Genomic DNA, 225415 nt, shown 5'->3' with positions numbered 1-225415 from the left:
GTCGAATTCCGGCCAGCGTGGTTTAACGGGGCGCCTAAGATCAAAAGCAGATCAAGATCAAGAGCGGCTCGCTTCGCATCGTGGTTACCGTTGAGCTAACAGAGTTATGTAGATACCTATGCCTATCACAGGCAAGCCAGCTCCCACACTTGAAGTGTTCACCTATCAAATGTGGGAGCTGGCTTGCCTGCGATGAGGCCATCAGAGCTGCATCACACCTGCGGCCAGAACGCTCGAATACCTGCCACACCTTGCGCACCAGCCTCCCAGGCCTGCTCCCGCTGCGCCGGCCCAACCCCGCCCAACAGAAACACCGGCTTGCTGAACCCGGCGATCAACTGCTGCGCCTGCTCCCACCCCAACGGCAGGGCATCCGGATGGGTCTGGGTCGGCTGCACCGGCGATAGGGTGACGAAATCCACGTCCATCATTTCTGCCAGGGCCAGCTCTTCCGCGTTGTGGCACGAAGCCGCCAGCCAACGGTCTTTGGGCAGTGGGCGGCCCTTACTGGCGTATTTGCGCAACTGCGCCGAGGTCATGTGCCAGCCGGCAGCTGGGAAATCCCCCAGCCACTCGAACGGCCCCTTGAGCATCAATTGCGCCTTGCCGGCGCACAGGCCCACCGCATCTACCGCCAGGTCGCGGTATTTGGGGTCGTAACCGTTAGGGGCACGCAGTTGAACCAGCTTGATGCCACCAGCAATAGCCTTTTGGATACCGCGCAACAGCGTCGGGGTCTCCAGCTCGCCAGGGGTGATCAGGTACTCGGCGGGCAAGCGTGCCGCGGCGACAATCGGCGCATTCGCCGCCGGAAATTCATAGTTGACCAGGTCCCGCGGTGCCACCCACGCCAACGGCTGCCCTTCAGCGCCATGGGGCTCGCCGGTAAAAGCCGAGACTTCCCAGACATCCAGCAATACCTGCTTGTCCGGATAGTCATGTTGCACCTTGATCAGCGGCCGCGCCGTGGTGACCTGGATGCCCAGCTCTTCCTGCAATTCACGGGACAAGGCCGTGGCAACCGACTCATCAGCCTCCACCTTGCCGCCGGGAAACTCCCAGAGGCCGCCTTGATGCTGAGTATCGGCACGGCGCGCCAGCAGGATCCTGCCATCGACACCGCGGATCACCGCTGCTGCTACATGTACTCGTTTCACCGCCAGTTTCCTCTTGGTATCAGGTACGGTATTCCGCGTTGATCTTCACGTACTCGTGGGACAGGTCGGTGGTCCAGATGGTTTCGCTGCAGTCACCACGACCCAGTTCGATACGGATGGTGATTTCTTCCTGCTGCATCACCGCCGAGCCCTGGGCTTCGGTGTACGTTTCGGCGCGGGCGCCACGGCTGGCGATGCACACGTCACCCAGGAACACGTCGATCTTGCTCACGTCCAGGTCCGGCACGCCAGCACGGCCGACAGCCGCGAGGATACGGCCCCAGTTCGGGTCCGAAGCAAACAGCGCGGTCTTGATCAGCGGCGAGTGCGCCACGGTGTAGCCCACATCCAGGCATTCCTGATGGTTGCCGCCACCGTTGACTTCAACAGTGACAAACTTGGTCGCGCCCTCGCCGTCACGCACGATGGCCTGGGCCACGTCCATGCACACTTCAAACACTGCCTGTTTCAACGCCGCGAACAATGGACCTTCGGTGGACGTGATTTCCGGCAGATTGGCCTGGCCGGTGGCGATCAGCATGCAGCAGTCGTTGGTGGAGGTATCACCGTCGATGGTGATGCGGTTGAACGACTTGTTGGCGCCGTCCAGCATCAGGCGTTGCAGCACATCGCGGGAGACCTTGGCGTCGGTGGCGATATAACCGAGCATGGTGGCCATGTTCGGACGGATCATGCCTGCGCCTTTGCTGATACCGGTGACGGTGATAGTCACGCCCTCATGCACGAACTGACGGCTCGCTCCTTTTGGCAAGGTATCGGTGGTCATGATGCCGGTAGCGGCAGCCGCCCAGTTATCCGCAGACAGGTCATCGAGCGCGGCTTGCAGGGCACCTTCGATTTTTTCCACCGGCAGCGGCTCACCAATCACACCGGTGGAGTACGGCAGCACTTGGCTGGCATCGACGCCGGTCAACTGGGCGAGCTTGGCGCAGGTGCGCGCCGCCGCGACAAGGCCCGGCTCGCCGGTGCCGGCGTTGGCATTGCCGGTATTGGTCAGCAGGTAGCGAATCGACCCGGCCACCCGTTGCTTGGCCAGAATCACCGGCGCAGCACAGAAGGCATTGAGGGTGAACACGCCCGCCACGGTCGAGCCTTCCGCACAACGCATCACCACCACATCCTTGCGCCCCGGGCGCTTGATGCCCGCCGAAGCGATACCGAGTTCAAAACCGGCAACCGGGTGCAACGTGGGCAAAGGACCAAGACCAACAGCCATGAATGCGCTCCTTAAAAATAGGTGATGTCTGTGCCGTCGCTATCGACGGTGGGAATTAATGGCAAAACGCCGCGACGGCAAAGGCCGGTCGCGGCGCGGGGTGTTGCAGCGTCAGGCGAAAATCTTATTCGATCTGGCCGTGGCAGTGTTTGAATTTCTTGCCCGAACCGCAGTAGCACAGCTCGTTGCGGCCCAGCTTCTGGTCATTGCGAACCGGGGTCTGGGCCAGGGCCACATCGACCTCTTCACCCAATGCTTCAGGCTCATCCAGGCCCGGCGCTTCGTCGTGCTGGAACTGCATGCGCGCCGCCAGTGCTTCGGCTTCCTGACGCAGGCGTGCTTCTTCCTCGATCGGGTCTTCGCGACGCACCTGAACGTGGGACAGCACGCGGATCGAATCGCGCTTGATCGAATCCAGCAATTCGGAGAACAGCGTGAACGACTCGCGCTTGTACTCCTGCTTCGGGTTCTTCTGGGCGTAGCCACGCAGGTGGATACCGTGGCGCAGGTGGTCCATGGTCGACAGGTGGTCTTTCCACAGGTCATCCAGCACGCGCAATACGATCTGTTTCTCGAAGGTGCGCAGAGCTTCGGCACTCGCCTGCTCTTCTTTCTCGTTGTACGCCGCCAGCAGCTCGGCCATCAGTTTTTCGCGCAGGGTTTCTTCATACAGGTGGTCGTCTTCGTCCAGCCATTGCTGAACCGGCAAGTCCACACCGAAGTCGCTCTTCAACGCAGCTTCCAGGCCGGCAACATCCCACTGCTCAGGCAGTGATTGTGGCGGGATATGAGCACTGACAGTGGCGTTGAGCACGTCCTGACGGAAATCAGCGATGGTCTCGCCAATGTTGTCGGCGGCCAGCAACGTGTTACGCATGTGATAGATCACTTTACGCTGTTCGTTGTTGACGTCGTCGAACTCGAGCAGTTGCTTGCGAATGTCGAAGTTACGGCCTTCTACTTTGCGCTGGGCCTTCTCGATGGCGTTGGTCACCATGCGGTGCTCGATCGCTTCACCGGACTGCATGCCCAGGGCTTTCATGAAGTTCTTCACCCGGTCCGATGCGAAGATACGCATCAGGCTGTCTTCCAACGACAGGTAGAAACGGCTGGAACCGGCATCACCCTGGCGGCCAGCACGGCCACGCAGCTGGTTGTCGATACGACGCGATTCGTGACGCTCGGACGCGATCACCTGCAAGCCACCGGATTCCAGCACAGCCTGGTGACGCTTCTGCCAGTCGGCCTTGATCTGGGCGATCTGCTCAGGCGTCGGGTTGTCGAGCGAGGCCACTTCCACTTCCCAGTTGCCGCCCAACAGGATGTCGGTACCACGACCAGCCATGTTGGTGGCGATGGTCAATGCGCCTGGGCGACCGGCCTGGGCGATGATCTCGGCTTCTTTTTCGTGGAACTTGGCGTTCAGTACCTTGTGCTCGATGCCTTCCTTGTTGAGCAGGTTGGACACGTGCTCGGAGGTCTCGATGGTGGCGGTACCCACCAGGATCGGACGGCCCTTGGCCATACCGTCCTTGATGTCGTTGATGATCGCCGCGTATTTCTCTTCGGCGGTCAGGAACACCAGGTCGTTGTAGTCTTTACGCGCCAACGGTTTGTTCGGCGGAATGACCATCACGGCCAGGTTGTAGATCTGGTGGAATTCGAACGCTTCGGTGTCGGCCGTACCGGTCATGCCGGACAGCTTGTTGTACAGACGGAAGTAGTTCTGGAAAGTGGTGGACGCCAACGTCTGGCTTTCGGCCTGGATGTTGAGGTGTTCCTTGGCTTCGATGGCCTGGTGCAGGCCTTCGGACAGACGACGACCGGGCATGGTACGACCGGTGTGCTCGTCAACCAGTACCACTTGGCCGTCCTGCACGATGTATTCGACGTTGCGATGGAACAGCTTGTGGGCGCGCAGGCCAGCGTACACGTGGGTCAACAGACCCAGGTTGTGCGCCGAGTACAGGCTTTCGCCTTCGGCCAGTTCGCCGATCTGGGTCAGCATTTCTTCGACAAACTGGTGACCGGCTTCGTTGAGTTCGACCTGGCGGGTCTTCTCGTCAATGGTGAAGTGACCTTCTTTGGTCACCACGCCTTCCACTTCCTCGATGTGCTGTTCAAGACGCGGGATCAACTTGTTGATCTCGGTGTACAGGCGCGAGCTGTCTTCGGCCTGGCCGGAGATGATCAGCGGGGTACGGGCTTCGTCGATGAGGATGGAGTCGACTTCGTCGATCACGGCAAAGTTGAGTTCACGCTGGAATTTTTCATCCATGCTGAACGCCATGTTGTCGCGCAGGTAGTCGAAACCGAATTCGTTGTTGGTACCGTAGGTGATGTCGCAGGCGTACGCGGCGCGCTTCTCTTCCGGCGGCTGGAACGGCGTTACCACGCCGACGGTCAGGCCGAGGAATTCATACAGCGGGCGCATCCAGTTGGCGTCCCGGCGAGCCAGGTAGTCGTTCACCGTCACAACGTGCACGCCCTTGCCGGACAGTGCGTTGAGGTAAACGCCCAGGGTTGCCACCAGGGTCTTGCCTTCACCGGTGCGCATTTCGGCAATCATGCCTTCATGCAAGGTCATGCCGCCGATCAACTGGACGTCGAAGTGGCGCATGCCCATGACGCGCTTACCGGCTTCACGGGCGACCGCGAAGGCTTCGGGCAGCAGCTTGTCGAGGGTTTCACCTTTGGCTATGCGGGCCTTGAACTCTTGGGTCTTGGCGCGCAATTGCTCGTCCGACAGAGCAACCATCTGCTCTTCGAAGGCATTGACCAGCTGCACCGTCTTGAGCATGCGTTTGACTTCGCGCTCATTCTTGCTTCCAAAAAGTTTCTTTAACAAAGGCGCAAACATATCGGCAGGTTCTTCCACACATAGGGATGGAGGGCGCACCGTGAGTGGCCCGAGCAGCCCTCACGGCCGCATTGCGAACGCGCATTCTACCCGGAATCGTGGGTGAGGAAAGTGGCGTTGTTCCCTGAGGCAGGCACGGCGCTGTGAGAGGGCTTGTTTAAAATAAGGGCTTTTGCTGGAACTTCAACCCACCAGGCGCAGAAGTTACTTATTGATTTGACGGAGAAAGCCCTGCCGACGCAGAGCCTCGGGGCATACAGGCGCTTTCTGCTAAGATAGCCGCTCTGTTACCTAAGGTGTCTAAACATGGCATTTCGCCCTCTCACAGCCCGCGCCCCCGGCGCGTTGCTCCGCGAAGCCAAACCGTTGAAAGCTATCTTCGGCCAGGCGCAACGCTTGGGCCATCTGCAACGCCTGCTGGAAAGCCAACTGCAGCCGGCCGCCCGGGAACATTGTCACGTCGCCTCCTGGCGTGAAGGCAACCTGCTATTAATTGTCACCGATGGGCATTGGGCCACCCGCTTGCGCTACCAACAGAAGCGCTTGCAGCGCCAGTTGATGGCGTTCGACGAATTTGCCAATTTGACGCGCATTCAGTTCAAGGTACAGCCACCCACCGTGCCGCAAGGCGCAGTGGGGCATACCATGGACCTGTCGGAAACGGCCGCCGAAACCCTTCAGGCCACTGCTGAAGGGATCAACGACCCGGGCTTGCGCGCTGCCCTGGAACGGCTGGCCGCCCATGCCCGGCCCAAAGCCTGAAGCGCTATTTGCGTTTGCTGCCGCCCAGCAACGAACCCAGCAAACCCCGCACCAACTGGCGCCCCATCTGATTGGCGGCCTGCTGCATGGCTGATTTCAACGCCTTGCCCGCCGTGGTCCCCAGGAATGCACCCGCCTTGTCGGTGAAGCTCGGCTCTTCGGTGGCCGGCGCGGCCTCCTCGGCAGCTCCCAGTTCCTTGCGAGCCATCAGCACTTCATAGGCAGACTCACGATCTACCGGCTTGTCGTAGCGCCCCAACAGTGGCGAACTGGCGACCAACGCTGCACGTTCTGCTTCGCTGAGCGGCCCGATCCGCGATTGCGGGGGAGCAACCAGTACGCGCTGGACGACCTCAGGCGTGCCCTTTTCCTGCAAGGTTCCCACCAATGCCTCACCGGTGCCCAATTCTGTAAGCACCGACAAAGTATCGAACGTCGGGTTGGGCCGAAAACCGTCCGCCACCGCTCGCAGGGATTTCTGCTCTTTGGCGGTGAATGCGCGCAAACCGTGCTGGATGCGCAGGCCCAGTTGCGCCAGTACCGTATCCGGCAGGTCGCCCGGCGACTGGGTGACGAAGTACACGCCAACCCCTTTGGAACGGATCAGGCGCACCACTTGCTCCAGGCGCTCCTGCAAGGCTTTTGGCGTATCGGCGAACAACAAGTGCGCTTCATCGAAAAACAACGCCAGCAACGGTTTGTCGGCATCGCCGCGTTCCGGCAATTGTTCGAACAACTCTGCCAGCAGCCATAACAGGAAGGTCGCGTAGACCTTCGGCGCTTCATGCACCAGGCGGCTGGCGTCCAGCAGGTGGATGCGCCCACGCCCATCACTGGCGGGCTGCAAAATATCCTCCAGTTGCAGGGCCGGCTCGCCAAACAAGGCTTCGGCGCCCTGCTGCTCCAGCACCGCCAGGCGTCGTAACAAGGCCTGGCTGGAACCGGTGGTCATCAAGGCGGCGTCTTCGCCCAGCAGTTCCGGGTGATAGCGCAGGTGATTGAGCAGTGCCTTGAGGTCCTTGAGGTCCAGCAGCAACAGGCCTTCGCGGTCGGCCACTTTGAACGCCGCATAGAGCGCCGACTGCTGGCTGTCGGTGAGTTCCAACAGGCTGCCGAGCAAGAGCGGGCCCATTTCACTGATGGTGGTGCGCAACGGATGACCGGATTGGCCGTGGATATCCCACAGGGTGACCGGGTACGCCTGGGCCGTGTAATCAAGGAAGGGCATACCGGCGATGCGCTCGGCCACTTTGCCCTGGGGGTCGGCGGCGGCGCCCAGGCCGCAGAGGTCGCCTTTGATGTCGGCGGCGAACACCGCCACGCCCGCATCACTGAAGGCTTCCGCCAGGCGCTGCAAGGTGACGGTCTTGCCGGTGCCTGTGGCGCCGGCGATCAACCCATGACGGTTGGCCAGGCGCATGGACTGGGCGATGGGCTGGCCGTCAAGGCCTGCACCGATAAGCAGTTGTGTGGAGTCAGGCATTTCGTCACCTATGGTTAATCTTTAGTGCCGCGCGGTCGATATAGACGGATGTAAGCCCGACAAAGACTAAAAAACGGTCAGATAATTCCGATACGGACCAACGGAGCTATCACCAGAAATACCACACCTTTTTTAACGCTGCCATTTCGCGCCTCCCGCATTGGATGCGCCTCGGATATTAAGACCTTAGCGGACCCTTCAAGCCATGAACAAAAATCTGCGCTTCAGCCACAAGATCCTGCTTGCAGCCTCCCTTATCGTCATCGCCGCCTTTGCGTTGTTTACCCTCTACAACGACTATCTGCAGCGCAACGCGATTCGCGACGACCTCAACAACTACCTGCACGAGATGGGTGACGTTACCGCCAGCAACATCCAGACCTGGCTCACCGGGCGTATCGCCCTGGTGGAAAACGCCGCACAGAACATCGCCATCAACCCTGAAAAAGCCGTCGTCGCCAGCCTGCTGGAGCAGAAAGCGCTGACTTCGTCATTCATGGCGACCTACGTCGGTGACAGCCAGGGCACGTTCACCATCCGCCCTGACACCAAGATGCCCGACGGCTTCGACCCGCGTGTTCGCCCCTGGTACAAGGGCGCCCAGGCCAGTAATGGCTCGACCCTGACCGAACCCTATATCGACGCGGCGACCGGGCAACTGATCATCTCCGTTGCCACGCCAAGCGCCAAGGGCGGCCAGAGCATCGGCGTAGTCGGCGGCGACCTGAGCCTGCAGACCCTGGTGGATAACATCGGCGCGCTGGATTTTGGCGGCATGGGCTATGCGTTCCTAGTCAGCGCCGACGGCAAAGTGCTGGTGCACCCCGATAAAGCCCTGGTGATGAAGACCCTGTCGGACGTTTATCCAAAAGACACGCCGAAGATCAGCGGCGACTTGAGCGAAGTGCAAGCCAATGGCAAGACCAATATCGTGACGTTCACACCGATCAAGGGCCTGCCATCGGTGAACTGGTACCTGGGCGTTTCGGTGGACAAGGACAAGTCTTTCGCCATGCTCAGTGAGTTCCGCACCTCGGCGGTGATCGCCACGATCATCGCGGTGGTGATCATCATCGCCCTGCTCGGCATGCTGATCCGCGTCTTGATGCAACCTTTGCACCTGATGACCCGCGCCATGCAAGACATTGCCGACGGTGAAGGCGACCTGACCCGCCGCCTGACCATCCAGAACAATGATGAATTCGGCACCCTGGGCAATGCTTTCAACCGCTTCGTCGAGCGCATTCATACCTCGATTCGCGAAGTGTCTTCAGCCACCGAGCACGTCAATGAAGTGGCCCTGCGGGTGGTCAGCGCCTCCAACTCGTCGATGGTCAACTCCGACGAACAGGCCAACCGCACCAACAGCGTCGCTGCGGCCATCAATCAACTGGGGGCCGCAGCCCAGGAGATCGCACGCAACGCCGCCCAAGCCTCCAGTCAAGCCAGCGATGCCAGGCACTTGGCCGAAGACGGCCAGCAGGTGGTTGAACGCAATATCAAGGCGATGACGCAGTTATCCAGCATGATCAGCACCTCAAGCACCAATATCGAAGCACTTAACAGCAAAACGGTGAATATCGGCCAGATTCTTGAGGTGATCACCAGCATTTCCCAGCAAACCAATCTGCTGGCGCTCAATGCGGCGATCGAAGCGGCGCGCGCCGGGGAAGCCGGGCGGGGCTTTGCGGTAGTAGCCGATGAAGTGCGCAACCTCGCTCATCGCACTCAGGAGTCGGCGCAACAGGTGCAGACGATGATCGAAGAGCTACAGGTGGGTGCCCGGGACTCGGTGACTACCATGAGCGAAAGCCAACGCCACAGCCTGGACAGCGTGGAAATCGCCAACCTGGCCGGCGAGCGCCTGAACAGCGTGACCCAGCGCATTGGCGAGATCGACGGCATGAACCAGTCGGTCGCCACCGCAACGGAAGAACAAACCTCGGTGGTGGAGTCGATCAATATGGACATCACCGAGATCAACACCCTCAACCAGGAAGGGGTGGAAAACCTGCAATCGACCCTGCGCGCCTGCTCGGACCTGGAACAACAGGCCTCGCGCTTGAAGCAATTGGTGGGCAGCTTCCGGATTTGAAATTCACCCGTAGGAGCGAGCTTGCTCGCGAAAAACGTCAACGATAACGCGGGCTGCCTGAAGAAACGCGGCGTCTGCGAGTTTTTCGCGAGCAAGCTCGCTCCTACAGCGTGCGTTTGTCCGCTCCCGCCACCGTTATGCTGCGAATCTAAACCGAACATCTATCCTTACCTCAGGTCCATCTAGGGAGAGCAATGGATCGGAGGGATGTTCATCGTGCATATCGCTGACATAACCATGTTCTACGCCCCGGCCAGCGGTGGCGTACGCACTTACCTTGACGCCAAGCACCGGCGTCTGGCGCTCAAGCCTGGCATTCGCCACAGCCTGTTGATTCCTGGCGCACACTTGAGCGAGCAGGACGGCATCTTCAAAGTACCGGCGCCCGCCCTGCCCTTCGGCAAAGGCTATCGCTTCCCCCTTCGCTTGGCGCCTTGGCGAAATGTCCTGCACGATTTACAGCCCGACCTGATCGAAGTTGGCGACCCTTACCTGACCGCCTGGGCAGCCCTGGATGCACGGCGGCAGTTGGATGTGCCGGTCATCGGCTTTTACCACTCCGACCTGCCACTGCTGGTGAGCAACCGCATGGGGCCTTGGTTTACCCCCAATGTTGAAGCCTATGTGCGCAAACTCTATGGGAATTTTGACCGAGTGCTCGCCCCCAGCCAGGTAATGGCCGACAAGCTCACCGGGCTTGGCGTCAGAAATGTCTTCGTGCAACCCCTCGGTGTAGACCTGCAAACCTTCACCCCTGAGGTACGCGACCCCGGCCTGCGCGCCGAACTGGGGATTGGCGAAGACACTCGGCTACTGATCTTCGCCGGGCGCGGCTCCAAGGAGAAAAACCTGCCGGTGCTGCTCAACTGCATGAAACGCCTGGGGGAAGGCTACCACTTGCTACTGGTGGGCTCCGGCATGCCGGCCAGCGTGCCAGACAATGTCACCGTGATTGACGGATTCCGGCCCGCCCAACATGTCGCTCGGCTGATGGCCAGCGCCGACGCCTTACTGCATGGTGGCGACCAGGAGACCTTCGGCCTGGTGATCCTGGAAGCCATGGCCTGCGGTATTCCAGTGGTCGCCGTGGCGGCCGGGGCCTTTACCGAGATTGTCGACGAGCGTTGTGGCCTGCTGTGCGCGCCAAACAACCCCAAGGCCATGGCCGATGCGGTGCGCGAGCTGTTCAGTACCGACAGCCGACGCCTGGGTGCTCAGGCTCGGCGCCATGTCGAACTGCATTATGCGTGGGATACGGTGGTCGACAGCTTGCTGGGGCATTACTACGCCGTGCTGGGCAGCCATGAACCGATGCTCGCCCATGGCTGAGCGCGCGCTGATGCTGGTCCTGCACGACGTGGCGCCGCACACCTGGGCCGACTACCGGCCCTTCGTCGAGGCCGTCGATGCACTGGGCAACGTGCCCATCACTTGGCTGGTGGTGCCAGACTTCCATCACCATGACGACCTGGCCGCCCACCGCGATTTTCGGCGCCTGCTCGACAGCCGTGTCGCCAAGGGCGATGAGCTCACCTTGCACGGTTACTACCATTGCGACGACCAACCTCGGCCGCGTACGCCAAAAGAATGGTTTATGCGACGCATCTATACCCAGGAAGGCGAGTTTTACCAGCTGTCCGAAGCCGAGGCGTTGCGCCGGTTGACCGCCGGCATTGAGGTATTTGAGCGCAATGGCTGGCCGCTGCATGGCTTTGTTGCGCCCGCCTGGTTGATGAGCGACGGCACCCGGCAGGCATTGCGCCAGCTGCCGCTGAGCTACACCAGCGACCCACAACATCTTTATCGCCTGCCGGACTTCACGCCTATCAACGCCCCCGGGCTGGTGTGGAGCGCCCGCAGTGCCTGGGGCCGGGGATTGTCCAAAATCCTCAGTGACCGCCGTGAACAGCGGTGGCAGACAGCCCCGCTGATCCGACTGGGATTGCACCCGGTGGACATGCGCCACAGGTTTTCCCGCGATTATTGGTTGCACACCTTACAACGCCTGCTCAGCACAGGGCGCGTCCCCCAGACCAAGGCCGCCTGGCTGGCGACGCAGCCATGGGCCGACTGATCGGGTTAGGGTTGGCGCTCTTGGTGGCGCTGGTGATCCCATTGTGGCTGGGCGGCGGCGAAAGCATAGCGCGCCTGCGCCAGTTTCCCTTGCCCCAGTTACTGGGGATGTTCGCCATGATCATTGGCTGCTGGCTGATCAACAGCCTGCGTATCCGCCTGCTGCTTGGCGAGCATCGCGGCGAGTTAGGCCCGCTTAAAAGCCTTGGCGTGGTGATATCCACCGAGTTCGCCATGTGTGCAACACCTGGCGGCAGCGGCGGGCCGTTGACCCTGATGGCCCTGCTGGCACGCAACGGCATCCGCCCCGCCCAAGGCAGCGCGGTGTTTGCCCTGGACCAGTTGAGCGACCTGGTGTTTTTTCTCTGCGCACTGGTGGGGATCTTGCTATATGCGCTGTTCCATAGCCTCAGCCCGCGTCTGGAGTGGTTGCTGGGGCTCAGCGCCGTGTCGATGGTGGGTGGGGTAATCAGTGGCTGGGCCGTGGTGCATTTTCACCGACGGCTGATTCGCCTGGCGGGTTTGGCACTCAAGGCCATGAAGGTCAGTGCTACTACCCGCCGACGCTGGGCACGCCGGTTGCTACGTTTTCTTGCGGCGTTCAGCGCCACCCTGAAACTACCCCGGAGCACCTTGCTTGGGGTCTTTGCGCTGACCAGCCTGCATTGGCTGCTGCGTTACAGCGTGCTGTACCTGGCGCTGCGCGGGTTGGGGGGCGAGGTGCAGTGGGCCTGGAGCTTTCTGATCCAGATGTTATCCCTGACTGCCGGGCAGTTCAGCCTGGCGCCAGGCGGGGCCGGCGCTGCGGAGTTGACGTCAGCGGCACTGCTGGCGCCCATGGTGGGCACATCCACAGCGGCTGCGGCGATTCTGATCTGGCGCGCGGTGACCTACTACTTCTATTTGCTGGCCGGTGCGCCAGTGTTTCTATTGATGGTCGGCAAACCGCTGCTCAAGCGTCTTTTTCAGGGGCGGCAGGCTGCTCATCCTGCGCCTGTGTCTGTTCCCATAAACGCGCCGCGCCTGGAAAATCAGTACCATCCTCGGCATCCAGCGCGTCCGGGTCGTAACGACTCAAACAGCCCTCGCCCAAGGTAGCAGGTGCCCTTGAGGTGGCTTTATCCAGCGGGTCGCTCATGGGAATCTCCTGAAACAGAAATAAAAAAGGGCCTGGAGAGTTTTACCTCCAGGCCCCGATGTCTTTCAATCAAAACCGCTGGGTCAGAAGACCACGGTCTTGTTGCCGTGCACCAACACGCGATCTTCCAGGTGGTAGCGCAAGCCACGGGCCAACACCATCTTCTCGACGTCACGGCCGAACCGCACCATGTCTTCAATACTGTCGCTATGGCTGACGCGCACCACGTCCTGCTCGATGATCGGGCCGGCGTCCAGCTCTTCGGTCACGTAGTGGCAGGTTGCACCAATCAGCTTCACGCCACGCAGGGAAGCCTGGTGATATGGCTTGGCACCGACAAAGGACGGCAAGAAGCTGTGGTGGATGTTGATCACCTTGCCTGCGTATTCGCGGCACAACTCCGGTGGCAGGATTTGCATGTAGCGCGCCAGCACCACCACATCCGCGTCATGCTGCTTGACCAGGCGCGACACTTCGGCGAATGCCGGCTCCTTGTCCTGTGGGTTGACCGGCACATGGTAATAAGGGATGCCATGCCATTCGACCATGCTGCGCAGATCGTCATGGTTGGAGATCACGCAGGCAATCTCGCAATCGAGTTCGTCGCTGTGCCAGCGGTGCAGCAGGTCTGCCAGGCAGTGGGATTCGCGGCTGGCCATCAGTACCACGCGTTTCTTCTGCTCTGTATCGGTGATGTGCCAGGTCATCGAAAACTCTTCGGCAATCGGCGCAAACGCCTCGCGGAAAGCTTCCAGGCCAAAGGGCAACGTATCGGCACGGATTTCGTGACGCATGAAAAACCAACCACTGAGATCGTCCGAGTGATGGCTCGCCTCGGTGATCCAGCCATTATGGGAAGCCAGAAAGTTACTGACCTTGGCAACGATGCCAACCCGGTCCGGGCAAGCAATCACCAGCCGAAAAGTGCGCATTAGGGGGAAACTCCAGAACTTCACAAAGGCCGCTATTCTAGCGATTACGCAGAAAAACTGCAGTATTCCCTTGCACCTTATCTTGAGGCATGGCCGTGGTAACACCCCTTAATCGTGTAAGGTTTTACCAGCGCTATATGACGATACAACGGCATGCTCAGGCCGGTAGCAAAAAATTAAGGCGATTATCTTTTGCGCATAACGCTTACTAATTAACTCATCGGCCAGGTTTTCTCACACACATTCAATGTCATTCGCCTAAATACCGTCTTAAATGTTTACTTGATGAAATTGCCTGACTATTATTAGGCCACTCACCCTGTCAATCAGCGTTCTACATAAGGTAGTCCACATGTCACTGATCAACGAATACCGCGCCACCGAAGAAGCTATCAAAGAGCTGCAAGCCCGTTTGAAGAACCTGTCCGAAGACGACAAGCTGAAAACCGAGCTGGAATTCGAAGGCAAATTGCGCACCCTGATGGGCGAATACTCCAAATCCCTGCGTGACATCATCGCGCTGCTGGATCCAGAGTCGAAAGTTAAAGCACCGCGTGGCGCTGTGAAAACTACCGGCACCAAGCGTGCTCGCAAGGTCAAGCAGTACAAAAACCCGCACAACGGCGAAGTGATTGAAACCAAAGGTGGCAACCACAAAACTCTGAAAGAGTGGAAAGCCAAGTGGGGCGGTGACGTAGTTGAAGGTTGGGCAACCCTGCTGGGCTAAGCCCGGTCGGACGTTCACCCGATACGTCACACATGAAAAACGCCAGCTTGCTGGCGTTTTTTATTGTCTGAATATTCTGTAGTTATGCGCCTACAGATTCAGGCGCGCCGCTAAGCAATCCGCATAGTCCTGCCATTGCGCCAGTACCTGGCACTGAAACGATGTAGCACTAACCGCCAACTCCTCACGCGCCTGCTTAAATGCCAACAGGGTATTCGGCGCCCCCCACTGTGCATCCGACAAACGTTGTTGACAGAAAAGTTTCCAGCGTTGTTGCTCCTCATTGTTCAAGGTTTCAGGAAAGTTACGCGCCCGGTAGCGAAATAATAATTCCGGTAAACGATGATCATCGAACGGCCACTGCTGACGGGCTAATTGCGCGGGCTCTGCCATGCGAACTTGCTCACATAAACGGCGGTCACGGTCACCCATAAAACCCTCGTAGAGCTGCTGCTCCGGGTCCGAGTTCGACGCAAAGTCTTCCTCGGCGTAAATGGCCGCTAACTTGTCCCGCCAAACTTCCTGTGCGTCAGTTAGCCGCAGCGCCCGCGCGAGGCAAGCCTCCTTATCCAATTGAAGGCGCTCAAGGTCTTGAGGGCGCAGCACCTTCAACGGTGCAACCACCGGGCAGCGGTTGATATGCAGCAACTTGAGCGGAACCGGCAGCTCACCTTCGGCCAGCTCATCGCGGCGCGTGTAAAGACGCTGACGCAGCGTCGTCGCATCCAGGTCCAACAGCCCTTGTGGATCGAGCCCCAGGTCACAGACGATCAAGGCATTGCGATTGCGCGGGTGCCAGGCCAGGGGCAAGACCACGCCCAGATAATGGCGCTCGGCGGAAAAACGCCCCGAGATATGCACCATCGGTTGCAGCAACCGCACCTGATCCATGACCCGCTGCTTGCTGCGCAGTTGAAACAACCATTCATACAACTTCGGTTGTTTCTCTCGGACCAACCGCGCCAGGGCGATGGTTGCACGCACATCCGACAACGCGTCATGGGCCTGGCCATGGTCGATGCCGTTGGCCTCGGTCAAGCGTTCGAGCTTGAGGGTCACACGCCCATCCTGCTCGGGCCAGTTGATGCCCTCCGGCCGCAGGGCGTAGGCGGTGCGCATCACATCGATCAAGTCCCAGCGACTGTTGCCGCCCTGCCACTCGCGCGCATACGGGTCGAAAAAATTGCGGTACAGACTGTAGCGCGTCATTTCATCGTCGAATCGCAGGGTGTTGTAGCCGGCGCCGCAGGTACCTGGCGCGGCCAGTTCGGCGTGCACCCGAGTCATGAAATCGGCTTCGGCAAGGCCCTTCTCGGCGAGAACACCCGGCGTGATGCCCGTGATCGCGCACGCTGCCGGGTGAGGCAGGATATCGTCGCTGGGCTGGCAATAAAGATTGATCGGCGCACCAATCTCATTGAGCTCAAGGTCAGTGCGGATCCCGGCTACCTGGAGCGGGCGATCATTGCGCGGGTTGATGCCGGTGGTTTCATAGTCGTACCAGAAAATCGAGGTCACGGGCTATTCCTGTGCTGAAGACCGACAAAGTCTAGGCGCTGCAAGGCGTTGGGGGCCAGCGATACCTGACTGTATAAATACCCAGAAAAACCTCGGGTGGTTGCTTCCACCGTCGACACTGTTAGCATCCGTGTCTCTCAAGTCGCCTCGCACTGCCAAGGATCGCAATGCCATCAACGCCTTTGGATACCCACTATCAGATAGAAACGCCGGAGGGCATCGACCTGCTCCTGCGCCCTGCTGGCCTGCCCTCTCGGGCATTGGCCTTTGCATTCGACCTGGGCGTGCGAGGGATCATCATGGGGATCCTGCTAGTGCCGCTGGCGCTGCTCGGCAATGTGGGGATCGGGCTGGGTTCGCTGCTGCTGTTCCTGGTGAGCTGGTGGTACATGGTGTTGTTCGAAGTGCTCAACCAAGGCTGCTCGCCGGGCAAGCAGGTCATGGGCCTGCGCGTGGTACAGGATGACGGCACGCCCATTGGCTGGTCGGCATCATTGATCCGCAACCTGCTGCGTTTTGTCGACATGCTGCCCTTCGGTTATTTCCTCGGCGCGATCAGTTGCCTGCAGCATCCGCACTTCAAGCGGCTCGGCGACCTGGCCGCAGGCACACTCGTGGTCTACCGCGAGCTGCCGCTGGTACGCCCGAGCATTCCTCAAGCGCCCGCCCTGCGCCTGCCCTTTGCACTGGAACTGAGCGAACAACGGGCCATCCTCGGTTTCGCCGAACGCCAGGCCGAACTCTCGGCCGAACGGGTGAATGAACTGGCCGCCATCCTCGCAGGGCCCCTGCAGGTGTCTGCACCGCGTGCCGTGGAGCAACTCAACGGTGTAGCCCGTGGTTTGTTGGGGCCGACATGAAGCAGAGCCTTTTTGAAAGCCGCCACCAGCATCAATGGCAAACCTTCGCCGAGCAGTTGAAGCAACTGGAGCAAGGTAAAGCCAAGGCCGCCGATGTTGCCGACTTCCCGCATCAATATCGACGCCTGTGCCAACACCTGGCCCTGGCTCAGCACCGCGGCTACAGCAGTTACCTGGTCGATCCGTTGCAACAGCTGGCATTGCGCGGCCATCAACAACTGTATCGCCATCGCAGCCATCTGACAGCAAACATACTGGCGTTTCTTCTCGCCGACTTCCCGCGCCTGGTACGCGAACAATGGCGCTTCGTGCTGATCGCCGGCCTGCTGTTCTTTGGCAGCCTGGTGGGGATCGCCCTGCTGGTGTACCTGTTCCCCGACCTGGTCTACAGCATCATCAGCCCCCAGCAGGTGGCCGAGATGCAGGGCATGTACAACCCAGACGCCAGCCGCCTGGGCCGCGCTGCCGAGCGTGCCGCCAGCGAAGACTGGATGATGTTTGGCTATTACGTGATGCACAACATCGGCATCGCCTTCCAGACCTTTGCCGCCGGCCTGTTGTTTGGCTTGGGCAGTGTGTTCTTCCTGATTTTCAACGGTTTGGTCATAGGTGCGGTCTCCGGGCACCTTACCGACATTGGCTATGGCCAAACCTTCTGGTCGTTTGTCATTGGTCACGGCGCATTCGAGTTGAGCGCCATCACACTGGCCGGTGCCGCAGGATTGCAACTGGGCTGGTCACTGGTCGCCCCCGGGCGCTTGGCGCGCAGCGAGGCCCTGCGCCTGGCCGCGCGCAAAAGCGTAAGGATGCTCTGCGGTGTCATGGTGTTCCTGTTGATCGCCGCCTTTATCGAAGCCTACTGGTCCTCAACCACTCGCATTGAGCCCTGGATCAAGTACGCGGTAGGCGCCGCCCTCTGGCTGCTGGTGGCCGCTTACCTGACCCTGGCCGGGCGGAGTCGCCATGCGCCTGACTGACGCCAGCGTAGTCATTCGCCCGCGCACTTCCTGGGAAGCCATGGACTTGGGTGTGCTGATGGCCCGGGAACACCGTTTCTTGCTGATGAGCAGTTGGGCGCTGGTGAGCCTGCCGGTATTCAGCCTGTTGACGGTGCTGCTCTGGAGTTACCCGTCTCTGGTCATGTTCCTGTTCTGGTGGCTCAAGCCGGCCTTCGACCGCTTGCCGCTGTACATTCTTTCCCAGGCCCTGTTTGGTGAGCCCCCCAGCCTCAAACAGGCCATTCGCCATTGGCCGCAGTTGCTCAAAGGGCAACTGTTCGCCAGCCTGACCTGGCGGCGGCTGAGCATGAGTCGCAGCTTCACCCTGCCCGTCAGCCAACTGGAAGGCCTGGACGGTGACGCACGTCAACGACGCCTTGGGGTGTTGCTGCAACGTAACGCTGGCGCCGCACGCTGGCTGACGACGATCGGCGTACACCTGGAAATCGGTCTGTGGTTTGGCGGCATGGCCCTCTTCTATCTCTTCATCCCGCAACAGGTTGAACTGGACTGGGACTGGCAACGGCTGGTATTGGCATCAGGCTCGGACGTGCTTTGGCTTGAGCACCTGAGCAATGCCTTCTATGCCCTGATCCTGGTGTTCTGGGAACCCATCTACGTCGCCTGTGGCTTCAGCCTGTACCTCAACCGCCGCACGGTGCTGGAGGCCTGGGACCTGGAACTGGTATTCCGTCGCCTGCGCCAGCGCCTGAGCAACGTTGCGCCGCTGTTGTTGCTGGTCGTCGGCCTGGCGTTGCTACACATCAGCCCATCCACCATGGCAGATGAAACCACTACCCATAAGCCCCTCAGCACCCAGGCCGCCAGCCAATCCATCCAGGCATTGCTGGAAAAGCCACCTTTCAAGAACCCGGAAACCGTCACACGCTATCGGTTTGGCGAAGAAAAAGCGCCGGTTAAAAACAAAGCCAACGGCGACGGCAAATTACCTGGCTGGCTCCAGGCACTGCTCGACAACCTTAACAGCGACACCTTCAAATACGTCGCCAAAACCTTGGAAATACTGCTCTGGAGCCTTGTGATTGGCGGCCTGGCCCTGGTGTTCTGGCGTTACCGTGAATGGTTGCGCACGTTCGTCAGCCGCCTTGGACCCACTCGCACTACCGCCCCCTCGCCCGTTCCCGCCCAGTTGTTCGGGTTGGAACTGGGCGCCGAGACATTGCCCGAAGACATCGCCAGTACCGCCGAACAACTATGGCCCACCCAGCCCCGGGAAGCCCTTGGCCTGCTGTATCGCGGGTTGCTCAGCCGGCTGTTGCATGAGTTCGACCTGCCACTGACAAGCGCCGATACCGAGGGGCAGGTGCTGGAGCGCGTTCATCGTTTGCAACAACCGCAATTACTGGCGTTCAGCGACGAACTGACGCGCCACTGGCAGAACCTGGCCTATGGTCACCGTCTGCCGCCCTCTTCAGCCCAACAAAAACTGTGCAGCGACTGGCGTGCTCTTTTCAGTGACGGAGCGAGCCAATGAATCGCGCGCTATTGTGGACAGCGCTGTCGTTGGCGTGCCTGTTGGGTGCGGGCGGCTTATATGCCTGGCACAAGGCAATTCCCTACGACGAAGTGGTAGATCGCGGCCCGTCGCCAGAAGCACGCGCCAACCCTTACCTGGCCGCCGAGCACTTTCTGCGCCAGCAAGGCGTGGTGGTGGCGCACGCCAATGGCCTTGAACGACTCGCCGACCTGCCTGCCAAAGGCCATAGCCTGTTGCTGCTGGGGGAGCGCAGCAACATGACCCCGCGCCAGGTCGAAGAACTACTGGGCTGGGCAAAAGCCGGTGGCCACCTGCTACTGGTCGCCGAGGCATTATGGGATGAGGAAACCGGCACAAGCGGTGACCTGCTGCTTGATCGCCTCACTATCCGTCAAACCTTGAGCGACACCTTCGACGAATCCGTGCCACCGCGTAAAAAAACCAAGCCGGACCTGACCAAGCTCTATGTCGACAACGAAACCGCCCCGGCGTACTTCAGTTTTGACACCGACTTCAACCTCACCGACCCCAAGCACCTGGCGCAGTTTTCCGCCAACAGCGCCAAGTACAGCCACCTGATGCAACTTGACCTTGGGCAAGGCCACGTAACGGTGATCACCGACAGCGACCTGTGGACAACCGCCAATATCGGCAACCATGATAACGCCTGGTTGCTGTGGTACCTGAACCAGGGCACTGACGTCACCCTGCTGTTCAACAGCGACACAGACGATCTGTTTACTCTGTTGCTCCGTTATTTCCCCCAGGCCCTCGTCGCCCTGGTTGCGCTGCTTGCTCTGGGGCTGTGGCAGGCAGGCATGCGCCAGGGCCCGATCCAGGCACCGGCGCCCAAGGCACGTCGCCAGTTGCAGGAACACTTGAAGGCCAGCGCGGACTTCCTGTTGCGCCGCAGCGGCCAGGGCACGTTGTTGCAAGCCTTGCGACACGACATTCTGCGCGCAGCCCGGCGACGCCATCCAGGGTTCGAACACCTCGATGCGTCAGAGCAACGCCAGGTGCTGGAACACCTTACGCGACAACCCCCTCACATCATCAGCCAGGCGCTTGAGCCCGTTGCGCTGAAGCGGCTCTCCAGTGCCGACTTCAGCCGTCAGGTGGCGCACCTGCAAACCCTCAGGAATGCCTTATGAGCGACTCTCCACTGGCCACCACCCTGACCGCCGAAAAGCTTCAGCACGCCAGCCAGCAGGCCCAGGCGCTGCGCGTGGAATTGCGCAAGGCCGTGATTGGCCAGGACCTGGTGATTGACGACGTGCTCACCGCCCTGATCGCAGGCGGCCACGTATTGCTGGAAGGCGTGCCTGGCCTGGGTAAAACCTTGCTGGTACGGGCCCTGGCCCGCTGTTTTGGCGGTGATTTCGCGCGTATCCAGTTCACCCCGGACCTGATGCCCAGCGATGTCACCGGCCACGCCGTTTACGACCTGCAGACCGAACAGTTCAAACTGCGCAAGGGGCCGTTATTCACCCACCTGCTGCTGGCCGACGAGATCAACCGGGCACCGGCCAAAACCCAGGCAGCGCTTCTCGAAGCCATGCAGGAACGCCAAGTGACCCTGGAGGGCGAGGCGTTGCCCATCGGCCAGCCCTTCATGGTGCTGGCGACCCAGAACCCCATCGAACAGGAAGGCACCTACCCACTGCCCGAGGCCGAGCTGGACCGGTTCATGCTCAAGGTGCGAATGGACTACCCAGATGCTCTACAAGAGCTGGATATGGTCCGCGAAGTGACGCGCTCGTCCAAGGCCGACATGCTGGAGGTACAGCCGTTGCGTACGGTGCTGCAAGCCGCGGACGTAGTAACGATGCAGCAAATTGCCAGTGACCTGCCACTGGATGAGCAGGTGCTCGACTACGCCGTGCGCCTGGCCCGTGCCACGCGCAGTTGGCCGGGGCTGGCCATCGGTGCCGGCCCCAGGGCCTCCATCGCCCTGGTACGCGGGGCACGTGCCCGTGCGCTGTTGCGCGGTGGCGAATTCGTCACCCCCGATGACATCAAGGGCTGCGCCCTGGCGGTACTGCGTCACCGGGTACGCATCGCACCAGAACTGGACATCGACGGCTTGGAAGTCGACCAGGTGCTCCAGCAGTTACTCGACCAGATTGCTGCACCAAGACAATGACGCAATCATGAAACCGACCCGTCTGCTGCTGACCTGGCTGGGCGTTCTGCTCGGCTTGAACACCCTGTTGGGCGCCTCGGCAGCGTTGCAGTTCAAAGTGCCCGCCACCTTGCATTCGATAGCCTGGGGACTGCTGCTGGCCCTGTTGCTGTTGGCGATGCTGGATGCCGCACGCTTGCGTCGCCGCCCTTCGGCCCGCGTGTACAGAACATTGCCTGGTAGCCTGGCGCTGGGGCGCTGGGAAGAAATACGCCTGTGCCTGGAGCACGACTACCCGCAACCTCTGACCGTACAGGTGTTCGATCACGTGCCCGATGGCCTGAGTGTGGAGAACCTACCTCAATCCATTCAACTACGCCCCGGTGAACGCGCTGAGCTGGGTTATCGCGTACGCCCCTTGCGGCGTGGGCACTTCCATTTCAGTCGCTGCGAACTGCTGCTGCCCAGCCCATTGGGGCTGTGGTCGGCACGACGCTGGGTCGAGAACCACGATGCCACTCGTGTTTACCCGGATTTCGCACGTTTATACGGTGCGCAGTTGCGGGGTGTGGATAACTGGCTCAGCCAACTGGGCGTGCGCCAACATCAGCGGCGAGGATTAGGCCTGGAGTTTCATCAACTGCGCGAGTTTCGTGAAGGTGACAGCCTGCGCCAGATCGACTGGAAAGCCACCGCCCGCCAACGAACGCCCATTGCCCGGGAATACCAGGACGAACGCGACCAGCAAATCGTGTTCATGCTCGATTGCGGCCAGCACATGCGCAGCCAGGATGATGAACTGTCCCATTTTGACCACGCGCTCAATGCCTGCCTGCTGCTGAGCTACGTTGCCTTGAGACAGGGCGATGCCGTAGGGCTGTGCACGTTTGCCAGCGACCAGCCGCGCTACCTGAAGCCGGTCAAGGGCAGTGGCCAATTGAACCTGTTGCTCAATGCGGTCTATGACCTGCAGACCACGCGAAAAACCGCCGACTACCAGGCGGCCGCCAGCCAGTTGTTGGCACGTCAAAAACGCCGGGCGCTGGTGATCATCGTCACCAACCTGCGGGATGAGGAGGATGAAGCACTGATGGCTGCCGTCCAGCGTATCGGCAGGCATCACCGGGTACTGGTGGCCAGCCTGAGGGAAGAGGTCCTCGACCAACTACGCCAGGCGCCTGTGCAGACATTGCCCGAAGCGCTGGCTTACAGCGGCACGATCGATTACCTCAACACCCGCAACCAACGCCATGACCGCTTGAGTGCCCATGGGCTGTCTGTGCTCGATACCTTGCCATCGGCGCTGGGTGCCGGTCTGGTCACGCGCTATCTGGAGTGGAAAAAGGCCGGGGTATTCTGAGGATGACTGCGCAGGGGCATGGCCAGGAAACGGCCACGACCCCACGCATAATTCAGACAGAGGCCTGCAAAGGATAAAAGCTGAAGTACTGCAACAGCGCGTTGATCAGGTGCCGGTACTCTTCGGGCGCCTCAAGCACGCTGAACCCCGAGTCGTAATGCTGCGGGGTAACATCTTCATGGCTCCACAAGCAGGTTGCCGTGAGGTCAATTGCCTTGAACTCGCCTTGCGCCACCGGCACTTTCAAGCGCAGCTCGAAATCCACCTCGGTCATCATGGGTAACGAGCTGATCAGCATCAGACCGTTTTCAGACACATTTCCAAGATAGCCGATTGGCTTGTCGGTAATACGATTGAACACCTGCAAAAAATACGGCAGTTGATGCCGCTCGATCCGTCGTTCGGTAAACATGGTGAAGTCGCCATCCATTAGCCAAAAATCTGGCCGTGCCAGTGATTCGGAACAAGCAATCGCTCGCTCTCCCTGGATCTCGGTGTGACAAAAGGTACCGCTTGTCACCAAACAGCTGCCGAATCCGGGCCTTGCATCCGTTCGAATGGGAAACTGCACAAACAGACATTCAAAGATTAGCGCAAGACTGGCAACAGGCCAGCCATGAAGCGACAAATACCCTTACAACGACGCAGGCCTTGGTTTTGCCAGACCTGCAGCCGGCAGATGCCCCAGTTGCTGCAAGGTATCGAGCCGCGCACGGGCTCGATAGGCGTACTCACTCGACGGGTAGTGGCCGATGATGAACTGATAGGTCTGTGCGGCATCGACAAACAGTTTCTGGCGTTCCAGGCACTGCCCGCGCAACATCGAAACCTCCGGTTGCACGTAGCGGCGAGTTCGGCTCTCGCGATCGACCTGGGACAACTCCAGGGTGACACGCTGGCAATCACCGACCCCATAGGCGCGGTAAGCGTTGTTCAAATGGTGGTCCATCGACCAGCGGGTACAGCCGACAACACTGACGGCCAGGGCAGCAACGAGCAAAATTCGCATGGGGTTCTCCTGTCTTGTGCAGTGTATCGACCCCTGGTCGAAAATCTTCAAGGCGTTTGCCCATTCAACCGCAGCCAAAACAAGCCAATCGTCGATAAGTAGTGCAAACGAACAATGACTACAACGAAAGAGCATAGTAGCCTTCCCCAGCGCTTGAACTCAGGAGTCCGTGCATGTCCGTCCGTCGTACCAAAATCGTCGCCACCCTTGGCCCGGCCAGTAACTCGCCGGAAGTCCTCGAACAGCTGATTCTGGCTGGTTTGGACGTCGCCCGTCTGAACTTCTCCCACGGCACCCCGGACGAGCACAAGGCTCGCGCCAAGCTGGTGCGTGACCTCGCCGCCAAGCATGGCCGCTTCGTTGCACTCTTGGGCGACCTGCAAGGCCCGAAAATCCGTATCGCCAAATTCACCAACAAGCGGATCGAGCTGAAGATCGGTGACAAGTTCACCTTCTCCACCAGCCACCCGCTGACCGAAGGCACCCAGGACGTGGTGGGCATCGACTACCCGGACCTGGTCAAGGACTGCGGCGTCGGTGACGAGCTACTGCTGGACGACGGCCGTGTGGTGATGCGCGTTGACACTGCCACGCCGACCGAACTGAACTGCACCGTGATCATCGGCGGCCCGCTGTCCGACCACAAAGGCATCAACCGTCGCGGTGGTGGCCTGACGGCGCCGGCCCTGACTGAAAAAGACAAGGCCGACATCAAGCTCGCCGCCGAAATGGAAGTGGACTACCTCGCCGTGTCCTTCCCGCGCGACGCCGCCGACATGGAATACGCCCGTAAGCTGCGCGACGAAGCCGGCGGTACCGCCTGGCTGGTAGCGAAGATCGAACGTGCTGAAGCCGTGGCCGATGATGAAACCCTCGACGGCCTGATCAAGGCCTCCGATGCCGTGATGGTTGCCCGTGGCGACCTGGGCGTTGAAATCGGTGACGCCGAGCTGATCGGTATCCAGAAGAAGATCATCCTGCACGCACGCCGTCACAACAAAGCGGTGATCGTTGCGACCCAAATGATGGAGTCGATGATCCAGAACCCGATGCCGACCCGTGCCGAAGTGTCCGACGTGGCCAACGCCGTACTCGACTACACCGACGCCGTGATGCTCTCGGCTGAAAGTGCCGCCGGCCCTTACCCGCTGGAGGCCGTACAGGCCATGGCGCGTATCTGCGTCGGTGCCGAAAAGCACCCGACCAGCAAGACCTCCAGCCATCGCATCGGCAAAGTCTTCGAAAGCTGCGACCAGAGCATCGCCCTGGCTGCCATGTACACCGCCAACCACTTCCCGGGTGTCAAGGCCATCATCGCCTTGACCGAAAGTGGCTACACGCCGTTGATCATGTCGCGCATCCGCTCCTCGGTGCCTATCTACGCGTTTACCCCACACCGCGAAGCCCAGGCCCGCGCGGCCATGTTCCGTGGCGTGTACACCATTCCGTTCGACCCGGCGTCGCTGGCACCGAACGAAGTCAGCCAGAAGGCGATCGACGAGCTGGTCAAACGCGGCGTCGTGGAAAAAGGCGACTGGGTCATCCTGACCAAGGGCGACAGCTACCACACCACCGGTGGCACCAATGGCATGAAGATCCTGCATGTGGGCGACCCGCAGGTCTGAGTGACAGGCTGAAAAACAAAAGCCCCGCCATGTGAATGGCGGGGCTTTTTGCATTTCAGTGCAGGCCACTGTGTTGAATTTCAGGGCCTCATCGCAGCATAGGTATCTACATAACTCTGTTAGCTCAACGGTAACCACGATGCGAAGCGAGCCGCTCTTGATCTGCTTTTGATCTTAGGCGCCCCGTTAAACCACGCTGGCCGGAATTCGACAGGGATTTGGGGGGTAAACCGGCAGGGATGCCGGTTTAGCCGCCCCGCGCCATGGATGGCGCGTGGCGGCGGCCCCCCAAATCACTGGCGGATTACGGGCACACCGAGCCTAAGCGAGGTTCCGAGTGGTGGGGCAAGAGCGCTTTGCTTACTTTTGTCTGGGCCGGCATTCCGGCTTTTCGAAAGTGAGCCGCCGTCAGGGCGGAACCCTAAGTGGCCGTTACCGCAGGAATGGATATGTACACGGTCCAACTGGGTTGACTGTCAGGCCGTCTTCGCAGGCAAGCCAGCTCCCACATTGGATCGCGGGGCATCAGTTATATCTGTGTCGGCTGCCAGGCCGTCACGGGAGCAAGCTCCCTCGCCACAGATTTAGCGTCGTGCCGAAGTTGTGGAGATACCTATGCTCATCGCAGGCAAGCCAGCTCCCACAATAGTTAGACAACTCGGTCTACTGTGGGAGCTGGCTTGCCTGCGATGGCGTCATCAGCACCCGGCGATAAACTCCGATACCGACTTGAGCAGGCTTTTCATAAAGTGAAAGGGCGGGATAGAAACACATCCGCCAGCAATTGATTACGCGGCAGTCCCGCCAGGAACAAGCGCTTGGAAAAGGCCTCGACGCTGGCAGGGTGCCCGCAAAGCAAGGCCAGGGTGTGCCGGGAAACCAGCCGCAGTTGCGCCAACGCCGGCTGCAACTGCGCCGCGGTCCATAGCTCCACGGTCAGGTTCCCATGCCGGGCGGCAAGGGCTGCCAGGGGTTCAGCCAGATAATGACCTTCGGCCTCATGGGCCATATGAATCACGCGAATGTCGCCCTGGTGATCCTGGCGCAGCGCCTCGCGCAACACCCCCCACAAGGGCCCCAGGCCAGTACCGGAAGCCAGCAGCCACAACGGCCGCGATTGCCAGTCAGGGTCGTAGTGCAGTGCTCCACCCCGCAGTTCACCCAGCCGCAAAGGATCACCGACCTTCAACTGTCGCGCTGCATCGCTGAATGCACCGGGTTGACGGCAGTCGATATGAAACTCCAGGTACGGCTCTTCCTGGGGCAAGCCCGCCAGAGAATAGGGGCGTGCCACCTGCCCCGCCCACAGCACCAGATGCTGCCCGGCGTTGTACCGCAGGGCACGCTCCGGTTGCAGGCGCAGGCGCAGTACCGTCGAACTCAGCCAATCGGCGCCCACCACCTGGGCGGGCAGGCCATCGCGCTGAGGGTCAAACGCTTCGACCTTCAGGTCTGCACTGACCCGGCACTGGCACGCCAGGCGCCAACCTTGCTGGCGCTGCGTCGGGCTCAAGGCTTCGGGCTGCTGGTCGTCAACCTCACCCTCGCAACGCACCAGGCACGCATGGCAACTGCCGGCCCGGCAACTGAAGGGCACGGCCACGCCGGCCTGATTCAAGGCATCCAGCAGGTTGCTGCCGAGGGATACAGACCAGTGGCGTTCGCCGACGTACAGTTCAGGCATATAAAGACTCAATCATAAGGAGCGCGCACAGGGAATCATGCCTGCGACAGTTTGACCATAGTCGGGTGTATCGGCCACCGTGCCGGGTTATACTGCCGCGCCTTTTAGCGTCGCGCCTGCACCATTCTGGCGTGCCTTGGAAAGATGGCTTCAGCCGACCGATGCAACACTGACGCCATCTTTATTGAATGTTCCCTTATAGAGGAGCGCGACTCATGACCGTGATCAAGCAAGACGACCTGATTCAGAGCGTTGCCGACGCCCTGCAATTCATTTCCTACTACCACCCCGTTGACTTCATCCAGGCCATGCACGAAGCCTACCTGCGCGAAGAATCGCCGGCGGCCCGTGACTCCATCGCCCAGATCCTGATCAACTCGCGCATGTGCGCCACCGGCCATCGCCCAATCTGCCAGGACACCGGTATCGTCACCGTGTTCGTGCGCGTGGGTATGGACGTGCGTTGGGACGGCGCCACCATGGGCCTGGACGACATGATCAACGAAGGCGTGCGTCGCGCCTACAACCTGCCAGAAAACGTCCTGCGTGCCTCGATCCTCGCCGACCCGGCCGGCGCCCGCAAGAACACCAAGGACAACACCCCTGCGGTCATCCACTACTCCATCGTCCCGGGCAACACCGTGGAAGTGGACGTGGCGGCCAAGGGTGGCGGCTCCGAGAACAAGTCGAAGATGGCCATGCTCAACCCGTCCGACTCGATCGTCGACTGGGTGCTCAAGACTGTTCCGACCATGGGCGCCGGCTGGTGCCCACCGGGCATGCTCGGCATCGGCATCGGCGGTACCGCCGAGAAAGCCGCAGTAATGGCCAAGGAAGTGTTGATGGAGTCCATCGACATCCACGAGCTGAAAAAGCGCGGCCCGCAGAACCGTATCGAAGAAATGCGCCTGGAGCTGTTCGAGAAGGTCAACCAACTGGGCATCGGCGCCCAGGGCCTGGGTGGCCTGACCACCGTGCTCGACGTGAAGATCATGGACTACCCGACGCACGCAGCCTCACTGCCGGTGTGCATGATCCCCAACTGCGCCGCCACCCGTCACGCGCACTTCGTGCTGGACGGCTCGGGCCCGGCGTCGCTGGAAGCGCCACCGTTGGACGCCTACCCGGAAATCGTCTGGGAAGCCGGCCCATCGGCCCGTCGCGTCAACCTCGACACCCTGACCCCGGAAGAAGTGCAGAGCTGGAAGCCGGGCGAAACCGTACTGCTCAACGGCAAGATGCTTACCGGTCGCGACGCGGCGCACAAGCGCATGGTCGAGATGCTGAACAAGGGCGAAACCTTGCCGGTGGACCTCAAGGGCCGCTTTATCTACTACGTCGGCCCGGTTGATCCGGTGCGCGAAGAAGTGGTTGGCCCGGCGGGCCCGACCACCGCGACGCGGATGGACAAGTTCACCCGTCAGATCCTCGAGCAAACCGGCCTGCTGGGCATGATCGGCAAGTCCGAGCGCGGCCCGACCGCCATCGAAGCGATCAAGGACCACAAGGCCGTGTACCTGATGGCCGTGGGCGGCGCCGCTTATTTGGTGGCCCAAGCCATCAAGAAGTCGCGCGTGGTTGCCTTCGCCGAACTGGGTATGGAAGCCATCTACGAGTTCGACGTGAAAGACATGCCGGTCACCGTTGCAGTGGACAGCAAAGGTGAGTCCGTCCACATCACCGGTCCTGCCATCTGGCAGAAAAAGATCAGTGACAGCCTGGCGGTAGAAGTGCAGTAAGCACCTCATCCAAAAGAATAAAGGCGACTGCGGCCCCATGGCCCAGTCGCCTTTTTTTCTGCCTGAAGCAAGGGGCTAGCTCCCATACAAGCTCCTTGGTCACAAGATATGAGCCGCCCATGCTATGGTGCTCGCCCCTTACCGTGCCTGTTCATCATCGTATGATCGTGATCCCTCGCCCCCTGCGCCTGACCTTCTATTCTCTGTTGATCATCGCCGGTGCGGTGCTGGCTGCCGCCTTGGCCACGCACCATGCCGAACGCCAGGCCTTGGTGGACGACGCCGCCCGTGCCAATCAGCAGCTCGCGCTGTATGCCAACTCGCTGCACACCCTGATCGAACGCTACCGTGCCCTGCCCGCCGTACTGGCGCTGGATTCGGAGATGATCAGCGCCTTGAAGGGCCCGCTGGACGCCGCCACGCAAGACCGGCTCAACCGCAAGCTGGAGCGCATCAACGGCGCTGCGCAGTCTTCGACCCTGGAACTGATGGACCGCACCGGCCTGGCCGTGGCCGCCAGCAACTGGAACCTGCCCAGCAGTTATGTCGGCCACAACTACGCGTTCAGGCCGTATTTCAGCCAGACCTTGAGCCAGGGCACCGGGCGCTTTTATGCAGTGGGCGTGACCACGGGTATTCCGGGCTACTTTCTTTCCAGTGCGGTCGTGGATGAGCACGAGCAGTTCCTTGGGGCCATGGTGGTCAAGCTGGAGTTCCCCGAGCTGGAGCGCGAATGGGCCCAGGGCAATGACCTGCTGTTGGTCAGCGATGCGCGGGGCATCGTGTTTATCGCCAACCAGCCGGGCTGGCGTTATCGCAACCTGCGGCCGTTGTCCGAAAATGACCTGGCTGAACTCAAGGCCACCCGCCAATACGACAAGAAGCAACTGCAGCCGCTGGACACCCAGCCCCTGCAACGCTTTGACGAAAACAGCCACTTGATCCGCGTCAGCGGCCCCGACGGCAACGCCAATTACATCTGGGAGTCGCTGCCGCTCAAGCGCGAAGGCTGGACCTTGCACCTGTTGCGCAAACCCCAGTTTGCCTTTGAAGACCAACGTAACGCGGGCCTTGCCGCTGCGGGTTCGTGGCTGGCATTGGTGTTCTTGGGGCTGTTCCTCAGCCAGCGCTGGCGCCTGGCCCGCTTGCGTCAGCGCAGCCGTGAAGAACTGGAGCAATTGGTCGAAGAACGCACCCAGGCGCTGCGCACCGCCCAGGATGGCCTGGTGCAGTCGGCCAAGCTGGCGGCATTGGGGCAGATGTCGGCCGCCCTCGCCCATGAAATCAACCAGCCGCTGACCGCCCAGCGCATGCAACTGGCGACGCTGCGGCTGTTGCTCGACCATGGTCGCGTGGACGATGCCTACAGGGCTCTCACGCCATTGGATGACATGCTCACGCGTATGGCCGCGCTCACCGGCCACCTCAAGACGTTCGCGCGCAAGAGCCCCAGCGGTCTGCGCGAAAAGCTGGACCTGGCGACGGTGGTCGACCAATCCTTGCACCTGCTCGACGCGCGCCTGCGTGACGAAGCCATCGGTGTGGTGCTGGACCTCACTCGCCCGGCCTGGGTACGTGGCGACGCGATCCGCCTGGAACAAGTGCTGATCAACCTGCTGCGCAACGCCCTCGACGCCATGGCCGATAAACCGCGCAAGCGCCTGGAAATCCGCCTGCACGCCGATCAGCAACTATGGCAATTGAGCGTCTGCGACAGCGGCGGCGGGATTGCCGAGGAACATTTGAGCAGCGTATTCGACCCGTTTTTCACCACCAAACCGGTGGGCGACGGGCTCGGCTTGGGGCTCGCGGTGTCCTACGCTATCGTGCATGAACTGGGCGGACGCCTGAGTGCCGCCAACCGTGGCGATGGCGCGATTTTCACCTTGACCCTGCCTATCGCCCTGGAGACGCCAGACCTATGTTGAACGCGGTGATTGTAGTCGATGACGAAGCCAGTATTCGCACGGCCGTCGAGCAATGGCTGAGCCTGTCAGGGTTTGACGTGCAGTTGTTCAGCCGCGCCGAAGAGTGCCTGGCGCAACTGCCCAAGGACTTTGCCGGGGTGATTCTGAGCGACGTGCGCATGCCGGGGCTCAGCGGCCTTGAGCTGTTGGCCGAGGTGCAGCGCCGCGATGCCGATTTGCCGGTGATTTTGCTCACCGGCCATGGCGACGTGCCAATGGCCGTCGAAGCCATGCGCGACGGGGCCTACGACTTCCTGGAAAAACCGTTCAGCCCCGACGCCTTGCTCAACAGCCTGCGCCGGGCGTTGGACAAGCGCAGCTTGATCCTGGAAAACCGCCGTCTGCATCAACAGGCCGATCATCGCGTGCAGTTGGAATCCAGCCTGCTGGGTGTGTCCAAGGGCCTTCAAAGCTTGCGCCGCCAAGTGCTGGACCTGGCGAGTTTGCCGGTCAATGTGCTGATCCGGGGCGAAACCGGCAGCGGCAAGGAGTTGGTCGCCCGCTGCCTGCACGACTTCGGCCCACGCGCCAAGAAGCCGTTCGTGGCCCTCAATTGCGCGGCAATCCCCGAGCAGTTGTTCGAAGCCGAACTGTTCGGACATGAAAGCGGCGCCTTTACCGGCGCCCAGGGCAAACGTATCGGCAAACTGGAATATGCCCACGGCGGCACCTTGTTCCTGGATGAAATCGAAAGCATGCCCCTGGCCCAACAGGTGAAATTGCTGCGCGTGTTGCAAGAGCAGAAGCTGGAGCGGCTGGGCTCCAACCAGAGTATCCATGTGGACCTACGCATCATCGCTGCCACCAAGCCCGACCTGCTGGAAGAAGCCCGTGCGGGGCGCTTTCGCGAAGACCTGGCCTATCGGCTCAATGTCGCACAACTGCGCCTGGCGCCATTGCGTGAACGTCGCGAAGATATTCCGCTGCTGTACGCGCATTTTGCGCAAAGCGCTGCCGAGCGTCTGGGCCGCCAAGTCGAGCCCTTGAGTGGGCCACAGTTGGGGCGTCTGCTCAGCCATGACTGGCCGGGCAATGTGCGCGAACTGGCCAACGTCGCCGAGCGCCAGGTGTTGGGGCTGGACGAGCCGGAACCGCAAGGTATCGAAGCCGGGCAGTCGTTGGCGGCGCAGCAGGAAGCGTTCGAGGCACACTGCCTGAAGGCCGCGTTGACGCGTCACAAGGGCGATATCAAGGCGGTGCTGGCCGAGTTGCAACTGCCGCGTCGCACCTTCAATGAGAAGATGCAGCGGCATGGGTTGGTAAGGGAGATGTTTGTGTAGCGACCTTTGGATCGCCATCGCGGGCAAGCCCGCTCCCACATTTTGGTCTGTGAACACAGGCAGGTGTGGGAGCTGGCTTGCCTGCGATGGCGTCGGCAGCCATAAGCGGATTTCCGCTCATCACCCCAAAACCGTCAGCGAATTTCCGCTCAATAAAATCCCGCAACCCTTCTATTCCGGGCCTTCCTCTACCTGGCACAGCTCCTGCTATAGCCCCAACAGGCTGCGCACGCGCCGCTCCATAAAAACAACTAGATGAAGGATCCTTCAATGGATAACTCCAACACCGTGCCTCTGGGATCGATGGCCGTCAAAGCGCAGGAGCGCACCACCTCCAGCCGCATCAAGTCGATCTTCAGCGGATCGGTCGGCAACATGGTCGAATGGTACGACTGGTACGTCTACGCCGCCTTCTCGCTGTACTTCGCCAAAGCCTTCTTCCCCAAAGGCGACACCACTGCCCAACTGCTCAACACCGCCGCGATCTTCGCCGTAGGCTTCCTGATGCGCCCGATCGGTGGCTGGCTGATGGGCCTGTACGCCGACAAAGTGGGGCGTAAAAAAGCCTTGATGGCCTCGGTGTACCTGATGTGCTTCGGCTCGCTGCTGATTGCCCTGAGCCCCGGCTATGAAATCATTGGTATCGGTGCGCCGATCCTGCTGGTGTTTGCCCGCCTGCTGCAGGGCCTGTCGGTCGGCGGCGAATACGGTACCTCTGCCACTTACCTGAGTGAGATGGCCACCAAGGAACGCCGCGGTTTCTACTCCAGCTTCCAATACGTGACCCTGATCTCCGGCCAGCTCATCGCGCTGGCGGTGCTGATCGTGCTGCAGCAGGTGCTCACCACCGAGCAGTTGTATGCCTGGGGCTGGCGTATCCCGTTCGCCATCGGTGCCTTGTGCGCAGTGGTCGCGCTGTACCTGCGTCGCGGCATGGAAGAAACCGAGTCGTTCACCAAGAAAGAAAAAGCCAAGGAAAGCGCAATGCGCACCTTGATGCGCCATCCCAAGGAACTGATGACCGTGGTCGGCCTGACCATGGGCGGCACCCTGGCGTTCTACACCTACACCACCTACATGCAGAAATATCTGGTGAACACGGTCGGCATGAGCATCTCCGACTCCACCACCATCTCGGCGGCGACGCTGTTTCTGTTCATGTGCCTGCAACCGATCATCGGCGGGCTGTCGGATAAAATCGGCCGCCGCCCGATCCTGATCGCCTTCGGCGTCCTTGGCACCCTGTTCACCGTGCCGATCCTCACCACCCTGCACACCATCCAGAGCTGGTGGGGCGCGTTCTTCCTGATCATGGCCGCGCTGATCATCGTCAGCGGCTACACCTCTATCAACGCCGTGGTGAAGGCCGAGCTGTTCCCGACCGAAATCCGCGCACTGGGCGTGGGCCTGCCGTATGCCCTGACCGTGTCGATCTTCGGCGGTACCGCTGAATACATCGCGCTGTGGTTCAAGAGCATCGGTATGGAAACTGGCTACTACTGGTACGTGACCGCGTGTATCGCCGTGTCGTTGATGGTGTACGTGACCATGAAAGACACGCGTAAACACTCGCGAATCACCACCGACTAAAAATGTGGGAGCGGGCTTGCTCGCGAACGCGGTGGATCAGTCAATAAAACTGTCGACTGACACACCGCATTCGCGAGCAAGCCCGCTCCCACATTCGTTATGATGCGTGCCCCAGAATTCCATATGGAGCAGGTGATGTCCGACGATATCCACTTTTACGAACCCGCCAACGGCCACGGCCTGCCCCATGACCCGTTCAATGCGATCGTCGGCCCACGCCCGATTGGCTGGATCTCCTCGCACGATCGCGAAGGCCGCCTGAACCTGGCGCCTTACAGCTTCTTCAATGCGTTCAACTACATTCCGCCGATCATTGGGTTTTCCAGTGTCGGGCGTAAAGACAGCCTGAACAATATCGAACAGACTGGAGAATTCGTCTGGAACCTGGCCACCCGCCCGCTGGCCGAGCAGATGAACCAGAGCTGCGCAGCCGTATCGCCCGAGGTGAATGAATTCGAACTCTCCGGGCTGACGCCGGTGGCTTCGAAAATCGTTGGCGTACCACGGGTGGGCGAGAGCCCGGTGTCCTTCGAGTGCAAGGTGACGCAGATCATCCAGCTGCAACGTGCCGACCAGCAGTTGGTGCCGAGCTGGCTGGTGCTGGGCGAGGTGGTGGCGGTGCACATCGCCAAATGGTTGCTCAAGGATGGGATCTACGACACCGCTGCCGCCGAGCCTATTTTGCGCGGGGGTGGCCCGGCGGATTATTTCCAGCTGGGGCCTGAGGCCCTGTTCAAAATGCACAGACCAGGCGCCACCAAACCCTGACTGAAATGCAATCAAAACTGTGGGAGCTGGCTTGCCTGCGATAGCGGTGGGTCAGTTAACCCAAGAGTGACTGATACACCGCTATCGCAGGCAAGCCAGCTCCCACATTGGTTAGGTGTGCTGCCTCAGCGTTCAGCAGTCGCCCAGGTCAGTTGGCCTTCTGCATCCACATCGACCAGATGCTCGAGTTGCAACGTCGCCGCATCATCGGCATCGGACGCAGTCTTGAACGTCTGCCCATCAAGGATCTTGTGAAACCTGGGTGCGCCCATGCCATCCAGTGCCTTGACGGCGACGGCGGCGCTGTAGCCACCTTCGCCCGGTACTACCGCGGAAACGGCTTCGTGGTGGGCAAATTGTTTACGTGCCATGTTGCAGGTCCTGGCCAATGGAAAGTCGGCCATTCTAACCGTTAACCGGCCAGTTGCAGGTACTCGCCGTAGGCCTGTGCCGCCGATGCGTCGGTGAAGGTCTGGAAGTCCATGCTGCGCACGACCATGTCGTTCAGAAGCTCAGTGAAGATCATCAGGGCCGCAGAGTTGAAGTAGGCGCTCATGGCCTGCTCGCTGCTCCAAAACCCGGACACCAACCAGACATCGGGATCGACCTGGGAGTGCTGCAATGAGAATTGCAGGCAACCCTGGGCCTGGCGACCTGGTTCGATCAAACTGCTCAAGCGTGCACCCAGCTCGGTGCTGCACCCGCTACGGGCGCGGATAAAGGCCATATGGCTCGCGGGAATGGGGGTGGACATGTTCGACTCTCCCGTTGAGAAGTGATGCTCGGCAAGCACAGTGAGGGCGTGTTGCCACAGGATCAAAGATAACGGCGCGGGGGTGGGCGCGGTTAGTCAATTCCTGCAGGCTTATTGCACAATCCTGCGAGAAGCGTAGGGAGGACGTTCGGCCCCAGGATTTATTCCAGGCCCAGGCCTCATGTTTCAGGCTGATGACAGGCTGCGCACTTGCCTGATTCACGCTATCTCGCAGGATCAGGCAAGGATGCTGCAGAATCGACGTAACACTTTTTGAAAAGCCGCCGCTAAGCTGAGCCCATCAAAGCAGCGTGTAGAGGACGCCCCATGCCGTCGCCCGAATCCAAGTCCATTCCCCTCGATGCCGAGATGGAGAAACAACGCGCCGAGCTGGCCAGTATCGTGCACCGCCATACCTGGGAGGACGGCTCCTACGGCACGGCGATCACCTCGCTGTACCTGAACCGCCACAACGCGCCGCGGGATTTCATGCCGGTGCTGGTGGAGCCCGCGCTGTGCATCCTCGCCAGTGGCAGTAAGGAAGTGCGCCTGGCCGACGAGATCTTTGCCTACGACCCGCTCAACTACTTGGTGTTCTCGGTGGCGATGCCGGTAGCCGGCCGCATTATCGACGCCACCGCCGAGGACCCGAACCTCTCGGTGCGTATCAATATCGACCCGGCGCAGCTCACAGCGCTGATCGCAGAGGCCGGGCCGATGGGCGTGCCCTCGCGCCCGACCTCACGAGGCATGTACGTCGACCGCATCGATCACGCACTGCTCGACGCGGTGCTGCGTCTGACCCGCTTGCTGGACACCCCTAAAGACATCGCGATGCTCGCGCCCTTGATCAACCGTGAAATTCTCTACCGCTTGCTGCGCGGCCCGCAGGGTTATCGCCTGTATGAAATCGCTGTGGCTAACAGCCAGAGCCATCGGGTGAGCCAGGCGATCACCTGGCTGAACGGTAACTACGAACAGCCGCTGCGTATCGACGACCTGGCCAAAGAAGTGAACCTGAGCGTCTCGACCTTGCACCATCGCTTTAAAGCGATCACGGCCATGAGCCCGCTGCAATACCAGAAGCAACTGCGCTTGCAGGAAGCCCGGCGGCTGATGATTGCCGAAGGGCTGGAGGCCTCGGCAGCGGGGTATCGGGTGGGGTATGAAAGCCCGTCGCAGTTCAGCCGGGAGTACAGCCGGTTGTTCGGTGCGCCGCCGCTGCGCGACTTGGCCCGGTTGCGCCAGAGCATCTGATGTACGCAGAGCAACATGTGGGAGCTGGCTTGCCTGCGATGGCGGTGTGTCAGTCACTAATGAGTCAACTGAACCACCGCTATCGCAGGCAAGCCAGCTCCCACATTTGATCTCAGGTGTTTGTTAGTCCAAGGTTCTTGGTAGTTGCAGGGTAACGCGCAGGCCGCCTTCACGCAGGTTCTGCAAACTCACTTCGCCCCCATGGCTGTGGGCAATATTGCGCGCAATCCCCAACCCCAATCCGTAACCCTGCTGCTGGCCGGCCAGGCGGAAGTGCGGCTCAAACACCTGCTCCAGTCGCTGCTGCGGCACACCGGGGCCCTCGTCATCCACATGCAGGATGAACTGCAAGCCATCGTCCTCGATATGCAAATGCGCGTTCTGCCCGTACTTGAGCGCGTTGTCGATCAGGTTGCCGATGCAGCGCTTGAGCGCCAGCGGCTTGCCTGGGTAGGCTGACAGGGCCGCGCCATCCAGGGTCACTCGGCCATTGCCGTGGGGTGCCAGGTACGGCTCCACCAGGCATTCGAGGACGTGGTTGAGGTCCACCGGCTGGATGTTTTCGTGGATGTCGGTGTCTTTCACGCATTGCAGCGCGCCCTTGACCAGCAATTCCAGCTCATCCAGGTCACGGCCGAATTTGTTTTGCAGGTTCTCGTCTTCCAACAATTCCACACGCAGGCGCAGGCGGGTGATGGGCGTGCGCAGGTCATGGGAAATCGCGCTGAACAACTGGCTGCGCTCGGTCAGGTAACGGCTGATGCGCTCACGCATGGCATTGAATGCACGGCCCACTTCCACCACTTCACTGCCGCCTCCTTCAGCCACCGGCTCCACATCGGCGCCCAGGGACATGTCCCGCGCCGCTCGCGCCAGGCGCTTGAGCGGTCGGCTTTGCCAGTGCACCAGCAGGCCGATGAACAGCAGCAGAAAACCGCTGGTGAGCACGATGAACCACACCTGCTGGGACGGCAGGCCTTGCTCTTCCAGGCTGGTGTAGGGCTCGGGCAATAGCGAGGCGATGTACAGCCATTCACCGGGTGCCAGTTGGATCTGGGTGACCAGCACCGGCGGGTTCACCGGTTCCAGGGTCAGCGCGTAATGGGCCCAGGAGCGCGGCAGTTCGTCGAGCTTCAGGCCGGCATTGAAGATGCGCAGGTCTTCGGCGCTGACGAACTCTACCGAGATATGCACGTCGGCACCCAGGGTCTGGCGCAGCACTTCGTCCACCGCCACCAGCACCGCTTGCTTGCGCGGGGTTTCGGGCAGTATTTGCATGTCCAGCGGGCGATCATTGAGGGTCACCACAAAACGCGTGCCGCCCATGCTGCGCAATTGGTCCAGCACTAACGGGCGATAGGCCACCGGCAGCGACCGGAAGTAACTCACGCTGGCGGTCATTGAATGCGCCAGGCTACGGGCGCTGGTGACCAGGCCCTCAAGCTGGGTGGCGCGCAATTGCGACACCCAGATCACGCTGGACAGCGCTTGGGCGAACAGCACCGCCAGCAAGGTCAGCAGTAACATGCGCCCCAGCAGCGAGCGGGGTACCGGAAAGCGGCGGCGACGTTCGTTCAGTGGTTCAGTGGGCATTGCCGGCAACCACGCTGGCTGCCAGTTGATAGCCGCTGCCACGCACGGTACGGATCAGCCGCGGAGGTTTCTCGGTGTCGCGCAGGCGTTGGCGCAAGCGGCTGACGGCCATGTCGACGATACGGTCCAGGGGCATCAGGTCGCGGCCACGGGTGGCGTTGCCGATGGTGTCGCGGTCGAGGATCTGTTGCGGGTGGTCGAGAAACAACTTGAGCAAGGCGAAGTCGGCACCGGAGAGGATCACCTCTTCACCATCCACATGAAACAAGCGGTGGCTGATCATATCCAGGCGCCATTCATCGAACACCCACACATCACCGCCGCTGCTGCGCTCCTGGCCGAATTGGCAGCGGCGCAGCAGTGCCTTGATGCGCGCCTGCAACTCGCGGGGGCTGAACGGTTTGCCGATATAGTCATCGGCGCCCAGCTCCAGGCCGATCACGCGGTCGGCTTCGTCGGAACTGGCGGTGAGCATGATGATCGGCACCTGCGCCTGGCGCGGGTGCTGGCGGATCCAGCGGCACAGGCTGAAGCCGTCTTCGTCTGGCAACATGACATCGAGGATGACCAGGTCGCACGGCGCCTCGTTCATCGCCTGACGGAACCCCGCGCCGTCGGACACGCCACGGACCTGGAAGCCGGCGCGACTGAGGTAGGTTTGCAGCAATTCGCGGATTTCCTGGTCGTCGTCGACGAGGAGAATGGATTTACTGATTACGCTCACGGGGCCTCCTTGTTGTTATGGCCTGGCTTAAATCATCGGGTGCCCTTTAGGCCGTCATCGCAGGCAAGCCAGCTCCCACACTTGGAATGCATTCCAGACTGTGGGAGCTGGCTTGCCTGCGATGGCGCCATTATGACCTATGCAAAAGCTTGCTCAAGCGCCACACCAGCCCCAGTCAACCCGGAATACGGCGCCGTCACCAGCCATACCGGAATACCTTTGAAGTAGTCGCTCATGCAGCCTTTGTCGCGAAAACTCTGGGCAAAGCCACTGTTGATAAAGAAGTCGGCAAACCTCGGTATCACCCCACCCACGATGTACACGCCACCGCGTCCACCGGTGGTCAAGACGTTATTGCCCGCCACCCGGCCCAGCCAGATGCTGAACTGGTCCAATACTTCCATGGCCACCGGATCGCCGGCCAGGCCCGCCGCCGTGATGGCTTCGGGGGTGTCGAGCACCGGCTCGTGCCCATCCACCGCACAAATCGCCCGGTACAGCCGTGGCAGGCCGCCACCGCTCAACGCGGTTTCGGCGCTGACATGCCCGATCTCGCTGTAGATGTGTTGCCACAGCTGGGTTTCCCGCGGGCTGCTCAGGGGCAGGTCGACATGCCCACCCTCCCCCGGCAATGCCGCCCAACGGCCTGCGCCGAGGTCCAGCAAGGTGCCGACGCCAAGACCCGTACCCGGGCCGATCACCACGGCCGGGCGCAAGGGCTCCGGCGTGCCTTCGCAGACCACGCGGAATTCGTCGGGCTTGAGTCGGGTCATGCCCAGGGCCATGGCCGAGAAGTCGTTGACCAGCAACAGTTCATCCACCTGCAGGGCCTGGCAAAACGCGGTTTTGCTCAGGCGCCAGTGGTTGTTGGTGAACTTGAATTCATCGCCGCTCACCGGCCCGGCCACCGACAGGCACACCGCACCGATGTCCCCGATTTGCAGGCCTTCTTCTTTGAGATAGACCTTGATCGCCTCTTCAGGGCTGCCGTGATCCGCCGTGGCATGCACGCGGATCGAATGCAGTTCCTGATCCCGCCATAACGCAAAACGGGCGTTAGTCCCCCCGATGTCACCGACCAGCGCAAGCTTCACTTAAGCGTCTCCAAGGCAGAGGTAAAGGCGCTGGCGCCCTGCTCTGCGGAGCTTGCGGCCAAGCGCATGAATGCAAACAACTCGCGACCGGCCCCCACGTTATTGCCCAACAGGCCCGTGGCAGGCGTGCGCGCTGCAAATACTTCGGCGTCCACCTTAAGCTCCAGGGTGCCGGTAACGCCATCCACACGGATGATATCGCCATCCTGGACCCGCGCCAGCGGCCCGCCGCTCTGGGCTTCGGGGTTGACGTGGATCGCGGCAGGGATCTTACCCGACGCGCCGGACATTCGCCCATCTGTCACCAGCGCCACTTTGAAACCACGGTCCTGCAACACGCCCAGGAACGGGGTCATCTTGTGCAGTTCCGGCATGCCGTTGGAGCGCGGCCCCTGGAAGCGCATCACCGCGACGAAGTCTTTTTCCAACAGGCCGGCCTTGAAGGCATCGGCCAGGTCCTGCTGGTCCTGGAACACCACCGCGGGCGCTTCGACAACCTGATGCTCTGGAGCTACCGCCGAAACCTTCATCACGCCACGGCCGAGGTTGCCTTCCATCACGCGCAAGCCGCCTTCCGGCGAGAACGCACGGGCCACCGGGCGCAGGATGGTTTCGTCGAGGCTTTCGATCGGGCCGTCGCGCCAGACCAGTTCGCCATCCACCAGGAAAGGTTCCTGGATATAGCGGCTCAGGCCCTTGCCGGCCACGGTGTTGACGTCTTCGTGGAGCAGGCCGGCTTCCAGCAGTTCGCGGATCAGGAACGACATACCGCCCGCCGCCTGGAAGTGGTTGATGTCAGCCTTGCCATTTGGATACACGTGGGACAGGGTCGGCACCACCTCGGAGAGGTCCGCCATGTCCTGCCAGGTCAGGATGATGCCTGCCGACATGGCAATGGCCGGCATGTGCAGGGTGTGGTTGGTGGAGCCGCCGGTGGCATTGAGCGCAACGATGGAGTTGACGATGGACTTCTCGTCGACAATCTCGCCAATCGGCGTGAAGTTGCCATTGGCCTTGGTCAAACGCGTGACCTGGTGCGCAGCTTCGCGGGTCAACGCATCCCGCAGCGGCGTGTAAGGGTTGACGAACGAAGCGCCGGGCAAGTGCAGGCCCATGACTTCCATCAGCAACTGGTTGGTGTTGGCGGTGCCGTAGAAGGTGCAGGTACCAGGGCTGTGGTAGGACTTCATCTCCGATTCCAGCAGTTCTTCGCGGCTGGCCTTGCCTTCGGCATAGCGCTGGCGCACATCGGCCTTCTGCTTGTTGGAGATACCCGACGGCATCGGCCCGCCCGGCACGAAGATCATCGGCAGGTGGCCGTAGCGCAGTGCGCCCATCATCAGGCCAGGGACGATCTTGTCGCAGATGCCCAGCATCAGCGCGGCGTCGAACATGTTGTGGGACAGCGCTACCGCCGTGGACATGGCAATGACTTCACGGCTGAGCAGGCTCAGCTCCATGCCTGGCTCGCCCTGGGTCACGCCGTCACACATGGCGGGGGTGCCGCCGGCGAACTGGCCGACCGAGCCGACTTCGCGCAGAGCCTTTTTGATTTGTTCGGGGAAATGCTCGTAGGGCTGATGCGCCGAGAGCATGTCGTTATAAGAAGAAACAATTGCCACGTTGGCGGCATTCATCATGCGCAGGCTGTTTTTGTCTTCGGTGCCGCAACCGGCCACGCCATGGGCGAAGTTGGCGCATTGCAGCTTGCCGCGCATCGGACCGTCGCTGGCTGCGCCGCGAATGAGCGCAAGGTAAGCCTCGCGGGTGGCGCGGCTGCGGGCGATAAGCCGTTCGGTGACCTCAAGAACGCGGGGATGCATGTATAGAACTCCAGGCTAACGGATGTGGCGACCTGAGTGTCTATGCTGATCAAACGCCCACGGCTCATGGGATGGCAGGGGGTCGTTTGGATCATCGGACCAGTTGATTCAGGTCACTCGTTGTAGATTGAACAAAATATTGCCACTAAAAAGGCTTGTTTTCTATTTTTATGCGAATAATCTTGTAATTCTTACAACAAATCGACGACAGGCACTTTCCGATGACTCTTCGAATCGCAATCAATGGTTTTGGCCGTATCGGCCGTAATGTCCTGCGCGCACTGTATACCCAAGGCTATCGCCAGGATCTGCAGATCGTCGCCATCAATGATCTGGGCGACAGCTCGATCAATGCCCACCTGCTCAAGTACGACACCGTACACGGCACTTTCGACGCAGAGGTTGCCCACGATCAGGAAAGCCTGACCGTCAATGGTGACCGGATTGCCGTGAGTGCCATTCGCAACCCCGCCGACCTGCCGTGGGCTGCGCACAAGATCGACGTAGTGTTCGAATGCACCGGCCTGTTCACCGACCGTGACAAGGCTGCCGCCCATATTACCGCCGGTGCGCGCAAGGTGATCATCTCGGCCCCGGCCAAGGGCGCGGACGCCACGGTGGTCTATGGGGTAAACCATGACATTTTGCGTCAATCCCACCAGATCATTTCCAACGCATCGTGCACCACCAACTGCCTGGCGCCGGTGGCCCAGGTGCTGCACCGCGAGCTGGGTATCGAAAGCGGCCTGATGACCACCATTCACGCCTACACCAACGACCAGAACCTTACCGACGTGTACCACACCGACCCGTACCGCGCGCGCTCGGCCACCCAGAACATGATCCCGAGCAAGACCGGCGCCGCTGAAGCGGTGGGCCTGGTGCTGCCTGAACTGGCAGGCAAGCTGACCGGCATGGCGGTGCGTGTACCGGTGATCAACGTGTCGCTGGTGGACCTCACCGTGCAGTTGAAGAAAGAAGCCACGGCCGATGAAGTCAACGCCCTGCTCAAACACGCCAGCCAGCATTCGAAGATCCTCGGCTACAACACCCTGCCGCTGGTTTCCAGTGACTTCAACCATAACCCGCTGTCGTCGATCTTCGATGCCAATCACACCAAGGTCAGCGGCAAGCTGCTCAAGGTACTGGCGTGGTATGACAACGAGTGGGGCTTCTCCAACCGTATGCTGGATAACTGCCTGGCGTTGTGCAACGCCGAGTAATCCCTGGGCTGGATTGTGTGAACTGGCTTTTGTGGGAGCCGGGCTTGCCCGCGATGCAGGCGACTCGGTCGTTCAGTCAAACCGAGATGATGCTATCGCAGGCAAGCCAGCTCCCACATAAGCCTGGCTCCCACACACTCTCCAAGGCATCTCAAAGTGCCACTTGCCATTTCAGTTGATGATAAGCATTATCATTAACTGCAAATCGGTCTGGTATCACTGTGAGCCAATCTCGCTTCAACCACGTCTTCCTCACCCAACGGGTGATCCTGCTACGAACTCTGCAACGCATGGTGCATAACCACAGCACTGCCGAGGACCTGTTGCAGGAAACCTACCTGCGCGTGACTCGGGCCCTCAGCGAGCGGCCAATCGACCACCTTGAACCCTTTGTCTACCAGACAGCGCGCAACCTGGCGCTGGATCACTTGCGTTCGCGCAGGATTCAGGCGCGTACTCTGCAAGAAGACGTGCCGCTGGATGTTCTGCAAAGCGTCGCCGCGCCGGCCAGCACGCCGGAGGAAGCTACCCAGGCCGAGCAGCTACTGGAGCACCTGAGTGTCAGCCTCGGCCAGTTGAGCGCCCGCCAGCAACGGATTTTCATCCTCAGCCGCCTGCACGGTTGCAGCTATCAGGAAATTGCCGATCAGTTGGGTGTGTCCTTGAGCACGGTGCAAAAGGAACTCAAATTGATCATGGCTATCTGTGTGGGTGTGGCCGAACGGCTGGATCAGCCTTAAGCTTCACCCGACAGAGGTGTCGATCCAAGCTGTAGGAAAAATGAATAGAACGTGGCGAAGACCCGAGGAACACCGTGACGGACCCGAATAAACTGCGCCCCCATGCGTTGGCTCATGAGGTGTTGCAAGACGCGGCCATGGACCAAGCCCTCGATTGGCTGATCGCCTTGCAGTGCCCGCAACCTGGGCAGCAGGCCGCGTTCGACGCCTGGCTGGCCCAGGACCCGGCGCATGTCCACGCCTTCAGCAAGGCCCAGGCCGCCTGGGGTGACGCGCCGGTACACAGCGCCGCCGTGGCCCTCGCCGCACCGCGCAAGCCCAGCGGCTGGCGCCGGATCAGACCGCACTGGAAACCCCTGGCCACCGCCGCCATGTTACTGGTCGGCCTGTTCAGTTTCAGCAACCTGCCGGTGCGTTTGCAGGCCGACCATCTGACGGTGGTCGGCGAGCGCCAGCGTCTGCAACTGGATGATGGCTCCAAGGTACTGCTGAACACCAACTCGGCATTTTCCAGCACCATCAAGGACCACCAGCGCATTGCCCGCCTGTACCAGGGCGAAGCGTTCTTTGAAATAGCGCCCACCCGTGGCCTGCCCCTGGAAATAGACGCCGGCCCAGTGCGCGCCAGCGTGCGTGACACCGCCTTTGCCGTGCGCTACCTCAATGGCGAAGCCCAGGTTCAAGTGCAGCGCGGCGATGTCGACCTGAGCAACACGTTCGACGATGCCCGTGTGCGCCTGAGCGCCGGTGAAAGCATCCGCATCGGCCCCAAGGGTTTCGGCCAACCGGCCAAGCTCGACCCCAGCAAAGACCTGGCCTGGGTCCAGGGCCGGCTGGTATTCGAAAACTGCCCGCTGAGCGAAGTGCTGGCTGAGCTGCGCCGCTATTACCCCGGCTGGATCGTCAACAACAACGAGCAGTTGGCCAGCGTCGCCGTCACCGGCAACTACCGCCTCGACCAGCCCCTGGACGTGGTGCGCTCCCTGGCTCACATCACCTCGGCCAAGCTGTCGGAGTACCCGGCGCTGGTGATCCTGAACTAAATGAGAATTATTTTTACTCGATGTTAACCGGCGATACGTCTCGTTATAGCCAATGCAACTGATTCCTATTTGGTTCGGTTCGCAACTATAAGATTCGTATCCCGGAGCGCTCTCGATGTCCTCTCGTTTCAACCGCCGGTCTGCTTCGCCCGTTTTGTCCTTGCTGACCGCCGCGATCCTGCTGGCTGGTGCGCCCGTCATGAGCGCCACCGCCGCGGAACCTGCCGCTCGCAGCCACGCCAATTACACGTTCAGCATCGAACAGCAGCCACTGGTGTCGGCACTTAACGCCTTTACCGCAGTGACCGGTTGGCAAGTGGGCCTGCCGGCCGAACTGGGCCAGGGCGTATCGTCCCCTGGCGTGCGCGGCCCGCTGCCAGCGGAAAAAGCCCTCGAGCGACTGTTGGTGGGGACCAACCTGAGCTATCGCAAACTGGGCACCAACAACATCGTGCTGGAAAAACGTAGCGCCGGCAGCGCCCTCGCCCTGCAACAGGTGACCATCAGCGCCACCCGCAATGAACAGGATGTGAACAGCGTACCGAGCACCGTCAGCGTGCACGACCGCGCAGAACTGGACCGCCAGAACGTCAACAACATCCGTGAACTGGTGCGCTACGAACCCGGCGTCTCCGTCGGCGGCGCCGGTACACGCTCGGGTAACGCGGGCTACAACATTCGCGGTATCGACGGCGATCGCATCCTCACCCAGGTGGATGGCGTCGAAGTGCCGGACAATTTCTTCAACGGCCCTTACGCCAAGACTCGCCGCAATTACGTCGACCCGGAAATCGTCAAGCGCGTGGAGATCCTGCGCGGCCCGGCCTCGGCCCTGTACGGCAGCAGCGCCATCGGCGGCGCGGTGAGTTATTTCACCCTCGACCCGGATGACATCATCAAGCCAGGCCAGGACGTCGGTGCGCGCCTGAAGACCGGCTACAGCTCCGCCGACGAGAGCTGGCTGACCTCCGGCACCTTCGCCGGGCGTGTGCAAGACTTCGACGGTTTGCTGCACCTGAGCCAACGCAATGGCCACGAAACCGAATCCTACGATGGCAACAACGCCACTGGCCTGGCCCGTACCGGCGCCAACCCGGAAGATGCGCGCACCACCAACGTGCTGGCCAAGCTGGGCTGGAACTACGGGGACGACAACCGCCTGGGCCTGACCTACGAGAAGTTCAAGGATGACCGCGACGTCAATCTGAAAAACGCAGTGGGCGGTCCGTTCATCGGTGGCCGGGGCATGAACCTGTACCGCGACCGTCGCGGTAACGACACCATTACCCGCGAGCGCTTCGGCCTGGAAAACACCTTTGCCCTGGAGTCGCCGATTGCCGACCGCATCAAGACCAGCCTCAACTACCAGATCGCCAAGACCGACCAGACCACCGCCGAAATCTACCAGGCGGGCCGTCGCGTCCTGCGTACCCGCGACACCCTTTACGAAGAGAAACAGTGGGTCTTCGACGCGCAACTGGACAAAGCATTCAGCCTCGGTGAAACCGAGCACCAGGTGACCTACGGCACCACCCTCAAGCAGCAGAAAGTCACCGGTTCACGCGAAGGCTCGGCCTCGTGCCTGGCCATTGGCGCCGGCTGCACCGCCATCGGCGCGCCGAGCCCGCAAGCGAGCGACAGCGTGAAGAAGGCCAGCGACTTCCCCGACCCGACCATCAACACCTACTCGCTGTTCGCCCAGGACCAGATCACCTGGGACAAATGGACTTTCCTGCCTGCCGTGCGTTATGACTACACCCGGCTCAAGCCCAAGCTGACCCAGGAATTCCTCAACACCGTCAACCCGACCGGCGCCTATACCGTCGATGGCAAAGACAAGACCTGGAACCGCGTAACACCCAAGTTCGGCCTCACCTATGCCCTGACCGACAACTACACCTGGTTCGGTCAATACGCCGAGGGCTTCCGTACGCCGTCTGCCAAAGCGCTGTACGGTCGCTTCGAAAACCTCAACCTGGGCTACACCGTCGAACCCAACCCCGACCTCAAGCCAGAAACCAGCAAAGGCATCGAAACCGGGATTCGCGGCAAATTCGACGAAGGTTCCTTCGATATTGCGGTGTACTACAACAAGTACCGTGACTTTATCGACGAAGACAACGCCGTGGTCGGCGGCACCGTGGAGCAGTTCCAGGCGGTCAACATCAAACGCGCCACCATCAAGGGCGTGGAAGCCAAGGGCCGCCTGAACCTGGATACCTTCGGCGCGCCGAAGGGCCTGTATACCCAAGGCTCGGTTGCCTACACCTACGGTCGCAACGACGACAATGGCGAGCCGTTGAACAGCGTCAACCCGCTCAAGGGCGTGTTTGGCCTGGGCTACGACCAGGACAACTACGGTGGCCTGGTGAGCTGGACCTTGGTGAAAAAACAGGACCGCGTCGACAGCACGACCTTCCACGCGCCCGACGGCGGCACCGACGGCCCGTTCAAGACCCCAGGCTTCGGCATCCTCGACCTGACCGCTTATTACAAGGTGAGCAAAGACGTGACCGTCAACGGTGGCCTCTACAACCTCACCGACAAGAAGTACTGGAACTGGGATGACGTGCGCAGCTACGACAGCGTCGGCGAAGCCGGTGTGACCGGCCCGGCCAACCTCGACCGCCTGACCCAGCCCGGTCGCAACTTTGCGATCAACGTGATCTGGGACATCTGACCCATCCGCCTCACCTCGCCGCCATTACATCCGCGGCGAGGTGAGGATTTTTTACTGTGCCGCGTCTTCTTGTTCGTCTAGTTGATAACAGCTCTCTTCAGGGCATCCAGGCGCTTCTCTTCTCAAGGATTTTTTTCATGACCGCTTCTTCCACCGCAGAACGCCCAAGCCTGCGCTCCCAACGCCTGAACCAGATCACCAACGAGCCGCACACCAAGCTCGACGCATTGGTGAAGGCTCACGCGCCGTTCGAAACCCAAGCCAACTTCGCCCGTTTTGTGGTGGCCCAGTACCTATTCCAATCGGAACTGGTGGCCCTGTATAACGATGCCGAGCTGAACCAGATCATCCCTGACCTGGCCGCCCGCTGCCGCGCCGAAGCCGCCAAGCTCGACCTGGCAGACCTGGACACCGAAACCCCGGCCCCGGTTGCCGGCGCGGTGAACAACCCCAGCAAAGCCGAAGCTTTGGGCTGGCTGTTCGTCTCCGAAGGCTCCAAGCTGGGCGCTGCGTTCCTGATCAAGCGCGCCGTGGGCCTGGGCCTGAGCGAAACCTTCGGTGCGCGCCACCTGGGCGAGCCGGCCGGCGGTCGCGCCGAGGGCTGGAAGAGCTTCACCCGCACCCTCGACGGCCTGCAGTTCAGCGCCGAAGAAGAGGCTGCCGTGGAAAAAGGCGCGATCGATGCGTTTGTGCGCTTCACCGTGTTGCTGGAACAGGCGTACGCTAGCGCCCCAGAACTGGCGTAAGTGTTCTGGTAGACAGCGGTTCAATGTGGGAGCTGGCTTGCCTGCGATGGCGGTGGGTCAGCGCCAGATGTTTAACCTGATACACCGCTATCGCAGGCAAGCCAGCTCCCACACTTGGGTGCATTTCATGGCTGATAATGTGTAAACCTACCCACCAGAAAACTGCAGCATGACCGGAAAACCCCAATCCTCCTCCAAAATCGCCCAAGTCCTCTTTGGCCTGCTGGCCTACGTCAGCCTGGGGATCGGCTTGGTGGCGATTGTCATACCGGGGTTGCCCACCACCGAATTCATCCTGCTCGCCGCCTGGGCCGCCACCAAAAGCTCGCCGCGCCTCAGCGCCTGGTTGGAAAACCATCGCCTGTTCGGGCCGATCCTGTCCAACTGGCGCAATGGCAAGATCATCGCCCGCCGCGCCAAGGTCAGCGCCACCGTGAGCATGTTGCTGTGCGCCGTGCTGATGCTGGTGATGCTCGATCACGGCTGGCCGGTGTACCTGGCAATTGCCGGGATGAGCCTGGGCAACCTGTGGATCTGGTCCCGCCCCGAGCAGCTCGCACGGCCCATCTGAGGCTGGTTGTAGGCGTTTTCCTACCGCTCATCGCCTGTTCCTCATGAATTGATTTGTGACGCCGATGTTTCAGGCATGACGCCGAATGGACTTGGCGCGTTTGCGTGCATTCCAACAAGTCCATTCGTGAGTGAACCTATGTTCGACACCCTCTCCATCCGCTTGAAAATCGTGTTGCTGTCCGGCCTGTGTCTGCTGGGTGTGATTGCACTGGTGGTCGGCATCAATATCTACAACACCAACCAGAACGATCGGCTGGTCAGTGATTCAAGCTCACGAATGCTCACCGCCAGCGTGGAGCAGTTGCTGCAATCCAAAGCGGCCGAACAGGCCGGCCACTTGCAGCAGACCTTCGGCGAAAACCTGCTGGTGGTCACAGCCCTGGCCGACCAGATCAAAGACCTGCGTCAGTTGGGCACCCAACGCGCCCTTGAAGCCGGGGCCCTGCGTGAAGAGCTCAACCGCAGCGTCAAAACCGCGTTCGAGCGCAACACCAAAGTGCTGGGCATCTGGTTGTCGTTCGAACCCAACGGACTGGATGGCAAGGACAGCGAATTCATCGACGACAAGGCACGCGTTTCCAATGAAAAAGGCCGGTTTTCCAGCTACTGGAGTCGTGCTGGCGGCGAAGGCCAGAACACCATCATGGTCGAAGATGACCTGACCAAGACCACCCTCAACCTCAGCGGCACGCCCTACAACATCTGGTACACCTGCCCACGGGACACCCGCAGTACGTGCCTGCTGGACCCGTACGAAGACACGGTGGCCGGCAAACCGGTACTGATGACCACCATTTCCCTGCCGCTGATCGTCGACGGCAAAGTCATCGGTGTGGTCGGCGTGGACATCGCCCTCACCGCCCTGCAAGCGACCACCGATGCAGCGCAGAAAGACCTGTTCAAAGGCGCCGCCCACCTGGAGATTCTGTCCAGCACCGGCCTGATCGCCGCCTACAGCGGTGAACCAGCCAAAGTCGGCAAGAACCTGATCGACAGCCTCGGCGCCGAAGGCAAGGAGATCGTGCAACTGCTGGCCAATGATCGCCCGGTGATCCGTGAGCAGGACGACACCATTCGTGCGGTGTACCCCCTTAAGCCGATTGCCGGTGCCAAATCCTGGGGTGTGGTGATCAATCTGCCCAAAGCGGTGATGCTGGCCGACAACGAAAAACTGCAAGCCGTACTCGACGAGGCCCAGGCAACGGGCACGCTCAAAGCCCTGCTGGTGGCCGCCGCCGCTGGCCTGCTGGGCTTGCTGTTGATCTGGCTGACCGCTACTGGCGTGACCCGCCCTATCAATAGCGTGGCCGCCATGCTCAAGGACATCGCCAGCGGTGACGGCGACCTCACCCAGCGCCTGGCCTACGCCAAGAAAGACGAACTGGGCGAACTGGTGAACTGGTTCAACCGCTTCCTCGACAAGCTGCAGCCAACCATTGCGCAGATCAAGCAAAGCATCACCGAAGCTCGTGGGACGGCCGATCAGTCGTCCGCCATTGCGCGCCAGACCAGCGAAGGCATGCAGGTGCAGTTCCGTGAAATCGACCAGGTCGCCACCGCGTCGAACGAAATGAGCGCCACCGCCCACGATGTGGCCAACAGCGCCTCCAATGCCGCCAGCGCGGCACGCGGCGCCGACCAGTCGGCTCGCGAAGGCATGTCGATCATTGAGCAGAGCACCCGCGACATCACCACCCTGGCCGACGAAGTCAGCAAAGCCGTGAGCGAAGTCGAAGCCCTGGCGGTCAACAGCGAGCAAATCGGTTCAGTGCTGGAGGTGATCCGCAGCATTGCCGAACAGACCAACCTGCTGGCGTTGAATGCGGCGATTGAAGCGGCACGCGCCGGGGAAAGCGGACGTGGTTTTGCGGTGGTAGCCGACGAAGTGCGCAACCTGGCCAAACGCACCCAGGACTCGGTGGAAGAAATCCGCCTGGTGATCGAGCGTATCCAGAGCGGCACCCGTGGCGTCGTGGCGACCATGCACTCCAGCCAGCACCAGGCGCAGAGCAATGCCGGGCAGATCCATCAAGCTGTGCAAGCCCTGGGCAAGATCAGCGACGCGGTCACGGTGATCAGCGACATGAACCTGCAAATCGCCAGCGCAGCCGAACAGCAGAGCGCGGTGGCCGAAGAGGTCAACCGCAACGTCTCGGCGATTCGCACCGTGACTGAAACCCTCACGGGTCAGGCCACCGAGTCGGCGGCGATCAGCAGCCAGCTCAATGCGCTGGCCAGCCAGCAGATGAAGTTGATGGATCAGTTCAGGGTCTGACTCGGTTCTGAAAACACTAAACATCTGGGTGGGAGCCGGGCTTGCCCGCGATGCTGACAACTCGGTGTATCTGTGAAACCGAGTCGATGCCATCGCAGGCAAGCCAGCTCCCACATAGAGCAGAACAGTGGTGAATTACCGGCCGGGCCAGGCCTGGACGAACGGCGTCAGGTCTTCCTTCGGCGCCGTACGCGGTGGGTTCTGCGGCGTGCCCAGGTAGAGAAAGCCAATCACTTCTTCATTCGCCGCCAACCCCAGGCCTTTAGCGACATGGGCTGAGTAGGACAATTCGCCGGTACGCCACACCGCACCAATACCCTGGGCGTACGCCGCCAGCAGAATGCCGTGGGCCGCACAGGCGGCGGCCAGCAATTGCTCGGACTTGGGCACTTTGAAATGCTCTTGCACACGTGCAATCACCACCACCACCAGCGGCGCACGCAGCGGACCGTTCTGGGCCTTGTCGATGGCGGCTTGCGGTGCGTCGGCATCCTGCAGGCGAGCCGCTTCGGCCAACAGCGTGCCCATCTGTTCACGGGCGCAGCCTTCCACGGTAAGGAAACGCCACGGGCGCAGTTGACCGTGATCGGGCGCGCGCATGGCGGCGGCGAACAGCAGGTCGCGCTGCTCCTGGGTCGGTGCCGGGTCGAGCAAACGGGGCACGGAAACACGGTTGAGCAAAGCGTCGAGAGCCTGCATTGGCCACCTCCATAAAAAAATGTGCAGTCATTCTAGCGGGAAAGAATCGGGATGCCACCAAACGATAATTGCTCTTATTCAATCTGCCCTGCCCTGTTAGACTTTGCGCCTTAATTTTCTGCCCTCGTCCAGGAATCTCGATGTTCCGTGCGCTTTTGTACCTGCCTGCAGCGTTGATGGCTTTAAGCCTGACTGCTTGCGATGACGCCCCTCGCTTCACGAAAGCAGAGCCGGGTGAATCGCGGGCCGGTGGCGCGACGACGGTAAACAAGCGCGACCAGAACGCCTTTTCCCTGCCCTCGGCCAACCTGGCGCCGACGCGGCGCCTGGACTTCAGCGTCGGCAACAGTTTCTTTCGCAACCCGTGGGTGATTGCGCCGTCCACCACCACGGCGCGCGATGGCCTGGGCCCACTGTTCAATACCAACGCCTGCCAGAACTGCCATATCAAGGATGGCCGTGGCCACCCGCCACTGCCCGACGCACCCAATGCCGTGTCGATGCTGGTGCGCCTGTCCATCCATCCCTCTATTACAGAGCAGCCCGCCTACGCCAAGCTCATCGAACAGATCGGCGTGGTACCCGAGCCGGTCTACGGCGGGCAACTCCAGGACATGGCCGTGCCCGGCGTTGCGCCGGAAGGCAAAGTGCGGGTCGACTACACACCGGTCAACGTCAGGTTCAAGGACGGCACGCTCGTTGAATTACGCAAGCCCGGCCTGCAGATCACCCAACTCGGCTACGGCCCGATGCACCCCGACACACGCTTCTCGGCGCGTATCGCCCCGCCGATGATCGGCCTGGGCCTGCTCGAAGCGATCAGCGATGCCGATATCCTGCGCAACACCGACCCCAAGACCGCCGACAAAGAGGCCATCGTGGGCCGCGCCAATTGGGTCTGGGATGACGCTCAGGCCAAAACTGTCCTCGGGCGTTTTGGCTGGAAAGCCGGGCAGCCCAACCTCAATCAACAAAACGTTCACGCGTTTTCTGGTGATATGGGCCTCACCACGTCCCTGAGACCCTTCGATGACTGCACCGACGCCCAAGTGGCCTGCAAGCAGGCGCCCAACGGCAATGGCCCGCAGGGTGAACCGGAAGTCAGCGATAACATTCTGCGCCTGGTGCTGTTCTACACCCGCAACCTCGCGGTGCCCGCACGCAGGGACGTTGATACGCCGCAAGTGCTGGCCGGCAAGAACCTGTTCTACCAGGCCGGTTGCCAAGGCTGTCACAAGCCCAGCTTCACCACCGCCGCCAATGCCGCCGAACCTGAACTGGCCAACCAGTTGATCCGCCCTTACAGCGACCTGCTGCTGCACGATATGGGCGAAGGCCTGGCCGACAACCGTAGCGAATTCAAAGCCACCGGCCGCGACTGGCGCACCCCGCCGCTGTGGGGTATCGGCCTGACGCAAACCGTGAGTGGCCACACCCAGTTCCTGCATGACGGCCGCGCCCGCAACCTGCTTGAAGCCGTGCTGTGGCATGGCGGTGAAGCCCAAGCGGCGCAGCAACATGTGTTGTCGTTCAATGCCGAGCAGCGTGCCGCGTTGCTGGCGTTCCTGAATTCTTTATAAGCTTTGCCCCACTTACAGAAGGGAGCTCGACATGTTTCGTCCCAAGTTGTTGTTCACCAGCCTCGCCGCCCTGGCCTTGGGCGCCTGCTCGCCCCAAGACCCGCAAGCAGTGACCTCGGCAGCCATCGCCAAGCAAGTGATCCTGCCGACCTACAGCCGCTGGGTTGAGGCCGACCGTCAGTTGGCCGTCAGCGCCCTGGCCTACTGCCAAGGCAAGGAAAGCCTGGACACCGCCCGCGCTGACTTCCTGCACGCACAAAAAGCCTGGGCCGAGCTGCAACCGCTGCTGATCGGCCCGCTGGCCGAAGGCAACCGGGCGTGGCAGGTGCAGTTCTGGCCAGACAAGAAGAACCTGGTCGGCCGCCAGGTCGAGCAACTGGTCAGTGCCCAGCCGCAGATCGACGCCGCGGCCCTGGCGAAATCCAGCGTGGTGGTGCAGGGCCTGTCGGCCTACGAATACATCCTCTACGACGCCAAGCCCGACGTCGCCGACGAGGCCCAGAAAGCCCGCTATTGCCCGTTGCTGATGGCTATCGGCGAGCGCCAGAAAGTCCTGGCCGAAGAGATCCTGGCCAGCTGGAACAGCACCGACGGCATGCTCGCGCAGATGACCAAGTTTCCGAACCAGCGCTACGCTGATTCCCACGAAGCCATCGCCGACCTGCTGCGCGTGCAAGTGACCGCCCTGGACACCCTGAAGAAAAAACTCGGCACCCCAATGGGCCGCCAGACCAAGGGCATCCCGCAACCGTTCCAGGCCGATGCCTGGCGCAGCCAGTCGTCCCTGCAGAGCCTGGAAGCCAGCCTCGCCGCGGCTCAGACCGTGTGGGTGGGCGTCGATAACAAAGGCCTGCGGGGCCTGCTGCCGGCGGACCAGAAGCCCCTGGCCGAGAAAATCGACGCCGCCTACGCAGCGTCGCTGAAACTGTTCGCCAGCAACCAGCGCACCCTCAACGAATTGTTGAACGACGACGCCGGGCGCCAGCAACTCAACGACATCTATGACAGCCTCAACGTAGTCCACCGCCTGCATGAAGGTGAACTGGCCAAGGCGCTGGGCGTACAACTGGGCTTTAACGCCAACGACGGTGACTGATGATGCTCAGGCGACAGGCTTTGGCGGTGGGCAGCGTGCTGCTCAGCGCTATCACTTTGGGTGGCTGGACGCTGTTCAAGCACAAAGACAAAGGCCCGCTGCTGCTGTCGGCGCGCGATGATGCCGACGGCAAGCACTACGCTGTCGGCTATCGCCTGGACGGCAAGCCGGTATTTGCCACCCAGGTCGGCCAGCGCTGCCATGACATCATCAACCACCCGACGTTGCCGATTGCGTTGTTCGTCGCCCGTCGACCAGGCACCGAGAGTTACCTGATCGACCTGCGCGATGGCAGGCTGCTGCAAACCATCACTTCCAACGCCAACCGCCATTTCTATGGCCATGCGGTGATCCACAAGAGCGGTGACTGGCTGTACGCCACCGAGAACGACACCTCCGACCCTGGCCGCGGCCTGTTGGGTGTGTATAAGTTTGAAGGTGAGCGGCTGGTGCACAGCGGCGAGATATCTACCCACGGCATCGGCCCGCATCAAGTCTCGTGGATGCCCGACGGCGAGACGCTGATCGTGGCCAACGGTGGCATTCGCACCGAAGCCGAAAGCCGGGTAGAGATGAACCTCAATGCCATGGAGCCGAGCCTGGTGCTGATGCGGCGCGACGGCAGCCTGATCAGCAAGGAAACCCTGGCCCAGCAGATGAACAGCGTGCGGCACATGGGCATCGCCAGCGATGGCACCATCCTCACCGGGCAACAGTTCATGGGCCCGTCCCAGGAGCGTTCCGAGTTGCTGGCGATCAAGCGCCCGGGGCAGCCGTTCGTGGCGTTCCCGGTGGCTGACGAACAGTTGCAGGCGATGGGGCATTACACCGCCAGCGTGGCGGTGCACAGCGAACTGCGCCTGGTGGCGTTGACGGCACCTCGTGGCAATCGCTTTTTTATCTGGGACATGGACACCGCCGAGCTGCGCCTGGATGGGCCCTTGCCTGACTGTGCGGGGGTGGGTGCGGTGGCGGATGGGTTTGTGGTGACATCCGGCCAGGGCCGTTGCCGCTTCTATGACTGCCGCCAGGAAAAGTTACTGGCCACACCACTGGAGTTACCGGCGGGGTTCTGGGATAACCACCTGCACTTGGTCTAAAGACCGACGACATCAAAATGTGGGAGCGGGCTTGCCCGCGAAGGCGGTGGATCAGTCGACACCTTCAGTGACTGACACTGCCCCTTCGCGAGCAAGCCCGCTCCCACAAGGTCAATCGTTTCAACTTTGCGGCCTCATCGCTTGAGACATGCCGAACATGAATAACAGCAATTCATGGTCGGGCTTGGCCGCCACACTCGTCTTGGCAATGCGTGGCAGCAGGCATTGCCCGCCACCGTCTACCGCACTCAACACTTGTGTACGAGGTTGTTCCCATACCGCCAGGGCCAGGGCTGCAACACCCAATGCCCCGACCAGAAACAAACCTCGTGCTATTTCTAGCTTCATCTGGTTAAACCCTTGATAGCGCTGCCAAACGCCGTCTCGTAAAAGTAGCTGAGTTTTTTCCAGTCGGTATCATTCCACGACGAATGGCGACGCAATTGCAGCATGTCGTGGGACGCGGCCCGATAAGCGGTCAGGCGCTGGCGGCATTTCTCAAAGTCCAGCAAGGCCACTTCCACAGTCGCCGCATCAGGCTCACCGGTCACCCGCACGAAAATGTGCTTGATATACAGGCAACCGTGTTGCCAGCGGCCTTTGTGCATACGGGCCAAGGTGCCGGCCAACTCTTGCAGCAGGCGCTCGTGGACCGCCTCGCCATACTGTTCGCGGCCACCGGCGGCGTACCAGTTTTCAATCTCGTCGAAACCGTCCAGGGACGCGGTGACCAACAGGGCTTTCCATTGATGCTCCGGGTCGCGACGTGCTTCGCAAAACACCAGTTCCGGCACACGCACATCCAGCAAACGCAGGCCTTTGAGGGCATCGCGTTCACGCAGCACGGTCGGACGCCCAAAGGGGTGCAGCCAGCTGCGGTAAATGTGGCCGGTCTGGCGCTTGCAATAGAGCAAACGGCCGTTAGGGCTTATGACCCGTTGCACGCCACTTTCACCACCACGTCGGCGGTTGGGTTCTTCAACCCATTCACCCTGTTGACGCCAGAAAAAATCAAATCGTTCTTCGGGAGCTACATGACTGCCTACTACGCACTCAACTGCCATCCTGTTACCTCTTGCGCAATACATACACTCGCCACATGGCGTAGAGCGGTATGAAGTCCAGGGATTCCTGAACACGGAAACCGGCCTGCTCGAATTCTGCCTCGACAGTAGCAGCCGGTAACACAAACCGGTTTTGGTAACCTTCCTGCTCACCTCTTTTGCGACGACGCACTTCGCTGCGCTTGCGCTTCCAGGCCTTGAAATTACCGTCTACCCACAGCGAAATAATCACGCTGTCGCGGGTAACACGTTGAAACTCGCGCAGTATTGTCAGCCTGTGCTCTGGCTCACCGATGTGGTGCATCAAGCGCATGCAAAAAATACTGTCGACGGAGTTATCTGGTAAATCGATATCAAAGGCAGAGGTCTGCAAAGGGCGTACCCGTTTCACCACCTCTGCCGGTTGGGCAGCGGTGGCGATCTTCAACATCGACGCCGAATTGTCAGCTCCGATAATCACACGGTTGGGTTTTTCGGCCAGCAACGGCCAGAAACGTCCAGCACCACACGGCAGGTCCAACACCAGCCCCGGCTCGCCGGCCATGGCCAGCGCACCGCGCGCCAACTGCTCGTCGCGCTTGTGGGACAACCGGCGAGCCAGATTGTCCTGATGCTTGAGCAAATATTTCTGCGCGTGTTGATCGTCGTACTTGTCAGAAAATTCCAGCTTGATCGGGGAAGGCATCTTACGTCTCCAGTAACTGATGCCTACGACCTTAAGCAGCGAACTGTGATCAACAGGTCAACTCTTTGTGAAAATCTTGTCCTGTCCAATTGCATACATTTCAAGACTTTACAGAAACATTCAGTAGCACCGGGCCATCTTCGCCGAAAAGCACGCAGTCTGCATCAGCAAAACGACAGACTGAATGGTCAGGTTTTGACTGGGTTGAGCTCCACATGGAAACGGCAGCCATTAGGCTCCATGGTGCTCAGGCTCACGTTCCAACCCTGGCTTTCGCAGATCCGCTGCACCAGTGACAGGCCGAGGCCAAGGCCCTCACCACGCTTCTCGCTACCGCGTACGAACGGCTCGAACATCGCTTCGCGCTTCTCTTCGGGGATCCCCACACCGGAGTCCTCCACCGTGAAACCACTGGGCTCCAGGGTCAGGCGGATAAACCCTTGCTCGGTGTAATGCAGTGCGTTGCGCAGCAGGTTGCCCATCACCGCATGCAAGAAGGTGGTGTTGTAGCAGGTGTCCAGCGGGTTGCCTGGCAGGTAGATCAACGTCAGGCCTTTTTTCTCGATGGGCTCGCGCCAGATACCGAGCAGGTCTTCGGCCACCTGGGTGAGGTTGCCTTGGGGCGAACTGGCGGCGTCGTCGTGTTTGGCGCGGGCCAGCATCAGGAAGGTTTGCACCAGCTCGCGCATTTCTTCACAGGCACGGGCAATGCGCTCTACCTGGTTGCGACCGCGCTGATCGATGGCTGGGTTTTCGCGCAACAGTTCGCAGGAACTGGCCAGGACCATCAAGGGCGTGCGCAACTCATGGCTCACATCGCTGGTAAACAATTGCTCACGTGACAGCGCCTGGCGTAAACGCCCCAGGGTGGCGTCGAACGCCACCGCCAGTTCGCCCACTTCGTCGGCGGCGTAATCCGGCGCCAAGGGCGGAGCCAGGCCCAACAGTTGGTCACGATGACGGACCTGGCGGGCCAGGCGCACCACTGGCGCCATCACCTTGCGTGCCAGCACCCAGCCGAGGAACGCCGCCAGCGCCAGGCTGAGTACGAACCCCACCAGTACCACCGCAAATAGCACGCGCTCACGCTCTTCGAAATCGCTCTGGTCTTGCAGCAACACATAACGCCGGCCGTCGACCACTTCGACCATGGCGTGGTACGACAGCGCCTCGCGAAACACCTCATGGAACCCCGGGTCCAGATGGCGCAGATCCTTGGGCAGTTCAAAATCGCCACGCCCGCCGCTGAAATAGAACAGCTGGTCCGGCTCTGGCCGGTGGCTCCAGTCTTCAACGCTGTCCATCAGCAACAAGCGCTGCAGGTCACCGCCCAGGCCGGCCGAGATCAACTTCTCCTCTACCAGGTGCACCGTGGCGATGATGCCGATGGCGAAGGCCCCCGCCACCAACGCGCTCATCAAGGCGAAGGCGATGATGATGCGCTGGGCAAGGCTTTGCTTAAACTCCATCACGCCCCTCGGCCAGGCGATAACCCACACCGTGCACCGTTTGCAGTAGCGGTTTGGCGAAGGGCTTGTCGATCACTTGGCGCAATTGATGAACGTGGCTGCGCAGGCTGTCGCTGTCCGGGCAATCGTCGCCCCACAGGGCTTCTTCGAGAATTTCCCGGCGCAAAACGTGTGGGCTTTTCTGCATCAGTACTGCGAGGAGTTTCAGGCCTACGGGGTTGAGCTTGAGCAAGCGCCCTTCGCGGGTGACTTCCAGCGTATCGAGGTCGTAGTTCAGGTCACCCACTTGCAGGGCCCGACGCCCGCCGCCCTGGGCACGGCGCAACACCGCTTCGATACGCGCAGCCAGTTCCGACAAGGCGAAGGGTTTGAGCAGGTAGTCATCGGCGCCGGACTTGAAGCCCTGCAGCCGGTCGTCCAGTTGGTCTCGAGCGGTAAGCATGATCACCGGTGTGTCGCGGCGCGCGTCTTCGCGCAGGCGTTTGCACAGAGTGTAGCCATCGATGCCGGGCAACATGATGTCGAGCACGATCAGGTCGTAATGCTCGGTGGCTGCCAGGTGCAGGCCCGACAAACCGTCCTGCGCACAGTCCACTGTGTAGCCTTTGAGCCCCAGGTAATCGGCCAGGTTGGCGAGGATATCGCGGTTGTCTTCAACCAATAGAATTCGCATGGGCAGTGTCTCCGTACGCGGTAACGGCCGTGTTGGCTCGCGCAGCTTAAGGCCAAGCGGGGCTCAGGGATAGAGCGCAGAGCCCCGCCGATAAAGCTTTTCAACTGTTTGCAGAGCCAAACAAGTTTTTCACTATAGCTTCACAAACTGACTACAGCCCCAGGAAGAAGATCGCCCCCCATTGATCTAAGGAACATAGACATGGGTTTTTTCAAAACCGCGCCAATGCGTTATTTGCTGTTGATCACCGGTGCCTGGTTAGTGGTTTTCCTGCTCACCCGCAGTGTGCTGCTCATCACTCACCTGGATGAAGTCGGCGGCAACCTGCTGCCGGTGTTTGCCGTGGGTGTGCTCTACGACCTGGCCTTCCTCGCCTATGCAGCCTTGCCGCTTGGCCTGTATTTGCTGCTCTGCCCGCCAGCCCTGTGGCGCCGCCGTGGCCATCGCTGGTTCCTGCAAGCGGTGCTGACCGTCAGCCTGTTCGCCATGCTGTTCACCTCGGTAGCCGAATGGTTGTTCTGGGATGAGTTTGGCGTGCGCTTCAACTTTATCGCCGTCGATTACCTGGTGTACTCCGATGAGGTACTGAACAACCTGCTGGAGTCTTACCCGATCGGCAAGCTGCTGAGCCTGCTGGCAATGCTGGCGCTGATTCTGAGCGTGGCTCTGCGCAAACCCATCAATGCCGCGATGGCAGCGCCATTGCCTCCACTGCGTGGCCGTGTGATCAACGCCCTGGGCCTGCTGGTGCTCGCCGGCCTCAGCCTGCAACTGGTCAGCCAGGACAGCCCGCGCACCCAAGGCGGCAACGCGTACAACAACGAATTGGCCAGCAACGGCCCCTATCAGTTCTTTGCCGCGTTCCGTAACAACGAACTGGACTACACCCAGTTCTATAAAAGCCTGCCGACCGACGTCGTCGCCAAGCAGTTGCGCGCCGAACTGAGTGAACCCAACGCCCGCTTTGTCGACCAGGACCCGCTGGATATTCGCCGTGCCATCGCCAACCCCGGCACACCGCGCAAGCCCAACATCGTACTGGTGACCATCGAAAGCTTCAGCGCCAAGTACATGGGCAGCAATGGCGATGCGCGCAACCTCACGCCCAATCTGGATGCGTTGCGCCAACAGAGCCTGTACTTCAATAACTTCTACGCCACCGGTACGCGCACCGACCGCGGCCTGGAAGCCATTACCCTGGCAGTCCCGCCGACGCCGGGGCGTTCGATCGTCAAACGCATCGGCCGCGAAAGCGGGTTCGCCAGCCTGGGGCAACAGCTCTCGGCCATCGGTTATGACAGCGTGTTTGTCTATGGCGGGCGCGGTTACTTCGACAATATGAACGCGTTCTTCAGCGGCAACGGCTATCGGGTGGTGGACCAGAGCAGCGTGCCAGAGTCGGATATCTCGTTCAAAAACGCCTGGGGCATGGCCGACGAAGACCTGTTCAAACAGACCTTGAAACTGGCTGACGCCGACTACGCCAAGCAACAGCCGTTCTTGCTGCAACTGATGACCACCTCCAACCACCGTCCCTACACCTACCCGGACGGGCGTATCGACATCAAGTCCGGCAAGGGCCGCGACGGCGCGGTGAAATACACCGACTACGCCATCGGCCAGTTCCTTGAGGCAGCGCGCCAGAAGCCGTGGTTCGATAACACGATCTTCGTGTTCGTCGCCGACCACACCGCCGGCAGCGCGGGCAAGGAAGACCTGCCTATCACCAACTACCAGATCCCGCTGTTTATCTACGCGCCCAAGCTGATCGACGCACGGGAGTCCGCCCAACTGGCCAGCCAGATCGACCTGGCGCCAACCTTGTTGGGCCTGCTCAACCTGAGCTACGAATCGACATTCTTTGGCCGCAACCTGCTGCAAGACAACCCATTACCTCCACGGGTGGTGGTGGGCAATTACCAGCACCTGGGTCTGTTTGATGGCAAGGACCTGGCAATCCTCAGCCCGCGCCAAGGCTTGCGTCGCCACGACCAGGCCCTGGGCGAGAGCCAGGAGCTGCGCGTCGGTAGCGATGACCCCTTGATTCAACGGGCGGTCACCTACTACCAGGCCGCCAGTTATGACTACAAACAGCAACTGCTGAGCTGGAAAGCGCCCAAGGAAGAGGCTCCAGTCTTAAGCAAACGCTAATCAAAAAGCCCCGTGCAGGCGAGCGCGGGGCTTTTTTACCAAGGTTCGAGATGAAATCCCCCTCCTCTTTACCGGTTTCCAAACCGCTTGATTTCTGGCTGTGCCTGGGCCTGCCTGCCAGCGCTGCAGTGGCCTTGCTGTTGCTGGAGCTGACGTCACTGGACATGGACCTGGCCAGGCTTTTCTACAGCGCAGAGGCTGGCGGCTTCATTGGCCGCTATAGCTTCTTCCTTGAAGACATCCTGCATGACCGTGCCAAGCAACTGGTGATCCTGTTTTCGGTGCTGGCGATTCTGGGCCTGGTCGGCAGCTTCATCCTGCAGCGACTCAAGCCGTACCGCCGTGAACTGGTGTGCCTGGTGTTGTCGCTGGGAATGGCGACGGCGTTCGTGTCGCCATTGAAAACCATCACCGCCGTGCAATGCCCCTGGAGCCTCAAGGAATTCGGCGGCCAGGAAACCTACAGTGAACTGCTCAGCCCGCGCCCACCTACCGATAAACCCGGCCGTTGCTGGCCCGGCGGACATGCCGCCACCGGGTTCGCCTTGTTCGCCTGGTTCTTTGCCCTGCGGGATCGACGGCCACGGCTGGCGCGCTACGCGTTCATCTTTGCCGTCAGCCTGGGCAGCGTGTTTTCAGTCAGCCGTATGCTGCAAGGGGCGCATTTCTTTTCCCACAATGTGTGGACAGCGATCTTTTGCTGGCTGATCTGCCTGGGGCTGTATTGCTTGTTGCTGTACCGGCCTTCACGGCAAGCCGTAATGCCGATCAGTTAAGCGAATGCAACGAAGATCCAATGTGGGAGCTGGCTTGCCTGCGATTGGCATAGGTATCTACATAACTCTGTTAGCTCAACGGTAACCACGATGCGAAGCGAGCCGCTCTTGATCTTGATCTGCTTTTGATCTTAGGCGCCCCGTTAAACCACGCTGGCCGGAATTCGACAGGGATTTGGGGGGTAAACCGGCAGGGATGCCGGTTTAGCCGCCCCGCGCCATGGATGGCGCGTGGCGGCGGCCCCCCAAATCACTGGCGGATTACGGGCACACCGAGCCTAAGCGAGGTGCCGAGTGGTGGGGCAAGAGCGCTTTGCTTACTTTCGCGCTTTTCGAAAGTGAGCCGCCGTCAGGGCGGAACCCTAAGTGGCCGTTACCGCAGGAATGGATATGTACACGGTCCAACTGTGTTGACTGTCAGGCCGTCTTCGCAGGCAAGCCAGCTCCCACATTGGATCGCGGGGCATCAGTTATATCTGTGTCGGCTGCCAGGCCGTCACGGGAGCAAGCTCCCTCGCCACAGATTTAGCGTCGTGCCGAAGTTGTGTAGATACCTATGCTGCGATTGGCCATAAGTATCGACACAACTTTGTAGCGGTCGACGGCAACCACAACCCCGATAACCACGCTGGCCGAACACAGGCTTGAATTCGTGGGTAACCCTACAGGATGCAGGGTTAGCCGCTGTCAGGGCAGCCCCCTAGATGGCCGTTGCCTAAATAACGGATATGAACTCGCCCTGATCCAACATTCCTGCAGGCTGGCAGGCCGTCTTCGCAGGCAAGCCAGCTCCCACATTTTGACCGCGGCGCATCAGTTAGATAAGCGTGGCTGTCAGGCCGCCGTCGGGTAGATACAGCCGCTCATAAAAAAGCCCCGCCTGCATCACTGCAGACGGGGCTTTTTATAGTGCCGGGTAAGGCTGGCTTACATCATGCCGCCCATGCCACCCATGCCGCCCATATCTGGCATACCGCCGCCAGCTGCGCCTTCGGCCTTCGGCTCGTCAGCGATTGCGGCTTCAGTGGTCAGGATCAGGCCACCGATGGAGGCTGCTGCCTGCAGCGCGGAACGAGTCACCTTGGTAGGGTCCAGGATGCCCATTTCGATCATGTCGCCGTAGACGCCAGTCGCAGCGTTGTAACCGTAGTTACCTTTGCCGTTCTTGACTTCGTTGACCACAACGCTTGGCTCGTCGCCGGAGTTGGCAGCGATCTGGCGCAGCGGTGCTTCAACAGCACGACGCAGCACAGCGATACCGACGTTCTGGTCGGCGTTTTCGCCGGTCAGGTTAGTCAGCGCTTCCAGAGCACGGATCAGCGCAACGCCACCGCCAGGTACCACGCCTTCTTCAACGGCTGCACGGGTTGCGTGCAGGGCGTCTTCAACGCGGGCCTTCTTCTCTTTCATTTCAACTTCGGAACCAGCGCCAACCTTGATCACTGCAACGCCGCCGGACAGCTTGGCCAGGCGTTCTTGCAGTTTTTCACGGTCGTAATCCGAGGAAGTTTCGGCAACCTGTGCACGGATCTGTGCGATACGGGACTCGATGTCGCCTTCAACGCCAGCACCGTCAACGATGATGGTGTTTTCCTTGGAGATGGTCACGCGCTTGGCGCTACCCAGGTTTTCCAGGGTGGCGCTTTCCAGGCTCAGGCCGATCTCTTCGGAGATAACGGTACCGCCGGTCAATACGGCGATGTCCTGCAGCATGGCCTTGCGACGGTCGCCGAAGCCTGGAGCCTTGACGGCTGCAACCTTGACGATGCCACGCATGTTGTTCACAACCAGAGTCGCCAGGGCTTCGCCTTCAACGTCTTCGGAAACGATCAGCAATGGGCGGCCGGCTTTGGCAACGGCTTCCAGTACTGGCAGCATTTCGCGGATGTTGGAGATCTTCTTGTCGACCAGCAGGATCAGCGGGTTGTCCAGCTCGGCAACCATGGTCTCTGGCTTGTTGACGAAGTAAGGAGACAGGTAGCCACGGTCGAACTGCATGCCTTCTACAACCGACAGTTCGTTTTCCAGGCCCGAGCCTTCTTCAACGGTGATCACGCCTTCTTTACCGACTTTTTCCATGGCTTCGGCAATGATGTCACCGATGGAGCTGTCGGAGTTGGCGGAGATGGTGCCTACCTGAGCGATGGCCTTGGTGTCGGCGCATGGCTTGGACAGGTTTTTCAGCTCGGCAACGATGGCGACGGTCGCCTTGTCGATGCCACGCTTGAGGTCCATAGGGTTCATGCCGGCAGCAACGGCCTTGTAGCCCTCGTTGACGATCGCCTGAGCCAGTACGGTAGCAGTGGTGGTGCCGTCGCCTGCGTCATCGTTGGCACGGGAGGCAACGTCTTTGACCAGCTGCGCGCCCATGTTCTCGAAACGGTCTTTCAGTTCGATTTCTTTGGCGACGGAAACGCCGTCCTTGGTGATGGTCGGAGCGCCGAAGCTCTTCTCGATGATCACGTTACGGCCTTTCGGGCCCAGGGTCGCTTTTACCGCGTCAGCCAGGACGTTAACGCCTTTGAGCATTTTTTTGCGGGCGGAATCGCCAAACAGAACTTCTTTAGCAGCCATGATCGATATTCCTTAAATACTTTGTAGTAACGGGAAAATTAGCGAGGAAATCAGTCTTCCAGAATGGCGAGAATTTCGTTCTCAGCCATGACCAGCAGGTCTTCGCCGTCTACTTTCACAGTGTTGCTGCCGGAGTAAGGGCCGAAAACAACCTTGTCACCCACTTTCACGGCCAGTGCGCGTACATCACCGTTCTCCAGGGTTTTGCCTGGGCCAGCAGCGACGATTACACCGTGGTTGGCTTTTTCAGCAGCCGAACCTGGCAGAACGATCCCGCCAGCGGTTTTCTTTTCTTCTTCGCTGCGACGGATTACGACGCGGTCGTGCAGAGGACGAAGCTTCATTGTCGATCTCTCCTAATTGTGTTTTTCATCGGCCGGTGTCAATTCCGGCGGGTTAAATTCCGGCGGTGCCGGTCGCGGCTCGCTGGGCGAGACGCGGAAGTCTGTCTGATGTCACCACCAGAAACCTTGCGGTGACCGTTACATAAGGGCGCCCAGGCTTATTACAAGGGGCCGGGGATGAAATTTTTTGTGTCGGCTCAAGGGTAAATGCAACACGGCACCCGAAGGTGCCGTGCCGGTGAAGCGGTTATTTGTTGTCGCGGTGTTCGAACTCGCCTTCGATCACATCACCTTCACGCCCCAGGGGTTGGCGCGGAGCCGGACCGCCACGGGGTTGCAGGTCATCGGCGAACGCACGCTGGCGCATGGCGGCCTCTTCAGCACGCTGGCGCATTTTGCCGGCCAGCAGCTTGCGGGTGAATGGCAGCAACAGCACCAGGCCAAGCACGTCGCTGATAAAGCCCGGCAGGATCAGCAAGCCACCGGCCAGGGCCATCATCAGGCCCTCAAGCATGGTCTGGGCCGGCAGTTCGCCGCGGTTCAGGCTTTCACGGGCACGCAGCGCGGTCGCCAGGCCGGCGACACGCAGCACCAGGACGCCGAGCATGGAGCCTACGATGATCAGCAACAGCGCGGGGAAAAACCCGATCGCACCGCTGACTTTAACGAATACGAACAGCTCCAGCACCGGGAACAGCAGAAAGAGCAATAAAAAAGGGCGCATCAAATGGTTCCTCAACGCAAGAATGCCTTGCCAGTCCACCTTAGATGACGTCGCCGTTGTGTAAATTCAAGCGTCAACCGTGGTTTTTTTCGGCCACACCTCGGCGTGAGCCAATGAAACCAGGGCTTCGCGTACTTGTGTCGGTGTGTTGCAAGGCGTCTCGAAAGGCAACCAGTGCAAGGATTGGCCGATACGCAAGTGCATGCCTTCGCTGTCGATGCCGGCCAACTGTGCTGGCTCGCTGGTCGGCAAACCGCCGAGGTCGACGTAATGAGCGATGGCCTTGGTGTGATCGCTGTTCATGTGCTCGATCATGCTGCGCTCGGCCTTGCCCGCAAACGGGTTGGCCAAGGTCAACTGGTCGACCCAATGGATCGCGCCAAACCCACCGATATAACGGTGGCGCACCGGTTTAAGCACCCAGAAATCGAAATCGTGGGCCTTGTGGTAGTTGGCCGAATCAGGGAAGTAGCGGTAGTAGCGCTCGGCCGCAGCTTCGATGGCGGCGGCGTCTTCAAGCTTCTCGGCTTCGGCCAGGTAGGTCAGGCGCCCCACGGCTTGCACATCATCGGCCTCGCGCTCACCCACCAACAGCGAGCACTTGGGATCTTTTTGCAGGTTATGGGTGTGCTGGGCAATGCGGCTGATCAGGATCAGCGGGCGGCCCTGCTCGTCCAGGCAGTAGGGCACCACCGAGCCAAAGGGAAAGCCGGGCATGGCTTTGGACTGTGTGGCGAGCGCCCCACGGTACTCCTTGAGCAACAGCTCTCGGGCGTTCTTGGCAACCTGCGTGCTCAATAGATGACTCCTCGGGTGTTCCGCGGCCCATGGCATATGGGAATGGATCTCAACACAAGGTAATCAATATCTGCGCAGGTTGCCAGAGTGGCCGACGCAGCTTTTACCAGGCCACACCGAAGCCGGCGGTGTAGCGAGTCTTGCTCAGGCTGCTCTCGGAACTGCCGCTGACCTCGTTGCGCTCAGCCTTCAAGTTGAGCGAGGCCCACTCGGTGACCTTGTAGCGCAAGCCCATTTCCGCATCCAGGGAATACTCGGCCGGCCCGGCAAGGGGTTTGCCCAATTCGCCGTTGGTGAAGAACTCGACGGTCTTGCCCACCAGGTAGCGGTTGTAGTTCCACTTCATAGCCAGGGAATAGAAGTTGTCCTTGCCGCCGTCGGCATATTCATAATCGGTGCGGTTGACCAGCGAACCGAGGGAGAACGCCCCCAGTTCATCGTCCCAGAACTGATAGCCAGGACCAGTACCGACAACGCGCTGGCGAGCCAGGTCTTCGACCTTGTCGCGCTTGTAGGTCAGGCGGCCCTGCCAGAACCAGTGCTCGGTGATGAAGCGGTCCAGGTTGTACTCCAGCGCCCAGTTATCGGTGGTGGTGACATCGTCCTGGAACTCGCGGTTGTATTCGCCCTTGCCCGTATGACGCCACTGGCCGTGACGGGCCGAGGTCTTGAAGTCGATGTCGTAGTCGTTGGTGTCTTTGTCCGCGCGCTTGTAGTCAAGCGCCAGGTCGACGTTGCCCTTCCACACCAGGTCTTCGATCACGGGCTTGGGCTTCATGATCTGTTGGATACTTGCCAGTTCCACCGTCTTGGGCGCCTCGCCATTGGCCAGCACCACCTTGCCGTCATCCGATGCCTGCAAGGACTTGGCCTTTTCACCGCTGTAGGCGTCCTGCTTGACCAGCAGCTCCTGGTCACTTTCCAGGGTTTTGACCTGTTTCCAGTCCACCGGAATGGAGCCTGCGTAGTCGGTTTGGATCAGCAACTTGCCACCGTCAAAGACTTTGATCTTGCCGGTGAGCCGGTCACCGTTTTTCAACCAGACGGTATCGGCGAGCAAGGGCGTGGAAGCACTGAAAACAGCAAGGCACAACAGGGTTCTGGACAACATAAGCAAGTACGGGACTCGGGGTTGGCAAAAATAAGGGGCGTTATAGTGTTACATGGCTAGAACTGACTCAAGGATTTATATTGAGTTCAATACTCATCGTCATGTTTACAGACGTTTCTGACAAAATAACGACGATCTCAACGGATATACCCACAGTGATCCCACCTGCCGATACGCCACAAAGCCCCGCCGAGATGCGCCGCACCGCCCTCTACCTGACGTTGTCGCAGGTACCCGAAGGCTGCGTGGTGAGTTACGGCGAGCTGGCCCACCTGGCCGGTTTGGGGCGGGCTGCCCGCTGGGTCGGGCGCACCCTGAGCCAGTTGCCGCAAGACACGCGGTTGCCCTGGCATCGGGTGCTGGCTGCCGGTGGTCGGATAAGTTTGCCGGTGGGCAGTGCCTCGGGTGACGAACAACGTGCGCGTTTACGTAGCGAAGGCGTCACCATCCTGAACAATCGTGTTGATATTCAGCGTCATGGCTGGCGCCCGGTAGAGCACAGCGGTTAGAGTGCGCGCTTTGTTTCCGCAAATCTGAGGCAGACTCCAGCCCATGCCCCGTAAAACCTGGCGCGCCGCGCTCGCCGCCTATGCCAGCCCTTCGACGTTAGTGCTGTTGTTGCTCGGTTTCGCCGCCGGCATGCCTTACATGTTGGTGTTCTCGACGCTTTCGGTGTGGCTGCGTGAAGCCGGTGTGGCTCGCGAGACCATTGGCTATGCGAGCCTGATCGGCCTGGCCTACGCCTTCAAATGGGTCTGGTCGCCGCTGCTCGACCAATGGCGCCTGCCGTTGCTTGGCAAACTGGGGCGGCGTCGCTCCTGGCTGGTGCTGGCCCAATCGCTGGTGATCCTCGGATTGATCGGCATGGGCTTTTGTGACCCGCAAAAACACCTGTCCTGGTTGATCGCCATTGCGGTGGTCGTCGCCTTCGCGTCGGCCACGCAAGACATCGCCGTGGATGCCTACCGCCTGGAAATCGCCGACGACAGCCGTCAGGCCGCCCTGGCGGCAAGCTACATGTCCGGTTATCGCATCGCCGCCCTGCTGGCCACGGCCGGTGCGCTGTTCTTTGCCGAAGGCTTTGGCTCCACTGGCTTCAACTATAAACACTCGGCCTGGACCGGCACCTATGTGCTGTTCGGCGTGTTGATGGTGCCGGCGTTGCTCACCACCTTCCTCATGCGTGAACCTGATGTGCCACTGCGCACCCAGTTGCAGGCCGGCCGCTACAGTTTCATGCACCAGTTGGTGTCGGTGTTTGTGCTGATCGTGCTGTTGGTCTCGGTGCCGGCGATGTTCACCCAGTTGTACAACACCGACTTCGCCAGCGTGCTGTTCCAGGGCGTGAGTTTGTGGGAACTGCTGATGGAAGACCGCGCGTTCCTGCGCGCCATCCTCTATATCACCCTCACCGCCCTGTGCCTTTCGGCCATGGGCCGCCGGGGCCTGGCGCCCGTGCTCACGCCGGTCAACGACTTTATCCTGCGCTACCGTTGGCAGGCGCTGCTGCTGCTCGGGCTGATTGCCACCTATCGCATGTCCGACACGGTGATGGGCGTCATGGCCAACGTGTTCTATATCGACCAGGGTTTCACCAAGGACCAGATCGCCGGGGTGAGCAAGATCTTCGGCCTGATCATGACCCTGCTCGGCGCCGGCATGGGCGGCCTGTTGATCGTGCGGTTCGGGATACTGCCGATCCTGTTCATCGGCGGCGTGGCCTCGGCCGGCACCAACCTGCTGTTCGTGATGCTCGCAGACATGGGCCCCGACCTGCAGATGTTGATCGTCACCATCTCCCTGGACAACTTCAGTTCGGGCATGGCCACCTCGGCGTTCGTGGCGTACCTGTCGAGCCTCACCAACCTCAAGTTCTCCGCCACCCAATATGCGCTGCTCAGTTCGATCATGCTGTTGCTGCCGCGTTTGATCGGCGGCTATTCAGGGGTGATGGTGGAGAAGTTCGGTTATCACAACTTCTTTATGATCACCTGCCTGCTGGGTGTGCCGACGCTGCTCCTGATTGCGCTGCACTGGTTCCAGGAGAACCGCCGCGCCCGACTGAATCCCCCGCCGGAAGACTGATACGACTCGGTCAATGTGGGAGCTGGCTTGCCTGCGATAGCGATGGTGAACCCAACGCCGCTATCGCAGGCAAGCCAGCTCCCACACAAGCGATGGTTACGACAGATACACCCAGCTACCTCACGCCTGTACTCCGGCGACAAGCGCCCGTACAATCCCAAGTCATTTCAAGTCCAAGCAACCGACAACGGCCTACCATGCGTACCAGTCAATATTTGCTCGCCACACAGAAAGAAACGCCTTCCGATGCGGTCGTGATCAGCCATCAGTTGATGCTGCGCGCCGGTATGATCCGCAAACTGGCCTCGGGCCTGTACACCTGGTTGCCCATGGGCTTGAAGGTGATGCGCAAGGTCGAAGCCATCGTTCGTGAAGAAATGAACGCGGCCGGTTCTCTGGAAGTGTTGATGCCGAGCACCCAACCGGCTGAGTTGTGGCAGGAATCCGGGCGCTGGGAGGAGTACGGCCCTGAGTTGCTGCGCTTCAAGGACCGTCATGGCCGCGATTTCTGCGCCGGCCCGACCCACGAAGAAGTCATCACCGACCTGATGCGCAACGAGCTGAGCAGCTATAAGCAGTTGCCGCTGAACCTGTATCAGATCCAGACCAAGTTCCGTGATGAAATCCGCCCACGCTTCGGCTTGATGCGTGGCCGCGAGTTCATCATGAAGGACGCCTATTCGTTCCACGCCGACCAGGCCTCCCTGCAAGCGACCTACGATCGCATGCACCAGGCCTACTGCAACGTGTTCACGCGCCTGGGCCTGAAGTTCCGCCCGGTTGAAGCGGACAACGGTTCCATCGGCGGTGCCGGCTCCCACGAATTCCACGTGCTGGCCGAGTCCGGCGAAGACGATATCGTGTTCAGCAACGGTTCCGACTACGCGGCGAACATCGAGAAGGCCGAAGCCATACCACGTGAAACCTCGCGCCCTGCTCCCACCGAGGAGCTGCGCCTGGTCGACACGCCAGACACCAAGACCATCGCGGCCCTGGTGGAGAAATTCAATCTGCCGATTGAAAAGACCATCAAGACCCTGATCGTGCGCGCCGAAGAAGAAGGCAAGCTGATCGCCCTGGTGATCCGTGGCGACCACGAGCTCAACGAAATCAAGGCCGCCCAGCAACCTGGCGTGGCCAGCCCGCTGGTCATGGCCACCGATGCCGAACTGCGCGACGCCATTGGCGCCGGTGCCGGCTCCCTGGGCCCGCTGAACCTGCCGCTGCCGATCATCATCGACCGTTCGGTCGAGCTGATGAGCGACTTCGGTATAGGCGCGAACATCGACGACAAGCACTACTTCGGCGTGAACTGGGAGCGTGACCTGCCGGTTCCGACCGTGGCCGACCTGCGCAACGTCGTGGCCGGCGACCCAAGCCCGGATGGCAAGGGCACCCTGGAGATCAAGCGCGGCATCGAAGTCGGGCACATCTTCCAGCTGGGCAACAAGTACAGCAAAGCTATGAAGTGCGAAGTACTGGGTGAGAACGGCAAGCCGATCACCCTGGACATGGGCTGCTACGGCATTGGCGTGTCCCGCGTGGTTGCCGCTGCCATCGAGCAGAACAACGACGAGAAAGGCATCATCTGGAGTGACGCGCTGGCGCCGTTCCAGGTAGCCCTGGTGCCATTGCGCTATGAAACCGAGCAAGTACGCGAAGCCACCGACAAACTGTACGCGGAACTGACCGCTGCCGGCTTTGAAGTGCTGCTCGATGACCGCGACAAGAAAACCAGCCCGGGCATCAAGTTCGCCGACATGGAACTGATTGGCATCCCGCACCGGATCGTGGTCAGTGACCGCGGCCTGGCGGATGGCAATCTGGAATACAAGAGCCGGACCGAAGCCGAAGCCCAACCGTTGCCGGTGGCTGACGTGCTGTCTTTCCTCCAGGCGCGTATTCGTCGCTGAAAACCAGATCAAGAGAAGTCATGTTCAAGCGAAACACCAGAGCCCTGGGGGGCGCCGCCTTGTGCGGCGCCCTGCTGGTCAGCGGCTGCGCCAATCAGATGTCGCAACGCAGTGAGCACGAGGAGCGGGTCGAGCGTAAGTTGCTCGACCACAGCCTGCAGATCGATGTAGGCGAACCCACAGTGCTGGAGCTGCCGCAACGCCGGGTTCGCATTCATGAGCAGAAGACCTTCGAGGTCACCGAATTCGAAGTCACCCGTCGTTACGACCGCTACACGCCCTACCAGCCCTGGCGCAAACTCTATGAGATGCCCTTGGGTGCCGTGGCGCTGGTGGCGGGCGTGGGTGCCAACGTGGCGAATATCTTCGCCCTCGGCAACCTACCCACGAGTGTGACTCATGACTGGTTGAGCTATGGCGTGGACGGCATCAACCCGTTCATGAACGTGCAATCCCACGGCCGTGCGCAACAGAACCTGGCGGCTATCGATGAAGTCCAGCGTGACAAGCGCCTGGAGTATTCGAGCCTGCCCTGGAGCGAGCGCCCGGTGCAAGTCACTGCCGGCAAGCAGACCCATGAGCTGACCACCGACCGTAACGGCATCCTGCGCCTTAACCTGTTGGACAGCCCCTTTGCCGAGCAGGACCTGAACCGCGTCACCACGCTGAAAATCACTGTGGCGGATGGCCAGGACGACGTGCATACCGACTCGACCCTGGCGGTCAGCAACACGCTGCGCAGCAAGCTGCTCGAAGCCCATGCCCTGATCTATGACGACCTGGAAGATGACGAAGTGAACCAGTGGGTACACCGGGTCAAACGCCTGTCGGAGCTGGGCCTGGAAGAAGAAGCCAGCGAGCTGGAACAAAGCCTGATTGAACTGACGCGCAACGATCCGGAGTTGCAGCAGGAGTTTGTGCAGGCGTTGACCAAGGATGGGGGGCGACTCGTCGCAGATCCTGGCGCTCGCTGATCGCGCAATGCCTGTGAAGATCAAACTGTGGGAGCTGGCTTGCCTGCGATAGCGGTGTATCAGTTAAAGCATTCGTGACTGACACACTGCTATCGCAGGCAAGCCAGCCCCCACAGTTGTTTCGGGCCGCTACCAGGAAAACTCGAGCTGTTCGTTGCCGCCACTCAGGTCCAGCAACCGTACGCCTATCCCCAACAACCGCACCGGTTTGCCCCCTCGATTGAACGCCTGGGTCATCAATTGCTGATAACTCTCCAGGTCCCGCCCTGCCCCGGCCTGCTCCAGCGTCGTCTGGGTAAAGTCATGAAACTTCACTTTGACGAACGGCTTACCCGCCCGGTAGCTGCTGTCGATCCGTGCCATGCGCCCGGCCAGGGTCTCCATCAGTTCCGGCAGCTTCGCCAGGCAACTTGAAAGATCCGGCAGGTCCACGTCGAAGGTATTTTCCACACTAATCGATTGCCGCCGGCTGTCGTTTTGCACCACACGGTCATCAATCCCACGGGACAGGCTCCAGAGGCGCTCGCCAAAACTGCCGAATTCGCGCACCAGCGCCAGTTTGTTCCAGTCGCGCAATTGCAGGCAGTCTTCGATGCCCAGGCGCGCCAGCTTGTCAGCGGTGACCTTGCCAACGCCATGCAGCTTGCTGACACGCAACTGCGAGACAAACTCTTCAACCTGATCCGGCGTGATCACAAACAGGCCGTTGGGCTTTTTCCAGTCGCTGGCGATCTTGGCCAAAAACTTGTTGGGCGCCACGCCGGCAGACACGGTGATATGCAACTGGTTGGAGACCCGGCGCCGAATATCCTGAGCAATACGCGTGGCGCTGCCGCCAAAATGCGGGCTGTCAGACACGTCGAGGTAAGCCTCATCCAGCGACAACGGCTCGATCAAGTCGGTGTAGTCGCGGAAGATAAGCTGGATTTCTTTCGATGCTTCTTTATAGGCATCCATGCGCGGCTTAACGATGGTCAAGTCCGGGCACAGCTTCAGGGCGTGACGTGACGACATCGCCGAACGCACCCCATACGCCCGCGCCTCATAATTGCAGGTGGCGATCACGCCGCGCCGATCTGCCGAGCCACCGACAGCCAAGGGCTTTTGCGCCAGGCTCGGGTCGTCGCGCATCTCGATGGCGGCGTAGAAGCAATCACAGTCGACGTGGATGATTTTGCGCTGCGTCATATAAACGGGGTGTTAACCAACGGGTGGCCAGTATCGCACTCACCCCTGTATATAGCACCAGTAGTTTGAATCTTCTGTCTGAGCGGTAGGAAATTTCGGAGATGAATATATTTTCTCAATCGAATCCAGCATCCCAATAGAGCTGAAAGCCTTGCCCTGTCTGGCTTCAAGCCCTCAAGAAGCCCCTCATCAAGCGCTAACCGATTGAAGCAAAAGCGCTTTTCTTCGATTCACAGGTTGACACACTCGCGTTCCTCTGTAGAATGCCGACACACAGACGCGGGATGGAGCAGTCTGGTAGCTCGTCGGGCTCATAACCCGAAGGTCGTCGGTTCAAATCCGGCTCCCGCAACCAAACATCAAAAAAGGCTACTCGAAAGAGTGGCCTTTTTTGTGCGTGTTCGTTTTGCGCCTGCACACCTGCACAATTCGGCCAACACCTTGATTTCAGAATAATTAGCGCTTATTTCAGCGATCGGCTCATTAACGGTTGACACCCCGCCATTGGGCTGTAGAATGCCGCCCACAGACGCGGGATGGAGCAGTCTGGTAGCTCGTCGGGCTCATAACCCGAAGGTCGTCGGTTCAAATCCGGCTCCCGCAACCAAACATCAAAAAAGGCTACTCGAAAGAGTGGCCTTTTTTGTATCTGACGAAAAAGTTCTTCTGAAACAATGGCATGGCATCTTTCATGAAACCGTAGACGGTTTGCAGAGTCCATCTCATTGCACGCTATGCTCAATGCTAAGCGCTACCCCTCTACGACCAATGGCCGCAGTCGCCGCGTCCGGTGATCCGCGTTAATATTTGTAATTATTTTGTCCATAGGGATTGGTAACTTGGCTGGATACCTCCATCCTGTCGCGCACAATCCACGAGGTGATTGATGCGCGCCAACTCGTCTGAACCACAAGACACCGTCACAGCAGAACAACCGATCACTCCCACCCGTTTGCGGTGGCTGGACCTGTTGAGCAAGTATCGCCAGCCCATCGGCCTGGCCGTGACGCTCCTGCTGTTTGCAATCGCCCTGATCGCCTGCCGGCACCTGCTGCTGGAGCTGGACCTCTACGCCCTGCACGATTCGATCCTGGAAGTGCCCAAGCCTGCGCTATTGGGGGCCTTTGCGGCGGCAGTCGCCGGTTTTGTGATCCTGCTCGGCTATGAATTCTCCGGCGCGCGTTATGCCGGCGTGCAATTGCCCGCCAAGACCCTGGCCCTGGGTGGCTTCACCGCCTTTGCTATCGGCAACGCCATTGGTTTGTCGATGCTCTCGGGCGGTTCGGTGCGTTACCGTTTATATGCACGCCATGGCATCGGCGCCTCGGAAGTGGCGCACATGACTGTATTCGCCAGCCTGGCCCTGGGCTGTGCGCTGCCGCCGCTGGCCGCGCTGGCCACGTTGAGCAACTTGCCAGCCGCCTCCACTTACCTGCATTTATCGCAAAGCCTGCTCGGCGGCATTGCCGGCGCCGTGCTGCTGTTGTCGGCCCTGCTGTGCATCGGCATCTATCGCCGCCGCCTGCCGGAGCAACCTTACCCCGACAACCTGCTGGTCAAGGCCGGGCGCCGTACCCTGCGCCTGCCTGGCCGACGCCTGACGTTCCTGCAACTGATCATCACCGCACTGGACGTCGCCGCAGCCGCTACCGTGCTGTATCTGCTGTTGCCGGAAGCGCCGCCCTTCGGCCCGTTCCTGTTGGTGTACCTGCTGGCCCTGGCCGCCGGTGTGCTCAGCCATGTGCCGGGCGGCGTGGGCGTATTCGAAGCGATCCTGCTGGCGGCCTTTGCCGACAAACTCGGTGCCGCGCCCCTGGCTGCTGCCTTGCTGCTGTACCGCATGATCTACGTGGTGCTGCCACTGTTGATCGCCTGTGTATTCCTGCTGGTCAATGAGGCCCAGCGCCTGTTCCAGACCCAGCAAAGCCTGCGGGTAGCGTCGGGGCTGGCAGCGCCAGTATTGGCCGTCCTGGTTTTTTTGTCCGGCGTGGTCCTGCTGTTTTCCGGCGCCACGCCAGAGATCGACTCACGCCTGGAAAACATCGGCTTCCTGATTCCCCATCGTCTGATTGACGCGTCGCACTTCGGTGCCAGCCTGATCGGCGTGTTATGCCTGTTGCTCGCCCAGGGCCTGCGCCGGCGGTTGTCGGCCGCCTGGATGCTGACCATGGTGTTGCTGCTGGTTGGCGCCCTGCTCTCGCTGCTTAAAGGCTTCGACTGGGAAGAAGCCAGCCTGATGACCATGACCGCAGTGCTGCTGGCCATCTTCCGGCGCTCGTTCTACCGCGCCAGTCGCCTGACCGAGTTGCCGTTTTCGCCGCTGTACCTGGTGGCCAGTGTCTGTGTGCTCGGTGCCTCGATCTGGCTGCTGCTGTTTGCCTATCAGGACGTGCCCTACAGTCACCAACTCTGGTGGCAGTTCACCCTCGACGCCAACGCCCCGCGTGGTTTGCGTTCGCTGCTCGGCGCCGCCGTGTTGCTGGTGATCGTGTCGCTGACCTGGCTGCTGCGCACGGCACGCCCGGTCATCCACCTGCCGACCCCGGAAGAACTGGAGCGCGCCAGCAAGATCCTGATGGCCTCGTCCCAACCCGACGGCGGCCTGGCGCTCACCGGCGACAAGGCGCTGCTGTTTCACCCCAACGATGAAGCCTTCCTGATGTATGCCCGTCGCGGGCGTAGCCTGGTGGCTTTGTACGACCCGATCGGCCCGACCCAACCGCGCGCCGAGATGATCTGGCAGTTCCGCGACCTCTGCGACATCCACCACGCCCGTCCGGTGTTTTACCAGGTACGCGCCGAGAACCTGCCGTATTACATGGACATCGGCCTCACCGCGATCAAACTGGGTGAAGAAGCCCGCGTCGACCTGAAACGCTTTGACCTGGAAGCCAAGGGCAAAGAAATGAAGGATTTGCGCTACACCTGGAACCGTGGCACCCGGGACGGCCTGTCACTGGAAATCTGCGAACCGGGCAAGGCGCCAATGGATGAATTAAAAGTCATCTCCGATGCCTGGCTTACAGGTAAGAATGTGCGGGAAAAGGGCTTCTCCCTGGGCCGTTTCAGCGATGACTACCTCAAGCACTTTCGTATCGCGATCATTCGCTTCGAAGGGCGCCCGGTGGCCTTCGCCAATCTGCTCGAAACCTACAATCATGATCTGGCCAGCCTCGACCTGATGCGTGCCCACCCGGACGCGCCCAAGTTGACCATGGAGTTCATGATGGTGGGCCTGATTCAACACTATAAGAGCCACGACTACGCGCGCTTCAGCCTCGGCATGGTGCCGTTGTCGGGCTTGCAACCGCGCCGTGGCGCACCGCTGACCCAGCGCCTGGGCTCGATGGTGTTCCGCCGTGGCGAGCAACTGTATAACTTCCAAGGTTTGCGCCGCTTCAAAGACAAGTTCCAGCCCGACTGGGAACCCCGTTACATGGCCGTGCCCGCAGGACTGGATCCGCTGGTGGCATTGGCCGATACCGCCGCCCTGATCGCGGGCGGCTTGACTGGATTGGTGAAACGCTGATGATTCGACGCTCCTGGCGGTATGTATTGGCTTTAGTGGTGCTGCTTGCGCTGATCACGGCGGGTGGCTTCTGGTACTGGAACCGCCCTGCCCCGCAACCGACCCTGGAGCACTTGCCCCAGGCCGACGGTTCGGTAATGACCCGCGTAACCCCGGCAAGCAACGCAAAAGCCCGCGTGGCAGTAGCGGTGATGGCCGACGAAACCCTGACCGACAGCCAACTGATTGCCCTGAGCCAGGGCGGTTCAGCGCAACTGGTTCAGGTGGTGCTGCCAAAAGATGACTGCGCGCTGCAGGAAAAAGCCCTGCAAGGCGCCCTGGCCCAGCTGAAAGGCCCGGCAACCCTGGTCAGCGGCATCGGCCCTGGCGCCGCACTCGCCTGGCGCTGGCTGGCCACCCAGAACGACGACAAGGCCAACGCCATCTCCGTGGGCTTCGCCCTGAAACAGGAAGGCTGCAACGACCCGCTGCCGAAAACCGCCGCCCATGGCAGCTGGCTGGTGGCGTGGAACGATAACCCCGACGATGAAAGCGCCAGTTTCGTACGCGACACACCGCGCGCCACCACCAGCATCAGCGACTACGACATTCATTACCCACAGGTGCTGAATAACGAACTGCGCAAGCAACTGGTCGGTTCGGACAACGGCGGCCTGGCGATTCCGGTGGTGGAAGTGCCTGCCGGCCAAGCCAAGGACACCGTGACCCTGTTCCTCTCCGGTGACGGCGGCTGGCGCGACCTGGACCGCGACGTGGCGGGCGAGATGGCGAAGATCGGCTACCCGGTGGTGGGCATCGACACCCTGCGCTACTACTGGCAGCACAAGACGCCGGAGCAAAGCGCCAAGGACCTCACCGAGCTGATGCAACACTACCGGCAAAAGTGGGGCACCAAGCGCTTCGTGCTGACCGGTTACTCGTTCGGCGCCGACGTATTGCCGGCGATCTACAACCGTATGCCAGAGAACGAACAGCAACGGGTGGACGCGATCATCCTGCTGGCCTTCGCCCGCACCGGCAGCTTTGAAATCGAAGTGGAAGGCTGGCTCGGCAACGCCGGCAAAGAGGCCGCCACCGGCCCGGAAATGGCCAAGCTGCCGCCTGAGAAAGTCGTGTGCATCTACGGCGCCGAAGAAGTCGACGAGAGTGGCTGCACCGACAAGACCGCCGTGGGTGAAGCCATGAAGCTGCCGGGCGGGCATCACTTCGATGAGAACTACCCGGCGCTGGCCAAGCGGTTGGTGGATATTATCGTCAAGCATCAGGCCAAAGCCGAATAATTCCAGCTTAATCCAAGACCCAATGTGGGAGCGGGCTTGCCCGCGATAGCGCTGGCTCAGTCACAGTAGCGTTGACTGACACTCCGTCATCGCGGGCAAGCCCGCTCCCACAGTGGTACGTGGTGTTGATGAAAACTAGCGCGGTTCGATGTGCGCAATCATCAGTTGCACCGTCTCATTGCCACGAAACTCATTCACATCCAGCTTGTAGGCCAATTCCACCCAACGCACCGTCGGGTTTGGCCACACTTCGCGGTCCACACCAAAGGCGATGCCATCGAGCTTCACCGACCCGCATTCGCTCTTGAGCACCACTTTCAAATGCCGCTCACCCACCACCCGCTGCTCCACCAACTGGAATACCCCGTGAAACAACGGCTCGGGAAAGTGCTGCCCCCACGGGCCGGCATGGCGCAGGGCCCGGGCCAGTTCCAGGTGAAACTCTTCCACCGCCAGGGTGCCGTCTGAAAGCAGGCGACCGGTGAGGTCTTCTTCGCGCAGTTGCCGGCGCACTTCGGCATCGAAGGCTTGCGCAAACAATGGGAAGTTGGCCCCGGGCAAGGTCAGCCCCGCCGCCATGGCGTGGCCGCCGTACTTGGTGATCAGGTTGGGGTGCTGGCTGGCGACGACCGCCAGCGCATCGCGGATATGAAAGCCTTGCACCGAGCGTCCAGAGCCCTTGAGCAGGCCATCGCCGGCATCGGCGAAGGCGATGGTCGGGCGGAAATAACGCTCCTTCATACGTGACGCGAGGATCCCGATCACCCCTTGGTGCCACTCCGGATCAAACAGGCACAAGCCGTACGGCATCGACTCCACCGGCAGGTCCTTGAGCTGGGCCAGGGCCTCGCGCTGCATACCTTGTTCGATGGACTTACGGTCCTGGTTCATGCCGTCCAGTTGCGCAGCCATTTCCCGTGCGGCGGCGAAGTCCGTGGTGAGCAGGCATTCGATGCCCAGGCTCATATCATCCAGACGTCCGGCGGCATTCAGGCGCGGGCCGAGGATAAAACCCAGGTCGGTGGAGGTGATACGCGCATGATCACGCTTGGCCACTTCCAGGATCGCCTTGATGCCCGGCCGCGCCCGACCGGCACGAATACGCTCCAGCCCCTGATGCACGAGGATGCGGTTGTTGGCGTCCAGCGGCACCACGTCAGCGACGCTGCCCAGGGCCACGAGGTCGAGCAGTTCACCGATGTTCGGCTGGGGCTTGCTGTCATACCAACCCAGGCTGCGCAAGCGCGCGCGCAGGGCCATCAGCACGTAAAAGATCACGCCGACACCGGCCAGGGCCTTGCTGGGAAACGTACAGCCAGGCTGATTCGGATTGACGATGGCGTCGGCGGCCGGCAGTTCATCGCCGGGCAGGTGGTGGTCGGTGACCAGCACTTGCAACCCTGCCGCTTTCGCCGCCGCCACGCCTTCGACGCTGGAGATACCGTTGTCCACGGTGATCAGCAACTGCGGCTCGCGCTCCAGCGCCACCGCGACGATTTCCGGGGTCAGGCCGTAGCCGTATTCGAAGCGGTTGGGCACCAGGTAATCGACATGGGCCGCGCCGAGCAAACGCAGGCCCAGGGTGCCTACGGTGCTCGCCGTGGCGCCATCGGCGTCGAAGTCACCGACGATCAGGATGCGCTGACGCTGCTCCAGGGCCGTCACCAGCAAATCCACCGCGGCGTCGATGCCCTTGAGCTGCTGATAGGGAATCAACCGCGCCAGGCTCTTGTCCAGCTCGGCCTCCGACTGCACCCCGCGTGCGGCGTAAAGGCGGGTCAACAGCGGCGGCAGTTCACCGAGAAAAGGCAGGACGGCGGGCAATGGGCGGGGATCGATACGCATGGGGTGACGGGAGCTTCTCTTCTAATACATCGGTTAAACACAGATAGTGAACGCAACAAATATCAAGTGTGGGAGTTGGCTTGCCTGCGATGCATACGACTCGGTACATCAGGCACGCCGAGTGGATGCCATCGCAGGCAAGCCAGCTCCCACCTTTTCAACCGCGCTCGCCGACCAGCCATTGCAGTTGCACTTCATGCTGGCCACGGTCATCGGTCACAAAGATCGTGCCTTCGCTGATCATCACGTCCCACTTGATCACCCGCGGCATGTCCTTGGCCAGGGTCTCCAACACTTCCTGGGGTACGGCAGCGATGTGCACGTTTTTCAGGTTGTTGGCCACCGGCACCACCTTGCCTTCCCAAACGCGCAGGCTGCCATAGGCCAGCAGGCTGGTGCGCTCGGTGCGGCGCGAGCACCAGGTCAGGCGGTCGGCATCCGGCTGGCCGACTTCGATCCAGTGCAAAACCCGATCATCCAGGCTTTTTTCCCACAGGGCCGGTTCATCTACATCCGACAGGCCACGCCCGAACGCCAATTGCTCGTTGTACCAGAGGGCGTAGGCCAGCAGGCGCACGGTCATGCGCTCTTCGGTTTCCGAAGGGTGGCGGGCGATGGTCTGTTTGACGCTCTCGTACACCGAGCGGTCGAGGTCGGTGAGGTTGAGTTCGAATTTGTAGGTCGTGGACGGCTGGGCCATGAACGGGCTTCTAAAGACAAGGAAAGGCGGCCAGTCTAACCGATGGCGAGGGCATTGAACGAATACTGCGCTGCATCCGCGCGGCTCGCCTATGTTAAAAAGCAGTACATCAACATCCCGCGCTTGTAAGGATCCCCATGTCGCTCACTGCCAAACCACTTGCCGGCCTGAAAGTCATCGAGCTGGGCACTTTGATCGCCGGCCCGTTTGCCTCACGCATCTGCGCCGAATTCGGCGCCGAGGTGATCAAGGTCGAATCCCCGGACGGCGGCGACCCGCTGCGCAAATGGCGCAAGCTGTATGAAGGCACTTCGCTGTGGTGGTTTGTGCAGGCACGCAACAAGCAGTCGCTGACCCTCAACCTCAAGCACCCTGAGGGGCTGGCGATCCTCAAGCAACTGTTGGCCGACGCCGACATCCTGATCGAAAACTTCCGCCCAGGCGTGCTGGAAAAACTCGGCCTGAGCTGGGAAACCCTGCACGCACTCAACCCCAAGTTGGTGATGGTGCGCCTCTCGGGCTTCGGCCAGACGGGGCCGATGAAGGACCAGCCGGGGTTTGGCGCGGTGGGCGAGTCCATGGGCGGCTTGCGCTATATCACCGGCTTCGAGGACCGCCCGCCCGTGCGCACCGGGATCTCCATCGGCGACTCGATTGCCGCGTTGTGGGCCGTGATCGGCGCGCTGATGGCGCTGCGTCACCGCGAAGTCAACGGCGGCCTGGGCCAAGTGGTGGATGTGGCGCTGTATGAAGCTATCTTCGCCATGATGGAAAGCATGATCCCCGAGTTCGATGTGTTCGGGTTTATCCGTGAGCGCACCGGCAACATCATGCCCGGCATCACCCCGTCCTCGATCCACACCACCGCAGACGGCAAGCATGTGCAGATCGGCGCCAATGGCGATGCGATCTTCAAGCGCTTCATGCGCGTGATCGGCCGTGACGACCTGGCGAACGACCCTGCACTGGCCAGCAATGACGGGCGTGACGCTCGCCGTGACGAGCTGTACGGCGTGATTGATCGCTGGGTCAATTCGCTGTCGCTCGACCAGGTGATTGAGCATCTGAACAAAGCCGAGGTGCCCGCCAGCCGCATCTACAGCGCCGAAGACATGCTGGGCGACCCGCAATTCCTGGCCCGGGAAATGTTCCTCAAGGCGCAGTTGCCGGGCGGCAAGGACTTCAAGATGCCCGGCATCGTGCCCAAGCTCTCGGATACACCGGGCAGTTGCGAATGGGTCGGCCCGCAACTGGGTGAACACAACAGCCTGGTGCTCAATGCCTTGGGCTACGACGCGGCGGCTATCACTCGCCTGCGCGAGGATGGCGCGATCTGACAAATCCCAGGCAAAAAGAAACCCCGAGCAGTGGGGAGACAACTCGGGGTTAAACGTGGTCTACAAAAAGACCCGCACAGCAAGCGACAAACACCGGAGCACAATGCCTGCTCTTGCTGTTACAAACTCTGACTGAACACCTTGTAGGAAGGTTCCGAAGAAAAATAATGTTTCATGCCAGTGCGCCGCCACGGGTTTGGGAGGCGTTGCGCAAGGCAGCGATGACTGAAGGTTCCAGGCGCCCTTCGGCGATTTTCAGATCGCGGAGCAGGCAATCCACCACATCCACCAGCGCGCGCTTGTCGCTCAATTGCGCACGATCGACTTCACGTTCAACCACGATGGCGCCACCGGGGTTCTTCACGGTTACCAGGCAGTCGTCGCGCATACCGGCAGAGGTCAGCGTAACCTGATAAGGGCTCAGTGCTTGGCTGAGCAATAGGTTGATACTTTCCATCTCGATCACCACTCAATCATTCGAAAAAGGTTCGAAAAACAAAAATGTCACGAAGAGGCTGACATTCAAGTGACCCGTGCTCAAAGCAGAAAGTTCTACCTTTTGTGTAATCCACTGCTTGAGGAAAACGAGCATGCACGGAAAAGATGACAGAGAAAAAACAACGGCGCACAGGCTAGAATCCCTCGATTGTCCCGGGAGCCTGCCTTGAGAGCTGCGTCTGAACCGCCCTTGCGTATCGTGATTGCCGACGATCACCCGATTTTCCTGATTGGCCTGCGCGCCGTGCTCGAACGTGACCCGCACATCAGCATCGTCGGCGAGGCCAATTCCCCCCAGGCCCTCAGTGCGTTGTTGCAACACTGTGCCTGCGATGTGGTGGTGACCGACTTCATGATGCCCGTCGAGCCCCAGGCCGACGGGCTGCGCTTGATCGAGCAACTGCGCCGGCACTATCCGCACCTGCCCATTGTGGTGGTGACCATGCTCAACAATGCCGGGTTGTTTCATTCCATCCTGGCATTGGGTGTGATGGGCCTGCTGAGCAAGGCCAGCCTGGCCGATGAGCTGCCCCAGGCGATCCGCCAGGTGCGCCAGCAACGCACCTATGTGGCCCAGACCATCCGCCAGGCGCTGAGCCTGGCCGGAGAAGTCGGCGCTGATCGCCTGCATTCCCAGGAGCACCTGTCACCCCGGGAGCTGGAGGTGATTCGCCTGTTGGCCAGTGGTATGACGGTGGGCGAGATCGCCGCGCACCTGCATCGCAGCAAGCAGACCGTCAGCGCGCAAAAAGTCAGCGCCATGCGCAAGCTGGGGCTGGCCAACGATGCCGCCCTGTTTATTTACGTGCAGGAACACGGGCTGGCCTAGCCTGGAACGCGATCCATTGCTTGAGCGCCGCGGCGTCCATCGGCCGGGCGATAAAGCAGCCTTGCAGCCACGCCGCGCCCAGTTCGCCCACAGCGTGATAGTCGGCGGCGGTTTCCACGCCGGTGACCACCACGGCAACGTCCAGGCGCGCCGCCATGCTCATGGCGCCCGCCACCACCGCCGCCTTGCGGTCATCATTGGCCATCCCACAGGCAAACGCCGGGGGAATTTTCAGCTCGGTAAAAGGCAGTTCCAGCAAATGCTGCAGGCTGGTGCCGCCCATGCCGAAGTCGCCGATGGACAACTGGCAACCCAACATACGCAAGCGCAGCAAGCCGGTGACATGGGCGCTGTCGGTTTTCAAGGTCGAGGTTTCCACCAGCTCCAGCGTCAGGCTATGGGCGGGTACACCGTGCAACTGCAGCAGACCTTGCAGCACCTGGGGAAAGTGCTCGCGCTCCAGCATGCGCCCGGGGATGTTCACGGCCACTGGCAGCACCTGGCCGCTTTCGCCCATCACCTGGTTCGCCAGGCCAAGCGCCTGCTCCAGCACATGCCAGGTAAACGCCTCTTCCATGCCGGCAAACTCCAGCACCGGCAGGAACTCGTCAGGCAGCAACAGCTCACCGTCCGGCAACTGCCAACGCGCCAGCGCCTCCACCCCTTGCAACACACCGGCCTGACTGACGATGGGCTGGTACCAGACCCTGCCACAGGCAGCGATAGTCGCCTGGCTGACGTCTGCCGAGGGCGGCAGTTGTTCCCGCTCGCTCAAGCCCAACAGTTGGCGCACGCGCTCCCAGGACAACATCGGTGGCCCTGGGCGAAAATGTACCTGGCAATCGCTCAGTAGTTGCCCGATCAACTTGGCCGAAGCCGGCTTGGGCAAACACGCCAAGACCTTGAGTCCCAATTGGCAGGCCATGTTCGCCACACCTTCCAGCACGTCGGGCTCGGCGTTGCTGAGCAGAATCAATACTTGGGCCAGGCGGCGTTCCGCCAACTCGCGGATCAATTCCAGGCCATCGCCCTGCTCCAGGTACAAATCGCAGATGGCGATATCCACCGGGCCTTTGCTGTCCAGAGACTGGCGGGCGGTTTCGACCGTTTCCGCGGCCCGTACATTGAACACGCCGTTGGCATTGAGCATCTGGTGCAGAGCCATCAGTTGAAACGGGTTGTCTTCGAGGATCAGGACGTTCAGGGATCGCATGGGTAAGGATGTCGGTACAGGGAAAGTCCTGCACAGTAGCCACATGCCGTGGTGTACCCCATAGGACGTGTCCGAAAAGCTTGCTTAAATGTGGGAGGGGCAAGCGCAGCTCTCCTGTGGGAGCTGGCTTGCCTGCGAAGGCGGTGGGCCAGTCGCTACATCTGTTACTGCACTACCGCTATCGCAGGCAAGCCAGCTCCCACAGGGGATCTTCGTTGCCTTGAGCATTGCATTCGCTTAGCTGATCGGCATTAAGGTGTTACGCATCCAGATAGGGTTGCAGGTCGCGACGAAACGCCTTGAGCACCTCGGACAAGCGCAGCCAGGGTTCTTCAAGCTCGGCGCCGCGCTGTTCACGGGCGCACTGCTCAAGGGCGACACAAGCCTTGGCCAGTGGCAGTGCGTCCACCAGCGAGCAAATGCCCTTGAGCCGGTGCAGCGATGCATTCAAGCGTGCCACGTCGCGCTCGGCCAGGGCACCCGCCAATACCTCGTGTTCGTGGTCCAGGCTCTTGGCCAGTTCGTGCAACATGCTCTGCAGCACCGGGCCATCGGCCTGGGTCATGGTGCGCAGGGCCTGGATATCGAACGAACGCCGGGGCGCCACGCGGGCCAGCACTTGGGTCCAGTGTTCCAGGGTCACCGGCTTGACCAGCAGCTCATCCATACCGGCGTCCTCGCAGCGGCGTTGTTCATCTTTCATGGCGTTCGCGGTGCAACCCACCAGCGCGCTACGAGGCCTTTGTTCCTCGGCTTCGAGGCGCCGAATCGCGGCACTCAAGGCATAGCCGGACATGCCGGGCATCTGGCAATCGGTGACCAGCACGTCAAAACGCTGCTCACGCCAGCGTTGCAACGCGGCCTCGGCCGACTCCAGGGCGACCACTTGGTGACCGAGGAACTGCAACTGCTGCGCCAGCACCAGGCGGTTGGCCGCCAAATCATCCACCACCAGTACCGACAGGCTACGCCCCGTCGATGACAACGTTGCGGCGGGCGTTGCCGGCACATCATCGGTGCTGACTCGGTCCAGGCGCAGGTCAATGCACACCACCGTCCCCTCGCCCACCACGCTGTCGAGGTGAATGCTCCCGCCCATCAATTCCACCAGTTGCTTGCAGATACTCAGGCCCAGACCGGTGCCGCCGTGTTGCGCAGCGGTCAGGGCGCTCACTTGGGTAAACGGCTTGAACACCCGCGGCTGTTGCTCGGCGCTGATGCCCGGGCCGCTGTCCTTGACGCACAGGTGCAGGTATTCGCTATCGGTCTCATCCCGTTGGCAGGTCACGCTGAGGTGAACCCCGCCCCGCTCGGTAAATTTGAGCGCATTGCCCAACAGGTTGTGCATCACCTGGCGTAACCGCAGCGGGTCGAACCAGTAATAACCCTGAGCAGCCGGATCAAACGCCAGGGTCAGATGCAGGCCCTTCTTTTGCGCCGTGGCTTCGAACAGGCTCTGGATACCCTCGAAAAAGCGCTTCAACTCAGTGGTCTGTGGCGCCAGCTGCAGGTGGCCGGCTTCGATCTTGGCCAAGTCCAGGCTGTCGCCCATCAGCGCAATCAGCTCGCGCGCCGAACGATGGGCCACCTGCAGCGCCTCGGAAACCGGCTGGCCGCTTGCCAGACAACGCTCTTGCTCCAGTTCGAGCAAGCCAATGATGGCAGTCATGGGGGTGCGAATCTCGTGGCTCAAGGCCGAGAGAAATGCACTTTTGGCGTAGTTCGCTTCGTCGGCGGCCTGGCGAGCGTCCATCAACTGGCGCTCCAGGTCTTTGCGTTCGTTGATATCGATCCAACCGCCCAACAATCCCTGCAGACGGCCCTGGGCATCAAAAAAAGGCACGGTCCACTGGTAGACGTGATAACTGCCGCCGTTGAGCTCCAATTGCCGGTCGACAAACAACGGCTGCTGCGTGGCCAATTGCTCCATGTGGCCTTCGTGCAGCCGCGCCGCTGTGGCGTCGGGCACGACCTTGCTCTCCATCAGCGTCAGGCCCTGGATCAGCTCCAGCCGGGTCGCCAATTGCTGTTCATAACTTTTATTGCAGGTCACCAGGCGCCCGTCCAGGTCGCGGACGAACAGCGGGTTGGGCATGCCGTCGAGCAGTGCGCGCTTGAACGCCAACTGGTCATTGAGCCGTTGCTCGGCCTCCAGCCGTTGGTGAATCTGGCGCTTGAGCCGGCTGTTCCACACCAGCGACACCAACACAAACAGCAGCGCCGTGGCCACCGTCCAATAGGCCCATGGCGGTACGCGTTGCCAAGCCGGCAGCGGAATCGCCACGGCACCGATCCAACGCAAGCGCAAGGCACTCAACTCAGCCACCGGCAGCGCCTCCAGGGCTTTATTCAAAATGCTCAGCAACTCAGGCTGGTCCTTGCGCACCGACAGGCAGTTGGACGACCACTTGCCATCGACACTGCGGCCGATACGCAGGCCATCTTCCGGGTAACTCTGCACTTCCACTTCAGTTTGAATGGTAGCGGCCGCCTCGCCCCGTCGTACCAGCTCACGGGCCTGGTTGTAATTGTCCACCAGGCGCAACGTGATGTTCGGATGCGCATGGCGAATATCATTTTCCAATACATGACGTGCCGGCAGCGCCAGCACCTTGCCGTCCAACTGCTTCAAGCCGGTGAGCGGCGCGGCATCGGCACGCTCGACAAACACCCAGCCGGACCCGCCATACCCATGGCTGAAGTTGAGCACTGTGCTGCGCTCGCGGTTAACGGCCAGGGTCGTGTTCATCTGCGCCCTGCCTGTTTCCAGCCATTCCAGGGTTTGCGCGGTGGAGTGCACCTCTTCAAAGACAAATTGCAAACCGGTCATGCGCGTGATGCGATGCAACAAATCCACATTCAAGCCAACCCAGTGGCCATCCTTATCCTTGAATATGTACGGAGACATCTGCTGGGCCACCACCACGACATGGGGATGCTCGCGCACCCAGGCCTGTTCCGACGCCGACAACGCAATGCGCTCACCACTGATACCGACGCCGAGCCCGGTGGTCCAGCGCGCGAGGATTTCGCGCTGCACCGACTCGTCGAGGCTTGCCAGCGCGCGATTCATCATGGCCCCCAACAACGGATCGGCCTGGCGGGTGGCGAAGGCAAAACCGATGGGCGCCAGCCGGCTCTGCTCCTTGATCTGCAACCCCAGGTAAGGCCGCAGCGACTTATAGGCGCGCACAATCACTTCGTTGCCGATAAACGCATCGACGTCACCTTGCTTCAAGGCTTCGAGGCCGCTGTAGAGGTTGGGGGCGAGCATGATGTGGCTGTCGGGATACGCCGCGTGCACCTTCTGCACGTTGGCGTAGCCGTCGAGCAACACCAGCTTCTTGCCGGCCAGATCGTCGCCTTGGGTATCGTCGCGACGCAGCACCACCACCGAGCGGTCGGGCATGTAGTCCGGGGTGAATTGCAGGCCAGGTACGTCACGCTCGTAACCATTGGCACTGGTGAGAATGTCGATGGTGCCGTTGCGCAGGGCTTCAACCGCCTGGGCGCGCTCGGAAAAGCCCAGCACTTGCATGGGCACACCCAGCCGCGCGCCAACCAGGCTCAAATAATCGGCGCTGATGCCCTGGTAGCGATTGCGGTCGCGGGTGATATCGATCGGCTGGTAGTCATCTATCGAGATGCCCACTTTGAGTGTCCGATGCGCCGCCAACCACTGCTGCTCCGTTGGCGCCAGCGGCATAGGTTCAAGCGGGATAAACGCCGGCACCAGTTTGAACGGCAGGCTGACGGCGGCCAGGCTCATGGGCACCTGGATAAGCCACAACAGGCACACCAGCTTCAACGTCCATTGAATCAAAACCTGCACCGGTTGGGTTTCCTTGATTGGGCGACTGGGCAAGTATGGCTCGCCAGAATGAAAAAGCCCGTCACGAGGACGGGCTTGGCCGACTGCAAAAAAAGCTGAATGCATACCTGTAGCAGCCTGATATCCGCCTCATGGTTAGCGGGTGAGTTAGCTGAATGTGGGAGCCGGGCCTGCATAGCAGGCAAGCCAGCTCCCACACAAACCCGCTACCCCATTCTTGATTAGAGCGGCTTGCCCCGATTGCCATGCTGGCTGACGAACGCCTGCACCGCCTTCAGGTCGTTGGCCAACACGGTGCAGCGCTCTTCGCGCTCGAACAGGTCGGTCAAATGCTCCGGCAACTCCAGGGCCTTGCCAATGCCGGCTTTCTCGACCGCTTCCGGGAACTTGACCGGGTGCGCGGTACCGAGGATCACCATTGGAATATCCAGGCTGCGGCGGCATTCGCGGGCGGCTTTCACGCCGATAGCCGTGTGCGGGTCGAGCACTTCGCCGGTCTCGGCATAGACCTGCGCGATGGTTTCGCAGGTCTGCGCATCGTCCACGGCCAGGGAATCGAACAGCTTGCGGGTTTCGGTCCAGCGCTCTTGCTCGACGCTGAAACCGCCACCTTGCTTGAAGCTGTTCATCAGCTCGGCCAGGGCTGCGCCGTTGCGACCGTGCATGTCGAACAGCAGGCGCTCGAAGTTCGACGACACCATGATGTCCATGGACGGCGACAGCGTGGCATGCAGGGTTTCCTTCACATACTGGTTGCCGCTCATGAAGCGATGCAGGATGTCGTTGCGGTTGGTGGCGACGATCAACTGGTTGATCGGCAGGCCCATGTTGCGCGCCAGGTAACCGGCAAAAATATCGCCGAAGTTGCCGGTAGGCACCGAGAACGACACCGAGCGCGCCGGGCCACCCAACTGCAGCGAAGCGTGGAAGTAGTAGACGATCTGGGCCATGATCCGCGCCCAGTTGATCGAGTTGACCGCCACCAGGCGCGTGCCCTTGAGGAAGCTCTGGTCAGCGAAGCTGTTCTTGACCATTTCCTGGCAGTCATCGAAGTTGCCTTCGATGGCGATGTTGTGGATGTTCTCACCGAAGATGGTGGTCATCTGGCGACGTTGCACTTCCGACACGCGCTTGTGCGGGTGCAGGATGAAGATGTCGACGTTTTCGCAGTGCTTGCACCCTTCGATGGCCGCCGAGCCGGTATCGCCGGAGGTAGCACCGATGATCACCACGCGCTCGCCACGTTTTTCCAGCACGTAGTCGAGCAGGCGACCGAGCAGTTGCAGGGCGAAGTCCTTGAACGCCAGGGTCGGGCCGTGGAACAGCTCCAGTACCCACTCATTGCCGTTCAGTTGGCGCAGGGGCGCGATGGCGTTGTGGGAAAACACGCCATAGGTTTCTTCCAGAATCTTCTTGAAGTCCGCATCCGGAATGCTGCCGGTCACGAACGGGCGCATCACTCGGAAAGCCAGTTCGTGATACGGCAGGCCGGCCCAGGAGGCGATTTCTTCCTGGGTGAAGCGTGGCAGGTTTTCCGGCACATACAGGCCGCCGTCGGTGGCAAGGCCTGCCAGCAGAACGTCTTCGAAATTCAGGGCCGGTGCCTGGCCGCGGGTGCTGATGTAACGCATGACTGGCTCCTCTAAAACATTCTCGAACAGGGGCCGCCGAATGGACGGGGCCCCTGGAACAAATCGGTTAGTTCAAGTGTTCGACGCGAATGCGCACCACCGGGCCGACCACGCCTTGCAGGGCTTCGAGGGCATGGATGGCATCGTTGATGTGCTGTTCGAGCACGCGGTGGGTCAGCAGGATCATCGGCACCTGGCCGTTTTGCTCCTCGACTTCCTTCTGCATGATCGATTCGATGTTGATACCGCGCTCCGACAGGATGCTGGCCACCTGGGCCAACACGCCTGGATGGTCCTGGGCCTGGATGCGCAGGTAGTAGGCACTTTCGCAGGCTTCGATCGGCAGGATCGGGTGGGCCGACAGCGAGTCCGGCTGGAAGGCCAGGTGCGGCACGCGGTTTTCCGGGTCGCTGGTCATGGCGCGAACCACGTCCACCAGGTCGGCGATCACCGACGACGCGGTCGGCTCCATGCCGGCACCGGCGCCGTAGAACAAGGTAGAACCGGCGGCGTCGCCGTTGACCATCACCGCGTTCATCACACCATTGACGTTGGCGATCAGGCGGTCGGCCGGGATCAGCGTCGGGTGAACCCGCAACTCGATGCCCGCCGGGGTGCTGCGCGCCACGCCCAGGTGCTTGATACGGTAGCCCAGGGCTTCGGCGTAGTTGACGTCGCCGGTGGTCAGCTTGGTGATGCCTTCGGTGTAAGCCTTGTCGAACTGCAGCGGGATACCGAAGGCGATGGACGCCAGGATGGTCAGCTTATGGGCCGCGTCGATGCCTTCCACGTCGAACGTCGGGTCGGCTTCGGCATAGCCCAGGGCCTGGGCTTCGGCCAGCACGTCTTCGAAGGTACGGCCCTTCTCGCGCATTTCGGTGAGGATGAAGTTACCGGTGCCGTTGATGATGCCGGCTACCCAGTTGATGCGGTTGGCGGACAGGCCTTCACGGATCGCCTTGATCACCGGGATACCACCGGCCACCGCGGCTTCGAACGCCACGATCACACCCTTCTCGCGGGCCTTGGCGAAGATCTCGTTGCCGTGCACGGCGATCAGCGCCTTGTTGGCGGTGACCACGTGCTTGCCGTTCTCGATGGCCTTGAGCACCAGCTCGCGGGCCACGGTGTAGCCGCCTACCAGCTCGATAACGATATCGATCTCAGGGTTGGTGGCCACGGCGAACACATCGTTGGTAATCGCAATACCGGTCGTTTCGAACTGAGGCTTTGGCGAACGCGTGGCAATCTGCGCCACTTCAATCCCGCGACCTGCGCGGCGGGAAATTTCTTCAGCGTTACGCTGAAGTACGTTGAAGGTACCGCCACCGACGGTCCCTAACCCACAGATGCCTACTTTGACCGGTTTCACTGAAGAACTCCCCATGAAACGGCCGACGCTAGGTCGGCCGTGAAAACAGCCGCACAACTGCGGCTCTCAATTAATGACTCGCCGACGGTTCGGCGGGCCATGATCGTCAAAGGCTCAACGATAAATGCTTACTTGGCACCCAGTGCCAGTTTGGCAACTTGCGGCGCCGGCTGGTAGCCCGGAATCACCTGGCCGTCGGCCAAAACGATGGCCGGTGTACCGTTCACACCAATGGACTGGCCCAGGGCGAACTGCTTGGAAACCGGGTTGGCGCATTTGGCCGATTTGATTTCCTTGCCGTCGACCATCTTGTCCATGGCCGCTTTCTTGTCGGCCGAGCACCACACCGCCTGCAACTGCTCGTCACCCGGCGAACCCAGGCCCTGGCGCGGGAAGGCGACGTAGCGCACTTCCACGCCCAGCTTGTTCAGTGCCGGGATTTCAGCGTGCAGCTTGTGGCAGTACGGGCAGGTGGTGTCGGTGAACACAGTGATATGAGTCTTGGTTTCGCCAATGGCCGGGTAAACCACGGTTTCAGCCACCGGGATGCCGTTGATCAGCTTCGACACGCCCAGACGCTCGGCCTTCTCGGTCAGGTTGACCGGCTTGCCATCCTTGAGCTGGAACAGGTAGCCCTGGACGATGTACTGGCCATCGGCACTGGCGTACAGCACACGGCTGCCCTTGAGCTTGACTTCATACAGGCCGGCCATGGGGCTGGCGCTGATGCTTTCGATCGGGGTGTCGAGCGCCAGGTTGGCCAGGCTCTTGCGAATGGTCTGCTCGGCCGCATCATCGGCAACCGCAAAGGTGGAAACCAACGCAATGGCTGCGGCGGCAATAATCTGGGTCAAGCGCATGGGAACTCCTGAAGGCAGAGGCAGGGACGGGAGCAGAATACTGATCTGAAACACAACGGGTGCCGTCCCCTTCGCGAACCGGCAAAGCCTACCACAGTTGGGCGGGAGGGCAGACCGCGACAGCTAAAATGGGCCATTTCTGACGGTTTTATCCGCGCGGGTGGTGCTTGGCGTGCATGTCCTGCAAACGTGCGCGTGCCACATGGGTGTAGATCTGGGTTGTGGATAAGTCGCTGTGCCCAAGCAGCATTTGCACCACGCGCAAATCCGCACCGTGGTTGAGCAAGTGGGTGGCGAACGCATGGCGCAAGGTGTGGGGCGACAGCGCCTTGCCGATCCCGGCCACTTTGGCCTGGTGCTTGATGCGGTGCCAGAAGGTCTGGCGGGTCATCTGCTCGCCGCGCTGGCTGGGAAACAGCACGTCGCTGGGGCGCCCACCCAGCAGTTCGTGGCGCGCATCGCGCATGTAGCGCTCGACCCACACAATCGCTTCCTCGCCCATCGGCACCAGCCGCTCCTTGCTGCCCTTGCCCATCACGCGCAACACGCCCTGGCGCAGGTTGACCTGCTCCAGGGTCAGGCTGATCAGTTCGGTCACGCGTAGGCCGCAGGCATACAGCACCTCCAGCATGGCACGGTCGCGCTGGCCGATGGCCTCGCTCAGGTCCGGGGCCGCGAGCAGGGCATCGACGTCGGCTTCCGACAAGGATTTGGGCAACGGCCTGCCGAGTTGCGGCATGTCGATTTGCAGGGTCGGGTCGACGGCAATGAGTTTTTCCCGCAGCAGGTAGCGATAAAAGCCACGCACGCCGGAGAGGAATCGCGCAGTGGAGCGCGGTTTGTAGTTCTGCTCAAGGCGCCAGGCCAGGTGATCGAGGATCAACTCGCGCCCGGCATTGATCAGTTCGAGGTTTTTCTCCTGCAGCCAGCCGTTGAACAGCGCCAGGTCGCTGCGGTACGCCTGGCGTGTGTTGTCCGACAGGCCTTTTTCCAACCAGAGGGCGTCGAGGAAGCGGTCGATCAGGGGATGGTCAATGGCAGGCATGGGCACTCAAGCGACTTAGCACAAGGCAATACGCGTATTATTTAAGGAACTGTGACAAGAGCCATTAGTCTTTCATAGCCCGCTATTTCAAGGAACAGGAAGCTTTAATGAACGAACAACAGATTTTGTTGGCTTTTGGCGGCATTGGCGTGGCCGCACTCGGCTGCCAGTGGCTGGCCTGGCGCCTGAAACTGCCAGCGATTCTGTTTCTCCTGCTGAGCGGGATTCTGGCAGGGCCGATACTCGGATGGCTCGACCCGCAGGAAATGTTCGGCCCTCTGTTGATGCCATTGGTGTCGCTGGCAGTGGCGCTGATCCTGTTTGAGGGCAGCCTGACACTGCACCTGTCGGAATGGAAGGAAATCGGCAGCGTCGTCCACCGGCTGGTCACCGTCGGCGCCCTCTCGACCTGGGCGGTGATCACCCTGGCCACCCACTGGCTGCTGGGCTTCGACTGGATGCTGGCGCTTCTGTTCGGCACCCTGACACTGGTCACCGGCCCAACGGTGATTGTGCCCATGCTGCGTGTGGTACGCCCCAAAGCCTCCATCGCCAATATCCTGCGCTGGGAAGGCATCGTCATCGACCCGATTGGCGCACTGCTGGCGGTAGTGGTGTATAGCTTCATCATCGCCAGTGCGTCGGGCGATGGTTTGAGCCACAGCCTGCTGACCTTCGGCGGCGTCATCCTCTGCGGCAGCCTGTTCGGCATCGCCGGTGGTTGGGTACTGGGCCAGATCATGCGCCGCCAGTGGTTGCCGGAATACCTGCATAACCTGGCCACGCTGGCGGGCGTGCTGGGTATCTTCATCGCTTCCAACCAGGTGATGCATGAGTCCGGCCTGCTGGCGGTCACGCTGATGGGCATGTGGATGGCAAACATGAAAGGCGTGGATGTACGGCACATCCTGCACTTCAAGGAAAACCTCAGCGTGTTGCTGATTTCCGGGCTGTTCATCCTACTGGCGGCGCGCCTGGACCTGAACGCCATGATCGCCCTGGGCCCGTTCGTGTTGATCCTGCTGTTGATCATCCAATTCATTGCACGCCCGTTGAACGTGGCGCTTTCGACCTTTGGCTCGGGGTTGAACTGGCGCGAGCGCGCACTGCTGGCCTGGATCGCCCCACGGGGCATTGTGGCGGCGGCGGTGTCAGCGATCTTTGCGATCCGTCTGGATGAGGCTGGCCACGAAGGCGCGTTGTTGCTCGTTCCGCTAACCTTCGCGGTGATCATCGGCACCGTGGTGCTGCAAAGCGCCACGGCACGCCCCTTGGCCCGCCTGCTGAAAGTCGCCGAGCCGGCGCCCAGCGGCTTCCTGATCGTGGGTGCGAACGGCCCGGCGCGGGCACTCGGCAAGGCGTTGCAGCAATTGGGCAGCCGCGTGTTACTGACGGATTCCAGCTGGGAAAACATCCGCGCCAGTCGTATGGAAGGCTTGCCTACGTACTTCGGCAACCCGGCCTCCCAGCATGCCGAGTCCCATCTGGACCTGGTCGGCCTGGGGCATCTGCTCGCGCTCTCGCCTTCTGGCGAACTGAATGCCTTGGCCACCATGCGTTTTCGCCATGACTTCGGCCATCGCCTGTTCGCCCTGGCCAGCAGCCAGGAAAACCGCCGCACCGACAAACACAAGGCCAGCCACGAACATCGCGGGCACTTGCTGGGCAGCCAACCCTTGAGCTACACCAAGTTGGCCAGCCTGCTGGGCCAAGGCGCCGAGCTGTACAGCACCAGCCTCACCGACGGCTTTGGCTGGGAGCAGTACCAGGCGTTGCACGGGGAGCGCGCCACCTTGCTGTTTGCCCGGGACACCAGCGGCTGGGTGCACGTGGTCTCGCCCGAGAGCAATTTGAAGCCTGTAGCGGGCTGGACCTTGCTGGCGGTCATTCAACCGCAGGCCAGCACCACCGATTAATCAGTCAACAAAGCCAGGCAGTACCGGGACAGGGCGTTTATCTGCGTCAATCGCGACGAAGCTGAACACGCCCTGGATCGCCTTTTCACGGCCATCAGCGCTCATGCTCTCGACGAACACTTCAACCTCGACCTTGAGGCTGGTGTTGCCGACCTTGATCACCCGACCGATCAGCTCAACGATAGAGCCGGCCGGGATCGCGTGGTTGAAGTCGATACGGTCGGTGGAGACTGTCACCAAAGGCAAGCGACAGAAACGCGTGGCGGTGATGAACGACACTTCGTCCATCCATGCCAGGGCGGTGCCGCCGAACAGGGTGTTGTGGTGGTTGGTGGTGGGCGGGAACACGGCCTTGGTCACGTGCGTGACGGACAGGTCGGTGCGGCGCTGGATTTCTTCGAGGCGGGTGGTCATGGGTCAATACCGGCAGATAGGCAAATTTCAGGCACAAAAAAGCAGCCCGTAGGCTGCTTTTTTCTGCATCGGGAAGCTGGACTTAAGCCAGTTTTTCCTTGATGCGAGCTGCTTTACCGGACAGGTCACGCAGGTAGTACAGCTTGGCTTTACGTACGTCACCGCGACGCTTGACGGCCATGCTGTCGATCTGCGGGCTGTAGGTCTGGAAAGTACGCTCTACGCCAACACCGTTGGAGATTTTACGAACAGTGAAAGCACTGTTCACACCACGGTTACGCTTGGCGATTACTACGCCTTCGAACGCTTGCAGACGCGAACGGTCGCCTTCCTTCACTTTCACCTGAACGACAATAGTGTCGCCCGGGGCAAAGGTAGGGATCTCTTTGGTCATCTGCTCTGCTTCGAGTGCAAGGATGATTTTGTTAGTCATGCTGTGCTCCTAAGGTAAGTCAATGGACCTACCATCGATACGTTGTTAACTATCGTCCCGCGCGAGGATGTATTCCTCGAGCAGCTTCTTCTCTTCTCCAGAAAGCGAGCGGCTTTCCAGAAGATCGGCGCGTCGTTCATAGGTCCGACCAAGGGACTGCTGTAAACGCCAACGCCGGATGTGTGCGTGATTGCCACTTAGCAATACGTCGGGAACACGCTGATCCACATACACCTCCGGACGGGTGTAGTGCGGGCAATCCAGCAAACCATCCGTGAAGGAATCTTCCTCCGCGGAGTCCGCATGCCCTAAAGCTCCGGGCAGCAGTCGTGTAACCGCATCTATCAGGACCATCGCCGGCAGCTCGCCGCCAGACAGGACATAGTCCCCAATCGACCACTCTTCATCGACATGAGCTTCAATAAAACGCTCGTCAATGCCTTCATAGCGACCGGCAATCAGGATCAAACTTTCCTCATTCGCCAGTTCGCGTACCGCCGCCTGTTTCAGCTGACGGCCTTGAGGGGACAGGTAAATTACCTTCGCCTTCTCCCCGGCAGCTGCCTTGGCCTGAACCAACGCGTCTTCCAGGGGCTTGATCTTCATCACCATGCCCGGGCCACCGCCAAATGGGCGATCGTCCACAGTGTGATGTCGATCCGTCGTGTAGTCTCGCGGGTTCCAACAAGTGAGCTGCAACAGCCCCTGTTTCACCGCCCGACTGGTGATGCCGTACTCGCTGATGGCGGAAAACATCTCGGGAAACAAACTGATCACTTCAATGCGCAAATTAGCCACGCTTAGAAGTCCGCGTCCCATTCCACCTTCATCTCGCCCGCTGCCAAGTCGACGGCCAACACGCATTGCTCGGTATAGGGCAATAGGCGTTCACGGTCATCCAGGCTGCCAGCGCAAGGCTTGACCACCATTACATCATTGGCGCCGGTTTCCAGAAGATGATCGATTTTCCCCAGCAATTGCCCGAGTTGATCAATAACCTTCAGACCTTCCAGCTGGTACCAGTAGTACTCGCCGTCGGTCAATTCAGGGAACAGGTTGCGCGGCACGCAGATCTCATAACCGGCCAGAAGACGAGCTTCTTCACGATCATCAAGACCCTTGAGCTTTGCGACCAGGAACTTGTCGCTCCCGCGTCCACTGACCAGCTCGACCTGTTTCACACTCCCTTCGCGCTTGAGCGTCCAGGTTTTGTACTGCAACAGGTTTTCAGTCGGATCAGTAAAGGAATACACCTTCACTTCGCCGCGAACGCCATGAACAGAATAAATCTTGCCGATAACGATCAAATCATCAGCAACAGCTGGCGTCGCGTTCATATTGCTCAGGCTGCGGCCTTAGCCGAGTCCTTCAACAGTTTTGCAACGCGCTCGGATGGCTGTGCGCCAACGCTCAGCCAGTAGGCTACGCGCTCTTGGTTCACGGACAGACGAACTTCTTGACCACGAGCAACAGGGTTGAAGAAACCAACCTGTTCCTTGTGCGAACCGTCACGCGGGTTGCGGCTGTCGGTTACGGTCAAGTGGTAAAACGGGCGCTTTTTGGAGCCGCCAAGGGCAAGACGGATTGTTAGCATGTGAACATCGTTCCTGTAGTCGGTGCTGCAAATCTAAATGCACAGCGGGCATAGGTGCCCGAAAGGCCGCATATTCTAAGGAATATCCGGACTTTTGCAAATGTCTTTTTCTGGCGCCTATCAGCGTGCCATTCAGATCTGCTATAGAGCCGTCGGTTAAAACGGCGAGTCAGCGCCCGCCAACGGCGGGTTTGCTGGAGATCCCACATCCCTGTGGGTCGGAGCGGGAGCTGGGCTCCCACTCGAATACTTTACATTTTAGGCATGCCGCCGCCGGGCAACATACCACCCATGCCGCGCATCATCTTGGCCATACCGCCCTTGGCGGAGAACTTCTTCATCATCTTCTGCATCTGCTTGTGCTGCTTGATCAAGCGACCGATGTCCTGCACCTGGGTGCCGGAACCCATGGCGATCCGGCGTTTGCGCGAACCGCTGATCAGCTCAGGGTCGCGGCGCTCGGCCGGGGTCATGGAATTGATGATGGCTTCCATCTGCTTGAACTGTTTCTCTGCCGCGCCCTGGGCGTTGCCCATTTGCGCCAGGTTCACACCGCCGATGTTGGGCAGCTTGTCCATCAGGCCGCCGAGGCCGCCCATGTTCTTCATCTGTTGCAGCTGGTCGCGGAAGTCTTCGAGATCGAAGCCCTTGCCCTTCTTCAGCTTCTTGGCCAGTTTGTCGGCCTTGTCCTTGTCGAGCGTGGCTTCGGCCTGCTCGATCAGGCTGAGCACGTCACCCATGCCGAGGATGCGCGAGGCGATACGCTCAGGGTGGAACGGCTCGAGCGCTTCGCTCTTCTCGCCCATACCGATGAACTTGATCGGCTTGCCAGTAATGGCACGTACCGACAGCGCGGCACCGCCACGGGCGTCGCCGTCGACCTTGGTGAGGATCACGCCGGTCAGCGGCAGTGCGTCACCAAAAGCCTTGGCGGTGTTGGCCGCATCCTGGCCGGTCATGGCGTCGACCACGAACAGGGTCTCGACCGGGTTGATCGCGGCATGCAGCGCCTTGATCTCGCCCATCATCTCTTCGTCGATGTGCAGGCGACCGGCGGTATCGACGATGACCACGTCGATGAACTTGAGCTTGGCTTCTTTAATAGCCGCGTTGGCGATGTCGACCGGCTTCTGGCTCAGGTCGGACGGGAAGAAGGTCACGCCCACTTCGCCCGCGAGCATTTCCAACTGCTTGATGGCCGCCGGACGGTACACGTCGGCCGATACCACCATCACGGATTTCTTCTTGCGCTCTTTAAGGAAGCGCGCCAGTTTGCCGGCGGTGGTGGTTTTACCCGCACCTTGCAGGCCCGCCATCAGCACGACGGCTGGCGGCACGGCACTGAGGTTCAAGTCTTCGTTGGCCGCGCCCATCAGGCTCTCGAGTTCGGCCTGGACGATCTTCACAAAGGCCTGGCCCGGGGTCAGGCTGCGGGACACTTCGGTGCCGACCGCACGCTCCTTGACCGAGTTGACGAAGTCCTTCACCACTGGCAAGGCCACGTCGGCTTCCAGCAACGCCATGCGCACTTCACGCAGGGTGTCTTTAATATTGTCCTCGGTCAGCTTGGCCTTGCCGGTAACGTGGCGCAGCGTCTGCGAGAGACGGTCAGTCAAGTTTTCAAACATGCGCGATCCTTTCAGGCCCTACTCATCGAAATGCAGGTAGACCGAGGTAATGGCGGCCCAGGCTCTGGCAAATCGCTATTAATCACAGCGCTCGGCGAGCCTGCGGCATGGGCAGGTCGCGGATTATAGCGAAGACTGCGCCCATGCACACCCGCTGTCTGGCCCGGGAGTCTTTCTTGCAGCGCAGGTGTGTGCCAAACTCAACGCCTTTCGGGCTTGCCTACCAGGATTTATGCTCCCCTTGTCACCCAGTTTGCTACCCAGCCTCGCCGCCGCCATTTTATATGCCGCTGCGACTCTCTATCAGGGCACTCGTCTGGCCCAAGGCACCAAAGCGGACAAACGTCTGCTCGTCGGCCTTGGCGTGCTGGCTCTGCTGGCCCATGCCGCCAGCCTGTTCACCCACCTGATGACCCCGGTCGGCCTGGGCCTGGACTTTTTCAGCGCCGCCAGCCTGATCGCCGCGGCCGTCATCGCGCTGACGCTGCTGGCCTGCTACCGGATTCCGGTGGAGAACCTGCTGGTGCTGCTATTCCCCCTGGGAATGCTCACGGTGCTGCTGGCGCAGTTCACCCCCACCGGCACCGTACAGGTGATCGACGAGGAGCCGGGCATCCTCGCCCACATCCTGCTGTCGATCCTCGCCTACGGCATGTTCACCATCGCGGTGTTCCAGGCCCTGCTCCTGCTGCTGCAGGATCACCAGCTCAAGCACAAGCATCCGTCCGGGCTGATCAAGAACTTCCCGCCGCTGCAAACCATGGAAAGCCTGCTGTTCGGGTTCCTGTGGGCCGGCTGGACCCTGCTGTCGCTGTCGCTGATCTCCGGCTGGCTGTTCGTCGAAAACCTGTTTGCCCAGCACCTGGTCCATAAAACCTTGCTGGCGTGCCTGGCCTGGGTCGTGTTCAGCGTGCTGCTGTGGGGACGCAACCGCCTCGGCTGGCGTGGGCACAAGGCCATCCGCTGGACCCTGGCCGGTTTCTGCCTGTTGATGCTGGCCTATTTCGGCAGCAAGCTGGTTCGCGAATACATCCTGCATATCTGACGGGCAGTGATCATGGACAACTTGCCCTTAGGGCCGATGCTCGCCGTAATTGCCCTGCTGATTCTATGGGCAGCACTGTTTACCGCCATTGAAGCCGCGCAACAACACCTGCTGGCGCTACGCCCTGGCACACGCCAGGGCGACAAGGCGGCCGCACGCCTGAGCTTCCCGCGCCATAGCCTGATCCTGTGCAACAGCCTGTGCCGCGCCGCCGTGGTGATTCTCTGCACCCTGCTGGCGATCTATGCCTGGGCAGAGAACGGGCCCTGGCTAGGCTGGCTGATTTCCTGCGCAGGGCTGCTGGTGCTGGCCGACTACCTGCCTCGCACCCTGGCTACCCGTCACCCCCAAGCAGTGCTGGGCTTTGGCAATACATTGCTGGGCGTGCCGCTGAAAATCCTTTACCCGCTGGCCTGGCTGCTCAATGGCATCAGCCAGCTGTTATTGCGCCCGTTTGCGCGCAAATCCGGCGTGGTGAAAAACAGCGACGAGCCCCTGCCCGACCATGATGACGACCCACAGCCCGACACCGACGCCGACCGCATTCCCGGCCTGCCCGGTATCCATGCCCTGGACAACATCACGGTCAACGACATCCTGGTGCCGCGCAGCGAAGTGGACGGCATCAACCTTGATGAGTCGATAGAAGACATCATCGAACAGTTGCGCACCTCGCCGCGCACCCGCCTGCCCGTGTTCCACAGCGACATCAACCAGGTGCAGGCCGTGCTCAATACCCGGCAGATCCAACACCTGCTGCCCGACGCCAGCCTGACCAAAGAGGCCCTGCTCGCCGCCTGCCACGAGCCTTACTTCGTGCCGGAAAGCACGCCGTTGCAGCTGCAACTGCTGAATTTCCACAAACAGCAGCGGCGCCTGGGCATGGTGGTGGACGAGTATGGTGAAGTGCTGGGCATCGTCACCCTGGAAGATATTCTGGAAGAGATCGTCGGCGAGTTCGAAAGCGATCAGGCGCTGGATAACCCGCATATCGAAGCCCAGCCCGATGGTCGCTACATCATCGACGGTGCTGCCTCGATCCGTGAACTGAACAAGAGCCTGGGCTGGCACCTGCCCAGCGACGGCCCCAAGACCCTCAACGGCCTGGTGACCGAGGCGCTGGAAACCATTCCCGATTGCGCGGTATGCCTGAAAGTCGGCCGCTATCGCCTGGAAATCCTCGAGACCGAGGACAACCGGGTGAGCAAGGTGTTGATCTGGCATACCAGCCGTGTGCCGGTGGCCGCCTGACCTCAGCAGGCTCAACCCGGTCAATGTGGGAGCTGGCTTGCCTGCGATGCAGGCGTCTCGGTCCTTCAGTCGAACCGAGGTGATGCTATCGCAGGCAAGCCAGCTCCCACATTGATCCAGTTCCAGGCCATAGATCCTCACCAGCCCCTTGTTGGATCCTTAGCCCCCTTCCTATAATCCCTGCGGCTTACCCAAGCCCCGCCCGACCGCGTGCTATCCGCACCCAGCGTGTCCTGGCACCGCCTTACCATGTCCGACCGGTGTTTGCTCCCATCCCGAGCCGCCCCGCGCACAGCCCTGATCCATGGGTGTTCGACCAATAATAATCCGCGTCCAAACGCGCAATAACCGTCAGGGATAACGTCATGAGCACCACCTACCAAGAGGCTGCGAGCGCCGCACCTGCCAACTCGACCGCCCGCGTCGCCACCGCGAGCATCGTCGGCACCGCCATTGAGTTCTACGATTTCTACATCTACGCCACGGCTGCCGCCCTGGTGATCGGCCCGGTGTTCTTCCCACAGACCTCCGGCACCGCGCAGATGCTGGCGTCGTTCCTGACCTTCGGCATCGCCTTTATCGCCCGCCCGTTGGGGTCGGCGTTGTTCGGCCACTTCGGCGACCGTATCGGCCGTAAATCAACCCTGGTGGCTTCGCTGCTACTGATGGGTGTATGTACCACCTTGATCGGCTTGCTGCCGGGCTACGACAGCATCGGTGCCTGGGCGCCGATTCTCTTGTGTGTCTTGCGTTTCGGCCAAGGCCTCGGCCTGGGTGGGGAATGGGGCGGCGCGGCCTTGCTGGCGACCGAGAATGCCCCCAAGGGCAAGCGCGCCTGGTTCGGCATGTTCCCGCAACTGGGCCCGTCGATAGGCTTCCTGGCGGCCAACGGCTTGTTCCTGATTTTGGCCATGAGCCTGAATGACGAGCAATTTCGCAGCTGGGGCTGGCGCATTCCGTTTATCCTCAGCGCCGCACTGGTGATGGTGGGCCTGTATGCACGCCTCAAGTTGCATGAGACGCCGGTGTTCGCCAATGCAGTGGCCAAGGAAAAACCAGTGAAAGTGCCGCTGGTGGAACTGTTCAGCCAGCATTGGCTGCCGGTACTGCTGGGCGCCGCGTCGATGGTGGTGTGCTATGCGCTGTTCTATATCACCACGGCGTTTTCGTTGAGCTACGGCGTTTCCACCTTGGGCTACAGCCGTGAAACCTTCCTCGGCCTGCTGTGTTTCGCGGTGCTGTTCATGGGGCTGGCGACACCGCTGGCCGCCCTGGCCAGTGATCGCTACGGGCGCAAGCCGGTGCTGATTGTCGGCGCGGTCCTGGCGATTCTGTCGGGCTTTACCATGGAGCCGCTGCTGACCCATGGCTCGACCTGGGCCGTGGCGCTGTTTCTGTCGTTGGAGCTGTTTTTGATGGGCGTGACCTTCGCACCGATGGGCGCCCTGCTGCCGGAATTGTTCCCGACCCGCGTGCGTTATACCGGCGCATCGGCCGCCTATAACTTGGGTGGGATCGTGGGGGCCTCGGCGGCGCCGTTCTTCGCGACCAAGCTGGTGGCGATGGGTGGTTTGAGTTATGTCGGAGGATATGTATCGGCGGCCGCGTTGCTGAGTTTGATTGCGGTGCTGTGCCTGAAAGAGACGCGGGATAACGACTTGAACAAGGTCGCCTGATAGACCGCTATCGCAGGCAAGCCAGCTCCCACATTAGAAAGCACTCACATCAAAATATGTGAACCCAATCAAATGTGGGAGCTGGCTTGCCTGCGATAGACGCGACGGGGTTTTAGAGCTCTACAACAACTGCTTGGGAAGCACGGGTCGCCTTGGCCCGAGCCGCTTCAATCGACTCATCCCGCGCCAGTGCCACGCCCATGCGACGCTGGCCGTTCACTTCAGGTTTGCCAAACAGACGCAACGCTGTATCCGGCTCGCTCAGCGCGGCGCCGAGGTTGGCGAATGCAGTCTGGGTGGATTGCCCTTCCACCAGGATCACCGCCGACGCCGAAGGCCCGAACTGACGGATCAATGGGATCGGCAGGCCGAGAATGGCGCGCGCGTGCAAGGCAAACTGCGACAGATCCTGGGAAATCAGGGTCACCAGGCCAGTGTCATGGGGGCGCGGCGACACTTCGCTGAACCACACTTGATCGCCCTTGATGAACAATTCCACGCCAAACAAGCCACGGCCACCCAAGGCTTCGGTCACGGCTTTGGCAACACGCTCGGACTCTGCCAGGGCAATCGGGCTCATGGCCTGCGGCTGCCAGGACTCCTGATAGTCGCCCTTCTCCTGGCGATGGCCCACCGGCGCGCAGAACGTGGTACCGCCGATGTGGCGCACGGTCAGCAGGGTGATTTCGTAGTCGAAGTCGATAAAGCCTTCGATGATCACCCGGCCCTTGCCGGCACGCCCGCCTTCCTGGGCGTAATCCCAGGCTTTCTGCACGTCATCGGCGCTGCGCAACAGGCTCTGGCCCTTGCCCGACGAACTCATCACCGGCTTGACCACGCAAGGGAAACCCAGGTCCTGGACGGCCTTGCTGTAGTCTTCGAAGGTATCGGCGAAGTGGTACGGCGAGGTCGGCAGGTCCAGTTCTTCGGCGGCCAGGCGACGAATGCCTTCACGGTTCATGGTCAGCGAAGTGGCACGGGCGGTCGGGATGACGGTAAAGCCTTCGGCCTCCAGTTCCACCAGGGTGGCGGTGGCGATGGCTTCGATTTCCGGCACGATAAAGTGCGGCTTCTCCGCCTCGATGACCGCACGCAGCGCCGCGCCGTCGAGCATGCTGATCACATGGCTACGGTGCGCCACCTGCATGGCCGGCGCGTTGGCGTAGCGATCCACGGCAATCACTTCAACGCCCAGGCGTTGCAGTTCGATTACCACTTCCTTGCCCAGCTCACCGCAGCCACACAGCAAAACGCGGGTCGCGGTTGGCGACAATGGAGTTCCGATTCGGGTCATCTCAGGTCCTCAGGGGAGCGGATCATGGGGAAGAAAGGCGGGCATTTTACATGAACTGTAAAAATTGGCCTCAGTTGGCGACAGCCCGCCGGCGAATACGCCAGGCCATGATCAGCCAGACCACGGTGACACCCGCGAACTTGGACACCAACGCCGTGCCCGCCACCGCCGGCGTCAGTGCGCCGATCAGGCCGAAAAAGATAAAGGTATCGAGGGGAATGCTCAGCGCCGAACTTATCCACAGGCGGTCATGCAGCGGGCGCTTGGTGATGCTGAACACCAGCCAGTCGATGCACTCGGACACGGCGAACGCCGTAGCGCTGGCCAGGGCGATGGACGGGTCGGAGGTGATATAGGAGAGCACCAGCGCCGCGAGCATGGCGATGATTGCGCCATGGCCGAAGCGGGTTTGCACCATGTCGCGCAGGATAAATACCAGGCCACCCCAGGCGGACCAGATGACGTCCAGGTGCGGGGCGGTGGAAAAGGCGAAGTTGATCAGCACGACGCTGCTGATGTAGGCGATCAGGAAAAACATGGAGGATGGACCTGTGGGCAATGCCGCACAGGGTACACAATTACAAGGAGGTCGTCTGGCAGGGCCTCATCGCAGCATAGGTATCTACACAACTTCGGCACGACGCTAAATCTGTGGCGAGGGAGCTTGCTCCCGTGACGGCCTGGCAGCCGACACAGATATAACTGATGCCCTGCGATCCAATGTGGGAGCTGGCTTGCCTGCGAAGACGGCCTGACAGTCAACACAGTTGGACCGTGTACATATCCATTCCTGCGGTAACGGCCACTTAGGGTTCCGCCCTGACGGCGGCTCACTTTGCAAAAGCGGCAAAGTAAGCAAAACGCTCTTGCCCCACCACTCGGCACCTCGCTTAGGCTCGGTGTGCCCGTAATCCGCCAGTGATTTGGGGGGCCGCCGCCCCGCGCCATCCATGGCGCGGGGCGGCTAAACCGGCATCCCTGCCGGTTTACCCCCCAAATCCCTGTCGAATTCCGGCCAGCGTGGTTTAACGGGGCGCCTAAGATCAAAAGCAGATCAAGATCAAGAGCGGCTCGCTTCGCATCGTGGTTACCGTTGAGCTAACAGAGTTATGTAGATACCTATGCTCATCGCAGGCAAGCCAGCTCCCACATTTGAAGGTACTCACACATCAAGGGTGGGAGCTGGCTTGCCTGCTATAAGGCCTGTCAGGCGCCAGATTTCCCAGGGGTCATCCACACCATCCCACTCGCCACCGCCCGCTCATGGCACAACCCCAGCACCACCCGGCGCTCGGCGTTGTCCATGCGGCTCCAGCGCGTAATCTCATCCACATTGCGCTGGCAGCCGGTGCAGATATCGTCATCATCCAGCGCACAAATGCTGACGCAGGGCGAGGCGACCGGTCGTTCAATCGTGCTCATTCCTGCTGCTCAGCCAGGTCACGGGCATAACGCTGCGAGTTATGCACATAGTGCGCGGCGCTGGCTTCGAGCATGCGCTTTTGCGCCTCGGTCAGCTCACGCACCACTTTGCCTGGCGAGCCCATGACCAGCGAGCCATCGGGAATTTCCTTGCCCTCACCGATCAGCGAGTTGGCGCCGATGATGCAGTGCTTGCCGATCTTGGCGCCATTGAGGATCACTGCGTTGATGCCGATCAAGCTGTAATCGTCGACGGTGCAGCCGTGCAGCATCGCGTTATGACCAATGGTCACGCCGGTGCCGAGGGTCAGCGGGTAACCCATGTCGGTGTGCATCACGCTGCCGTCCTGCACGTTGCTGTTCTTGCCGATCAGGATCAGCTCGTTATCGCCACGCAACACCGCGTTGAACCAGACGTTGGCGCCCTCCTCCAGCTTGACCTTGCCCACCAGCGTGGCATTCGGTGCAACCCAACTGTGGGGATGGGTCTCGACGCGGGCGTCGCCCAGGCGGTATTTCATGGTTTTTCCTCACGGCATGCCATTTGAACGATGGCTTATAGATTGATGAAGCTCTTGGGCGGCTGGTGCAGGCTGATTTTGGCATCGTCATAGAGCAGGTTGATCAGCTCGACGATCATGATCGCTGTCAGCCCCCAGATTTTGTATTCGCCGAACCTGTAGCTTGGCACGTACCAACTACGGCCCTGGTAATCAATGCGGTGGGTATGTTCGCGCGGGTCCTGTCGGAAAAAGTCCAAAGGCACACTGAAAACGGCGGCAATCTCGGCGTCGTTGGCCAGGTATTCGACGTAATCGGGGATCACGCCCACATACGGCGTTACGCGGATGCCGTGCAGGGAAATCAGCGGGCTCAACGGGCCGATGACTTCAACCAGCCCCGGCGGCAGGCCGATTTCTTCTTCGGCTTCGCGCAAGGCGGTAAAGATCAGGTCCGGGTCTTCGGGGTCGCGGCGCCCGCCGGGAAAGGCCACTTCGCCACCGTGGGTCGACAGGCCGCTGGCGCGCAGGGTCAGGATCAGCTCGGGTTCGTCACTGCGGGTAACCGGCACCAGCACCGCAGCCTCGGGGAAACGCCCGTCGGTTTCCAGGGTGTGGGGGGTGTGGTTGCTTACCCGGCGAAGTAGCTCGTCCAGCATGAGTCATCTCGGTCTGTTGGCTACCTTGCATCATGCACCAAAGCGTGCGAGCGCCCAACCCCAAAACCGCAGCGCTGTCGCGAAACGACAACTTGCAGGAACGCCCGGCACCGAGCCAAGATGTGCCCATTGTCCAGGAACCCCAGCATGAATTTCTGCAGCCAGTGCGGCAAACCGGTAACCCAACGCATTCCCGAAGGCGACGCACGCCTGCGCTATGTATGCGACCACTGCTCGACCATTCATTACCAGAATCCCAATATCGTCGCCGGTACCGTGCCGGTATGGGGCGACCAAGTGCTGCTGTGCCGCCGCGCCATCGAGCCACGCCTGGGTTACTGGACCCTGCCCGCAGGCTTTATGGAAAACGGCGAAACCGTCGAGCAGGCCGCCATGCGTGAAACCCTGGAGGAAGCCTGCGCCCGGGTGCGCAACCTGAGCCTCTATACCCTGATCAACGTGCCGCACATCAGCCAGGTGCATGTCTTCTACCGCGCCGAACTGATCGACCTGGACTTCGCCGCTGGCCAGGAGAGCCTGGAAGTGAGGCTGTTCGACGAAGCCGATATCCCTTGGTCCGAGCTGGCTTTCCGCACGGTCGGGCGTACCTTAGAATGTTTCTTCGCTGACCGTCGCCAACAGGCGTACCCGGTACGTAGCGAATCTGTGCCACCGCTGTCCAAGCCCGCCCAATAACAAGCCGGCCAATGTCGCCAAAGGGATACCGTTTCAATGCGTTGGTTGCTTGCTCTGATCTGCCTGTCGTTCGCCACGCTGTCCCCGGCCTCCACGGTGCAAACCCTTGGTGGTAAAACGGTCGAGAAAGTCCTGGTGCTCAAGTCCGCCCACCAGTTGCAGCTGATCAACGACGGCAAGCCGTTCAAGACCTATCGCATTTCCCTGGGCAAGAACCCCAAGGGCCACAAGCTGATCGAAGGTGACCGCCGCACGCCCGAAGGCCTCTACTGGATCGACTGGCGCAAGACCAGCGACCGCTTCAACCTGGCCATGCACATCTCCTATCCCAATATCAGCGACGCCGCCCGTGCCCGCCGCGAAGGCGTAAAGCCGGGCAGCATGATCATGATCCACGGCACCCCCGACACCGAAGACTACCCGGAACAGTGGTTCCACACCCTGGACTGGACCGACGGCTGCATCGGCATGCGCAATGTGGATATGCGCGAAGTGTGGAACCTGGTCAAAGACGGCACCCTCATCGAGATTCGGCCGTAATCGCGTGCCGTTCGTAAAATAATTCGAAAATAATTCCTGCCCCAGGCAGCACCCGCCGGTGAATACCAGTTCACCGCGCGGGACCCTGCACTTGTGCGCGCAATAAAGACCTCTCTAATACCACTTGATACCAAGCCCCATTAAAGCGCCCTAAAACCGGGATTTGCACCGTTTTGGTAGCATTGACATGGTATTTAAGTGGTATTAGTTTTCGGCCATTACCGGGCGACAACACTCCAATAACGCATCGGAAACCTGACAGATGAATCCCATCCTGGCCCTGCGCCCCGACGACAAGCAGTCCACGCCGCTGTACCTGCAACTGGCCCGCAGCCTTGAAGCAGCAATCCATGCCGGCCAGTGGAAATCCGAGCAGGCCCTGCCTTCGGAACGCGCCCTCAGCGAGCAGTTGAGCATCTCGCGGGTCACCGCCCGTAAAGCGCTGGAAGTGTTGCTGGCTCAAGGGCTGATCCGTCGCAGCCAAGGCTCCGGCACTTTCATTACGCCGCGCCTGGAACAACCCTTGTCGCGCCTGTCGGGGTTCAGCGAGATGCTGCGGCTCAAGGGGTTTGTGCCCACGTCCCAGTGGCTGGAGCGCGACATCACCCCGCCAACCCATGAAGAACTGATCCGCCTGGGCCTCTCGCCCACCGACAAAGTGGCGCGCCTCAAGCGCCTGCGCAAAGCCGACGACACGGTGATGGCGATTGAAATGACCGCCATGCCGGCCTCGGTGCTGCCCCATCCCCAGGCCATCGGCAATTCGTTGTACGAATACTTGGAAAGCATCGGCAAGCCCATCGTGCGCGCCTTGCAGCATATCCAGGCGATCAATGCCTCGGATGAGTTCGCCGCGCTGGTCGGCATCGCCCCCGGCACCGCCATGCTGCTGATGACCCGCGTGGGCTACACCGCCGACAACACGCCGATTGAGATCACCGACACCTATTGCCGCAACGACTACTACGACTTCGTCGCAGAGCTGCGCCGCCATGACTACTCCGCCTGAATGCGAACTTAGAGAACTGCCCATGACTGAAGACAATATCCTCACGCCCAGCGGCTGGATGCGTGGTCGCCTGGTGCATGAGCACGGCAAGGTTGTCGCCATTGACGGCACGCCGTGCGACCCGGCCGACAACGACCTGCCCTACCTGTTGCCGGGCTTTATAGACCTGCACGTACACGGCGGTGGCGGCGCGGACATCATGGAAGGTGCGGGTGCCTTCGAGACTATCACCCGTACCCACGTACGTTTCGGCACCACCTCGCTGCTGGCCACCACCATGACGGCACCGGTGGAAGAAATCTCCCGCGTGCTCGGTGAACTGGGCAGTTTCTGGGAACAACGCCCCGTGGGCAGTGCGCGGGTGCTGGGCGTGCATTTGGAAGGGCCCTACATTAACCCCGGCAAACTCGGCGCCCAACCCAACTTCGCCCACACCGCGTTGATGCAGGAAGTGGAAGCCTACCTGCGCCTGGCGCCGATCCGGGTGATCACCATCGCCCCGGAAATCGCCGGCCACGACGGCCTGATTCGCGCCCTCAGCCAACGCGGCGTGCGCATGCAGATCGGCCATACCCTGGGCAGCTATGAAGAAGGCGTTGCCGCCCTGGCCGCTGGCGCCACCAGTTTCACCCATTTGTACAACGCCATGAGCCCGCTGCATCACCGCGAACCCGGCATCGTCGGCGCCGCGCTGGCCCACGCCCAGTACGCCGAGTTGATCCCGGACTTGCTGCATGTGCACCCCGGCGCCATGCGCGTGGCGTTGCGCTCGATCCCGTGCCTGTACTGCGTGACCGATTCCACCGCCGCCGCCGGTATGCCCGATGGCGAATACAAGCTGGGCAGCCACACCGTGACCAAATGCCTGGGCGGCGTGCGCCTGGCCGACGGCACCCTGGCCGGCAGCACCCTGACCATGGACCAGGCGCTGCGCAACCTGGTGAAAATCGGCCTGCCCATCAGCGAAGCCTCACAACGCCTGTCGCAATTTCCTGCGGACTACCTGGGCCTGGAAGAACGCGGCCGCCTGCAACCGGGCAGCTTTGCCGACTGCGTGCGTCTGGACCGCTCCCTGACACTCACCGACGTAATGGTCGAAGGAGAAACCATTGACTTCAAAAATGCTTGAAGAGGCCCTTGCCTCCTGCGACGCCGTCGCGGCCCAACTGCAACGCCTGGACCCGATGCTGGAAGAAGTCGCCGGCCGCCTGCGCCGCCAGCCGCCGCAAGTGGCGATGACCATCGCCCGCGGCAGCTCCGACCACGCCGCCAGTTACTTCGCCTACCTGGCCATGCAACACGTGGGCATTCCGGTGGCGTCGCTGCCGATGTCAGTGGTGACCCTGTTGCAGGCGCCGATGAAAGTCAGCGGCCAGGTGGCGTTTGGTTTCTCCCAATCGGGGCAGAGCCCGGACTTGGTCAACAGTCTGCGCTTGTTGCGCAAGCGTGGTGCCTTGAGCATCTCTCTGGTCAATGCCGAAGACTCACCGCTGGAAGCCGCGTGTGAATTTCATGTGCCGCTGTGCGCCGGGCCGGAACTCAGTGTGGCCGCCACCAAGAGCTTTATCGCCACCCTCAGCGCCAGTGTGCAGTTGATCGGCCACTGGAATCAAGAAGCCGACTTGCTGCAAGCCTGTCAGGCCTTGCCCGAGGGCCTGCGTGACGCCGCCAGACAGGATTGGCGCCTGGCCGTCGACGCCCTCAAAGGCAGCCAGCGCTTGATGGTGATCGGCCGTGGCGCCGGGTTTGCCATCGCCCAGGAAGCCGCGCTCAAGCTCAAGGAAACCTCGGCGATCCAGGCCGAAGCCTTCAGCAGCGCCGAAGTGCGCCACGGGCCGATGGCCTTGATCGACGAAAACTACCCCCTACTGGTGTTCGCCCCACGCGGCGCCGAGCAGGCCGGCCTGTTGAGCCTGGCCGCCGATATGCGCCAACGCGGTGCTCGCGTGTTGCTGGCTGCGCCGGACGATATCGCCGAACGCGACCTGACGCTGAGCCGCGCCGAACACCCGAGCCTGGACCCGATCCTGGCGATCCAGAGCTTCTACGTGATGGCCGCCGGCCTGGCGCAGGCACGGGGCATGGACCCGGACCAGCCGCGCCACCTGAGCAAAGTCACCCGCACGCACTAAAGCGGCGTTTTCCTGATGAGTACCGTGCCCATGCCCAACAACAATAATCCATTGACCTTCAGCGCCCCCTTGAGTGGGCCGGTGCTGGCCCTGAACCGCGTCCCCGACGAAGTGTTCGCCAGCGGCGCCATGGGCGACGGTATCGCTATCGACCCGTTGAACGATTGCCTGCAGGCACCCTGTGACGGCGTGATCATCCACGTCGCGCGCACCGGGCACGCCCTGACCATCCGCGCTGATAACGGTGCCGAAGTACTGATGCATGTGGGCATCGACACCGTGGAGCTCAATGGCGAAGGCTTTGCCTTGCTGGTGAAGGACGGCGCACGGGTGAGCGAGGGTCAGCCGTTAGTGCAGTTTGATCTGGACCGCATCGCGCGCCAGTGCAAGAGCCTGGTGAGCCTGATCATCCTGACCAACAGTGACCGCTTTGAGCTGACGCCCGTGGCGCTGAAGACGGTCAAGATCGGTGAGCCGTTGTTGCAGATTGCTGCGCGCACCACCGCCACCGCCCAAGCAGCTGTGGATAACTCCAGCTTCGAGGCCAGCGCCAGCGTACGCATTACCCATCGAGGCGGTTTGCATGCCCGCCCTGCCGCCCTGATCCGCAAGACCGCCCAGGGTTTCAGCAGCCAGTCGCACCTGCACTTCGCTGACAAATCGGCGTCGTGCGACAGCCTGATTGGCTTGATGGGCCTGGGCATCGGCGAAGGCGACGAAGTGCGGGTGAGTTGCCGTGGCCAAGACGCAGAGGCGGCGTTGCAAGGGCTGGTCGCAGCGCTATCCGTGGCGGTCAGCGAAGCCCATCACGCCCCGGTAGCCACTGCTGCGCCACGTCGCGCCAGTGTGGAAGCCGATGTACTGCAAGGCGTTTGTGCAGCGCCCGGCCTGGTGTGCGGGCCACTGTTCCGCCTGTCCGGCATCGAGCTGCCCGAAGACACCGGCGACCATAGCGCCGACGAACAACAGCAGCGCCTCGACACGGCACTGGAGCAGGTGCGTGACGAAATCCGTAGCACCCTCGACCATGCCCGCCAACGCAAGAATGTCGAGGAAGAAGACATCTTCGCCGCTCACCTTGCACTGCTCGAAGACCCGGCGCTGCTGGAAGCGGCCACCGACGCCATCGCCCACGGCAGCGCTGCCACTCACGCCTGGCGTGATGCGATCCAGGCCCAGTGCGCCGTGCTGTTGGCGTTGGGCAAGCCGTTGTTTGCCGAGCGCGCCAACGACCTGCGCGACCTGCAACAACGCGTATTGCGGGCCTTGCTGGGTGAGGCCTGGCACTTTGAGTTACCCGCCGGCTCGATTGTCAGCGCCCATGAACTGACCCCGTCAGACTTGCTGCAACTGAGTGAACAGCAGGCCGCCGGTATCTGCATGGCCGAAGGCGGCGCCACATCCCACGTCGCGATTCTTGCCCGAGGTAAAGGCTTGCCCTGCGTGGTCGCACTCGGTGCCGAGGTACTGGATGTGCCTCAGGGCCAACGCGTGGTGCTGGACGCCATCAATGGCCGCCTGGAACTGGCCCCTACCGATGCGCGCCATGCTGAAGTGCACCAGATACGCGACGCGCAAAAACTGCGTCGCCAGCAACAGCAGGCCCAGGCGCAACAACCGGCACGTACCCGCGACGGTGTGAGCATTGAAATCGCCGCCAATGTTGCTTCCAGCAGCGAGGCCCAGGTGGCGTTTGAAAACGGTGCCGATGGCGTCGGCCTGCTGCGCACCGAATTCCTTTTCGTCGACCGCCGTACCGCGCCGGATGAGCAGGAACAGCGCCAGGCTTATCAGGCCGTATTGGATGCCATGGGCGACAAGTCGGTGATCATCCGCACCATCGACGTGGGCGGCGACAAGCAGCTCGACTATTTGCCGCTGCCAATCGAGGCCAACCCGGTGTTGGGCCTGCGCGGTATTCGCATGGCCCAGGTGCGTCCGGAACTGCTCGACCAGCAACTGCGTGCCCTGTTGCTAGTCTCGCCGCTGGCGCGTTGCCGCATCCTGTTGCCGATGGTCAGCGAGGTGGATGAACTGCTGCAGATTCGCCAGCGCCTGGATGAACTGTGCGCCGAGTTGGGTTTGAGCCAGCGCCCCGAACTGGGGGTGATGATCGAAGTGCCCGCCGCTGCGCTGATGGCTGAACAGCTGGCCGAACATGCGGACTTTTTGTCCATCGGCACCAATGACCTGTCCCAGTACACCCTGGCCATGGACCGCGACCACGCAGGCCTGGCCGCGCGCGTCGATGCGCTGCACCCGGCCTTGCTGCGGCTGATCGCGCAAACCTGCGCCGGTGCGGCGAAACACGGGCGTTGGGTCGGCGTGTGCGGTGCGTTGGCCTCTGACCCGCTGGCCACGCCGGTACTGGTCGGCCTGGGCGTCACCGAGCTGTCGGTGAGCCCGCCGCAGATCGGAGAGATCAAGGACCGCGTTCGCCATCTGGACGCGGCGCAATGCCGGCATCTGAGCCAGGAACTGCTCAACCTGAGCAGCGCCAAGGCCGTTCGCCAAGCCTGTCAACACCACTGGCCGCTGAGCTGAAAACAACAAGAATAGGGAGACACGCCATGTACCAACACTTTATCGAAGGCCTGCAACGCCTGGGCCGCGCCTTGATGCTGCCGATCGCGATCCTGCCGATCGCCGGCTTGCTGCTGCGCCTGGGCGACACCGACTTGCTCAACATCGCGGTGATGCACGATGCCGGCCAGGCGATCTTCGCCAACCTGGCGCTGATCTTCGCCATCGGCATTGCCGTGGGGTTTGCCCGTGACAACAACGGCACTGCGGGCCTGGCCGGGGCGATTGGTTACCTGGTGATGATCTCCACGCTCAAGGTGATGGACACCACCATCAACATGGGCATGCTCGCCGGTATCGCCAGCGGCTTGATGGCCGGTGGGCTGTACAACCGCTTCAAGGACATCAAGTTGCCGGAGTACCTGGCGTTCTTCGGTGGGCGGCGGTTTGTGCCGATTGTCACCGGTTTCAGCGCGGTGGGCCTGGGTGTGATTTTCGGCCTGATCTGGCCGCCGATCCAGCACGGCATCAACAGCTTCGGCGTGCTGTTGATGGAAAGCGGCAGCCTCGGTGCATTCGTGTTTGGCGTGTTCAACCGCCTGCTGATCGTCACTGGCTTGCATCACATCCTTAACAACATGGCGTGGTTCGTGTTCGGCAGCTTCACCGACCCGGTAACCGGCGCGGTGGTCACGGGCGACCTGACCCGCTACTTTGCCGGCGACCCCAAAGGCGGCCAGTTCATGACCGGCATGTTCCCGGTGATGCTGTTCGGCTTGCCGGCTGCCTGCCTGGCGATGTACCGCAATGCGTTGCCTGAGCGGCGCAAAGTGATGGGCGGGATTTTCCTGTCGATGGCGCTGACCTCGTTCCTCACCGGGGTGACCGAGCCGATTGAATTTGCCTTCATGTTCCTGGCGCCCTTCCTGTACCTGATTCACGCACTGCTCACCGGCCTGTCGATGGCGGTCACCGACCTGCTGAATATCCACCTGGGCTTTACCTTCTCCGGTGGGTTTATCGACATGGTGCTGGGTTGGGGCAAGTCCACCAATGGCTGGTTGGTGGTACCGGTGGGCTTGGCTTACTCGGTGATCTACTACACGGTATTCAGCTACTGCATCCGCCGCTTCAACCTGAAGACGCCGGGCCGTGAAGACATCCAGGTGGTGCAGGCCGAAGCGATGAGTGATAACCAGCGGGCTACGGCTTATATCCAGGCGTTGGGCGGCGCCGAGAACTTACTGAGTGTGGGTGCTTGTACTACGCGGCTGCGCCTGGACATGGTGGATCGCAACAAGGCGGTGGATGCAGAGTTGAAAGCGCTGGGTGCCATGGCTGTGGTTCGGCCGGGTAACGGCGGCAGTTTGCAGGTAGTGGTCGGGCCGATGGCCGATAGCATTGCTGATGAAATCCGCTTGGCGATGCCGGGGTTTGTTGCCGCAGTGCCTGTAGCGGTTGCGCCTGTGAATAAGCCCGTGACGGTGAAGGTGCAGGAGGCCGAGAAATGGCTGAGCGCACTGGGTGGCCGAGGGAATGTACGGCATCTGGAAGCGGTGGCGATGACCCGGCTGCGGGTGGAATTGGGGGATGATTCGCGGTTGTCTGAGGCTCAGCTCACTGCGCTCGGTTGCCAGGGTGTGAGTCAGCTTGAGAGCGGTGTTTGGCACCTGTTGATGGGTGACAAGGCGTCGGGGTTGGGTGAAGCGTTGGAGCGGTTGGTGACTCGCCCGATCAACGCCTGATATCCCCTGTGGCGAGGGAGCTTGCTCCCGTTGGGCTGCGCAGCGGCCCCAAAAATCCTGGGAGCGCTTCGCACTCCAGCGGGAGCAAGCTCCCTCGCCACAGAGTGTGGTGTATTCAGTTACTGGCGGGTACTTCGTGTAGATCCAGTACTCGATCCACCATCAACTGAATGCCCTCCACTATCCGATGAATCCCTAGCACCGCATCACGGTGCGGGCCGTCGATTTCAAAAGCCAGATTACCCGCCAGTGCCTGTACGGATGCCAGGTCTTCGGAGGCGTTGGCGAGCAGGGTTTCGCTGTTCAGGCAGCTTAGGACGGTGAAGATTTGGTCGGTGGGCAGGGAGTCAGATGGGGGATTTGGGCTGTCTTTGATCATGGTAAACCTCTGGTGTGAAGTAAGAACTACCAGCATCACTTGCAGATGATGGGTGGCAGCTGTGTGCGGGCCTGCAAGACCGAGAGTCACCAGCAAGTCTCGGTAGACCCGAAGGTCTCCCGCACACAGCCGCCATAAATGGCGACCATGAAAAAGCGCCGCAATTATAAAGGCGCTTGTGACTAACTGGTGAGGTTTCGGCGGGCTTGCAGTCCCGGTCACTGAATTGGCAGCGACTCGAGAAGGTTAGTTGTGCGAGTTCCGACGGACAACCTGAAAGGCTTGTCGGAAATCTCCGAGAACTGAAGACATCGCAAACAGCAAAAACCCGGACTAAGCCGGGTTCTTTGATAGCTATCTATACCTAGGCAGACGCCGCACGCTGTTCGGCTTCATAGTGGCGGGTCTGAAAAGGCATCAAGGTCTGAACCTTCAAACCCAGCCCCTCACTTAATCCCCAGGACATTGCCAGTTCGTCACAACGACTGCGCAACGCAACAGCGCCTTGGGATTTCACGTATTGCTTTGAGGCTGAGAACAGTTCAAGCGCCTTCAACGCTTCCTTTACCCGACTATCGGTCGCACACGAAAAGCGTGTGAAGCGCTCAAGCAAATAGCCTGCGCGACGAAGCTCTACCTCACTGGAGTGCTCCTGAATGAACGCCCTCACCTCGCCCACAAGATTCGTATCCGAATACCACACAGCTTTCGCTGCACTGACCAAGGCAGCATCATCAGCCTGATTCAAGGGGCTTTTGACCAGTGTGTCCAAGGCGGACGAGAGGACCGGACCGTTAAAGGGCTTCGCCATCTGCAGTCTCCAGATAATCGTGCAAGATATTGGTCAGTATGGATCTGGGTGGCTCTTTGTTGCCAACATACATATCAATCGCCTGCAATGCCAGCTGACGGAGCTCAGCGGTCACTATGAAGCCAGCCCTGAGCAACGCCATGATGTCATCTACATCCTGATCAGTGGCTCTGCCCAATTTGGAGATTGCAATGTCGATAGGCGCAGCTACATGAAGATGCAGCGCAGATTCAAGAGGAAACTCTTCCAGGGGAATACTTCGCTCCCAGTAGTCTTCGTGGAGCGGACCAAAGCTAGTGTTGTATTGGAGGTCATAGTTCAGCTCCATGACACGGCCAGACTGCTCATCGAAAAACTGTTCTGGAAACTCTGCAAGCAATGTTCGTAGGCGCAGCGTGTCCTGAGTATTTGCGCAATAAATCTCCGCATCCACGTCCGTGGACACACGGTGGTGGGTATATAAATGAACAGCACAACCACCGAATACAATGACCTGGACCGCGCCCGGACTGGCGCCTTCGAGCGTCAATTCCATTTCAATGGATCTGAACATTGAAATCAGAGCTTGCCCTAGCGCAGAGCTGGTATTGAGGCGAGGAACAACGAAATCTGGAATTTGCATATTGAATTTCAAACCGTACGCAAGATCATTGCTGGACGGGTCTTGAATTCAAGCCCCGATCACTGAGTTATCAGCGACCGATTGAGGCTAGGGAGACAGGTTCCGAGGGACAACCTGAAAGGCTTGTCGGAAAGTTCTGAGGCGCTTGCGCCGACGCCATCGCAGGCAAGCCAGCTCCCACATGAGATTGATGTATGGTCTGACAACTGGGCCAAATGTGGGAGCTGGCTTGCCTGCGATTGGCATTTACAACCAACAAAAAACCCGCTGACCAAACTGGCCCAGCGGGTTTCTTGTTTACACAATTAACGAATCAAAAATCCGCCAACTGCCACACCTCATACGCAGGTGTCTCATAGGGATGGCTGAGCTTCAACGCAGCCACAGCGGCCACGATCAATTCATCCGCCACCACCAACTCAACCTTCCACTCTTCAACTACTTGAACCTGGCCCACCTGCCCGATATACGGCTGACTGCCGTCCAACGCGCGGAATTGGCCCTGGCCCAGCACTTGCCAGGCGCAGCTGTCGTAGTCGCCGATGCGCCCGCCGCCGGCTGCGAAGACGGCGGTTTTCACCGTCTCCACATGGCTGTCGGGCACGAAGAAGGCGAGCTTGTACACGGCCTTAGTTCACCCACACGCGAGCGTTGCGGAACATGCGCATCCAGGCGCCGTCTTCGTTCCACTCTTCCGGGCGCCACGAGTTCTGCACGGCGCGGAACACGCGCTCCGGGTGCGGCATCATGATGGTCACGCGGCCGTCGCGGCTGGTAAGGCCGGTGATCCCGCGCGGCGAGCCGTTCGGGTTGGCCGGGTAGCTTTCGGTGACCTTGCCGTGGTTGTCGACGAAACGCAGGGCTACGGTGCCGGACAGGTCGGCTTCAAGCAGCGCTTCTTCGCTGCTGAATTCGGCGTGGCCTTCACCGTGGGCGATGGCGATTGGCATGCGCGAACCGGCCATGCCCTGCAGGAAGATCGAGTTGGACTCCTGCACCTGCACCATGGCGACACGGGCTTCGAACTGCTCGGAACGGTTACGCACAAAGTGCGGCCAGAACTCGCTGCCCGGGATCAGTTCGCTGAGGTTGGACATCATCTGGCAACCGTTGCACACACCCAGGGTGAAGCTGTCGTTGCGTTCGAAGAAGCCCTGGAACGCATCGCGGGCACGGCTGTTGAACAGGGCCGACTTGGCCCAGCCTTCACCGGCACCCAGCACGTCGCCGTAGGAGAAACCGCCGCAGGCCACCAGGCCTTTGAACTCATTGAGGTCAACGCGACCGGCGAGGATATCGCTCATGTGCACGTCGATCGCATTGAAGCCGGCGCGATCAAACGCCGCGGCCATTTCCACCTGGCCGTTGACGCCCTGCTCACGCAGTACGGCAACTTGTGGACGAATGCCCTTCTTGATGTAAGGCGCGGCGATGTCCTGGTTGACGTCGAAGCTGAGCATGGTGCTCAGGCCCGGGTTGTCTTCTTCCAGGATCACGTCGAATTCCTGCTCGGCGCAGTCGGCGTTGTCGCGCAGACGCTGGATCTGGTAGCTGGTCTCGGCCCACTGGCGTTGCAGCAAGCGGCGCTGACCGGTAAAGACCGTGTCGCCGTTGAAGGAGATATTGACTTCGCCGTTGTTGATCGGCTGGCCAATCACCGCCACGCACTCGGCCAGGCCAGCGGCGCTGAACTGCGCGAGCACGTCTGGGGTCGCGTCCTGGCGTACCTGGATCACTGCACCCAACTCTTCGTTGAACAGGATGCCGTTGATTTCGGCAGCATCCTCGGCAACGCTGTCGAGCACGATGTTCAGGCCGCAGTGACCGGCGAAGGCCATTTCGACAACGCTGGTCAGCAAACCACCGTCGGAACGGTCGTGGTAAGCCAGCAGATGGCCGTCGGCGTTGAGGCCCTGGATCACGGCAAAGAAGGCCTTGAGGTCTTCGGCGTCGTCGACGTCCGGAGCCTGTTTGCCGAGCTTGCCATGGGTTTGCGCCAGGATCGAAGCGCCCATGCGGTTCTGGCCACGGCCCAGGTCGATCAGGATCAGGTCGGTGGTACCCTTGTCCATGCGCAGTTGCGGGGTCAGGGTCTGGCGGATGTCAGTGACCGGCGCAAAACCGGTGACGATCAGCGACAGCGGCGAAGTGACGCTCTTGTCGGTGCCGTCTTCGTTCCAGCGGGTGGCCATGGACATGGAGTCCTTGCCCACCGGAATGGTGATACCCAGTTCCGGACACAGCTCCATGCCGACAGCTTTGACCGTGTCGTACAGGCGCGCATCTTCACCTGGGTGGCCGGCAGCGGACATCCAGTTGGCCGACAACTTGATGTCGGACAGCTTGCCGATACGCGAGGCCGCAATGTTGGTGAGGGTTTCACCAATGGCCATGCGGCCCGACGCCGGAGCGTCCAGCAGGGCCAGCGGTGTGCGCTCGCCCATGGCCATGGCTTCACCGGTGTACACGTCGAAGCTGGTGGCGGTGACGGCAACGTCGGCGACCGGCACCTGCCATGGACCGACCATTTGGTCACGGGCAACCAGGCCGGTGATGGTGCGGTCGCCGATGGTGATCAGGAAGCTTTTGCTCGCCACGGCCGGATGGTGCAGCACGCGTTCGATGCTGTTGGCCAGGTCCAGCGTGCTTGGGTCGAAATCATCGCCCAGCTCGCTTTCACGTACCGCCGAACGGTGCATGCGCGGGGCCTTGCCCAGCAGCACTTCCAATGGCATGTCCACCGGGCTGTTGCCGAAGTGGCTGTCGGTGACGGTCAGTTGCGGCTCGGCAGTAGCTTCGCCGACCACGGCAAACGGGCAACGCTCGCGTTCGCAGATGGCCTGGAAGCGTGCGAAGTCTTCAGGACCGACGGCCAGTACGTAGCGTTCCTGGGATTCGTTGCTCCAGATTTCGTGCGGGGCCATACCCGGCTCGTCGTTTGGAATGTTGCGCAGTTCGAAACGGCCACCACGGTCGCCATCGTTGACCAGTTCCGGAAAGGCGTTGGACAAACCGCCGGCGCCGACGTCGTGGATGAAGCTGATCGGGTTCTTGTCACCCAACTGCCAGCAACGGTCGATGACTTCCTGGCAGCGGCGCTCCATCTCAGGGTTTTCGCGCTGTACGGAAGCGAAGTCCAGGTCGGCCGAGCTGGTGCCGGTGGCCATGGAAGAGGCCGCACCGCCGCCCAGGCCGATCAGCATCGCCGGGCCGCCGAGCACGATCAGCTTGGAGCCGACCAGAATCTCGCCTTTCTTGACGTGCTCTTCACGGATGTTGCCCATACCGCCAGCCAACATGATCGGCTTGTGGTAGCCGCGCACTTCATCGCCACGCGGGGTGGTGATGGACTGCTCGAAGGTCCGGAAGTAGCCGGTGAGCGCCGGGCGCCCGAACTCGTTGTTGAACGCGGCGCCGCCCAACGGGCCTTCGATCATGATGTCCAGCGCGGTGACGATGCGCTCAGGCTTGCCGTACGGCACTTCCCACGGCTGTTCGAAGCCCGGGATCTGCAGGTTGGACACGGTGAACCCGGTGAGGCCCGCCTTGGGCTTGGCACCACGGCCGGTGGCGCCTTCGTCACGGATTTCGCCGCCCGAACCGGTGGCTGCGCCCGGGAACGGGGCAATCGCGGTCGGGTGGTTGTGGGTTTCAACCTTCATCAGGATGTGCACCGGCTCCTGCACCGCGCCGTACTGGCGGGTTTCCGGGTCCGGGAAGAAGCGACCGGCGACGGAGCCGACGATGACCGAGGCGTTGTCCTTATAAGCCGACAAAACGCCCTCACTGTGCATCACGTAGGTGTTCTTGATCATGCCGAACAGGCTTTTTTCCTGGCTTTGGCCGTCGATGTCCCAACTGGCGTTGAAGATCTTGTGACGGCAGTGCTCGGAGTTGGCCTGGGCGAACATCATCAGTTCGATGTCGTGAGGGTTGCGCTTCAAGCCGGTGAAGGCGTTGACCAGATAGTCGATCTCGTCTTCGGCCAGGGCCAGGCCCAGCTCGGTGTTGGCCTTCTCGAGGGCGGCACGGCCACCGCCCAGCACGTCGATCGCGGTGAGCGGCTTGGGTTCGGCGTGGCTGAACAGGCCGGCAGCCTGTTCCTGCTGGCTGACGATGATCTGGGTCATGCGGTCGTGCAGGCTGCTGGCGATCAGCTCGGCTTCGGCATCGCTGAACTGGCCAGCGACGTAAAAGGCGATCCCCCGCTCCAGGCGCTGGATTTTATCCAGGCCGCAGTTGCGGGCGATGTCGCTGGCCTTGCTCGACCAGGGCGAGATGGTGCCGAACCGTGGCAGAACCAGGAACAAGCGGCCAGTCGGCTCTTGAACGGGAACGCTTGGGCCGTACTTCAGAAGGCGTGCCAGCACTTGCTGTTCGTCGGCGGTCAAGACGCCGGTTACGTCGGCGAAGTGAGCAAATTCAGCGTACAGGCCTGTAACAGCTGGAACCTTCTGGCTCAGTTGCTCAAGGAGTTTGCTGTGGCGAAAGGCAGAAAGGGCAGGAGCGCCGCGCAGGATCAACATCTTCGGGACAGCCTCGGGAAGGGGTGTGCTTTGAGGCCGTGCATTCTAGCGTAAACCTTCGCCAACGGCACCCGAAACGCTACCGGTGGCCGCCGCCGAACGTCAGTTGGCACGCTTTGCCTGCGATCACGGCGTTATCCAGGGCATTGGGTGCAGTTATTTTAACCGTCACAATCGCTCGCCAAGCCCCGTTTCTGCGGGCTGCAGCACAGTTTTACGCTGGCTAGCAGACAAGTGCGCCGCTGTCGAGATATGGCGCCGTGAGCCGTTTGCGTATACTGCGCAGATGTTCTTCCCAACTGTTTCGCGCCTGCGATGCGTCAAATGGCTCATCGCCACCTTGCTCTTCCTGATGCTCAGTGCCTGTGTTGATAAACCCAGCACACTGGAGCGAATCAAGGAGGATGGCGTATTGCGGGTGGTCACTCGCAACAGTCCCGCTACGTATTTCCAGGATCGCAACGGCGAAACTGGCTTCGAATACGAACTGGTCAAGCGCTTTGCCGATGACCTGGGAGTGAAGCTGGAAATCGAGACGGCCGACAACCTCGACGACCTGTTCAGCCGGCTGGGCAAACCCAATGGCCCGGTACTCGCCGCCGCCGGCCTGGTGAGCAGCGACCAGCGCCAGCAGCAGGTGCGCTTCTCCCACCCGTACCTTGAAGTCACCCCGCAGATCATCTACCGCAACGGCCAATCGCGCCCCACCAACGCCGCCGACCTGGTGGGCAAGAAGATCATGGTGCTCAAGGGCAGCACGCACGCCGAACAACTGGCGGCGCTGAAAAAACAGAACCCGGCGATTGAGTACGAAGAATCCGACGCGGTGGAAGTGGTGGATTTGCTGCGCATGGTCGACGAAGGGCAAATCGACCTGACCCTGGTGGACTCCAACGAAGTCGCCATGAACCAGGTGTACTTCCCCAACGTGCGCGTGGCCTTCGACCTCGGCAATGCCAGCAATCAAAGCTGGGCCGTGGCGGCAGGCGACGACAACAGCCTGCTCAACGAAATCAACAGCTACCTGGACAAGGTCGAGAAGAACGGCACCTTGCAGCGTCTGAAGGACCGCTACTACGGGCACGTCGATGTCCTCGGCTATGTCGGCGCCTACACCTTTGCCCAGCACTTGCAACAACGCCTGCCCAAGTACGAGAAGCACTTTCGCGCCTATGCCAAGGCCGAGAAAGTCGATTGGCGGTTACTGGCAGCCATTGGCTATCAGGAATCGCTGTGGCAACCCACGGTCACGTCCAAGACCGGCGTGCGCGGCCTGATGATGCTGACTCAGAACACCGCGCAAGCCATGGGCGTGTCCAACCGCCTGGACCCCAAGCAGAGCATCATGGGCGGCGCCAAGTACCTGGCCCGGATCAAGGATGAGCTGGACGACAAGATCGCCGAGCCCGACCGCACCTGGTTCGCCCTCGCCGCCTACAACGTGGGCACCGGCCATCTGGACGACGCGCGCATCCTGGCGAAGAAAGAAGGCCTGAACCCGAACAAGTGGCTGGACGTGAAGAAGATGCTGCCACGCCTGTCGCAGAAGCAGTGGTACAGCAAGACCCGCTACGGCTACGCCCGCGGCGGCGAGCCGGTGCATTTTGTGGCGAACATCCGGCGTTACTACGACATCCTCACCTGGGTGACCCAGCCGCAGTTAGAGGGTAACCAGGTGGTGGAAGGCAACCTGCATGTGCCGGGCGTGGACAAGACCAAGCCACCGCAAGACACCCCTCAACTCTGATCACGACAGCCCGCACACTGCAAATCCCTGTGGGAGCCGGGCTTGCCCGCGATGGCGGCCTGACAGTCAAGGTATTCGGCGCCTGACACACCGCTATCGCGGGCAAGCCCGGCTCCCACATGGGATCATCGTCGCCTTATAGGCCGGTGAGCAGATGGACCACGCCGCCCGGCAGTACCATCACTGCGGGGACACCGGCAGCCTTCAACGCCGACTCATCCAACCCACCCACCTCCTTCAATTGCACGCGCACCCGCGTGAGTGCCACGCGCTGCTGTGACGTGACGTTCCCCTCCCCGCCCAATGCACTCACCACATCGGCCGACAACAGGCTCGGCGTCGTCGGCGTGACCGTCTCGGCCACCAAATCAGGCGTCAGGGCTTTCCAGAACGCCCGCTGCAATTTCTCGAACATGCTCAGTGCTCCACGACAGGTGAGGTTTCAACGGTGGCCGCGTGGTACAGGCGCAGGGCCTCGCGCACTTGATCGGCTTCTTCCAGGCCCAGCACTTGGCGGGCAATGATCTGGCAGTCGTGCAGGTCCAGTTCGCGCACGGTGGCCTTGATGGTGGGGATCAGCGGCACGCTGACCGACAGCTCATCCACGCCGAGCCCGATCAATACCGGCACCGCCACTGTTTCAGAGGCCAGCGCACCACATACCCCCACCCACTTGCCATGGGCATGGGCCGCCTTGACGGTGATGTCGATCAGGCGCAGGACGGCCGGGTGAAAACTGTCGGCCTGGCTGGCCAGGCGCGGATGGTCGCGGTCCATGGCCAGGGTGTATTGGGTCAGGTCGTTGGTGCCGATGGAGAAGAAATCCACATGGGGCGCAAACACATCCGCCATCAGCGCTGCGCTGGGGACTTCGATCATGATGCCCAGCTTCGGTAACTCGGTCAGCCCGAGGGCCAGCGCCTCTTCTTCGAGCATCTTGCGCGCCAGATGCAGCTCCGACAGCAGGCTGACCATCGGCAACATGATATGCAGCCGCGCCAGACCTGCGCTGGCAAGAATCGCGCGCAGCTGTTCACGCAGCAACTCGGGGCGCTCCAGGCACAGGCGAATACCGCGCAGGCCAAGGAACGGGTTGGTCTCGCTTTCCATCGGCACATAGGCCAAGGGCTTATCGCCCCCCACATCCAAAGTGCGCACTACCAGGTTGCGCTCGGTACCCAGGGCGCGGGCGATGGCGCTGTAGGTGCCAGCCTGCTCTTCGGCGCTAGGGGCGCGGTTGCGGTCCAGGTAGAGGAACTCCGAACGCAGCAGGCCCACGCCTTCCCCGCCCAGGGTCAGGGATTGCTCCACTTCCTGCAACGAGGCGACGTTGGCGGTGACTTCGACGTGATGCCCGTCGCGGGTGACCGCCGCCCGTGAGGCCTGCGCCACTTCACGTTGCAGCCGCAGTTTTTGCTGTTGGCGAACTGCCTGCAATTGTTCGATTTCAGCCAGGTCCGGTTCCAGGTGCAGCTCGCCTTTGTCAGCATTGAGCAGCACCCGCTTGCCGTTGGCCAGGGCCAATACCTGGCTCGGCACCCCGCAAATCGACGGCAGGCCGAGCGCCCGTGCGAGGATTGCCACATGGCTGGTCGCGCCACCGGCGACCGTGACGAAACCTAAAACTTTACTGGCATCCAGGCCGGCGGTTTGTGAGGGCGTCAGCTGTTCGGCGACCAGGATGGCGCACTCCGGCAGCTCCATTGATCGCTCAGGCACGCCCAGAATCAACTTGAGTACGCGCTGGCCAACATCGGCCAAGTCCGCCGCACGCTCAGCGAGCAGCGTTTTACCCAAGCCTTCGAAGAGCCTGGCGGTCGCCACCGTGGCCGTATTCCAGGCAAAGGCCGCGCTCTTGCCTTCGGCCAGCAGGCTATGGGCTTGTTCAAGCAGGGTCGGGTCTTCGAGCAGTTCCTGGTGGGCGCGGAAGATCTCGGCCTGGGCACTGCCGGCCGCCTTGGCCTGCAACGCTTGCAGCGCCTCGTTTGCCGCCCGCAGGCCACGGGCCAATGCGGTACGTTCGAAGGTTTCTCCGGCACCGGCTTCGGGAATCTCAAGCGCCGGTTCAGCCACTTGGACAACCTGGCCGAACGCCGAGCCCGGCGACGCGCAGACGCCTCGCAACACGGACGCAGAAGACGCAGGCGTGGCGGGCTCGTTGATCGCCTCGACCGCTACCGGCAGCGTCTCGCCACAGCCGTCGAGCAGCAACGCCACCAGCGCCTGGATTGCCGCCTCGGCATCTTCCCCCGCCGCGCTCACTTGCACGCTGTCGCCCTGGGAGGTCTGCAGCGCCATGATCGCCACAAGCGACTTGGCATTGGCGCTCAGGGTTTGCTTGTGCAGGAAAATGCTGGAACTGAACCCCTTCGCCGCCTGGGCAAACACCGCCGCAGGGCGGGCGTGCAGGCCGCTGGCATTGGGCAGTGTCACTGGCTTGGAAAACAGCGCATTGCCCTCTTCCACGTCCACCTCAGCGGCCATCTGCCCCGGCGAGACCTGCAACAGTGGCTGGCCGGACTCGACCAGCGCCCGATCGGCCACCAACGGCACAAACGGCTCGCCGCTCACAATGAGCATCAAGGTCAGCAGGCTGCGTGCATGGAGCGCCACATAGTCGGCATCGAACTCTATCAGCGGCTGCCCGGCCTCCACCCGCTGGCCTTCCTCGACCAGGCGGGTGAAGCCCTGGCCTGCAAGGTTCACGGTGTCCAGGCCAATATGCAGCAGCACCTGCACACCGTTATCGGCGGTGACACTGACCGCGTGGCCGCTGTCCTGAATGTTGCTGATCACCCCGGCCAACGGCGCGCAGAGGGTCTGCGAGGTGGGGTCGATGCACAGGCCATCGCCAATCACGCGGCCGGAAAATACCGGGTCGGGGACCTGATCCAGCGCCAGCAAAACCCCGGACAAGGGTGCCAGCAGTTCCAGGGGTTGAGATGTGGTCATGACTTCACCTGTTTGTGTTGTTCTTTAAAAATCATTGAGCCGATGCAAGGTTGAGATCAAAGGTGGGAGCGGGCTTGCTGTGGCGAGGGAGCTTGCTCCCGCTCGACTGCGCAGCAGTCGCAGGCTTTTGGGGGCGCTTCGCACCCCAGCGCAAGCAAGCTTGCTCGCCACAGCAAGCCCGCTCCCACACGAGCCCGGCTTACTTCCACCAATATTCGACCTGCACACCGACGTTCGACCCATGCCGCGCCGTGCCATAGGCGCCGGTGTCGGACAACGCCGAGCCCGCCGCCAGCTCATTGGCCGCACGCTTGGCCGCTTTGTTCCAGGACGCATAGGTGTAATACAACCGCACTTCCGGCCGAGCCCAGAACTCAGGGCCTTTGGGCGACCAGGTCGGAGCGAACGTGAATTTGCTCAACTTGCGCGTCCCCCCGGTGGCTTCCACCTGATCGTGCCCCAGCTCAGTGACCAGTTTGAATTGCTCGCTGAGCGCATACGCAGGACGCACACCGAGCGACATCCAGTTCTGGTCCTGGCGCCCTGGACGCACATCTTTCTGGTACACCGCCTCGACTTGCCCGCCGAAACGCGGGGTCACTTGCCAATCAAAGAACTCCACGGCGCGGTAACTTTTGCTGCTTTTGTCCAACGTGGTATTGCCGGTGTAACCCAGACCGGTGCCTGGGCCTTCGCCGTACTGGAGGGCAAACTTGTTCTTGCCCCCCAGGAATGCCGCTTGCACATGCTGCGCGGTCAGCGCCCATCCGCTATTGGTATCACGCCCACCGGCCCTGGCGATGTAGCTCAAGCCAAGCTCCAGCTCGCCGCCCGGGTTGGTATTGAAACCTGCGACGTTGAAGTCGTGACGGGTGGCGTATTCCTTCTGGTACAAGTTGTCCTTGCGTGACAGGGCGTAGCTGTATTTCAAGCCGCCGATCAGCACATCCTCGATTCCCCCGCCGGTGGCGCTCTGGTTCCAGTAGTAGAAATCCGAGATATGGATGTCGTTACGCTTGTAGTAACGCCGCCCGGCCCACAGCGAACCGCCATTGAGACTGGGCAGGTTGGACCATTGCGCATACATCTGCGGCATACGCGCCGAACCGTTGTTTTCTCCCTGGAATTTCAGGGCACGGTCGTACTTGTTGTAGAGGGAAGCCATGGCATCGACGCTGAACACCGAACCGTCATCGAGGGTCAGCAGGTCCTGGCGCAATTCCAGTTCAGCGTACTGCTCGCATTCGTTGCCCAAGCGGTACTTGGTTTGCGCCCCCGGCAGTTGGAAGCATTGCTGCTTGCCACTGCCGGTCGATGTGCCTGCGCCGCTGCGCAAGTAACCGGCGAATTCCAGAGCCTGGGCGCCAAACGGCGCAGCGAGGCACGAGGCGACAAGGCCCAGCTTTATTGTTGTTTTCATGAAGTGCTCCTTTTATTTTTATTGTTTTTTCTTACTGTCTTGCGTGACGCGATTGCCGGTAGGGCGGCTCAGCCCTTGAGGTACAGCACAAACGATTCGTAAGGACGCAACACCACCGTGCTCGTACGCACCGGGCAGTCGGTGTAGTTGCTGATCAGCAAACGTTGTTCGCACGCCGCGTTGATCACCTGATCCGGCAATTGGATTTCGCACGGCGTGCCGTAGAAGTTGTTGAGCACCAGCAGGCGCTCGCCCTGGCCTTCACGCAGGTAGGCCCAAACGTTGGGATGGTCTTGCAGCAGCGGGCGATAAACGCCTTGCTGGATCAGCGGCTCGCGGCGCCGCAGGGCGATCAATGCTCGGTAGTGATGCAGCACCGAGTCCGGGTCATCCAGCTGGTTTTCGACATTGATGTGCGCGGCGTTGGCCGGGATGCCGATCCACGGCTCGCCACGGCTGAACCCGGCATTGGCCTGGCTGTTCCACTGCATCGGCGTACGCCCGTTGTCGCGAGACTTCTGCATGATCGCCGCCATGCTCGATGCTTCGGACTCTCCTGCATCGCGCTTGAGTCGGAAGATATTCAGGGTTTCCACATCGCGGTATTGTTCGATGCTGTCAAAGCCCGGATTGGTCATGCCCAACTCTTCGCCCTGGTACACATAGGGTGTGCCCTGGAGAAAGTGCAGCGCAGTGGCAAGCATCTTGGCCGAGACCACGCGATATTCGCCGTCATCACCAAATCGCGAAACCACCCGCGGCTGGTCGTGGTTACACCAGAACAGCGCGTTCCAACCGCCACCGGCCTGCATGCCTGTCTGCCAATCGGAGAGGATCTGCTTGAGTTGCAGGAAATCGAAATCGGCCTTTACCCACTTTTGCAGGTTGGGGTAATCGACTTTCAGGTGGTGGAAGTTGAAGGTCATCGACAGCTCATTCGAGGCCGGATTCGAGTAGCGAATGCAGTGCTCCAGGCGGGTGGACGACATCTCGCCCACGTTGATCAGGTCATGGCCTTCGAAGACTTCGTGGTGCATTTGCTGCAGGTACTCGTGCACATGCGGGCCGTCGGTATAGAAGCGGCGGCCGTCGCTGGTGTCTTCAGGGAAATCTGCGGGCTTGGAGATCAGGTTGATCACATCTAGGCGAAAACCACCCACGCCTTTGTCTCGCCAGAAACGCATCATCTTGAACACTTCGGCGCGCACCCTGGGGTTGTCCCAATTGAGGTCGGCCTGGGTATGGTCAAACAGGTGCAGGTAGTACTGGCCAGTCTGCGCTTCGTATTCCCAGGCCGAGCCGCCGAACTTGGATTCCCAGTTGTTCGGCTGGTCGCGCCAGATGTAGAAGTCGCGGTAAGGGTTGTCGAGGCTGCTGCGTGCCTGCTGGAACCACTCGTGCTCGACGGAGGTGTGGTTGACCACGATATCGAGCATCAACCGGATCCCGCGCTTGGCCGCTTCGCTGATCAGCAAGTCGCAGTCGGCCATGGTCCCGTAGCTGGGGTCGATGGCGTAGTAGTCGCTGATGTCGTAGCCGTTGTCACGCTGAGGCGAACGCAGGAAGGGAGTGACCCACAGGCAATCGATGCCCAACCACTTGAGGTAGTCGAGTTTGTCCACGATGCCCAACAGGTCACCGGTGGCGTTACCCGCGTGGCTGTGGAAGCTTTTGGGGTAGATCTGGTAGATCACCGAGTGTTGCCAGGCTTGCATGGTGGGTTCCTTCAGTAGAGTTGGTGTTGGCCCTTCCGGCCTCATCGCAGGCAAGCCAGCTCCCACATTTGAATGTGTTCACACATCACTGTGGGAGCTGGCTTGCCTGCGATAGCGATCTTCAGGCGACGCGGTAACCAGGCCGAATGATCTTCATGCTCAACATGCACGTCAGCGCAAACGGCACGACCATCGCCACCACCATGCCGATCACAAACATTGGAATCGCACTCGGCACGATCGAGATAAACCCGGGCAGCCCACCGACGCCAATGGCCGAGGCCGTGACCTTGTTCAGCGACAGGAAAATACTGCCCAGCGCCGAGCCCAGCAGCGCGGCGTAGAACGGAAACTTGAAGCGCAGGTTGACCCCGAACATCGCCGGCTCTGTGATGCCGAAATAAGCCGAAATCGCCGAGGTGGACGCCATGCTTTTGTCCCGCGCATTGCGAGTCATGTAGAACACACCCAATGCAGCGCTGCCCTGGGCCAGGTTGGACATGACGATCATTGGCCAGATAAAGGTGCCGCCCTGGGTGGAGATCAACTGCAGGTCGACGGCGAGGAACATGTGGTGCATGCCGGTGATCACCAGCGGAGCGTAAAGCAGGCCGAAAATCGCCCCGCCGATCATGGGTGCAATCTCGAACAGGGTGACCAGGCCTTCGGTAATCAGGATGCCGAGGTGGCGCGTCACCGGGCCGATGATTGCCAGGGCCAGCACACCAGTGACCACGATGGTGGTGATCGGCACCACCAGCAGTTGAATGGCGTTCGGCACCCGCGCCCGCAGCCACTTCTCGATCACACTCATGACAAAAGCCGCCATCAGGATCGGCAGGATCTGCCCCTGGTAACCCACCTTCTCGATCTGGAACCAGCCGAAGATATCGAAGTACGGCAGGCTCTGGCCGTCGAGGCCGGCGACTGCCTTGCCGTAGTTCCAGGCGTTGAGCAGGTCCGGGTGCACCAGCATCAGCCCCAGCACAATGCCGAGGATTTCACTGCCGCCGAACCGCTTGGCCGCCGACCAGCCCACCAGTGCCGGCAGGAACACGAAGGAGGTGTTGGCCATCAGGTTGATCAGGCTCCACAGGCCATCCAGGTTCGGGTAGGCCTCCAGCAGTGTCTGGCCTTCGATGAACATGCCCTTGGCGCCCATCAGGTTGTTCACGCCCATCAACAGGCCGGCGATGATCAGCGCGGGCAGGATCGGCATGAACACATCGGAGAACACCCGCACCAGGCGCTGCATGGGGTTGGCCTTGTCGCCGCCGGCTTTCTTGACGTCGGCAATGGTCGAAGCGGCAAGGCCGGTCAGTTCGCGCAGGGCGGCGTAGACCTTTTCCACTTCGCCGGGGCCGATCACCACCTGGAACAGGCCGCCGGTAAAGAACGAGCCCTTGACCAGGTCGACCTGGTTCAGGGCACTGTTGTTGACCAGGCTGGGGTCCTTGAGCGCCAGGCGCAGGCGGGTCACGCAATGGGCAGCCTGCTCAAGGTTTTCGCGGCCCCCGAGGTTGTCGAGAATCTCGCGGGCAATCGTTGAATAGTCGTGGCTCATGCTCGTTTTCCACTGTGATTGTTTTTATGGGTGGCAGTCGTTGGCAGCACGCCGAGGAGGGAAAAGTACTCGTCTGTACGAGTTAAATCAACAACTCGTCTGTACGAGTTACACTTTTGTTTATCCATACGATCTTTCCGTCAGGTTTTTCACCTACGGGCACGGGTGTCCAATGGACAAACCCAACCTCTGCCACTAAGGTTCCTGCCTTGAACGCGCAGTCCACCTTCATAACGCCGGGCAAGAGCCATCCCATGAGCAAATACAACCAGATCTATACGGATCTGCTTGCCAGCATCACCACCGAGCGCCTGCAACGCGGTACGCGCCTTCCCTCCGAAACCGAACTGATGGACGCCTACCAGGCCAGCCGTGGCACCGTACGGCGCGCCATCGAGCAGCTGCAGGAACGTGGCTTTGCGCAAAAGATCCACGGCAAGGGCACCTTTGTGTTGTCGCCCAACCCGATCGAGTTCCAACTGGGCGGCATCGTCAGCTTCCACGAAACCCACGCTGACCTGGGCGATGACGTACGTACCGACGTGGTCGAGTTCACCCAGATCCCGTTGGAAGGCTCACTGCTGCAGCACATCGAGGCCGAACCCGGCACCCTGATCACGCGCATCAAACGGGTGCGCCGCATCGGCGGCAAACGCGTGATTCTGGACATCAACCACTTCATCAGCGACCTGATTCCCGGCCTGGACCGCGACATCGCCGAGCAGTCGATCTACGCGTTTATCGAGCAAACGCTGCAGCTGCAGATCAGCTACGCGCAGCGCACCATCGAAGCCCTGCCGCGCAGCAAGGACGACCAGGCGCATCTGGATCTGGATGGGCAAAGCCATGTGATTGTGGTGAGTAACCAGACGTTTTTGCAGGATGGAAGGCAGTTCGAGTACACCGAGTCGCGGCATACGTTGGATAAGTTTTACTTTTCTGACGTGGCGCGGCGCTGACGCCGGAGACAACGATGAATATTCTCCACAAATGGCGTGAACAATTCCCCCATGCACTGATTGAACAACAGGCCATTGGTGAATCGCGCGCTGACGTCTTGGCACGGATCTGTTCCTGAAGTCCGAGCTCCTCGAGGAACACGGTGAGTTGGCAGACGAAATTGATCGACTCAGGTGGCTGCAGCAAATGGGTCTGCCTGCGCCTGTGGTCTTGGATGAGGTTACAGCGGCCCATCGCCATTGGTTGCTGATGACCACCGTACCGGGACAGGACCTGGCCAGCGCCAGCGAGCTTTCAGCCGAGCAAATTATCTACATCCTGGCGACCGCGCTGCGTACTTTGCACCAGTTACCCGTGGCCCTGTGCCCCTTCGATCACTCCCTCCAACTGCGCATCGCACGCGCACACCAGCACGTCAGTGCCGGCCTCGTGGACGAGACAGACTTCGACGACGAGCGACTGGGGCAAAGCGCTGAGGATGTGTTTGCTGAACTGGTGGCGACTCAGCCAAAGACTCATGATCTGGTAGTGACCCATGGCGACGCTTGCCTGCCGAATTTCATGGCGGCAGAGGGTTGCTTCAGCGGCTTCATCGACTGTGGACGGCTGGGGGTCAGCGATCGGTTTCAAGACCTTGCCTTGGCAGCACGAAGTATTGAAAGCAATCTGGGGCTGGCATGGGTGAGGCCATTTTTTGAGGCTTATGGCGTTGAGCCCGATGAGCAGCGCATGAAGTTCTATTGTCTGCTGGATGAGTTTTTCTGACGCTCTAAGCTGATATTCATACCTCGAATAGTTTGTAGCGCCAGCACCGTCACTCGCTGGGTCAATACCTTCTGAAAACCGGCGTTACGAGTACCAGCACCGTCAGGATTTCCAGCCTTCCCAGAAGCATTCCAACGGTAAGTAACCATTTGGCCGCATCCGGCAATGATGAGAAGTTGCCTGCCGGCCCAATGATTGTGCCCAGGCCTGGCCCGACGTTACACACCGCCGTGGCGGCGCCGCTCAACGCGGTTATCCAATCAAGCCCAATGAGAGCCAGGCCCAAAGCGATAGCGGCAATCGTGATGGTGAAGAAAAACGAGAAGGTCAAAAGCGAGCGCACAATCTCCTCGTCGATGGGATGGCCGTTGTATTTTTTCTGAATCACGGCTCGAGGATGGATCAACTGCTTCAAGCTGCTGACCAGCAGAGCGGCAGCCACCTGAAATCTGAAGATTTTAAGACCGCCTGCCGTTGAGCCTGAACAGCCACCGACAAAGGTTAAATAGAAAAACAGCAAGACCGCGAAGCTGCCCCACAAGGTGTAGTCGCCCACCGCAACGCCGGTGGTCGTGACCACCGAGGTCACATTGACGGCCACGATACGAAACGCATCCCACCATCCATGATCACTGTGAAAGTGCAGCCAGGTACCCACAGCCAACGATGTGATGAGCAAGAATCCGATAAATCCGCGCACCTGGTGATCTCTGATCAAGGCACGCCGATTACCTCGCAATGTTGCAACGTACAAGGTGAATGGCAGGCTGCCCAGAACCATGATGGCTACTGCCACCCAGTGAATCGCTGGTTGCGTCCAATGCCCAAGAGAGGCGTCCGAAGTTGAGAATCCTCCGGTAGAGATCAGCGACATCGCATGGTTGACCGCTTCAAATGGCGTCATTCCAGCGAGCCAGAGCGACAGGGTTCCGATGCCTGTCAGCCCCAGATAGAGCAAAAGAATGTACTTGGCTGCGACATGGGAGCGAGGTGTCACTTTCTCAGACCAATCTGAGGACTCTGTCTGGAACAGACGCATGCCGCCGATGCGCAAAAGTGGAAGAATCGCCACAGCCATGCCGATAAAACCTATGCCGCCCAACCAATGGAGCATCGAACGCCAGATCAGCAACCCGGGAGATGAACTATCCAGACCGCTTAGGACGGTCGAGCCAGTGGTTGTGATGCCAGACATCGTTTCAAAGAAGGCGTCGGTGTAGCTGATCTTGCTGATGAACACCATGGGTAATGCAGCGAAGGTGCACACAACTACCCAGCTTGCGGTAGTCAGTAAGTACATGTCCCTTGGGCGAAGATGGCCAATATCCGGGCGGCCCCGCACGATCAACAGAAGGCCGCAAATGAAGGTGATCAAACTCGCCCAGAGGAAGGCCGAGAGATCGTCACTGCGCTCATAGACCACCAGTGTAATCATGGGAATCACCATGCTTACGGCCAGCGTGATCAAAAAAATACCTAAGATGAAGCCGATAAGCCGAATTGCTGCGAGTGACATCACAGTAGCGTTCCGAAATGAGCACCGCGCAGTATCGGACGCCCCCCAAACAGGCTGCGTAAATTCTCCGTAAAATTTTTACGCGCTATCAGTCAGGCTACGTGTCTCAAAAGGCCAGCCCCCTACCTGGCAATGCACAAAGCAACTGAAAGTGCCAACCTCAAAAAGCCAAAAGCCCGCAATTACGCGGGCTCCAGGATATTTGTTACTAGTGGGTGCCGGTCAATGCCGGACGTCCAATCATTCCCACTCAATCGTCGCCGGCGGCTTGCTCGACACGTCATAAGTCACGCGGGAAATACCTTCGATCTCGTTGATAATCCGGCCGCTGACCGTCTCCAGCAGTTCGTAAGGCAGGTGTGCCCAACGCGCTGTCATGAAGTCGATCGTCTCTACGGCACGCAGTGCAACAACCCACGCGTAACGGCGGCCATCGCCTACAACGCCAACCGATTTCACCGGCTGGAACACCACGAACGCCTGGCTGACCTTGTGGTACCAGTCGGCCTTGCGCAGTTCTTCGATGAAGATGTGGTCGGCGCGACGCAGCAGGTCGGCGTATTCCTTCTTCACTTCACCCAGGATACGCACGCCCAGGCCCGGGCCCGGGAATGGATGGCGGTAGACCATGTCGTACGGCAGGCCCAGTTCCAGGCCCAGACGGCGGACTTCGTCCTTGAACAGTTCGCGCAGCGGTTCTACCAGCTTGAGGTTCATTTCCTCAGGCAGGCCACCCACGTTGTGGTGGGACTTGATCACGTGGGCCTTGCCGCTCTTGGCGCCGGCCGACTCGATCACGTCGGGGTAGATGGTGCCCTGGGCGAGGTATTTGATGTTGTCCAGTTTGTTGGACTCGGCATCGAACACGTCGATGAAGGTGCGACCAATGATCTTGCGCTTCTTCTCCGGGTCGGACTCGCCGGCCAGGTTGTTGAGGAACTGGTCCTCAGCGTTGGCGCGGATCACCTTGACGCCCATGTTCTCGGCGAACATGGCCATCACTTGCTCACCTTCGTGCAGGCGCAGCAGGCCGTTGTCGACGAATACGCAGGTCAGCTGGTCGCCAATGGCCTTGTGCAGCAAGGCGGCCACAACCGAGGAGTCAACGCCGCCGGACAGGCCAAGCAATACGTTGTCAGTGCCGACCTGGGCGCGCACTTGGGCGATGGCGTCTTCAGCAATTTTCGACGGGGTCCACAGGGCTTCACACTCGCAGATGTCGAGGATGAAACGCGACAGGATGCGCCCGCCTTGCTTGGTGTGGGTCACTTCCGGGTGGAACTGCACGCCGTAGTAGCGACGCTCGTCGCTGAACATGCCGGCAATCGGGCAGCTCGGGGTGCTGGCCAGGATGTGGAAGTCTGCCGGCATTTTGGTGACCTTGTCACCGTGGCTCATCCAGACGTCGAGGCCGAACAGGCCGTCAGCATCGATGTGGTCTTCGATGCCGTCCAGCAGGCGGCTCTTGCCAACCACGTCCACACGGGCATAACCGAATTCACGCAACTCGGAGCCTTCTACCTTGCCACCCAGTTGCTCGGCCATGGTCTGCATGCCGTAGCAGATGCCGAATACCGGCACGCCCAGGTCGAATACCGCTTGCGGGCAGCGCGGGCTGTTGGCTTCGTGCACGGACTCGGGGCCACCGGCGAGAATGACGCCTTTGGGTGCGAATTCGCGGATCGCTTCATCGTCCATGTCGAACGGATGCAGTTCGCAGTACACGCCGATTTCACGCACGCGGCGGGCGATCAGCTGAGTGTACTGGGAACCGAAGTCGAGGATCAGGATGCGGTGGGCGTGAATGTCGAGGGCCATGAAGTCAGTCTCGTCTAATGAATCAGAAACAACTCGGGGCTGAAAGAACAGCCCCGGTTACTTAACGTTTTGCTGGAAGCCTCAACCTACACGGTAGTTTGGCGCTTCCTTGGTGATCTGCACGTCGTGGACATGGGATTCAGCCATGCCGGCGCCGGTGATCCGTACGAACTCTGGCTTGGTGCGCATTTCTTCGATGTTGGCGCTGCCGGTGTAGCCCATCGAGGAACGCAGGCCGCCCATCAGTTGATGGATGATCGCGCTCAGGGTGCCTTTGTACGGCACACGGCCTTCGATGCCTTCCGGTACGAGCTTCTCGGCGCCTGCCGAAGAGTCCTGGAAGTAACGGTCGGAAGAGCCTTGCGCCTGGGACATGGCGCCCAGCGAACCCATGCCACGGTAAGCCTTGTACGAACGGCCCTGGAACAGTTCAATCTCGCCTGGCGCTTCTTCGGTACCGGCGAACATCGAGCCCATCATCACGCAGGAGGCACCGGCAACGATGGCCTTGGACAGGTCACCGGAGAAACGGATGCCACCGTCGGCGATCAAGGGTACGCCAGTGCCTTCAAGGGCAGCGGCGACGTTGGCGATGGCGCTGATCTGCGGCACGCCCACACCGGCGACGATACGCGTGGTGCAGATGGAGCCTGGGCCGATACCGACCTTGACTGCGTCGGCGCCAGCTTCGGCCAGGGCCTTGGCGGCAGCGCCGGTGGCGATGTTGCCGCCGATCACCTGCACTTCAGGGAAGTTCTGCTTGACCCAGCGTACGCGGTCGATCACGCCTTTGGAGTGGCCGTGGGCGGTGTCGACCACTACCACGTCAACACCGGCAGCGACCAGCGCCGAGACGCGATCACCGGTGTCTTTACCGGTACCGACCGCAGCGCCAACGCGCAGACGACCTTGGTCATCCTTGCTGGCCAGCGGGTAAGCCTTGGCTTTTTCGATGTCGTTGACGGTCATCATGCCCTTGAGGGCGAACTTGTCGTCGACGATCAGCACGCGCTCGATGCGGTGCTTGTGCAGCAGTTCACGCACATCGTTCTTGTCGGCGCCTTCCTTGACGGTGACGAGGCGCTCTTTAGGCGTCATCACTTCACGGACGGTGACTTCAAGGCGGTTCTCGAAACGCACGTCACGGGAAGTGACGATGCCGACCAGGTCGCCATCGTGCAGCACCGGGACGCCGGAGATGTTGTGCATACGCGTGAGTTCGAACAGATCACGCACGGTAGCGTCGGCTTCGATGGTGATCGGATCTTTCACCACACCGGCTTCGTAACGCTTGACCTTGCGCACTTCGGCAGCTTGCTGCTCGATGGTCATGTTCTTGTGGATGATGCCGATGCCGCCTTCCTGAGCCATGGCAATGGCCAGACGGGCTTCGGTGACGGTGTCCATGGCAGCGGAAACCAGGGGAATATTCAGCTCGATGCCACGGGTTAGGCGGGTCTTGAGACTGACTTCGTTAGGAAGCACCTCGGAATAACCGGGCACTAGGAGAATGTCGTCGAATGTCAGAGCTTCTTGGCTGATACGCAGCATCGCGGGGGCTCCCGAGCGGGAAAATGGAAGCGCGCCATTATATACATGCACCCTGCCGGGCTCAATGTAAAACTCTGACAAACTTGGTAATACTGATAGATGGGTAATTTGATCAGGGTTATAGCTCGACTTTGACCCAACTGATCTTCTGGTCCAGCCAATCGGCAAACTCGTCGATAAAGCTCTGTTTGAAACCCGCCTCCGCCCAGTTGTTGAAAATGAATCCCAGGTTGGAAAACCCGCATTCCTGCAGGAACAGAAAGCCATTGATGTCGTCTTCATGCCCACATAGCGGGCAGGTGAAGTTATCGGTGTGGCCAGGCATCCAGTCTTCCAGGCTTTCAAACAGCGCCTCGCCGACTTCCTTGAGGCACTCCGGGCAGCCCGCTTCTTCGAGGAACCCCTTGGCCGGGGTATAGATGCAACGCTTGTAGATAATCTCCAGGCCATTGACCGGCTCGTTGAACGGCAGCGCCTCGGGGTGCAGCACCACGGCGCGGGCACCATCGGCCAGGGCGTAGCCCATGCGGTTGCCGGTACGCCCACAGGTGGTGAGCTCTTCCTTGATGATGTTCTTGCGCACCAGCCAGCGCACAATCGCCCGGGCGCGGGGTTCGTGGACGGGCAAGGTGGAGATTTTCGGGACAAGGATGCTTTGGGAGTTCATGGGAGTCCTGCGGTGTGGCTATTGGCGCCATCGCGGGCAAGCCCGGCTCCCACAGGTGATCGCATTCCAATGTGGGAGCCGGGCTTGCCCGCGATGACGCCCGGGAGGCTGGCAGCTTAATCCCTGAAAAAATCAGGTCAAGTACTCAAATACCGTCCGATCAACGCAATACCACTGGCCAATACCAGCCACGTCACCAACCGCACGAACGCCTCACGGGACAGCCGCATCGTCAGCCTGCGCCCACACCACAACCCCAGAACCATCGCCGGCAACAGGCAAACCGCCAACATCAATAACGGCAAATCTGCATACACCCCGGCAATCAGGAACAGACTCAAACGCACCACCGTGCTGCAACTGATCAGCGCGCTTTGCGTAGCCCGCGCCGCGTCCTTGGGCAAACGGCTGTTCAGGTAAATCGCATATAAGAAGCCGCCACTGCCGAATAGCGCCCCAAACAGGCCGCCAACGGTGCCCATGGGAACCGACCAGCCCGCCGCCAGCTGAGTCGGTCGTGCTTTCACCGCCAGGCTGTAAATCGCGTAGGCGCTGATAAACAGCCCCATCAATAACAGCAACAGGTCCGAATGCAGGTTGAGCAAAAACACCACGCCCAGGGTGCAGCCGATGGCCATGCAGGGCAGCAACCGCAACAGTTCCGGCTTGTTCACATCGCGCCGCGTTTGCAGCAGGCCGCCAAACGCCGCGACAAAGTCCAGAAGCACCAGCAACGGGATGATCTTCGACAGCGGCATGAATAAAATCAGAATCGGCCCCGCCACCAGCGCCGTGCCGAACCCGGCAATGCCGAACACGATATAAGCCACCGTCACGCCCAGGCCGATCACCAGCCAATCAATACCACCGAACGACCACTGGCTCATCAGCTCAACCGGGCCCATGAATTATTCCTTCTATTGAGATGCCGTTCACTTTAGCCATCGGCAAGGGTTGCGACTAATATCTTCCAGGCTCACTACTCATCTCAAAAAGGCATGACTCTTGATCTCCACCCGGCAACTGCGTTATTTCGTCGAAATCGCCGACAGCGGTAGCTTCAGTGCTGCCGCCGAGCGCCTGTTCGTGGCGCAATCAGCTTTGAGCCGGCAGATCAAGGAGCTTGAATCTCAACTGCAAACCCCACTGTTCGAACGCACTGCACGCCAGCCAAGGCTGACGGCCGCCGGCGAAGCCTTCTACCCACGGGCGCGCAACCTGCTGAGTGAGTTGCTCAAGGCCAGCGACCTGGCGACACAAGTGGGCCAGGGCCAGCTCGGCACCTTGCGCCTGAGCCATTCGAGCACCGTGCCGATGAGCGGCGCGTTACTGCAAGGCATCAGCACGTGGCTGGAGCGCTGTCCGGGTGTGTCGATGGATATCGTCAAACTCTCCTCCGAAGCCCAACTGGAGGAAATCGCCGAGGGGCGCCTGGACGTCGGCCTGCTGCGGTTGCCGGTGTTGCGCCAGCGCGAAGGCGTGCGCGTGGTGCCTTGGTGCACCGAGCCGTTGGCGCTGGCAGTGCCTACGGGTCATCCCTTGGCACGCGGCAACGCAGCGGTCGAGTTAATGCAACTCAAGGACGAGGCGTTTATTTCAATCCCCCACCCTCAGCGCGGCGGGCTGAGCTATCTGTCGGCTGAATTGTGCATGCGTGCAGGTTTTTTCCCCAAGGCGGCGCGGGTGATGTCGCGCAAGACCACGCAGTTGCAATTGATCCAGGCCGGTTTCGGTATTGCCTTGCTACCAAAATCCATGCAGGACATCGCCCCGCCCAACGTGCAATTTTTGCCCTTGGCCGACCCTGACTGCGACAGCACCGTAGCCCTGGCCTTTGCGCAAGCGCCAAACGCGCTGGTGGAGCAATTCTGTCAAACCCTGCACGAATGCCTATAAACTGCCGCCCATGATTAAAGATCCTTTTGCCCGCTTGGGCCTGGACCGCGAAGTCCTGACTGTCAGCCAGCTCAACGGCCGCGCGCGGGTGTTGCTCGAAGACGTGTTCACCAATATCTGGGTGGAGGGCGAGATCTCCAACCTCGCCCGCCCGGCCTCCGGCCATGTGTATTTCACGCTCAAGGACAGTGGCGCCCAGGTGCGTTGCGCGCTGTTTCGCAATAACGCGGCGCGGGTACGCCAGGCGTTGAAGGATGGCCTGGCGGTGAAGGTGCGCGGCAAGGTCTCGTTGTTCGAGGGCCGCGGCGATTACCAACTGATCCTCGATACCGTGGAGCCGGCCGGTGATGGTGCGCTACGCCTGGCCTTCGATGCACTGAAGGAAAAGCTGAGCGCCGAAGGCCTGTTCAGTGCCGAACGCAAAGTGGCGCTGCCGGCGCATCCTCGGCGCATCGGTATTATCAGCTCGCCCACCGGCGCGGTAATTCGCGACATCATCAGCGTATTCCGCCGCCGCGCACCGAACGTTGAACTGACCCTGATCCCTACTGCCGTGCAAGGCCGCGAAGCAATCCCGCAGATCGTGCGGGCACTGAAACTCGCCGACGCCCGGGGTTTCGACGCGCTGATCCTGGCCCGTGGCGGTGGCTCCCTGGAAGACTTGTGGTGCTTCAACGAAGAGGCGGTGGCCCGCGCAATTGATGCCTGCGTTACCCCTATCGTCAGTGCCGTTGGTCATGAAACCGATGTATCCATCAGCGACTTCGTGGCGGACGTCCGCGCCCCTACTCCCTCCGCCGCCGCCGAGTTGCTGGCTCCCGACGCCAGCCATCTGGTGCGTCAAGTGGAAAACCTGCAGCGCCGCCTGGTAATGCTGATGCGCAACCGCCTGAGCCACAGCCGCCTGCGCCTGGAAGGCATGGCCCGGCGCCTGCGTCACCCGGGCGAGCGCTTGCGCCAGCAGGCCCAGCGCCTGGATGACCTGGACATGCGCTTGCGCCGCGCCTTTGAGCGTAGCCTCAATACCCGTCGCGAGCGCTTGATCCGCCTGGAAACCCGCCTCGCCGGCCAGCACCCCGGCCGTCAACTGGCACTCTTGCGCCAGCGCCTGGACAGCCTCGCCGAACGCCTGCCCCGCGCCATGCGTGAAGGTCTCAAGGCTCGGCGTCTGCAACTGCAGAGCCAAGTGCAGACATTGCAGGTGGTCAGCCCGCTGGCGACCCTGGGCCGCGGCTACAGCATCCTGTTGGACGAGCGCGGCCAGGCGATTCGCAATGCCGCACAAACCCACACCGGCCAGCGCCTCACCGCGCGCCTGGGTGAAGGCCAATTGCAAGTGCGGGTGGAAGACAACCACCTGACACCCGTCACCCTTTCATTATTGGATTGATCGATGCCACGCCTACTGAGCCTGTTGATGCTGTTGTGCCTCACATTTCACGCCCACGCCGACAGTTACATCACGCGGACCCTGAACAAACCGGTGCCAGGCGGCGTGGCCGTCGTCGAACTAGGCCCTTCGGCCACGGCGCCGAAAGCCACCTACCAGGGCAAGCCGGTGCTGGTGGTCAAGGAGCAGGACAACTGGCTGGCGATTGTGGGTATCCCGTTAACGGTCAAGCCTGGCAACGAGCGCATCAGCAGCGGTGGGCGCAACCTGCCGTTTATCGTCGGTTACAAGAAGTATCCGGAACAGCGCATCACCTTGAAGAACAAGAGCCAGGTCAACCCTGACCCGGCCCAGCTCAAGCGCATCGAAGGCGAACTGGCAGTGCAGCTCAAGGCTTACCGCAGCTTCAGCCCGAACCTGCCTAGCAACCTGGTGCTGGATAAGCCGGTGAACGGGCCGCTTTCGAGCAAATTCGGGGTGCGCCGCTTCTTCAACGGTGAAGAACGCAACCCGCATTCGGGCCTGGATTTCGCCGTACCGGCCGGCACACCGATCAAGACACCCGCCAATGGCAAGGTGATTCTGGTCGGCAATTACTTCTTCAACGGCAATACCGTGTTTGTCGACCATGGCCAGGGTTTTATCAGCATGTTCTGCCATATGTCGAAGATCGATGTGAAGGTGGGTCAGCCACTGGTGCGCGGTGCGGTAGTCGGCAAAGTCGGCTCGACAGGCCGGGCCACTGGGCCGCATATGCACTGGAACGTCAGCCTGAACGATGCACGGGTAGATCCGGCGATTTTTATCGGCGCGTTTCAACCCTGAATACCGTGGCCGTGAGGGGCGTCAGTGATTTCCTGCGCTGGTGCCTGATCTGCCGGAGGTTCGCTGCAATGCATTGTGATCTTCTTACACTTTTGCGATGAACCATCCGACACCCGAGACTCACTCAACCAGCGATTTACACGGACGTAATGAGCAGGACCTGAGCATTGGAGATTCAATTCCCATGAGACTCTTTCCATGTCACTTACCCCAGCACTGTCAGAGCGACATTCGCAAAACCTCCTGACCTCATCTCACGCCTCACCCGGTACTCCCCCGACCAGCCCGCCTACACCACCCGCAACTCTGCAACAACCTGCATCAGCTCCCTTGCCCGCCGCCGCCAATTACGCCCCCGATGACCCGCCTACTCCCGCCTCGTCAGGTATAACCCCGGCGAAAATGCGATACCCGCAGTTGGTGAAGCATTTCAAACCCAGCAATGAAACACAGTTCACCGCTGAACACGGGATGCTGACTGAAGACAAGCAACGCCTGCATAGCCAGCAACCCGGCTTCAAGGCCTTTATACAGTCGCAACTTGAGGAAGCGTTTCCCGCGATCAGGCCGCTGAATCCCGACATGCTCAGTTTCAATCGCTACAGAGTGGGCGATGGACGCGAATCACTGGCCTCTTCAGAGCCCCTGATGGCTGCGCTGGCCAGGATGATCCGCGACATCCAGGCCAACCCGAATGCGTTGATGCGCCCGGAGCGAGGCATAAGCACTGAATTCACGCATCGACGAACCATTGCCGACCTGGCGGTACCGGCCTTTACCGACGGCACGCTGCAATCCATTGCTCGCAGCATTGCCACGCAATACCCGCAGGCGCTTGAAGAATACTGGAGCACACCGCGGCCGGTGGAAAATCAGCCGACTCTCCAGATGTCGCCGCAAGAGCAACTGTTGTTCCTGCACAAAAAACAGCTGTCGATCCTCGCCTCACTGCGCCTGAGCGATGGCACCCTGAGCGCGACCGGCAAAGGCCTGATCGACTCCGCGTTGCGCTACCCCACCCTGCAAGACCGGGAAAAACGCTTCACCGACGGTGATCGCTTAGGGGTGTACCCCGTCACTGTGGATGACCAAACGGAACATGGCGCGATGCTGCCAGGGGCCTTTCTCATCACCCGAAAAGACGGCTCCTATGCTACGCCGCCCACCTGGCCGAATGGGCGCGCACTTGCGCTCAACGATGACAATGGCCCCGTCGTGATGTACACGCCCAGCGAAGGTTTCGAGGAATTCGCAACCCCGGCCCAGGCACGCCAGGCTTTGGCCAGCCGCCTGGACCAGGGCGGTGTCGAGGCCAAGTTGCTCCTGCAAGGCCTGCCCCCGGCTCTGCAAAACAGGCCCGACCCTATTACCGGAAAAGATCTAATGTCGAGTGTCGAGCCATCGGCCGGGGATGTGTTGGCGCAATCGATCCCCTGGATGCTCAAACGCCAGCGGGCAGACATTAATACCCACCTGAGCACAGCACTGGCGCCAGGCAAAACCGTCAAACCTCTTCTCGACAGTGCCACATTGGAAGGTATCGATAATGCGGCTGACTGGTCGTACCTCACCGATGGCACCAACGCCATGCTGGCCCGGGACGCCAAACTGACCGACAAACTCCAACCCGAATGGTTGAAGAATCTAAGCCCCTTTCAAGAAGCCTTGTTTTTGCACTTGGACAAAGCGCAGGAACGGAGCCTGGATGCGCTGACGCCCCTGCTTGAAAAAATCCCGGCGCTGAACACCTTCGCCCGTGATCGCCTGAATGCAGCCATCAAACAGCGATACCCGGCAGCAGAAATCGATGCGGATCAACTCATGGTGCAGGTCCACACCCGCACCGCCATCCACGGTGGGAGAGGGACTGGCCAACCCCTCTATTCGAAACAAGACGCGGTGTCCCTGACCGACTTGGCGCTGAAGAATCCCAGTGGCTTCCCTGCCGTCGAAAGAGGTGTATACACCGATGAGAAAATGACTTTGCCTCTGCGCGACAAGCACGGCAAGCCCGTACGGGACCTGAGCGGCAGGCCGGTTACCCTGGACACCGACGATCTCAAGGCACTGGTCAATACCGCCGATGTCGGTGGCGAATACACCAAACTGCTCAAACAGGAAATGGCCCCAGATGCCCAATCGGGGAGCGCTGTGCACTTGCGCACAGCGTGGAAAGCTCATCTGGCAGACGCGATGGACAAAGAGGCGTTTCTGGCAGAACTCAGCCCCGACGCCTATACGGAACTGGCCAGCGACAACATCCATAAACGCGCGGCGCAGTGGGCGGATGCGGTACTGACTCACCCCGACCCGGCCACCCGCCCTCAAGTCGATGGGAAAACCATCGTCGCCAACAGCCTGCTGCACAGGGGGCTAGCGGTGCAGGGCGTGATGGTGATCGGCAACCAGACAGATCCATCGCTGGTGCTGTACACCCCCAAGGCTCCCGACGGCATTACTTATCGCGAAGTCGCGGACCACAAGGCCCTCGACACCCTCCTGGAGAAAAAAGAGTGGGCAACCTATATCGCGCAAAGAAAATCACCCGTCAGTAAAGATGAGGTCGATCAGTTCAAGGGAGCGCTTAAAGAAGCTGCGTACAGCCCAACGAAATTGATGTCCCCCGAGCTGGCGGTCTCGTCGATCAAGCTGCTGGGAGGCGCCACTCGCCTTGAGCCCATAAAAGGTGATTTCCAAGACCATCTGTACAAGCAACACGTACAGATGGCGATCGACCGAGCGGATCACCAGTCCGTAAGCAGTGCGGAGGTCGCACGGCAATCGCTCAAGAACAAAATCGAGTTCGGCATTGAAGTGGCATTGATCTTTACCGACCTGATACCGGTGGCTGGCAAAGGCGTCTCTGCGGGTTTTCGTCTGGGCAAAGCCGGCATCAGCGCACTGCGCGCCAACAGCAGAGTGTTGCCGCACCTGATCAAAAGACCCGGCCTGGGACGGGCGATCTACAGTGATTTCACCCTGTCTGCCGCGGGTATCTCCAATGTTCGCGCGGCCCCCATACGCCCGGTATTCAAGTCGTCGACGGCGACAGGCGCGATTACCCCGCGCCCAGGGCCAAGAGCACTGCCTGCGCCCGTCAGCCCAGTGCCGGCGCGACCTTTAGCCAGCACCGGCAACACTATCGCCGGCTCACGCACGCCCAACGACGCCGTCATTCCAGAGCGCGACTTGAGTGCGTACGCCAGGCCTGGCGATATGATCAACGGCCGGACGCTAAGGAGTGACGGTACCTATAACGTTGGCGACGAGTGGTTCATCCGATTTACCGACAGTACCCGCGTGAGCAGGGTTTATCAGATCGATTCAGCCTTTCACGCTCGCAGTGGCTGGGTCAATATCATCGACCCGAACGTCCCATCAACTGCGCCCAAAAGCAGTAGAATCGTCGCCTCTGTACAACATGCGGGCAACGGTGAATGGCGCCTGAATCAACTGCCCGGTGGAGCGCCCACGCCGGCACCGGGAGCTTCGACGAGAGGCGCCGAGGCCCCTGCCCGACCAGCGTTACCAGACGCCGAGTATTTCAGCCTCAACAGAGGGCGGCTGGTCGAAGCCGACTTCACCCCTAAAACCTTGCCAGTGGCCAGGTATTGGTTCAGGCGGGATTTGTACAACTTCTACAAGAACATGCTCACTCAAGGCCAGATGCCGCCGCGCCCGCCCCGGCTGGAGCTCGCACCCGGCACCTCGCCGGCCGACCTGCTGCGTAAGGCCTACGAAATCACTGATGTGGTGGTACTGGGCGAGCGCCATAACGAAATCGCAAGTTTCCAGATGCTCAAAGAGAATATGCAGGCCCTCAAAGAGTCGGGGGTTACCACGTTTTATATTGAAGGTGTCGAAACCAATGCCGCGGGCCAGCTCATGGATGTGGGCATGGGTGGCCACCGTCCTCAAGGCGCGTCTCCCACGCTCTCGGAACTGGTTCAACTTGCCAATGACAATGGAATCACCGTCAAATCCCTCGAGCACCACTACTTGACCCGCCGATCGGATATGCCCGATTTCTACAAGTACGTTGGGGACAACGACAACGGCATTACTCGCCTGCAAGAATTCAATTACTTCGCGACCCGTATCTTGGAAACACGCAAGCCGGGCGAAAAAGTACTCGCCTTGGTCGGCCGGGCCCATATGAACACGGCCCGAAACGTTCCAGGTCTGGCGGAACTCACTGGAGGGGTGGGCATAGGCGTGTACCCGGACAAAACATTCAACAAGAGTGTTGCCATCAGCGGCCCGTCAATACCAAGGGATCCCGGGGCCAACGTCACGAATAGCCATACGGCAGGGGATTATCAGGTCTTCCATAAAGTCATTTGAGTAATCACCGTCGTGCGTTGTTTGCACGATGGTGAGCCCTTCACTGTCGCATGCGGCGCCACGGGAAAACCTCATCACCAAAATTGCGCCACCACCTACAGCAGCGCAACAATGTGAAGAAAACAAGATGCTGTTAGCAATAAATATTCGTAAAGCTTGTTTTACACAGAAAATCTATCAATTTTTCCCGACCACCTTGCCATCTCACTTGGCCACGGTTAGGGTTGGGCTTATGAAAACCTCTCACACCCTCATTCAGCTCCGCCAGCACCGCAGCCTGTGCCTTGTCAGCGCACGACTGCCAGGCTGAATCGATCTGCCTCGCCCTCAGTTTTATCCCCAATAACAGTTCCACGGCAGGCCGCCTTTTCTCGGCCCCTACAACCAAGGATTTCCCGATGAGCATGCTCAAAGACCCGTCTTCGAAGTACCGCGCGTTCCCCACCATCGACATTCCGGACCGTACCTGGCCGTCGAAGACCATCACCCAAGCGCCTATCTGGTGCAGCTCCGACCTGCGTGATGGCAACCAGTCGCTGATCGAGCCGATGGACGCGGTGAAAAAGCTGCGCTTCTGGAAGACCCTGGTGGCCGTTGGCGTGAAGGAAATCGAAGCCTCGTTCCCTGCCGCGTCGCAAACCGACTTCGACTTCGTGCGCACCCTGATCGAAGACAACCACATCCCCGAGGACACCACCATTCAGGTGCTGACCCAGGGCCGTGAAGACTTGATCGCACGCACCTTCGAATCCCTGCGCGGCGCGAAGAAAGCCATTGTGCACTTGTACAATGCCACCTCGCCGTCGTTCCGCCGCATCGTGTTCAACCAGGACAAGGACGGCATCAAGGCCATCGCGGTCAACGCCGCCAAGCTGTTCGTCAAATACGCTGCCCAGCAGCCGGAAACCCAGTGGACCTTCGAATATTCCCCAGAGACCTTCAGCGCCACCGAGCTGGAGTTCGCCAAGGAAGTCTGCGACGCGGTGATCGAGGTGTGGAACCCGACGCCTGAGCACAAGATGATCCTCAACCTGCCAGCGACCGTCGAGTGCGCCACGCCGAATATCTATGCCGACCAGATCGAGTGGTTCGGTCGCCATATCAACCGTCGCGACAGCGTGATCATCAGCCTGCACACCCACAACGACCGTGGCACTGGCGTGGCGGCCACCGAGCTGGGCCTGATGGCCGGCGCCGACCGTGTGGAAGGCTGCCTGTTCGGCAACGGCGAGCGCACCGGTAACGTCGACTTGGTCACCGTGGCACTGAACATGTACACCCAGGGCCTGGACCCGCAGTTGGACTTCTCGGACATTGACGGCGTGCGCAAAGTGGTCGAGGAATGCAACCAGATCCAGGTGCACCCACGTCACCCGTATGTCGGCGACCTGGTGCATACCGCATTCTCCGGTTCCCACCAGGACGCGATCCGCAAAGGTTTCTCCCAGCAGAAAGACGATGCGCTGTGGGAAGTGCCGTACTTGCCGATCGACCCGGCCGATATTGGCCGCAGCTACGAGGCGGTGATCCGCGTGAACAGCCAGTCGGGCAAAGGCGGTATCGCCTACCTGCTGGAGCAGGAATACGACATCAGCTTGCCGCGTCGCATGCAGATCGAGTTCAGCCAGGTGGTGCAGGTCGAAACCGACCGCGTGGGCCTGGAGATGACCGCGCCACAGATCTACGCCTTGCTGCAGCGTGAATACCTGCAAGCCAACACGCCGTACGCGTTGGTCAGCCACCGCCTGCAGGAAGAGAACGGCAACAGCTTTGTCGAGGTAGAAGTCTCCGGCAAAGGCCAGGGCGAAACCAACCTGCATTGGAAGGGCAAAGGCAACGGTGCGCTGGAAGCCTTGGTGGCCGGCCTGCCGATTGGCGTGGAGATCATGGACTACAACGAGCACGCGATTGGTGCGGGTACCAATGCCAAGGCGGCGGCCTATATTGAACTGCGCGTCAACGGCGAACGCCCGGTGCATGGTGTGGGGATCGATGAAAACATCACTACCGCCAGCTTCAAGGCGCTGTTCAGTGCGCTGAACCGTTCGTTGAGCCAGCAGGAAGCCAAAGCGGCGTAAGCATTGCCGTAATGCAAAAGGCCCCTGGGTGAGAATCCAGGGGCCTTTTTGTTCGGCGTCAGAGTTGTATTGTTTGTGGGGCCGTCATCGCGGGCAAGCCCGGCTCCCACATTTGGATTGCATTTTTCAGGTAACCCCAATCAACTGTGGGAGCCGGGCTTGCCCGCGATGACGCTCTTGCAGGCGACAGATAGGCCTTAGACAAACTGAAAGCTATCGGCATCCAGGTTCGCCGGGAACCGCGTGCGGTAAGCCGCGAGCTCCGCCGCATCCAGGATCACCTGGAACACCCCATCCGCCTCCCCTGCACTCAGCAAAGTCTCACCCTGGAAATCCAACACCTGGCTATCGCCGGTGTAGGCAAACCCCTTGCCGTCGGTGCCCACCCGGTTCACCGCCGCCACGTAACACAGGTTCTCAATGGCCCGCGCCGGCAACAGCCGATTCCAATGCTGACGCCGAGCGCCCGGCCAGTTGGCGGTGTACAGCAGCAGGTCCGTATCCTGGGCGTCGCGGCTCCACACCGGGAAGCGCAGGTCATAGCAGATCAGCGGGCGAATGCGCCATCCCTTCAACTCGAACTGCACCTGACGTTCACCTGGGGTGTAATGGTCATGTTCACCGGCCATGCGGAACAGGTGGCGCTTGTCGTAATGCAATACCTCGCCATCCGGCCGCGCCCACAGCAGACGGTTGCGGTGGCTGCCATCGGCGGCCTGGATGATCACACTGCCGGTAATCACGGCCTGATACTTTGCCGCCTGGGCCTGGAGCCAATGATGGGTGGGGCCGTTTTCCGGCTCGGCAAGGGTTTCTGATTTCATGGAAAAACCGGTGGTGAACATCTCTGGCAGCACGATCAAGTCGGCGCCTTTGGCCTGCTCCAGCAGCAACTCGAAGTGTTCGAAATTGGCATGCCGGTCATGCCAGGCCAGGCTCGTCTGCACCAGGGCAATGTTCAGATTGGGCAGTACACTCAGATCACGCATAGTTTTTCCGCCGCTTGTCGCAACGTCTCCTCGCGTTTGGCAAAGCACAGGCGCACCAGGCGCTGGCCTTGGGGTGGGTGCTGGTAGAACACCGAAACCGGAATGGTCGCCACGCCATGTTCACGGGTCATCCACAGGGACATGGCGATGTCATCCAGGTCTGGGCGTATCTGCGAGTAATCCACCAGTTGGAAGTAAGTGCCGGTCACCCGGGTAAAGCTCAAGCGCGATGGCGCCAGCAGGTCGCAGAACAGGTCCCGCTTGGCCTGATAGAAGGCCGGCAGTTCTTCGACATGTTCCGGGTGTTCGGCCATGAAGTCCGCCAAAGCGTACTGCAAAGGGGTGACGCCGCAGAAGTTGACATATTGATGCACCTTGCGCAGTTCGGCGCTGAGGGCCGGTGGCGCGACCACGTAGCCGGTCTTCCAGCCTGTGACGTGATAGGTCTTGCCGAATGAGCTGACCACGAATGCGCGCTGATACAGTTCCTGATGGGCCAATACGCTGACGTGGGGCACACCGTCGAATACCAGGTGCTCGTAGACCTCATCGCTGATCAGGTAGATATCGCGGTCGCTGATCAGTTCGGCCAACTGGTCCAGCTCGGCACGGCTGATCAATGCACCGGTGGGGTTGTGCGGGCTATTGAGGATGATCATGCGCGTACGCGGTGAAAGCGCAGCCTTGAGTTTCTCGAAGTCCAGGGCGAAGCCTTGCAGGCTCAGTTGCACATGCACGCAGCGGCCACCGGCCAGTTCAACCGAAGGCTCGTAGCTGTCATAGCTGGGGTCGAACACGATGACTTCATCGCCGCTGCGAATCACCGCCTGAATGGCGCAAAAAATCGCCTCGGTAGCGCCTGGCGTGATGGTCACTTCAGTGTCGGCATTCACCGTGACGCCATAGCTTCGGGCGATCTTGGCCGCCACTTGCTGACGCAGCACCGGCAGGCCTGTCATGGGGGCGTACTGGTTATGACCGAGGGCGATATGCTTACCCACTGCATCGAGCAAACCCTGCGGACCATTGAAATCGGGAAAACCCTGGGACAGATTGAGCGCGCCGGTTTCGGCGGCGAGTTGCGACATGGTGGTGAAAATGGTCGTGCCGACGTTTGGCAGCTTACTGGTGATCATGGGAGCCCCCTTCGGGTGAGCTGCAAGTTTTAAGCTGCAAGCTGCAAGCAGGTCAAGGGGCAAACCGCCAGGCACAAAAAAGGGCTCCAAAGGAGCCCTCTCTTGCAGCTTGTAGCTTACAACTCGAAGCTGCCGTTATTTTTTATCACGGCGCTTCTTGTCGGCCTTCTTGTGGTGAGTCATCAAACGACGCTTCTTGTTCACCTGACGGTCAGTCAGTGTGTTCTTGTTGCCTTCGTATGGGTTCTCGCCACCCTTGAACTCGATACGGATCGGCGTACCGACCAGTTTCAAGACACGGCGGTAGGTGTTTTCCAGGTAACGCACATAGGACTTGGGCACCTTCTCGATCTGGTTACCGTGGATCACGATAATCGGCGGGTTGGCACCACCCAAGTGGGCGTAACGCAGTTTGATCCGGCGGTTGTTGACCATCGGCGGCGCGTGCTCGCCGACCGCATCTTCCAGGATCTGGGTCAGGCGGTTGGTCGGCCAGCGGGTAACCGCGGACTTGAACGAGTTCTGTACGGACGCGTAGAGGTTGCCCACGCCAGTGCCGTGCAATGCCGAGATAAAGTGGATATCGGCGAACTCGACGAAGAACAGCCGACGTTGCAGCTCGATCTTGACGAAATCGCGCTCGCTCGGCGTCATGCCGTCCCACTTGTTGATCGCGATGACCAGGGCACGACCGGCTTCCAGGGCAAAGCCCAGCAAGTTGAGGTCGTGGTCCACCACGCCTTCGCGGGCGTCCATCACGAAGATCACCACGTTGGCGTCTTTGATCGCCTGCAGGGTTTTGACCACGGAGAACTTTTCAACTTCTTCGTGGATCTTGCCGCGCTTGCGCACACCGGCGGTGTCGATCAGCGTGTACTTTTCCTCGTTGCGTTCGAACGGGATGTAGATGCTGTCGCGGGTGGTACCGGGTTGGTCGTAGACGATAACGCGGTCTTCACCGAGCATACGGTTGACCAGGGTCGACTTGCCGACGTTCGGGCGGCCGATGATAGCGATCTTGATACCGTCTTTTTCGCTCGGGCCAGGAATGCGCTTGGCTTCCTCGCCTTCAGCGACGATCTCTTCCTCGCCCTCTTCTTCCTCGACATCATCCTTTGGGAAGTCGCGCAGGGCGATTTCCAGCATCTGGGTGATGCCGCGGCCGTGGGCACCGGCGACCGGGATCGCATCGCCCAGGCCCATCGGGCTGAATTCGGCACGGGCGGCCTCAGGATCGATGTTGTCGATCTTGTTGGCGACCAGATAGGAACGCTTGTTGCGCTTGCGCAGGTGCTCGCCAATCATCTGGTCGGCAGCGGTGTAGCCCGCGCGGGCGTCCACCAGGAACAACACGACATCGGCTTCTTCAATGGCAAGCAGCGACTGCTCGGCCATCTTTTCGTCCATGCCATGCTCGTCACCGGAGATACCACCGGTGTCGACAATAATGTAGGAGCGCCCTTGCCACTTTGCCTCACCGTATTGGCGATCACGGGTCAGACCGGACAAGTCGCCGACAATGGCGTCGCGAGTCCTGGTCAGGCGGTTGAACAAGGTGGACTTGCCGACGTTAGGTCGGCCCACCAGGGCGATTACGGGAACCATGCGGCTCTCCACTTCGTTATTTCAGAAAATACAAAAGCCGCTGCAGGGCAGCGGCTGGTGCTCGGGGCAGCATCGTCAGATGCCGCATGCCCCGCCGAAGCAGGGCCGCCTGGGGGTTACCCCAAGCATAGTCAAACCTTTACTTGATGGTCAGGGCTTCCAGCTTGCCGCCGTTGCCATACACATAAAGCATGTTACCCACCACCAGCGGACGCGCACGCAGGCCGTCGCTGTCGATACGCTGGCGACCGACAAAACGACCGTCCACCTGGCTCAGCAGGTGCAGGTAGCCTTCAAAGTCACCGACCGCGACGTAGCTGGAGAAGACTTCCGGTGCCGACAGTTGACGGCGAGCCAGGGAGTCATTGCTCCACAGTGCAGTGGTGGAACGCTCATCGACACTTTCAACGGTGCCGGATGCCAGGCTCACATAGACGCTGCCAAACCCTTGGGCGACACCCGCATAGCTGGAGGCATCACGCTGCCAGTTGATGCGACCGCTTTGCAGGTCCAGCGCAGCAACACGACCCTGGTAGGTGGCGACGTAAAGGGTTTCACCCGACAGCAACAAGCCGCCGTCGATGTCTACCACGCGATCCAGTTCGGAGCGACCTTGCGGGATGGCCACACGAGTTTCCCAGGCCGGCACGCCGTTCTGGGTATTCAGGGCAACCACTTTACCGGTCGACAAGCCAGCAACGGCCAGGTTGTTGGTCACAATCGGACCACTGGTACCGCGCAGGGTCAACACCGCAGGGGTGCTGTCGTACAACCAGCGTTGGTCGCCGGTGGAGGCATCCAGGCCGATCACGCGGTCGTCCTGGGTTTGCACCACAACGATATCGCCGTTGGTCGCCGGCGCCGAGAGCACTTCACTGGTCACGCGAGCGCGCCATTTCTCTTCACCGGTGCTGGAGTCCAGCGCGACCACGTCACCCTTGAGGGTACCGATCAGCACCATGCCGTAGCCGACGCCCACACCGCCGGAAACCGGCAGTTCGAGGTCTTTCTTCCACTTGACGTCGCCGTTCATGCGATCCATGGCAACCACGACGCCAGTGGAATCAGTAGCCACGATGTTGTCGCCGTCAATCGCCGGCTGCAACAGGTTGTAGAGGTCGCCCTGCCCATCACCAATGGATTGGCTCCATTGTTTTTGCAGGACCACTTCTTCCTTGAAGCTGGTCAGCTCGGCAGGAGGCAGTTCTTTTTTGCTGTTGCTGCTGCAACCCGCGGCCAAAACGGCCAGAGCCAGCAATGCTGCATGTTTCCAACGGATCACGTCACGCATCCCCTTTGGCCAAGTCGTCGAGCTTGATTTGTAAGCCACCGACCGCCGCTTCATCAGACAGCGCCGCCTTGGCTTTTTGGTACGCAGCATGGGCTTCGTCGGTACGACCCAATTGGACCAACAGGTCGCCCTTGAGCTCTTCGCGAGTGGCCACGAATGCCTTGTCAGCATCGCCGTCGAGCAGTTTGAGTGCTTCGTCAGCCTTGTTCTGCGCCGCCAATACCTGTGCCAGGCGCTGACGTGCGATTTCACCCAGGGTCGGGTTGGTCGGCTTGTCGGCAATGGCCTTCAGCTCGGTGGCGGCGTCATCCAGTTTGCCGGTATCGACCGCGACTTTCGCGACGAACAGGCTGCCGTACTGGGCGTAGGTACTCCCGCCGAATTCGTTCTTCAGCTTGCCGGCCAGGTCTGCAACCTGCGCTGGGTCAGGCTTGCCGTCCGGCGTCAGGGTAGTTTCCAGCAATTGCTGATAAACGATCGAGGCGCCCTGGGATTGGTTGGCCTGATACTTGGTCCAGGCTTGCCAGCCGAACACCACCACTAAAGCCAGCAGGCCGCCAGTGACCAGGGGCTTGCCGTTACGCTGCCACCAGTCCTTGAACTCGGCCAGTTGCTCATCATCAGTACTCGACACCCCAATACTCCTTAATCGCTAAATTCGGCTGTTCGACAGCTTCAACCCTGCACAACGCAGGTGGCCAAGTGCGCAGCGAGCGCATCAAAGGCAATGTTCTGTTGTTCACCCTGGCCACGCAGGGGTTTGAAACCTACCACTTGCTGGGCCAGCTCGTCATCGCCGAGGATCAGTGCGTAAAGCGCACCGCTCTTGTCGGCCTTCTTGAACTGGCTCTTGAAGCTACCAGCGCCGGCATTGATCTGCAGGCGCAGGTTGGGCAGTTGGTCACGTACTTTTTCGCTCAAGGCCAGGGCCGCCAGTTCGGCAGCCTCGCCGAAGGCGCACAGGTACACGTCCACCTGACGGGAAATTTCTTCCGGGACCTGCTCCAGGGTTTCCAGCAGCAGGATCAGCCGCTCGATGCCCATGGCAAAGCCTACGCCCGTGGTCGGCTTGCCGCCCATTTGCTCGACCAGGCCGTCGTAGCGACCACCGGCACACACGGTGCCCTGGGCGCCGAGCTTGTCGGTGACCCACTCGAACACGGTCTTGCTGTAGTAGTCGAGGCCACGCACCAGCTTGGGGTTGATCACGTAGGGAATACCGGCTGCATCCAGACGCGCCTTGAGGCCCTCGAAATGCACCCGGGACTCGTCATCCAGGTAATCAGCCATTTTCGGCGCATCGACCAGCACGGCCTGGGTGTCGGCGTTCTTGGTATCCAGGACGCGCAACGGGTTGGTCTTCAGACGGCGTTGGCTGTCTTCGTCCAGCTTGTCCAGGTGGGCCGACAGGTACTCGACCAGGGCTTCGCGATAGCGACCCCGGGACTCGCTGGTGCCCAGGCTGTTGAGTTCAAGCTTGACCGCATCGCGGATGCCCAGTTGGCCCCACAGGCGCCAGGTCAGCACGATCAGCTCGGCGTCGATGTCCGGGCCGTCCAGGTTGAACACTTCGCAACCGATCTGGTGGAACTGGCGGTAACGGCCTTTCTGCGGGCGCTCGTGGCGGAACATCGGGCCGATATACCACAGCTTCTGGGTCTGGCCACCACCGGTGATGCCATGTTCCAGTACGGCGCGAACGCACGCGGCAGTGCCTTCCGGGCGCAGGGTCAGGGAGTCGCCGTTACGGTCTTCAAAGGTGTACATCTCTTTTTCGACGATATCGGTCACTTCACCGATGGAGCGCTTGAACAGCTCGGTGAACTCGACGATCGGCATGCGGATCTGCTTGTAACCGTAGTTATCCAGCAGGCGCGCGACAGTGCTTTCGAAGTAGCGCCACAGTGGCGTCTGCTCCGGCAGGATGTCGTTCATGCCACGAATGGCTTGCAGAGACTTGCTCACATCAGATCCTTAAATTCGTTCAATCAGCCGCGAGCGATCAGCGCTGCGTCAGCGGCGACCTTCTCGGCCGCTTTCTCGCGGATCAGCTTTTCCAGCTCATCCACCAGATTGTCATTCGTTAGCTTCTGCGACGGTTTGCCGTCGATGTAAATCAGGTTCGGTGTGCCACCCGTCAGGCCCACGTGGGCCTCTTTGGCCTCACCCGGCCCGTTGACCACACAACCGATCACTGCGACATCCAGCGGCACCAGCAGGTCTTCCAGGCGCAACTCCAGGTCGTTCATGGTTTTCACCACGTCGAAGTTCTGCCGCGAGCAGCTCGGGCAGGCGATGAAGTTGATACCACGGGAACGCAAACGCAGGGACTTGAGAATGTCGTAGCCGACCTTCACTTCCTCTACGGGGTCTGCCGCCAGGGAGATGCGGATAGTATCGCCAATCCCTTCGGCGAGCAGCATACCGAGACCCACCGCAGATTTCACTGTGCCTGAGCGCAAACCGCCCGCTTCAGTGATACCCAGGTGCAGCGGTTGCACGATTTCCTTGGCCAGCAGGCGATAGGCTTCCACGGCCATGAACACGTCCGAGGCCTTTACGCTGACCTTGAAGTCCTGGAAATTCAGGCGTTCAAGGTGTTCAACGTGGCGCAGTGCCGACTCAACCAGCGCTGCCGGAGTGGGCTCGCCGTATTTCTTTTGCAGGTCTTTTTCCAGGGAGCCGGCGTTGACGCCGATACGGATCGGAATACCGCGATCACGGGCAGCGTCCACCACGGCACGCACGCGGTCTTCACGCCCGATATTGCCGGGGTTGATACGCAGGCAGTCCACACCCAGTTCGGCCACGCGCAATGCGATCTTGTAGTCGAAGTGAATATCGGCAACCAGTGGGACCTTGACCAACTGCTTGATACGACCAAAGGCCTCGGCTGCGTCCATGTCCGGAACGGACACCCGCACGATGTCCACGCCAGCCGCTTCCAGACGATTGATCTGGGCAACGGTGGCGGCCACGTCGTTAGTGTCGCTGTTGGTCATGCTCTGCACTGCAATGGGGGCGTCGCCACCCACCGGCACCGAGCCGACCCAGATCTTGCGCGATACGCGACGTTTGATTGGAGATTCGCCGTGCATGACTATTGTCCCAACTTGAGGCGAGCAGTCTCGCCACTGGTGAACGGCGCCACGTCTACAGGCTGGCCGTTGTAGGCCACTTGCGCGCCACGGGCAAAGCCCAGACGCAGCGTCAAAGGAGGCTTGCCGCTCTGGTCAAGCGTATCTCCCTTACGCTTCAAACCGCTGAACAGCACTTTGCCGTTGCCATCGGTGACCTGCGTCCAGCAGTCAGCGATGAAGGTAATTTGTACGCGCCCATCACCGGCGATCAATGCCGGGGTGGTGGGAGGCGACAGCGCCGGCGCTGCGGGTGCGGCTGGCGCAGGGGTCGCAGGTGCGGGCGTTGGAACCGCCGGAGCCTGGGCCACAGGTGCTGCCGGAGCGGTCGGAACAGCCGGAGCCGGTACCGCAGCAGGGGCCGTGCCAGCGTCTGGCGCGGGTTGTTCGGCAGTGGCCGGCGCTTGCGGCGCAGCTTGCCCCTCTACCACGGCCTGGTCTTCCGGCTCGTCCAGGGGGTGAATCTGGGTGGTGCCGTCGGCGCTTTCGACTTCGACATGTTCCATGGCGTTGCTGGTCAGGTCTTTGTTGCGCTGGGAGGTCTGGTCTTGCCACCAGACAAAACCGCCGCCGACCACGGCAATCAGCAACAACAGGCTGACAATCCGCAAAATGGTGTGGGAAACGCGCGTGGGCTCTTCGATACGCCCCAACCCATGGACATTACTGCCCTGGGCGTCGGTGCCGGTGAACTGGTCGAACGCCTGGACCAGCACGGCCTGGTCGATACCCAGCAATTTTGCATAGGCGCGGATATAGCCGCGGGCAAAAGTGTGCCCAGGCAGCTTGTCGAACGCGCCGGCCTCCAGGTTGGCCAGCGAGTTACTGGTCAAATTGAGCTTGAGGGCCACTTCAGCCAGCGACCAACCATTGCTTTCACGAGCCTGGCGCAAGGTTTCGCCTGGGTTGACGCGATTAGCTGCTACATCTTCCGGGTGCGCGGCTTTCATCATTGCTCCGACAGGTATTGCTGATATTCCGGCGTACCGGGATAGAGTCGTTCGAGTTGCTGGCCAAAACGTGCGGCCGTGTCGTGTTCTTCATGAACCGTCGCCAGGCGCACACCGAGCAATAGACTACGTGCATTTTGCCCGCTGAGCAGGCTAAAACGCTCGTAATAGTCACGTGCCGGCACATAATGCCTGTCTTCGTAAGACAACTCAGCCATTTCGAGCAATGCCCGTGGCTGTCGACTGTTCAGGTGCAGGGCTTTTTCCAACTGCTGGCGAGCGCTGTCGCGCTGACCGAGGCGCATCGAGGTCACACCGAGGTTCTCGAACACCCGCGAACGTTGCGGGTAGAGGGTATCGGTGGCAGCTTGCTGGAAATAACGTGACGCCAGGTCGTACCGCTGCTGTTCGAACAGGAAACTGCCGTAGTTGTTCAGCAGCCGCGGATCGGCAGGGCGGGAGGCCAGGGCCTTGTGGAAATAGCGGTCGGCCAGCTCGGGCTCGGCCTGAGCCTGAAACACCAAGGCCAGCGCGGCGTTGGCATCGGCATCATCGGCGTCCAGCTCAAGGGCCTTTTTCAACGGCACCTTGGCCTGCTCGCTCATGCCTTGGCGCAGATACCCCAAACCCAGTTGCACATAGGCAACTCGCGCCTCATCACGGCCTTTATCAGTGCGCAACGGGCTGTCATGGCCCGATGAAACGCAACCGGCCACGAGGCCGGTAAACAGTAAAAGCAGCGCAAGGCGCAAGGGCATAGAGATCCTCTCTCAGATTCGATTCACAGCGATTTGCGGCAAATCTTCAGCGGCGTTAAGTTCGCGCACGGCGATATAACGTTCACTGCGGCGGGTGCGGTCCATCACCTGCCCTACCAATTGGCCACACGCGGCATCGATGTCTTCACCACGAGTGGTTCGCACAGTGACGTTATAGCCGGCCTGGTGCAGTTGATCCTGGAAACGACGTATGGCGTTGTTGCTCGGCCGTTCGTAGCCAGAATGAGGAAACGGGTTGAACGGGATCAAGTTGATCTTGCACGGGGTGTCCTTGAGCAATTCGATCATCTCGACTGCGTGCTCCAGCTTGTCGTTGACGTCCTTGAGCATGGTGTACTCAATGGTCAGCACACGCTTCTCACCCAGGGTCGCCATATAACGCTGGCACGATTCGAGCAGCATCTTAAGCGGATATTTCTTGTTGATCGGCACCAATTGGTTACGCAATGCGTCATTAGGTGCGTGCAGCGACAACGCGAGGGAGACGTCGATGTGCTTGGCCAGCTCATCGATCATCGGTACCACGCCGGAGGTCGACAGGGTCACACGGCGCTTGGAGATGCCGTAGCCCAGGTCGTCCATCATCAGGTGCATGGCCGCAATCACGTTGTCGAAGTTCAGCAGCGGCTCACCCATGCCCATCATCACCACGTTGGTGATGGCACGGTCGACGGTCGCCGGGACGCTGCCAAAGGATTTATTGGCAATCCACACCTGGCCGATGACTTCGGCGGCGGTGAGGTTGCTATTGAAGCCTTGCTTGCCGGTGGAGCAGAAACTGCAGTCCAGGGCACAGCCTGCCTGGGACGAAACGCACAAAGTGCCACGTTTGCCCTGGGGAATGTACACGGTCTCGACACAGCTACCGGACGCCACGCGCACGACCCACTTACGGGTACCGTCGCTGGAAATGTCCTCGCTGACCACTTCGGGACCACGCACCTCGGCAATGGCCTTGAGCTTGTCGCGCAGGGCCTTGCTGACGTTCGTCATGGCGTCGAAATCGTCGACGCCAAAGTGGTGAATCCACTTCATTACCTGACCGGCACGGAAACGCTTCTCCCCGATTGAGTCGAAGAATTTCTCCATTTCCGGCTGAGTCAGACCCAGCAGGTTGGTTTTAACAGTCGATGTAGTCATGGATTCACCCTCACTCTTTAAGCCGATGCTTAGCGAGCGGTTACTTCAGTAGCAGCGAAAAAGTACGAGATTTCGCGAGCAGCAGCAGCTTCGGAGTCCGAGCCGTGAACAGCGTTGGCGTCGATGGATTCAGCGAAGTCAGCACGGATGGTGCCAGCGGCAGCTTCTTTAGGGTTGGTAGCGCCCATCAGCTCACGGTTCAGAGCGATAGCGTTTTCGCCTTCCAGAACCTGGACAACAACAGGACCGGAGATCATGAAGGCAACCAGGTCGCCGAAGAAGCCACGAGCGCTGTGCTCAGCGTAGAAGCCTTCAGCCTCAGCCTTGGACAGTTGCTTGAGTTTCGAAGCTACAACCTTCAGGCCGGCTTTTTCGAAACGAGTGGTGATCTCGCCGATGACGTTTTTTGCAACAGCGTCAGGCTTGATGATGGAGAAAGTACGTTGAACAGCCATGGTGTAACTCCAGAAACGGTAATTTACGAAAAATTAAACCCGCGAATTATACGCGGGTTATTGGGTATTGCCTAACTGCGTAAAAAGGCGGCTCAGTCTGCTTCTTCGATCCACAGGCCTTGAATCGCCTCCAGGACCTTTTCGCCACCCCGGTCAGGGATGTCGTCAAAATCCGGCAGCGCCATTACGAGGTCGCGCAACTTGACGAAGTTCACGGTAAGAGGATTGACCTCAGGATGAGCTTCAGCAAGTTGTATAGCGATTTCTTGTACATCAACCCATTTCAGGCTCATGACATTTCCTTGAATCAATGCGGCGCTTCGGCTGCATGGTTGAGCGAATATTTCGGGATTTCGACGGTGAGGTCTTCAGTCCCCACTTTCGCCTGACAACTCAGGCGCGACGTCGGCTCCAGGCCCCACGCCCGATCAAGATAGTCTTCTTCCAGGTCGTCAGCCTCATTTAGGCTGTCGAAACCTTTACGAATGATGCAGTGACAGGTGGTGCAGGCATTGACGCCGCCACAGGCACTTTCGATCTCGATGTGGTTGTCATGGGCGACGTCGAGCAGGGACTTGCCGGTCTCAGCCTCCACGACCATGCCCTCAGGGCAATGTTCGGCGTGCGGTAGAAAAGTGACCTGCGGCATCAGTTATTCCTCAATTTCATTCAGGTTGCGGCCCGCCAGCGCGGCTTTAACCGTCTGATCCATACGGCGGGCGGCAAAGGCATCAGTCACTTGCGACAGGCGCTTGGTCTGTTGCTCGATGGCGTAACCATCGTTGCCTTTCATCAGTTCGGCCAGTTCCTGCCTCTGCAGGTCAATGACCATGCGTTCTTCGGCATCCAGCAGGCGCTCGCCGTCGGCGTCAAGGGCGCCCTGCACCGCTTCAAGCAGGCGCTGGGCATCCACTTGTTGCTCGCGCAATACGCGGGCGACCTTGTCGTCACCGGCATACTGGAACGAATCCTTGAGCATCTTGGCGATTTCGCCATCGGTGAGGCCGTAGGACGGCTTGACCTGGATGCTGGCTTCAACGCCAGACGCCAGTTCGCGCGCAGCGACACTGAGCAGGCCATCGGCATCAACCTGGAATGTCACGCGAATTTTCGCCGCGCCCGCGACCATCGCCGGAATGCCACGCAACTCAAAACGCGCCAGGGAACGGCAGTCGCTGATCAGCTCGCGCTCGCCTTGCAGCACATGAATCATCATGGCCGTCTGACCGTCTTTGTAGGTGGTGAAATCTTGGGCACGTGCGACGGGGATGGTGGTGTTACGCGGAATCACCTTCTCCATCAGGCCGCCCATGGTTTCAAGGCCCAGGGACAACGGGATCACGTCGAGCAACAGCAGTTCGCCGCCGTCTCGCTTGTTACCAGCCAGGGTATCGGCCTGGATGGCAGCGCCGATGGCGACGACTTGATCCGGGTCGATTTCGGTCAATGGTTGGCGCCCAAAGGCTTCGGCTACCGCTTCACGCACGCGCGGCACGCGGGTGGAACCACCTACCATGACCACTGCGCCAACGTCTTCCAACTCGATACCGGAATCACGCACAGCACGACGGCAGGCTTTGAGGCTGCGGGCGACCATCGGTTCGATCAGCGCATCAAAGGCTTCGCGAGTCAGTGGCGCCGACCAGTTACCGTAGCAAACATCAACAGAAGCAGCGTCAGTCAGCGCCTCCTTGGCCGCACAGGCAGTTTGCAGCAGGTTGCGCTGCGCGCCTGGGTCCAGGTCGGCCGACAAGCCGGCACTGCTGATGATCCAGCCAGCGATGGCGTGATCGAAATCATCGCCGCCCAGAGCGCTGTCGCCGCCGGTCGCGAGCACTTCAAACACACCGCCGGTCAGGCGCAGGATCGAAATATCGAAGGTGCCGCCGCCCAGATCATAAATAGCGACCAGGCCTTCAGCGTGCTGATCAAGGCCATAGGCCACCGCCGCCGCAGTTGGCTCGTTGAGCAAGCGCAGCACGTTCAGGCCGGCAAGTTTCGCCGCATCCTTGGTGGCTTGACGCTGGGCGTCATCGAAATACGCAGGAACGGTGATAACCGCCCCTACCAGCTCACCACCCAAGGTGTTTTCCGCACGCTGGCGCAGCACCTTGAGGATATCGGCCGACACTTCCACCGGACTCTTGGGCCCCTGAACAGTGTCAATAAACGGCATATGGGACTCGCCGCCGACAAAGCGGTACGGCAGTTGGTCACCCAATTGCTTGACGTCGGACAACCCACGACCCATCAAGCGCTTGACCGACAACACCGTGTTCAGGGGGTCTGCGGACGCGGCGAGCTTGGCCGATTCGCCCACTTCAGTGCGGTCGGCGTGATAACGCACGGCGGACGGCAGGATCACCTGCCCATCAGCGTCAGGCAGTGGCTCGGACAGGCCGCTGCGCAAGGCAGCAACCAGGGAATTGGTGGTGCCCAGGTCAATCCCGACCGCCAGGCGACGCTGGTGCGGTTGAGGGCTTTGGCCGGGTTCGGCGATTTGCAGTAGAGCCATGGTAATCAGGTCTTATCTGTCTATCAGGCGTGCATCACGGGCAGCACTGGGTTAATCGTCGAGGCGCTCTTCTAGCTGGCGCACTTCGTAGGTGAGCTTGTCGAGAAACTGCATGCGCCGCATCAGGCGTTCGGCCTGTTCGCGTTGCGCCGCATCATCCCAACAGGCTGCGAAGCTTTCGTTGAGCTCATCCTGGGCGGTTTTCAGACGGCGCTTGAAGACCGCAACACCGGCTATATCGGCTTCGTCCTGCAAGTCTTCGAGCTCTTCGCGCCACTGCATCTGCTGCATGAGGAAGTCCGGATCGTGAACCGTAACCTCCAACGGCAACTCGCCACCGTTCAGCGCGAGCAGGTAACGCGCGCGTTTCGCGGGGCTTTTGAGCGTCTGATAGGCTTCGTTGAGGCTGGCCGATTGCTCAAGGGCCAAGCGCTGCTCACGCTCGGAAGCGTCAGCGAAGCGGTCCGGATGCACCCCACGCGCCAATTCACGGTAGCGCGTGGCGAGCTGCTCAAGGTCCAGCCGAAAGCTCGGCTGCAGCTCGAATAAAGCGAAAAGACAAGGAGTACCCACGAGTAGCCTCAGATGTTGAAGCTTTCGCCGCAGCCACATTCACCGCGCACGTTAGGGTTGTTGAACTTGAAGCCTTCGTTCAACCCTTCCTTGACGAAATCGAGTTCGGTGCCGTCCAGGTAGGTCAGGCTCTTGGGGTCGATGATCACTTTCTCGCCGTGACTTTCGAACACCTGATCCTCTTCAACCACCTCGTCGACAAACTCCAGCACGTAGGCAAGGCCGGAACAGCCCGTGGTGCGTACACCCAGACGAATCCCCTCACCTTTACCGCGCCCATTCAGGGAGCGGCGAATGTGCTGCGCAGCCGCTTCTGTCATGCTGATAGCCATCGTTGACTCCTTACTCGTCGCCAAATGCTTAGATCAAGCCTTTCTTCTGCTTGTAGTCGCGAACGGCTGCCTTGATGGCATCTTCAGCGAGTACGGAGCAGTGGATTTTCACTGGCGGCAACGCCAGTTCTTCGGCCAGCTGGGTGTTGCTGATGGTGACAGCCTCATCCAGGGTCTTGCCTTTCATCCATTCGGTCGCCAGGGAGCTGGAGGCGATGGCCGAACCGCAGCCGTAAGTCTTGAATTTGGCGTCTTCGATAACGCCAGCATCGTTGACCTTGATCTGCAGGCGCATTACATCGCCGCACGCCGGAGCGCCGACCATGCCGGTGCCGACATCTGGATCTTCCGCGTTCATCTTGCCGACGTTGCGCGGGTTTTCGTAGTGGTCGATGACCTTTTCGCTGTAAGCCATGGTACTGAATCCTCACTCATCAGGGCCGCTCTGGAACCCTGTAGAAACGCCTGCGTTTTCCGCCACGTTCCTACAGAGCTTGGGTGGCGGCTTCTATAGTTAGTGTGCCGCCCACTCGATCTTGGAAATATCGACACCGTCTTTGTACATGTCCCACAGTGGCGAAAGAACGCGCAGCTTGTTGACGGCTTCGCAGACCTTCTGCGCGGCGTAGTCGACTTGCTCTTCAGTGGTGAAGCGGCCGAACGTAAAGCGGATAGAGCTGTGGGCCAGTTCGTCGTTGCGGCCCAGGGCGCGCAGTACGTACGAAGGCTCAAGGGACGCCGAGGTGCAGGCCGAACCTGACGAAACCGCCAGGTCCTTGAGCGCCATGATCAGCGACTCGCCTTCGACGTAGTTGAAGCTCAAATTCAGGTTGTGCGGTACACGAGCGGTCATGCTGCCGTTGATGTACAGCTCTTCAAGGTTTTCGACCTGCTTGTAGAAGCGATCGCTCAGGGCCTTGATGCGCACGTTTTCGGCAGCCATGTCTTCCTTGGCTACACGGAAAGCTTCGCCCATGCCGACGATCTGGTGGGTCGCCAGGGTGCCCGAACGCATGCCGCGCTCGTGACCGCCGCCGTGCATGGTGGCTTCGATGCGCACGCGAGGCTTGCGGCTCACGTACAGCGCGCCGATGCCTTTAGGGCCGTAAGTCTTGTGGGCCGAGAACGACATCAGGTCGACTTTCAGCTTGGACAGGTCGATATCGACCTTGCCGGTGGACTGAGCAGCGTCGACGTGGAGCAACACACCCTTGGAGCGGGTCAGCTCGCCGATGGCGGCGATGTCGTTGATCGTGCCGATTTCGTTGTTCACGTGGATCACCGAAACCAGGATGGTGTCTTCACGCATCGCAGCTTCGATCATGGCAGGGGTGACGATACCGTCGGTGGTTGGCTCAAGGTAGGTGACCTCGAAACCTTCACGCTCCAGTTGGCGCATGGTGTCCAGGACAGCCTTGTGCTCAATCTTGGTGGTGATCAGGTGTTTGCCTTTGGTCGCGTAGAAATGCGCCGCGCCCTTGATAGCCAGGTTGTCGGACTCGGTGGCACCGGAGGTCCAGACGATTTCGCGCGGGTCGGCATTGACCAGGTCAGCGACCTGGCGACGAGCGTTCTCGACCGCTTCCTCGGCTTTCCAGCCGAATACGTGGGAACGGGAGGCCGGGTTGCCGAAGTTTCCATCGACCAGCAGGCATTCGCTCATTTTTTGCGCGACACGCGGATCAACCGGGGTGGTCGCTGAGTAATCAAGGTAAATCGGCAATTTCATGGACTTTCTCCTAAATCAGGCTGGCTGGCGTGCCGTTAGCTCTTCGGCTGTCACTCGACGGCGGACGCTTCGATCTTGTCCAGACGCGGCGCCTTGGTGTTGCAACGGCGCTGGTCCTGACGCTGGGCTACTTCTTGCACCTCACGGCGAGTCACAAGATCAGCCAAGCTGATACCACTCAAAAACTCATGGATCTGCAGGCTCAAGTCACACCACAAGTGGTGCGTCAGGCAGGTGTCGCCGGCATGGCAGTCACCCAAACCCTGGCATTTGGTGGCATCGACGGATTCGTTGACCGCGTCGATCACCTGGGCCACCTGAATACCCTGCATATCGCGGGACAACTGATAGCCGCCACCCGGACCGCGAACGCTGGAAACCAGATTGCTACGGCGCAATTTGGCGAACAACTGTTCGAGATAGGACAGGGAAATGCCTTGGCGCTCGGAGATATCGGCCAGGGACACCGGCCCAGTTTGCGCGTGCAAGGCCAAGTCGAGCATGGCGGTCACCGCGTATCGGCCTTTTGTAGTCAGTCTCATGGACAAGTACCAAGGTGTTTCAGAATGGGAGCAAGTATGCGATTCCCGAGTATTTAAGTCAACTATAAGACCTAGTACTTTAGTCAGGATTACCCGTAAAAAGGGCGCGCGAATCATAGCAGGATGGGGTGGGATCGAACAGCGTAACCAAGCCTGCTGCAAGGCCACCGGGCCAATGGAGATCAAATGTGGGAGCTGGCTTGCCTGCGATTGCGGTGGACCAGCAACCTATAAGCAAGCTGATAGACAGCTATCGCAGGCAAGCCAGCTCCCACAAGAGACCGCGTTCAGCCTGCCTTGGTGGTAGCGGCTTCGTCCTTGATTTCAGCAAAATCTTCTTCACGCAGTTCAGGCAAGTCTTTGGCACAGTACGGGCTGCCCAACTCCTTCAGCGCCCCGCACATACCCTCCAGCTTGCCGTCCACTGCTTGCAGATGATCAAGCAATTGACCAATCGCACGAGCCACCGGGTCGGGCATATCTTCACTGACGCCATAGGCATCGAAACCAATCTTCTCGGCCATCGCCTTGCGCTTGGCCTCTTGCTCATCACCGACTTGCGGCTTGACGATGATGCGGCCTGGAATACCCACAACCGTGGCACCCGGCGGCACAGCCTTGGTCACTACCGCGTTGGAGCCAACCTTGGCGCCGGCACCCACGGTAAACGGCCCGAGCACCTTGGCGCCCGCCCCTACTACCACTCCATCGCCCAGCGTTGGGTGGCGCTTACCCTTATTCCAGGTGGTGCCGCCCAGGGTCACGCCCTGATAGAGGGTGACGTCATCGCCGATCTCGGCCGTCTCGCCAATCACGATGCCCATGCCGTGGTCGATAAAGAACCGACGACCCACCTTGGCACCCGGGTGGATCTCGATACCGGTCAACCAGCGCCCAAAGTTCGATACCAGCCGCGCCAGCCACTTCCAGCCCATGCCCCACAGGGCGCCAGACAAGCGGTGGATCCAGATCGCGTGCATGCCCGGGTAGCAGGTCAGCACTTCAAAGGCGTTGCGCGCCGCCGGGTCACGGTGGAAAACACTTTGGATATCTTCTCGCAAACGCTCGAACATTTTTAATCCTTCCGCTCAAGAAGCTCACCACGGGCCGCTTTCTGGGTTTCCGTGAGGATGCCACGCAATATGTTCATTTCAGCCCGGCTCACCGAACTGCGGCCGTACAAACGACGCAGGCGCGCCATCAAGTGCCGTGGCTTTTCAGGGTCGAGAAATTCGATGGCGACCAGGGTTTGCTCCAGGTGCTCATAGAACCGCTCCAACTCGTCCATGGTGGCCAACTCGCCACTTTTGGTCGATGCAACCTCTTCCTTTTCCATTTTGCTCGGCTGGCCAGCAGCGGCCAGCCAGGCCATGCGCACTTCATAAGTCAGCACCTGCACCGCAGCCCCGAGGTTCAGCGAGCTGAACTCAGGGTCTGAGGGGATATGCACGTGGTAATGACATCGCTGTAGCTCTTCGTTGGTCAGGCCGGAGTCTTCACGGCCGAATACCAAGGCGATTTCAGCACCGCCAGCAGCCTCTTCCACCACTTTGGTGCCGCATTCACGCGGATCCAGCAGCGGCCAAGGGATACGACGATCACGGGCGCTGGTGCCGAGCACCAGATTGCAGCCGACCAAGGCATCCTCCAAGGTGGCCACCACCTGGGCATTCTCAAGCAAGTCATTGGCGCCGGACGCACGGGCATCAGCCTCGTGGTGCGGGAATACCCGCGGTTCGACCAGCACCAGGCGCGTCAGCCCCATGTTTTTCATGGCTCGCGCCACCCCGCCGATGTTGCCGGGATGACTGGTATTGACCAAGACGACACGAATGTTTTGCAGCAAGGGAGGCGCTCGCGGACACAGGAAAGGGGAGCAAATCTTACAGAACCGCCTAAGGTTATGCCATGAAAGCGAACGTCGTCCTTCACCTGAGGAAAGTTTCTGCTAGAATGCTCGGCTTTCTTTAACAACCTTAGGTGACCTATCCATGCAGCCCATGCTGAATATCGCGCTGCGCGCCGCCCGCAGCGCCAGTGAATTGATCTTCCGCTCCATCGAGCGCCTGGATACCATCAAGGTCGACGAAAAAGACGCCAAGGATTATGTATCCGAGGTGGATCGCGCCGCCGAACAGAAAATCATCGACGCCCTGCGCAAGGCCTACCCTACCCACGGCATCCTCGGTGAAGAAACCGGCCTGCACAAAGGCAGTGGCGAAGGCGAAGACTACCTGTGGATCATCGACCCACTGGATGGCACCACCAACTTCCTGCGCGGCATCCCGCATTTTGCCGTGAGCATCGCCTGCAAATACCGTGGCCGCCTGGAACACGCCGTTGTGCTGGACCCGGTTCGCCAGGAAGAATTCACCGCCAGCCGTGGCCGTGGCGCCCAACTGAACGGCCGCCGCCTGCGTGTCAGCGGCCGCACCAGCCTGGAAGGCGCCCTGCTGGGTACCGGCTTCCCGTTCCGTGACGACCAGATGGACAACCTGGAGAACTACCTGGGCATGTTCCGGGCCCTGGTTGGCCAGACCGCCGGCATCCGCCGTGCCGGTGCAGCCAGCCTGGACCTGGCGTATGTCGCCGCCGGTCGCTTTGATGCGTTCTGGGAGTCGGGTCTGTCCGAGTGGGATATGGCAGCAGGCGCCCTGCTGATTCAGGAAGCGGGCGGCCTGGTGAGCGACTTCACCGGCGGTCATGACTTCCTGGAGAAAGGCCACGTCGTGGCTGGCAACACCAAATGCTTCAAGGCAGTACTGACGGCGATCCAGCCGCACCTGCCGGCTTCGCTGAAGCGCTAAGCGAGCGGGCACAAAAAAGCACCCTGCGGGGTGCTTTTTTTATGCGTGGGATTTAGCAAAAAACCAATTCCAACTGACTCAATACAATCCAATGTGGGAGCTGGCTTGCCTGCGATGGCGGGCTGCCAACCAACTGATTAGTTACTGACCCACCGCTATCGCAGACAAGCCAGCTCCCACACCTGGATCGAAACCAGACCTGGGGATTACTGCTGGTTCTGACCGAGGATCAGACGACCTTCCTTATCGACCGGGATCTGGCTGCCAGGGTCGCGCTCCATACGCACGGTACCTTCCTTGCCGTCCAGGTTGTAACGCACGTCATAACCGACCACCTTGTCACTGATGTCATTAACGGTGTTACAGCGAGTTTGCGTAGTGGTGTAGGTATCGCGGTTCTGCATACCTTCCTGAACCTTGTTACCGGCGTAGCCACCACCGACCGCACCGGCCACGGTGGCCAGCTTCTTACCGTTACCGCCACCAATCTGGTTGCCCAGCAGGCCACCCGCAAGGGCACCCACCACGGTACCGGCGATTTGATGTTGGTCCTGCACCGGACGCTGCCGGGTCACAGTGACGTCCTTGCAGACCTCACGCGGGGTTTTGATCTGGGTTTTAACCGGCTGCACCGCCAGTACTTGCGCATACTCAGGGCCGCTTTTTACCAGGCTGTAGGTGGCAACAGCGCCTCCGGCAGTCACACCGACAGCACCCAATACCGCACCAACCAGCAACGACTTGTTCACATGAACCTCCTGACCATCACAAGCGGACCGAAAGATCCGCGCTATACCCAGCCTTGGAGCAAAAAAAAAGGCGCGAGTTCAATACTCGCGCCTTTCTTGTAACAGCGGATCAACAAACGCCCATCAAGGACGGTCGTCGACCTCCTTGTCGGTAGCGGCAGGAGGGATCAAGTCTTCGCTGTTGAGGTTCAGCCAGATCAGCACCACGTTGGCGATGTAGATCGACGAGTAGGTACCCGCCAGAACGCCGATAAACAGCGCCAGGGAGAAGCCCCACAGGTTGTCGCCACCGAAGATCATCAGCGCAGCAATCGCCAGCAAGGTGGAGATCGACGTCGCCATGGTCCGCAGCAGGGTCTGGGTGGTGGAGATGTTGATGTTCTCGATCAACGTTGCCTTGCGCAGTACGCGGAAGTTCTCACGAACCCGGTCGAATACCACGATGGTGTCGTTGAGCGAGTAACCAATGATCGCCAGCACGGCCGCCAATACGGTCAAGTCGAAGGTGATCTGGAAGTAGGCCAGGATACCCACGGTCACGACCACGTCGTGGATCAGCGACACAATGGCGCCGACACCGAACTTCCACTGAAAGCGGAAAGCCAGGTAGATCATGATGCCGACCAGCGCCATCAGCATGCCGAGGCCGCCCTGGTCGCGCAGCTCTTCACCCACTTGCGGGCCGACGAACTCGACGCGCTTGACCGATGCCGGGTTGTCGCCACCCACCTTTTGCAAGGCCTCGGCTACCTGGTGACCCAGTTGCGGGTCTTCGCCAGGCATGCGCACCAGCAGATCGGTGGTGGCGCCGAAGCTCTGCACAACGGCTTCGTGATAGCCGGCCTTGACCAGCTCGCTGCGCACCAGGGTAACGTCGGCCGGCTTCTCGTAGGTCAGCTCGATGAGCGTACCGCCGGTGAAGTCCAGGCCGTAGTTCAGACCCTTATGGAACCAGCTGAACAACGCCAGAACGGTAAGGAGCACGGTGACGCCGAACGCAACGTTGCGAACGCCCATGAAGTTGATTGTACGTAACATGGCAGCCCCTTAAATCCACAACTTCTTGAAGTCACGCCCGCCAAAGATCAGGTTGACCATTGCGCGGGTCACCATGATGGCCGTGAACATCGAGGTAAAGATCCCGAGGGACATGGTCACCGCAAAGCCTTTCACCGGGCCCGTGCCCATGGCGAAGAGAATCCCGCCGACCAACAAGGTAGTCAGGTTGGAGTCGAGGATCGCGGTAAATGCCCGGCCGAAGCCTTCGTTGATTGCACGCTGCACGGTCATGCCGGCGGCGATCTCTTCACGAATTCGCGAGAAGATCAGCACGTTGGCGTCCACCGCCATACCCATGGTGAGTACGATACCAGCGATACCTGGCAGGGTCAGTGTGGCGCCCAGCAACGACATCAAGGCCAGCAGCATCACCATGTTGCCCGCGAGGGCGACAGTGGCGATCACACCAAAGAAGCGGTAGATGGCGATGATGAACAGCGACACGAACAACATGCCCCACAGCGCCGCATCGACACCCTTGGTGATGTTGTCGGCACCCAGGCTCGGGCCGATGGTACGTTCTTCAGCGAAGTACATCGGTGCCGCCAGGCCACCGGCACGCAGCAGCAACGCCAGCTCGGAAGACTCGCCCTGGCCGTTCAGGCCAGTGATACGGAACTGAGCACCCAGCGGCGACTGGATGGTCGCCAGGCTGATGATCTTCTTCTCTTCCTTGAAGGTCTGCACCGGCACGTCTTTCTCGACGCCGTTGACCATCTGCTTGGTGTAGGTGGTCACCGGGCGCTGCTCGATGAAGATCACCGCCATGCTGCGACCGACGTTGCTGCGCGTGGCGCGGCTCATCAGTTCACCACCATGGCCATCCAGACGGATGTTCACTTCAGGCGTGCCGTGCTCGCCGAACCCGGCCTTGGCGTCGGTCACCTGGTCACCGGTGATGATCAAGCCACGCTCGATCAGCGCTGGAGGGCGGTTGCCTTCGCGGAATTCGAATTCTTCGGAAGTGGCACGCGTAGCGCCTGGGTCTGCCGCGAGACGGAACTCCAGGTTGGCGGTCTTGCCGAGGATACGCTTGGCTTCAGCGGTGTCTTGTACGCCTGGCAGCTCAACCACGATGCGGTTGGCGCCCTGGCGCTGCACGATCGGCTCGGCTACACCCAGCTCGTTGACGCGGTTACGGACCGTGGTCAAGTTCTGCTTGATGGAGTATTCGCGGATTTCAGCGATCTTGGCCGGGCTCATCGCCAGACGCAGTACCGCTTGACCGTTCAGGTCGGCAGGCACGATGTCGAAGTCATTGAAGTTCTTGCGGATCAGCGCACGGGCCTGTTCGCGGGATGCTTCGTCAGCAAAGCCCAGCTGGATAGCGCCGTTGAGCTGCGGCAGGCTGCGATAACGCAGCTTCTCTTTGCGCAGCAGGCTCTTCACGTCGCCTTCGTAGACTTTCAGACGTGCGTCCAGGGCCTTGTCCATGTCGACTTCCAACAGGAAGTGCACACCACCGGACAAGTCCAGACCCAGCTTCATCGGGTGCGCGCCAATGCTGCGCAGCCATTGTGGCGTGGTCTGGGCCAGGTTGAGCGCGACAACGTAGTCGTCACCCATGGCCTTGCGTACGACATCCTTGGCCGGCAATTGGTCTTCTTGCTTGGTCAGGCGCAACAAGCCGCCTTTGGAACCAGCCGCCAAGGTTGCCGCTTTAACCTGGATACCCGCGTCATTGAGCGCTTTGCTCGCACGGTCCAGATCAGCCTGATTGACCTGCAGCGAAGTGCTGGCGCCAGAGATCTGGATCGCCGGGTCATCAGGATAGAGATTGGGAGCGGAATAAATAAAACCGATCGCCAGCACCGCCAGGATCAGTACGTATTTCCACAGAGGGTATTTGTTCAGCATCACGCCGCCCGCTTATAACGCGGGGCGCCTTGCGCGCCCCGTCGATTGGTAAAGGTTGTTACTCAGATCGCTTTGAGCGTGCCTTTAGGCAGCGTGGCGGCGATGGCGCCCTTCTGGAACTTCATTTCCACGGTGTCGGAGACTTCCAGTACCACGAAAGCATCGGAAACCTTGGTGATCTTGCCGGCGATACCGCCAGTGGTCACGACTTCGTCGCCTTTTTGCAGGCTGCCCAGCAGGTTTTTCTGCTCTTTGGCGCGCTTGGCCTGTGGACGCCAGATCATCAGGTAGAAAATGACCAGGAAGCCGACCAGGAAAATCCACTCGAAACCACCGCCCATAGGGCCGGCAGCAGCAGGCGCAGCGGCGTCAGCCATAGCGTTAGAGATAAAAAAGCTCATTTAGCACTCCAGTTGCAAATAGTGAATCTTAGGGTCGGAAAACTCAGTCCAAGGGCGGCACAGGGAGGCCACGCTTGGCATAGAAGGCATCGACGAAGGCGGCCAATGTACCCTGTTGAATAGCCTCGCGCAAACCAGCCATCAGGACTTGGTAATGACGCAAATTGTGGATGGTATTCAACATGCTACCCAGCATTTCCCCACACTTGTCCAGATGGTGCAGATAAGCACGGGAGAAGTTCTGGCAGGTGTAGCAGTCACAGGTAAGATCCAGCGGCGAATCATCATGGCGATGGAACGCGTTACGGATCTTCAGCACGCCTGTATCGATGAACAGATGCCCATTGCGGGCATTACGGGTTGGCATCACGCAATCGAACATGTCCACACCGCGGCGCACACCCTCTACGAGATCTTCCGGTTTGCCAACGCCCATAAGGTAACGAGGTTTGTCAGCGGGCATCAGGCCTGGCAGGTAATCGAGCACCTTGATCATTTCGTGCTTGGGCTCGCCCACCGACAAACCGCCGATGGCCAGGCCGTCGAAGCCGATCTTGTCGAGGCCTTCCAGCGAGCGTTTGCGCAGGCTTTCATGCATGCCGCCCTGGACAATACCGAACAGCGCCGCCGTGTTATCGCCATGGGCGTTCTTCGAACGCTGGGCCCAACGCAGCGACAGCTCCATGGAGATACGCGCCACGTCTTCATCGGCCGGGTACGGCGTGCACTCGTCGAAAATCATCACGATGTCCGAGCCCAGGTCGCGCTGTACCTGCATCGACTCTTCCGGGCCCATGAACACCTTGGCGCCGTCGACCGGCGAGGCGAAGGTCACGCCCTCTTCCTTGATCTTGCGCATGGCGCCCAGGCTGAACACCTGGAAACCACCGGAGTCGGTGAGGATCGGGCCTTGCCACTTCATGAAGTCATGCAGGTCGCCATGCTTCTTGATCACTTCCGTGCCCGGGCGCAGCCACAGGTGGAAGGTATTGCCGAGGATAATCTCGGCACCGGTGGCGACGATGTCGCGAGGCAACATGCCCTTGACGGTGCCGTAGGTGCCGACCGGCATGAAGGCCGGGGTCTCCACAGTGCCGCGTGGGAAGGTCAGGCGGCCGCGACGGGCTTTGCCGTCCGTAGCGAGCAATTCAAACGACATACGACTCATAAGTTGTCCTCAGGGCCGCGCGGCGCCGGGTTACGGGTGATAAACATCGCATCACCGTAGCTGAAAAAACGGTACTCGTTAGCAATGGCGGCCTGGTAGGCAGCCATGGTTTCCGGGTAACCGGCAAATGCCGACACCAGCATCAACAGCGTGGATTCCGGCAAATGGAAGTTGGTGACCAGGCAATCGACCACATGAAAGGGTCGCCCTGGAAAAATGAAGATATCGGTGTCGCCACTGAACGGCTTGAGCACGCCATCACGCGCTGCACTCTCCAGCGAACGCACACTGGTGGTGCCCACAGCAACCACTCGACCGCCACGCGCCTTGCACGCCGCCACCGCATCCACCACGTCCTGGCTGACTTCCAGCCACTCGCTGTGCATATGGTGGTCTTCGATGTTATCCACACGCACCGGCTGAAACGTACCGGCCCCCACGTGCAGAGTCACATAGGCCGTGTCGACGCCCTTGGCGGCAATCGCATCCAGCAATGGCTGGTCGAAATGCAGCCCGGCAGTCGGGGCGGCGACGGCGCCGAGGCGCTGTGAGTACACGGTCTGATAGCGCTCGCGGTCCGCGTCTTCATCGGGGCGGTCTATATAAGGAGGCAACGGCATATGGCCGACGCGCTCCAACAACGGCAACACTTCTTCGGCAAACTTGAGCTCGAACAAGGCATCGTGGCGCGCGACCATCTCGGCTTCACCACCGCCCTCAATCAAGATGCTCGACCCCGGTTTGGGCGATTTGCTGGAGCGCACATGGGCCAGCACGCGATGGCTGTCCAGCACCCGCTCCACCAGGATTTCCAGCTTGCCGCCGGACGCTTTCTGGCCAAACAGCCGCGCCGGAATCACCCGGGTATTGTTGAAAACCATCAGATCGCCTGGGCGCAAATGCTCAAGCAAATCAGTGAATTGACGGTGTGCGAGGGCACCGCTGGGCCCATCGAGGGTCAGCAGTCGACTGGCGCGACGCTCGGCCAAAGGGTGGCGAGCGATCAGCGAATCAGGGAGCTCAAAAGTAAAGTCAGCAACGCGCATGATGGGGTTCGTCTAGCAGGGCCGGGAAGTCTAGCGGAAATAGTGAAAATAGACCATGAAACGTGATTGACCAACGGTAATCTCATCTCTATACTTCGCCGCCATTGAGCCCTGATGGCGGAATTGGTAGACGCGGCGGATTCAAAATCCGTTTTCGAAAGGAGTGGGAGTTCGAGTCTCCCTCGGGGCACCATCTTAAAGAAAGACCTTGAAATTCAAGGTCTTTTTTTTCGCCTGCAAAAAAGTGCCAGGCGTGGCAGTGGAGGGAGCGGGACCATGGAGTTGACGCTTGAAGCGGTTGCGTTGTTTGCGTTGAAGCTGGTGCATGAGACTGACGACGGCAGCTCGTTGCTGCGCGATGATCCCGTGATGGAGGGCTATGATCGCGAGGTGTTTGGGTTGTTGGTGCGCCAGGGAAACCTGGCCGAGATCCAAGTGAAGCTCGATGAATGCCTGTCTCTGGCACTCGACACCCTGGGTGGCGCCGATACCGTCATGGGTCGCGAGTTGCAGCGGCTCGCAACGGACGTGCGCGAAGCACCGACCCTGGAAACACTCGACGCCCCGCTCCACGCACTCAAGGATTACCTGAAAGCCATCCTGTGACGCGCACTTACTTGCGCCCTTCCACCGCCATCCGCACCGCCAAGCCCATCAACACCGACCCCATCAGCCAGCGCTGCAGCACCTGCCAACCAGGCCGGGTGACGAAAAACACCGCGATGGAACCCGCCATGCAGGCAATCACCGCGTTGACGCTCACGCTGATAAGAATCTGCAGGGAGCCCAGCGCCAGGGATTGCACCAGCACACTGCCATGACCGTTCGGGTCGATGAACTGGGGCAGCAACGACAAATACATCACCGCCACTTTGGGATTGAGCAGGTTGGTGACCAAGCCCATGGTGACCAACTTGCGCGGGCTGTCCTTGGGCAAGTCGCGCACCTGGAATGGCGAGCGCCCACCCGGCTTGACCGCCTGCCAGGCCAGATACACCAGATACAGCGCCCCGCCGAGCCGCAGCGCGTCGTAGGCAAACGGCACCGCCATCACCAACGCCGTGATACCCAGCGCCGCGCACACCATGTACACCACAAACCCCAGCGCCACCCCGCCCAGGGAAATCAACCCGGCCGTGCGCCCCTGGCAGATAGAGCGGGAAATCAGGTAGATCATGTTCGGCCCCGGTGTCAGTACCATGCCGAGTGAAATCAGGCCGTAGGCGAGCAAGCTGGACATATCAGGCATGGATTGGCTCCTGGTTTTTTTAAGCTGCCAGCGTGAAATCCTTCGCCGACGCGGTCGTGTTGAGCGTCATGCTAGGGGCTTGCAGGCCCAGGCGTTAGATACAGATCCGCAAGCAAAACGTCATACACCGGCGGCACCACCTACCCAGGACAGGCACATGATCGACTTCAACAACAAAGGCTTCTTCAAGCTCAAGCAAAACAACGAATACGCCGAACGCGTAGCGGCCCTGCTGCTGGACGGCGAAGAAGTGGTCGACGCGTACAAGGCCATGCGCGACGGCGTCGTGTTCACCACCAAACGCATCATCGCGGTTAACGTGCAGGGAATTACCGGCAGCAAGAAGGACTTCACCTCATTGCCGTACAAGAACATCGTGGCGTACTCGGTGGAAACGTCCGGGACGTTTGACTTGGATTCGGAGTTGGAGATTTATTTTTCGTCGTTGGGGAAGGTGAAATTCGAATTCACTGGCAAGACCTCGATCGTGGAAATCTCCCGACTGATTTCCAAGCACCTGCTGAGTTGATCCGCAGGCATAAAAAAAGGCCTTGGCGTCCCAAGGTCTTTTTTACTGCGGTTCAACTGACGTACACCGGGTTCATCCTGCTCACAGCATCATTTCATAAGGCCCCATTGCCTTGCTAGTCTGCACCAAGCCCTGCCGCATCAACATTTCGAGATAGCTTCCCGCCTCCATCGCGGGCTTCTTCAACGCCCTCCTCTGCTTCTGCGCTGCTCCCAAAACTGCCGCCTGATCCAAATCCCAGAGATCCGAAATAAAGTCATCCGGATGCATCGGTTCAATGTCATAGGCAGCCAATATATGTGGTGGAAAGTCTTTCAAATTGAAGGTCACGATAACCTCAGCTTTACTCCGAATTGCTGCCGCCAACACATGCCGGTCATCCGGGTCTGGTAAATCCAAACTCGAACACAGGTCCTCATATCCGGTCACCAGAGCGTCAGGTATCGCAACGTCCATTAGCGCCGACGTGCAGTCCACCTGCGCGGCCGTAAGATCGGGTCGATTCTTGAGTATGTTGCGCTTCCACTCATCCTGAATCTGGCTAGTCCATCGCGCTCGATATAACCCAGACAAACCAAGCCACATGAGTAAGTCCCGAAGAACCGCAGGATAGAGAACACAAGCGTCGTATACCGCTGTAAAGGGCGAACACCTCATCCGTCATACCCCATTCCCAACTCTTGGGCCTGTTGAACCAGCGCTTCCATTGCCTCTTGGCTTTGCTCGTCACGCCGTTGCTTGAAGGCCATCAAATCCGAAAAGCGGACTCGACGATGTCGACCCGTTTTTGTAAAGGGGATAGCGCCGTCCTCCAGCATTTTGACCAAATGCGGGCGTGACACATTAAGCAAGTCGGCCGCCTCCTGCGAGGTCAACTCGGCATGAACCGGCACTACCTTGACGGCATTGCCGAGCGCCAACTCGCCCAGAATATCGACCAGCAGGCGCAGTGCGGAGGTTGGGAGTACAAGCCTGTGTGGCTTATCTTCTTTGTCGAAGATGTCGATGCGCTGGGTTTCAAATTTGGTCGACAATAGGGACGCTAATTCACGCTGGCCCTGCACTGCCGCCTCGACTTCTTTTTCCAGCGGAAGGATCGTTTTGGGAAGATTGTTTATGGTCATGATGCAACTCCGGCCTTGCGCAATTCAGTTGAGGCCAACGCTAAACGAAACAAACAAAAATCGCAATATTCGAAACAATGCTGGCGACTCACGCACCAGTCAACTTTTCCCACATCAACTGAAAATTGAGCTGATATCGGTTCCTGACTCCCCCTCATAGGCTCACTCCCTCGCACAAGGAAGTGAATCGGTCATGTCAGAACGCTTTTATCCACCCACCGAACAAGCGTTACTCAAGCGACGAATCCTCACCCGGCAACCGTCGCGTATGCCGTATTCGCCTACTGTCGATTTTTTCGAGCCATCCCCTGCCCCGCCACCTACACCAGCCAAACCTCCCGGCTGCGTCTTCATCAAGCCATGCCAACTGCCTGACGGTATCGCCCATTACTCGAGCCCCACCGGTTTTGTCCCACTGGAACTGATCAAGGAGTACGGCCATGTAAGTCTGTTGGGCGGGCGTGAAGTGGACGCCCGGGGCGCGGTTGCCTTGCGCAAGATCAGCGGCAGTGCACTGCCAGCCGGCTTAGGGCAGTTGGCATTGCGTTCAACGTTTTTGGAGTCGGCGGCGACAGTCAGCGCATCCGTCGCTGGTAGCTTGTTGACAGGGTTGGTAGCGCTGGCTTGGCCGTCGGATCTAAGTGATAGCGCGCTCTATAACGAGGAACAGTTGCGTTCGCTGCAACGAGCGCGTTCGCAAATGCGGCTGCATATCGAGCAACGCGACGACGGCACGCTCAAGGGGTATGGGTTTTACACAGGTAACAATGCCGATTGGCAGATGATTGACGTGGTGCAGTTTCAAAACCGCAGCGGCCAGTTAATAGCAGATTTGAATAATGGCGTAGAGCTGATCTGGACGCCCTCCGTTGATCCAAATGACACCTTAGGTGTTCCGGCATTGGAGGCTGCGCCGCAAGCACCGGTGATCTGGATCTACCCACCGACTGAGACGGCGGCGCAGATTCTGGTTAACCCTATTTACCCACCGGACTATCGGGATTTTATTCTGGTGTTTCCGGCGGGGTCGGGGGTTCGGCCGCTGTATGTGGTGGTAGGTGCCAAGGCTGGGGATCACAAGTACCACAAAGCGCCTAACACAGAACAAATAACTGGCTTTGAAAAACTGATAAAAGCAAAACCCAAGACTCCCAGACAAGGAGGCGCCGGGCTGAGAGAACGCTGGATTGAGGAAAAAGGCCGGAAGATCTATGAATGGGACTCTCAGCACGGGGAGCTGGAGGTTTATCTAGCAAGTGATGGGAGCCATATAGGTGCTTTCAACCACATAAGCGGCGAGCAGCTAAAAGGGTCGATCAAAAAACGAAACATCAAAAAATATCTGTGAGGGCTACATGGGACTTAAAATAAGATTGGAATGGTTCGACAGAACCACAGAGAGACTAAGCGGAACGGAGAGTTCAGCGGACTGCGGAGATGACTACTCGGTGATTTCCGCGCTCGGGTTGTTGGGCGCAGTGGACGTCAATAACGGTATGTTTGAATTGCGCAGGGAATGGCTATCAGTGATACAGCCGCACTTTTCTCACGAAATTGCTCTTTCAGAAAGTGACTACTTCATTGCATTTGATTACGAAGTTTCAAACGAGTAATGCAGATTCAAAGAATTCAGCCTGAGTTGCAGAAGATGAAAAAGCAAATGGTGCACAAGTGACCCGTTCATCCATCCTCAAAATAGACCTTAGCCGCAACTAAAACCCCAAAGAACTTCACGCCACGCTGTGCACTTCACTCAACTTTCCCAACTGGTATGGCCAAAACGGGGATGTCTTTTTGGACGCCATCACCGGCTTGGTAGAAATGCCCGAGACGCTTGAGTTTTCTGGCTGGGGGATTTTTTCAGGGCGCCTACCCCGCGATGCCAGGATGCTGCGCCAGTGCCTGGCTGAGCTTGCGACCCATTTCCCGGACCTGGCGTCGCGGGTTCAGCAAGACTTTTTTGTAGGAGCGAGGGGGACGCCTAGTGCTTGCTCGCGAAAAACTCACAGGCGTCGCGTTTATTCAGGAAGCACGCGTTATCGTTGACGTTTTTCGCGAGCAAGCTCGCTCCTACAGAGGACAGAGGACGGTGATGCGTGCCAGCCTGGGCATCTCACTTGGGCTGGAATGTCTCCAAATACGCCAGGATATTTTCAATCTTCTCCTGGTCACTGATCCCCCAGAAGATCATCCGCGTGCCACTGACCACCGATTTCGGGTCTTCAATGTAGGCCGCCAGTTTTTCCCGCGTCCACACCACGCCCGAGTTCTTCATCGCATCCGAATACTGATAGTCCTGAGTGGTACCGGCAGACCGGCCAATGATGCCGTTCAGTTCCGGGCCAAAACCACCTCGCGCACCCTCACCAATGCTGTGGCAGCCGCCGCAGGTCTTGGTGAAGAGTTTGCCGCCCGCCTCGGCGTCGCCCGCAGCGAACGCGGGTGCGGCGATAACGGTCAGGGCGAGGGTCAATAACACATACTTCATTCACGTCTCCCTATCGGCTGTTGCCGCGGATTATGCCTGTTCGACCGGCCTTTCTCCCAGCCGCTGCACCAGACGCACCAGATACCCGTCCGGGTCTTGCACGATGAACTGGCGCTGCCCGGCCTCCACGTCACCGGCTCGGTACCAGGCGTCCTCTACATCGCGGAACAAGGGCCAGCCGATCTGCGCCAAGCGTTGCAGGATGGGTGCTACGGCGGGCACATCGATTTGCAGGTTGATGCCGCGCCCGAATGGAGGCTGCAACGGTGCGGTAAGCCACTGACCGGCCTCGGGGTCGTATTGTTCGAGCATGATTTGCGCGCCGTTAAGGTCGAGGTAGGCAAAGCCTTCTTCTGCGCGCTGATAGGCAATAGCGAAACCTAACTGTTCGATCCAGAACGCCAGGCTCGCGCCAAGGCGGGTGACGATCAGTTCAGGCACGAGTGGGTTACGGTTGAACATGGCATTCCTTGGATGGCAGGGTGGCGTTCACCTTAACGGATTGTCGTGCCCATGGCTCACAAGCAGCCAAATGACCACCCATCGTTTAAAAAACATCCAATCGAACCTATATACCCAGCCCCTACTCCACCTTACTGAACCCCTGATGGTGGAGTAAGGATCATGGCTCAGCCATCGATTTTGGTATTGGAAGACGACGAGATCATTCGGGCGTTGATGGTGGATGTGCTGGAAGACTTTGGTGCGGTAGTAACATCGTTTGCATCGGCAGACGAAGGGATGATTTACCTGGAGCGCGGCGATGACCCGGTGGATTTGATTGTCAGTGATATTCAAATGCCCGGCTTGCTCAATGGTTATGACTTGAGCCGTGTCGTCGCCCACCGGTGGCCTGAAGTACAGGTAGTGCTGACCTCAGGTAATACGAAAATCGCCGCCGAGTTGGGCAGTTCCGTGCGGTTTCTGCCCAAGCCCTGGAGTACCGACCACTTGCTTGAGTGCGTGCAGACAGCATTGACGCACTAGGGCCAGTCCCGGGATTGATAGCAGCGCGATATCATTTCAACCGAACTTGAGAGCTAGTTCTGCGGTCATGTAAGGTGCAGGGAGCGACTTTTCTGATCCGCTGGTCAGCCTTTTCGCTTCTGCGTTCAGCTGACGACAATGAGTTGTGTAGAATCGTCGCCCATTTTCACGCGTCATTCATGGCCGACAGGCCCACAGTTCGAGCTCATTGAATGCATTCACAGGCCCATGACGTTAGTGCGCCCTCCTTGCTGGAAACGTTGCGCACGGGCACGGGCCTGCTGCATGTGGCGTTGGAACAGCGCCTGCCGTTTTTTTCCGAGCGCCTGGATGCCCAGTGGTATCGGCGCTTGCTGCAGGCGTACTACGGCTTTTATCAGCCAATGGAAGCGGCGCTGTATGACAGCGGTTTGATTCCCGACGGCTATGAGTCTGCGTTGCGTGTGAAAACGCCAACCCTGGTCCATGACCTGCACGCGCTCGGCCTGACTGAGCACGCCATCCATGCCCTGCCTCGCTGTACCCAGCTCCCCGTATTAGACACACCGGCTGCGTGCCTCGGCGCCCTGTATGTGCTGGAAGGCGCCACCCTGGGCGGCCAAGTGCTGCGCCGGGAAATGGCCCTGCGCCTGGATGTGAACGCCGACAACGGCGGTGCCTTTCTCAATGTATACGGCGCCGAGACCGGACGGCGCTGGAAAGATTTCCTCGATTATCTGGGCCGCCAGCCACTGGATACAGATGCCGCCGTGCGCGCGGTGATGGCGGCCCGCTCGACATTCAGCGGCTTTGAGCAATGGCTCGACAGCCAGGAGGTATTGCTATGAAACCCGAAGATTTTGAAGAGCTGCTTGCCAACTGCGCCGACGAACCCATTCGTTTTCCGGGGGCCATCCAGCCCCACGGCGTGCTGCTGACCTTGTCGGAACCTGGCCTGAACATCATTCAGGTAAGTGCCAACGTCGGTACGTTGTTCGGCCACGCCCCCGAGGCGCTGTTGGATCAACCGTTGCACAGGTTGATTGGCGAGGACTACGCCCGGGCCGTGCAAACCATGGCCGAGGACAGCGCATTCCTGGACTCGCCGCCCCTGCTGATAACCTTCAAGGGTGAGCAGTTCGAAGGCCTGTTGCATCGCCACCAGGGCGTGTTAGTGCTGGAATTCGAACCACGGCTCAAGGATTTCAAACCCCGAGCGCAGAATGGCCGCACCAGCGACCTGGGCAAGATGCTGCACCGCCTGCAATCGGCAAAGACCTTGGAGGCGCTCTACGCCATCACCGTCAACGAAATCCAGGCCATGACCGGTTATGACCGGGTGCTCATCTATCGCTTCGAAGAGGAAGGCCATGGCCAGGTGATCGCCGAGGCCTCGGCGCCGTCCATGGAATTGTTCAACGGGCTGTTCTTCCCCGCGTCCGACATCCCCGAGCAGGCTCGCGAGCTGTATCGCACCAACTGGCTACGGATCATCCCGAATGCGTCCTACGAACCGGTACCGCTGGTGCCCAAATTGCGCCCGGACACCGGGCAGCCTCTGGACCTGAGCTTCGCCACCCTGCGCAGCGTGTCGCCGATTCACTGCCAGTACATGCAGAACATGGGCGTGTTGTCGTCCATGAGTATTTCACTGATGAAGGGCGACAAACTCTGGGGCCTGATCAGTTGCGGCAACCGTGAGCCGCTGCTGGTGCCCAACGACCTGCGCATGGCCTGCCAGACCATCGGCCAGGTGCTGTCATTGCAGATCAGTGCCATGGAGGCCCTGGAGCTGACCCGCCAGCGCGACGAGAAAGTCGAAGCGCTTGCGCTGCTGGATCGGGCGATGAAAGCCTCTGCCAATAACGTATTCGACGGCCTGGCCCAGCAAGGCCGACTGCTGATGGACCTGACCCTCTCCGGCGGCGTGGCGATCATCGAAGACAAGCAATTACACCGCTACGGCAACTGCCCGGAACCGGCGCAGATACGCGCGCTGCACAAGTGGTTGCAGGGCGACGGCGCACCGGTATTTTCCAGCCATAACCTGGCCTCGGTTTATCCGCCGGCCGCCGAATACCAGAGCGTGGCCAGCGGCGTGCTCGCCATGAGCTTGCCCAAGCCTGTGGATAACGGCGTGTTGTGGTTTCGCCCGGAAGTCAAAGAGAACATCCACTGGAGTGGCGATCCGCAGAAGCCGCTGAATCTGGAAACCTGCGACGCGGGCATGCGCCTTCGCCCACGCACCTCGTTTGAAATCTGGAAAGTGGAAATGGCTGGTATCTCCACCAAGTGGAGCCATGGCGACCTGTTTGCCGCCAACGATCTGCGCCGCTCGGCCCTGGAGAACGACCTGTCCCGCCAAGTGCTGCGAGAGCAACAAGCGGTGCGTGCGCGGGACGAGCTGGTCGCGGTGGTTTCCCACGACCTGCGCAACCCCATGACCGTCATCTCCATGCTATGCGGCATGATGCAAAAAGCCTTCAGCTCCGATGGCCCCCACACTTCACGGCGCATTTCTTCCGCCATTGACACCATGCAACAGGCTGCCGGGCGCATGAACGTGTTGCTGGAAGACTTGCTCGACACCTCGAAAATCGAAGCCGGGCGCTATGTGGTCAAACCGGTGGCGCTGGACGTCAGCCAGATTTTTGAAGAGGCGTATTCGCTGCTGGCGCCCCTGGCCTCGGAAAAGGGCATCGACCTGTCGTTCAATGTCGAGCCTGGCCTGCAGATCAAGGCCGACCCGGAGCGCTTGTTCCAGGTGCTGTCGAACCTGATCGGCAATGCGATCAAGTTCACTCCGCGCCAGGGCAACATCGGCATCAGCGCCATGAGCGCCGGCGAGGAGATTGTATTTTCGGTGCGCGACTCCGGTGAAGGCATTGCGCCGGACGATTTGCCCCATGTGTTCGATCGCTATTGGACCCAGACTGAAAACAACCCCACCGGCAGTGGGTTGGGGCTGTATATCACCCAGGGGATTGTCCAGGCCCATGGTGGGCGCATCGAGGCCGAAAGCGAGTTGGGCCGCGGCAGTGAATTCAGGTTTACGGTGCCAAAGCCCGCCTGAAACGCGCCCATTCTCTAAACCCAACATGCGGATACCTATGGCCGGGAACGAACACCCCGGCCAACGCCACTGAAACATTGCGCACTCAAAGGAAGTATTAGTGCGGGAACAACTTTCCATTTGAGCGAGGTAGTCACCATGATCGTCACTCACGCCTTTTACATCTATTACGCCAACCAATCCGCGCAAAACCAACAAGCTTTCGCCAAACCTGTGGATACCCCGTCACCTCACACAAACAGCCAGCCCGAACCGCAACCGCGGCCTAGGCGCCCCTCCATGGTCGCGCTCGGACAAGGGCGACTGCCTTGACCCTGCCGTCAGGCAATGCAGCGCCAGGCGCTGCACTGCGTTGACAAAACACTAACATCCACTGCGCTACTCTTTGCGTTCTACCTTGTGTGAGCCACTCCCTCGATGCTTCAACCCGACACTTTGCCCGCGGTCATTGCCGGCCCCCTCCTACGGCGCCTGGAACCGCATCGCCTGGTTATCTGGTTGGTGGGCAGTCGTGCCCTGCCCCTGTGCTTGAGACTGCAATTACCCTCGGGCGAGACGCTGGATATCCCTCTCGATGCAACGCACTGCCAAGTCGTGCCCGTCGGCCGCCATGCCTTTATTCACCTGATCGACATAGCCCTGAGCCACGCCCTGCCACAGGACGAAATCATCGGCTACGACCTGTTGATCGACGGCCTCGGCATTGCACAATGGGCACCGCACTTGCTGTATGGCGACGCGACTACGCCAAGCTTCGTGCTGCATAGCCGCGTCCATCACTTGGTGCATGGCTCGTGCCGCAAACCCCATCACCCGGCCGACGAAGGCTTGTTGTGTGTTGACCACTTGTTGGCGGACGCCCGCGCACCGCTCGAACGCCCAGCCTTGCTGATGATGAATGGCGACCAGATTTACGCCGACGACGTCGCAGGGCCCATGCTGCGGGCCATTCATGGGCTGATTGCGCGCCTGGGCCTGTTTGATGAATTCCTGGAGGGCGCGGTGGTGAGCGACAGCGCCAGCCTCTATGGGCATCGCGCCAGCTATTATCGCCGGGCCGACCTGCTGCCCGCGCTGGACAGTAACGAGACCTTGCGTGAGCGCTTTTTCGGCGGCGTGAAGAAACCGATTTTCACCAGCAGCACCGCCGACAATCACCTGGTGACCTTTGCCGAAGTGATCGCGATGTACCTGCTGGCCTGGTCGCCGACACCCTGGACGCTGATCACACCAGAACCGCCGCCGCTGAGCGCGCAAGAGCAACAACGCTATGCCCGCGAACAGGTTCATATCGAGCAGTTCCGTGACGGCCTGCCTGGGGTAGCGCGGGTGTTCGCGCACCTGTCGACGCTGATGATGTTCGACGATCACGACATCACCGATGACTGGAACCTCAGCGCCCAATGGGAAGAAACTGCCTACGGCCATCCCTTCTCCAAACGCATCATCGGTAATGCGTTGATGGCCTATCTTTTATGCCAGGGCTGGGGCAACCAGCCCGAGGTGTTTGGCGAACTGGTGAGCCAAACCCAGGCACTTGCCAGCCAGGCGCAAGACAACCACCTGGACGCCACACAGCAGGATGAGCTAGTCACCACGCTGCTGAAATTCCAGCAGTGGCACTACGTATTGCCCACCACCCCGGCGCTGGTGGTACTCGACACCCGCACCCGACGCTGGCGCAGCGAGTTCACCCTCAAGCAACCTTCCGGCCTGCTGGACTGGGAAGCCTTGAGCGAACTGCAACAAGCGCTACTGGACCACCCGTCAGCCATCATTGTCTCGCCTGCGCCGGTCTTTGGCGTCAAGCTGATCGAGACGGTGCAAAAGGTTTTCAGCTGGTGTGGCTTCCCACTGCTGGTGGACGCCGAGAACTGGATGGCCCACCGCGGCGCTGCCCAAGTGATTTTGAATATCTTCCGCCACTCGCGCACGCCGGGTAACTACGTGATCCTCTCCGGCGACGTGCATTACTCATTTGTCTACCAAGTACTGATCCGCTACCGCAACGGCGGCCCCAATATCTGGCAAATCACCAGCAGCGGCATCAAGAACGAGTTCCCGCCGCGCCTGCTGGAATGGTTCGACCGCCTCAACCGCTGGCTCTACTCCCCGCGTTCGCCGCTCAACTGGTTTACCCGCCGCCGCACCATGCAAGTGGTGCCCTATATTCCAGAGCACGCCGAAGCGGGTGAGCGATTGTGGAACTCGGCAGGCATTGGCCAGGTGTTTTTCAATGAGCAGGGCCAACCGCAAGCCATTTACCAGCACAACGCGGATGGGAAGCCTCGGACAAAGATGATGGCGCCAGAAAAATAGCGTTTCGCCACTCGTCAAAAGCAGCACACCTGCCCTATTCAAAGCGCGCAAGCGCCGATGTACAGTAGCGCCAGCCACGGAGTATCGGCGTCAACCATGACTGGCCTTGGGCGCCAGCCCCCGCAGGAAGCGTGCAGATGGACGATACATCCGGCAAAGAACCGCTACGCCATGAGGTTTCCGACCTTAACGTCGACCTGTTGCACGCCATCATGGAGTTGGTCAGTGATGGCATCTGGGACTGGAATGCCAATACCGGCTTCGTCTACCGCAATCCCGGCTGGTACGAAATGCTTGGCTACTCCCACCACTCCCTGGAAAACAGCGTCTTCACCTGGGAGAACGTGATCCACCCCGAGGACTACTCTCGCGTGATGACGGTGTTCGATGACTACATCAGCCTACGCGCCGCTCATTACCGGGCCGAATACCGTTGTCGCAAAAAAGACGGTACGTACCTCTGGATCGAGGACCGTGGCTACGTCATTGCCCGCAACCCCGACGGTTCAGTGGCGCGCATGGTCGGCGCACACCGTGATATCCATACGCGCAAATGCTCCATCGAACAGTTGCAAAAGCGCAACCAGTCTCTGGAAGCACTGGTCGCGGAGCGCACGCTTGAGTTGTCGCGCGTCAACCAGCAACTGCAATTGCAGCTGGACGAAAACCGCTCTTTGGCCGAGCGGGACGCCCTGACGCGCATCGCCAACCGGTACCGCCTGGAAAAAGTGCTGCTGGAGGAATGCGACCGCGCCGAACGCTTCCGCCTGCCCCTGGCCCTGGTGGCCATGGATGTCGATGACTTCAAGCCGATCAATGACCAATACGGCCATGGCGTCGGCGACCAGACCCTGATACGGGTAGTGGAGCACCTGGAAGCCTGCGTACGTAAAAGCGACTTGCTGGCGCGCTGGGGCGGCGATGAGTTTATGGTGGTGCTGCCCAAAAGCAGCCTGGACGAGGCCAAAGAGTTGGCCGAAAGGATTCGCCATAAAATCAAGGAGGCGGCCCCCGTGGGCGCCTTGAACGTTACCCTGAGCCTGGGCGTGGTGGAGCGGCGCATGGGCGAGTCCCCGGCTGCGCTGATGGCGCGGGCCGACCAAGCCTTGTACCGATCCAAGGCGGCGGGCAAGGATGGGGTGTCGGAATAGTCGCAGCTCCTTCCAAGGGGGAATGACACGGCGACTTTATTTCGTTTGCGGCAAGGCCGGGCGCACGGCTTAGATAGCGCTGCGCCCACCACTGCCGAGTCCCAGAGCCATGAGTCACTCTAGCATCAGCCAGTCGATTTCCATCGTTCACCCCATCAGCCTCAGTCACGGTAAAAACGCCGAGGTCTGGGACACTGCAGGCAAGCGTTACATCGACTTTGTCGGGGGTATCGGCGTGCTCAACCTGGGCCATTGCCACCCGGCCGTGGTGGCGGCCATTTGCGAGCAAGCGGCCCGGCTCACCCATTACGCGTTCAACGCCGCACCGCATACGCCCTACATCGAGTTGATGCAACGCCTCAGCGCCTTTATCCCGGTGGGTTACCCCGTCAGCGGCATGCTCACCAACAGCGGTGCAGAAGCGGCAGAGAACGCCTTGAAGATCGCCCGTGGTGCCACTGGTCGCACGGCGGTGATCGCCTTCGACGGTGCCTTCCATGGCCGCACCCTGGCGACCCTCAACCTCAATGGCAAGGTCGCGCCCTACAAGCAGAAGGTCGGCGTACTGCCCGGCCCTGTGTATCACCTGCCCTACCCCAGTACCGATAACGGCATGACCTGCGCCGAAGCGCTGAAGGCGATGGAGCGTCTGTTCAGCGTGGAAATCGACATAAACGATGTGGCCTGCTTCATCATCGAGCCGGTGCAGGGCGAAGGCGGTTTTCTAGCCTTGGACACTGAGTTTGCCCAAGCCTTGCGACGCTTCTGCGACCAGCACAACATCCTGCTGATCATTGATGAAATCCAGTCGGGTTTTGGTCGCACCGGCCAGCGTTTCGCCTTCTCGCGCCTGGGCATCGAGCCGGACCTGCTGCTGCTCGGCAAAAGCATCGCCGGCGGCATGCCGCTGGGGGCGGTGGTCGGGCGCAAGGCGCTGATGGACAACCTGCCCAAAGGCGGCCTGGGCGGCACCTACTCTGGTAACCCCGTCGCCTGCGCGGCGGCGCTGGCGACCCTTGAGGTGATGAGCGACAAAAACCGGCACGCCTGGGGCGTCGCGCAGGAGGCCGCGATTGTGGGTCGCTATGAAGCCTGGCGCGCGCAGCAACTGTCGCCCTACCTGGGCCGCCTCACCGGTGTCGGCGCCATGCGGGGCCTTGAACTGGCCCATGCCGACGGCACACCCGCCCCCAAGCAACTGGCGCAACTGCTGGAGCTGGCGCGAGAGGCCGGCTTGCTGCTGATGCCCAGCGGCAAGTCGCGGCACATTGTGCGCTTGCTGGCACCGCTGACCATTGAGCCTGAGGTGTTGGAGGAAGGCCTGGATATTCTCCAAGCGTGCCTCGAAGAACTGGACGAGTAAAATGTATCAACAGCTTTGTCGCTGCTCCACTCAGTCGTTGAGCTTGTTCGTGAAGTCCGGGCGAGGTGGATGACCGTTGATAAGATTCCCGTTGTGGATATGTACGTATTTCTGTACGTTAATACCCACCCAACAAGGAGTTCCCATGGAAACTATCAACTACACCAACGCCCGAGCCCATCTGTCCGAAACGATGGACCGCGTCAACGATGATCACGTCCCAATTCTACTGACTCGACAAAAAGGCGAGCCCGTGGTGATGATCTCGTTATCAGAGTTCAATGCTCTGGAAGAGACGGCTTACCTGCTGCGCTCGCCTAAAAATGCCGAACGTCTCATTAACTCAGTCAACAGCTTACGAGCAGGCAAAGCCAAGCCAAGGCGGTTGATTGAAGAATGAAAATACTCTTTACCTCTGAAGGCTGGGACGACTACCTCTGGTTTCAACAGAACGACAAAGCCGGGCTCAAGCGCATCAATCACTTGATCAAGGCCATACAAAGAGACCCGTTCGACGGCGTGGGAAAGCCTGAACCCCTCAAACATAACCTGAGTGGTTTCTGGTCTAGACGAATCACCGCGGAGCATCGTTTGGTTTATGGCATCGAGGATGATGAAGTACAAATATTGATGTGCCGCTATCATTACTGAAGTTATTCTGACGCCCGAGCCACCTTGACCTGATCCCCTCACCCGCTGAAAATGCCCGACGTTTTTTTGTCTCTCCGCATACTACGCAGCGAAATTTAATGTCTGATTCCTACACCGAAAAATCCGCCGAAGAATCCGTAGTCGCCCTGCACGCCAAAGCCGAATACGAAAACGCCATCAATCTTTCACAGCATGTGCCAGCCGCCAAGATCATCAGCGAGATGGTGCTGGACGCGTTTCACACCTCCAAGGAAAGCGACCAGATCCGCGAGCTACGCGTTGCCATCCGCCAGGCCCACGATGCCTTCGACGATGACAAAGCCTATGACCTGATGGGCCAGCTCAAACAATTGAAAGACGCCGAAGCCGCAGACAACGCCGCCCTGGAACACCTGAGCAGCCAGTTCTCGATCAGCCGCATCCTGTCCAGCTTCAAGGACGATCCCGAGTTCCAGGAATTGGTCTATGGCCTGGCCCTCAAGGTACTTAACCAGTCGCACCAGGCCATCAGCAACCCGAGCGCCGGCAAGGGCAAGGCTGCACGCGCCAAGAAAGACACCGAAGTGTTTGTGATCAGCAAGGATGGCATCAGCGTCACCCTGCCGCTGCGCACGCCGCGCTCCAAGCTCAATGTGGACCGCGAAGCGCTGGAGTTCCTGGGTTTCACCTTTGTGGGCGAAGGCAGCGAGGCGGAACTTGCGAGCGAAACCTTCATCGACAACAGCGGCGCCGAGCAACCAGTCACGCGCAAGAGCATCGTGACCGCGCTGCAACAGCAAAGCGCCTTTGACGGCTACGCCATCGCCGCCCAGTAAGTAGCTGACGCAACCAGGCGCGCGTGCAAGGCGCAGCGCCGGTTGCCGTCTACGCCTCTTTGTTCCACAACACCGCCGAGCTTTTCATCATCCCCACGGCGATTGCGAACAGCAACAACACACAGCCCGCCAGCAGCCACGGTGACGGCAAGGTTGGCCGGGCCAGCAACATGAACGCCAACGAGGGCGCGATCATCACGCCGATGTTGACGCCCGCCGAGTAGTAGCCAAGGTTGCGGCCCACGCTGTCGCGGCTGGAAATACTGCTGACGTAGTGGGTGATCGCGGGGAACACAATCATCTCGCCCAGGCTCCACAACACCGTAGCGAGCATCAACAGCGCGCCGACCTGACCAAAGCCCATCAAGAAGAAACCGCAGCCTGCCAGCAACAGGCCAATGATCAGCGAGCGACTGCTCGACAAGTGCGCCATGCGCAGGTTGATCGGTACTTCAAACACAATCACTAGCAACGCATTGATAAAGAAGATGATGCCCACGTAATAGGCCGGCAGTTGGGTGTAGTTGATGATGTACGCCGACAGAAAAGTCGGCGGCAATGCGTAAGCCACGTGCACCGGCAGCGCCGCCAACAGGATCACCAGCAGTCGCGAACGCTCATGAACCGCCACCTCGGGCAAGCCCTCGCCCTTGCCCGCGACAGGCGCGCCTTGGGTGGCCGGCCGGGGCCGACCGAACCGCAGGCAGGCGGCGAAGGCCAGCAGGGACAGCACGGCATTGATGTAGAACACCGCGTCGGCATTGCGGAGGAAAATCAAGCTGCCCAATAGCGGCCCAATGGCCATACCGATGTTGATCGCCAATCGGTTGCAGGAAAACGCCACTTTGCGTGACTCAAGATTACTGTGAGCCACTGTCTCGGAGAACGCGGCCGGTGTGAAGGCTTCGTAACAGGCCCCCCAGAGAAACGACAACAGGAACAGCGCGAGCAGGTTATCCACCGAGGGAATGACCAGCAGCAACACCGCGTTGAACAACAACGAACCAAGAATGACTCGGTTGGCCGAAAACCGCTTGATCACGGCGCCGATGATCAGGTCGGTACACAAGGCGCCCGCGCCATACACGCCGACCAACAGGCCTGCAGTGCCTGCCGATATCGCGTGTTGATGAATCAGGTACGCCGCGTAAAAAGGAAACGCCAGGGTGCCCGTGCGGAACACCAGCGTGATCATGAACAATGCTTGCAACCGCGCATTAAGGCCGCGCAAGGCGTGAAAAGTACCCATCAGCGCAGCACGCTGGCACAGGTGTGGAGCAAAGCTACAGAGCGGCTCATCCGGATGTCCTTTCGCAATGGCGGCGCCGGTGTGTCCGGCGCCAAACTCCATAGCTGGGCAACCTAATGCAGCACTGTGCGGCGAACAAGCTACCCATTTGGACAGGTAGGCGGTGATTGCGGCCTCAGGCCGGGTGGCGGATATAGCCCAATTGCAGGGCCTTGGCGATTGCTGATTTGCCGTTGCTGACCTGCAATTTGCCGAAGATATTCTTCATATGAAACTTGACCGTATGGGAGGTCATCGACGTCAGGAGTGCCACTTCGTTGTAGGTCTTGCCCAGGCTGACCCAGGACAATACTTCGGTTTCCCTTGGGGTCAGCACCGTCTGTTGTTCGACAGGCGCCGCGTGATCTTCCAGGGCCTCGTCGTACATCGAGACCAACAGCATCTGCAGTTCACTTTGATGGGCCAGCACGGTCTCGCGAAATTGCCGATGTTCGCCGAAGCTGCACAGATTGAGCACCGAGTAGAAGCCGCGATTGCCATGCACGATAAAACTGGCGCCCTCGCCAACGGGTGTGTAGGGGCCCGGCACCGGCACCGCCTCATCGGCCACGGCCAGCAGGTGTTCATCACTCCAGAAAAATGGTTTGATCCGCGTACGGGTCAATGAAACCAGCTCGCCACGCCGGTAGAAATCGTCGGCCGTGTCGGAAGGCTCCATGGCCTCGGGGTAATTGGACACAATCTGCGCTTGGTCCAGCGTCGGCCCACACTGGTAGACCTCGAAGTGTCCCAGGCCACGGCGGCTCAGCTCGGTATCGAGCAAGCGGCGCATATCCTCGGGCAGCATGGGCGATTTTCTATCAGGTTGGCCATTAGGTCGCACGGGTGTCTTCCTTGATCATTCAACCCGGTCGAGCATGCAGCATGCCTGGCTTACCTGTCCAGGCAACGGATGCAAACCCAGGGGCTAGACCTGCGCCGCGAACGCCTCGCGAAAGCGCTCCATCTCGTGCTCATTACCCACCGTCACCCGCACCCACTGCGGCCAGTCCTTCCACACCCGCCCGACCAGTACATTCCGTGCCGCCAACTGCTCAATCACCTGCTCTGCCGGGCGCTTCACGTCGATCATGAAGCAGTTGCTGTGGGAAACGGTGCAGGTAAAGCCCCGGCCCTTGAGCCAGGCGATCGTCTCATCGCGCAACCTGGCATTGAGCGCTCTGCGTTGGCCCACCAGTTGCGCGTCTTCCAGGCTCGCACGGGCGGCCAGCAAGCTGGCGCCGGCCGGGACGTTATCGCCGCCGAACACGGCCAACCGCTCCAATAGCGCCGGGTGACCGATCGCCAGGCCCAGGCGCGCACCGGCGAGGCCGTAGATCTTCGAGAAGGTACGCAGTACCAGCAGGTCGTCGTGTTCCTTGACCCAACTTACGCAACTGGGGGCGTCGCAAAAGTCGATATAAGCCTCGTCCACAACCAGCACGCAGCCCTTGGGTTTATTCACCAGAGCGTGGCGGATGGCCTCGGTCGAGGTGAGCGTACCGGTCGGGTTGTTGGGGTTGCACAGGTACAGCATGCCGGCCTGTGGGTCCGCTGCGAGCATGGCGTGCACATCGTGGGCATGCTGGGCGTCGAGGTTAACTTCATGCACCGGCGCCTTGATCGATTCGGCCGCCTGGCGCGGTACTTCGTAGGACGGCGTAGCCATCACCAGGCCGCGGGCCTGGCTGGCGAACGCCAGCACCGCGTAACGCAGGGCGGCCATCGAGCCGGCAAATACCCCGATGTTTTCTTCGGCGATGCCCTGTTGCTCGGCAAACAGCGCGGCCAATGCATACATGTCCGGGTAAGGGTAACGCCCAGAGGCTGCAACCGCGCGCAGCATCGCCTGGCGAGCCGCGTCTGAAGGGCCGTAGGGGCTTTCGTTGTAATTGAGTAGCACCTTGTCAGATTTCGTCGGCGCCGGGCTGGCGAACGCCCAATTGAGCTGCCCCAACACAGGCAGGGCCGCGCCCAGGGCGAGAAGGGATCGACGACTGACACGCACCATGGTGACTACTCCTTGTAGAGGCGCGAGGGATTCGCGCTGGCCGTTCAGAAGAGTATGACGAGAAAGCCGTTGCCTGATTTACCACCGAGGCGTATCCCTGCACTCAGTACTTTATTGTTGTAGCGGGCGCATGCAACACTTTCACTGCCGCGAACCGTCAAGAACGGGTTCTGCCGGCATGGACTGATGACTAAATGGAAGTGGTGAGCACTTGATACACAGACGGGAAAAAACCGAGCACTTGAAGAGCAACATCAAGTACTTGATCAAGAGTCGTGGCGAAACCCAGCTTTCGTTAAGCAGTGCCGCCGGCCTGACCAGGACCACTATCTACAACATCCTGGAAAGCAAGGTCGTTAACGTACAGCAGTCGACGATACGCAAGATCTCTGACTTCTTTGGCGTCTCCTACGAAGAAATCGAGACGATCAGTTTTGAAGCCAAGGAAGTCATCGAGAGCAATGTTTCCCCACTGGGTAACAAGAACCCGGCGGCAGTGCCTGTGCTCAAGGAAAGCCTGCTCATGCAAAGCCTGGGCAAGCGCATCGGTGAGCTGGCCACGCTTCATCCGCTGACCTACTACTTTGGCAGCGCCTGCAACCTGATCGGCGTGCGCCTGGAGCACGGGATTCCCGGCCTTAATGAACCGGGGGACTTGCTGATCGTGCAGAAAGGCTCGTCGAGCGACGATAAAGAAAAACTGGTGTACGACCGCGCCACCAAGAAGCTGTTCATCACCCTCGAACCCTGCGGGAACTCAGAGCGTTTGTGTGTCATCGGCGACATCCTTGAGGAGCGCTTCAATGACAACGTCTGAAGGCGCCGTGGAAAACAGCAAATACAAGTTGCTGGGCTTTGAAAACGACAAGCGCCTGGCGGTGATCATGGTGATCGCCACGGGCAAGGTCCTCAAGATCAAGCTGAGTGAAGTGCTCAGCAGTGAAATGATGGACAACTTCAACAAGATGGAAATCAAGAACCTGTACAAGAAGTTCTACTCCCAAGGCGGAACGCTGACCGCCTACGATATAAACGACCGCAATGAAAACTCCTGGATGATCTACATCATCCTGAACTTGCTGCTGTTCACCTTCTATATCTTTACCAGCATTGCCGCGACCAAACCGATTTACCTGGAGTCGTTGGGCATCATCGTCACACCGGGCACGTTCCTGTACCCGCTGACCTTCTTGATCGTGGACTTGCTCAACGAGAATTTTGGCTTGCGCCTGGCCAGGCGAGCCATTCTGTTTGCGTTTGCCAGCAACGCGATGATCATCATCCTGCTGTATGGCTCCACGTTCCTGCCAGGGCTACCGGGCTGGAAGCTGGATGGGCCTTATACCGACGTGATCCTGCAAGTGTCGTCGGTGCTGGTGGCCTCTTCGGTGTCGTTCCTGGTGTCGGAGAATATAAATTCCTACTTGCTGTGCAAGATCAAGGAGCTGACCAACTCCAGGTATCTATACCTGCGGATATTCCTCAGTACGTTCTTTGCGGTGATTATCGACAGCTTCCTGTTCTGCTTTATCGCCTTCTACGGGGCGATGCAGACCAGCGACATCCTCAGCATGATCTATGTACAGATCGCGATCAAAGTCGGCTTTGCGTTCTTCAATATCCTGCCGGCCTATGGGGCACGTTCGTTGTTCAAGCGTTACCTGACCAGCGCCAACGCATGAAACCTATGCTGGGAGGGGGCTTGCCCCTCCCACATTTGAACTTCATACATCAGGTAGAACCTGGCGGGCATTGGATGCAGTTATTTCAGTTGTAACTTGTGCTTGAGGCTCTGCATGACATTTGTCTTGTTCTGCAGATAGTCATTCAAGCCCCGAGCGCGCAGGTTGCACGCGTCACACTCGCCACAGCCGGTACCGATGATGCCGTTGTAGCAAGTCAGCGTCTGCTCGCGCACCAGCTCCAGTTGCCCGTGGTAATCGGCCAGGGCCCAGGTCTCGGCCTTGTTCAGCCACATCAACGGCGTGTCCAGGCGCACGTCGTATTCCATGCCCAGCTTGAGGGCCTGGTTGAGTGCTTTGACAAACTCATCCCGGCAATCGGGGTAGCCTGAGAAGTCGGTTTCGCACACACCGGTGATGACGGTCTCGGCCTTCACTTGATAGGCGTAGATCGCAGCCAGGGTCAGAAACAGGATGTTGCGCCCCGGCACAAAGGTGCTCGGCAGGCTTTCACCCGAGCTGTTCACGGTCGGCACCGGGATGTTGTCGCGCGTCAGGCTGCTGATCGCCAGCTCATTGAGCAGGGACACATCCATCACTTTGTGCACGGTGGCGCCCAACTGTTTGGCCAACTTCTGGGCCACTTCGATTTCTGCCACATGCCGCTGGCCGTAATCAAAGGTAATGCAGTGCACTTCGTCATACAGCGGCAGGGCCTGGATCAGGCAGGTGGTCGAATCCTGCCCGCCACTGAAGACCATCACGGCTTTTTTACTCATTGCTTCGCTTCCTGCATATGTAGATTTGGGGAATAGTTTAAAGGGCATGTCATAAAAAACCCCGCGCTTCTTGCGAAGGCGGGGCTTTTTTACTGCAAGACCACTCAGTGGGCGTAGGTCAGCAACAGCTCTTTCGGCACTTGGAAATCCAGGGACATCATCACGCTAAGCGCGGTGATGGTGAAGATCGAGAACACGAACAGCTTGCGCGCCCAGACGGTGTCATCCACCGCCTTGTAGCCGGTCCAGGCCATGTACAACCAGTACATACCCATCGCGGCGGCGACGGCGAGGTAGCTCATGCCGGCGTAGCCACTGAAGGTCAACATCAAGGTCGCCACGAGGAAGGCCAGGATGTAGAGCAGGATGTGTTTCTTGGCTACCTGAATGCCACGCTTGACCGGCAATACCGGAATCGACGCAGCCAGGTAGTCATTGAAGCGGAAAATCGCGATGGCGTAGGAATGCGGCATCTGCCACAGGCTGAACATCACCAGCAGCGTCAGCGCGGCCATGTCGAAGCTATTGGTCACAGCTACATAACCAATCACCGGCGGCATTGCCCCCGACAGACTGCCCACCAGCGTGCCGTGAACCGACTTGCGCTTGAGGTACAGACTGTAGAGGCCGACGTAGATGACAAAACCGATCACGGCAAACAGCGCCGCCAACGGGTTGGCCACCTTGTACAACAGGGCCACACCGGCAACACCCAGGACGGTCGCATAGATCAGCGCCAGCTTCAGGGAGATGAGGCCCTGGACCAGCACGCGATTCTTGGTGCGCTCCATCTTGATGTCGATGTCACGGTCGATGCAGTTGTTGAATACGCAACCGGAAGCAACCACCAGGGACGTACCGATCATTGCAGCCAGGAAGATGGCCAGATCGACATGTCCCTTGGAGGCCAGGAAGAAACCGCCCGCCACAGAAAGCACGTTACCGAAAATGATCCCCGGTTTGGTGATTTGGATAAAGTGCTTAAGCGACATCGGGTCTTACCTCACTTCGCCATCATGTAGGTGTGGATGCTGAACATGATCCACAGCGACAGACCAACCAGCAGAACGATCACCAGGCCTGCGAACACAAACGCGATCACGTTCTCGCGCTGCTCTTTGGAGCGGTCCAGGTGCAGGAAGTACACCAGGTGAACCAGAACCTGAATCACCGCGAACGCCAGGACGATCATCAAGGTGATCGACTTCGGCAAGGTTGGGTACATCACCAGGCCGAACGGGATCAGGGTCAGGATGACCGACAGGATGAAGCCGATGGCGTAAGACTTTACGCTGCCGTGGCTTGAATCGTGGCTGTCATGGGAGTGTGCATTAGCCATTACAGAGTCCCCATCAAGTAAACGACGGTGAATACGCAGATCCAGACCACGTCCAGGAAGTGCCAGAACAGGCTCAGGCAGCTCAGGCGGGTCTTGTTGGTGTTGGTCAGGCCGTGCTTGTTGACCTGATAGATCATCACCGCCATCCACAGCAAACCTGCGGTTACGTGCAGACCGTGGGTGCCGACCAGCGTGAAGAACGCCGACAGGAAACCGGAACGGTGCGGGCCGTAGCCTTCGGAGATCAGCAGGTGGAACTCGTTGATCTCCATGCCGATGAAGCCCAGGCCGAACAGGAAGGTCAGGCCCAGCCAGGTCAGCACGCCCTTCTTGTTGCCCTTGTAGAAGGCCAACATGGCGAAGCCGTAGGTGATCGAACTGAACAACAGCAAGGCGGTTTCGCCGAGCACGTATGGCAGTTCGAAGATGTCGTGGCCCGACGGGCCACCCGCTACGTTGTTTACCAGTACCGCGTACACCGCGAAGATCGACGCAAACAAGATGCAGTCGGTCATCAGGTAGAGCCAGAAACCGTAGACGGTTATTGGCCCCGAGTCGTGGTGGTGGTCATCGTGCCCATGGTCATCGACATGGGCGTGTCCAGCATTGGTCACTAAGTTCGACATGGTTTAAGCCTGTTCCAACGAGGTTTCTACACGGTTGGCCGGGATCTTCTTCTCGGCTACCAGGCGAGCGTGCTGCTCGGCTTCGATGCGTTCGATCGTTTCGACCGGCACCATGTAGCCTTGATCATCACGGGCAGCGTGAATGATGAAGTAACCGATAGTGCCCACCAGGCTCGCGATTGCCAGCCACCAGATGTGCCAGATCATCGCGAAACCGAACACGGTCAACAGCGCACCCATCACCAACCCAGTGGCGGTGTTGTTTGGCATGTGGATCGGTTCGTAGTGCTTGGGCTTCTGGTACGCAGTACCGTCTTCCTTGGCTTCGGTGAACGCATCAATGGTGTTCGCAGTAGGGATCACGGCGAAGTTGTAGAACGGTGGTGGCGACGAGGTCGACCATTCCAGGGTGTGGCCGTTCCATGGGTCGCCGGATTCGCACATGTTCTTCTTGCGATCACGCACGCTGACGTAAAGCTGGATCAGCTGGCAGGCGATGCCCACAGCGATCATCACCGCACCGAACATGGCAACGTACAGGTACGGTACCCACTCAGGGTTGGTGGTGGCGTTCAGACGACGGGTCATGCCCATGAAGCCCAGTGCATAGAGCGGCATGAACGCGACGAAGAAGCCCGAGATCCAGAACCAGAACGCAGCCTTGCCCCAGCCTTCGTGCAGCTTGAAGCCGAACGCTTTCGGGAAGTAGAAGCTGAAACCAGCGATGTAGCCGAATACCGCACCACCGATGATCACGTTGTGGAAGTGGGCGATCACGAACAGGCTGTTGTGCAGCACGAAGTCAGCACCCGGAATGGCCAGCAGTACGCCGGTCATGCCGCCGATGGCGAAGGTCACCATGAAGCCCAGGGTCCACAGGACCTGGCTGGTCATGCGCAGACGACCGTGGTAGATGGTGAACAGCCAGTTGAATAGCTTCACCCCCGTCGGGATGGAAATCAGCATCGTCGCCAGGCCGAAGAAGGCGTTGACGCTGGCCCCCGAACCCATGGTGAAGAAGTGGTGCAGCCACACCATGAAGCCCAGTACGGAGATCGCGCCAGAGGCGTAGACCATCGAGTGGTGACCGAACAGGCGCTTGCCGGTAAAGGTCGAGATCACTTCGGAGAAGATACCGAACGCTGGCAGGATCAGGATGTACACCTCAGGGTGACCCCATGCCCAGAACAGGTTCACGTACATCATTGGATTGCCACCAAGTTCATTGGTGAAAATGTGGAAATCCAGGTAACGGTCAAGCGACAGCAGCGCCATGGTAGCGGCCAGGATCGGGAACGAAGCCACGATCAGCACGTTTGCCCAGGTGCAGGTCCAGGTGAAGATCGGCATGTCCATCAGTTTCATGCCAGGGGCGCGCATTTTCAGGACGGTGGCCAGGAAGTTGACCCCCGTCAATGTCGTCCCGAGCCCTGATAACTGTAGCGCCCAGATGTAGTAGTCCACACCCACGCCCGGACTGTATTGCAAGCCCGACAATGGCGGATACGCAACCCAACCGGTCTTGGCGAATTCGCCGACGCCCAGGGAAACGTTGATCAGCACCACGCCGGACACCAGCAGCCAGAAGCTCAGGGAGTTCAGGAACGGGTAGGCAACGTCACGCGCACCAATCTGCAGCGGCAAGGCAAGGTTCATCAAGCCGGTGAAGAAAGGCATCGCCATGAAGATGATCATGATCACACCGTGGGCGGTGAAGATCTGGTCATAGTGTTCAGGTGGCAGGTAGCCAGGCGAACCCTCGGTGGCCATGGCCAACTGGGTACGCATCATGATGGCGTCGGCAAAACCACGCAGCAGCATGACCATGGCAACGATGACGTACATGACGCCGATTTTCTTGTGGTCGACCGAGGTCAACCACTCGGTCCACAGGTAGGACCACTTCTTGAAATAGGTGATACCCGCAACCAGCGCCAAACCACCCAGCGCGATCATGGCGATAGTCACCATTACGATCGGCTCGTGGAATGGGACCGCGTCCCAACTTAATTTACCAAACATCGTTTACTCCTCTGCCCCAGCAGTTGAATGCGCGCCTGTATCAGAACCTTCAACCGCGGCCACTTCTTTCTTCTCGTGCTTGACCGGCTTGCCTGGCTTCATACCTTCGTACTTGTCGACGATTTTCTGAAACAGGTCCGGCTCGTACGCGGAGTACAAGGCGACAGGGTTGTTCTGGCTCGGTTTGGTCAGAGCGTCGTATTCAGCTTGATCAAGCTGTTTAGGTGCGGCCTTGACTGCAGCTACCCAGGCGTCGAAATCTTCCTGGCTTGTCGAGATCGCTTTGAATTTCATGCCGGTGAAGCCAGCGCCGCTGTAGTTGGCGGAGATGCCTTCCATTTCAGCTTTCTGGTTGGCGATCAGGTGCAGGCGGGTCTGCATGCCTGCCATCGCGTAGATCTGGCCACCCAGTGCAGGGATGAAGAACGAGTTCATCACGGCATCGGAGGTGATCCGGAAGTTAAGCGGGGTGTGCTCCGGGAAGCGGATCTCGTTGACAGTGGCGATACCCAGGTCCGGGTAGATGAACAGCCACTTCCAATCCAGCGCGACCACCTGGATGTTCACAGGCTTGACGTCGGACTCCAGCGGACGATACGGGTCCAGCGCGTGGGTCGACTTATAGGTGATGTAACCCAGGGCGATGATGATGAGGATCGGAACCAACCACACCGCGATCTCGATCTTGGTGGAGTGCGACCACTTCGGCGCATAGGTGGCGCTGGTGTTGGACGCGCGGTATTTCCAGGCGAAGGCGAAGGTCATCACGATCACAGGCACCACAACCAGCAGCATCAGCAGGGTAGCGGTGATGATCAGGTTTCGTTCATCCAGACCGACCTGTCCTTTTGGGTCGAGCAAGGTCCACTTGCAGCCTCCCAGCATTAACATCATGCCAAGCAGCGGCAAAAAGCCTAGTAATCGGGGGTACCTGTTTTTACTCATCTCACGACCTCTAAAGCAGCTTGCGCAATGCAGTTGGGTTTTGATCGCCAACACTTCACCCTGCCAAGGGTTGGCATTTCTCTTCGATTGAATAAGAGCCTGCCCGACACGTCATGACTGTACGTTTCACGGACCTGCAGTGAGTTCTTATTCGATTTCGTGGCTAAAGGCCTTGTTACAGACCAATTCCATTTGGTGCGGATAGTTGAAAGGCTGCCGGAACCTGGGGTCGCATTGAGCCTTCCATCTGCTCCTCGACCGCTCCAATGCTCAAATATTGAACAGCACCGGACATTCAGTGCGGGCGATTGTAGTTAGCTAGCGATGTATAAACCATGTCTTATAGAGAAATAATTTTTATCGATTCCAGCAACAATCCTTCACCAAAGTTGCAAAGATTCGCGATTTTATCGCGTTCGATTCTCAACAAAAACCACAAAAATTGCCGTGTTATTGGGCACAGTGCCACTTCCCTTACGGCCTGTAAGGGCATGCCGAGGGTATCCAAGTGCCCATAAAACAAGGCATTCATAGAGGCTTCAGGGATTGGAGCCGCACACGAATCGGGCCGCCGTGGGAACCACGAACTGACAGCACAATTTGTACGTGGGGTGCAAATTCAAGGATCGTTTTGGCGGGTCAGAAACGTCCTGCGACAACGTTCATGTGACAACATGTCGCACGCTGCGCGCACCTTCCGTTGCCCCTCGTCACGGTGCTTTCACAAATCCCTACAAACAAAAACGCTCCGCCTTCATTCAGAAGCAACGGAGCGTTCGGCAGGCGCGGCGGTTCAGGCTTTGGGATGACGATTGCGATAGATGCACAGGGGCACCAGGATCGCCGTCAGCACGAATGCAACCAGCGCCCATTGGGCCAGGGACAGGCCGAGGACCGGTGGGTAGGGGGTGCTGCAAAAGCCGTCGACCTGGAAGCCCAGGGGAAACACCTTGGCCAGGGGCAGGTCGTCAACGATCGGCTGCAACACATCGATGCCGCAACTGACCTGGGGAAAGAACTGGGTGTACACATGGTGGCCGGCCGCAGCCACGCCACCCAAGGCGCTGAGCACCACCAACCCTTCGAAGAACGTCAGCGCGCCCTTGGTGCGCATGGCCGCGCCGATGAACGCGAAGAGCGCAATCAGCAGCAAGGCGTAGCGTTGCAGAATGCACAGCGGGCACGGTGCTTCGCCCAGTACCACTTGCATGTACAGCGCCCCGCCAATCAGCGCCAGGCAGATGATGCCCAGCAACACCAGAAAGCGCCGCTCCCTGCCTAAACGCATGTCGTCAATCATCCCCGTCTTTCCCTTTCTCTGATTAAGGTTGTGCCTGATGGCAACAAGTTTACACACAGGCAGAGGTTAAAACAGAGAGGGGTTAACGGCGGATTAATCGTGGCAAATGTAGTGATTGTGCGGACGCCATCGCGGGCAAGCCCGGCTCCCACATTGGAATGCGATCCTCTGTGGGAGCCGGGCTTGCCCGCGATGATGCCGATACGGTCAATTGGCCAAATTCTATTCCAGCGCCGCCGCCGGGCCAAAGAACTCATAGCGCGCCTGCTTCTCCGGCACACCCAGCGCCTTGAGATGCCGCTTGATCGCCGCCATGAAGCCCTTGGGGCCCAAGAAGTAGGCATCAATATCACGCTGCTCAGGCAACCAGGCCGCCAGTTGCTCCTGATTGAGCATCCCGACCTTGTCTGCCGCCGGGCTGATGCCGTCATCCTCGGCGTAGCAGTAGAAACGCTTGAGCTGCGGATGCTTGGCCGCCAGGCTGTCCACCCAGTCACGGAACGCGTGCACCCCGCCGTTACGGGCGCAATGGATGAAATGCACCGGGCGCTCGGTTGCCAGGGCGGCTTCGAGCATCGGCAGCGTGGGCGTAATGCCTACCCCGCCGCTGATCAGCACCAGCGGTTTATCACTGGCGGCCAGGGTGAACTCGCCCGACGGCGGGAACAGGTCAATGGTCGCGCCGACATGCATCTGGTCGTGCAGGTAATTGGAGACCCGCCCGCCCGCTTCGCGCTTGACGCTGATGCGGTACAGCCCGGTGTCGGTGAGGGCCGACAGGGAATAGTTGCGACGCACTTCCTCGCCATCAAGCACCAGTTTCAGGCCGATGTACTGGCCGGGCGCTGCGGCCAGGATCGGGCCGTTGTCCACCGGTGCAAAGTAGAAGGAGATGATCTCGTCGCTCTCTTCCACGCGCTTGACCAACAGGAACGCCCGCGCACCCCGCCAGCCGCCGGGCGCCTGGGCTTTTTCGTCGTAAATGGCCGCTTCGGCGCCGATCAGAATGTCCGCCAACTGGCCGTAGGCCGCGCCCCAGGCGCTCATGACCTCGGGGGTGGCAATCTCGCTGCCCAGCACTTCGGAAATAGCCCGCAGCAGGCAGGCGCCAACAATGGGGTAATGCTCCGGCAGAATCTGCAACGCCACGTGCTTGTTGATGATCTTGGCCACCAGGTCGCCCAGTTGGTCCAACTGGTCGATATGCCGCGCGTACATCAGCACGCCATTGGCCAGGGCGCGAGGCTGGTCACCACTGGCCTGGTGGGCCTGGTTGAACAGTGGGCGGACTTCGGGATACTCGGACAGCATCATGCGATAGAAATGCGTGATCAGCGCTTCGCCGCCGCTTTCCAGCAGGGGCACAGTGGATTTGATGATTGCACGGTCTTGGGCACTAAGCATGGGAGACTCCTGGGTCTTCTTACTGATTGCTTTTAGGCAGTCAGTAATCGTGCCAACTAATAAATCCTTTATTTTCAATAACTTAAATATTATGTAGTCAGTATGACCTCCTACGCCTTATAGTCATAAGGACTACAGGGAGTCATTATGACTGCACAACCACTGCTCACCACCTTACTGCCGCTGGTCGCTGACCTGTCCCGGGACTTGCCCGAAGGCGAGCGCTACCGGCGCCTGCTGCAAGCCATGCGCGCCCTGCTGCCCTGCGACGCCGCCGCATTGTTACGCCTGGACGGCGAGTGGTTGGTGCCGCTGGCCGTGGACGGCTTGAGCGCCGATACCTTGGGTCGACGCTTCAAGGTCAGCGAACATCCGCGCTTCGAGATCCTGCTGAGCAGCCCCGGCCCTACCCGCTTCGACAGTGACAGCGAATTGCCCGACCCCTATGACGGCTTGGTCGCCGGTTTGCACGGCCAGTTGGAAGTCCACGACTGCATGGGCTGCCCGCTGTTTATCGACGACCAGCCCTGGGGGCTGCTGACCCTGGACGCCCTCGATACCGAGCGCTTTGAACGGGTCGAGCTGGACGCCCTGCAAGCCTTCGCCAGCCTCGCCGCGGCCACCGTCAACGTGGCTGAACGCATCGAGCGCCTGGCGCTGCGGGCCGAAGACGAGCACCAGCGCGCCGAGATCTATCGCCAGGCAAGTGGCCAGCAGCCCAAGGAAATGATCGGCCAGAGCAAAGCGCACAAGCGCCTGGTCGAGGAAATCAACCTGGTCGGCGGCAGTGACTTGACCGTGCTGATTACCGGCGAAACCGGGGTCGGCAAGGAGTTGGTGGCCCAGGCGATCCACGCCGCCTCCTCCCGCGCCGACAAACCGCTGATCAGCCTCAACTGCGCCGCCCTGCCCGAGACCTTGGTAGAAAGCGAACTGTTCGGCCACGTACGCGGCGCCTTTACTGGCGCGTTGAACGAGCGCCGGGGCAAGTTCGAACTGGCCAATGGCGGTACCTTGTTCCTGGATGAAGTGGGTGAGTTGTCGTTGACCGTGCAGGCCAAGTTGCTGCGCGTGCTGCAAAGCGGCCAGTTGCAGCGCCTCGGATCGGACAAGGACCACCAGGTTGACGTGCGCCTGATCGCCGCCACCAACCGCGACCTTGCCGAAGAGGTGCGCAATGGCCGCTACCGTGCCGACTTCTACCACCGTTTGAGCGTCTACCCACTGCAAGTGCCGGCGCTGCGCGAGCGCGGGCGTGATGTGCTGCTATTGGCGGGGTTCTTCCTCGAACAGAACCGCTCACGCATGGGCCTGGGCAGCCTGCGCCTGACCGGAGATGCCCAGGCGGCCCTAACGGCCTACAACTGGCCCGGCAATGTGCGCGAGCTGGAGCATTTGATCGGACGCAGCGCGTTGAAAGCCCTGGGCAATTGCCGCGAGCGCCCGAAAATACTCAGCCTGAGCGCCCTGGACCTGGACTTGCCCGGCGTGACTGCGGCTGCGGCCGAAGAAGCACCGGCCCCTGCCCTCCCGGTGGTCAGCGGCGACCTGCGCCAGGCCACCGAGCATTACCAGCGCCAACTCATCAGCGCCTGCCTGGAGCGCCATCAGCACAACTGGGCCAGCGCCGCCCGCGAACTGGGCCTGGACCGCGCCAACCTGGGACGCATGGCCAAGCGCCTCGGCCTCAAATAAAAGCAGACACCTCAGCCAAATAAAGCGGTGGGTCAGTTAAAGATACAGTGACCGGCACACCGCCATCGCGGGCAAGCCCACTCCCACAGATTCGTGGCAGGCGCTGATTCTATGGGCAAGCCAGCTTCCACATTCAGGCTTGGCTAGCCTTGAGGTCCGGCACGATGGCCCGAGGCTTACGAAACACCAGCACATTCCCCAGCATCACCAGCACCAGCCCCATCAACGCCGGCGCCGTCCACTGATAACCCTCGGCCACGGCCGACACATTCAGCGCCACCACCGGAAACAGCACCGTGCAATACGCCGCTTTCTCCGGCCCCATGCGGCCCACCAGGGTGAGGTAAGCGGTAAAACCAATCACCGAGCCTGGGATCACCAGGTACCACAGCGCGCCGATATACCGCGCACTCCAGTCCATCTCGAAGGGAATACCACGTACTGCGCAATAGGTCGCCAGCAGCGCCGCCCCATAGGCCATGCCCCAGGCATTGGTGGTCAGCGGCTTGAGCCCGGCCTTCTGCTGCAGGCTCGATAGCAAGTTGCCCGCCGAAAAGCACAGGGTGCCCAGCAGGGCCAAGCCCAGGCCCAACAAGGTTTGCGGGCTGGCGGTATGCCCAACCAGCTCCGGCCAGAACAAAAAGCCCAGCCCCAGCAACCCAAGCGCCCCGCCCATCAGCACATTACGCGCCACCTGCTGGCCGAAAAACACCCGGGCATTGAGCGCGTTCCACAAGGTCGCGGTGGAGAACACAACCGCCACCAGCCCGCTGGGAATCCATTGGCTGGCGGTGAGAAAGCACATGAAGTTGACGCAGAACAGGCACAGCCCCTGCGCCAGGCAGATCATGTGCCCGCGCCGGTTCATCACCTGCAACTTGCGGCTGAGCAGCAACAGCACGAACAGCACCAGAGCGGCCAGGCCGAAGCGATAGACAATCGACACAGGAATCGCGACCACGCCCAACTGCCATTTGAGGGCGATCCAAGTGGTGCCCCAGATGAGTACCGTGAGTAGATACAGGATAAGATTCATAGCCGGCTCCGTCGATTGAGCCACAGTGTGGCCTTCAACCCCGTGCAGGCTCTTGCACATTCTTGCGCTTTTGTCGGGCGATGGGCTCACAGCGCCAGCCGTGGAGCGTAGGATGCAGGGTGTCGGAGAACACACCATGCCAGAGCTGCAATCGCTGCACGTCTTCCAAGCCCTCAACCGCTCGCCCCACGCACGCCTGCAAGCCTGCGCCGAGCTCGGTGACGGGTTGGCTGCGGCCGTGTGGAGCAACCACCATGACGCCCAGGATTACCAGGCCCCCAGCCATCACACCTTGTCCTGCTACATCGGCGGTGGCACGGGCACCTTTCGGCGTGATCAGCCGGGCCTCAAGGGCGGCCCCGACAAACTGTGCATCCTGCCGGCCGAGCATCAGTCGGCCTGGGTGATCAATGGCGATATTCGCCTGGCCCACCTGTATTTCAGCCCGGAACAATTTGCCCTCGGCTGCGTCACCCTGCTGGACCGTGAGCCACGGGAGCTGCACTTGCGCGAGGGCACCTTCCTTGAAGACCCCTTCCAGGCCAGGCGTTTTCACCAGTTGGTCAGCCTCAGCTGGCACGAGCCCGGCGAGCGCCTGCTGACCAGCAGCCTGGCCCACGAACTGCTCAGCCATACCTTGCTCAGCCAGGTCGGCGCCCGCGAAGGCTTGCGCTTGAAAGGCGGGTTGGCCGCGCACCAACGGCGGCGGTTGGTGGAATACATCGACCAACATATGGAAGACGCCATCAGCCTCGGCCAGTTGGCCGCCATGTGCGCGCTGTCCGAATACCATTTCGCCCGAATGTTCCGCCAAAGCTTCGGCGTGCCGCCCCATCAATACCTGCTGGCCCGGCGTCTGGCGCGAGCGAAAAACCTGCTGCGCAGCAGCGTTTTGCCGATCAGTGAGCTGGCCTTGCTGTGCGGTTTTTCCAGCGCCAGCCATTTCAACCAGCGCTTTCGCCACGCCATGGGCGCCACGCCGGGCCAATACCGCCAGGCATTCTGCGCCTAGACCATCAAGCCCAACGTCTTCGCCTTGGCCACCGCCTGGGTGCGTCGCTCTACCCCGAGTTTGCTGTGGATACGCCGCGCATGTGTCTTGACGGTATGCAGGGAGATATACAGGCGATCAGCGATTTCCAGGTTGGAGTTGCCCAGGGCGATCAGTTGCAACACCTCCAGCTCACGCTGGCTCAGCGGGTTCTGCGCCACCCCGGCAGGCGCGGCCTGGGGCTCCAGGCCCAGCTCACTCAAAAGTCCCGGGGCGCGTAAACGCAACTCGCGGACCGCCTGCTGCACCTGGCAACGCTCTGCCAGCGCCAAGCCAGCTTGCAGCGACCGGCGCGCCAACGCCGGGTCGCCAAGCTGCCAGGTCACTTCACCCAGCACCAGGTGCAATTCGGTTTCAAGGCATAGCATGCCGCGTTGCCGTGAAGTGTCGAGCAAGGCATTGAGCCGTGCGATAGGTTGCTCGGCACAGCCCAGCTTGACCTCGGCCAGCACCAGCAAATATTCCAGGCGCGGGATCAGCTCCAAGGTGGCAGGCGGTGCCTGCTTGGCGCAAGGCCCGCGAAAGTGGCGCAACACCCGGCGCACGGCTTGCACCGTCAATTCGGCGCGGCCTTGCTGCAACCAGAAGTGCCCACTGACCAACAGCAGTACCGCACGGTACACCGTGTCGGGCACATGGCGCTGCTGCATCAGGCGTTCGGCGTCGCGTAATTGAATGAAGGCCTGGGCGTAGTCACCACGATTGGCCGCCAATAGCGCCAGGCCCAGAAAGCCGTACAGAACGCGCTTGTCCTGGCTCTGCAGGCACATGCTCAAGCCGGCCTCGAAACATTCGGCGGCCAGGCCGTCCTGGCCCTGACGCAAGGCCAGATGCCCGCGGCGCAGAACAATACGCCCCACCAACGGCCCGGCGTTGAGCCGTTGCCCGGCCAACATCGCTTGCACCGTTTCCAGCAGGCTTTGCGCCCGGTACGGCGCGCCACGCTGCTCCAGCAATTGGGCGTGGTCCAACTCCAGCAGGGCCTCCAATACCAGCGAACCGTGGACCCGGGCCAGGCACAGCGCTTCACGGTTCAAGCGTTGGGCGGCCTCCAACTCACCGCGCAGCAAGGCTTGCTGGGTCAGACCCGAGAGGCACATCAGGCGCGATGTCCAGGCGCTGTCGGGCAACGCTTGCAGGGCTTCGAGAAAGTGCTCGCGGGAGCGTTCGGCGTCGCCGCTCAAATGCAGCAACCAGCCCCACTGCGCCTGCCAGCGCGCCAGCAGATAACGCTGCGCGGCGGCCGTCGGTTGCGGGGCGAACCGGGCCAGTTGGTCGATGCACAAGGCCGCCTGTTCGAAGCGCCCGGCAAACAACAACGCGGCCGTGAGCAGGCCCACCAGTTGCGTCGACCCCAACATCAATTCATCGCCCTGCTGTTCATGCAGGCGCAACAGCAGCACGGCGTTCTGCTGGCGAAACAAATCCTCGAAACTGAAGTGCTGCAACAGGCTCACCGCCACTTCATATTCCTGCGCCAGCAACGCCTGCTCGAAGGCTGCTTGCCAGTCGAGCTCGGCGCTGAACCATTGGCAGGCGCGGCGATGCCAAGAGCGCTTGGCCGGCCAGGGTTCGTCGCGCAGCAGTCGCGCCAACGGTGGGAAAATGTGAAGCCAGTCGCTGGTGTCTTCCCAGGGCTGGATAAACGCACCCAGTGTCTGCAATTCGCGCAAATGCTCAGCGCCGTCACCACCACCGAACAAGTACTCACACAGGTTCAGGTTGAAACGCGGCAGATGGGCCAACACGCGCCAGGCCTCAGCCAATGGCGCCGACAAGGTGTTGAACAGCTCATGCTGCAGGTAATCGAGCAGGGTCTTGTCGGGGTGGCCGTCGCCCAACAAGGCGATACGCACACCGGCGCACCAGCCGGCGCTGAACTGCATCACGCTGTCGACGGTATGCCCCGGGGCGAGCAGTTGCTCGACTTCCTCAGCGCTGAAAAAAAACTCGCTGCACTCCAGCAACTCATCGTCGAGCAACAGGCGTGGCCAATTGCACAACGGGCGCCGTCGCGCGCCCAGCCACCAGGTCAACTGCGGGCTGCCAGCGGCGAGCAAACGGTCCAGCAGCGCATCCAGCTCAGGCGCAGGTGAGCGACAGAAATCATCCAGAAACAACCACGTGGTGTGTGGCCAACGGCCCAAGTCGAGCAATAACGTGGCTTCATCCACAAACGGCAAGCCAAGCTGCTGCGCCAGCCGTGCGCAGAATTCCAAGGGGCTGAGCGCGGCACCGTTGAGTGGCATCCACACCACCTGACACCCCTTCGGCGCCTGCAACGCACACTCGGCGAGCAACGCGCTCTTGCCACTGCCGCCCGGTGCGCACAGCAACCTTACCCGCGCCTGCGCCGTCAGCAGAGGCACAGTCAGCCGCGCACGCAACGCATGGTGGGCGGACAGCCGTGGCATAAATCCAGGACGGTCCAGGCAGCGGGTCATGGCGGTCATTGCTGCATCCTGCTGTTTTTATCGTTGCGTCACCCTAGACCTGTGGTTGGCGGTTGTTGAAGAAGTATTCAGCGGGTTGATTGAAGACCATAAAAACCAAGGTATACGCCCTTCAGTGTGGGAGCTGGCTTGCCTGCGATGGCCATAGGTATCTACATAACTCTGTTAGCTCAACGGTAACCACGATGCGAAGCGAGCCGCTCTTGATCTTGATCTGCTTTTGATCTTAGGCGCCCCGTTAAACCACGCTGGCCGGAATTCGACAGGGATTTGGGGGGTAAACCGGCAGGGATGCCGGTTTAGCCGCCCCGCGCCATGGATGGCGCGTGGCGGCGGCCCCCAAATCACTGGCGGATTACGGGCACACCGAGCCTAAGCGAGGTGCCGAGTGGTGGGGCAAGAGCGCTTTGCTTACTTTCGCGCTTTTCGAAAGTGAGCCGCCGTCAGGGCGGAACCCTAAGTGGCCGTTACCGCAGGAATGGATATCTACACGGTCCAACTGTGTTGACTGTCAGGCCGTCTTCGCAGGCAAGCCAGCTCCCACATTGGATCGCGGGGCATCAGTTATATCTGTGTCGGCTGCCAGGCCGTCACGGGAGCAAGCTCCCTCGCCACAGATTTAGCGTCGTGCCGAAGTTGTGTAGATATCTATGCTGCGATGGCGGTGCAACAGCAATCGATGAGCGGCCTGGCCCACCGCTATCGCAGGCAAGTCAGCTCCCACATTTTCAACCTCATTTCAGTGTGGAATCAGCGAACGCCCTCCGCTCTCAGTGCAGCCGGGGTGTAGTCCGCCGCTTTGGCCGCGAAGCCGAACACGAAGCTGCTTTTCTCTTCGTTCTTCATGCCCAGCGCGATGTAGCGCCCTGCAATCAGGTCGTACAGGGTTTCCACGGTGTAGGCCGGCACCTGGTGGTCGTAATAGAACTGCGCATGGCCTTCGGCAACGCGCCACAGTTGGCCGCGGCCGTCGTAGTGGTCCACCAGGGCGACTTGCCAGCTGTCTTCGTCGATGAACATATGGCGTTTGGCATAGATGTGCCGCTCGCTGGGCTTGACGGTGCCGACCACTTCCCACACGCGGTGCAACTCGTAACGGGTCAGGTCCTGGTTGATATGCCCGGCCTTGATGATGTCGTCGTACTTGAGGCTCGGCGAATCGAGCTTGTAGCTGTTGTAGGGGATGTACATCTCCTTCTTGCCCACCAGTTTCCAGTCATAACGGTCGGGCGCGCCGGAGAACATGTCGAAGTTGTCGGTTGTGCGCAGGCCGTCGGAGGCGGTACCCGGACCGTCGTAGGACACCTGCGGTGCACGCCGCACACGGCGCTGGCCTGCGTTGTAGATCCAGGCCAGGCGCGGTTCCTTCACCTGGTCGAGGGTTTCATGCACCAGCAGCACGTTGCCCGCCAGCCGCGCCGGCGCGGTGACCGATTGCTTGAAATAGCTGAGCACGTTGGCGGCCTTGGCCGGGTCGATATCCGGGATGGCTTGCGGCACCGCTACTTCTTCTTCGAAACGGATCGGCGTGTAGCTGCCATTGGTCTGGGGCGTGGCCTGGGTGATGATGCGCCGCAGGTTGCCGCCGTGGTAACGGGTGATGTGATTCCACAGCACCTCCACGCCATTCTTGGGGATAGGAAACGCGTAGTAACGGTTGCCGGTGAAGTTCTCCAGGCCGTTGCCATCGTTGATCGCCTTCACATTCAGGGCGCTGCGCTTGATCGACTCGTAAATGTCCGCCGGCAAGTTGACCGTGCGGTGGCTGGGGTACACCGGGATCTTGTAGGTCTCGGGGTAGCGCTTGAACATCGCCACCTGGCCGTCGGAGAGTTTGTCCTTGTACTTGTCCACCGTGGCGGCGGTGATCACGAACAGCGGTTTTTCGTTAGCGAAGGGGTCGGAGAGGAAGCCCTTGCTGTCCACCGTGCCGGCGTTTTTGGGGATGCCACCGGTCCAGGCCGGGATCGAGCCATCGGCATTGCCGGCTTTTTCGGCGCCGACCGGGGTCAGGGAAGTGCCGAGCTTGGCTGCTTCTTCGGGCGATACCGCCGCCATTACGTTGGCGGCCAATACGCTCAGGGCCAACACTGCAATCATCTTACGCATAGGGTCTTGTCCTTCTTTTAAGCCAGATCAGAAGTTCACGCCGAAGCTGAGGGCGAGGAAGTCACGGTCGGTCAGGGTGTTGTAGTCACCGCCAAAAAAGTCGGTGTAGCTCAGGCTTGCGGTGTAGGTGCTGCGATAGTCCGCATCCACGCCGACGCTGATGGCCTTGGCGCCTTTGTTGAACAGGCCGTTGGGGCCGTAGCCCGCGACGTCATGGGACCAGGACAGGTTGGGCTTGAGGTTCACACCGGCAATCGCATTGTTGTAGTCAAGGATCGCCCGCGCCCGGTAGCCCCAGGAGGTGGAGGTGACGAAACCGTCGGTGTCACCTTGAAAACCGTAGGCGCCGTACACCGAGTCTCTGCCATAGCGCAGTTTGGTTTTGTCTTCCAGGCCGGCGACGTGCACCACCGCCGCTTCACCCACCAGGGTCAGGCGCTCGGCGCCCAGTACCTGGTCGAAGAACTGGGTCATGGTGCTCTGGATCTGGGTGATTTCCTTGCGGCGATAGCCTTTGTTGTCATCGCCGAAATTGCTGCGGATGGGTGAGGCGAGTTGGCCCGCAATGGGGTTGACCAGGGCCAGGGTCAGGTCAGTGGTGTTGAGTTGCACCGGCGCATTGGGCCGATAGCTGATTTCGCCGGTCCACGCCGTGCCCGTGGGCAAGGTGGTGGAGAAACTGGCGCCGAACAGGCGGATGTCTTCCGGGTAATCCAGGTAGTACTGGCCGCGGCCGAGCATGGTGCTTTGCGCCAAACCGCCCCCGGAACCGGGCGCCAGGGCGTTGGCGGTGTTGATGATGCGCCCGATGGTGGCCAGGTTGGTATTGGCGGTCAGGGTGCCGACGGTCGGTGTGCGACTGTGGTAGTTCATGAAGTACAGGCCGTATTCAGTGTCATCGCCCAGCCAGCGCAGGGCTGCGCCGAACTGGCCGGAGTCGCGCGCATCGCGGTCACCGGCACGCCGCACAATCACACCTTCATTGGTCACGCCAAACCCTTGGCCAAAGGCAGCCGCCACCGGTTGCAGCGGTCGGATCGCCGGGCTGCCCACGGTGTAATTATTGGTGCAACCGTCCGCCGCCACGTCCCCGCCGAAGAAGGTGCCGCAGTTGTCGAGCACCGTCTGGTCCCATTCCAGTTGATAGAAACCTTCCACGGTCAGTTGATTGGTCAGGCTCTGGGAGGCAAACAGCATGTTCACCGGGATCAAGCCTTCCTTGATCTCGGCACCGGGCCTGCGGAACGCCGACACGTCGATCGGGTTGATGCTGTTGATGGAGTTACCGATGAAGGTACTTTCGCCCCAACTGACCACCTGCTTGCCGGCGCGCACGGTGCCGGGCAGGTCGCCCAGGGAGTAGTTGTGGTAGACGAAGGCATCGAGGATCTGCGCACCGCTGGACTTGGCGCCTTCCTTGCGGTTGTGGTCGCTGATGGGCTTGAACTCGCGGTCTTCGTCCTTGAGCTCGAAGTCGTACCAATACTTGCCACGCACGAAAACGCCGGTGTCGCCGTACTTCAACTCAAGGTCGTGCAGCCCCTTGAAGATCTTGGAGAAGGTCTCGCCCTTCTTGAAGTTGAGGCGCCCGTCATCTCCGGTGGACGCCTGGCCCGTCCCGCCATTGACCGTGCCGACCAGGCTTTTGTCGGCATCGCGCCTGCCCCAACTGGCGCCGACCGACAGCGAGGAGTCGAATTGCCCTTCGATCTCGCCGATATTGAACGAAACAGCCTGCGCCTGGGCACAGCAGCCCAGCGCAACCGCAGTGGCCAGCGCCTGTGGCGTGAAGATGGCGCGCATTATTGTTTTTGTCATGCGTCTTCCCCGGTGAGTGACAGAAGGCCCCACCCTACTGCCGCCCTTGAGGGGCGATAAGCGCACCAAGGAGGTATTCGTGTTGTCGCTCGAAAGGATGACGGGGTTCGCTGGCCGGGCGCTGGACCGGGCCATGCATGCGATGGATGAAGGCTTACCAGAGGCATCGATGGTGCCGGGCAATTATTGTCGATTTGGTAACAGTCCTTGTCCCGAACTGCTATTACTCATTCTGTTACAACCGACTATTCTTGCCTGGCTTTCAGGGCAAACGGCCCGCTCCCGCATTGGAGAGAAAAGCTGATTTATAACGGATTGATCCTGTAATCAGTCTGTTCCCGGTGTTCACTGACGTTGATTTGTCGCTCCTTGATCCAACGTCTTACTTCGGCCGCTGCCTATGCAGCGGCCTTTTTTATGCCTGCAATAAAACGGGGCGTCATCGACGCCCCGTGGGATTCATTGATTTACCGGCAATGATCAGAGGCTGAACTTCTGCAAGTTGGCCATCATTTCCTTCAGTGCCTCGATATTGTCCTTGGGGTGCGCAGCCCCTTCGAAATCGCAGATCTGCTGCCAGTGCGCGGCCACATCCTCCGGCGAAAAACCGGCCTCGGGATCAAAACCCACACCCAGGCTGCGCTCCCAACGGGTCTTGCCGATCCAGCCGCCCCCCACTTCAAACAAGCCTGCGGTTTCCTCACAGGCGTCACTGCCCAGGTACACCACCAGTGGGCTGACCAGTTCCGGCTTGAGGCGCTCGAACACCTGCGGCGGGATCAGCCCTTCGGTCATGCGTGTGCCACCGGTGGGAGCAATCACGTTGACCAGGATGTTGTTCTTGCGCCCTTCCAGCGCCAGGGTGCGGGTCAAGCCATACAGGCCCAACTTGGCCATGCCGTAGTTGGACTGGCCAAAGTTGCCGTAAATACCAGACGTCGACGCCGTGAAGATCACCCGGCCATAACCCTGCTCGCGCAAATGCGGCCAGGCGGCGCGGGTGACTTTGTAGGCCCCTTCGACGTGCACCCGGTAAACCAGGTCCCAGTCGCTGTCATCCATTTTATGGAAGGTCTTATCGCGCAGGATGCCGGCGTTGTTGACCACCACGTCGACCCGGCCGAAGACATCCAGGGCGTTCTGTACGATCTTGTCGCCGTCGGTGACGGAGTCATGGTTGGCTTCCGCAATGCCGCCCGCCGCTCGAATCTGTGCAACCACCCGGTCGGCCGCCGAGGCGTTGGCGCCCTCGCCTTGGGTTGAGCCCCCCAGGTCGTTGACCAGCACTCTGGCTCCGTGCCTGGCGAACAGCAGCGCATGGGCCTGGCCCAAGCCACCACCGGCGCCGGTGACGATCACCACCTTATCCTGGAACTGCACTGACTCACTCATACCGAACTCCGCTGGCGACAATGGGAATAGGCAGAGTGTCACGCAAGCAGCCTTTGGTCACAATAAAGACGGCCAGGGCTGAATGGTGCTTGATAAGGCAGCGGGATGATGCGCAGGCTCAGGAATAGGCCGCACGCGGTGAAGGCTGGCCGATGCGCTCACGAAACGCCCGGTAATGCTTGAGCACCTGGACCGGCGCCTCGATCTGCGGGTAATGGCCAATATTGGCCAGTCTTATCGTGTCGGGCTGGGGCACCAGTTGGCGATAGCGCTCGACCATATGAGCCCCGGAAATCGGGTCTACTTCGCCGTCGATCACCCGCAGCGGCACTTCGCCTCGCTGCATGGCCGTGAGCCAGCGCTCACGCAGACGACGGCGCTGGGGGATGTAGGCGATCAGTTTGTGCAGGATACGCGGGCCGTCGTTGCAACTGATCAAACTCCAGAAATCATCCAGCACGCTTTCACTGGGCCGCGTCTGGGGGCCGAAGATCTGGTTGAAACTGCTGGCCAAGGCATTGCGCCCAAAGGCCCGACCGATCATCCAGCCCAACGGGCTGAGCAGTAGCTTTTGCACCAGCGCCGGCCGATGGGTTTCCGGAAACAGCCCGCCGTTGAGAAATACACAGCTCGCCATCTGGAACCGGCCCTCGTAATGCCGGGCCAATAATTCCTGGGCGACACTGTCGCCGTAGTCATGAGCCAACACATGCACCGGCTGCTCTACGCGCAGGTGCTCAAGCAGCGCCTGTTGCAGATCGGCCTGTTCCAACAGGCAATAGTCGTGGTCCAAAGGTTTGGCCGAGTCGCCAAAGCCGAGCATGTCGCAGGCAATCACCAGGTTGCGCTGGGCCAGGGGTTGCCACAGGTAGTGCCAGTCCCAACTGGCCGTGGGGAAACCATGAATCAGCAGCAACGGCTCGCCCTGCCCGGCCACCCAATACCGCACGGTGTGGCCACGAAAGACGAAGTCCTGGCCGCGCTTGCGCCAGGCTCTGAGCGGTATCTCGGCGAGTGGCATCAGCTTTTATACCCGGGGTCCTGATTATCCAATTTGCGCAGCAGTGCCGGCCAGGCCAGCGCACCGCCCATACCTTGGGCGCTTTTTGTGACAGCTGCCACCATCGCCTTGGCACCGGCGAGAATCTGCGGCTCGATGGCGATCAACTCGGTGCCGCCGCTTTGGGCCAGTACCTGAATCTCGCAGGCGCGCTGGAAGGTGAACATCATCAGGAAGGTGTCGGCGATGGTGCCGGCGCAGGTCAGCAGGCCGTGGTTGTGCAGCATCAGGAAATTGTTCTGGCCCAGATCCGCTTGCAGGCGGGCCTTTTCCTCGTGATTGAGCGCCACGCCCTCATAGGCGTGATAGCCCAGGTTGGACAGCACAAACAGCGATTGCTGGCTGATGGGCAATACACCCTGCTTTTGTGCACACACCGCCACGCCGGCAGCGGTGTGAGTGTGCAGCACGCAGGTCACGTCGTGGCGCACTTCGTGGATGGCGCTGTGGATGGTGTAGCCCGCAGGATTGATCTCGTAGGGGCTGTCCATTTGCTTATTGCCAGCCTGGTCAACCTTGACCAGGCTCGACGCGGTGATCTCATGGAACATCAGCCCATAAGGGTTGATCAGGAAATCTTCAGTGCCCGGCACCTTGGCCGAAATATGCGTGAAGATCAGGTCATCCCAGCCGTGCATGGCCACCAGGCGATAGCAGGCCGCGAGGTCCACGCGGGTTTGCCATTCGGCGGCGCTGACCTGGGCTTTGACGTTTTGTGGCGATGGTGCAGGGGCTAGGCTCATGGCAATGACCTCCTTGGCGCACTTCTTATGGTGTCTAAAGTGAGAGCCAGTCTAGTCAGACGCCGAGGCGCAAGGAGTTTCCTTGGCAGCCAGCTTGATGACTGAGCGAGTCAGTCAAGAGAATAGTACAAATACGTGTCAAACAAGCGCCGTCAATAACGGCGCTCCCTGGGGTTCAACCGCGCAGCGCGGTGATCAATTCGGCCAGCCAAGGCTCGGCGTCAGCTTCCGGGGTGACGCTTTCGCTGGCGTCCAGGCGCAGCATCGGCTGCACTTCGCGGATGCCCAGTTCGGCGAACAATTCGCGCATTTGTTCACCGCCGCCACAGAAGGTATCGCCATAGCTGGCGTCGCCCAGGCCGATGACCGCTCCCGGCAGGCCGCGCCAGGCGGCGGGCAGTTGGTCGCGGATGGTTGAGTACAGAGGCTGCAGATTGTCGGGCAGCTCGCCCATGCCGGTGGTCGAGGTCACTGCCAGGAATGCATCGGGAGCAAAGGCCTGCACGTCTGACAGCGTGGCACGCGCGTTGTGCCAGGCGTTGAAACCTGCGTCCTTGAGGATTTCTTCCGCGTGGCGAGCGACTTCTTCAGCCGTACCGTAGACCGAGCCGGAGAGGATGGCGACTTTCATCAATCTGATCCTGTAGTTGAGTGAAAGCGTGGGATATTAGCAGCCTGTGCCAATATTTCAGTGCGCACCGTGCAACATTCCAGACTTGCCATAAACTGGCAAGGTCAAAACCAGGCCATGGACCGCTCTATGATTAACGCCAAACTGCTGCAAATGGTCGTCAATGCGTCCAACGACGGAATCGTTGTTGCCGAGCGCGAAGGCCGGGAAAAACCACTGATCTACGTCAACCCGGCCTTCGAAAGGATGACTGGCTACACGCTGGACGAGATCCTCTATCAGGACTGCCGCTTCCTGCAGGCGGGCGACCGCGACCAACCGGCCCTGATCGCCATTCGTGATGCGCTCGACAGCGGCGGCGCCTGCCGAGAAATCCTGCGCAACTACCGCAAGGATGGCACGCCTTTCTGGAACGAGCTATCGCTTTCAACCGTGTACAACGGGGTCGACAAGCAAACCTATTTCGTCGGGGTGCAGAAAGACGTCACCACTCAAGTCAAGGCACAACAGCGTGTCGCCCAACTGGAAGCCCAGTTGGCCGAGCTCAAGAGCGAGCTCGCCGCACTCAAGGCGACGAGTGGATTTAACAAACTGTAAAAAACGCGGTCTTTAGAGCGATAATGGCTTTTTAATGCCTCAGCCTTGAGCCAGATCAATGCAACGCGACACGCTATTGACGCAGGACGAGCTGGATTTTATCCAGGACATGCAGCACAACCCGCAGCTCAACCTGCGGGATGCATGGTCGAGCCTGACGGTTAATGGCGGGGCACAGATTCGCGATTTGCTCACGCGGCTAGCGGCTCACGACCAGGTCACCATCCAGGCGCAGTTCGACAACCAGCAACTCACCTTCCCGTTGCACCTGGTGGAAGATGAGTTTCATGCTGTGCATTTGCGCCTGGGCGTACCGAGCATTTTTGAAGATGGGCCGATGATCCGCCCGTGGCGCCTGGCGCTTGAAACGCCGGTGGCGCTGGAAAACATCAAGGGCTACTCCAGCGCGCTGTGGGTGCACGAAGTGTCATTCAAAGGGGTGCTGGTAGAGGTGCGTGGCCGGGTCAAACCGCCCAAGACGTTTTCCCTGTGGTTCAGCCCTTCCGGCTACGAACGCATCGCCCTGCGCGGTACGCTGGAGCGGGTAACCGCCCGCGGCCTGTTCGCCTACCGCCTGAGCCAAAGCGATGCTGATGAGATCGAACGGTTACGCCAGTTCATCCTGCACCAGCACCGCCTGGTCCATCCTCACGTTCATGCCTGAGACTCCAGATGGCCGCTGAGCAGTTGCTGCAAGCGGCGCGGCATCCAGCGTCCGTCATTGCCCAGGCAACCAATCGACGAACCTGCCAGGCTGTGTTCCGCCAGGTCCGACGCCTCACCAGCCAGCAATAACGGACAATCGAGGGTGAAGGCCAGGCGATTGAGCCGCGACGCCAACTCTGCGCCAGGGGCATGATTGGAAAACAGCACCAGGGCTTGCGGCCGAGTGCGCTCGCAGATCAGCGTCAACTCATCCAGTGGCTGGCCAACGCCCAGGACCTTGACCGCCAGTTTCTCGCTCGACATCAACAAGCCCGCCACCAGCAACTCCAGCTCACGGCACTCTCCGGCAATGGCTGAGAGCAACACCCTGGGCACTGGCGAGGCACAGGCCATCTGCAGGCACCGTGCGACGCGCGAGCGCAGGAAATTGTCGAAGAACAGCCACTCGCTGGCTTGGCCAAAGCGGCCTTGGTGACGTAACAATTGCTGCCACAGCGGAACCAAAATGTCCTGGAACACCACGGTCGTCGAATAGACGCTGAAGATCTGACCGTACAACCGGTCGAGCTCACGATCATCAAAGGCACTGATGGCCTGCCGCAGTTGCGCCTGCCATTGGCGCCACTCCAGCTCGGTATCGCTGCGTGACGCTGTAGCCGGCTCGTTGGGCTGTGGGTCGCGCGCCAAAAGCTTGCCGACTTTGCTCACCGCTACGCCACGCTCGATCCAGTCGAGGATGCGGTGCACGGTTTCGATATCGGTGCTTGAGTAAAGCCTGTGCCCACTTTCGGTGCGTACAGGCTGGATCAAACCGTAGCGACGCTCCCACGCACGCAACGTCACCGGGTTTACACCTGTGAGTCTTGCCACTTCACGAATCGGAAACAGGCCCTCGCAGTCAATGTGGCTGTCGGGTGTCGGATCGCGAAGAGGCGCAGTGATTTCGGGCATCAGCGGTCAAGAAATTTGTATGAATTTGAATACTATTAACGCCGATTGAACTGCATGATTCAAGATCTACGGCGATCCATCCGAAGTTTCTGGCGTATTTGGGCAAAACCGGAATAATCCTTGCCTGTTCTTTTGCGTTGCTGCACCACCCCGCAGCTTCGTTCGTGCGCCGCCTACCCGGCTCGGCGCACTTGCTGATTTGGAGATATACGATGTCTACCTCACCCGTCACCTTGATGGTTGCGCGCCGCGTGGCCAAAGGTCGCTACGAAGAACTGATGGCCTGGCTGCGCGAAGGCGAGCAATTGGCGACTGACTTCCCCGGTTACCTGGGCTCCGGCGTGCTGGCGCCACCACCCCATGATGATGAATTCCAGATCATCTTCCGCTTCGCCGATGAAAAAACCCTGCACGCATGGGAGTTTTCCGCTTCGCGCAGCGCGTGGCTGAGCCGTGGCAGCGAGCTATTTGCCAACCCGTCGGAACACCGTGTCAGCGGTATCGATGGCTGGTTCGGCGCAGCGGGTGCCCGCCCGCCACGCTGGAAACAGGCGGTGGCCATCTGGTTGGCTTTCTTCCCGGTATCGTTGCTGTTCAACTTCGGCCTGGGGCCGCTGCTCAACGAGTTGGACCTGTTCAGCCGCGTACTGGTCAGCACCGCAGCCCTGACCCCGCTGATGGTTTACCTTTTTATACCGCTGTCGACCCATCTACTGGCGAACTGGCTGCACCCTTCGCCCCCTCGCAAAGTCACTGAAGCCGCCGCTTGAGTACAGGGAGGCCGGGGCGCTGGTATAGTTTGAGCCTGCCAGCGACTTGAGCCTCCCATGAATGCAACCAACGCTCCGATCCTGATCACCGGTGCCGGCCAGCGTGTCGGCCTGCATTGTGCCCAGCGCCTGCTAGATGAGGGCCAATCGGTAATTTTCAGCTACCGCAGCGAACGCCCTGGCGTGCAGGCGCTGCGTGAACGGGGCGCCGTCGGCGTGTTTGCCGACTTCTCCAGCGAAGCCGGCGTACTGGCTTTCATTGCCACAGTAAAAACCCATACTCAAAGCCTGCGAGCGATCATCCACAACGCTTCAGCCTGGGTCGCCGAAACCCCGGGCGACGAAAGCCGTGCCTTTATCGACATGTTCAGCGTGCACATGCTTGCGCCGTACCTGATCAACCTGCATTGTTCACCTTTGCTGCACCGCTCGACACCCGCCGATATCGTGCATATCAGCGATGACGTGGTGCGCAAGGGCAGCCGGCAGCACATCGCCTATTGCGCCACCAAGGCCGGGCTCGACAGCCTCACGTTATCGTTTGCCGCACAGTTCGCGCCGCTGATCAAGGTCAACGGCATCGCACCGGCGATGGTGATGTTCAACGAAGACGATGACGCGGCCTATCGCGCCAAGGTCCTGGCCAAGTCGGCCTTGGGCATCGAACCCGGGCCCGAGGTGATCTACCAGAGCGTGCGTTACCTGCTGGACAATCCCTATGTCACCGGTACCACCCTGACCGTCAACGGTGGGCGGCATATCAAGTAAGCCGTTTACGAGGATGTTGTATGACCTTATCCCTGCCCCACCACTACCGCGAGATCCTCAAGGGCCTGGGCGAAGACCCGCAGCGCGAGGGCCTGCTCGATACGCCCAAGCGCGCGGCCAAGGCCATGCAGTACCTGTGTCATGGCTATGAGCAGAATCTGGAGGAAATCGTCAACGGCGCGCTGTTCGCGTCCGACAATGACGAGATGGTGATCCTCAAGGACATCGAGTTGTATTCGTTGTGCGAGCATCACCTGCTGCCCTTCATCGGCAAGGCCCATGTGGCCTATATTCCGACCGGCAAGGTGCTGGGCCTGTCAAAACTGGCGCGCATTGTCGACATGTTCGCCCGGCGCCTGCAGATCCAGGAAAACCTCACGCGGCAAATCGCCGACGCCATCCAGGACGTGACCCAGGCCGCCGGCGTGGCGGTGGTGATCGAAGCCAAGCACATGTGCATGATGATGCGCGGCGTGGAGAAACAGAATTCAACCATGAACACCTCGGTGATGCTCGGCGCCTTTCGCGAGTCGAACACCACCCGCATGGAGTTCCTGCAACTGATTGGACGGAGCAAGTAGCAATGCCACAACTTCAACCAGGCATGGCGCGTATCCGGGTCAAGGACCTGTGCCTGCGCACCTTTATCGGCATCAACGAGGACGAAATCCTCAACAAGCAGGATGTGCTGATCAACCTGACCATCCTGTATGCCGCCCAGGAAGCCGTGCGAGACAACGATATCGACCACGCCCTGAACTACCGCACCATCACCAAGGCCATCATCGCTCACGTCGAAGGCAATCGCTTTGCCCTGCTGGAGCGCCTGACCCAGGAATTGCTGGACCTGGTGATGAGCAACGAATCGGTGCTGTACGCCGAAGTCGAAGTGGACAAGCCCCACGCGCTGCGCTTTGCCGAGTCGGTTTCGATCACTCTGGCCGCCAGCCGCTGATACTAAGTGAGCCCTATGAACGACCAACAACGCCTCGAACTCGAAGCCGCCGCCTTTCGCCGATTGGTGGCCCATCTGGACAGCCGCAAGGATGTGCAGAATATCGACCTGATGAACCTCGCCGGCTTCTGCCGTAACTGCCTGTCCAAGTGGTACAAGGCCGAGGCCGACGAACGCCAGATCGAGGTCAGCCTCGATGACGCCCGTGAAGTGGTGTACGGCATGCCGTACGCCGAGTGGAAAGCCCAATACCAGCAAGAAGCCAACGCCGACCAACAGGCCGCGTTCGCCAAAGGAAAGCCTCATGACTGATTTGAACACCCTGCGCGCCAGCCTTAACAGCGGCGAACACGCCTTTGCCGATACCTTGGCGTTCGTCGCGGCGGGTTACGACTACCAGCCGCAAGCTTTCATCAACGGCGGTGTGGAAAATGCCGCTGGGCAGAATGAAGGGTCGTGCAAGACCCTGGGTTTGGCGCTGCTGGAAGGGTTGAGTGATAAGGAAGCACTGCTGGCGTTTGGTGAGCATTACCGGTCGGTGGTGGCGACGCCTGAGGGCAGCGACCATGGCAATATCCGAGCGCTGATTGCCCATGGGCTGGCCGCAGTGAAGTTTGCGGAACAGCCTCTGACTCGCCGCTGACTTAATAACCAACCCCGCTCAATGTGGGAGCCGGCTTGCCCGCGATGGCGGTGGTGACTGTCACACCGCTATCGCAGGCAAGCCAGCTCCCACATTTGTTTAGCGGAGTAGGTTAGATCGCAGGCATAAAAAAACCGGCTTTCGCCGGTTTTTTTGAGTCAACGGGTTTAGAACGAAGCGTCCTTCAAACCGTCGAGGTAACGCTCGGCATCCAGGGCCGCCATACAACCGGCGCCGGCCGAGGTGATGGCCTGGCGGTAAACGTGGTCTGCCACGTCGCCAGCAGCGAAGATGCCTTCGATGTTGGTCGCAGTTGCATTGCCTTCACGGCCGCCCTGCACCACCAGGTACCCGTCTTTGGCTTCCAGCACGCCTTCGAACAGCGAGGTGTTCGGGGTGTGGCCGATAGCGATGAACACGCCGTCGACTTTCAGTTCGTCGAAGCTGCCGTCGTTGTTTTTCAGACGGGCACCGGTCACACCCATGTTGTCGCCCAGGACTTCATCCAGGGTGGCGTTGAGCTTGAGGATGATCTTGCCTTCAGCGACACGGGCGTGCAGCTTGTCGATCAGGATCTTCTCGGCGCGGAAGGTCTCGCGGCGGTGAACCAGGGTCACGGTGCTGGCGATGTTGGCCAGGTACAGCGCCTCTTCCACGGCGGTGTTGCCACCGCCGACCACGGCAACCG

General features: G+C 60.3%; 200 protein-coding genes, 3 tRNA genes and 3 pseudogenes (1 of these 206 cut by a window edge). 91 read left to right on the top strand and 115 right to left on the bottom strand.

Features of this window, described 5'->3' with window-relative positions; genetic code table 11:
* Nucleotides 1–212: 212 nt before the first annotated feature.
* The 3 genes from JJD66_RS06085 to secA form a co-directional block, all read right to left on the bottom strand.
* Nucleotides 213–1157, bottom strand: coding sequence for a Nudix family hydrolase (locus JJD66_RS06085; RefSeq protein WP_186527681.1), 945 nt, complete (start codon nucleotides 1155–1157; stop codon nucleotides 213–215).
* Between the two features lie 19 nt (nucleotides 1158–1176).
* Nucleotides 1177–2394 carry a bifunctional glutamate N-acetyltransferase/amino-acid acetyltransferase ArgJ gene (gene argJ / locus JJD66_RS06080; protein ID WP_034128590.1) on the bottom strand — a complete coding sequence of 406 codons (1218 nt, stop codon included), beginning with the start codon at nucleotides 2392–2394 and terminating at the stop codon, nucleotides 1177–1179.
* 124 nt (nucleotides 2395–2518) lie between these two features.
* Nucleotides 2519–5254, bottom strand: a complete 2736-nt coding sequence (gene secA / locus JJD66_RS06075) for a preprotein translocase subunit SecA (RefSeq protein ID WP_014719726.1) — start codon at nucleotides 5252–5254, stop codon at nucleotides 2519–2521.
* Between the two features lie 306 nt (nucleotides 5255–5560).
* On the opposite strand from secA, the gene JJD66_RS06070 reads away from it, so the two are divergent.
* Nucleotides 5561–6016, top strand: a complete 456-nt coding sequence (locus tag JJD66_RS06070; RefSeq protein WP_034128591.1) for a DUF721 domain-containing protein — start codon at nucleotides 5561–5563, stop codon at nucleotides 6014–6016.
* Between the two features lie 4 nt (nucleotides 6017–6020).
* Here JJD66_RS06070 and JJD66_RS06065 read toward each other — a convergent pair whose 3' ends face one another.
* Nucleotides 6021–7499 carry a helicase HerA-like domain-containing protein gene (locus JJD66_RS06065; protein WP_200647762.1) on the bottom strand — a complete coding sequence of 493 codons (1479 nt, stop codon included), beginning with the start codon at nucleotides 7497–7499 and terminating at the stop codon, nucleotides 6021–6023.
* A 205-nt stretch (nucleotides 7500–7704) separates the two neighbouring features.
* On the opposite strand from JJD66_RS06065, the pseudogene JJD66_RS28415 reads away from it, so the two are divergent.
* From JJD66_RS28415 to JJD66_RS06045, 5 genes and pseudogenes are all read left to right on the top strand, one after another.
* Nucleotides 7705–8736 (top strand): annotated as a pseudogene (locus tag JJD66_RS28415) (HAMP domain-containing protein); the annotation flags it as partial.
* 93 nt (nucleotides 8737–8829) lie between these two features.
* On the top strand, nucleotides 8830–9594 hold the full coding sequence (locus JJD66_RS28410) for a methyl-accepting chemotaxis protein (RefSeq protein ID WP_370694806.1): 765 nt from the start codon (nucleotides 8830–8832) through the stop codon (nucleotides 9592–9594).
* 207 nt (nucleotides 9595–9801) lie between these two features.
* On the top strand, nucleotides 9802–10923 hold the full coding sequence (locus JJD66_RS06055; protein WP_200647760.1) for a glycosyltransferase family 4 protein: 1122 nt from the start codon (nucleotides 9802–9804) through the stop codon (nucleotides 10921–10923).
* A complete protein-coding gene (locus JJD66_RS06050; protein ID WP_200647759.1) occupies nucleotides 10916–11668 on the top strand; it encodes a DUF2334 domain-containing protein in 753 nt (250 codons plus the stop codon). Before JJD66_RS06055 ends, JJD66_RS06050 begins: the two co-directional genes overlap by 8 nt.
* Nucleotides 11656–12765 carry a lysylphosphatidylglycerol synthase transmembrane domain-containing protein gene (locus tag JJD66_RS06045; protein WP_200647758.1) on the top strand — a complete coding sequence of 370 codons (1110 nt, stop codon included), beginning with the start codon at nucleotides 11656–11658 and terminating at the stop codon, nucleotides 12763–12765. The genes JJD66_RS06050 and JJD66_RS06045 overlap by 13 nt, the downstream gene beginning before the upstream one ends.
* 123 nt (nucleotides 12766–12888) lie before the next feature.
* Here the strand turns inward: JJD66_RS06045 and purU are convergent, their stop codons facing one another.
* The gene (gene purU / locus JJD66_RS06040; RefSeq protein ID WP_019821236.1) at nucleotides 12889–13737 is read right to left on the bottom strand and encodes a formyltetrahydrofolate deformylase; all 849 of its coding nucleotides are present in this window, start codon (nucleotides 13735–13737) and stop codon (nucleotides 12889–12891) included.
* Between the two features lie 352 nt (nucleotides 13738–14089).
* Here purU and mvaT point away from each other — a divergent pair, with 352 nt between their 5' ends.
* Nucleotides 14090–14464: a histone-like nucleoid-structuring protein MvaT gene (gene mvaT / locus JJD66_RS06035; RefSeq protein ID WP_019821235.1), complete on the top strand. Its 375-nt coding sequence runs from the start codon at nucleotides 14090–14092 to the stop codon at nucleotides 14462–14464.
* A gap of 90 nt (nucleotides 14465–14554) precedes the next feature.
* Here mvaT and sbcB read toward each other — a convergent pair whose 3' ends face one another.
* Nucleotides 14555–15982: an exodeoxyribonuclease I gene (gene sbcB / locus JJD66_RS06030; RefSeq protein WP_198715634.1), complete on the bottom strand. Its 1428-nt coding sequence runs from the start codon at nucleotides 15980–15982 to the stop codon at nucleotides 14555–14557.
* 167 nt (nucleotides 15983–16149) lie between these two features.
* Here sbcB and JJD66_RS06025 point away from each other — a divergent pair, with 167 nt between their 5' ends.
* The 6 genes from JJD66_RS06025 to JJD66_RS06000 are packed head-to-tail and all read left to right on the top strand — an operon-like array spanning nucleotide 16150 to nucleotide 22820.
* Nucleotides 16150–16842, top strand: coding sequence for an RDD family protein (locus JJD66_RS06025; protein WP_198715633.1), 693 nt, complete (start codon nucleotides 16150–16152; stop codon nucleotides 16840–16842).
* Entirely contained in the window at nucleotides 16839–17819 is a 981-nt protein-coding gene (locus JJD66_RS06020; RefSeq protein ID WP_200647757.1) for a stage II sporulation protein M, read from the top strand. Before JJD66_RS06025 ends, JJD66_RS06020 begins: the two co-directional genes overlap by 4 nt.
* Entirely contained in the window at nucleotides 17806–19335 is a 1530-nt protein-coding gene (locus JJD66_RS06015) for a DUF4129 domain-containing protein (protein WP_200647756.1), read from the top strand. Before JJD66_RS06020 ends, JJD66_RS06015 begins: the two co-directional genes overlap by 14 nt.
* A complete protein-coding gene (locus JJD66_RS06010) occupies nucleotides 19332–20489 on the top strand; it encodes a DUF4350 domain-containing protein (RefSeq protein WP_200647755.1) in 1158 nt (385 codons plus the stop codon). Before JJD66_RS06015 ends, JJD66_RS06010 begins: the two co-directional genes overlap by 4 nt.
* Nucleotides 20486–21481, top strand: coding sequence for an AAA family ATPase (locus tag JJD66_RS06005; RefSeq protein WP_198715629.1), 996 nt, complete (start codon nucleotides 20486–20488; stop codon nucleotides 21479–21481). Before JJD66_RS06010 ends, JJD66_RS06005 begins: the two co-directional genes overlap by 4 nt.
* A gap of 7 nt (nucleotides 21482–21488) precedes the next feature.
* On the top strand, nucleotides 21489–22820 hold the full coding sequence (locus JJD66_RS06000) for a DUF58 domain-containing protein (protein ID WP_200647754.1): 1332 nt from the start codon (nucleotides 21489–21491) through the stop codon (nucleotides 22818–22820).
* Between the two features lie 52 nt (nucleotides 22821–22872).
* On the opposite strand, the gene JJD66_RS05995 is transcribed toward JJD66_RS06000, so the two are convergent.
* Both JJD66_RS05995 and JJD66_RS05990 read right to left on the bottom strand, forming a co-directional pair.
* Nucleotides 22873–23232, bottom strand: a complete 360-nt coding sequence (locus JJD66_RS05995; RefSeq protein ID WP_019821226.1) for a PilZ domain-containing protein — start codon at nucleotides 23230–23232, stop codon at nucleotides 22873–22875.
* A gap of 222 nt (nucleotides 23233–23454) precedes the next feature.
* Nucleotides 23455–23829, bottom strand: a complete 375-nt coding sequence (locus JJD66_RS05990; protein WP_003193903.1) for a tetratricopeptide repeat protein — start codon at nucleotides 23827–23829, stop codon at nucleotides 23455–23457.
* A gap of 173 nt (nucleotides 23830–24002) precedes the next feature.
* Here JJD66_RS05990 and pyk point away from each other — a divergent pair, with 173 nt between their 5' ends.
* Complete coding sequence (gene pyk, locus JJD66_RS05985) at nucleotides 24003–25454, top strand: pyruvate kinase (protein WP_003193904.1); 1452 nt, start codon at nucleotides 24003–24005, stop codon at nucleotides 25452–25454.
* Nucleotides 25455–26196: 742 nt separating this feature from the next.
* On the opposite strand, the gene JJD66_RS05980 is transcribed toward pyk, so the two are convergent.
* Complete coding sequence (locus JJD66_RS05980) at nucleotides 26197–27138, bottom strand: iron-sulfur-binding ferredoxin reductase (protein WP_200647753.1); 942 nt, start codon at nucleotides 27136–27138, stop codon at nucleotides 26197–26199.
* A gap of 215 nt (nucleotides 27139–27353) precedes the next feature.
* Between JJD66_RS05980 and JJD66_RS05975 the strand changes: the two genes are divergently transcribed.
* The 5 genes from JJD66_RS05975 to JJD66_RS05955 all read left to right on the top strand — a co-directional run bounded on the left by JJD66_RS05975 (nucleotide 27354) and on the right by JJD66_RS05955 (nucleotide 34482).
* Nucleotides 27354–28877 (top strand): fumarate hydratase, encoded by a 1524-nt coding sequence (locus JJD66_RS05975; RefSeq protein ID WP_003193907.1) that lies wholly within the window; start codon nucleotides 27354–27356, stop codon nucleotides 28875–28877.
* A gap of 161 nt (nucleotides 28878–29038) precedes the next feature.
* The gene (locus JJD66_RS05970; RefSeq protein ID WP_200647752.1) at nucleotides 29039–30805 is read left to right on the top strand and encodes an ATP-binding protein; all 1767 of its coding nucleotides are present in this window, start codon (nucleotides 29039–29041) and stop codon (nucleotides 30803–30805) included.
* Nucleotides 30799–32124 (top strand): sigma-54-dependent transcriptional regulator, encoded by a 1326-nt coding sequence (locus tag JJD66_RS05965; protein ID WP_198715624.1) that lies wholly within the window; start codon nucleotides 30799–30801, stop codon nucleotides 32122–32124. The genes JJD66_RS05970 and JJD66_RS05965 overlap by 7 nt, the downstream gene beginning before the upstream one ends.
* A gap of 270 nt (nucleotides 32125–32394) precedes the next feature.
* On the top strand, nucleotides 32395–33714 hold the full coding sequence (locus tag JJD66_RS05960) for an MFS transporter (RefSeq protein WP_105228248.1): 1320 nt from the start codon (nucleotides 32395–32397) through the stop codon (nucleotides 33712–33714).
* 135 nt (nucleotides 33715–33849) lie between these two features.
* The gene (locus tag JJD66_RS05955) at nucleotides 33850–34482 is read left to right on the top strand and encodes a flavin reductase family protein (protein WP_105228250.1); all 633 of its coding nucleotides are present in this window, start codon (nucleotides 33850–33852) and stop codon (nucleotides 34480–34482) included.
* Nucleotides 34483–34607: 125 nt separating this feature from the next.
* Here the strand turns inward: JJD66_RS05955 and JJD66_RS05950 are convergent, their stop codons facing one another.
* Both JJD66_RS05950 and JJD66_RS05945 read right to left on the bottom strand, forming a co-directional pair.
* Nucleotides 34608–34853: a hypothetical protein gene (locus tag JJD66_RS05950; RefSeq protein WP_019817340.1), complete on the bottom strand. Its 246-nt coding sequence runs from the start codon at nucleotides 34851–34853 to the stop codon at nucleotides 34608–34610.
* Nucleotides 34854–34894: 41 nt separating this feature from the next.
* Entirely contained in the window at nucleotides 34895–35236 is a 342-nt protein-coding gene (locus JJD66_RS05945) for an antibiotic biosynthesis monooxygenase family protein (protein WP_073522888.1), read from the bottom strand.
* A 327-nt stretch (nucleotides 35237–35563) separates the two neighbouring features.
* Here JJD66_RS05945 and JJD66_RS05940 point away from each other — a divergent pair, with 327 nt between their 5' ends.
* Nucleotides 35564–36493, top strand: a complete 930-nt coding sequence (locus JJD66_RS05940; RefSeq protein ID WP_034128611.1) for an AraC family transcriptional regulator — start codon at nucleotides 35564–35566, stop codon at nucleotides 36491–36493.
* Between the two features lie 123 nt (nucleotides 36494–36616).
* Here the strand turns inward: JJD66_RS05940 and JJD66_RS05935 are convergent, their stop codons facing one another.
* The 4 genes from JJD66_RS05935 to edd form a co-directional block, all read right to left on the bottom strand.
* Entirely contained in the window at nucleotides 36617–38086 is a 1470-nt protein-coding gene (locus tag JJD66_RS05935) for an ATP-binding protein (protein ID WP_200647751.1), read from the bottom strand.
* Nucleotides 38076–38810: a response regulator gene (locus JJD66_RS05930; RefSeq protein WP_003193918.1), complete on the bottom strand. Its 735-nt coding sequence runs from the start codon at nucleotides 38808–38810 to the stop codon at nucleotides 38076–38078. Before JJD66_RS05930 ends, JJD66_RS05935 begins: the two co-directional genes overlap by 11 nt.
* Before the next feature lie 137 nt (nucleotides 38811–38947).
* Nucleotides 38948–39904 carry a glucokinase gene (locus tag JJD66_RS05925; RefSeq protein WP_034128613.1) on the bottom strand — a complete coding sequence of 319 codons (957 nt, stop codon included), beginning with the start codon at nucleotides 39902–39904 and terminating at the stop codon, nucleotides 38948–38950.
* The gene (gene edd / locus JJD66_RS05920; protein ID WP_014719752.1) at nucleotides 39901–41727 is read right to left on the bottom strand and encodes a phosphogluconate dehydratase; all 1827 of its coding nucleotides are present in this window, start codon (nucleotides 41725–41727) and stop codon (nucleotides 39901–39903) included. The genes JJD66_RS05925 and edd overlap by 4 nt, the downstream gene beginning before the upstream one ends.
* A gap of 221 nt (nucleotides 41728–41948) precedes the next feature.
* Here edd and gap point away from each other — a divergent pair, with 221 nt between their 5' ends.
* The 8 genes and pseudogenes from gap to JJD66_RS28400 all read left to right on the top strand — a co-directional run bounded on the left by gap (nucleotide 41949) and on the right by JJD66_RS28400 (nucleotide 51007).
* Nucleotides 41949–42950: a type I glyceraldehyde-3-phosphate dehydrogenase gene (gap, locus tag JJD66_RS05915; RefSeq protein ID WP_057710490.1), complete on the top strand. Its 1002-nt coding sequence runs from the start codon at nucleotides 41949–41951 to the stop codon at nucleotides 42948–42950.
* 221 nt (nucleotides 42951–43171) lie between these two features.
* A complete protein-coding gene (locus tag JJD66_RS05910) occupies nucleotides 43172–43690 on the top strand; it encodes an RNA polymerase sigma factor (RefSeq protein ID WP_003193922.1) in 519 nt (172 codons plus the stop codon).
* Nucleotides 43691–43764: 74 nt separating this feature from the next.
* Nucleotides 43765–44733: a FecR family protein gene (locus JJD66_RS05905; RefSeq protein ID WP_198715622.1), complete on the top strand. Its 969-nt coding sequence runs from the start codon at nucleotides 43765–43767 to the stop codon at nucleotides 44731–44733.
* Nucleotides 44734–44848: 115 nt separating this feature from the next.
* Entirely contained in the window at nucleotides 44849–47413 is a 2565-nt protein-coding gene (locus JJD66_RS05900) for a TonB-dependent receptor (protein ID WP_200647750.1), read from the top strand.
* Between the two features lie 137 nt (nucleotides 47414–47550).
* Complete coding sequence (locus JJD66_RS05895; RefSeq protein ID WP_198715620.1) at nucleotides 47551–48159, top strand: biliverdin-producing heme oxygenase; 609 nt, start codon at nucleotides 47551–47553, stop codon at nucleotides 48157–48159.
* A 169-nt stretch (nucleotides 48160–48328) separates the two neighbouring features.
* On the top strand, nucleotides 48329–48730 hold the full coding sequence (locus JJD66_RS05890; RefSeq protein ID WP_105228262.1) for a YbaN family protein: 402 nt from the start codon (nucleotides 48329–48331) through the stop codon (nucleotides 48728–48730).
* A 75-nt stretch (nucleotides 48731–48805) separates the two neighbouring features.
* Nucleotides 48806–50149: pseudogene (locus tag JJD66_RS28405) on the top strand (PDC sensor domain-containing protein); the annotation flags it as partial.
* 102 nt (nucleotides 50150–50251) lie between these two features.
* Nucleotides 50252–51007: a methyl-accepting chemotaxis protein gene (locus JJD66_RS28400; RefSeq protein WP_414478961.1), complete on the top strand. Its 756-nt coding sequence runs from the start codon at nucleotides 50252–50254 to the stop codon at nucleotides 51005–51007.
* Nucleotides 51008–51142: 135 nt separating this feature from the next.
* Here the strand turns inward: JJD66_RS28400 and JJD66_RS05880 are convergent, their stop codons facing one another.
* Nucleotides 51143–51706, bottom strand: coding sequence for an NAD(P)H nitroreductase (locus JJD66_RS05880; RefSeq protein ID WP_034128618.1), 564 nt, complete (start codon nucleotides 51704–51706; stop codon nucleotides 51143–51145).
* A gap of 140 nt (nucleotides 51707–51846) precedes the next feature.
* Here JJD66_RS05880 and JJD66_RS05875 point away from each other — a divergent pair, with 140 nt between their 5' ends.
* Genes JJD66_RS05875 through JJD66_RS05865 form a run of 3 tightly spaced genes read left to right on the top strand, consistent with a single transcriptional unit; the run spans nucleotide 51847 to nucleotide 55482 of the window.
* Entirely contained in the window at nucleotides 51847–53286 is a 1440-nt protein-coding gene (locus JJD66_RS05875) for a di-heme oxidoreductase family protein (protein WP_200647748.1), read from the top strand.
* A gap of 31 nt (nucleotides 53287–53317) precedes the next feature.
* The gene (locus tag JJD66_RS05870) at nucleotides 53318–54382 is read left to right on the top strand and encodes an imelysin family protein (protein ID WP_020301348.1); all 1065 of its coding nucleotides are present in this window, start codon (nucleotides 53318–53320) and stop codon (nucleotides 54380–54382) included.
* Nucleotides 54383–54384: 2 nt separating this feature from the next.
* Complete coding sequence (locus JJD66_RS05865) at nucleotides 54385–55482, top strand: DUF1513 domain-containing protein (protein WP_032902721.1); 1098 nt, start codon at nucleotides 54385–54387, stop codon at nucleotides 55480–55482.
* Between the two features lie 120 nt (nucleotides 55483–55602).
* Here the strand turns inward: JJD66_RS05865 and JJD66_RS05860 are convergent, their stop codons facing one another.
* The 5 genes from JJD66_RS05860 to colR all read right to left on the bottom strand — a co-directional run bounded on the left by JJD66_RS05860 (nucleotide 55603) and on the right by colR (nucleotide 59373).
* Nucleotides 55603–55830 (bottom strand): hypothetical protein, encoded by a 228-nt coding sequence (locus tag JJD66_RS05860; RefSeq protein WP_003193932.1) that lies wholly within the window; start codon nucleotides 55828–55830, stop codon nucleotides 55603–55605.
* Entirely contained in the window at nucleotides 55827–56546 is a 720-nt protein-coding gene (locus JJD66_RS05855) for a lipopolysaccharide kinase InaA family protein (protein WP_019817333.1), read from the bottom strand. The genes JJD66_RS05860 and JJD66_RS05855 overlap by 4 nt, the downstream gene beginning before the upstream one ends.
* A gap of 4 nt (nucleotides 56547–56550) precedes the next feature.
* On the bottom strand, nucleotides 56551–57231 hold the full coding sequence (locus JJD66_RS05850) for a class I SAM-dependent methyltransferase (RefSeq protein WP_198715617.1): 681 nt from the start codon (nucleotides 57229–57231) through the stop codon (nucleotides 56551–56553).
* A 188-nt stretch (nucleotides 57232–57419) separates the two neighbouring features.
* Nucleotides 57420–58700 (bottom strand): sensor histidine kinase, encoded by a 1281-nt coding sequence (locus tag JJD66_RS05845; protein ID WP_198715616.1) that lies wholly within the window; start codon nucleotides 58698–58700, stop codon nucleotides 57420–57422.
* Entirely contained in the window at nucleotides 58690–59373 is a 684-nt protein-coding gene (gene colR / locus JJD66_RS05840) for a two-component system response regulator ColR (RefSeq protein WP_003208587.1), read from the bottom strand. The genes JJD66_RS05845 and colR overlap by 11 nt, the downstream gene beginning before the upstream one ends.
* A 201-nt stretch (nucleotides 59374–59574) precedes the next feature.
* On the opposite strand from colR, the gene JJD66_RS05835 reads away from it, so the two are divergent.
* Complete coding sequence (locus JJD66_RS05835; RefSeq protein WP_200647747.1) at nucleotides 59575–61524, top strand: LTA synthase family protein; 1950 nt, start codon at nucleotides 59575–59577, stop codon at nucleotides 61522–61524.
* 50 nt (nucleotides 61525–61574) lie between these two features.
* The gene (locus JJD66_RS05830; protein WP_200647746.1) at nucleotides 61575–62300 is read left to right on the top strand and encodes a phosphatase PAP2 family protein; all 726 of its coding nucleotides are present in this window, start codon (nucleotides 61575–61577) and stop codon (nucleotides 62298–62300) included.
* Between the two features lie 927 nt (nucleotides 62301–63227).
* On the opposite strand, the gene groL is transcribed toward JJD66_RS05830, so the two are convergent.
* From groL to JJD66_RS05805, 5 genes are all read right to left on the bottom strand, one after another.
* Nucleotides 63228–64874 carry a chaperonin GroEL gene (gene groL / locus JJD66_RS05825; RefSeq protein WP_105228278.1) on the bottom strand — a complete coding sequence of 549 codons (1647 nt, stop codon included), beginning with the start codon at nucleotides 64872–64874 and terminating at the stop codon, nucleotides 63228–63230.
* 50 nt (nucleotides 64875–64924) lie between these two features.
* Nucleotides 64925–65218: a co-chaperone GroES gene (locus tag JJD66_RS05820; protein ID WP_057703865.1), complete on the bottom strand. Its 294-nt coding sequence runs from the start codon at nucleotides 65216–65218 to the stop codon at nucleotides 64925–64927.
* Nucleotides 65219–65465: 247 nt separating this feature from the next.
* Nucleotides 65466–65942 carry an FxsA family protein gene (locus JJD66_RS05815; protein ID WP_034128625.1) on the bottom strand — a complete coding sequence of 159 codons (477 nt, stop codon included), beginning with the start codon at nucleotides 65940–65942 and terminating at the stop codon, nucleotides 65466–65468.
* 66 nt (nucleotides 65943–66008) lie between these two features.
* Entirely contained in the window at nucleotides 66009–66740 is a 732-nt protein-coding gene (locus JJD66_RS05810; protein ID WP_198716372.1) for a HugZ family pyridoxamine 5'-phosphate oxidase, read from the bottom strand.
* 103 nt (nucleotides 66741–66843) lie between these two features.
* Nucleotides 66844–67851, bottom strand: a complete 1008-nt coding sequence (locus JJD66_RS05805) for a DUF481 domain-containing protein (RefSeq protein ID WP_105228286.1) — start codon at nucleotides 67849–67851, stop codon at nucleotides 66844–66846.
* Between the two features lie 194 nt (nucleotides 67852–68045).
* Between JJD66_RS05805 and JJD66_RS05800 the strand changes: the two genes are divergently transcribed.
* From JJD66_RS05800 to JJD66_RS05785, 4 genes are all read left to right on the top strand, one after another.
* On the top strand, nucleotides 68046–68360 hold the full coding sequence (locus tag JJD66_RS05800; RefSeq protein WP_054897670.1) for an MGMT family protein: 315 nt from the start codon (nucleotides 68046–68048) through the stop codon (nucleotides 68358–68360).
* Between the two features lie 43 nt (nucleotides 68361–68403).
* Nucleotides 68404–69936: an AmpG family muropeptide MFS transporter gene (locus tag JJD66_RS05795; protein WP_198716374.1), complete on the top strand. Its 1533-nt coding sequence runs from the start codon at nucleotides 68404–68406 to the stop codon at nucleotides 69934–69936.
* A 197-nt stretch (nucleotides 69937–70133) separates the two neighbouring features.
* Nucleotides 70134–71849 (top strand): proline--tRNA ligase, encoded by a 1716-nt coding sequence (locus JJD66_RS05790; protein ID WP_034128629.1) that lies wholly within the window; start codon nucleotides 70134–70136, stop codon nucleotides 71847–71849.
* A 20-nt stretch (nucleotides 71850–71869) separates the two neighbouring features.
* Nucleotides 71870–72823: a hypothetical protein gene (locus tag JJD66_RS05785; RefSeq protein WP_057975080.1), complete on the top strand. Its 954-nt coding sequence runs from the start codon at nucleotides 71870–71872 to the stop codon at nucleotides 72821–72823.
* A 129-nt stretch (nucleotides 72824–72952) separates the two neighbouring features.
* Here the strand turns inward: JJD66_RS05785 and dinB are convergent, their stop codons facing one another.
* Nucleotides 72953–74011, bottom strand: coding sequence for a DNA polymerase IV (gene dinB / locus JJD66_RS05780; RefSeq protein WP_198716376.1), 1059 nt, complete (start codon nucleotides 74009–74011; stop codon nucleotides 72953–72955).
* 278 nt (nucleotides 74012–74289) lie between these two features.
* Between dinB and JJD66_RS05775 the strand changes: the two genes are divergently transcribed.
* The 4 genes from JJD66_RS05775 to JJD66_RS05760 all read left to right on the top strand — a co-directional run bounded on the left by JJD66_RS05775 (nucleotide 74290) and on the right by JJD66_RS05760 (nucleotide 78820).
* Nucleotides 74290–74366: transfer RNA gene (locus JJD66_RS05775), tRNA-Met, on the top strand.
* A 175-nt stretch (nucleotides 74367–74541) separates the two neighbouring features.
* Nucleotides 74542–74618 (top strand) — tRNA-Met (locus tag JJD66_RS05770).
* A 279-nt stretch (nucleotides 74619–74897) separates the two neighbouring features.
* Nucleotides 74898–77540 carry a bifunctional lysylphosphatidylglycerol flippase/synthetase MprF gene (gene mprF / locus JJD66_RS05765; protein WP_014719775.1) on the top strand — a complete coding sequence of 881 codons (2643 nt, stop codon included), beginning with the start codon at nucleotides 74898–74900 and terminating at the stop codon, nucleotides 77538–77540.
* Nucleotides 77540–78820 (top strand): virulence factor family protein, encoded by a 1281-nt coding sequence (locus tag JJD66_RS05760; RefSeq protein WP_200647744.1) that lies wholly within the window; start codon nucleotides 77540–77542, stop codon nucleotides 78818–78820. The genes mprF and JJD66_RS05760 overlap by 1 nt, the downstream gene beginning before the upstream one ends.
* Before the next feature lie 135 nt (nucleotides 78821–78955).
* On the opposite strand, the gene recJ is transcribed toward JJD66_RS05760, so the two are convergent.
* Entirely contained in the window at nucleotides 78956–80665 is a 1710-nt protein-coding gene (recJ, locus tag JJD66_RS05755) for a single-stranded-DNA-specific exonuclease RecJ (RefSeq protein ID WP_200647743.1), read from the bottom strand.
* Between the two features lie 157 nt (nucleotides 80666–80822).
* Nucleotides 80823–81365: a YaeQ family protein gene (locus tag JJD66_RS05750; protein ID WP_003193952.1), complete on the bottom strand. Its 543-nt coding sequence runs from the start codon at nucleotides 81363–81365 to the stop codon at nucleotides 80823–80825.
* A gap of 137 nt (nucleotides 81366–81502) precedes the next feature.
* Here JJD66_RS05750 and JJD66_RS05745 point away from each other — a divergent pair, with 137 nt between their 5' ends.
* The gene (locus JJD66_RS05745) at nucleotides 81503–82702 is read left to right on the top strand and encodes a CaiB/BaiF CoA transferase family protein (protein ID WP_020301356.1); all 1200 of its coding nucleotides are present in this window, start codon (nucleotides 81503–81505) and stop codon (nucleotides 82700–82702) included.
* Between the two features lie 172 nt (nucleotides 82703–82874).
* Here JJD66_RS05745 and JJD66_RS05740 read toward each other — a convergent pair whose 3' ends face one another.
* Nucleotides 82875–83159, bottom strand: coding sequence for a DUF3509 domain-containing protein (locus JJD66_RS05740; protein WP_020301357.1), 285 nt, complete (start codon nucleotides 83157–83159; stop codon nucleotides 82875–82877).
* Between the two features lie 207 nt (nucleotides 83160–83366).
* Here JJD66_RS05740 and JJD66_RS05735 point away from each other — a divergent pair, with 207 nt between their 5' ends.
* The gene (locus tag JJD66_RS05735; protein ID WP_034128635.1) at nucleotides 83367–84029 is read left to right on the top strand and encodes a response regulator transcription factor; all 663 of its coding nucleotides are present in this window, start codon (nucleotides 83367–83369) and stop codon (nucleotides 84027–84029) included.
* Here the strand turns inward: JJD66_RS05735 and JJD66_RS05730 are convergent.
* From JJD66_RS05730 to xerD, 6 genes are all read right to left on the bottom strand, one after another.
* The gene (locus tag JJD66_RS05730; RefSeq protein ID WP_200647742.1) at nucleotides 83998–85242 is read right to left on the bottom strand and encodes an EAL domain-containing response regulator; all 1245 of its coding nucleotides are present in this window, start codon (nucleotides 85240–85242) and stop codon (nucleotides 83998–84000) included. The genes JJD66_RS05735 and JJD66_RS05730 overlap by 32 nt on opposite strands.
* Nucleotides 85243–85501: 259 nt before the next feature.
* Entirely contained in the window at nucleotides 85502–89074 is a 3573-nt protein-coding gene (locus JJD66_RS05725; protein WP_200647741.1) for a transporter substrate-binding domain-containing protein, read from the bottom strand.
* A gap of 221 nt (nucleotides 89075–89295) precedes the next feature.
* Nucleotides 89296–90705, bottom strand: coding sequence for a threonine synthase (thrC, locus tag JJD66_RS05720; protein ID WP_003193958.1), 1410 nt, complete (start codon nucleotides 90703–90705; stop codon nucleotides 89296–89298).
* Between the two features lie 67 nt (nucleotides 90706–90772).
* A complete protein-coding gene (locus JJD66_RS05715) occupies nucleotides 90773–92077 on the bottom strand; it encodes a homoserine dehydrogenase (protein ID WP_200647740.1) in 1305 nt (434 codons plus the stop codon).
* 128 nt (nucleotides 92078–92205) lie between these two features.
* On the bottom strand, nucleotides 92206–92937 hold the full coding sequence (locus tag JJD66_RS05710; protein WP_005791088.1) for a thioredoxin fold domain-containing protein: 732 nt from the start codon (nucleotides 92935–92937) through the stop codon (nucleotides 92206–92208).
* A 148-nt stretch (nucleotides 92938–93085) separates the two neighbouring features.
* The gene (xerD, locus tag JJD66_RS05705) at nucleotides 93086–93982 is read right to left on the bottom strand and encodes a site-specific tyrosine recombinase XerD (protein WP_020301360.1); all 897 of its coding nucleotides are present in this window, start codon (nucleotides 93980–93982) and stop codon (nucleotides 93086–93088) included.
* A gap of 107 nt (nucleotides 93983–94089) precedes the next feature.
* On the opposite strand from xerD, the gene JJD66_RS05700 reads away from it, so the two are divergent.
* Nucleotides 94090–95898, top strand: a complete 1809-nt coding sequence (locus JJD66_RS05700) for a cation:proton antiporter (protein WP_200647739.1) — start codon at nucleotides 94090–94092, stop codon at nucleotides 95896–95898.
* Here the strand turns inward: JJD66_RS05700 and JJD66_RS05695 are convergent, their stop codons facing one another.
* The 6 genes from JJD66_RS05695 to ffh all read right to left on the bottom strand — a co-directional run bounded on the left by JJD66_RS05695 (nucleotide 95899) and on the right by ffh (nucleotide 99967).
* On the bottom strand, nucleotides 95899–96312 hold the full coding sequence (locus JJD66_RS05695) for an acyl-CoA thioesterase (RefSeq protein WP_003193963.1): 414 nt from the start codon (nucleotides 96310–96312) through the stop codon (nucleotides 95899–95901).
* Nucleotides 96313–96394: 82 nt separating this feature from the next.
* Nucleotides 96395–96745, bottom strand: coding sequence for a 50S ribosomal protein L19 (gene rplS / locus JJD66_RS05690; protein WP_003175895.1), 351 nt, complete (start codon nucleotides 96743–96745; stop codon nucleotides 96395–96397).
* Between the two features lie 45 nt (nucleotides 96746–96790).
* Nucleotides 96791–97564 carry a tRNA (guanosine(37)-N1)-methyltransferase TrmD gene (gene trmD / locus JJD66_RS05685; RefSeq protein ID WP_153475158.1) on the bottom strand — a complete coding sequence of 258 codons (774 nt, stop codon included), beginning with the start codon at nucleotides 97562–97564 and terminating at the stop codon, nucleotides 96791–96793.
* Entirely contained in the window at nucleotides 97546–98082 is a 537-nt protein-coding gene (gene rimM / locus JJD66_RS05680; protein WP_003175898.1) for a ribosome maturation factor RimM, read from the bottom strand. The genes trmD and rimM overlap by 19 nt, the downstream gene beginning before the upstream one ends.
* A gap of 5 nt (nucleotides 98083–98087) precedes the next feature.
* The gene (rpsP, locus tag JJD66_RS05675; protein ID WP_003175899.1) at nucleotides 98088–98339 is read right to left on the bottom strand and encodes a 30S ribosomal protein S16; all 252 of its coding nucleotides are present in this window, start codon (nucleotides 98337–98339) and stop codon (nucleotides 98088–98090) included.
* Nucleotides 98340–98590: 251 nt separating this feature from the next.
* A complete protein-coding gene (gene ffh / locus JJD66_RS05670; protein ID WP_003193965.1) occupies nucleotides 98591–99967 on the bottom strand; it encodes a signal recognition particle protein in 1377 nt (458 codons plus the stop codon).
* A 232-nt stretch (nucleotides 99968–100199) separates the two neighbouring features.
* On the opposite strand from ffh, the gene JJD66_RS05665 reads away from it, so the two are divergent.
* The 3 genes from JJD66_RS05665 to JJD66_RS05655 all read left to right on the top strand — a co-directional run bounded on the left by JJD66_RS05665 (nucleotide 100200) and on the right by JJD66_RS05655 (nucleotide 103939).
* Complete coding sequence (locus JJD66_RS05665) at nucleotides 100200–101012, top strand: cytochrome C assembly family protein (protein ID WP_034115853.1); 813 nt, start codon at nucleotides 100200–100202, stop codon at nucleotides 101010–101012.
* Nucleotides 101013–101024: 12 nt separating this feature from the next.
* Entirely contained in the window at nucleotides 101025–102263 is a 1239-nt protein-coding gene (locus JJD66_RS05660) for a transporter associated domain-containing protein (protein ID WP_105228310.1), read from the top strand.
* Between the two features lie 365 nt (nucleotides 102264–102628).
* Complete coding sequence (locus JJD66_RS05655) at nucleotides 102629–103939, top strand: MFS transporter (protein ID WP_200647738.1); 1311 nt, start codon at nucleotides 102629–102631, stop codon at nucleotides 103937–103939.
* A 112-nt stretch (nucleotides 103940–104051) separates the two neighbouring features.
* Here the strand turns inward: JJD66_RS05655 and purT are convergent, their stop codons facing one another.
* The 5 genes from purT to JJD66_RS05630 all read right to left on the bottom strand — a co-directional run bounded on the left by purT (nucleotide 104052) and on the right by JJD66_RS05630 (nucleotide 107814).
* Nucleotides 104052–105233 (bottom strand): formate-dependent phosphoribosylglycinamide formyltransferase, encoded by a 1182-nt coding sequence (gene purT / locus JJD66_RS05650; RefSeq protein WP_200647737.1) that lies wholly within the window; start codon nucleotides 105231–105233, stop codon nucleotides 104052–104054.
* 70 nt (nucleotides 105234–105303) lie between these two features.
* On the bottom strand, nucleotides 105304–105771 hold the full coding sequence (locus JJD66_RS05645) for a preQ0 transporter (protein WP_003193971.1): 468 nt from the start codon (nucleotides 105769–105771) through the stop codon (nucleotides 105304–105306).
* Between the two features lie 668 nt (nucleotides 105772–106439).
* Nucleotides 106440–106655 carry a DUF1289 domain-containing protein gene (locus tag JJD66_RS05640; RefSeq protein ID WP_105228314.1) on the bottom strand — a complete coding sequence of 72 codons (216 nt, stop codon included), beginning with the start codon at nucleotides 106653–106655 and terminating at the stop codon, nucleotides 106440–106442.
* Nucleotides 106652–107176 (bottom strand): gamma carbonic anhydrase family protein, encoded by a 525-nt coding sequence (locus tag JJD66_RS05635; protein ID WP_032895426.1) that lies wholly within the window; start codon nucleotides 107174–107176, stop codon nucleotides 106652–106654. The genes JJD66_RS05640 and JJD66_RS05635 overlap by 4 nt, the downstream gene beginning before the upstream one ends.
* Nucleotides 107177–107211: 35 nt before the next feature.
* On the bottom strand, nucleotides 107212–107814 hold the full coding sequence (locus tag JJD66_RS05630; RefSeq protein WP_105228316.1) for a CoA pyrophosphatase: 603 nt from the start codon (nucleotides 107812–107814) through the stop codon (nucleotides 107212–107214).
* A 147-nt stretch (nucleotides 107815–107961) separates the two neighbouring features.
* Between JJD66_RS05630 and JJD66_RS05625 the strand changes: the two genes are divergently transcribed.
* The 7 genes from JJD66_RS05625 to nagE all read left to right on the top strand — a co-directional run bounded on the left by JJD66_RS05625 (nucleotide 107962) and on the right by nagE (nucleotide 116459).
* Nucleotides 107962–108510, top strand: coding sequence for an NUDIX hydrolase (locus JJD66_RS05625; RefSeq protein WP_105228318.1), 549 nt, complete (start codon nucleotides 107962–107964; stop codon nucleotides 108508–108510).
* 36 nt (nucleotides 108511–108546) lie between these two features.
* Nucleotides 108547–109050 (top strand): L,D-transpeptidase family protein, encoded by a 504-nt coding sequence (locus JJD66_RS05620; RefSeq protein ID WP_014719790.1) that lies wholly within the window; start codon nucleotides 108547–108549, stop codon nucleotides 109048–109050.
* Between the two features lie 262 nt (nucleotides 109051–109312).
* Nucleotides 109313–110059, top strand: coding sequence for a GntR family transcriptional regulator (locus JJD66_RS05615; protein WP_032895423.1), 747 nt, complete (start codon nucleotides 109313–109315; stop codon nucleotides 110057–110059).
* A 22-nt stretch (nucleotides 110060–110081) separates the two neighbouring features.
* Nucleotides 110082–111188, top strand: a complete 1107-nt coding sequence (gene nagA / locus JJD66_RS05610) for an N-acetylglucosamine-6-phosphate deacetylase (RefSeq protein WP_200647736.1) — start codon at nucleotides 110082–110084, stop codon at nucleotides 111186–111188.
* Nucleotides 111169–112191, top strand: a complete 1023-nt coding sequence (locus JJD66_RS05605; RefSeq protein WP_200647735.1) for an SIS domain-containing protein — start codon at nucleotides 111169–111171, stop codon at nucleotides 112189–112191. Before nagA ends, JJD66_RS05605 begins: the two co-directional genes overlap by 20 nt.
* A gap of 30 nt (nucleotides 112192–112221) precedes the next feature.
* Nucleotides 112222–114735: a phosphoenolpyruvate--protein phosphotransferase gene (gene ptsP / locus JJD66_RS05600; protein ID WP_200647764.1), complete on the top strand. Its 2514-nt coding sequence runs from the start codon at nucleotides 112222–112224 to the stop codon at nucleotides 114733–114735.
* A 26-nt stretch (nucleotides 114736–114761) separates the two neighbouring features.
* A complete protein-coding gene (gene nagE / locus JJD66_RS05595) occupies nucleotides 114762–116459 on the top strand; it encodes an N-acetylglucosamine-specific PTS transporter subunit IIBC (protein ID WP_200647734.1) in 1698 nt (565 codons plus the stop codon).
* A 115-nt stretch (nucleotides 116460–116574) separates the two neighbouring features.
* Here nagE and JJD66_RS05590 read toward each other — a convergent pair whose 3' ends face one another.
* The 5 genes from JJD66_RS05590 to purL all read right to left on the bottom strand — a co-directional run bounded on the left by JJD66_RS05590 (nucleotide 116575) and on the right by purL (nucleotide 122797).
* Nucleotides 116575–116838, bottom strand: a complete 264-nt coding sequence (locus JJD66_RS05590) for a DUF6124 family protein (RefSeq protein ID WP_105228332.1) — start codon at nucleotides 116836–116838, stop codon at nucleotides 116575–116577.
* A 364-nt stretch (nucleotides 116839–117202) separates the two neighbouring features.
* Nucleotides 117203–117649 (bottom strand): hypothetical protein, encoded by a 447-nt coding sequence (locus tag JJD66_RS05585; RefSeq protein ID WP_105228334.1) that lies wholly within the window; start codon nucleotides 117647–117649, stop codon nucleotides 117203–117205.
* A complete protein-coding gene (locus JJD66_RS05580) occupies nucleotides 117633–118271 on the bottom strand; it encodes a DUF6036 family nucleotidyltransferase (protein WP_105228336.1) in 639 nt (212 codons plus the stop codon). Before JJD66_RS05580 ends, JJD66_RS05585 begins: the two co-directional genes overlap by 17 nt.
* Nucleotides 118272–118584: 313 nt before the next feature.
* Nucleotides 118585–118896: a YqfO family protein gene (locus JJD66_RS05575; protein ID WP_200647733.1), complete on the bottom strand. Its 312-nt coding sequence runs from the start codon at nucleotides 118894–118896 to the stop codon at nucleotides 118585–118587.
* Nucleotides 118897–118900: 4 nt separating this feature from the next.
* The gene (gene purL / locus JJD66_RS05570) at nucleotides 118901–122797 is read right to left on the bottom strand and encodes a phosphoribosylformylglycinamidine synthase (RefSeq protein WP_200647732.1); all 3897 of its coding nucleotides are present in this window, start codon (nucleotides 122795–122797) and stop codon (nucleotides 118901–118903) included.
* A 286-nt stretch (nucleotides 122798–123083) separates the two neighbouring features.
* Here purL and mltF point away from each other — a divergent pair, with 286 nt between their 5' ends.
* Nucleotides 123084–124544, top strand: coding sequence for a membrane-bound lytic murein transglycosylase MltF (gene mltF, locus JJD66_RS05565; RefSeq protein WP_073842888.1), 1461 nt, complete (start codon nucleotides 123084–123086; stop codon nucleotides 124542–124544).
* 136 nt (nucleotides 124545–124680) lie between these two features.
* Here the strand turns inward: mltF and JJD66_RS05560 are convergent, their stop codons facing one another.
* The 5 genes from JJD66_RS05560 to treP form a co-directional block, all read right to left on the bottom strand.
* Nucleotides 124681–124959 (bottom strand): PTS transporter subunit EIIB, encoded by a 279-nt coding sequence (locus JJD66_RS05560; RefSeq protein WP_105228338.1) that lies wholly within the window; start codon nucleotides 124957–124959, stop codon nucleotides 124681–124683.
* A 2-nt stretch (nucleotides 124960–124961) separates the two neighbouring features.
* Complete coding sequence (gene ptsP / locus JJD66_RS05555; RefSeq protein WP_200647731.1) at nucleotides 124962–127496, bottom strand: phosphoenolpyruvate--protein phosphotransferase; 2535 nt, start codon at nucleotides 127494–127496, stop codon at nucleotides 124962–124964.
* A gap of 199 nt (nucleotides 127497–127695) precedes the next feature.
* The gene (locus tag JJD66_RS05550; RefSeq protein ID WP_200647730.1) at nucleotides 127696–128916 is read right to left on the bottom strand and encodes a maltoporin; all 1221 of its coding nucleotides are present in this window, start codon (nucleotides 128914–128916) and stop codon (nucleotides 127696–127698) included.
* A 68-nt stretch (nucleotides 128917–128984) separates the two neighbouring features.
* Nucleotides 128985–130631: an alpha,alpha-phosphotrehalase gene (gene treC / locus JJD66_RS05545; RefSeq protein WP_200647729.1), complete on the bottom strand. Its 1647-nt coding sequence runs from the start codon at nucleotides 130629–130631 to the stop codon at nucleotides 128985–128987.
* Nucleotides 130632–130752: 121 nt separating this feature from the next.
* On the bottom strand, nucleotides 130753–132195 hold the full coding sequence (gene treP, locus JJD66_RS05540; protein WP_200647728.1) for a PTS system trehalose-specific EIIBC component: 1443 nt from the start codon (nucleotides 132193–132195) through the stop codon (nucleotides 130753–130755).
* A 254-nt stretch (nucleotides 132196–132449) separates the two neighbouring features.
* On the opposite strand from treP, the gene treR reads away from it, so the two are divergent.
* Together treR and JJD66_RS05530 are read left to right on the top strand one after the other, a co-directional pair.
* Nucleotides 132450–133154, top strand: a complete 705-nt coding sequence (treR, locus tag JJD66_RS05535) for a trehalose operon repressor (protein ID WP_200647727.1) — start codon at nucleotides 132450–132452, stop codon at nucleotides 133152–133154.
* A 148-nt stretch (nucleotides 133155–133302) separates the two neighbouring features.
* Nucleotides 133303–133920 carry an APH(3') family aminoglycoside O-phosphotransferase gene (locus JJD66_RS05530; protein ID WP_234452164.1) on the top strand — a complete coding sequence of 206 codons (618 nt, stop codon included), beginning with the start codon at nucleotides 133303–133305 and terminating at the stop codon, nucleotides 133918–133920.
* A gap of 61 nt (nucleotides 133921–133981) precedes the next feature.
* Here the strand turns inward: JJD66_RS05530 and JJD66_RS05525 are convergent, their stop codons facing one another.
* From JJD66_RS05525 to JJD66_RS05505, 5 genes are all read right to left on the bottom strand, one after another.
* Nucleotides 133982–135436 carry a TrkH family potassium uptake protein gene (locus JJD66_RS05525; protein ID WP_060765150.1) on the bottom strand — a complete coding sequence of 485 codons (1455 nt, stop codon included), beginning with the start codon at nucleotides 135434–135436 and terminating at the stop codon, nucleotides 133982–133984.
* A gap of 240 nt (nucleotides 135437–135676) precedes the next feature.
* The gene (gene guaA / locus JJD66_RS05520; protein WP_096143334.1) at nucleotides 135677–137254 is read right to left on the bottom strand and encodes a glutamine-hydrolyzing GMP synthase; all 1578 of its coding nucleotides are present in this window, start codon (nucleotides 137252–137254) and stop codon (nucleotides 135677–135679) included.
* Nucleotides 137255–137335: 81 nt separating this feature from the next.
* On the bottom strand, nucleotides 137336–138805 hold the full coding sequence (guaB, locus tag JJD66_RS05515) for an IMP dehydrogenase (RefSeq protein ID WP_034128014.1): 1470 nt from the start codon (nucleotides 138803–138805) through the stop codon (nucleotides 137336–137338).
* A gap of 118 nt (nucleotides 138806–138923) precedes the next feature.
* Complete coding sequence (locus JJD66_RS05510) at nucleotides 138924–139472, bottom strand: hypothetical protein (protein ID WP_057703905.1); 549 nt, start codon at nucleotides 139470–139472, stop codon at nucleotides 138924–138926.
* A gap of 137 nt (nucleotides 139473–139609) precedes the next feature.
* Complete coding sequence (locus tag JJD66_RS05505; protein WP_200647726.1) at nucleotides 139610–140377, bottom strand: sulfite exporter TauE/SafE family protein; 768 nt, start codon at nucleotides 140375–140377, stop codon at nucleotides 139610–139612.
* Nucleotides 140378–140477: 100 nt separating this feature from the next.
* Between JJD66_RS05505 and JJD66_RS05500 the strand changes: the two genes are divergently transcribed.
* The 5 genes from JJD66_RS05500 to leuA all read left to right on the top strand — a co-directional run bounded on the left by JJD66_RS05500 (nucleotide 140478) and on the right by leuA (nucleotide 150005).
* Nucleotides 140478–141368, top strand: coding sequence for a LysR family transcriptional regulator (locus JJD66_RS05500; protein ID WP_200647725.1), 891 nt, complete (start codon nucleotides 140478–140480; stop codon nucleotides 141366–141368).
* Nucleotides 141369–141378: 10 nt separating this feature from the next.
* Nucleotides 141379–142758, top strand: coding sequence for an exodeoxyribonuclease VII large subunit (xseA, locus tag JJD66_RS05495; RefSeq protein WP_054897806.1), 1380 nt, complete (start codon nucleotides 141379–141381; stop codon nucleotides 142756–142758).
* A gap of 3 nt (nucleotides 142759–142761) precedes the next feature.
* A complete protein-coding gene (locus JJD66_RS05490; protein ID WP_054897807.1) occupies nucleotides 142762–143583 on the top strand; it encodes a M23 family metallopeptidase in 822 nt (273 codons plus the stop codon).
* Nucleotides 143584–144054: 471 nt separating this feature from the next.
* A complete protein-coding gene (locus tag JJD66_RS05485) occupies nucleotides 144055–147927 on the top strand; it encodes a membrane-targeted effector domain-containing toxin (protein ID WP_200647724.1) in 3873 nt (1290 codons plus the stop codon).
* A gap of 398 nt (nucleotides 147928–148325) precedes the next feature.
* The gene (leuA, locus tag JJD66_RS05480; protein WP_200647723.1) at nucleotides 148326–150005 is read left to right on the top strand and encodes a 2-isopropylmalate synthase; all 1680 of its coding nucleotides are present in this window, start codon (nucleotides 148326–148328) and stop codon (nucleotides 150003–150005) included.
* Nucleotides 150006–150202: 197 nt separating this feature from the next.
* Here leuA and JJD66_RS05475 read toward each other — a convergent pair whose 3' ends face one another.
* The 21 genes from JJD66_RS05475 to trmJ all read right to left on the bottom strand — a co-directional run bounded on the left by JJD66_RS05475 (nucleotide 150203) and on the right by trmJ (nucleotide 169024).
* Nucleotides 150203–150994 (bottom strand): amidohydrolase, encoded by a 792-nt coding sequence (locus JJD66_RS05475; RefSeq protein WP_200647722.1) that lies wholly within the window; start codon nucleotides 150992–150994, stop codon nucleotides 150203–150205.
* On the bottom strand, nucleotides 150982–152130 hold the full coding sequence (locus tag JJD66_RS05470; protein ID WP_200647721.1) for a pyridoxal phosphate-dependent aminotransferase: 1149 nt from the start codon (nucleotides 152128–152130) through the stop codon (nucleotides 150982–150984). The genes JJD66_RS05475 and JJD66_RS05470 overlap by 13 nt, the downstream gene beginning before the upstream one ends.
* 135 nt (nucleotides 152131–152265) lie before the next feature.
* Complete coding sequence (der, locus tag JJD66_RS05465) at nucleotides 152266–153735, bottom strand: ribosome biogenesis GTPase Der (protein ID WP_016977675.1); 1470 nt, start codon at nucleotides 153733–153735, stop codon at nucleotides 152266–152268.
* 139 nt (nucleotides 153736–153874) lie between these two features.
* On the bottom strand, nucleotides 153875–155026 hold the full coding sequence (bamB, locus tag JJD66_RS05460; protein ID WP_032903676.1) for an outer membrane protein assembly factor BamB: 1152 nt from the start codon (nucleotides 155024–155026) through the stop codon (nucleotides 153875–153877).
* Entirely contained in the window at nucleotides 155019–155660 is a 642-nt protein-coding gene (locus JJD66_RS05455; protein ID WP_003194010.1) for a YfgM family protein, read from the bottom strand. Before JJD66_RS05455 ends, bamB begins: the two co-directional genes overlap by 8 nt.
* Before the next feature lie 41 nt (nucleotides 155661–155701).
* Nucleotides 155702–156991 carry a histidine--tRNA ligase gene (hisS, locus tag JJD66_RS05450; RefSeq protein WP_034128022.1) on the bottom strand — a complete coding sequence of 430 codons (1290 nt, stop codon included), beginning with the start codon at nucleotides 156989–156991 and terminating at the stop codon, nucleotides 155702–155704.
* A gap of 23 nt (nucleotides 156992–157014) precedes the next feature.
* On the bottom strand, nucleotides 157015–158124 hold the full coding sequence (ispG, locus tag JJD66_RS05445) for a flavodoxin-dependent (E)-4-hydroxy-3-methylbut-2-enyl-diphosphate synthase (RefSeq protein ID WP_003175952.1): 1110 nt from the start codon (nucleotides 158122–158124) through the stop codon (nucleotides 157015–157017).
* A gap of 2 nt (nucleotides 158125–158126) precedes the next feature.
* Complete coding sequence (locus tag JJD66_RS05440) at nucleotides 158127–159113, bottom strand: RodZ domain-containing protein (protein WP_200647720.1); 987 nt, start codon at nucleotides 159111–159113, stop codon at nucleotides 158127–158129.
* Entirely contained in the window at nucleotides 159113–159871 is a 759-nt protein-coding gene (gene pilW / locus JJD66_RS05435) for a type IV pilus biogenesis/stability protein PilW (protein WP_105228359.1), read from the bottom strand. The genes JJD66_RS05440 and pilW overlap by 1 nt, the downstream gene beginning before the upstream one ends.
* Nucleotides 159872–159883: 12 nt before the next feature.
* Nucleotides 159884–161032 (bottom strand): 23S rRNA (adenine(2503)-C(2))-methyltransferase RlmN, encoded by a 1149-nt coding sequence (gene rlmN, locus JJD66_RS05430; RefSeq protein WP_003194014.1) that lies wholly within the window; start codon nucleotides 161030–161032, stop codon nucleotides 159884–159886.
* 29 nt (nucleotides 161033–161061) lie between these two features.
* Nucleotides 161062–161487, bottom strand: a complete 426-nt coding sequence (gene ndk / locus JJD66_RS05425; protein WP_003175956.1) for a nucleoside-diphosphate kinase — start codon at nucleotides 161485–161487, stop codon at nucleotides 161062–161064.
* Nucleotides 161488–161579: 92 nt separating this feature from the next.
* Entirely contained in the window at nucleotides 161580–161780 is a 201-nt protein-coding gene (iscX, locus tag JJD66_RS05420; protein ID WP_034128025.1) for a Fe-S cluster assembly protein IscX, read from the bottom strand.
* A 14-nt stretch (nucleotides 161781–161794) separates the two neighbouring features.
* Nucleotides 161795–162136, bottom strand: coding sequence for an ISC system 2Fe-2S type ferredoxin (fdx, locus tag JJD66_RS05415; protein WP_032895388.1), 342 nt, complete (start codon nucleotides 162134–162136; stop codon nucleotides 161795–161797).
* Nucleotides 162137–162139: 3 nt separating this feature from the next.
* The gene (gene hscA / locus JJD66_RS05410; RefSeq protein WP_200647719.1) at nucleotides 162140–164002 is read right to left on the bottom strand and encodes a Fe-S protein assembly chaperone HscA; all 1863 of its coding nucleotides are present in this window, start codon (nucleotides 164000–164002) and stop codon (nucleotides 162140–162142) included.
* Nucleotides 164003–164053: 51 nt separating this feature from the next.
* Nucleotides 164054–164575 carry a co-chaperone HscB gene (gene hscB, locus JJD66_RS05405; RefSeq protein WP_200647718.1) on the bottom strand — a complete coding sequence of 174 codons (522 nt, stop codon included), beginning with the start codon at nucleotides 164573–164575 and terminating at the stop codon, nucleotides 164054–164056.
* A gap of 8 nt (nucleotides 164576–164583) precedes the next feature.
* Nucleotides 164584–164907: an iron-sulfur cluster assembly protein IscA gene (iscA, locus tag JJD66_RS05400; protein ID WP_003209680.1), complete on the bottom strand. Its 324-nt coding sequence runs from the start codon at nucleotides 164905–164907 to the stop codon at nucleotides 164584–164586.
* A gap of 28 nt (nucleotides 164908–164935) precedes the next feature.
* Nucleotides 164936–165322 (bottom strand): Fe-S cluster assembly scaffold IscU, encoded by a 387-nt coding sequence (iscU, locus tag JJD66_RS05395; RefSeq protein ID WP_003175965.1) that lies wholly within the window; start codon nucleotides 165320–165322, stop codon nucleotides 164936–164938.
* A gap of 99 nt (nucleotides 165323–165421) precedes the next feature.
* Nucleotides 165422–166636: an IscS subfamily cysteine desulfurase gene (locus JJD66_RS05390; protein WP_003194019.1), complete on the bottom strand. Its 1215-nt coding sequence runs from the start codon at nucleotides 166634–166636 to the stop codon at nucleotides 165422–165424.
* Nucleotides 166637–166686: 50 nt separating this feature from the next.
* Nucleotides 166687–167178 (bottom strand): Fe-S cluster assembly transcriptional regulator IscR, encoded by a 492-nt coding sequence (gene iscR / locus JJD66_RS05385; protein WP_003194020.1) that lies wholly within the window; start codon nucleotides 167176–167178, stop codon nucleotides 166687–166689.
* 287 nt (nucleotides 167179–167465) lie between these two features.
* A complete protein-coding gene (cysE, locus tag JJD66_RS05380) occupies nucleotides 167466–168251 on the bottom strand; it encodes a serine O-acetyltransferase (RefSeq protein ID WP_034128028.1) in 786 nt (261 codons plus the stop codon).
* Between the two features lie 2 nt (nucleotides 168252–168253).
* Complete coding sequence (gene trmJ / locus JJD66_RS05375; RefSeq protein WP_034128029.1) at nucleotides 168254–169024, bottom strand: tRNA (cytosine(32)/uridine(32)-2'-O)-methyltransferase TrmJ; 771 nt, start codon at nucleotides 169022–169024, stop codon at nucleotides 168254–168256.
* Between the two features lie 145 nt (nucleotides 169025–169169).
* Between trmJ and suhB the strand changes: the two genes are divergently transcribed.
* On the top strand, nucleotides 169170–169985 hold the full coding sequence (gene suhB, locus JJD66_RS05370; protein WP_005791195.1) for a type III secretion system regulator SuhB: 816 nt from the start codon (nucleotides 169170–169172) through the stop codon (nucleotides 169983–169985).
* Between the two features lie 206 nt (nucleotides 169986–170191).
* Here the strand turns inward: suhB and JJD66_RS05365 are convergent, their stop codons facing one another.
* The 6 genes from JJD66_RS05365 to queA all read right to left on the bottom strand — a co-directional run bounded on the left by JJD66_RS05365 (nucleotide 170192) and on the right by queA (nucleotide 176265).
* A complete protein-coding gene (locus JJD66_RS05365) occupies nucleotides 170192–170734 on the bottom strand; it encodes a glycine zipper 2TM domain-containing protein (RefSeq protein ID WP_003194023.1) in 543 nt (180 codons plus the stop codon).
* A gap of 123 nt (nucleotides 170735–170857) precedes the next feature.
* The gene (gene secF, locus JJD66_RS05360) at nucleotides 170858–171772 is read right to left on the bottom strand and encodes a protein translocase subunit SecF (protein WP_003194024.1); all 915 of its coding nucleotides are present in this window, start codon (nucleotides 171770–171772) and stop codon (nucleotides 170858–170860) included.
* 9 nt (nucleotides 171773–171781) lie between these two features.
* Nucleotides 171782–173650 (bottom strand): protein translocase subunit SecD, encoded by a 1869-nt coding sequence (gene secD, locus JJD66_RS05355; protein WP_003194025.1) that lies wholly within the window; start codon nucleotides 173648–173650, stop codon nucleotides 171782–171784.
* A 62-nt stretch (nucleotides 173651–173712) separates the two neighbouring features.
* Nucleotides 173713–174051, bottom strand: a complete 339-nt coding sequence (gene yajC, locus JJD66_RS05350; protein ID WP_003175975.1) for a preprotein translocase subunit YajC — start codon at nucleotides 174049–174051, stop codon at nucleotides 173713–173715.
* 43 nt (nucleotides 174052–174094) lie between these two features.
* Nucleotides 174095–175210 (bottom strand): tRNA guanosine(34) transglycosylase Tgt, encoded by a 1116-nt coding sequence (tgt, locus tag JJD66_RS05345; protein ID WP_200647763.1) that lies wholly within the window; start codon nucleotides 175208–175210, stop codon nucleotides 174095–174097.
* 5 nt (nucleotides 175211–175215) lie between these two features.
* Nucleotides 175216–176265, bottom strand: coding sequence for a tRNA preQ1(34) S-adenosylmethionine ribosyltransferase-isomerase QueA (gene queA, locus JJD66_RS05340; RefSeq protein ID WP_003194027.1), 1050 nt, complete (start codon nucleotides 176263–176265; stop codon nucleotides 175216–175218).
* Between the two features lie 108 nt (nucleotides 176266–176373).
* Here queA and JJD66_RS05335 point away from each other — a divergent pair.
* Together JJD66_RS05335 and JJD66_RS05330 are read left to right on the top strand one after the other, a co-directional pair.
* Nucleotides 176374–176458, top strand: a tRNA-Leu gene (locus tag JJD66_RS05335).
* A gap of 83 nt (nucleotides 176459–176541) precedes the next feature.
* Nucleotides 176542–176871: a hypothetical protein gene (locus JJD66_RS05330; protein ID WP_200647717.1), complete on the top strand. Its 330-nt coding sequence runs from the start codon at nucleotides 176542–176544 to the stop codon at nucleotides 176869–176871.
* Nucleotides 176872–176878: 7 nt separating this feature from the next.
* Here JJD66_RS05330 and JJD66_RS05325 read toward each other — a convergent pair whose 3' ends face one another.
* Entirely contained in the window at nucleotides 176879–177514 is a 636-nt protein-coding gene (locus JJD66_RS05325; protein ID WP_054922017.1) for a LysE family translocator, read from the bottom strand.
* Nucleotides 177515–177671: 157 nt separating this feature from the next.
* Here JJD66_RS05325 and JJD66_RS05320 point away from each other — a divergent pair, with 157 nt between their 5' ends.
* On the top strand, nucleotides 177672–178043 hold the full coding sequence (locus JJD66_RS05320) for a PH domain-containing protein (protein WP_014719840.1): 372 nt from the start codon (nucleotides 177672–177674) through the stop codon (nucleotides 178041–178043).
* A gap of 81 nt (nucleotides 178044–178124) precedes the next feature.
* On the opposite strand, the gene JJD66_RS05315 is transcribed toward JJD66_RS05320, so the two are convergent.
* Together JJD66_RS05315 and JJD66_RS05310 are read right to left on the bottom strand one after the other, a co-directional pair.
* A complete protein-coding gene (locus tag JJD66_RS05315; RefSeq protein ID WP_105228367.1) occupies nucleotides 178125–178700 on the bottom strand; it encodes a PIN domain-containing protein in 576 nt (191 codons plus the stop codon).
* On the bottom strand, nucleotides 178697–179167 hold the full coding sequence (locus JJD66_RS05310; RefSeq protein WP_054922011.1) for a helix-turn-helix domain-containing protein: 471 nt from the start codon (nucleotides 179165–179167) through the stop codon (nucleotides 178697–178699). Before JJD66_RS05310 ends, JJD66_RS05315 begins: the two co-directional genes overlap by 4 nt.
* Before the next feature lie 193 nt (nucleotides 179168–179360).
* On the opposite strand from JJD66_RS05310, the gene JJD66_RS05305 reads away from it, so the two are divergent.
* From JJD66_RS05305 to JJD66_RS05295, 3 genes and pseudogenes are all read left to right on the top strand, one after another.
* Nucleotides 179361–180515 carry an S-type pyocin domain-containing protein gene (locus JJD66_RS05305; RefSeq protein WP_198715598.1) on the top strand — a complete coding sequence of 385 codons (1155 nt, stop codon included), beginning with the start codon at nucleotides 179361–179363 and terminating at the stop codon, nucleotides 180513–180515.
* A 7-nt stretch (nucleotides 180516–180522) separates the two neighbouring features.
* Nucleotides 180523–180780: a colicin E3-like toxin immunity protein gene (locus JJD66_RS05300; protein WP_200647716.1), complete on the top strand. Its 258-nt coding sequence runs from the start codon at nucleotides 180523–180525 to the stop codon at nucleotides 180778–180780.
* Nucleotides 180781–180901: 121 nt separating this feature from the next.
* Nucleotides 180902–181213: pseudogene (locus JJD66_RS05295) on the top strand (barstar family protein); the annotation flags it as partial.
* A gap of 67 nt (nucleotides 181214–181280) precedes the next feature.
* Here the strand turns inward: JJD66_RS05295 and JJD66_RS05290 are convergent.
* Nucleotides 181281–181655, bottom strand: coding sequence for a c-type cytochrome (locus tag JJD66_RS05290; protein WP_200647715.1), 375 nt, complete (start codon nucleotides 181653–181655; stop codon nucleotides 181281–181283).
* A 30-nt stretch (nucleotides 181656–181685) separates the two neighbouring features.
* Nucleotides 181686–182117, bottom strand: coding sequence for a bleomycin resistance protein (locus tag JJD66_RS05285; RefSeq protein WP_072435022.1), 432 nt, complete (start codon nucleotides 182115–182117; stop codon nucleotides 181686–181688).
* Between the two features lie 162 nt (nucleotides 182118–182279).
* Between JJD66_RS05285 and JJD66_RS05280 the strand changes: the two genes are divergently transcribed.
* The 9 genes from JJD66_RS05280 (at nucleotide 182280) to JJD66_RS05240 (ending at nucleotide 191993) form a co-directional block, all read left to right on the top strand.
* Nucleotides 182280–182642 carry a response regulator gene (locus JJD66_RS05280; protein ID WP_003194033.1) on the top strand — a complete coding sequence of 121 codons (363 nt, stop codon included), beginning with the start codon at nucleotides 182280–182282 and terminating at the stop codon, nucleotides 182640–182642.
* Nucleotides 182643–182854: 212 nt separating this feature from the next.
* The gene (locus tag JJD66_RS05275; RefSeq protein ID WP_200647714.1) at nucleotides 182855–183469 is read left to right on the top strand and encodes a biliverdin-producing heme oxygenase; all 615 of its coding nucleotides are present in this window, start codon (nucleotides 182855–182857) and stop codon (nucleotides 183467–183469) included.
* Nucleotides 183466–185694 carry an ATP-binding protein gene (locus tag JJD66_RS05270; protein WP_200647713.1) on the top strand — a complete coding sequence of 743 codons (2229 nt, stop codon included), beginning with the start codon at nucleotides 183466–183468 and terminating at the stop codon, nucleotides 185692–185694. Before JJD66_RS05275 ends, JJD66_RS05270 begins: the two co-directional genes overlap by 4 nt.
* A gap of 417 nt (nucleotides 185695–186111) precedes the next feature.
* A complete protein-coding gene (locus JJD66_RS05265; protein WP_200647712.1) occupies nucleotides 186112–188013 on the top strand; it encodes an alkaline phosphatase D family protein in 1902 nt (633 codons plus the stop codon).
* 137 nt (nucleotides 188014–188150) lie between these two features.
* Nucleotides 188151–189164 (top strand): sensor domain-containing diguanylate cyclase, encoded by a 1014-nt coding sequence (locus JJD66_RS05260; protein ID WP_198715603.1) that lies wholly within the window; start codon nucleotides 188151–188153, stop codon nucleotides 189162–189164.
* A 109-nt stretch (nucleotides 189165–189273) separates the two neighbouring features.
* Entirely contained in the window at nucleotides 189274–190527 is a 1254-nt protein-coding gene (locus tag JJD66_RS05255) for a 2-aminoadipate transaminase (RefSeq protein ID WP_200647711.1), read from the top strand.
* A 145-nt stretch (nucleotides 190528–190672) separates the two neighbouring features.
* Nucleotides 190673–190927, top strand: a complete 255-nt coding sequence (locus tag JJD66_RS05250; RefSeq protein ID WP_198715605.1) for a type II toxin-antitoxin system prevent-host-death family antitoxin — start codon at nucleotides 190673–190675, stop codon at nucleotides 190925–190927.
* Nucleotides 190924–191178: a Txe/YoeB family addiction module toxin gene (locus JJD66_RS05245; protein ID WP_200647710.1), complete on the top strand. Its 255-nt coding sequence runs from the start codon at nucleotides 190924–190926 to the stop codon at nucleotides 191176–191178. The genes JJD66_RS05250 and JJD66_RS05245 overlap by 4 nt, the downstream gene beginning before the upstream one ends.
* A gap of 98 nt (nucleotides 191179–191276) precedes the next feature.
* On the top strand, nucleotides 191277–191993 hold the full coding sequence (locus JJD66_RS05240; RefSeq protein ID WP_073521853.1) for a hypothetical protein: 717 nt from the start codon (nucleotides 191277–191279) through the stop codon (nucleotides 191991–191993).
* 49 nt (nucleotides 191994–192042) lie between these two features.
* On the opposite strand, the gene JJD66_RS05235 is transcribed toward JJD66_RS05240, so the two are convergent.
* The 3 genes from JJD66_RS05235 to ptaA all read right to left on the bottom strand — a co-directional run bounded on the left by JJD66_RS05235 (nucleotide 192043) and on the right by ptaA (nucleotide 195292).
* Nucleotides 192043–193242: an MFS transporter gene (locus JJD66_RS05235; RefSeq protein ID WP_200647709.1), complete on the bottom strand. Its 1200-nt coding sequence runs from the start codon at nucleotides 193240–193242 to the stop codon at nucleotides 192043–192045.
* Nucleotides 193243–193417: 175 nt separating this feature from the next.
* Nucleotides 193418–194089: a helix-turn-helix transcriptional regulator gene (locus JJD66_RS05230; protein ID WP_215908713.1), complete on the bottom strand. Its 672-nt coding sequence runs from the start codon at nucleotides 194087–194089 to the stop codon at nucleotides 193418–193420.
* Nucleotides 194090–194209: 120 nt separating this feature from the next.
* Entirely contained in the window at nucleotides 194210–195292 is a 1083-nt protein-coding gene (gene ptaA, locus JJD66_RS05225) for a pyoverdine biosynthesis transaminase PtaA (protein WP_200647707.1), read from the bottom strand.
* A 211-nt stretch (nucleotides 195293–195503) separates the two neighbouring features.
* Here ptaA and JJD66_RS05220 point away from each other — a divergent pair, with 211 nt between their 5' ends.
* Entirely contained in the window at nucleotides 195504–196109 is a 606-nt protein-coding gene (locus JJD66_RS05220; protein ID WP_200647706.1) for a helix-turn-helix transcriptional regulator, read from the top strand.
* Nucleotides 196096–196974, top strand: a complete 879-nt coding sequence (locus JJD66_RS05215) for a queuosine precursor transporter (RefSeq protein ID WP_105228389.1) — start codon at nucleotides 196096–196098, stop codon at nucleotides 196972–196974. Before JJD66_RS05220 ends, JJD66_RS05215 begins: the two co-directional genes overlap by 14 nt.
* Before the next feature lie 80 nt (nucleotides 196975–197054).
* On the opposite strand, the gene queC is transcribed toward JJD66_RS05215, so the two are convergent.
* The 8 genes from queC to hmpA form a co-directional block, all read right to left on the bottom strand.
* The gene (gene queC, locus JJD66_RS05210; protein ID WP_032895363.1) at nucleotides 197055–197753 is read right to left on the bottom strand and encodes a 7-cyano-7-deazaguanine synthase QueC; all 699 of its coding nucleotides are present in this window, start codon (nucleotides 197751–197753) and stop codon (nucleotides 197055–197057) included.
* Between the two features lie 104 nt (nucleotides 197754–197857).
* Entirely contained in the window at nucleotides 197858–198745 is an 888-nt protein-coding gene (cyoE, locus tag JJD66_RS05205; RefSeq protein ID WP_003194050.1) for a heme o synthase, read from the bottom strand.
* 11 nt (nucleotides 198746–198756) lie between these two features.
* Nucleotides 198757–199092, bottom strand: a complete 336-nt coding sequence (gene cyoD / locus JJD66_RS05200; protein ID WP_003194051.1) for a cytochrome o ubiquinol oxidase subunit IV — start codon at nucleotides 199090–199092, stop codon at nucleotides 198757–198759.
* The gene (locus JJD66_RS05195; protein ID WP_034133624.1) at nucleotides 199092–199718 is read right to left on the bottom strand and encodes a cytochrome o ubiquinol oxidase subunit III; all 627 of its coding nucleotides are present in this window, start codon (nucleotides 199716–199718) and stop codon (nucleotides 199092–199094) included. Before JJD66_RS05195 ends, cyoD begins: the two co-directional genes overlap by 1 nt.
* 3 nt (nucleotides 199719–199721) lie before the next feature.
* Nucleotides 199722–201740, bottom strand: coding sequence for a cytochrome o ubiquinol oxidase subunit I (cyoB, locus tag JJD66_RS05190; RefSeq protein WP_200647705.1), 2019 nt, complete (start codon nucleotides 201738–201740; stop codon nucleotides 199722–199724).
* Nucleotides 201741–201743: 3 nt separating this feature from the next.
* A complete protein-coding gene (cyoA, locus tag JJD66_RS05185; RefSeq protein WP_073521857.1) occupies nucleotides 201744–202685 on the bottom strand; it encodes a ubiquinol oxidase subunit II in 942 nt (313 codons plus the stop codon).
* Between the two features lie 793 nt (nucleotides 202686–203478).
* Nucleotides 203479–203985 (bottom strand): disulfide bond formation protein B, encoded by a 507-nt coding sequence (locus tag JJD66_RS05180; RefSeq protein WP_047711744.1) that lies wholly within the window; start codon nucleotides 203983–203985, stop codon nucleotides 203479–203481.
* A 222-nt stretch (nucleotides 203986–204207) separates the two neighbouring features.
* Entirely contained in the window at nucleotides 204208–205389 is a 1182-nt protein-coding gene (gene hmpA / locus JJD66_RS05175; RefSeq protein ID WP_200647704.1) for an NO-inducible flavohemoprotein, read from the bottom strand.
* Between the two features lie 147 nt (nucleotides 205390–205536).
* Here hmpA and norR point away from each other — a divergent pair, with 147 nt between their 5' ends.
* Nucleotides 205537–207084 carry a nitric oxide reductase transcriptional regulator NorR gene (gene norR, locus JJD66_RS05170; protein WP_198719314.1) on the top strand — a complete coding sequence of 516 codons (1548 nt, stop codon included), beginning with the start codon at nucleotides 205537–205539 and terminating at the stop codon, nucleotides 207082–207084.
* Between the two features lie 133 nt (nucleotides 207085–207217).
* Here the strand turns inward: norR and JJD66_RS05165 are convergent, their stop codons facing one another.
* A complete protein-coding gene (locus JJD66_RS05165; protein ID WP_200647703.1) occupies nucleotides 207218–208120 on the bottom strand; it encodes a DMT family transporter in 903 nt (300 codons plus the stop codon).
* A 136-nt stretch (nucleotides 208121–208256) separates the two neighbouring features.
* Between JJD66_RS05165 and JJD66_RS05160 the strand changes: the two genes are divergently transcribed.
* Nucleotides 208257–209132: a helix-turn-helix domain-containing protein gene (locus JJD66_RS05160; protein WP_200647702.1), complete on the top strand. Its 876-nt coding sequence runs from the start codon at nucleotides 208257–208259 to the stop codon at nucleotides 209130–209132.
* Here JJD66_RS05160 and JJD66_RS05155 read toward each other — a convergent pair.
* The 3 genes from JJD66_RS05155 to JJD66_RS05145 all read right to left on the bottom strand — a co-directional run bounded on the left by JJD66_RS05155 (nucleotide 209129) and on the right by JJD66_RS05145 (nucleotide 215551).
* Nucleotides 209129–211624 carry a helix-turn-helix transcriptional regulator gene (locus tag JJD66_RS05155; RefSeq protein WP_200647701.1) on the bottom strand — a complete coding sequence of 832 codons (2496 nt, stop codon included), beginning with the start codon at nucleotides 211622–211624 and terminating at the stop codon, nucleotides 209129–209131. The genes JJD66_RS05160 and JJD66_RS05155 overlap by 4 nt on opposite strands.
* 750 nt (nucleotides 211625–212374) lie before the next feature.
* A complete protein-coding gene (locus JJD66_RS05150) occupies nucleotides 212375–213733 on the bottom strand; it encodes a DUF1329 domain-containing protein (RefSeq protein WP_198714922.1) in 1359 nt (452 codons plus the stop codon).
* A 27-nt stretch (nucleotides 213734–213760) separates the two neighbouring features.
* A complete protein-coding gene (locus JJD66_RS05145) occupies nucleotides 213761–215551 on the bottom strand; it encodes a DUF1302 domain-containing protein (RefSeq protein WP_200647700.1) in 1791 nt (596 codons plus the stop codon).
* Between the two features lie 79 nt (nucleotides 215552–215630).
* Here JJD66_RS05145 and JJD66_RS05140 point away from each other — a divergent pair, with 79 nt between their 5' ends.
* The gene (locus tag JJD66_RS05140; protein WP_146120470.1) at nucleotides 215631–215855 is read left to right on the top strand and encodes a hypothetical protein; all 225 of its coding nucleotides are present in this window, start codon (nucleotides 215631–215633) and stop codon (nucleotides 215853–215855) included.
* A 176-nt stretch (nucleotides 215856–216031) separates the two neighbouring features.
* On the opposite strand, the gene JJD66_RS05135 is transcribed toward JJD66_RS05140, so the two are convergent.
* From JJD66_RS05135 to JJD66_RS05120, 4 genes are all read right to left on the bottom strand, one after another.
* Nucleotides 216032–216943, bottom strand: a complete 912-nt coding sequence (locus tag JJD66_RS05135; RefSeq protein WP_200647699.1) for an SDR family oxidoreductase — start codon at nucleotides 216941–216943, stop codon at nucleotides 216032–216034.
* A 118-nt stretch (nucleotides 216944–217061) separates the two neighbouring features.
* The gene (locus tag JJD66_RS05130) at nucleotides 217062–217964 is read right to left on the bottom strand and encodes an alpha/beta fold hydrolase (protein WP_200647698.1); all 903 of its coding nucleotides are present in this window, start codon (nucleotides 217962–217964) and stop codon (nucleotides 217062–217064) included.
* Nucleotides 217964–218746, bottom strand: a complete 783-nt coding sequence (locus tag JJD66_RS05125) for a class II aldolase/adducin family protein (protein WP_200647697.1) — start codon at nucleotides 218744–218746, stop codon at nucleotides 217964–217966. Before JJD66_RS05125 ends, JJD66_RS05130 begins: the two co-directional genes overlap by 1 nt.
* A 175-nt stretch (nucleotides 218747–218921) precedes the next feature.
* Nucleotides 218922–219377: a flavodoxin gene (locus JJD66_RS05120; protein WP_200647696.1), complete on the bottom strand. Its 456-nt coding sequence runs from the start codon at nucleotides 219375–219377 to the stop codon at nucleotides 218922–218924.
* Nucleotides 219378–219506: 129 nt separating this feature from the next.
* Here JJD66_RS05120 and JJD66_RS05115 point away from each other — a divergent pair, with 129 nt between their 5' ends.
* Complete coding sequence (locus JJD66_RS05115; RefSeq protein WP_198714926.1) at nucleotides 219507–219974, top strand: PAS domain-containing protein; 468 nt, start codon at nucleotides 219507–219509, stop codon at nucleotides 219972–219974.
* A gap of 58 nt (nucleotides 219975–220032) precedes the next feature.
* The gene (locus JJD66_RS05110; protein WP_054921549.1) at nucleotides 220033–220638 is read left to right on the top strand and encodes a hypothetical protein; all 606 of its coding nucleotides are present in this window, start codon (nucleotides 220033–220035) and stop codon (nucleotides 220636–220638) included.
* On the opposite strand, the gene JJD66_RS05105 is transcribed toward JJD66_RS05110, so the two are convergent.
* Nucleotides 220629–221591, bottom strand: coding sequence for a MerR family transcriptional regulator (locus JJD66_RS05105; RefSeq protein ID WP_198714928.1), 963 nt, complete (start codon nucleotides 221589–221591; stop codon nucleotides 220629–220631). The two genes, JJD66_RS05110 and JJD66_RS05105, sit on opposite strands and share 10 nt — an antisense overlap.
* A 212-nt stretch (nucleotides 221592–221803) precedes the next feature.
* Between JJD66_RS05105 and JJD66_RS05100 the strand changes: the two genes are divergently transcribed.
* The 6 genes from JJD66_RS05100 to JJD66_RS05075 are packed head-to-tail and all read left to right on the top strand — an operon-like array spanning nucleotide 221804 to nucleotide 224727.
* A complete protein-coding gene (locus JJD66_RS05100; RefSeq protein WP_105228414.1) occupies nucleotides 221804–222361 on the top strand; it encodes an antibiotic biosynthesis monooxygenase in 558 nt (185 codons plus the stop codon).
* 57 nt (nucleotides 222362–222418) lie between these two features.
* Complete coding sequence (gene folM / locus JJD66_RS05095; RefSeq protein WP_200647695.1) at nucleotides 222419–223129, top strand: dihydromonapterin reductase; 711 nt, start codon at nucleotides 222419–222421, stop codon at nucleotides 223127–223129.
* Nucleotides 223130–223149: 20 nt separating this feature from the next.
* Nucleotides 223150–223710 (top strand): GTP cyclohydrolase I FolE, encoded by a 561-nt coding sequence (gene folE, locus JJD66_RS05090; RefSeq protein ID WP_003194072.1) that lies wholly within the window; start codon nucleotides 223150–223152, stop codon nucleotides 223708–223710.
* A gap of 2 nt (nucleotides 223711–223712) precedes the next feature.
* Nucleotides 223713–224084: a dihydroneopterin triphosphate 2'-epimerase gene (gene folX, locus JJD66_RS05085; RefSeq protein WP_003194073.1), complete on the top strand. Its 372-nt coding sequence runs from the start codon at nucleotides 223713–223715 to the stop codon at nucleotides 224082–224084.
* Nucleotides 224085–224099: 15 nt separating this feature from the next.
* Nucleotides 224100–224396, top strand: a complete 297-nt coding sequence (locus JJD66_RS05080) for a DUF1244 domain-containing protein (protein WP_032879544.1) — start codon at nucleotides 224100–224102, stop codon at nucleotides 224394–224396.
* A complete protein-coding gene (locus JJD66_RS05075) occupies nucleotides 224389–224727 on the top strand; it encodes a HopJ type III effector protein (RefSeq protein ID WP_054896975.1) in 339 nt (112 codons plus the stop codon). Before JJD66_RS05080 ends, JJD66_RS05075 begins: the two co-directional genes overlap by 8 nt.
* A gap of 167 nt (nucleotides 224728–224894) precedes the next feature.
* Here the strand turns inward: JJD66_RS05075 and trxB are convergent, their stop codons facing one another.
* Nucleotides 224895–225415 carry the 3' portion of a thioredoxin-disulfide reductase gene (gene trxB, locus JJD66_RS05070; RefSeq protein ID WP_010206474.1) on the bottom strand. Its footprint extends 442 nt past the window's final position, so 521 of the gene's 963 nt are visible here — the last part of the coding sequence; its start codon lies off the right edge, out of view; the stop codon is at nucleotides 224895–224897.

This window comes from Pseudomonas sp. MF6751, from assembly GCF_016613265.1.
GTDB classification, from domain to species: domain Bacteria; phylum Pseudomonadota; class Gammaproteobacteria; order Pseudomonadales; family Pseudomonadaceae; genus Aquipseudomonas; species Aquipseudomonas fluorescens_BV.
Note: the sequence above shows the minus strand (reverse complement) of the source record. Positions and strands in the feature narration are given on the sequence as shown.

What these genes read in the sequence shown, in the direction of transcription:
- JJD66_RS05320 (WP_014719840.1), top strand. Translation starts at nt 177,672, where the DNA reads ATGATCGACTTCAACAACAAAGGCTTCTTCAAGCTCAAGCAAAACAAC.
- JJD66_RS05590 (WP_105228332.1), bottom strand. Translation starts at nt 116,838, where the DNA reads ATGATCAAAGACAGCCCAAATCCCCCATCTGACTCCCTGCCCACCGAC.
- ptaA (WP_200647707.1), bottom strand. Translation starts at nt 195,292, where the DNA reads ATGGTGCGTGTCAGTCGTCGATCCCTTCTCGCCCTGGGCGCGGCCCTG.
- JJD66_RS05700 (WP_200647739.1), top strand. Translation starts at nt 94,090, where the DNA reads ATGAACGAACAACAGATTTTGTTGGCTTTTGGCGGCATTGGCGTGGCC.
- JJD66_RS05835 (WP_200647747.1), top strand. Translation starts at nt 59,575, where the DNA reads ATGGGTTTTTTCAAAACCGCGCCAATGCGTTATTTGCTGTTGATCACC.
- yajC (WP_003175975.1), bottom strand. Translation starts at nt 174,051, where the DNA reads ATGAGCTTTTTTATCTCTAACGCTATGGCTGACGCCGCTGCGCCTGCT.
- JJD66_RS05760 (WP_200647744.1), top strand. Translation starts at nt 77,540, where the DNA reads ATGATTCGACGCTCCTGGCGGTATGTATTGGCTTTAGTGGTGCTGCTT.
- recJ (WP_200647743.1), bottom strand. Translation starts at nt 80,665, where the DNA reads ATGCGTATCGATCCCCGCCCATTGCCCGCCGTCCTGCCTTTTCTCGGT.
- JJD66_RS05830 (WP_200647746.1), top strand. Translation starts at nt 61,575, where the DNA reads ATGAAATCCCCCTCCTCTTTACCGGTTTCCAAACCGCTTGATTTCTGG.
- secD (WP_003194025.1), bottom strand. Translation starts at nt 173,650, where the DNA reads ATGCTGAACAAATACCCTCTGTGGAAATACGTACTGATCCTGGCGGTG.
- xseA (WP_054897806.1), top strand. Translation starts at nt 141,379, where the DNA reads ATGATTAAAGATCCTTTTGCCCGCTTGGGCCTGGACCGCGAAGTCCTG.
- JJD66_RS05470 (WP_200647721.1), bottom strand. Translation starts at nt 152,130, where the DNA reads ATGATCACCAGTAAGCTGCCAAACGTCGGCACGACCATTTTCACCACC.
- JJD66_RS05310 (WP_054922011.1), bottom strand. Translation starts at nt 179,167, where the DNA reads ATGACCATAAACAATCTTCCCAAAACGATCCTTCCGCTGGAAAAAGAA.
- suhB (WP_005791195.1), top strand. Translation starts at nt 169,170, where the DNA reads ATGCAGCCCATGCTGAATATCGCGCTGCGCGCCGCCCGCAGCGCCAGT.
- JJD66_RS06050 (WP_200647759.1), top strand. Translation starts at nt 10,916, where the DNA reads ATGGCTGAGCGCGCGCTGATGCTGGTCCTGCACGACGTGGCGCCGCAC.
- JJD66_RS05995 (WP_019821226.1), bottom strand. Translation starts at nt 23,232, where the DNA reads ATGTTTACCGAACGACGGATCGAGCGGCATCAACTGCCGTATTTTTTG.
- JJD66_RS05080 (WP_032879544.1), top strand. Translation starts at nt 224,100, where the DNA reads ATGAACGACCAACAACGCCTCGAACTCGAAGCCGCCGCCTTTCGCCGA.
- rpsP (WP_003175899.1), bottom strand. Translation starts at nt 98,339, where the DNA reads ATGCTAACAATCCGTCTTGCCCTTGGCGGCTCCAAAAAGCGCCCGTTT.
- guaB (WP_034128014.1), bottom strand. Translation starts at nt 138,805, where the DNA reads ATGCTGCGTATCAGCCAAGAAGCTCTGACATTCGACGACATTCTCCTA.
- JJD66_RS28410 (WP_370694806.1), top strand. Translation starts at nt 8,830, where the DNA reads ATGGTCAACTCCGACGAACAGGCCAACCGCACCAACAGCGTCGCTGCG.
- cyoD (WP_003194051.1), bottom strand. Translation starts at nt 199,092, where the DNA reads ATGGCTAATGCACACTCCCATGACAGCCACGATTCAAGCCACGGCAGC.
- iscR (WP_003194020.1), bottom strand. Translation starts at nt 167,178, where the DNA reads ATGAGACTGACTACAAAAGGCCGATACGCGGTGACCGCCATGCTCGAC.
- JJD66_RS05130 (WP_200647698.1), bottom strand. Translation starts at nt 217,964, where the DNA reads ATGCCACTCGCCGAGATACCGCTCAGAGCCTGGCGCAAGCGCGGCCAG.
- JJD66_RS06045 (WP_200647758.1), top strand. Translation starts at nt 11,656, where the DNA reads ATGGGCCGACTGATCGGGTTAGGGTTGGCGCTCTTGGTGGCGCTGGTG.
- ispG (WP_003175952.1), bottom strand. Translation starts at nt 158,124, where the DNA reads ATGCACGGCGAATCTCCAATCAAACGTCGCGTATCGCGCAAGATCTGG.
- JJD66_RS05215 (WP_105228389.1), top strand. Translation starts at nt 196,096, where the DNA reads ATGACAACGTCTGAAGGCGCCGTGGAAAACAGCAAATACAAGTTGCTG.
- JJD66_RS05845 (WP_198715616.1), bottom strand. Translation starts at nt 58,700, where the DNA reads ATGGAGTTTAAGCAAAGCCTTGCCCAGCGCATCATCATCGCCTTCGCC.
- JJD66_RS05935 (WP_200647751.1), bottom strand. Translation starts at nt 38,086, where the DNA reads ATGCCCACTGAACCACTGAACGAACGTCGCCGCCGCTTTCCGGTACCC.
- JJD66_RS05625 (WP_105228318.1), top strand. Translation starts at nt 107,962, where the DNA reads ATGAATTTCTGCAGCCAGTGCGGCAAACCGGTAACCCAACGCATTCCC.
- edd (WP_014719752.1), bottom strand. Translation starts at nt 41,727, where the DNA reads ATGCATCCCCGCGTTCTTGAGGTCACCGAACGGCTTATCGCCCGCAGC.
- pilW (WP_105228359.1), bottom strand. Translation starts at nt 159,871, where the DNA reads ATGCCCTTGCGCCTTGCGCTGCTTTTACTGTTTACCGGCCTCGTGGCC.
- JJD66_RS05970 (WP_200647752.1), top strand. Translation starts at nt 29,039, where the DNA reads ATGATCGTGATCCCTCGCCCCCTGCGCCTGACCTTCTATTCTCTGTTG.
- JJD66_RS06020 (WP_200647757.1), top strand. Translation starts at nt 16,839, where the DNA reads ATGAAGCAGAGCCTTTTTGAAAGCCGCCACCAGCATCAATGGCAAACC.
- treP (WP_200647728.1), bottom strand. Translation starts at nt 132,195, where the DNA reads ATGAGCCACGACTATTCAACGATTGCCCGCGAGATTCTCGACAACCTC.
- JJD66_RS05560 (WP_105228338.1), bottom strand. Translation starts at nt 124,959, where the DNA reads ATGTTCGAGAAATTGCAGCGGGCGTTCTGGAAAGCCCTGACGCCTGAT.
- JJD66_RS05635 (WP_032895426.1), bottom strand. Translation starts at nt 107,176, where the DNA reads ATGAAATACCGCCTGGGCGACGCCCGCGTCGAGACCCATCCCCACAGT.
- JJD66_RS28400 (WP_414478961.1), top strand. Translation starts at nt 50,252, where the DNA reads ATGCAGGTGCAGTTCCGTGAAATCGACCAGGTCGCCACCGCGTCGAAC.
- norR (WP_198719314.1), top strand. Translation starts at nt 205,537, where the DNA reads ATGACTGCACAACCACTGCTCACCACCTTACTGCCGCTGGTCGCTGAC.
- purU (WP_019821236.1), bottom strand. Translation starts at nt 13,737, where the DNA reads ATGCGCACTTTTCGGCTGGTGATTGCTTGCCCGGACCGGGTTGGCATC.
- queC (WP_032895363.1), bottom strand. Translation starts at nt 197,753, where the DNA reads ATGAGTAAAAAAGCCGTGATGGTCTTCAGTGGCGGGCAGGATTCGACC.
- JJD66_RS05135 (WP_200647699.1), bottom strand. Translation starts at nt 216,943, where the DNA reads ATGAGTGAGTCAGTGCAGTTCCAGGATAAGGTGGTGATCGTCACCGGC.
- rlmN (WP_003194014.1), bottom strand. Translation starts at nt 161,032, where the DNA reads ATGACTACATCGACTGTTAAAACCAACCTGCTGGGTCTGACTCAGCCG.
- JJD66_RS05960 (WP_105228248.1), top strand. Translation starts at nt 32,395, where the DNA reads ATGGATAACTCCAACACCGTGCCTCTGGGATCGATGGCCGTCAAAGCG.
- JJD66_RS05965 (WP_198715624.1), top strand. Translation starts at nt 30,799, where the DNA reads ATGTTGAACGCGGTGATTGTAGTCGATGACGAAGCCAGTATTCGCACG.
- JJD66_RS05230 (WP_215908713.1), bottom strand. Translation starts at nt 194,089, where the DNA reads ATGCTGCCCGAGGATATGCGCCGCTTGCTCGATACCGAGCTGAGCCGC.
- purT (WP_200647737.1), bottom strand. Translation starts at nt 105,233, where the DNA reads ATGACCCGAATCGGAACTCCATTGTCGCCAACCGCGACCCGCGTTTTG.
- nagA (WP_200647736.1), top strand. Translation starts at nt 110,082, where the DNA reads ATGACTGAAGACAATATCCTCACGCCCAGCGGCTGGATGCGTGGTCGC.
- JJD66_RS05710 (WP_005791088.1), bottom strand. Translation starts at nt 92,937, where the DNA reads ATGCGCTTGACCCAGATTATTGCCGCCGCAGCCATTGCGTTGGTTTCC.
- JJD66_RS05750 (WP_003193952.1), bottom strand. Translation starts at nt 81,365, where the DNA reads ATGGCCCAGCCGTCCACGACCTACAAATTCGAACTCAACCTCACCGAC.
- JJD66_RS05640 (WP_105228314.1), bottom strand. Translation starts at nt 106,655, where the DNA reads ATGAGCACGATTGAACGACCGGTCGCCTCGCCCTGCGTCAGCATTTGT.
- JJD66_RS05580 (WP_105228336.1), bottom strand. Translation starts at nt 118,271, where the DNA reads ATGCAAATTCCAGATTTCGTTGTTCCTCGCCTCAATACCAGCTCTGCG.
- folM (WP_200647695.1), top strand. Translation starts at nt 222,419, where the DNA reads ATGAATGCAACCAACGCTCCGATCCTGATCACCGGTGCCGGCCAGCGT.
- JJD66_RS05145 (WP_200647700.1), bottom strand. Translation starts at nt 215,551, where the DNA reads ATGACAAAAACAATAATGCGCGCCATCTTCACGCCACAGGCGCTGGCC.
- JJD66_RS05880 (WP_034128618.1), bottom strand. Translation starts at nt 51,706, where the DNA reads ATGCAGGCTCTCGACGCTTTGCTCAACCGTGTTTCCGTGCCCCGTTTG.
- JJD66_RS05800 (WP_054897670.1), top strand. Translation starts at nt 68,046, where the DNA reads ATGCGCCGCACCGCCCTCTACCTGACGTTGTCGCAGGTACCCGAAGGC.
- purL (WP_200647732.1), bottom strand. Translation starts at nt 122,797, where the DNA reads ATGTTGATCCTGCGCGGCGCTCCTGCCCTTTCTGCCTTTCGCCACAGC.
- fdx (WP_032895388.1), bottom strand. Translation starts at nt 162,136, where the DNA reads ATGCCGCAGGTCACTTTTCTACCGCACGCCGAACATTGCCCTGAGGGC.
- JJD66_RS05510 (WP_057703905.1), bottom strand. Translation starts at nt 139,472, where the DNA reads ATGAACTCCCAAAGCATCCTTGTCCCGAAAATCTCCACCTTGCCCGTC.
- JJD66_RS05870 (WP_020301348.1), top strand. Translation starts at nt 53,318, where the DNA reads ATGTTTCGTCCCAAGTTGTTGTTCACCAGCCTCGCCGCCCTGGCCTTG.
- gap (WP_057710490.1), top strand. Translation starts at nt 41,949, where the DNA reads ATGACTCTTCGAATCGCAATCAATGGTTTTGGCCGTATCGGCCGTAAT.
- JJD66_RS06000 (WP_200647754.1), top strand. Translation starts at nt 21,489, where the DNA reads ATGAAACCGACCCGTCTGCTGCTGACCTGGCTGGGCGTTCTGCTCGGC.
- JJD66_RS05125 (WP_200647697.1), bottom strand. Translation starts at nt 218,746, where the DNA reads ATGAGCCTAGCCCCTGCACCATCGCCACAAAACGTCAAAGCCCAGGTC.
- nagE (WP_200647734.1), top strand. Translation starts at nt 114,762, where the DNA reads ATGTACCAACACTTTATCGAAGGCCTGCAACGCCTGGGCCGCGCCTTG.
- JJD66_RS05820 (WP_057703865.1), bottom strand. Translation starts at nt 65,218, where the DNA reads ATGAAGCTTCGTCCTCTGCACGACCGCGTCGTAATCCGTCGCAGCGAA.
- JJD66_RS05550 (WP_200647730.1), bottom strand. Translation starts at nt 128,916, where the DNA reads ATGAAAACAACAATAAAGCTGGGCCTTGTCGCCTCGTGCCTCGCTGCG.
- JJD66_RS06015 (WP_200647756.1), top strand. Translation starts at nt 17,806, where the DNA reads ATGCGCCTGACTGACGCCAGCGTAGTCATTCGCCCGCGCACTTCCTGG.
- JJD66_RS05955 (WP_105228250.1), top strand. Translation starts at nt 33,850, where the DNA reads ATGTCCGACGATATCCACTTTTACGAACCCGCCAACGGCCACGGCCTG.
- JJD66_RS05290 (WP_200647715.1), bottom strand. Translation starts at nt 181,655, where the DNA reads ATGAAGTATGTGTTATTGACCCTCGCCCTGACCGTTATCGCCGCACCC.
- JJD66_RS05305 (WP_198715598.1), top strand. Translation starts at nt 179,361, where the DNA reads ATGTCAGAACGCTTTTATCCACCCACCGAACAAGCGTTACTCAAGCGA.
- trmD (WP_153475158.1), bottom strand. Translation starts at nt 97,564, where the DNA reads ATGGGACGCGGACTTCTAAGCGTGGCTAATTTGCGCATTGAAGTGATC.
- JJD66_RS05475 (WP_200647722.1), bottom strand. Translation starts at nt 150,994, where the DNA reads ATGCGTGATCTGAGTGTACTGCCCAATCTGAACATTGCCCTGGTGCAG.
- treC (WP_200647729.1), bottom strand. Translation starts at nt 130,631, where the DNA reads ATGCAAGCCTGGCAACACTCGGTGATCTACCAGATCTACCCCAAAAGC.
- JJD66_RS05790 (WP_034128629.1), top strand. Translation starts at nt 70,134, where the DNA reads ATGCGTACCAGTCAATATTTGCTCGCCACACAGAAAGAAACGCCTTCC.
- JJD66_RS05120 (WP_200647696.1), bottom strand. Translation starts at nt 219,377, where the DNA reads ATGAAAGTCGCCATCCTCTCCGGCTCGGTCTACGGTACGGCTGAAGAA.
- mvaT (WP_019821235.1), top strand. Translation starts at nt 14,090, where the DNA reads ATGTCACTGATCAACGAATACCGCGCCACCGAAGAAGCTATCAAAGAG.
- mltF (WP_073842888.1), top strand. Translation starts at nt 123,084, where the DNA reads ATGTTCTTCCCAACTGTTTCGCGCCTGCGATGCGTCAAATGGCTCATC.
- JJD66_RS05250 (WP_198715605.1), top strand. Translation starts at nt 190,673, where the DNA reads ATGGAAACTATCAACTACACCAACGCCCGAGCCCATCTGTCCGAAACG.
- JJD66_RS05100 (WP_105228414.1), top strand. Translation starts at nt 221,804, where the DNA reads ATGTCTACCTCACCCGTCACCTTGATGGTTGCGCGCCGCGTGGCCAAA.
- JJD66_RS05745 (WP_020301356.1), top strand. Translation starts at nt 81,503, where the DNA reads ATGTCGCTCACTGCCAAACCACTTGCCGGCCTGAAAGTCATCGAGCTG.
- der (WP_016977675.1), bottom strand. Translation starts at nt 153,735, where the DNA reads ATGGTTCCCGTAATCGCCCTGGTGGGCCGACCTAACGTCGGCAAGTCC.
- JJD66_RS05485 (WP_200647724.1), top strand. Translation starts at nt 144,055, where the DNA reads ATGCTGACTGAAGACAAGCAACGCCTGCATAGCCAGCAACCCGGCTTC.
- JJD66_RS06025 (WP_198715633.1), top strand. Translation starts at nt 16,150, where the DNA reads ATGCCATCAACGCCTTTGGATACCCACTATCAGATAGAAACGCCGGAG.
- JJD66_RS05440 (WP_200647720.1), bottom strand. Translation starts at nt 159,113, where the DNA reads ATGAAAGCCGCGCACCCGGAAGATGTAGCAGCTAATCGCGTCAACCCA.
- JJD66_RS05805 (WP_105228286.1), bottom strand. Translation starts at nt 67,851, where the DNA reads ATGTTGTCCAGAACCCTGTTGTGCCTTGCTGTTTTCAGTGCTTCCACG.
- JJD66_RS05240 (WP_073521853.1), top strand. Translation starts at nt 191,277, where the DNA reads ATGTCTGATTCCTACACCGAAAAATCCGCCGAAGAATCCGTAGTCGCC.
- iscA (WP_003209680.1), bottom strand. Translation starts at nt 164,907, where the DNA reads ATGGCTATCAGCATGACAGAAGCGGCTGCGCAGCACATTCGCCGCTCC.
- JJD66_RS05105 (WP_198714928.1), bottom strand. Translation starts at nt 221,591, where the DNA reads ATGCCCGAAATCACTGCGCCTCTTCGCGATCCGACACCCGACAGCCAC.
- hscA (WP_200647719.1), bottom strand. Translation starts at nt 164,002, where the DNA reads ATGGCTCTACTGCAAATCGCCGAACCCGGCCAAAGCCCTCAACCGCAC.
- JJD66_RS05075 (WP_054896975.1), top strand. Translation starts at nt 224,389, where the DNA reads ATGACTGATTTGAACACCCTGCGCGCCAGCCTTAACAGCGGCGAACAC.
- JJD66_RS05730 (WP_200647742.1), bottom strand. Translation starts at nt 85,242, where the DNA reads ATGCGATCCCTGAACGTCCTGATCCTCGAAGACAACCCGTTTCAACTG.
- argJ (WP_034128590.1), bottom strand. Translation starts at nt 2,394, where the DNA reads ATGGCTGTTGGTCTTGGTCCTTTGCCCACGTTGCACCCGGTTGCCGGT.
- JJD66_RS05285 (WP_072435022.1), bottom strand. Translation starts at nt 182,117, where the DNA reads ATGTTCAACCGTAACCCACTCGTGCCTGAACTGATCGTCACCCGCCTT.
- secA (WP_014719726.1), bottom strand. Translation starts at nt 5,254, where the DNA reads ATGTTTGCGCCTTTGTTAAAGAAACTTTTTGGAAGCAAGAATGAGCGC.
- hmpA (WP_200647704.1), bottom strand. Translation starts at nt 205,389, where the DNA reads ATGCTTAGTGCCCAAGACCGTGCAATCATCAAATCCACTGTGCCCCTG.
- secF (WP_003194024.1), bottom strand. Translation starts at nt 171,772, where the DNA reads ATGTTACGTACAATCAACTTCATGGGCGTTCGCAACGTTGCGTTCGGC.
- JJD66_RS05160 (WP_200647702.1), top strand. Translation starts at nt 208,257, where the DNA reads ATGCCAGAGCTGCAATCGCTGCACGTCTTCCAAGCCCTCAACCGCTCG.
- cyoA (WP_073521857.1), bottom strand. Translation starts at nt 202,685, where the DNA reads ATGAGTAAAAACAGGTACCCCCGATTACTAGGCTTTTTGCCGCTGCTT.
- rimM (WP_003175898.1), bottom strand. Translation starts at nt 98,082, where the DNA reads ATGAACGCGACGCCAGCTGTTGCTGATGATTTGATCGTTATCGGCAAG.
- JJD66_RS05795 (WP_198716374.1), top strand. Translation starts at nt 68,404, where the DNA reads ATGCCCCGTAAAACCTGGCGCGCCGCGCTCGCCGCCTATGCCAGCCCT.
- folX (WP_003194073.1), top strand. Translation starts at nt 223,713, where the DNA reads ATGCCACAACTTCAACCAGGCATGGCGCGTATCCGGGTCAAGGACCTG.
- rplS (WP_003175895.1), bottom strand. Translation starts at nt 96,745, where the DNA reads ATGACTAACAAAATCATCCTTGCACTCGAAGCAGAGCAGATGACCAAA.
- mprF (WP_014719775.1), top strand. Translation starts at nt 74,898, where the DNA reads ATGCGCGCCAACTCGTCTGAACCACAAGACACCGTCACAGCAGAACAA.
- JJD66_RS05850 (WP_198715617.1), bottom strand. Translation starts at nt 57,231, where the DNA reads ATGCCTTCCCCGATCAAGCTGGAATTTTCTGACAAGTACGACGATCAA.
- JJD66_RS05890 (WP_105228262.1), top strand. Translation starts at nt 48,329, where the DNA reads ATGACCGGAAAACCCCAATCCTCCTCCAAAATCGCCCAAGTCCTCTTT.
- JJD66_RS05860 (WP_003193932.1), bottom strand. Translation starts at nt 55,830, where the DNA reads ATGAAGCTAGAAATAGCACGAGGTTTGTTTCTGGTCGGGGCATTGGGT.
- JJD66_RS05875 (WP_200647748.1), top strand. Translation starts at nt 51,847, where the DNA reads ATGTTCCGTGCGCTTTTGTACCTGCCTGCAGCGTTGATGGCTTTAAGC.
- JJD66_RS05390 (WP_003194019.1), bottom strand. Translation starts at nt 166,636, where the DNA reads ATGAAATTGCCGATTTACCTTGATTACTCAGCGACCACCCCGGTTGAT.
- cyoE (WP_003194050.1), bottom strand. Translation starts at nt 198,745, where the DNA reads ATGTCGCTTAAGCACTTTATCCAAATCACCAAACCGGGGATCATTTTC.
- groL (WP_105228278.1), bottom strand. Translation starts at nt 64,874, where the DNA reads ATGGCTGCTAAAGAAGTTCTGTTTGGCGATTCCGCCCGCAAAAAAATG.
- JJD66_RS06005 (WP_198715629.1), top strand. Translation starts at nt 20,486, where the DNA reads ATGAGCGACTCTCCACTGGCCACCACCCTGACCGCCGAAAAGCTTCAG.
- guaA (WP_096143334.1), bottom strand. Translation starts at nt 137,254, where the DNA reads ATGGCCCTCGACATTCACGCCCACCGCATCCTGATCCTCGACTTCGGT.
- JJD66_RS05655 (WP_200647738.1), top strand. Translation starts at nt 102,629, where the DNA reads ATGAGCACCACCTACCAAGAGGCTGCGAGCGCCGCACCTGCCAACTCG.
- JJD66_RS05525 (WP_060765150.1), bottom strand. Translation starts at nt 135,436, where the DNA reads ATGTCACTCGCAGCAATTCGGCTTATCGGCTTCATCTTAGGTATTTTT.
- JJD66_RS05740 (WP_020301357.1), bottom strand. Translation starts at nt 83,159, where the DNA reads ATGGAAAGTATCAACCTATTGCTCAGCCAAGCACTGAGCCCTTATCAG.
- JJD66_RS05990 (WP_003193903.1), bottom strand. Translation starts at nt 23,829, where the DNA reads ATGCGAATTTTGCTCGTTGCTGCCCTGGCCGTCAGTGTTGTCGGCTGT.
- colR (WP_003208587.1), bottom strand. Translation starts at nt 59,373, where the DNA reads ATGCGAATTCTATTGGTTGAAGACAACCGCGATATCCTCGCCAACCTG.
- iscX (WP_034128025.1), bottom strand. Translation starts at nt 161,780, where the DNA reads ATGAGCCTGAAATGGGTTGATGTACAAGAAATCGCTATACAACTTGCT.
- JJD66_RS05950 (WP_019817340.1), bottom strand. Translation starts at nt 34,853, where the DNA reads ATGGCACGTAAACAATTTGCCCACCACGAAGCCGTTTCCGCGGTAGTA.
- JJD66_RS05270 (WP_200647713.1), top strand. Translation starts at nt 183,466, where the DNA reads ATGAAACCCGAAGATTTTGAAGAGCTGCTTGCCAACTGCGCCGACGAA.
- bamB (WP_032903676.1), bottom strand. Translation starts at nt 155,026, where the DNA reads ATGCGTGACGTGATCCGTTGGAAACATGCAGCATTGCTGGCTCTGGCC.
- JJD66_RS06055 (WP_200647760.1), top strand. Translation starts at nt 9,802, where the DNA reads ATGTTCATCGTGCATATCGCTGACATAACCATGTTCTACGCCCCGGCC.
- JJD66_RS05165 (WP_200647703.1), bottom strand. Translation starts at nt 208,120, where the DNA reads ATGAATCTTATCCTGTATCTACTCACGGTACTCATCTGGGGCACCACT.
- JJD66_RS05855 (WP_019817333.1), bottom strand. Translation starts at nt 56,546, where the DNA reads ATGGCAGTTGAGTGCGTAGTAGGCAGTCATGTAGCTCCCGAAGAACGA.
- JJD66_RS05660 (WP_105228310.1), top strand. Translation starts at nt 101,025, where the DNA reads ATGGACAACTTGCCCTTAGGGCCGATGCTCGCCGTAATTGCCCTGCTG.
- JJD66_RS06010 (WP_200647755.1), top strand. Translation starts at nt 19,332, where the DNA reads ATGAATCGCGCGCTATTGTGGACAGCGCTGTCGTTGGCGTGCCTGTTG.
- JJD66_RS05195 (WP_034133624.1), bottom strand. Translation starts at nt 199,718, where the DNA reads ATGTCGAACTTAGTGACCAATGCTGGACACGCCCATGTCGATGACCAT.
- JJD66_RS05620 (WP_014719790.1), top strand. Translation starts at nt 108,547, where the DNA reads ATGCGTTGGTTGCTTGCTCTGATCTGCCTGTCGTTCGCCACGCTGTCC.
- JJD66_RS05115 (WP_198714926.1), top strand. Translation starts at nt 219,507, where the DNA reads ATGATTAACGCCAAACTGCTGCAAATGGTCGTCAATGCGTCCAACGAC.
- JJD66_RS05980 (WP_200647753.1), bottom strand. Translation starts at nt 27,138, where the DNA reads ATGCCTGAACTGTACGTCGGCGAACGCCACTGGTCTGTATCCCTCGGC.
- dinB (WP_198716376.1), bottom strand. Translation starts at nt 74,011, where the DNA reads ATGACGCAGCGCAAAATCATCCACGTCGACTGTGATTGCTTCTACGCC.
- JJD66_RS05490 (WP_054897807.1), top strand. Translation starts at nt 142,762, where the DNA reads ATGCCACGCCTACTGAGCCTGTTGATGCTGTTGTGCCTCACATTTCAC.
- JJD66_RS06065 (WP_200647762.1), bottom strand. Translation starts at nt 7,499, where the DNA reads ATGCCTGACTCCACACAACTGCTTATCGGTGCAGGCCTTGACGGCCAG.
- JJD66_RS05235 (WP_200647709.1), bottom strand. Translation starts at nt 193,242, where the DNA reads ATGGGTACTTTTCACGCCTTGCGCGGCCTTAATGCGCGGTTGCAAGCA.
- cysE (WP_034128028.1), bottom strand. Translation starts at nt 168,251, where the DNA reads ATGTTCGAGCGTTTGCGAGAAGATATCCAAAGTGTTTTCCACCGTGAC.
- JJD66_RS05315 (WP_105228367.1), bottom strand. Translation starts at nt 178,700, where the DNA reads ATGAGGTGTTCGCCCTTTACAGCGGTATACGACGCTTGTGTTCTCTAT.
- JJD66_RS05180 (WP_047711744.1), bottom strand. Translation starts at nt 203,985, where the DNA reads ATGATTGACGACATGCGTTTAGGCAGGGAGCGGCGCTTTCTGGTGTTG.
- JJD66_RS05645 (WP_003193971.1), bottom strand. Translation starts at nt 105,771, where the DNA reads ATGTTTTTCCTGATCGCCTACATCAGCAGCGTCGTGCTGATCAACTTC.
- ptsP (WP_200647731.1), bottom strand. Translation starts at nt 127,496, where the DNA reads ATGACCACATCTCAACCCCTGGAACTGCTGGCACCCTTGTCCGGGGTT.
- ffh (WP_003193965.1), bottom strand. Translation starts at nt 99,967, where the DNA reads ATGTTTGAAAACTTGACTGACCGTCTCTCGCAGACGCTGCGCCACGTT.
- pyk (WP_003193904.1), top strand. Translation starts at nt 24,003, where the DNA reads ATGTCCGTCCGTCGTACCAAAATCGTCGCCACCCTTGGCCCGGCCAGT.
- JJD66_RS05785 (WP_057975080.1), top strand. Translation starts at nt 71,870, where the DNA reads ATGTTCAAGCGAAACACCAGAGCCCTGGGGGGCGCCGCCTTGTGCGGC.
- JJD66_RS05940 (WP_034128611.1), top strand. Translation starts at nt 35,564, where the DNA reads ATGCCGTCGCCCGAATCCAAGTCCATTCCCCTCGATGCCGAGATGGAG.
- queA (WP_003194027.1), bottom strand. Translation starts at nt 176,265, where the DNA reads ATGCGCGTTGCTGACTTTACTTTTGAGCTCCCTGATTCGCTGATCGCT.
- JJD66_RS05900 (WP_200647750.1), top strand. Translation starts at nt 44,849, where the DNA reads ATGTCCTCTCGTTTCAACCGCCGGTCTGCTTCGCCCGTTTTGTCCTTG.
- JJD66_RS05265 (WP_200647712.1), top strand. Translation starts at nt 186,112, where the DNA reads ATGCTTCAACCCGACACTTTGCCCGCGGTCATTGCCGGCCCCCTCCTA.
- JJD66_RS05630 (WP_105228316.1), bottom strand. Translation starts at nt 107,814, where the DNA reads ATGCTGGACGAGCTACTTCGCCGGGTAAGCAACCACACCCCCCACACC.
- JJD66_RS05110 (WP_054921549.1), top strand. Translation starts at nt 220,033, where the DNA reads ATGCAACGCGACACGCTATTGACGCAGGACGAGCTGGATTTTATCCAG.
- JJD66_RS05330 (WP_200647717.1), top strand. Translation starts at nt 176,542, where the DNA reads ATGGAGTTGACGCTTGAAGCGGTTGCGTTGTTTGCGTTGAAGCTGGTG.
- JJD66_RS05505 (WP_200647726.1), bottom strand. Translation starts at nt 140,377, where the DNA reads ATGGGCCCGGTTGAGCTGATGAGCCAGTGGTCGTTCGGTGGTATTGAT.
- JJD66_RS05325 (WP_054922017.1), bottom strand. Translation starts at nt 177,514, where the DNA reads ATGCCTGATATGTCCAGCTTGCTCGCCTACGGCCTGATTTCACTCGGC.
- JJD66_RS05255 (WP_200647711.1), top strand. Translation starts at nt 189,274, where the DNA reads ATGAGTCACTCTAGCATCAGCCAGTCGATTTCCATCGTTCACCCCATC.
- tgt (WP_200647763.1), bottom strand. Translation starts at nt 175,210, where the DNA reads ATGTCGTTTGAATTGCTCGCTACGGACGGCAAAGCCCGTCGCGGCCGC.
- JJD66_RS05895 (WP_198715620.1), top strand. Translation starts at nt 47,551, where the DNA reads ATGACCGCTTCTTCCACCGCAGAACGCCCAAGCCTGCGCTCCCAACGC.
- JJD66_RS05585 (WP_105228334.1), bottom strand. Translation starts at nt 117,649, where the DNA reads ATGGCGAAGCCCTTTAACGGTCCGGTCCTCTCGTCCGCCTTGGACACA.
- JJD66_RS05695 (WP_003193963.1), bottom strand. Translation starts at nt 96,312, where the DNA reads ATGACCACCCGCCTCGAAGAAATCCAGCGCCGCACCGACCTGTCCGTC.
- JJD66_RS05260 (WP_198715603.1), top strand. Translation starts at nt 188,151, where the DNA reads ATGGACGATACATCCGGCAAAGAACCGCTACGCCATGAGGTTTCCGAC.
- cyoB (WP_200647705.1), bottom strand. Translation starts at nt 201,740, where the DNA reads ATGTTTGGTAAATTAAGTTGGGACGCGGTCCCATTCCACGAGCCGATC.
- xerD (WP_020301360.1), bottom strand. Translation starts at nt 93,982, where the DNA reads ATGCCTGCCATTGACCATCCCCTGATCGACCGCTTCCTCGACGCCCTC.
- JJD66_RS05945 (WP_073522888.1), bottom strand. Translation starts at nt 35,236, where the DNA reads ATGTCCACCCCCATTCCCGCGAGCCATATGGCCTTTATCCGCGCCCGT.
- JJD66_RS05665 (WP_034115853.1), top strand. Translation starts at nt 100,200, where the DNA reads ATGCTCCCCTTGTCACCCAGTTTGCTACCCAGCCTCGCCGCCGCCATT.
- JJD66_RS05615 (WP_032895423.1), top strand. Translation starts at nt 109,313, where the DNA reads ATGAATCCCATCCTGGCCCTGCGCCCCGACGACAAGCAGTCCACGCCG.
- JJD66_RS05275 (WP_200647714.1), top strand. Translation starts at nt 182,855, where the DNA reads ATGCATTCACAGGCCCATGACGTTAGTGCGCCCTCCTTGCTGGAAACG.
- JJD66_RS05150 (WP_198714922.1), bottom strand. Translation starts at nt 213,733, where the DNA reads ATGCGTAAGATGATTGCAGTGTTGGCCCTGAGCGTATTGGCCGCCAAC.
- JJD66_RS05245 (WP_200647710.1), top strand. Translation starts at nt 190,924, where the DNA reads ATGAAAATACTCTTTACCTCTGAAGGCTGGGACGACTACCTCTGGTTT.
- JJD66_RS05865 (WP_032902721.1), top strand. Translation starts at nt 54,385, where the DNA reads ATGCTCAGGCGACAGGCTTTGGCGGTGGGCAGCGTGCTGCTCAGCGCT.
- folE (WP_003194072.1), top strand. Translation starts at nt 223,150, where the DNA reads ATGACCTTATCCCTGCCCCACCACTACCGCGAGATCCTCAAGGGCCTG.
- ptsP (WP_200647764.1), top strand. Translation starts at nt 112,222, where the DNA reads ATGCCCAACAACAATAATCCATTGACCTTCAGCGCCCCCTTGAGTGGG.
- JJD66_RS05815 (WP_034128625.1), bottom strand. Translation starts at nt 65,942, where the DNA reads ATGCGCCCTTTTTTATTGCTCTTTCTGCTGTTCCCGGTGCTGGAGCTG.
- leuA (WP_200647723.1), top strand. Translation starts at nt 148,326, where the DNA reads ATGAGCATGCTCAAAGACCCGTCTTCGAAGTACCGCGCGTTCCCCACC.
- JJD66_RS06070 (WP_034128591.1), top strand. Translation starts at nt 5,561, where the DNA reads ATGGCATTTCGCCCTCTCACAGCCCGCGCCCCCGGCGCGTTGCTCCGC.
- iscU (WP_003175965.1), bottom strand. Translation starts at nt 165,322, where the DNA reads ATGGCTTACAGCGAAAAGGTCATCGACCACTACGAAAACCCGCGCAAC.
- ndk (WP_003175956.1), bottom strand. Translation starts at nt 161,487, where the DNA reads ATGGCTGTTCAACGTACTTTCTCCATCATCAAGCCTGACGCTGTTGCA.
- JJD66_RS05975 (WP_003193907.1), top strand. Translation starts at nt 27,354, where the DNA reads ATGACCGTGATCAAGCAAGACGACCTGATTCAGAGCGTTGCCGACGCC.
- thrC (WP_003193958.1), bottom strand. Translation starts at nt 90,705, where the DNA reads ATGCGTTACATCAGCACCCGCGGCCAGGCACCGGCCCTGAATTTCGAA.
- JJD66_RS05155 (WP_200647701.1), bottom strand. Translation starts at nt 211,624, where the DNA reads ATGACCGCCATGACCCGCTGCCTGGACCGTCCTGGATTTATGCCACGG.
- JJD66_RS05280 (WP_003194033.1), top strand. Translation starts at nt 182,280, where the DNA reads ATGGCTCAGCCATCGATTTTGGTATTGGAAGACGACGAGATCATTCGG.
- treR (WP_200647727.1), top strand. Translation starts at nt 132,450, where the DNA reads ATGAGCAAATACAACCAGATCTATACGGATCTGCTTGCCAGCATCACC.
- JJD66_RS05300 (WP_200647716.1), top strand. Translation starts at nt 180,523, where the DNA reads ATGGGACTTAAAATAAGATTGGAATGGTTCGACAGAACCACAGAGAGA.